A 230686-nucleotide genomic window follows, 5' to 3' on the forward strand; every position below is an offset into this window, starting at 1 on the left:
GGCAGGTCTTCGGGCTCGTCGGCGTGCGCTGAGCGCTCCTACTGGTCGTCGCTTCCCAGAGCTGCCGTGGCAGGCCCAGTGCACGTGACGACGGTCGTTCCGACATACCGCTGCGGGTCAGCTCCGGATTCTCACCGGATTCCCTCTTTCGACGCCTGCGACGACTCGTCGTCGTAGGCGAACCTGTTGCGAGGCCGATCATAGCGACCGGTCCCGACGAATCACATTCGCGAGATCGCGTGCGTTAAACCCTGGCGTCCGACGCCGGCGCCGGGATCACCCCGGTCTTCGCCAACTCCTTCGCCGCGTCGAACTCGGCGTCGATCTCCGGGTTCGGGCGGTAGGTGGCCAGGCTGACCGCGACGGCGACGACGAAGCTCGCGGCGACGCCGGGGACGATCTCGTACATGTCGTCGCTCAACCACGATCGTCCCCAGGCGTAGGCGACGACCGCCCCGGTGACGATGCCGGTGAGTGCACCCCACGCGGTGAAGCGTCGCCAGTACAGGGACAAGACGACCGCGGGGCCGAAGGCCGCACCGAATCCCGCCCAGGCGAAGGCGACGAGGTCCAGGATGCTGTTCGACGGAGAGATCGCCAGCACCGCGGCGATCACCGCGATCGTGAGCACACCGAGCCTCCCGAGGCGGACATAGGTGGTGTCGCTGAGTTCGCGGCGACCGGTCTTGGCCGCGACCAGCTTGTACAGGTCCTCGATCAGGGCCGATGAGCAGACGATGAGCTGCGAGGAGATGGTCGACATGATCGCCGCGAGCACCGCGGCCAGGACCAGCCCCGCGATGAACGGGTGGAACAGGATCTGCGACAGGGCCAGAAACACGGTCTCGGCGTCGTCGGGCGCGTCGGCCGTGTGCTCGGCGAAGTAGGCGATGCCGACGAGCGCCGTGCCGACCGCACCGAGGGCGCACGCGAACATCCACGCGATGCCGATCCGGCGCGCGGTGCCCGCCTCGCCGGGGGAGCGCAACGCCATGAATCGCACGATGACGTGCGGCTGACCGAAGTACCCGAGTCCCCACGCCACCGACGAGATGATCGCGATCGCGGAGCTGCCCGCGAAGAAGCTGAGGTCGTCCGGATCGACCGCGCGGACCCCGTCGATCGTGGCACCGACACCGCCCAGATCGATGATGCCGATGATCGGAACCGCCAGCAGCGCCACGACCACCAGGATGCCCTGCGCGACGTCGGTGAGCGACGCCCCGAGAAACCCGCCGAAGAGCGTGTACAGCATCGTGACACCGGCCACGATCAACATGCCGACGGTGTAGTCGACGCCGAACGCGCTGTCGAAGAACTTGCCCGAGGCGACCATGCCGCTCGACACGTAGAACGTGAAGAACACCAGGATGATGACACCGCAGGTGATGCGCAGCACCCGGGACGAGTCGCGCAGCCGCGTCTCGAAGAAGCTCGGGATGGTGATCGCGTCACCGGCGATCTCGGTGTACGCCCGAAGCCTGGGCGCGGTGAGCCGCCAGTTGGCCCACGCACCGATCAACAGACCGATCATGATCCACGACTCCGACAGGCCCGACACGTACATCGCACCGGGCAGGCCCATCAACAGCCAGCCCGACATGTCGGATGCGCCCGCGCTCAACGCCGCGATCCACGGCTTGAGACCGCGGTCGGCGAGCATGTAGCCGTCCAGATCGTTCTTCGTCTTACGGTAGGCGTAGAACCCGATGCCGAGCATCGCCGTGAAGTACAGGACGACGGCGAAGATCTGGAACGCGCGACCGTCGGACGCTACTGACATGAAGACTCCCTCGGTGTGATCGGCATCTCGCCAGAGGGAAGTCTGCCGTCCGTCGCGCGCCTACTACATGTGAATCCGAACGAATCGACGCGATGCTATTGGTTCGGATTCACGAAGCGTACGACCGCGTCAATCGTGCCGGTGTCGTCAGTTCGGCCGACAGCCGGTGGAATGCCGGATTCGGGTTGCCGAAGCGGTGCAGGGACATGGACACCGCCTGTTCGAGCAGCCAGTGCCGCAGCTCCACCCGGCCGGACGAGGTCACCGCGTCGTCGAGGAGTGCGACGTCCGCGCGCTGGGCGACGGCGTCGCGCAGCAGCTCCGGTGTGGCGCCGACCAGGCGAATCCGCGACGCGTCGAGAGCGGCGACGGCGACGGCGAGATCGACGTCCGACTCCGTCCTGACCGGGAGGCCGAGGTCGGCCGCCGAGCCGAGGACGGTCGCGGTGGCCTCGTCGACGGCCGGGGACGCACTGACGTCGACACGGGCCCCGGACAGAGCCACGGCCGCCAGGACGCGCGCCGTCGCGGCGGGCGACGCGTCGTCGGACACCCGCAGCACCGCGTGCGCCGGGCGGTACCGGAAGACGTTCGCCTCACTGTGCAATCCGGACTCGTCGCGGCCGGTGCCGAACTCGGACGCCCAGGCGTGGTCGTCGTCGGCGAGTGCCGCCGACAGCCATGCGCGGTCCTCGTCGGCCAGGGCCGTCGAGACCGATCGGGCGAACGTCGCGATCGCGGGAGTCTCGGGCGCCGCCACGGGGCCCGAGATCGGGGAGTCGGACCATTCGCCGAGCATCATCAGGTAGTTGGGGCCACCGGCCTTCGACCCGAGTCCGACCGATGACCGCTTCCACCCGCCGAACGATTGACGGCGGACGATCGCGCCGGTGATCGGGCGATTGACGTAGACGTTGCCCGCGTCGATCCGGTCGAGCCAGGTGCGGACCTCGCGCGGGTCGAGGGAGTGCAGTCCCGCCGTGAGCCCGAAGTCGGTCCCGTTCTGCAGCCTCAGCGCCTCGTCGAGGTCGGCGGCGCGCATCAGTCCCAAGACGGGGCCGAAGCACTCGGTCAGGTGGAAGAACGAACCGGGTGCCACGCCGTCCTTGACACCCGGTGACCACAGTCGGCCGGTCTCGTCGAGCATGCGCGGTTCGAGCAGCCACGACTCGCCCGGTTCCAGGGTGGTCAGCGCACGCCTGAGTTTGTCGCTCGGCTCCTCGGTGAGCGGCCCGACGGTCGCCGACATGTCCGTCGGCCATCCGACGACCATCGACGCCGCCGCGTCGACGAGCTGTCGGCGGAACCGCCGAGAGTCGTAGACGCTGCCGACGAGAATGCCCAGCGACGCGGCCGAACACTTCTGTCCGGCATGCCCGAACGCACTGTGCACCAGATCCGAGATCGCGAGATCGCGGTCGGCCGACGGCGTCACGACGAGGGCGTTCTTGCCGGAGGTCTCGGCGTTGATTCGCAGGTCGGCGCGCCAGGACTGGAAGAGCGCAGCGGTGTCGGAGGCGCCGGTGAGGATCACCCGGTCGACGTCGGGGTGGCTGATCAGCCGCCGACCGGCGGGACCCTCGTCGGGCTGGACGCCCTGGCAGACGTCGCGGGGGACGCCGGCGTCCCACAGCGCCTCCAGGACCGCGGCGGAGCAGTGCGGGGTCGGCGCCGAAGGCTTGTGGATCACGGCTGCCCCGGCGGCGAGCGCCGCGAACGTGCCACCCGCGGGAATGGCGATGGGGAAGTTCCACGGCGGCGTCACCACGACGACGCGGTCGGGGGTGAATGTGGCGCCCGTGACCGCGTCGAGGTCGAGCGCCCGATGCGCGTAATAGCGCGCGAAGTCGATGGCCTCGGAGATCTCCGGGTCCGACTGGGCTACGGACTTGCCTGCTTCGGCGGCCGCGACCGCGACGAGGTGTCCGCGTCGACGGGCGATCAGGTCGGCGGCGCGGTACAGGATCGCGGCCCGCTCGCCGGCCGGTCGCGCGGACCAGTCGAGGGCGGCGGCGCGAGCCCGTTCGACGAGCGCGTCCACGTCGCCGACGTCCACGCGCGGCGGAATGCTCTGCTCGTCGAGCCATCCGGGTGCGGTGCCGCGGGCGATCGCCGCGCGCGCCCACGCCTGGTTCGCGGGCAACGCGGGATCGGTGTCGGGCTCGTTCGCGAACGGCGGCAGGCCGCCGACGGGCAGCGGCGGCAGGGCGGAGGTCTCCTCCGCGGCGCGATCCTGCCGGTGGTTGGGCCGTGGGGCGCGGCCGCCGGCGGTGAGGGCGGCGCGCAGACCGTCGACGGCGGCGCGAAACCGGTCGGCCTCGCGCCGGTAGACGTCACTGCCCGGCGTGAGATCGAAGATCCCCGACATGAAGTTCTCCGATGCGGCGTTCTCCTCCAGGCGACGCACGAGGTAGGAGATCGCGACGTCGAACTCGGCGGGTCTCACGGTCGGCACGTACAGCAGGAGGCGTCCGACGTCGCCGCTGACCACCTCGGCCTGCTCGGTCGCCATACCCTGCAGCATCTCGAACTCCACCCGATCGGCGACACCCCTCGAGTCGGCGAGCAGGTGGGCGAAGGCGATGTCGAACAGATTGTGTCCGGCCACGCCGAGGCGCAGACCCGCCATGCGGTCACGGGTCAGCAGCCAGTGCAGCACGAGTTTGTAGTTCGCGTCGGTGGCGGCCTTCGAGCCGCACGTGGCGGTCGGCCACCCGGCGGCCTCGGCGTGGACGGTCTCCATGGCCAGGTTCGCGCCCTTGACCAGGCGTACCTTGATGCCCGCGCCGCCGTTCGTGACGCGGTCGGCGCCGAACGCCGCGAGACGCTGCACGGCTCCGAGTGCATCGGGCAGGTACGCCTGCACGACGATGCCCGCCTCGTATCCGCGCAGTTCGGGCATCGACAGCAACCGGGTGAAGACCGCGATCGTGAGCTCGAGGTCGCGGTACTCCTCCATGTCGAGGTTGACGAACTTGCCGCCCGCGGGTGCGGCCGCCGCCTCCCGGTACATCGGGACCAGTCGTTCGACGATGCGGTCGACGGTCTCGTCGAACGCCCACATCGAGATCTGCGAGGTGATCGACGACACCTTGATCGACACGTAGTCGACGTCGTCGCGCTGCAGCAGTGCGCGAGCGTCTGCCAGATGGTTGGCGGCCTCGGCCTCGCCGAGGACCGCTTCGCCGAGCGGATTGACGTTGAGCCGGTGGCCCCCGGCGCGCAGCCTGCGGACGGTTCTGGTGAAGGGCCGGTCTCTGGCGTCGACGATCATGTGTCCGACCATCGATCGCATGCGGGCGCGCGCGACGGGGAGGACGAGGTTCGGGATGCGCTGCGCCAGAGCGGCTCCGGCGCGCAGCTGGAGTCGGTCGAGGGTTCCGAGCGAGACCGGTGCGTCGGCGACGAGTTCGGCCAGCGCGGCCGCGGCCGCGGCGGTGTCCTCGGTGCCGATCACCCGGTCGACGAAGCCGACCGTGAAGTCGAGGCCCGCCGGATCGGACAGGACTGCGGCCAGTCGACGCGCGGAGGCGTGCGGTCGGGCCCGGTGGGCGGCCGCGTTCACGAGCCAGCGGTTCACGAGGCCGTCGGCTCGATCGGCGAGGTCGGTCAGATCGTCGGCGCCGGTGTCGGACGGTCGGCGGTGCACAGTGGTCATAGATGCCAGTACAGTCCGAACGGGCCCCGTCATCCTCGTATATCAGAACAAGCGTGTCGGCCGTTCATTGTGAATCTCTACGACCGCGGCTGACAGAATACGAGGATGCCGGAACGTGAGGGAACAGTGCTCCGCGAGGTGGTCGACGCTCTCGACACCGCCGTCGACTGGACGGTGATCGTCGACGACGTCGCACCGGTCGAGGACGTGTCGCTGATCGACGCCGACGACCTCGCCGCGGGCGGCCGTGTCGTGACGGGTCTCGTGGCGATCGCCGGGGTCGACGCGGAGCGGATCAGCGAGTGGCTGACGAGTGTGGACGCCGCACGCCGACCGCACGCGATCCTCACCAAGGCGTTCCCCGGAGCGGCCCGGGCGCGGTCCGTGGCTGACGAGTTCGGCGTATCGGTCGTCGGCGTGCACGCGCAGGCCCGCTGGGATCGGATCCTCGGTCTGGTTCAGGCCGAACTGCATCGCGGACGGGAAGCGGTCGGGCGCCTGGGCGTTCCGGACGCGGCGGCCGACATCGACCTGATCGGGCTGGTCGGACTCGTGGCCCGCGGCACGAGAGGGCTCGTGTCGATCGAGGACGCCACGAGTGCCCATGTCCTCGCGTACTCGCCGTCGAACGGCGAGGCCGACGACTTGCGCGTGCAGACCATCCTCGGTCGAGAGGGTCCGCCGCCCTATCTCGCCGTGCTGCGCAGCAAGGGCGTGTTCGATGCGATCCGCCGGGGCGGGGAGGTGGTGGACGTGCCCGCCGACGATCAGCACGCGATGCGCCGTCGGCTGGTGATCGGCGTGCACAGCGGAACCGGGCGGCATCTCGGCTCGATCTGGGTCCAAGAGGGAGCGGTGGGCCTGGCCGCCGATTCGGCGGACGTGCTGACCGGCGCCGCTTCGATAGCCTCGCGGATCCTGACTCGGGCCGGACAGGCGCCGTCGGCCGAAGCGCAACTGCTGCAACGACTCTTCGGTGAACACGGCGGCGTCGATGCGTCGTCGGCTGGTGCGTATCTGCGCTGGCCGGTCGACGCCCGGGCCGCCGTGATCGGTGTCGGGATCCACGGCGGGGAGGCAGTGGCCGCCGACGCCGTCGCCGCGGTCAGCGGCTCGCTGCGCCTGCACGCGAGCGCCTACGCGGCCTCGGCGCTGACCACGGTGATCGGCGACCGTGCCTATATGCTCGTGCCGGCCGCCGACGTCGCACCGATCGCGCGGTGGGTGGGCCAGCTCGTCGCCCGATTCGACGGCGACCCCGCCCTCGGCGGCGGCCGACTGCACGCCGCCGTGGTCTTCCCCGTCGACGGACTCGCCGACGTCCCGTCCGCGCGGGGCGAAGCGGACCGGGTGTTCTCGGCGACGCGGTCGTCCGCCGCCGACCGGGTCACGACACTCGCGAAGGCCCGGACCGCGGTGCTGCTCGGGGAGATCCTCGAGGTGCTGGCCGATCGCGCCGATCTCGTCGATCCTCGGGTCTCCGCGTTGGTCGCGTACGACGCCGAGCGGAACGGCGCCCTCGAGGAGTCCGTCCGCGCCTGGATCGCCGCTCACGGAAACGTGCGCGACGCCGCCGCTCGGATCGACGTCCACCCGAACACCCTGCGTTACCGGATCCAGCGGGCCAGGCAGGTGTCGGGACTGGATCTCGACGATCCGGACGAGAGGCTGCTGACGTCGTTGCAGTTGGCGATGATCGACCGCCGACGCGGGTGATCGGGGCGTCTCCTGCGTCGTCCGTGACGAGGGTGAACGGGACCACCGGGATCGAGTCGGGCGGGGGCGGCTGCGGGCCGGGACGAGTGCGGACATCGTTGCGGTCGGTGACGATATCCGTACGGTCGGAGGGATGACTACTCAATCGCTCGCATTCGAATGGACGGACACCAACCGGACGTGGCTGATCGAGACTCCGGTCAGGATCGTCTGTTACATCGTCGCCGCTCTCGTCGTCCGATGGCTGCTCTTCCGCGTCATCGACCGCGCGACTCGGCCCCGGTCCCCGCGCGCGGACTCAGGTCCGCGACTGATCCGCGGTCTGCGTGAGCGGACGACGGCGCGCAGTCCCCGAGCCACCGCGCGACGAACGCAGCGAGCCAAGACGATCGGTTCGGTGCTCAAGTCGACGGTGTCGGTGGTGATCCTCGTGTGGCTGGTGTTGTCGACGCTGTCCGAGCTCGACGTCAACATCGCCCCGTTCATCGCGTCGGCGGGGATCCTGGGGCTGGCCATCGGCTTCGGCGCCCAGCATCTCGTCGCGGACGTCGTGTCCGGCGTGTTCATGATGATGGAGGACCAGTACGGCGTCGGCGACATCGCCGACTTCGGCGAGGTGATCGGCGAGATCGAGTCCGTCGGTCTGCGCATCACCACGGTCCGCGACATGGACGGCACGCTCTGGTACATCCGCAACGGCGAGATCCAGCGCGTCGGCAACATGAGCCAGGACTTCGCGGTCGCCCGCACCGAGATCCCGGTCGCGGTGGACGCCGATCTCGACCATGCTCAGGACGTCGCACTCAGCGCCGTCCTACGAGCCGTCAGAGACGCGGAGATCGCCGAGGAGGTGCTCGGCGAGCCCGAGATGCTCGGCGTCCAGGAGGTCACATCGTCGCATGCGATGCTCCGCATGACCGTCACCACCAAACCGGGCGCGCAGTGGGGAGTGCAGCGGCACCTGCGCAGTCGAGTCCTCGCCGCGTTCGACCGTGAGGACATCCGCCTGCCCATGCAGTCGTGGGGGGAGGCGTTGGCCGGCCCGCGGTGACGGGCGCGGACACGTCACGCGTCGGCTCCCGTCACCGGTCGTGACGCCGACTGCCGGGCCGCCGGTGCGGCACCGGTCCGGCAGTCGACGCGTCATGACGGGCAGCGCGAGCCGACGCGTGCAGCGGGTCTCGGAACCTACCGGCCGAACGCCGCGATGATCTTCGGACGGAGCTCGGCGGCGGCGATCACCTCGTCGACCGAACCGACCTGGACGGCGCGGTGGATGTCGTGGACGCCGTCGAACTCGGCGGCCATCTCCGAGATCTTCTCCGCGTGCACCGTGGTCCGCAACTCGTCGAGTTCGGCGTTGAGGGTGGCGCGCTCGGGACCGGAGGCGTCGGCGGCCTGCTCGGCCAGCTTCTGGATGCGCGGATCCTTGGCCGTTCGGACTCGCACCTCGCCCGCGAACACGACGGCCGCGGCGGGCGCGCCGCCGAGGACCGACGCGAACGAGCCGTCGATCGCCAAGACCGTCATATTCGGGTTCAAGGCCTTGGAGAACACCACGAACGCGCCGCCGTGGTACCGCGAGATCACGGTGAACACGATCGGACCGTCGAAGTTGATGATCGCGCGACCGATCTCGGCGCCGTACTCCAGCTGCAGCTTGCGCAACGATTCCGGGGAGCCGTCGAAGCCGGACAGGTTGGCCAGCACCACCACCGGACGGTTGCCGCTGGCGGCGTTGATCGCACGCGCCGCCTTCTTCGACGACTGCGGGAACAGCGTGCCCGCGCTGAAGGTGTCCGGGCCGTCGGTCGGCAGGAATCCGCGCCGATTGATCGGCGTGGACTCGATGCCGATCAGGGTGACCGGGGTGCCGCCCATGTGCGTGTCCTGCACGACGACGGTCTCCGCGTCGGCCTGGCCGGCCCAGCGTTCGAGGGAGGGCAGATCCTGGTCGACCACGGCGCGCATCACCGACCGGATGTCGAACGGCTTCTTGCGGTCCGGGTTGGCGGTCGCCGAGAAGATCTCGCCGACCGTCGCGAACTCGCTGCCCTCCGACTCGTGCGGGTAGTCGGAGATGTCGCGGTCGAACGGGTCGGACGTCCGCGCCGTCCGCGGAGCGTCCTCGCCCGGGACGATGTAGGCGTGATCGTAGTGGCTCATCACGATCTCGACGGCCGACGGCAGATCGGGCGCCCAGTACTGTGCTTCGCCGTTCGGGCCCATCACCCGGTCGTAGCCGCCGATGCCGAAGTTGTCCTCGGCCGACACGCCGCCGGAGAAGTCGAGCGCGTTCTTTCCGGTCAAGACCATCGACGATTCCGGCGTCATGACCAGAATGCCCTTGGTGTGCATGAGCATCGTCGCCTCGGCGTTCCAATACGCCTGACCGCCGACGTTGATGCCGGTCACGACGATGTTGATCTCGCCGCCGTCCTGGGTGAACTCGACGATGCGCTTGAGCGCGGCAGCCACCCAGTCGAGGTTCTCGGTGCCCGAGTCCATGCGCACGGCGGCGCCGGACGAGAGCGCGTACCACTCGACGGGCAGCTTGAGCCGCTCGGCGAGATCGAGGGCGGCGATGTACCGGCGGCACTCCGGCTCGGTCAGCGCGCCGAGAGCCTTCGTCGGATCGCCGAGCATCACCACGCGTTGGACGCCCTCGGGGTACTTCCCGGTCGGGGTGCTCACGACGCCCACGACCAGGGCCGCGGTATTGCGCCCCTTCGCACGGTGCACCGGGGCCAGTGAATCGTCGACCAGGTCGTACTCGGTGAAGTCACCGAGCTGATCGACGAGTTCGTACGGGTAGACGCTGCCGCGTCCGGCGGCCTTGAGGACCTTCTGCCGGTAGGAGTCGATCGGCTCCACCGGGTCGTCGCTCGGCGCACCGACCTCGACGGACGGGCTGCCGGTGGCGTCGAAGGTGATCGAGACGGCCACCTTCGAGAGCTCGCGCGTCTCCCGGTCGCGCTGGCGACCGATCAACAGGACCTCTTCCAGACCGGCGCCCTCGACCGAGGTCGCCTCGATCGTGTGCTCGACGATGCGACGCAGCGCGGTGTTCGAGACGTCGATCGACGGCCAGATGTACATGACGATCCGGTTGGTGTTGAACCGCTTGCTGGACGGACGCTCCGTCTGCGCGCGACGGATGGCGTCGACACACGTCGCGAAGGTGGTCTCGGCCGTCGGCAGCGTCAGCAGCTCGCCGTCGTCGGTGACGGCCGTCAGGTCGCGGATCTGGGTGAATGCGACCAGTCGATCGTCGGCGGGGTTGGTCGTGGCGACCGCGCGGAACAGGTACACCTCTTCGTCGTCGGACGAGGTGAGGCGAGTCAGATCGAACTTGCGCAGGCGCTCCATCTGCATGCGACGCGCGATGTGCGGGTGCAGACCGCGGATCAGGCGGTCCTCGGTCATGCCGGTGGCCGACTGCCGGAACGTGAAGTGGTGGTGCATGTTGTCGTCGCCACGACCGGCGACGGTCGCGGTGATGCGGTGGATCGACTCGGGGAGTCGGCTCGCGCTGATCACCTCGTACAGGGCGGCGGCGCGCTCGTCGAACGACTCCGGCTGGTGTTCCCACCGCAGGTAGACGTCGGCGTCCAACGACGGCGTGTTCGCGGCCAGCTCGACCAAGCCTTCGAGCGCAGTGTCCAGGGCGTCGAAGCTCGCGGCCGCCGACACCAGGGTGGAACCGTCGCGCTCGGCGACGACGAAGGTGCAGCCGCCCCGCCGGTGCGAGGCGATCTTGGCGACGCCCTTGTTGCCGTAGTAGCGGCGGGTCAGCACTTCGAGCATCACCGCGTCGTCGAGATCGTCGTTCTCCAGGCGCTCGCTGAGGATCGACACGAGCGGCTCGGTGCTGCGGACCATGTCGGCGATGCGATCGGCTCGGTCGGCGGCGCCGGGTGTCGCGTCGAGCACGGCGAGGTGTTCGCGGACGCGCGAGTAGACGGCGTCGCGGGTGCGACGCAGCCGCGGCTGCCCGTACCAGGCGTGCAGCACCCCGCGAGCCAGGTCGGCGACGACGGGCAGCCGTCCCTGAGTCGCGGCGACGAGACGCTCCAGCGAACGGCCGGTGGCCTCGCTGTCCTCGTGGTCGGGGGCCGCCTCGCTGAGCCAGAGGCGCAGCACGGTCGAGATCACGGGCGCGGAGTCGCCGAGGCGGCCCTGCGCGAGGAAGATCCGAAAGACCGCCTCCTCCAGGTCGGGGGTGCGCTCGAGTTCGTCGACGCCGTAGTGGGCGAGAGCGTACGACAGCTTCGACTGGAAGCGCTCGGGAACCGCCGCGACGTCGACGTCCAGGCTCTGCAGATACGTGTGGAAGTGCTCGCGGGCGCTGTGCACGCGAGCGTCGGCGATCGCCTCGTCGGACGGACGACGCTCGGACAGTGCCGCGATGTCGCCGAACACGGTGACCAGTTCGGTCTCGGCCTCGTGCGGTGCGAAACCGCGGGCGACGGCGGCCGCACGGGCGGCGAGGTAGTCGGAGAGGGCGCGGGAGTTGTCGGCGGGGTCGACGTCGAAGCCCAGCAGCAGGCTGCGCAGATCCTCGATTCCGCGTCCGAACAGTTCGTCGTCGTCGAACGGTTCGGAGTCGGGCAGATCGAGGGCGACCGTGTCAGCGGAGCCGACCGTATCGGCCGCCGCATCGTCTTCGACGGGTTCCAGACGGAGAAGGGGCACCCCGGTCTCGACCTGTGCGCCGACCGAGACGACACACTCCTTGAGACGGGCCTTGAAGGGCGCGCGGAGCACGGTCTCCATCTTCATCGACTCCAGGACCAGGACCGGATCGCCGGCCTCGACCTCGGCACCGACCTCCAGCGGTGTCGCGATGACCAGTGCCGGGGCCGGCGCGCGGACCACGCCGCCCTCGTCGCGGCTGACACGGTGCGTCACCCCGTCGACGTCGACCAGGTGGATCGGTCCGTGGGTGTCGGTGAGCAGACGGTATCGGCTGCCGTTGACGGTGATCTGGCCGGCGTGCTCGTCGAAACGTTCGAGCACGACGTCAGCGGTGCGCGAATCGTCGCCGGCCTCCACGACGACGCGGAAACGGTGCGCGCCCACGCGTGCGACGCGCACCCGGTACGCGACACCGCGCAGCTTGAAGTCGAGCGGGCGACCGCTCTCGTGGTGCACCTGCGGACGGCCTCCGGACGCGGTCACGAACAGCCGGTTGCGCTCGGCGGCCTCCTCCTCGTCGTAGGCGTCGATCGCGGCCGCCGCCAGGGCGACGGTGGAGTGCTGGTGGGAGACCAGGCGGCCCTCGTCGCGGACCCGGTCGATCCAGCCGGTGTCGGCCGAGCCGTCGATCACCTCGGGTTGATTGAGCAGTTCGAGCACGAAGCTCTTGTTGGTGGCGCCGCCCTCGATGATGACGCCGGTACGGCTCATCGCGCGACGCAGACGGCCGAGCGCTTCGTCGCGGTCGCGGCCGTACGCGATGACCTTGGCGATCATCGAGTCGAAGTCGGCGGGGATGGTGTCGCCCTCGGACACGCCGGTGTCGACGCGGATTCCCGGGCCGGTCGGCAGGTTCAGTCGGGCGATGCGGCCGGGCGACGGCGCGAAGTCGCGATCCGGGTCCTCGGCGTTCAGGCGCGCTTCGACGGCGTGACCGCGCTCGACGGGCTTCTCACCCGTCAGCTTGTTGCCCGCGGCCACGTGGAGCTGGGCGCGGACCAGGTCGAAGCTGTTGGTGACCTCGGTGATCGGGTGCTCCACCTGGAGACGCGTGTTGACCTCGAGGAAGGCGAACATCTTCTCGCCCGGGTGGTACAGGAACTCGACGGTGGCGGCGCCGCGGTAGCCGACCTTGTTCGCCAGTCGTTCGGCGGAGTCCTTGACCTCGTCGGCCTCGGCCGGACTGAGGACCGGCGACGCCGACTCCTCGATGACCTTCTGGTTGCGGCGCTGCACCGAGCAGTCGCGGACGCCGAGCGCCCACGCGGTGCCCTGCCCGTCGGCGATCACCTGGACCTCGACGTGGCGGGCGCCGGTCACCAGGCGCTCCAGGAAGACGACACCGCTGCCGAAGGCGCGCTCGGCCTCCTCGCGGGTCCGCTGGTAGGCCTCTTCGAGTTCGCTGTCGTCGGTGACCTTGCGGATGCCGCGGCCGCCGCCGCCCGCGGTGGCCTTGAGCATGAGCGGGTAGCCGATGTGCGCCGCGGCGGCCTTCGCGTCGTCGAGATTGTCGACGGGGCCGTTGCTCCACGGTGCGACGGGGACCCCAACCTCCTCGGCGATCACCTTGGCGCCGATCTTGTCGCCGAGCTTGCGCATCGCCTCGGCCGACGGGCCGATGAACGTGACGCCGATCTTGTCGCACAGCTCGGCGAACGCCGGATCCTCGGCGACGAAGCCCCAGCCGACCCACGCCGCATCGGCGCCGGACTCGACCAGCGCGCGCTCGAGGACCTCCATGTCGATGTACGGGCGTGCCGACGCCGGACCGAGGTCGTACGCGATATCGGATTCGCGAACGTAGGTGGAGGTGCGGTCCACATCGGTGTGCAGGGCGACGACCTCGATCGACTCACCGGTCTCGGCGGCCAGGTCTCGAACGGCGTTGACCAGGCGCATGCCGGCCTCGCCTCGGTTCACGATCGCGATGCGCTTGAACACGCAGAGCTCCTTGCTGTGGGGATCAGTCGGGGTTTGTAACGTGCAAGTCGTCGAGGGCACACGCGAGACACGCAACACGCAACGTTGTCGATTGTCGCAAGTCCGATGTGCGATCGGCCACCCTTTCGGGTGTGACAAGAAACCCTTACCCGCTGGTAGCGGGCGGTATTCGGGTCGAAATAGGGGTTACGCGCGAGTAGCGGAGAAGCTACGGACGAGTAGGGTCCAGCGGGCCGGTGGTCAACCCGAGCGCTCCTCGTGCGAAACGGGCGACCGGTCCGACGGCGTCGTCGAGTGCGGCGGGGTGATCGGCGCGGGCCAGTCCGCACAGTCGCGCGGTGCCGTCGCCGGTCGGGCGGACACCGATGAGGGCGACGGTCTCGCCGGTCGTCGGGACGCATACCGCCCACACGAACCGGGACTCGTCGGCCCACCCGGCATCGGCCGCGCGGATGTACTCCGCGGCATCGGGGACCTCGAGCAGTTCCAGGGCCGGAACGTCGGAGAGCCGGTCGTCGTCTCGCAGCGCGCGGAGATACCACGCGCCCGCGAAGACTTCGACCGGCTCCATGACTGGTGCGCTCGCCAGGGAAGCGGTTACTTGAGCTCGAGGAGGACGGTGCCCTGCGTGACCGAGGCGCCCGCCTCGATGGCCAGGCCGGAGACGACGCCGTCCTTGTGAGCGGTGACGGGGTTCTCCATCTTCATGGCCTCCAGGACCACGACCAGATCACCCGCGGCCACGGTGTCGCCCTCGGCGACGGCCACCTTGACGACGGTGCCCTGCATCGGTGCCGCCACGGCGTCGCCGGAGGCGGCCTTGGCGCCGCCCTTGGTGCGGCTGCGCGCCTTCGGCTTCTTGCGGATCGCGCCGTTGACGCCGCCACCGCCGCCACCCAGGTTCAGATCGCCCGGCAGCGAGACCTCGACACGACGACCGCCGACCTCGACGACCACCTTCTGACGCGGCTCGGCGTCGTCCTCGATCGGCTCGGCGCCGGCGTACGGCTCGATCGGGTTGTCCCAATCGGTCTCGATCCACTTGGTGTAGACGTCGAACTTCTCGCCGTCGCCGATGAAGGCGGGGTTGGAGACGATGTGGCGGTGGAACGGAATGACCGTGGCCAGGCCTTCGACCTGGAACTCGTCGAGGGCGCGACGCGCGCGCTCGAGGGCCTGGAGACGGGTCTCTCCGGTGACGATGAGCTTGGCGAGCATCGAGTCGAACTGGCCGCCGATCACATCGCCTGCGACGACGCCGGAGTCGACGCGCACGCCGGGGCCGGTCGGCTCCTTGTAGACGCTGATCGGTCCGGGCGCCGGGAGGAATCCGCGGCCGGCGTCCTCGCCGTTGATGCGGAACTCGAAGGCGTGACCGCGGGGGGTCGGGTCCTCCTTGATGTGCAGCTCTTTGCCCTCGGCGATCCGGAACTGTTCGCGGACCAGATCGATGCCCGCGGTCTCCTCGGTGACCGGGTGCTCCACCTGAAGGCGGGTGTTGACCTCGAGGAACGAGATGGTGTCGCCCTGCACCAGGTATTCGACGGTGCCCGCACCGTAGTAGCCCGCCTCACGGCAGATGGCCTTGGCCGAGCTGTGGATGCGGGCGCGCTGGTCGTCGGTCAGGAACGGCGCGGGAGCCTCTTCGACGAGCTTCTGGAAGCGGCGCTGCAGCGAGCAGTCGCGGGTGCCCGCGACCACGACGTTGCCGTGCTGGTCGGCGATGACCTGGGCCTCGACGTGGCGAGCCTTGTCCAGGTACTGCTCGACGAAGCACTCGCCGCGCCCGAACGCCGCGACGGCTTCACGGGTGGCCGACTCGAACAGCTCGGGGATCTCCTCGACGGTGTGCGCGACCTTCATGCCGCGGCCGCCGCCGCCGAACGCCGCCTTGATGGCGACCGGGACGCCGTACTGCTCGGCGAACGCGACGACTTCGTCGGCGCCGGCCACCGGGTCTTTGGTGCCCGCGGCCATCGGGGCCTGCGCGCGCTCGGCGATGTGGCGAGCGGTGACCTTGTCGCCCAGGTCGCGGATGCTCTGCGGCGACGGACCGATCCAGGTCAGGCCCGCGTCGAGGACGGCCTGCGCGAAGTCGGAGTTCTCGGAGAGGAAGCCGTAGCCGGGGTGGATGGCGTCGGCGCCCGACTGGGCGGCGGCCTCCAGGATCTTGTCGAACACGAGGTACGACTCCGCCGAGGTCTGACCGCCGAGGGCGAAGGCCTCGTCGGCGAGCGTGACGAACACGGCGTCCGCGTCCGGCTCGGCGTAGACCGCGACGCTGGCGATGCCCGCGTCCTTCGCGGCGCGGATGACGCGGACCGCGATCTCGCCGCGGTTGGCGATCAGAACCTTCTTGATGGTCGTCTGTGTGATCGAAGGTGACACTGGCTCTCCTGTGGCGGGCCCGCACTTGCGGACCATCGGACGTCGGGGGCTTGCGCGTCGCTCGCGGGGCTGCCCGCGTGTGGCGCTCACCGTGGGCGCCCGAGTAGCGGGCACCACGATTTCCGGGATTCAGAGTAACGCACCGAGCGATTGCTCGGTGGAGGCCGTCGGTGTGAATCTGTAGACAGGTTCTACCGGGCGTCCGCTGTACCCGCCAGTAGGCTCGCGAAGTCGTCGAGGAAGGGCAGCACGGCGTCCGGCTGCTCGGCCGGGAATCGCGAATGCATCCGCAGGCCAGAGGTGGTGCGGTTGAGCCAGATGTACACCTCGCGCCCCGAGTACGAATGGCTGCGCAGTACGCGCGCCCAGCCGGCGTCCGCCTCGGCCGCCGTCGGCGTGCCGCGGGCGTCCATGAACGAGACGACCAGACCGGGCGCTCGCGACGGGCCGAGCAACTCGGCCACTCGGAGGAACGGAAGCGATGCCCCGTGACGTCCCGCACGGAGCGACGCGGAGGCCCGTGCGATCGCGGTGGCGACGGTCGTGTCGTCGTCGACGGGCACGGCGACCGGCGACAGTCCGACGAACCACCCGAGCGCGTGCAGCCAGGTCGGATCGGTGCGCGTGTGCCGCGGCATGACGCAGGCGAACTCGGCGTCGGGCACCGCCCGGTGATACGCCAGCGCCATCACGGCGATCAGTCCGGCCACCAGGTTCCCACCGGCCTGCGCGCACACCGCCTCGAAACGACGTGTCTGGCCCTCGTCGAGGACCTTGACGGTGCGCGAGGACTGCGCCGGATGTTCGATGTCGAACGGGTCGTCGGACTCGTCGACCGGATTCAGCGGCGCGAACTGCGGAACGCCGCCGTGCGAGGACAGGAAGTCCCGCCACGTCGCCACCGCCGGGTGCGCGGCGTCCGCGGCGTCGGCCCGGCCCCGCTCGGCGTCGCTGAACTCGATGTAACTGCCGGTCGGCTCCAAGGTGTGCGGACGCTGTTCGCGCGCCGCCCGATACAGTTCGGTCAACTCGTACTGGGCCGTCACCAGTGAATAGCCGTCGACCAGAGAATGGTCGGCGGCGAACAGGATCGTGAACGAGTCCGACCGCGCGACGGTCGCGAACCGGTAGGCGGGCCAGTGCAGGGGAGCGGTGGCTCGGTCGAAGGAACCGGCGACCTGCTCCAACAGCAGCGGGGTCTCGGTGTACCAGCCGATCCGCGTCATCTTCAGGTGCACCGTGTGCGGTGCGGTGCTGTACCGCTCCGTCCGGTCCCGTTTGAGTACGACGTGGGTGCGCAGCACCTCGTGTCGATCGATCCACGTCAGCATCGCCGCCCGGACCGCGGGCACCGACATCGGCTCGTCGAAGTCGATCGCCAGGCCGAGCCACGACTCGCGACCGCCCTCGCGCTGGGTGCGCGCCCGGTACTCGAACGCCGATCGCAGGTGCTGTTCGTGATTGTGCGACGTCAGACGATCATCGCGTCGCCAGCTCCCGAGGCCGCCCTCGACCGCCGGAATCCACTCGACGAGTCCGCCCGGTGCGACGGGGGCGTCGAGGATCTGCAGAAAATCCATACCGGTGCTACGTACTCGCCCCGTCTGCCTGCTGTTCGGCGACCTGCCGCTTGATCCGCGCCAGCATGCCCGCCATCCCGCGCAGACGCAGCGGGCTGATCACCGATGCCAACCCCAGATCGTGCATGAAGTCGGCGGGCACCTCGGCGATCTCCCGCGCGCTGGCGCCGTCGAGCCCCTGGTGCAGGATCGACGCGAACCCACGCGTCGTCGGGGCCTCCGGCGGTGCACTGAAGAACAGGGCGACCGACGACGGATCCGATGCGTCCACGGACAGGAAGATCGGCGACTGGCACTCGGGGACGGGTTCCATCGCCTCGGCGTGCATCGACTCCGGAAGCTCCGGCAACTCGCCGGCGAACTCCAGGAGCAACGTCACCTTGTCCGAGTCGGCCAGCGCCGAGAAGTCGTCGACGATTTCGGCGAGCGCAGCGGGCAGTGTCAAGACCTCGGACCCCCTAGCGAGCGGCGGGAGCCGTGCCCGGCTCCTCGCCCTTCGTGATCGGGACGCGGACGCGGTTGCCCCACTCGGTCCAGGAGCCGTCGTAGTTGCGGACGTTCTCGAAGCCCAGCAGGTACGTCAGCACGAACCACGTGTGGCTCGAGCGCTCACCGATCCGGCAGTACGCGATGGTCGGCGTCTTCGGGTCGAACGCGCCGTAGATCTCCTCCAGCTCCGGACGTGTCCGGAACCGGCTGTCGGGGGCGGCCGCCTTTGCCCACGGAATCGACACCGCCGTCGGGATGTGACCGCCGCGCAGGGCGCCCTCCTCCGGGTAGTCGGGCATGTGCGTGCGCTCGCCGGTGTACTCCTGCGGCGACCGCACGTCGATCAGCGGCGTGGTACCCAGCGACGCCAGGACGTCGTCGGCGAAAGCGCGGATCGCGGCGTCGTTCCGCTCCACCACGGGGTAGTCGGTCGCCGGGTACGACGGCACGTCGAACGAGGTGTCGCGCTGCTCGTCCATCCAGGCGTCTCGACCGCCGTCGAGCAGGCGCACGTCCTCATGACCGAACAGGGTGAAGACCCAGAGCGCGTATGCGGCCCACCAGTTGTTCTTGTCCCCGTAGATGACGACCGTGTCGTCCCGCGAGATGCCCTTCTCGCTCATCAACGTCGCGAACTGCTCGCCGTCGATGTAGTCGCGGGTCACCGGATCGTTGAGGTGCAGGTGCCAGTCGATCTTCTGAGCAGTGGGAATGTGGCCGATGTCGTACAGCAGCACGTCCTCGTCGGACTCCACGATCTTGAGGCCCGGAGCCCCCAGATGCGCCGACAGCCACTCGGTGCTGACGAGGCGCTCCGGATGCGCGAACGAAGCGAAGGCCGGATTCGAATCCAATTCCACTGGCATGAGCGTGCTCTCCCCAAATTCCTGATGCGCGGGCAGCCGGAACCGACTGTCTTTTCCAGCATACGGTCGGACGAATGACGTTCGCGCGACGGACCGCCGTTGTGTCGGTGTTAGCGTCGCTTCATGCAGTTGCACCGTTCGTCCGGAATCCGCATCAGACGCGCCGCCGCCGCGGTCGCGGGCGTCGTCGTCGGAGTCCTCGTCGCGACCGCGTGCGGCGGTCAGGACGGCGTCGCGGTCCGCACCCCGCCCCGGCCGCCGGTGCACTGCACCGTCGACGAATGCCCGGACCTCCCCGTCTATCAGGCCAAGCGGCTCGCCGACAGCGGAGTGACTCCGGCGAACGCCGCTGAGACGGTCCCGGCCTATATGACCGAGGTCCTCGACGACCTCGACCGGACCTGGTCGGAATGGTTCGCCGAACTCGACATCGAGGGAGTCACTCCCGGCCGAGTCCTCATCGAACCCGGGAAGGCCTTCGCGTCGGACTGCCTCGAAGCCGGATCGGCGCCGTTGTCGAGCGATTTCGCCAACGCACTCTACTGCGCCCGCGACACCCAGCCCGACGGCCAGGGCGTCGAACGCGAGGGGTCGATCGTCCTGCCCGTCCAGACCTTCGCCGACATCTGGGACGGACGGCTGTTCGGCTCCGACGGCATCGTCCTCGGCGACTTCACCGCGGCTACGATCATCGCCCACGAATACGGACACAACGTCATGTACCGGCTCGCCGACGCCTACGGTATGAGCGAGTCGCAACTGCCCGTCGGCAACGATCCCGAACTCCTCGCCGACTGTTTCGCGGGCAACTGGGCCGCCACCGTCTTCGCGCGTGACGACCTGTCCCTCAGAGAGATCGCGCAGGCCGCCGTCCTCATCTTCAGCATCGGCGATCCGCTCCCGAATCAGGGTCATGGAACCTCCGTCGAACGGATCCAGGCGCTGACCCGCGGGTTCACGGACAAGTTGCAGAGCGGAGGGGAGCCCGTCACGTGTCTGAAGAACTACTGGCCGCAGGCGTTGTCGTCGTAGCGGTCGGTCGTCCTACGTCCAGAGGTCGGTGACGTCGACGCCGACGCGGGCGAGCAACTGCCGGGTGAGGGGCAGGCTGATCCCGATGACGCTGCCCGGGTCGCCGGTGATGCCGTCGAGGAGCCAGCCGCCGAGACCGTCGAGGGTGAATGCGCCCGCGACCTTCAAGGGTTCACCGGTCGCGACGTAGCGGTCGATCGTGGCGTCGTCGACGTCCGAGAAGTGGACCTGCGTGGACTTGTGATCGGCGACCGACGCCACTGCCGCGCCGTCGCGCAGGCGCGTCACGCAGTGCCCGGTCAGCAGATGCCCCGTTCTGCCGCGCATCCGCCGCCAGCGTGCGACGGCGACGTCGGGGGAGTGCGGCTTGCCCGACAACTCGCCGTCGAGCAGCAGCATCGAATCGCAGGTGAGGACCACGCCGTCGGCGCGGGCGTCGGCGAATCCCGGATCGCCGTCGGACAGGATCGACGAGACGATCGCCTCGCCCTTGGCTCGTGCCAGACGCGTGACGACCTCGGCGGGTGCGATGCCGCCCATCTCGTCGATCAACGCGTCTTCGTCCAGATCGGCGATGAGGACCTGCGGAGACAGGCCGGCGTCGCGCAGCACGCGTCGGCGTGCCGGCGACGCCGACCCCAGAACTACTGTCGTCACCCGCGGTTCGGGAACGACGACGGCATGCCCCACGTGCTGCGGTGCATGTCCGTCGGCAGACCCCACTCGTTTCGCGTGCCCGGACCGGTGTCGTCGGTGCCGCCGCCCGCCGTCGCGAGGACACTCACCAGCACGGCGACGTCCTCGTCCGACGGATTGCCCGACACGACGGTGAGGAACGGCTTCTCGGCGCTCACAGCGGAATGTTCCCGTGCTTGCGCGGCGGCAGCTGAACCAGCTTGCGTTCCAGCAGCTTCAGCGCGTTCGAGATCTGGCCGCGCGTGTGGCTGGGCGGAATCACGGCGTCGACGTAACCGCGCTCGGCGGCGACGTACGGGTTCACCAGGGTGTCCTCGTACTCCTGCTGGAGTTCCAGGCGCAGGGCGTCGACGTCGTCGCCGTTGGCCTCGGCCTCCTTGAGCTTGCCGCGGTAGACGAATCCGACGGCGCCCGAAGCGCCCATGACGGCGATCTGCGCGGTCGGCCACGCCAGGTTGACGTCGGCGCCCATGTGCTTGGAGCCCATGACGTCGTACGCGCCCCCGTACGCCTTACGCGTGATGACGGTGATCTTGCCGACCGTCGCCTCGCCGTACGCGTACAGCAGCTTGGCGCCGCGACGGATGATGCCGTTGTACTCCTGGTCGGTGCCCGGCAGGAAGCCCGGAACGTCCACCAGGGTGATGATCGGGACGTTGAACGCATCGCAGGTGCGGACGAAGCGTGCCGCCTTCTCCGAGGCGTCGATGTCCAGGCAGCCCGCGAACTGGGTCGGCTGGTTGGCGACGATGCCGACGCTGCGGCCGTCGACGCGACCGAAGCCGACCACGATGTTCATCGCCCGTTCGGCCTGGACCTCGAGGAACTCGCCGTCGTCGACGATCCGGCGGATCACCTCGTGCATGTCGTACGGCTGGTTCGGGGAGTCCGGGATCAGCGTGTCGAGTTCGAGGTCGTCCTCGGTGAGGTTCTCCTCGATGCTGCCCGCCGGAACCGCCGCAGGCAGACGCGGAGCGTCGGCGCGGTTGTTGCTCGGCAGGTAGCTCAGCAGCTCCTTGACGTACTCGAGTGCGTCCTCTTCGTCCTCGGCGACGTAGTGCGCCACCCCGGACTTGGTCATATGCGTGTGCGCGCCGCCCAGGTCCTCCATGGTGACGTCCTCGCCGGTGACCGTCTTGATCACGTCGGGGCCGGTCACGAACATCTGGCTGGTCTGGTCGACCATCACCGTGAAGTCGGTCAGTGCGGGGGAGTACACGTGACCGCCCGCGGCCGGGCCCATGATCAGCGAGATCTGCGGGATCACGCCGGAGGCCCGCACATTGCGGTGGAAGATCTCGCCGTACAGGCCGAGGGAGACCACGCCCTCCTGGATGCGAGCGCCCGCGCCCTCGTTGATGCCGACCAGCGGGCGGCCGGTCTTGAGCGCGAGGTCCATGACCTTCACGATCTTCTCGCCGTAGACCTCGCCGAGGCTGCCGCCGAACACGGTGACGTCCTGGCTGAACACGCAGATCTCACGGCCGTCGACGGTGCCGTAGCCGACGACGACGCCGTCACCGACCGGGCGCTTGTCGGCCAGGCCGAAGTTGGTGCTCCGGTGACGGGCCAATGCGTCGAGTTCGACGAACGATCCCTCGTCGAGCAGATGGGTGATGCGCTCGCGGGCGGTCAGCTTGCCCTTGGCGTGGATCTTCTCGGCGGCGGCCTCGCCGACCGGGTGTTCGGCGTCTGCCAGCCGGTTCCGCAGGTCGGCGAGCTTGCCGGCCGTGGTGTGGATATCGGGTGCAGCGCCGTCGTCGCGCGAAGCAGTGGTCATAGACATCGACTCTAACGAGCGATGTGTGACCCGCGTCAACCGGATCTAATGTGAGAATTTCCTCATGTTCGGCCGTCGCGAGGGCGACTCGTCTGAACGTTCGGCGCGCGGACGCCGCGACTACAGTGTCTGGACATGACCGAATCCGCGTTGCCCGATGCCGCACGTCTTCGTCAGCTCGTCTCCGGAACCCGCTGGCACACCGTCGAAGTGGTCGCGGAGACCGGCTCGACCAATGCCGACCTCATCGCCCGCGCGGACGATCCGGAGATCGCCGGAACGGTCCGCATCGCGGGCTTCCAGTCGTCCGGGCGGGGGCGTCACGCACGCGTGTGGAAGACGCCGCACGGCCAACTCGCCATGTCGGCCGCCGTCGCGGTGCGTCCGGGCGACGCCGAACGCGTCGGCTGGCTGTCGTTGCTGACCGGGCTCGCCGTGCACGAGGCGCTGTCGTCGGTCGCCGGAGTGCGCGCCGAGTTGAAGTGGCCGAACGACGTCCTCGCTCCCTCCGCCGACGGACCCGGCGGCAAGCTCTCGGGCATCCTCTCGGAGTTCCGGCCGCTGCCCGACGGTGGTGGGGTCGCGGTGATCGGCACGGGCGTCAACGTGGATCTCGATCCGGCCGCCGTCGAGACCGCCCGCGCCGAGTCCGTCCGCGCCCTCGCCGGGCGCGCCGTCGATCCGACCGATGTGGCCGCGGCGTACCTGCGGGCGCTGTCGGATCGGCTGGCGCATTGGCCCGACGACGTCGCCGCCCTCGTCGCCGACTACCGGGCCGCGAGCACCACTCTCGGCAGACGGGTGCGGCTGATCCTGCCGGGTGATCGCGAGGTGATCGGCGACGCCGTCGACATCGACGATCAGGGGCGGATCATCGTCGACGGTCCGGACGGACGAGTCGTCGCATCGGCGGGCGATGTGACCCACCTGCGTCCGGCGTAGCCGCCGGGGCGCTATCGCTGTTGCTTGCGGCGGCTCGCGGTGCCCATCGTCGGGATGAGGGTGAGGACGGGAATGCCGATGATCAGGTGCATGACGGCCGTGCCGATGCCGGTGGAGATCTCGTTCGACAACGCCAGCGGGATGACGACGCTCGCCGCGATCAGCAGGACCACCACCCAGCGGTAGAACTGGTCCGGAGCGGGAGTCCCGATCTGCAGCAGGTACCAGAGCGCGCCCGCGACGATCGCGACGATGAAACCGGCGACGGCGAACCACAGTTCATCCGAGGCCAACGGATTCCAGATGCCGAGCTTGCCCGAGTCGTTGACCTTCTGGGTGATGGTTCGGATGATCCAGGCGACGAGCCAGGCCGCGAGTCCGGTGACGATGCCGGTCATCAGCACGCCGCCGCAGAACATCAGCGGGTCGATGTCGGGTCCGCGGCGTGCGGGCCGCTTGGGTGCGGCGGGCGCCTGATCGTAGTGCGCCTGCTCGTACTGGGGCTGCTGGTACTGCTGTTCGGTGTATCCGTACGAATAGTCGTTGGCCTGGCTGTAGGCCTGGGTCGGCGGATTCTGTTTCGGCGCGCCGTAGCGCGGATCACGGGGATCGTAGTTCGTCATCGTCGGCAAGCCCTCCACCGTTGCGTCGTCGTCGGCCCTCCAGTGTACTGAGTGTGCGGGAGGCGACATCCGAACCTCGTCGACATTCACGCATTAAGCTCGGACGGCATGGGATACCCGCGCGACAACCTGGCACCCGGCGAACAGGTGGTCATTCATCGACATCCCCATTGGAAGAGCCTGGTGGTGCCGGTGTTGATCTTCTGGGTCGTGACCGCCGTGTGCGGTGTCGCGATCGGTTACACGCAGACCGGTGACTCCCTCTCGAGCGACGCGGCCCTCTGGCTGACGGTCGTCGTGGTGATCGTGTGGGCGGCGGCCGCCGTCTACTGGCTGGGTCGACCGGTCCTCTCGTGGCGTACGACGCACTTCGTGGTCACCGACCGGCGGGTGATGTACCGCAACGGCATCATCACCCGGTCGGGCATCGACATCCCGATGCGCCGCATCACCTCCGTCGAGTTCAATCACGGGCTGATCGACCGGATGCTGCGCACCGGCACACTGATCATCGAGTCGGCGTCCGACGAGCCGCTGGAGTTCGCGGACATACCGGACGTCGAAGCGGTGCACGCCCGGCTCTACCAGGAACTGCTCGACGACGAGGACGACGTCGACTACGGACGGAGACGTCGATGACCGCCGCCCGCCCGATCCTGCTCGCCGAGGACGACGCCGCGATCGCCGAACCGTTGGCGCGCGCACTGATCAGGGAGGGACACGACTGCGTGATCGCCGCGAGCGGTCCGGAAGCCCTCGATCAGGCGTTGACCTCCGAGTTCGGTCTGCTCATCCTGGACCTCGGACTGCCCGGAATGGACGGCCTCGAAGTGTGCCGCCGGGTCCGCGCCCAGTTGCCCGAGGTCGCGGTGCTCATGCTGACCGCGCGCACCGACGAGGTCGACTTCGTCGTCGGCCTCGACGCGGGCGCCGACGACTACGTGGGCAAACCGTTCCGGCTCGCCGAACTCCTGGCCCGGGTGCGCGCCTTGATGCGCCGCAGCAGCGTCGGTGAGGACGCCGACGAGGTGGTCCTCGACTTCGGCGACATCATGCTCGACGCGCGTGCGCGGCGCGTGGTGGTCGACGGCGACGACCTGACTCTGGCCAACCGCGAGTTCGACCTCCTGCAGTTCCTGATGGAGCGACCGGGGGAGGCGCTCTCGCGTGACGAGATCATGACGCAGGTGTGGGGGTCGGTGGATCTGCGTTCGTCGAAGACCCTCGACATGCACGTGTCCTGGATCCGCCGCAAGATCGGCGACGACCAGCCGAACCGGCCCAAGCACATCGTGACGGTGCGCGGCGTCGGTTTCCGATTCGACCCGTGAGGGGCGCCGCGTGCGTCGTCGAATACTGAAGATGATGATCGTCACGGTGGCCCTGATGGGACTTCTCCTCGGGGTGCCGCTGACGATCCTCACCGTGCGCGGCATGTCGGCCGAGGCCCGGCAGAACCTCTCGGAGAGCCTGAAACGGATCTCCGAATACGTACTCGCCGAGGAGACGGTCGGCCACGACCTGGAGGTGGCCGACCTCGATCTGAAGCAGTTCCGGCTGCTGGTGCCCGCGGGTGGGCGTCTCACCTTGAACGCGACGGTCACCGGGGCGAACGGCGTCGAGATCCCGATCCGTCGGGCCGTCGGCGACGACCAGGCCGAGTCGACGATCTCCGAATCGGTGACGCTCGGGCCGCACGCGACGCTCACCCTGGAGATCCCTCAGGAGAACGTGCGACCACAGCAACTGGTGGCGGTCGGCGTCCTGCTGGTGGTGCTGACCGGGTCGGTGGCCGGCGGCGCCCTCGTCGCGGTCGTCACCGCACGTCGCCTCGCCGAGCCGCTGACGGCGCTGGCCGCACGCGCCGGGGCGATGGCGCGGGGTGACCTCTCGTCCGGCTGGCCGTCGTACGGCATCGACGAACTCGATCGGGTGGCCGAAGCACTCGCCGATGCGAATCAGGAGATCGCGACCCGTCTCGAGCGGGAGGGCGAGATCGTCGGCGACGTGTCGCATCAGCTGCGCAGCAGACTGACCGCCGTCCATCTGCGCCTGGACGAACTGACCCTGCACGAGGACCCGGCCGTCGTCGCCGAGGCGGAGGCGGGGCTCGAGCAGGTCGAGCGGCTCTCGCGCGAACTCGACGAACTGGTGGCGGCGTCGCGGGAGGACTCGGCCGGGCGCGGAGCGATCGACGCGCGGGACGTCGTCGACACCTTGATCGGCGACTTCGAGCCGGCGTTCCGGGCCAAGGGGCGGCGGCTGCGGGCCGAGACCCTCGGCCGAGTGCCGACGATCTCGGGCAAGCCGGGGCGTCTACGCGAAGCGTTGAGCGTACTCATCGACAACTCGTTGCAGCACGGCGCGGGCACGACGACGGTGCGCCTCGCCGACCTGCCCGCCGTCGGCATGGTGCGTCTGACCGTCGCCGACAGCGGTCCGGGCATCGCGGACGAGATCGCCGTGGACGTGTTCCGTCGCGGATTCTCCGGTGGGAGCCGCAGCGGTATGGGGCTGTCGTTGTCGCGGGCGCTCATAGAGGCCGAGGGCGGACGGCTGGATCTGATCTCGCGGCGGCCCGCGGTGTTCGCGATCGTGCTGCCCGCTCAGGGGCGTCGACCGTCAGGCGCCGACCACATCACGCGTGTCCGAGTTCCTCATCGGTGAGATCGTCCGAGGCCGGATCCGGTTCGGTGGATCCGCCGGGTCCGCCGCGCGGCTCCTCCTCCGGGAAGGCGAACTTGCGCAGCGACCAGAATCGGAACGCCATGCCGAGGATGTTGCCGATGATGAAGGCGAGGAAGAAGTCGAGGACGGCGAGTTCGAGGCCCGCGAGGTTCTCGCGCATGTGGAAGACGTTGTTCGCGAGCCACAGCGGTGCCGCGGTCAGGAGCACTGCGATGCCGCTGATCAGGAAGAACAACATGGCTTCGTGATGCCGCTCGCGTCCACCACGGTTCTTGAACGCCCATTCCCGGTTCAGGATGTAGCTGACGATGGTCGCCACGACACCGGAGATGATCCTCGCGGCGACCGGCTTGGGTTCCAACACGGTGAAGACGAGCAGGTAGTAGATCGCGGTGTCGATGACGAAGGTCGTACCGCCGACGATGGCGAACTTGATGAGCTCGCTGTGCTTCATGACGAGGCGATGGAGGGGCCCGGGCAGCATGGACACTGCCTTGTCGATTGTCAGCACAACGGTCGAGTGTACGTAATCGAGTAGTCACAGACACATCGGTTGACGCCGGATGCGGAGATTCGTGGTGAACGTGACACCATTGACGCCGTGAGTTCGCAACCGCGCCGAGCAGAGTCAGGCATGCCGACGGTCACCATGATCGGCGGCGGACAGCTGGCCCGAATGACCCATCAGTCCGCGATCGCGCTCGGCCAGTGCCTGCGTGTTCTCGCCGCGGGCGACGCCGAACCGGCCGCTCAGGTGAGCGGCGACGTGGTCCTCGGTTCGCACGAGAGCCTCGAGGATCTGCGGACCGCCGCCGAAGGCGCCGTCGCCCTGACCTTCGACCACGAAGGCGTCCCCCTTCATCTGCTGGAGGCCCTCGAGGCCGACGGCGTGGCGGTGCGACCGCCGTCGGCGGCCCTGCGATTCGCGCAGGACAAGCTCGACATGCGCAATCGACTGTCCGAACTCGGGCTCCCGGTACCCGACTTCGCGGACCTGTCCGGCGACGTCGCCGCCGCACGCGACGAACTGATCGCCTTCGGCGAACGCAACGGCTGGCAGATCGTCCTCAAGGCCGTCCGGGGCGGCTACGACGGTCGCGGCGTGTGGCTGGTCGACGGGCGCGATGAGGCGCTCGCGGTGTTCGATGCGCACGCCGGGGGCGACACCGTGCTGATGGCGGAGCAGAAGGTGTCGATGCGTCGTGAGCTGTCGGCGATGATCGCGCGGTCACCGTACGGCCAGGGCGCGGCGTGGCCGGTCGTGGAGACCGTGCAGCGCAAGGGACAATGCGCCGTCGTGCTGGCGCCCGCACCCGGACTCGACGAGACCGTCGCCGAGCAGGCGCAGCGGATGGCACTGCGACTGGCCGACGAACTGGGCGTCGTCGGAGCCATGGCCATGGAGCTGTTCGAGACCGTCGACGGCGAACTCGTCGTCAACGAACTCGCGATGCGTCCGCACAACAGCGGCCACTGGACGATGGACGGCGCGGTCACCTCGCAGTTCGAGCAGCATCTGCGAGCGGTCCTGGACTATCCGCTCGGCGACACGTCGGCGCGGGCCGAGACCGTCGTGATGGCCAACGTCCTCGGCGCCGACGAGACCCCGGAGATGTCGGTCGACGAACGAATGCACCACCTGTTCGCGCGGATGCCCGATGCCAAGATCCACATGTACGGCAAATCCGAGCGACCCGACCGCAAGGTGGGGCACGTCAACATCGTCGGACGTCCCGGCGAACCCGTCGAGGCGGTTCGCGAGCGGGCCGAGCGTGCCGCCACCTGGATGTCGACCGCCGTCTGGACCGACGGCTGGAACCCGCACACCGATTCGATCGGAGACCTCACATGACCGCACCCGTCGGACCTCGCGTCGGCCTCATCATGGGCAGCGATTCGGACTGGCCGACGATGGAGGCCGCCGCCGAGGCGCTCGCCGAGTTCGGTGTCGCCTTCGAGGTCGGCGTCGTATCGGCGCACCGCACCCCGCAGCGCATGCTCGACTACGCGAAGGGAGCGGCCGCCCGCGGCGTCTCGGTGATCATCGCCGGTGCGGGCGGTGCCGCGCACCTGCCCGGCATGGTCGCGTCGGCGACGCCGCTGCCGGTGATCGGCGTTCCGGTCCCGCTCAAGTATCTCGACGGCATGGACTCGTTGCTCTCGATCGTCCAGATGCCCGCGGGCGTCCCGGTCGCGACGGTCTCGATCGGCGGGGCCCGCAACGCGGGCCTGCTGGCCGTCCGGATACTCGCCGCGAGCGATCCCGCGCTGCAGTCGGCGATGGAGACCTTCCAAGCCGGTCTGGAGGAGATGGTCCTGGCCAAGGACGAGAAGCTCCGGAGATCGCTGTTGGAGGACTGACGTGTCGATTCCGGACCGGGCCCGACTCGAAGCCGCCTGCACCGTCGTCGTCGAGGAGACCCTCGCGGCGATCGCACAGGTCCTCGACGACTGCGACGACGAGTCGGTGAACGCCACGCCGGTTCCGGGGACGGTGAACTCGGTGTTCGCGCTCGTGACTCACCTGGACGGCGTGATCGCGGACTGGGGTGGCAACCTCGTCGCCGGGGAGGGCATCCCGCGTGACCGGCCGACGGAGTTCACGGCGCAGGGGACACTCGCGCAGGCGCGGTCGATCCTGGACCGGATGAGCGAACGGCTGCCGCGATACATCCGTCTCGCGCTGACCGCCGGGATCGAAGCCCCCGGCGCGATCAGCAGCACCCGGGTCGACGCCGCGAGCGCGACCCCCGAATTCGTCGTCGCGCACCTTCTCCGCGAACTCACCCAACACACCGGACACATGCAGATCTGCCGGGACGTCGTCGGACGTTAGGGCGCGACGACCGCGGTCGGGAACTGGTCGGGGTGGGTGACCGGCGCACTGAGCATTCCGGTGGCCGCGTCGATGATGAAGTAGCCGACGGCCGTCCAACTCCCTGACGCGGTACCGGCTTCGACGTCGGTCTCGTAGCTCGCGCACAGGCGCAGCGTGAGACTCGCGATGAGGCGCATTCGCGCCGTCAACACCGGTTCGGGGACATGAGCCAGCTCGGGGATCGCGCCCATCTGTCCGTCGAACTGGACGCTCCGTTCGATGCCGACTCGCAGCGGTTCCTCCACCGACGGCAGGAACATCGCCTGATAGGTGAATCGCGCCCGGTGACCGGGCACCGGCAGCGAGTCCAGGTATTCGATCCACGGGCGGACGCCCGCGCCGACGAGATCGTGCAGACTCGGCTGATCGGGCAGTTCGCCGAGTATCTGCTCGCGGCGCGCGGTGATCTGCTCGCGACCGCGGGCGAGCAGTGCCTGAATCATCTCGTCGCGCCCGCCGAAGTGGTATTTGATCGCCGAGTGGTTCGCGGTGCCCGCATGCTCGGTGATCCGCCTGTTGGAGACGGCGTCGATGCCGTGCTCGGCGAAGAGCTCCTCCGCCGCGTCCAACAGTGTCTCGCGCGCACGGTCGCCGTGCTGTGCCATCTCGGCTCCTCGGAAGTCTCGAATGTGTCTCTCGTTATACCCCCTTCCCAAAATTACGCCATCTGTCTTAAAGTTGATCGGGTAACCGAGGTCGACGCTCGGGCGAAGCGTCACGGCTCAACGCCCGCCGACCATCAGAACTATTTGTTTGGGAGTGCACATGAGCGCATCGATCGACGAGGACGCCGAGGTGACGACCGAGGTCGACGCCGAAGCGGCCGAGGCCGCGAAACGAGCGAGGATAGAAGGCGTCGCACGGGTGGTCATCATGTTCCTCATGCCGCTGGTCATGGTCGGCATGATGATCTGGGGCTACATGGGCGCCATGCATTCGCCGACGCCCCGGGACCTGCCGATCACCGTGTCCGGCCAGGATGCGGGGACGTTCGCCCAGGCACTGCGGCAGGCCGACGGGGATGCGGTCGAGGTCCGCGTCGTCGACGATCCGGGTGCCGCCCGTCAGCAGGTGATCGAGCGGGACACGGCGGGCGCCGTGGTGCTCGACGGGGACACCGCGACGCTGTTCACCGCGGGCGGCGCGGGGGCCTCGCAGGCGGGTGTCACGACCGGTCTGGTGACGCCGGTCGCCGTCGCACAGGGAATGACCGTCCAGTCCGAGGATCTGGCGCCGCTGCCCGCCGACGACCCGGCCGGACTGGGCGCGATGTTCATGACCACGGCGATCGTGATGGCGGGTTACCTTCCGCTGTCGATCATGCTGTCGAACTCACCGCATCTGCTCCGACTTCGGCGGTTCCTGCCGCTGCTGGTCGGCTGGGCGGCGCTGATCGCGGGCGTCATCGCGATCGTCACCTGCCCGATCCTGCACGTCGTCCCGGCCGGTCATCTGCCCGCCGTGATGGGCATCGCGATGCTGGGAGTGGTCTCGATCGGACTGGTCCAGCTGTTCCTCACGCGAGTGTTCGGTGCGATGGCGACCATTCTGGCCATGTTGCTGCTGATGGTCCTCGGCATGCCGAGCTCCAACCTCAGCATCTCGATCTACACCGCGCCGCCGTTCTACGACGTCTTCCACTCGTTCCTGCCGCTGCCCGCCATCGGCGAGGCGATGCGGTCGGTGCTGTACTTCGGCGGCGACGGTGTCGGCAGGCACCTGATGGTGCTCGGCATCGGCGGTGCGGCCGGGCTCCTCCTGACGATTCTGGTGGACTGGCGCAAGCGTCGGACGTCGCGGTCGGCGACCGTGCGGTTGAGCATGCCGTCGTTGCGTGGGGCGTCCCAGCCGGACACGCCGTTCTGGCGGTACGCGGCGCTGCTCTTCTTCCCGCTGGCCATGGTCTCGATGATGATCACGGCGATGCTCGGAGCGATGGGGTCGCCGACCCCGAAGGACATGCCGGTCGCGGTCGTCGCCTCGTCGCAGCAGCAGGCGCAGGCCGTCGCCGACGGCATGGATGCGCAGATGCCCGGCATGTTCGACGTGAGGGTCGTCGACTCCGCGCAGGACGCCCGCACTCAAGTCGCGGATCGGGACGTCGTCGGGGCGTTCGTCCTGCCCGGCCCGCCGGATCCACAGGCCACGGTGATCACCAACCAGGCCGCGTCGACGAGTGCCGCACAGGTCGTGAACCAGATCTTCACACAGGTCGCGCAGGCCCAGCACATGCCGGTGGTCACCGACGACGTCGCGCCGCTGCCCGCGAAGGACAGTATGGGCACGGTCACGATGTACATCGCGATGGGCTGGCTGATGGCCGGGTTCATGGTGATCATCGTCGGGGCGAACGCCGCGCCGGGCAGTCGGCCGCTGCCCAGGCTGTTGCCGATCGTCGGCGTGTACTCGGCGTTCATGTCGGGAGTCGTGTTCATCATCGCCCGCTTCATCACCGGCAGCATCGGGGACGGACACGCCTGGCAGCTCTGGGCAGCGGGAACGGTCGCGATCTTCTGCGTGGCGATGTTCGCGACGGTGTTCGAGAGACTCGTCGGCATGCTCGCGATCGTCCCGGTGATCGGCATTCTGATGTTCCTCGGCGTACCCGCGTCCAGCGGTGCGATGTCGGTGTACATGGAGGCGCCGTTCTTCCGGGACGTCCACGACATCATCCCGATGGGCGCGGCGGTCGACGCCGCACGGTCGATCCTCTACTTCGGGAGCGACACGCTCGGCGGCAGCCTGCTGACGCTCGGAGCATGGGGAGTCGTCTCGCTGATCGTCGTCGCGATCATCGACCGGATCAAGCCCCTGCGGACCACGTCGGAGATGCTCGAGGTGCCTCATCCCGCCCTCGGCAGCGCGTACGTGCCGAAGGAGGAGTCGGTGGACGCCGATGCGGACGACACCGATGAGAAGGTGCTCGTCTCGTCGCACGCATGACCGGAATCGGTGCCCCGACTCAGTTCTGAGTCGAGGCGCCGGTCTGCGTGCGTCGACGGTGGACGACGAGGACCAGGGCGATGCCGACGACGAGCAGACCGACAGCGGTCACGGCGCCTGCCGCGATCCCGCGTCCGATGCGATTCGCGTGGTCGTACACATATGCGGGCGCGGCGTCATCGGAGGTCAGCGACTCGTCGGCCGACGAGAGGTTGTTCGACACCGTGGCCAGCGCCGTCTTGAGCTTGCCGAGCCCGCCGGACATGTCGTCGGCGGCCTGCTGAGTGTCGGCCTTCGCCGACGCGAGTCGGTCGAGTCCCTCCTTGAGCTGGGACGCGGCCGTGCGCGCCCGGTCGATCGCGCCGTCGACCTGCCGCGCGGCCGGTCCGGTGGCCGCGGTCGCCTTGTCGAGTTCGCTCCGGAGTGCTCCGAGGTCGCCGACGCCGCCGACGATCTCGCGCGACGCCGACTGCAGGGACTTGAGCTGCTCGATCGTCTTGTCCGCGCCCGGTACCGTGCTGTGCTCGAGGCCGGAGACGATCGGTGTGACGAGGTCGTCGACGTCCTCGGCCGACGACGCCAACGACTGGGCCTGTGTCAGGCTCTTCGACACCGTGCCGCCGAGTTCTTCGATCGTAGAGGCGGCGGCGCTCAGACTCGGCGCGGCGGCGAGGCCGGCGACCATCTGGTCGGCGGCCTTCGACGCGGTGTCGACGGATGCGAATGTGGGTTCGACGGCGGCGGTCACCTTCTCGATGCCCGCGGTGCCACTGTTCACGGTCGCGGACATCATGTCGATCAGCATCTTGGCCGACGACACCGAGTCCTGCGCCGATGCGACGTCATCGGGACTCAGGTCGACGGCCGGCGGCCGGAGAGCGGGTTCGGTGTCGAGGAAGACGAATCCGCCGACGGCGACGCCGGTGAGCAGGACGCCGAGTGCCGCGATCGCCGCAGCCGCGGTCCGACCGGCTCGGCGGGGCGTCTGTGGCGGCGGGGAGGCGTCGACATCGGAGACCGGCTCGTGGCGGGATGGGGAGTCGATCGTCACGCATGGTCCATTCGTCGTCGGGCAGAGACTCCGCCCGACGCTACGGGCGGAGTCTGTGCGGGCGGTGTGGAGAGCATGAGGGATCGATGATCAGATCGTCGATGCCACCGGCACTGTCTGGTCGGAGGTGACGACGCCGGCGGGGCACACGGTGCGGTCGCGGGCCCGGAACACGTGGTCGCCGCCGCTGCCGGTATCGGTGTCGTTCCACCCGAGTCGTCAGAAGCCGGCGAGGTCGCGCACCACGTCTCCGGCCGGGACCGCCCGCGCCGCGCGGAAACCGGCGCCGGCCCACAGATTGATCACCTGCGGATCGTCGGACGCCGCCTTGCGGATCCCGCCGGTGAGCGTGTTCACCTGCGGGTAGTACGACGGTGCGTGGTCGGAGTTGGCGCGGATGAAGTCGTTGACCAGTCCGCGGGCGAGGCGTCCGGAGTAGGCGCGGGTGGTGACCGTCGTCGTGAACTGCGGGTCGGCCAGCGCGCCGCGATGGGCCGTCCGGGTGCCTGCCTCCGGCGTGCGGAGGAGCAGCGTCCCGACCTGCGCTGCGACGGCGCCCGTGTCGAGGATCGCTCGGACGTCGTCGGGACCGGCGACACCGCCGGCACCGACCGTCGGCAGCCCGGATGCGGCGATCACCGAGCGCACCAGGTCGAGTGTGTCGATCTCGGGGTCGGAGTCGGCGATCGCGAACATCGCGCGGTGGCCGCCCGCCGAGACTCCTTGGGCGCACAGCGAATCCACGCCCAGATCGGCGGCCGCGCGTGCCTCGTCGACGCTCGTCACCGTGGCCGACACGGCGATGTCGGCAGCACGGAGACGGTCGATCACCGCGCCCGACGGCAGTCCGAACGTGAAGGAGGCGACGGCGGGACGCTCGTCGACCAGCACGTCGACTTTCGCGTCGAACGCGTCGTCGGTGAACGGCACCGTCGCGGGGAGTTCGACGCCGAGCCGCGCGGCGAGTGGTGCGAGGCGGTCGCGGTATGCCGCGAACTCGTCGGCGTCGACGTCGACGCGTTCGGGGACGAACAGGTTGACACCGAACGGTGCATCGGTGAGTCCGGCGATCTCGCGTACGGCCGAGCGCAGAGCGTCGGGTGCCAGGTACGCGCCGCCGTAGAACCCGAATCCGCCCGCGTTCGACACGGCCGCGGTCAACGAGGGTGTCGACACGCCGCCGGCCATCGGGGCGCCGACGATCGGCAGGGACAGGTCGTCGAAACGGTGCATGTGCGTCCTCACTCGACTCGTAGTATCTCCAGGCTCACCTCGGAGGTGAGGGTGAAGCCCATCTTCTCGTACAGGCCACGCGCGGGATTGTCGGCCGTCGTGTGCAGGAACGGAGCGTCCCCGGCATCGACGGTCGCCTGCGCGACGGCCGCCACCAGCCGGCGCGCGAGACCGCGGCCGCGGGCGTCGGGATGCGTGCAGACGGCGCTGATCTCGCGCCACCCGGGCAGGTGAAGTCGCTGTCCGGCCATCGCGAGCAGTCGGCCCGTGCTCGGTTCGCGATAGCCGAGGTACGTGCCCATCTCGATGGTGCGCGGCAGGAAGGGGCCCGGTTCGGTCAGTTCGACCAGAGAGGTCATCTCGGGGACGTCGTCGACGGTCAGTTCGACCAGCTCGGGGTCGGCGGCCGGTGTCACGGCATCGCCCCGGTACTGCACGAGGTCGAAGGTCGCGACGGATGTGAAACCGCTCTCGGGCAGCGGCGTCCGACGGTCCCGTAGCGAGACGGTGTTGCCGGGTCCGCCGAGTTCGGCCAGATCGGTGTAATCCTGAGCGGTCGTCTCGCGGGGATGGCCGTAGAACACCGAGACGTCCGAGAGGAACGTCGAGATGCGACCGACCGTGCGCGCGAGGCCGGCTTGCGGACCGCGGAGTGCGACGGTGAACGGGTCGTCGAGGACGCGGGCGTCGAGCTCCACCGCACTCATGCGACGGCGAGCTTCCGGCGGAAGAAGTCGATGATCTGATCCAACGCGTCGCGGGTCGGTTCGCCCGGCTCGTCGATCAGATGCTCGGTCACCACCGAATGCGGCGGGAGCGCGGCATCGGGGTCGGCCGCCTCGTCGGGCAGTTCCACGCCGATGAACTCGTCGCCGAGTTCGCGGCGCAAGAACTCGAAGCGACCGCCGGGGGACAGCAGATCGCCGTCGAACCTCGCACCGAGCACCTCCAGCCCCTCGTTCTCACAGCGTGCGCGCACGCAGGCGAGGTCGGCCGGGGATATGTCGATGGTCCGACGCCGACTCGGCGTGATGCCGAACGGCAACGACGGTTGCGACAGCACCGGCGCGAGCATGGTGTCGTCGACCGACATGGCCAGGGCGAAGCCGCCCGTCACGCACATGCCGATCGCGCCCGCGCCGGGTCCGCCGCACTCGGCGTGCGCGGAGCGGGCCAGGGCGCGCAGCCAGTCGACGACCCGTGAGGTCTGCCCGGTGGCGAAGATGGTGAACTCGCGGCTCACGCAGACGCGTCCGAGGGAGCGGATCATCCCGACCCCGGCTCGCGGCGCATCGGCGAGACCCGCGGGATTGGGTTCGGCACCGTCGACGCCGAACAACGACGGTACGAAGACGGTGAAGCCCGCCGCCGTGACGCGGCGTGCGAAATCGGCGACCTTCGGTGTGATCCCGGGGATCTCCGGGATCACGATCACCGCGGGACCGTCGCCGCGGCGATAGTAGTGGTGGTCGATCCCCTCATGAGCGAACTCGCGTCGTTCGAATCCGTCGAGCGCGGGCGGCAGGGGTGCACTCATGCGGCCGACACCACCCGGCCGTACAGCACCTGATCGGCGACCTTGGCCGAGAACCGTGCCGACCGCACCACGTCGGGTGAATCGGACGGAATCACGCGGAGCCCGGCGACGTCGAGGCGCCGACCCCGGCGGACCAGCGTGAACCGGCCCGCGGCGAGCACGTTGCGGACCCAGTCGGCGTCGGCGCCGTAGTTCAGTGCGATCGACAGGCGCCCGTCGTCCACGTACGCCAGGACGGGCGTCTCGTATCGGTTGTCCGACACTCGGCCGATGTGTTCGACGACCGCCCACGGCGCGATCCGTCCCGCCCACAGGCCCTGGATCGGATTCGTCACGAACTTGTTTGCGCGGGCTACGAAACGGGGGACTCTCACCCTTTCAGCTTGCCTCATCGCCGTTGCGTTGGATACTGGGTGCCATGAACACGGGTGCGATCGCGGGAGAGCAGGACGCGGCGCGATTCCGGATGCAGGTGGTGGCCGAGTCGATCCGGTTGTTCGCCGAGCAGGGATACGAGGCGACGACCGTCGACGCGGTCGCCGCAGCGGCGGGTGTGTCCCGCCGAACGCTGTTCCGGCAGTTCCGCTCCAAAGAGGACTTCATCTTCGCCGACCACGAGCAGCTTCTGGTGCGTGTCGCGGCGCGCCTGGAGGAGTCCGAGTCGGCCGGTGAGGATCCGTGGTGGTCGGTGTGTCTGGCCGCCGAGGAGGTCTTCGCACACTTCGCCGCCCACCGGGATCTCGCATCGCGCCGGTACCGGGTGGTGTCACAGGTGCCCGCCCTGCGCGATCGGGAGCTCGTCACCACGTACCGCTACCAGCGACTGTTCGAAGAATTTCTGCGGCACCGAGTGCCAGACACGCCCCGAGTCAGGCAGGTCGCCTACGCCGCGGCCGTCACCGGCGCCCACAACCACCTGCTCCGGCAGATGGTCCGTGGCGACGAGTCGGCCACGATCGACGTGCTGCGCGTCGAACTGCGGAGAATCCATGCGACGACGTCGCCGTCCCGTGCACGGCAGGTCCCGTCCGCCACAGCGGTCACGGTCGTCGCGCACGATGTGTCGCTCACCGCGGATCAGATCGCCGACGTCGTCCGCGAGAGATTGACTTGGCACCCAGTGCCATGATGAACTGCAAGTCTAATTCCCGTTCACGGCACTGAGTGACAGTGCTCGGTGTCAGGTCTAAGGAGCCACGCATGAGCAAGTTCGGAAACCCCGATTTCGACCTCTTCCAGCTGCCGGAAGAGCATGAGGCACTCCGCGACGCGATCCGCGCGCTGAGCGAGAAGGAGATCGCACCGTACGCCAAGGAGGTCGACGAGAAGGCTCGCTTCCCGGAGGAGGCGCGCGCGGCACTCGTGGCCAACGGCTTCAGCGCCGTGCACGTCCCGGAGGACTTCGGCGGTCAGGGCGCCGACTCGCTCGCCGCCTGCATCGTCATCGAAGAGGTCGCCCGCGTCGATGTCTCGGCCTCGCTCATCCCGGCCGTCAACAAGCTCGGCACCATGGGCCTGATCCTGTCGGGATCGGATGAGCTCAAGTCGAAGGTGCTGCCGTCGATCGGGTCGGGCGAGGCGATGGCCTCGTACGCCCTCTCCGAACGCGAGGCGGGCAGTGACGCCGCATCGATGAAGACCCGTGCCCGTCGCGACGGCGACACCTGGGTCCTCAACGGCTCCAAGTGCTGGATCACCAACGGCGGCAAGTCCACCTGGTACACCGTCATGGCCGTCACCGACCCGGAGAAGGGCCCCAACGGGATCTCGGCGTTCATGGTTCACAAGGACGATCCGGGCTTCACCGTCGGACCGCTCGAGCACAAGCTCGGCATCAAGGGCAGCCCGACCGCGGAGCTGTACTTCGAGGACTGCACGATCCCGTCCGACCGGATCATCGGCGACGAGGGCACCGGTTTCAAGACCGCGCTGGCCACTCTCGACCACACCCGCCCGACGATCGGTGCGCAGGCCGTCGGCGTCGCGCAGGGCGCCCTCGACGCGGCCATCGCCTACGTCAAGGATCGCAAGCAGTTCGGCAAGTCCATCAGCACGTTCCAGGGCGTCGAGTTCATGATCGCCGACATGGCGATGAAGGTCGAGGCCGCTCGCCTCATGGTGTACGCGGCCGCCTCGCGCGCCGAGCGCGGCGCCGGTCCGCTGGGCTTCATCTCGTCGGCGTCCAAGTGCATGGCCTCCGACGTCGCGATGGAGGTCACCACCGACGCCGTCCAGCTCTTCGGCGGCGCGGGCTACACCACGGACTTCCCGGTGGAGCGCATGATGCGCGACGCCAAGATCACCCAGATCTACGAGGGCACCAACCAGGTCCAGCGAATGGTGATGGCGCGCGCGCTGTTGCGCGGCTGACGGCGGTCCACCGACCCGAATGCGTCGAGGTGCGCCGCCCGGATGCGCCGCCCGGATGTGGAGCGTCGTGAACGGTCGGGCGGCGTCGAGCGCGGGCACGGCGTCCCGGGGGCGGTCTACCCGACCAACGGAGCCAAGGTCTCGCCGAGCAGGCGGACGCGACCCGGTATGTGGCCGTTCGCCATCAGGTTGACGCTGAAACCGTCGACACCCGTCTCGAGCAGGGCCTCGAACCGCGCCCTGACCTCGTCGGGCCCGCCCAGGATGAATCCGTCGCGGCGTCCGGCGGCCTGGGGCGCCCGCTCGATGTAGGCGTCGAGTTCGGCGACGGCCTCGTCGTGCGTCGGGGCGATACAGGCGTACGTCTGCAGGCTGACCGTGATCTCGGAACGGTCCCGCCCGAGCCGTTCGCAGTGCTCGTCGAGGGCGGCGAGCTTGCGTCCGATCTGGTCGGGCGCGCAGATGATGTTCGACTCGTCGGCGTATTGGGCGACCATGCGCAGGGTCTTGCGCTCGCCGCCGCCGCCGATCAGCACCGGGATGCGCGAGAGCGGTGCAGGGCAGTTCACCGCGTCGCGCACCGTGTACCGTCGCCCGTCGAGACTCGGGCGCTCGCCGCGCAGCATGCCGAGGATGATCTGCAGCGACTCCTCCAACCGTTCGAAGCGGTCGGTGAACGTGCCGAACTCGAAGCCCAGACTGTCGTGCTCGAGTTCGAACCAGCCCGCGCCGATGCCGAGCTGGGCGCGTCCACCGGAGACGACGTCGAGTGCGGTGACCGTCTTCGCGAGAAGCGCGGGTTCCCGATAGGTGTTTCCGGTGACCAGTGCCGACAGCCGGACTCGTGACGTGTGCTGGGCGAGCGCCGACAGGAGCGTGTAGCACTCGATCATCTCCTGATCGTGACTGCCGATCATCGGAAGCTGATAGAAGTGATCCATTACGAACACGGTGTCGAAGCCGGACTCGTCGGCTTCGACGGCCTGCGCGCGGATGCGATCGAACAGATCCTCCGGTGCGACGTCGGGATAGGTGAAATTGGGGATCTGATAGCCGAGGCGCGTCATAGACATCCCACGCCAGTCAGATGTCAAGTAGGCAGTGGTGGTGGTTGGTGTTCGGGGTTACGCGGCGGCGGGTGTGGCAGCTCGCGGCCACGCGGCAGTGTCGTCCCAGGATTGATCGTGCTGCAGGCACCACCACAGGCGCCCGAGGAGCTTGTTGGCCAAGGCTCGCAGTGCGGCGTTGTGGTGGTCTCCGACAGCACGGCGATGGTCGTAGTACTCGCGGGCCGGCGCTGACCATGTCAGCGCTGCGAACGCCCACCAGTGGCAGGCATCGGCCAGACGCCTGTTGCGGACTTTGCGGGCCTTGACGTAGTGCGAGCGGCCTGACGCGATCGTCACCGGCGCTGTTCCTGCGAAAGATCGCAGTCCCGTTGGTGAGCTGAAGCGCTTTGGGTCATCGCCGATTTCGGCGAGAATACGCGCACCGAGAACACCTCCGAGGCCGGGGACCGAGTCGATGATGTCCGCTTGAGGATGCTCGGCGAATGCGGTGACGAGTTCACGCTCGAGCACTGCGACGGCATCGAGCATCGCCACGATGATCGCGACCAGACTGGCTACGGTATGACCTAAGGCCACCTCCACAGCATCCGGCTGCCGCAGCCCGGGGGCGTGCAGATCGCTATGGATCTGGGTTACCAGGGCGGGGTCGTTGCGTCGGCCAACCCTTTTGAGCGCGTTGCTGATCCGCGGGCGAGTCAGCTTCGCCGCATCCGTGGGGGTGGGCGCTATTGAAAGAACCTCCATCGCCGCTCGGTGCTTGAGCTTCGGAAATGCTTGCAACGCTTGAGGATAGAACTCCAGTAGCACCGAACGCAGCCGACTGATCGTCTGATTCTGCGCCCAGATCGCTTCCTGATGCTGACGCGCCAGCGCCTTGATCGCCTGCTGCTGCTCGCTGTTGGCTGGCAGCCGACGATGCTGGTGACGGTCAGTGCGCACGATGTCGGCGAGCACCGCGGCATCACGCGAATCGGACTTGTTGCCCGCCTGTCCGTGGCGTTCGCGGTACCGCGCGACGGCCCGCGGATTGATCGGATACACGGTGAAACCCGCGCCAGCCAACGCCACAACCAGAAGATTCTTATCGGTCTCGATCGCGATCGGCACGTCGTCCGCAGTGCCGCCATGGTCAGCGACCATCGCCAGGAGTTCGGCAAAACCGTTGGGGTCATGAGTGATTCGCCGACGTTCAATGATGAAGCCGGAGTCGTCCATCAACGCTATGTCGTGATGGTCCTCGGCCCAGTCGATACCGCACGTGATCATCGAGCACATCCTTTCCGATGCCATCCGCCAGTAGGTCCGGCGAATCGATGAGCTCGGAGAGCGGGCGGCGACCTAATGGCGGCACTCTCGGTGCGGCATCTCACAAGCCGAACACGCACCTCCGCGGCGGACTGATGGGGTCACCGTCTACGTTCAGACCTCGGCACGCATCCGTGAACTCAACTGTCAGTAATCACCCACCAGCAGCTCGGTTCAACCATGCACCGGAATCGGTAAAATCTCAGTGACCACCCACCAGCCGCCATGTCGTCCCGCCCAGATGTGCGGACCCGACACTCCCATTAGGTGAAATCTACTGCCGCCCGGCGCCGTGCGCATGTTCATCGGAGAACGGCGTCGGCCTTCTCCATCGCGGCGATCGCGGCGACGCGGTCGTCGTCGGCGCCGCGCACCCACACCAGGGCCGCGCCGTGCAGGAGCGGAGCCAGCAGATTCGCCGCGATCCCGTCGGCGTCGCGCCAGGGACGTGTCGACACGATCCGCGCGCCCGGCGTGACCGTCGACTCGGTCGAGGCGAGGGCGGCCGTCGTGACACCGTTCAACGCGAACTCGCCCGCACCCGACGGTCGGTACTGGTCGCCGTGGGTGCGGACCGACTCGCCGAAGTCGCTGACTCCGAGCGGCAGATCCCGCGCGCCCATCGCGAACGGATCGAGGGGGACCACGACGACCTCGTCCTCGTCGTGACCGTCGAGCCGGTCCCGACTCGTGAACGCGATACGAGGGTCGCCGTCGCCGTCGTCGATCAGCACGCGCGCGCCCGCCCACCAGACGCCGAGCAGTACCGCGGCGGTCTGCCAGTGCTCGGGCAGATCGACGCGGACGTCGTCGCCGGGCAGCACGCCGATCTCGTCGCGGAGGTAGTTCGCGATCTTGGCCGCCCAGTTGCCGAGGGTGGCCGCCGACAGTTCGGTGCGTTCGCCGGTTCCCTCGTCGTAGAAGGTGAGTAGCGGCCTCGCGTGGTCCGCGACGCGCCGCAGGACGATTCCGGTGAGAGTCTCGGTCATGACTCCATCGTCGCCGATGCCGGTCAGTTGACGCAGACCGGCCCGTTCCCGTCTGCCTTGATGACCGGTTGCTTGGGCGCGGACGAGGTGGTCGACGGCGACTCCTGCGTGCTGTCGCCGCCCTGATCGCCGGTGTTCACGACGGATCCGACGCCGGTGTACGTGTTGGTGAGCGCCAGCTTCAGCTTGTCGTCCGGCAGCGACGGGTCCTCGCGGATCTCGACGGCCCCGCCGAGGTCCTTGACCAACTGCTTGGCGCCGTCGCTGTCCTTCGACTTCGCATAGACGATCGAGTCGAACTCGTTCATCGGCTTGGTCGAGGTCTCGCCGCGCTGGTATCCGCGATCGGTGAGAAGCCGCGACACATTGCCGGCCAGACCTTCGACGGTGCCCGCGTTCACCACGTCGACGGTGTACCCGGCGCGCGGGTTCTCCGAGTCGGTGGTCGGCTTGTTCCCGAGCAGCCGGTCGACGTACGAGTGGACCTGCGCGGTGTCGATGCCCAGGACGCTCTGCGTACCGTCGTCGCTCCACGCCTGGTCGTCGGCGATCGGGATGGTCGTGAACTTCACATTTCCGCCGGACAGGTCCTTGAGCTGTTCGGCGAATCCGATGACGTCCCAGCCGTCGTCGAGCATCACCGAGCGGGAGACGGCGTTCTGCAGTTCGCTGAGCTTGCCCGCGTCGGTGAGGGTCTGCGACGACAGGATCTTCTGCGCCAGTGAGGCCATGTACACCTGTTGCCGGGTGATGCGGTCGAGGTCGCCGCGGGGCAGCCCGTGTCGCTGTCGGACGAAGCTCAACGCCTGCGGACCGTCCAGAGTCTGGCGACCCTTGCGGAACCGGGCACCCGAGAGAGGCTCGCTCACCGCGTGTTTGAGACACACGTCGACTCCGCCGACCGCGTCGGTGAGCAGCGCGAAGCCGAGGAGGCCGACCTCGGCGTAGTGGTCGACGCTGACGCCGGTCAGGTTCGCCACGGTCTCGATGAGCGCTCGACGACCCGCCTTGGTTCCGGCTTCTTCGGCGTCGGCCTCGCTCTCACCGGCCTCGACCTCCTTGATCCGGACCTCCTCGCGCGTCGCACCGTAGGCGGCGTTGATCTTGCTCTTGCCCAGCCCCGGCACGTCGACGTAGGAGTCGCGCGGGATCGAGATCGCGGTGGCCGCCGACCCGTCGTTCGGGATGCGGATCAACAGGATGGTGTCGGTGCTGGTGGACACCTCGCCACTGACCCGGAGTCGGTGGAGTTCCTCCTCGGACAGGGGATTGCCCTTCGCGTCGTTGCGGGAGTCGGTGCCGACCAGCAGGATGTCGACCGCGCCGTCGTCGTTGCCGCCGAGTTCGAGACCGCCGAGTTTGGTGACGGCGGCGTTGAGCGAGTTGACCCGACTCCACCCGAAACCGGTGATCAACAGGACGACGACGGTCAGGATCGCGACCGCCGCCCGGCCGACGTGCTTGGCCGGGATCCCGACGATGGGACGCGCGGCCCACACGGCGACGGCGTCGCGCAGCGTTCCGACTTCCGGACGCGGCTTCGCGGACTCGGTCGGTCTGCGTTTGCGCGGCGCGGTGTGGATCTCCTCGGACACACGACGGCGTCGCCCGTCGGTGTCGACCGGTGCGGGTCGACGCTTCTGCGGGCGCGACGGGTCGTGATCGGGTCGTCGCCGGGCCCGACCGTCGCGGGAGTCGTCGTCCCGTCCGCTCTCGCGTCGCTGATCCACGTGCTGGTCGATCCCTTCGTGTCGCTGCAGCCGCATCTGGAGAGGAGGCTCCCGGACGAGGATACTGGCGTGGCGCGGGTCGATCCGGGAAGCGCGCCCGGCGTGGGGCACCATGGTCGCTGTGAGTTCCCTGACGACGGTGTACGTGATCGGCGCGGCGGGCCAGCTGGGCACCGCCCTACTGCGCTCGCCCGCCGTACCCGGTGGAGCGACGGTCCGCGGTCTCGGGTCGACGGACGTCGACATCACATCGGCGGCGAGTGTCGACCGGGCGCTCGCCGATCTGCGCGCGGGCGACGTGGTGATCAATGCCGCGGCGTTCACCGACGTCGACCGAGCCGAGACCGCGCCCGAGGACGCCTACGCGGTGAACGCCGACGGCGCGGGGAATCTCGCGCGGGCGGCCGCGCGCGCGGCCGCGGAACTGATCCACGTCTCCACCGACTACGTGTTCGCGTCGGCCGCACCGCATCGGCCGCTCGAACCCGACGACCTCGCCGACGACGCGCGGGCTGCCACGGTCTACGGGTCGAGTAAGCGAGCGGGGGAGCGCGCGGTGCTGGCGGCGCATCCCGCGGCGCTGATCGTGCGGACCGCGTGGGTGTTCACCGGTGTCCCTCCGGTCCGTGACTTCGTCACCACCATGACCCGGCTCGCCGCCGACGGCGCCTCCCCGAACGTCGTCGACGATCAGCGGGGCTCGCCGACGTACGCGCCCGACCTCGCGGCGGGTCTGTGGGAGTTGACGGGTCATCTGATCGGCGGTCGATCGGTCGAGCGGCGCGTTCTACATGGGACGAACGCCGGAGAGGCGACGTGGTGTGACCTCGCTCGCGCCGTCTTCGCCGCTGTCGGAGCCGATCCAGATCGCGTGAATCCTTGCACCACAGCGGAATTCCCGCGTCCTGCGGCACGTCCGGCGTATTCGGTGCTGTCGAACGAGAGTTGGCTCGCCGCCGGTCTCACCCCGCTGCGCGACTGGCGCGCGGCGCTGTCGGACGCGCTCGGCGCCGCGCGTTCGGGTTAGTCTGTCGCGGTGACTGCTCCTTTCGGGGTGGTCACCGTGACGTACTCGTCCGGTGACTACCTGCACAACTTCCTCCGCACGCTCGGCGACGCGTCGGTCCACACGCCGCCGGTCGTCATCGCCGACAACGGCTCGGACGACGGCGCACCGGAGAAGGCCGCGGCCGAGTACGACAACGTGACGCTGGTGCACACCGGCGGAAACATCGGATACGGCGCCGCCATGAACCGCGGCGTCGCCGAACTCGATCCGGACATCGAGTTCGTGGTGATCGCCAATCCGGACGTCGAGTGGTCGCCGGGCTCCCTGGACGAGCTCCTCGCCGCAGCGCAGCGGTGGCCGCGCGCGGCCAGCCTCGGTCCGCTCGTCACCGAACTCGACGGCTCGGTGTATCCCTCCGCCCGCGCCGTGCCGAACCTGATCTCGGGGACCGGGCACGCGGTGCTCGGCGCGGTCTGGCCGAACAACCCGTGGACACAGGCGTATCGCGACGACGATCCGGCGGGGGTCGAACGCCCCGTCGGATGGCTGTCGGGATCGTGTCTGCTGGTACGCCGCAGCGCATTCGACAGCGTCGACGGCTTCGACTCGCGCTACTTCATGTTCATGGAGGACGTCGACCTCGGCGATCGCTTCGGTCGTGCGGGGTGGCTCAACGTCTACGTGCCGGGTGCGCGGGTGCTGCACGCCAAGAGCCACTCGGTCAGCAGGCATCCGGAGAAGATGATCCCAGCGCACCACGCGAGCGCCTACCGGTTCAACGCCGATCGGAACCCGGGGCCGCTGCGTGCTCCGCTGCGGCTGGCCCTGCGTGCCGGTCTGGCCGTCCGCTCGAAGATCGCCGTCGCCGCGGCCCTGCGCGAACAGCGTCGCGCGGGCTGACGGCCACGCATTCGAACGTCCATGTCGAAAGGAAAATCTGTGGCACCGTCTGTTCAGGCACTGGTCCTCGTCGGTGGCAAGGGCACCCGGTTGCGTCCGCTGACGCTGTCCGCGCCCAAGCCGATGCTCCCCACCGCGGGGCAGCCGTTCCTCACGCATCTGCTCGCGCGGATCCGGGAGGCGGGGATCACCGACGTGGTGCTCGGCACGTCGTTCAAGGCCGAGGTCTTCGAGGAGTACTACGGCGACGGGTCGTCGCTCGGGCTGAACCTGACCTATGTGACCGAGGACCAGCCGCTGGGCACCGGCGGCGGCATCCGGAACGTGTACGACTCGCTGACCGCGGACACGATTCTGGTGTTCAACGGCGATGTACTGGGCGGCACCGACATCCGCGACGTGGTCACCACACACTCCGAGTCGGGTGCCGAAGTGACCCTGCACCTGGTGAAGGTCAGCGATCCGCGGGCGTTCGGCTGCGTGCCGACCGACGCCTCGGGTCGGGTCACCGCGTTCCTGGAGAAGACCCAGGATCCGCCGACCAATCAGATCAACGCCGGAACGTACGTGTTCGATCGCCGCGTGATCGGGGAGATCCCGGTCGGTCGACCGGTGTCGGTGGAGCGCGAGGTGTTCCCGTCGCTCCTGGCACAGGGACGTCACATCCACGCGCACGTCGACAACGCCTATTGGCGGGACATGGGCACGCCCGAGGACTTCGTGCGAGGCAGCGCCGATCTGGTCCGCGGAATCGCGCCGTCGCCGATCATCGCGCAGCGGTGCGGCGAGGCACTCGTGCTCGACGACGCCGACGTCGCCGCGAACGCGGTCCTGATCGGCGGCACCGTCGTAGGGCGGGGCGCGACAGTCGGCAGCGGCGCCCGGCTCGACGGCGCCGTCGTCTTCGACGGGGCGATGGTCGAGGCCGGTGCCGTGGTGGAGCGCAGCATCGTCGGCTTCGGCGCCCGGGTCGGTGCGGGTGCGCTGGTACGCGACACCGTGATCGGCGACCGCGCGTCCATCGGCGCCCGTTGCGAGCTGCTGCGCGGCGCACGCGTGTGGCCGGAGATCCAGATCCCCGACGGCGGCGTCCGGTTCTCCACGGATGTGTGAACGGGCCGACCGTCAGCGCGACGGGGTGCCCTGGACGTCCTCTCCCCACGCCTGGGCGGGGACGTCACGATCGGCGACGACCTCGTCGCCGGCCAGCCGGTAGTTCACCACGACGGGCCCGCCGGTCGGATTCGCCGTCGCGTCGCCGGGGCCGAGCCACCGGTAGGTGACCGACACCGACGAGTTCGACCAGGCTGTGACCTGGGAGAACGCCGTCTCATGCTCGGTGTCGTAGCGGACGAATCCGTTCGCGTCGAAGAAGAGGACGCGCGTCGGTGAGCTTCCGGTGCCCTGGTCGAGGACGGCGTCGACCCACATCAGGTCCGGGCACGAGCCGACGGGCGCGTCGGTGTGCTTGTCGGCGACGATGCCGCGTCCGTAGAACGTGCCGATGCCGGCGAGGGCCTCGGTGACGACGGGGGAGTTCGGATCGAGGCACCGGCCGTCGCCCGCGGTGGCCGGAGTGACCGGGTCCGCCGCGGGGCTGGTCGTATCCGGCGCGTCGGATACGACCGTCGATGTCTGGGTCTGCGTCTGGGTCAGGGTCTGCGTCGTGGTGGCGGGCGTGGTCTGTGCCGAGGCGTCATCGGCGGTGTGACATCCGGCGACGCCCACGACGACGGCGGCCGCCGACACGGCGGCTGCGATGGACTTGTTCATGGTGCCTCCCTTGATCGTTCGTCTGATCGTTCGTCACCGGGTCCGTCGGTTGCGACGAGAGAGGCGTTAAGCGCGTGTCGGTCGAACGACTGACGCGACCGGCTGTCAGCGGGCCTTCGCGGCGGCGAGGAGGCCGGTGCCGACCGGAACGATGGCGGGTAGGAAACGGTCGTCCTCGGCGACGATGGTCGCCGCCTCGCGTGCGGCGAGAGTGCGCGGATCGGCGGCGTCGCGGTCGTCGATGGTGCCGTCGGCCGATGCGTTGTTGACCACGAGCAGCCCGCCGGGCCGCAGGATTCGGACCGACTCGGCGACGAACGTCGGATACGACAGCGGGGGACCGTCCACGAAGACCAGATCGTACGATTCGTCGGCGAGACGAGTCAGCACGTCGGTGGGGGCGCCGTTGATGAGTCGGGTGCGGCCGGGCGCTATCTCGGCGTCGGCGAAGGTCTCGCGTGCGGCGCGGTGGTGCTCGGCCTCCGGATCGATGGTGGTCAGAATGCCGGTGGACGGCATACCGGCCAACAGCCACAGACTGCTGACACCGACCCCGGTCCCGATCTCCACGACGTGTTCGGCGTTCGCGGTGCGCGCCAGCAGTGACAGGAGCGCTCCGGTGGCGGGGCTGACGGCGCGAGCACCCAACTCCTCGCCGCGCAGACGGGCCCCGGTCATCGCGTCGTCCTCGATGATCGCGGCCTCGGCGTACGCGTTGAGCCGGTCGGTGGTCTGCGCGGGCGTCTCGTCAGTCATGTGAACGAGGGTGCCACAACGGTGCTGACCAGGTATCAACCAGTGGCGATTCGCATCCTCAGGAAACACACAGGGCGCTCTGGGGTGTGCCACATTCGGATGAGGAATGGTTCAAGTCGATGGCTTGGAATTTCGATCGCACCGCAGACGTTGCACATGCACAGACGATTCGTTCTGTCGGCGATTCTGCGAAGGAAGGAACTGGCGCGCTACCGATGAGTCTGCACACCACGACCGATGTCGAACCGACCGCCCGTGATTCGTTCCGCGGGACGGCGGGTTTCGATGCCACCGGCGACAAGAACCTGATGCCGTCATGGGACGAACTCGTCGCCGAGCACGCGGACCGCGTGTACCGTCTCGCATTCCGCCTCGCCGGAAACCAGCACGACGCCGAGGACCTCACCCAGGAGACCTTCATTCGGGTGTTCCGGTCGCTGACCAACTACAAGCCCGGCACGTTCGAGGGCTGGCTGCACCGCATCACCACCAACCTGTTCCTGGACATGGTTCGTCGTCGCGCCAAGATCCGCATGGAGGCGTTGGAGCCGACGTACGAGAAGATCCCGACCGACACGCCCGACCCGCAGCAGGCGTACGCCGATGCGAACCTGGGCAAGGACCTGCAGGACGCTCTCGACTCGCTCGCTCCCGAGTTCCGCGCCGCGATCGTCCTGTGCGACATCGAGGGACTCTCGTACGAGGAGGTCGGCGCGACGCTCGGCGTCAAGATGGGCACCGTTCGCAGCCGCATTCACCGCGGCCGACAGGGCATCCGCGAGTTCCTCGCCGCACGGGGGCACACCGACAGTCGTTCGGTCGCCGTCGCCAGTGAGGTCTGATCGCGTAAGCTGGGCCCGACGAGATCACGGTGGGCCGCGCAGCGGCCGTCGAGTGGAAGGGGCGCCGCCTGTGGGTCTGGGGCACGTACGTCGTTCGTCCGGTCGCCTGTGGGCGCCCGCATCCGGCTCTATCGTCCCGAACCCGGAGCACCGGCCCCGCCAGGAGTTCGCCGCCACCGAACACTTGTCGATCGAGGCCGTCGTCGCCTATGTCGACAGCGAACTGTCGCCGACCGCGGCGCACCGCGCCGACGCGCATCTGGCCGCATGCCCACACTGCGTGGACGAGGTCGCCAGCCAGGCGCGTGCGCGATCGCTGCTGCGTGCGGGCGACGACATGAGCGCACCGCCGTCGCTGCTCGGGCAGCTCAGCCAGATACCCACGCGGGAGATCGACATGCGTCGTGCCGCCGGCCGGTCGAATCGCCGGGGCCGCTGACTCGTGACTGACCCGACCCCCGACTCGCAGGACGAGGCCGTCTTCGGCCGCCCCGACGGCGTCACCGGCTCCTTCGCGGGCGCCCCGTCGCCGGGCCGACCCGCGCCCACTGTCGCCGCTCCCGATCCGGTGCTGGCCGAGGCGTTCGGCAAGCCCGAGGGAGTGTCCGAGACCCTGCAGCGCGATCCGCTGGCACAGAAACCGGACGAGACCGTCGTCGAACCCGCCGATCCGTGGCGCGACCCGGAGTCCGGTGTGGCCCTGGCCGGTCCCGCGCTGACCGAGCAGTCGGCGCCGACGCCGGTGGATCCGGGGCCCAAACTCGGTGTCCGCGATCTGTTGACGGGACGTCGCGTGCACTGGTGGGCGCTGATGTCGCTGGCGATCGTCGCGATCCTCGTCGGGGTGGCGGGCGGGCTGATCGGCCGGTGGACGGCCGAGGTCGCCACGCCGCTGAACTCGAACTCGGTGAAGTTGAACGTCGACGACTCCGGTGACGACGGTGACGGGACCCGGGTCACGAAGGTCGCGGACGCGATGGAGCAGGCCGTCGTCACGATCGAGGTCCGCACGGCGGGCGGCGGCGAGACCGGTTCGGGGTTCGTGATCGACAAGTCGGGCTATATCGCGACGAACAATCACGTCGTGTCGATGGCCGCGAATGATCGGTCCGCGAAGACGGAGGTCGTGTTCGCCGACCGCACCCGGGTTCCTGCCCGCCTCGTGGGACGCGACCCGAAGACCGACCTCGCGGTGATCAAGGTCGACGACGTGCAGAACCTGACGGTCTCCAAGCTCGGCGACTCGTCGAAGGTCGAGATCGGCGAGGACGTGGTGGCGTTCGGTGCCCCGCTGGGACTGTCGAAGACGGTGACGACGGGCATCGTGAGCGCCGTGGACCGTCCGGTCCCGCTCCGGCCGGACGCGACGTCGGACACCGACGCGGTGATCAACGCCATTCAGACGGACGCCGCGATCAACCCCGGCAACTCGGGCGGCCCGCTCGTCGATTCGCAGGCCCGCGTCATCGGCGTCAACACGGCGATCCAGTCGGCGACCGGCGGTTCGGTCGGACTCGGTTTCGCGATTCCGATCAACGAGGCCCGACCGGTTTTCGAGCGCTTGATCTCCGGCGGGAAGATGACTCATCCCACGATCGGTCTCACGACGGCCACGGTGCGCAACGACAGGGTGTTCGGCGCCCAGGTCCGCGATGTGGCCGACGGCAGTGCCGCCGCGCGTGCCGGGCTGCGTGAAGGCGATGTGATCACGAAGTTCAACGGTCGCGACATTGAGGGCGCGGACGAGTTGACGGTTGCCGTTCGGACGTCGAAGATCGATGAGGCAGTGAAGTTCACCTACTGGCGTGAGGGCCGGACCTTCGACGGTTCGATCACTCCGGTCAGCGATTAGACACGGATCGAGCGGGTACGACGATGTTCAGCAGTATCGGTTGGGGCGAGATCGTGGTGCTGCTCGCCGCGGGCCTCATCATTCTGGGGCCGGAACGTCTGCCCGGCGCCGTCACCTGGACGATGCAGTCGATCCGCAAGGTCCGCGACTACGCGACCGGCGCGTCCGGTCAGCTGCGCGATGAGATGGGCGTCGACTTCGAGCAGTTCCGCGAGCCTATTCAGCAGATCAACGAACTGCGCCAGATGAATCCGCGGAGCGCCGTCACCAAGCACCTTTTCGGCGGCGACTCGTCGTCGCTGGACTCGGTGGAGGAACTGGGCCGCTCCTTCCGCGACTCCTTCGACATCGACGGCACCGCTACGCCGTCGAAGCCTGCCCGGCCGGAGCCGAAAGCCCCCGAACTCCCCGCTCCCGAGCCCGCCAAGCCGAACCTCTCCAAACGCTCCCACGACTTCACCGACTGGGACGCCACCTAAACCGTATCCGCGGCATCTGGCCACATTCGCGGCATTCCCGACTGCCGCGAATGTCTCCGAGCGAAGCGAATGCGGTGGTTAGGGGTTTCTACGGCGGCATCTTGTCGATCGTCGCTCGCGTAAACGCCAGAGCGCGGTCACACACCTGGGCGATCGGTGGAGTCGCGGTGCCGGTGTAGGTGACGGACGTCCGCACCCCGGCCTGTCGAGATTGGACGTAGGTTTCGCATCGGGTGCCGTCGCGATACACCAGCACGCCGACGGATCGCGCGCGAAGTCGTTGGTCCTCAAGCCATTCAGTGAATCCGTCGTTCGGTAACCGCTTCTTCGCGGCATCCAGACTTGGAGAGTTCCCGACGACCTGGTCGACGACCCAGGAACCCACGTCCGACGAGGTCCAGACACATCCTCGGAGCGTCTGTCCGTTCGTGCCGGCCGCGTCGTGAACGGACTCTGGTGCCCAGCCGAGAACACCTAGTCTCTCTGAGTGCATCGCCGTGCAGGGTTCGTAAGAAGTACCTGCATTTGCGGGATTCCACCTGCGGTCGTGAGTTGTTGTAAACGGAAGTTGGACGCCGCTGCTATCGGTTTGGCGAACTGTGTCGGAGGACGTCTCAGATGTCCTTGGCAAGGCTTCACTTGAGCATCCGACCGCGAGTACGGAGATCGCCAATACAGACATACGGCTGAGTCTGATCATTGGGATCACTCAAGGACCGCCGCTGCGGCGGTATCGGTTGAGGTTATCGATTGCCCGGTGTTGATAGCTGACACCGCGACGACATGCGCGGCGCTCGATAGGTTCTTGAGATCTGCGGAACCCGTTCGGAGCAGTGAGGTGAGCTTTGCGAAGATGTCCTCACCTTCCTCGCAACCCACACCGAAATAGTTCGTGCCTACGACTGTATTCAGCGACCGTGCCAACTCTCCCAACTCCACTCCGACTTCCCGCGCCACTCTCGCTCGCTCCAGCCACAGCTCTTCGGTGGAGATGACGTCGTCGGACATGGCGGGCTCCCGGGTAGGCGGTTGTGGCTCCTATGGGGTTAGACGCACGGTAGCGCTGTTCGGTTCCATGACACGCCGAATCGGTCCAATTCGCTCGTAGTTCGTGAAAGCAGTCTGCTCCCGACCTCCGAGAGGGGAGGGCGGGAGCAGACAGGGGTCGGAGAGTCGCCGGTCAGTCGTGGCGGGTGGTGTCGATGCCGAGGTTCATGCCGGCGAGGCCGCGGCGTCGGACGGCGAGCTTCTCGGCGACGGCGCGCAAGGCCGATCCGGAGGCGGAGTCCGGCTGGGACAGGACCACCGGGGTCCCGACGTCACCGCCTTCGCGGAGCTGTTGTTCGAGCGGGATCTGGCCGAGGAGTTCGACGGGGGCTCCCACGGCGCGGGTCAGGCGCTCGGCGACGAGCTCGCCGCCGCCGGAGCCGAACGGCTCCATGCGGGAACCGTCGGGGAGTTCCATCCACGACATGTTCTCGACGACGCCGAGGATCTTCTGGCGGGTCTGCAAGGCGATGGCGCCCGCGCGCTCCGCGACCTCGGCGGCTGCCTGCTGCGGCGTGGTCACCACGAGGATCTCGGCACCCGGAATCAGTTGGGCGATGGAGATCGCGACATCGCCGGTGCCCGGCGGAAGATCGAGGAGGAGGACGTCCAGGTCGCCCCAGTAGACGTCGGCCAGGAACTGCTGCAGGGCGCGGTGAAGCATCGGGCCGCGCCAGGTGACCGGGGTGTTCCCGTCGGTGAACTGACCGATGGAGATGAAGCGCACGCCGTGGCTCTGCGGCGGCATGATCATCGACTCGACCTGGGTCGGCTTGGCGTCGGAGCCGAGCATGCGGGGCACGCTGTGGCCGTAGATGTCGGCGTCGAGGACACCGACGGACAGGCCCCGATCGGCGAGGGCCGTCGCCAGATTCACGGTGACGCTCGACTTGCCGACACCGCCCTTGCCGGACGCGATCGCGTACACGCGGGTCAGATTGCCGGGCTTGGAGAACGGGATCTCCGGTTCGGCACGATCGCCGCGCAGCTTCTTACGGAGTTCGGTGCGCTGCTCGTCGTTCATCACGTCGAGCTCGACACGCACCGCGCCGACGCCGGGGACGTCCGATACAGCGGTCGACACGCGGTCGGAGATCTCGGTGCGAAGCGGACATCCCGACGTCGTCAGATACACGCCGACGTCGACGCTGCCGTCGTCGCCGATGGCCACCGACTTCACCATGCCAAGATCGGTGATCGGTTTGCCGATCTCCGGGTCGGAGACCTTGCTGAGCGCCGAGCGGACAGCGGATTCGGTAGGGGTTCCGGCGGTAGTCACGACCCCAGTCTAGGCCCTGGGGCGAATCGTCCACTGCCCGCCTCACCCGCGCCGAGACGGCGTCCGGACTACTTGTTCGGTGCGGGCGCTGGAAGCACCGGAGGCGGCGGCAGGCAGATCGGTCCGAGGCACTGCGGCTTCGGGGTGGGCTTCGGCGTCGACTTCGGAGGAGTCGAGCGCGGCGTCGACGACTTCGGTGCGGTCGACTTGTCGCTGGACTTGTCGTCCTTCTTGTCGCCGGTCTTCGACGGCTTCTTCTTGTCGTCGTCCTTCTTCTTCGCGTCGTCGTCCTTCGGCGGGGTCGTCATCTCCGGGATCGGAGTGGTCGGCATGACGCCTGCCGCGTACGCTGCGGCCCAGCCGAGGACGTTGTTCGCATACGCGAGCGAATGGTTGTAACGCATTACCGCGGCGACCTTGTTCGACGCCGACATGATGTCGGTCATGCCCGCGCACAGGTAGCGCCCTGCCGAGTAGGTGGCGTCGAAGATGTTGTCCGGATCGGCCTTGCCGTCGCCGTTCGCGTCCGATCCCCACGCGGCCCACGTGCTCGGGATGAACTGCATCGGGCCCATGGCTCGGTCGTGGGTCTTGTCGCCGTCGAGCTTGCCGCCGTCGGTGTCGGTGATCGTCTCGTTGCCCGCGAGGGTTCCGTTGAGCACGGGGCCCCGGACCTTGGTGATCGAGTCGCCGAAGCTGTCGACGTTGCCGTTGCCCGCGTGCCCGGACTCGATGCGACCGATTCCGGCGAGCAGATACCAGGGAAGCTTGCACTGCGGAGACTCGGCCGCGACGCGCGTGGCAGCGAGCTTGTACGCCTTCAGCACGATTCCCGGGATGCCGAGCGGGCCGTCGGGAAGGTTCGCGGCGATGCGGAACTGGGCGGCGGCGTTCTTCGACTCGTCCTCGGGATCGGTGGGCGGTGCGAATCCGGTGAGCTGGCCCGCGGCGCCCGGAACCACCTGGGTCACATCGTCGACCGCGACCATCTCCGAATCGTCAGCGGTGAGGATCGACGGCCCGAGGTGCGCCGGGCCGTGAGCGGTGGGAATGGAACTCCCGCCGGCCGTCGCTCCACCGAGCATCACGGCACCGACGGCCACGGTGCCGACCCCCACGGCCAGGCCGCGTCGAGGCACGTGTGCCCTGCGCGGGCTGTGCCGAAAACTCATCCCCATGTTCGCGAACTCCAGTCGAGAGTCATTCGCGCGGTCCCTCCCGCGACTGTGAGCAAGCATACAGCCCGATCACTTCTGTTTCATATCGGATTCGTCCGAACCATCCGAGGGCGGCGTCTCGCGGAGCTTCGCCGCCACGCGTTCCGCGATCTCTTCGACGGCGTCCTCCAACTCGCGGCGCATGTAGTCGCGGGTCACGGTGTCGCCGACGGCGAGGCGGACCGCGGCGAGCTCCCGGGCCAGGAACTCGGTGTCGTCCTTGGTCTGCGCTGCTCGACGACGGTCCTCGTCGAGGGAGATGCGGTCTCGGTTCTCCTGCCTGTTCTGCGCGAGCAGAATCAACGGCGCGGCGTACGCGGCCTGTGTCGAGAACGCCAGATTCAACAGGATGAACGGATACGGATCCCATTCGAATGCGAAGACGCCGATGTTGAGGATGATCCAGACGACGACGATGATCGTCTGAATCGCCAGGTAGCGGCCGGTGCCGAGGAAGCGGGCGACCCGCTCGCTGTACACACCGACCACGTCGGAGTCGAGGTTGAACTGGAATCGGCGGACGCGGTCGGCGGGAGTGTCGAGATGGCGCGGGCTCATCGGGTCTGCCCTTCGTCGTCGTTCTCGCGCCAGTCACGGGGGAGCAGTGCATCGAGGAGGTCGTCGACGGCGACGGCGCCGAGAAGATGCGCGGCGTCGTCGACGACGGGTGCGCACACCAGGTTGTAGGTGGCGAAGAATCGCGTCATCGTCTCCAGTGAGTCCTCCGGATGCAGACGCGGCATCTCGGCGTCGAGGATGCCGCCGACCAGGTCGGCGGGCGGTTCCCGGAGCAGTCGCTGGATGTGCACGGCGCCCAGGAACTTGCCGGTCGGAGTGTTTGTCGGCGGACGCACGACGAACACCATGCTGGCCGCCGCCGAGTTGATGTCGGGGTCACGGATGCGTGCCAGCGCCTCGGAGACCGTCGCGTTGGCGGTCAGGATGAGCGGTTCGGGCGTCATGACACCGCCGGCGGTGTCGGGCGAGTGCAGCAGCAGGCGGCGCACCGACTCCGACTCCTCGGGGTCCATGCGCGACAGCAGCGCCTCGGCCTCGGAGGCCGGCAGTTCGGCGACGAGGTCGGCCACGTCGTCCGGGTCCATCGCCTCGAGGACGTCGCCCGCGCGTTCGGGTTTCAGGCTCGCGAGCACCTCGCTCTGATCGTCGGTCGGCATCTCTTGCAGGATGTCGGCCAGACGCTCGTTGTCGAGCGCGGCGGCGATCTCGTTGCGGCGCTTGTTCGGCAGCTCGCGCAACGCGTTGGCGACGTCGGCGGGACGCATCTTCTCGAACTGCGCGAGGGCGCGTTCGACGCCCTGACCGACGCGGGCCAGTTCGAGGCGGCTCATGCCGACCACATGCCGCCACTCGATGATCAGCGTGTCGCCGCGTCGGCGCAGCCCCTTGCGGGTCGCGCGGACCGCGACACGGCTGACCATCCAGTCGCGATTGCGGTTGCGTTCGATCGCGATGTCGACGACGGTCAGGTCGACCTCGTGCAGCTCGGGGTAGTCGGGGTCGTCTGTGCGCACCATGCTGTCGAGGACCTGGCCGACGGCGAGGGCCTCGTTCGGGCGCACGCTGAGCTTGCGGAGATTCACATGGCCGGTGGTGAGCGTGACCGCATCCGGCTCGATGCTCGTCACACGGAGCATCGGCACGAAGATGCGGCGGCGCGTCGTCAACTCGACGGCCAGCCCGAGCGCCCTCGGCTGCTGGCCGGGCAGATGCATCGAGATGACGACGTCGCGGACACGGCCGATCGATTCACCGTCCGGTCCGAGGACAGCGAGGCCGACTAGTCTGGCCACGTAGACCTTTTGGGCGGGCGTCATGCCTACAAGACTAGAAGTACACGGAAGCGATCGCCGGAGACGTCCGGGACAGGAGTGATACCGATGACAAATCCGATGCGCCAGACACCCGGTCTGCCGACTCCGCCGAAGGGCTGGCCGGTCGGCTCCTACGACACCTACGAGCAGGCCCAGCGAGCCGTCGACTACCTGTCCGACAACCAGTTCCACGTCGAGCACCTGACGATCGTCGGAGTCGACCTGATGCAGGTCGAGCGTGTGCTCGGTCGACTCACCTGGGGCAAGGTGATCGGCGGCGGACTCGTCTCCGGCGCCTGGCTGGGTCTGTTCCTGGGCATCCTGATCAGCTTCTTCTCCAGCGACAACATCTGGGTGCCCGTGGTGTACGGCATCGTCGCGGGCATGGTGTTCGGCCTGATCTCCGCGGCCATCCCGTACGCGGCGAGTCGCGGTCAGCGCGACTTCACCTCGTCGATGCAGCTGGTGGCCGGACGGTACGACGTCCTGTGCGATCCGAAGACGGCCGAGCAGGCCCGGGACATGCTCGCCAAGCTCGCTCTCTGATCGCCCTCGACGCGACACGTTCACACCTGTTGTGCGATGTGTCACTGCCCGGTGCGATACCCTAACTCGCACATCAGCTTTCATAGCTGATTCTCAGGGTAGGAGGGCATGGCGGAATGCGACCAACACGATCCGCGGCCGACGGGAACGGTGCATCGCCGCCGCGTCGACGTCGACTGCGAACAAGGATGTCGATCGCGTGCGTCGCGGCCGCGGCGGTCACGGCGCCGATGCTGACCGCATGCGGGTCCGACTACGACGCGGGCGTGATCAACATGTACGCCGCGGCCGACGGTTTCGACTTCATCACCGAGGTCGCGCAGCGATGCACCACCGACTCGAACGGTGAGTACTCCATCAAGGTCAACATGCTGCCGAAGGAAGCCGACATGCAGCGGCTCCAACTGGCGCGACGCCTGGCGGGCAACGACGCCGGACTGGACCTGATGGCCATGGACGTCGTCTGGACCGCGGAGTTCGCCGACGCGGGCTGGGCCGTACCGGTCCCGGACGACATCGCGACCAGGACCAGGGACACCAACCTCGCCGGACCGCTCGAGACCGTCGAGTGGAAGCGCTCCGACGACGCCGAGAAACGCCTCTACGCGATTCCGCTGTGGGCCAACACCCAGATGCTCTGGTACCGGCCGGAGCTGATGAACGACAAGCTCGACACCACCAAGGCGCCGACCACCTGGCAGGGCATGCTCGACGACGCCGCCGCCATCAAGGACGCGGGCGGCCCGGGAGCCATCCTTCTCCAGGCCAAGCAGTACGAGGGCCTCATGGTGTGGTTCAACTCGCTGCTGCAGTCGGCCGGTGGCCAGGTCCTGGACCCGAACGATCCGACGAAGGTCACCCTGACCGATACGCCGGAGCACCGGAAGGCCACCATCGAGGCGCTGACCGTGATGCGCCAGGTCGCGACCGCGCCCGGCGCGGACCCGTCGATCTCCAACTCCGACGAGGGCACCGCGCGTACCGATATGGAGGCGGGCAAGGGAGCCTTCGAGATCAACTGGCCGTTCGTGTTCGCGGGCATCAAGGAGAACGGCGCCGCGGGCGACGCCAAGATCACCGGCGACGCGCTGACCGGCTTCAAGGACGTCATCGACGCGACCGCCGACGATCCGACCGACCCGCGGGTCGCGACCGTCAACGACGCCACGCGCAAACTGTTCGACTTCGCCGCATACCCCGGCATCACCAGCGGCAAGACCGCCAAGTCGACGCCCGGCGGCTTCAACGTCGCCGTCGCCTCGACGTCGAAACAGCAGGACCTGGCGTTCAAGGCGGCGTCCTGCCTGACCGACGAGCAGGCGCAGAAGGTGTACGCGGTGCGCGGTGGAACCCCACCGACCATCGCATCGCTGTACGACGACGCCGACTTCCAGCTCGCCTACCCGATGTACAAGATCATCCGTCGCCAGCTCGACGAGGGCGCGGCACCGCGCCCGGCCACCCCGCGCTACCAGGACATGTCGACGGCGATCACCGCGACGTTGAGCCCGGTGGGCCAGTGGGATCCCGAGCGCAAGGCCGATGAACTGCAGAAGGTCGCGCAGGGCGCCATCGACGGGGAGGGGATCGTCCCGTGACTGACGACGACAACGATCAGCGGACCAACGCGGGCGGACTGACTCCGCACGGCGAGGGGCCGGACACCACGCCCGGTCGGCACGCGAGACCGGAGGACCGCGGCGACGAGCGGCCGGTCGAGAAGACCGGGCCCATCCCGACCGTCCACTCGGACGTCTGGGTGCCACCGAGCACGGCCTCGACCCCGCCGAGACAGCCGGAGACGCCGAGGCAGCCGGAGACGCCGAGACCGCCCGAGACGCCGAGGCAGCCCGTCGCTCCTCGCCCGGAACCGCGGCCGGCTCCCGCTCCGGCCGGCGGGTCGATGGCGATGTCGGACATCCTCGACGACCACCAGCCGACCCCGGCCGCCGCGACGGCCACCGCTACGACCGCACCGACGAAGAAGAAGAAGACGAAGGTCACCGGGCGCAAAGCGTCCGAGCGCCGTCTGGCCCTCCTCCTGGCCGGCCCCGCGGCTCTCGTGATGCTCCTCGTGACCGGGTATCCGATCGTCTACTCGTTCTGGCTGTCGCTGACCGATCAGAACCTGCGCGAACCCGACTCGGGCAGCTTCGTGGGATTCAGCAACTACGGCACGGTCCTCGGCAGCGGCTACTGGTGGACGGCCCTGTGGGTCACGGTCTACATCACCGTCATCTCGGTGATCATCGAGTTCATCCTCGGCATGGCCATCGCGATGGTGATGCACCGCGCACTGTTCGGCAGGGGACTGGTGCGCACCGTGGTGCTGATCCCGTACGGCATCGTCACCGTCGCCGCGGCCATCTCGTGGAAGTACGCGTGGACGCCCGGCACCGGCTACCTGGTGAACCTTCTACCGGACGGTTCCACTCCGCTGACGAGTCAGATGTCGGCGCTGTCGGTGGTCATCCTCGCCGAGGTCTGGAAGACGACGCCGTTCATGGCACTGCTGCTCCTGGCCGGCCTCGCGCTGGTTCCCGACGACCTGCTCAAGGCCGCGCAGATGGACGGTGCGGGCGCTTGGACGAGGCTGTTCAAGGTGATCCTGCCGCTGATGAAGCCCGCGATTCTCGTCGCGCTGCTGTTCCGCACGCTCGACGCGTTCCGCGTGTTCGACAACATCTACGTGTTGACCTCGGGCAACCACGACACCGGATCACTGTCGATGCTCGGCTACAACAACTTGTTCAAAGCGTTCAACCTCGGTGTCGGCTCGGCGATCAGCGTGCTGATCTTCTTGTGCGTCGCCGTGATCGCGGTGGTGTTCATCAAGGGATTCGGGGCCTCGGCACCCGGTTCCGACGACGAGGGGAGGTAGCGGGAGAATGAATACTCTCAATCGTCGCCGCGCCGGGTGGCTGATCGTCAACGTCCTGGTGGTCCTGTACGCGATCATCCCGCTGTGGTGGATCATCAGCCTGTCGTTCAAATCGACCGGCACCGTCACCGACGGGAACTTCATTCCCAAAGCGTGGACGATGGACAACTATCGTGCACTGTTCGCCGACGGCGTCCTGGCCACGCTCCTCTGGGTGATCCTCGGGATGATCATCGCCGCGGTCGTCCTCGCCGTGTTCATGCGGCTGCGTCGCAGTGCGATCGAGAACCACGATCGCTCGAAGACACAGGTCGCCACCGTCGGCGTCGTCGTCCTCTCGATCGGTCTGATCATCGCCTTCGTGTGGGGCATCATCATTCCGCTCACCGACGGCGGCACATTCGGACGACCGTTGATCAACTCGATCGGCATCGGCCTCATCGCCACGGTCATCGCCGTCGTCCTGGGCACCATGGCCGCGTACGCGATCGCCCGCCTGGAGTTCCCCGGTAAGAAGGTGCTCGTCGGCGCCGCCCTGCTGATCGCGATGTTCCCGCAGATCTCACTGGTGACGCCGCTGTTCAACATCGAGCGCAGCATCGGCCTGTTCGACACCTGGCCGGGCCTGATCCTGCCGTACGTGGCGTTCGCGCTGCCGCTGGCCATCTACACGTTGTCGGCGTTCTTCCGCGAGATCCCGTGGGAACTGGAGAAGGCGGCGCAGATGGACGGCGCCACTCCGGGGCAGGCGTTCCGACGGGTCATCGTCCCGCTGGCCGCGCCGGGCGTGGTCACCGCGTCGATCCTAGTGTTCATCTTCGCCTGGAACGACCTGCTGCTCGCGTTGTCGTTGACGTCCACCGATCGCGCGCAGACCGCGCCGGTCGCGATCGCCAACTTCACCGGTGTCAGTCAGTTCGAGGAGCCGACCGGCGCCATCGCCGCCGCGGCCGTCGTCATCACCATTCCGATCATCATCTTCGTGCTCTTCTTCCAACGCCGTATCGTGGCCGGTCTCACCTCCGGCGCCGTGAAGGGATAACCCATGGCCGACATCGTTCTGGACAAAGTCTCCAAGCAGTACCCGGACGGCTCGACGGCCGTGCACGGCATCGACCTGCAGATCGCCGACGGCGAGTTCATCATTCTGGTGGGCCCGTCCGGCTGCGGAAAGTCGACGACCCTCAACATGATCGCCGGACTCGAGGACATCACCTCGGGCGAACTGCGGATCGGCGGCGAGCGGGTCAACGAGACCGCGCCGAAAGACCGTGACATCGCGATGGTGTTCCAGAGTTATGCGCTCTACCCGCATATGAGCGTCCGCGAGAACATCGCGTTCCCGCTCAGCCTGGCCAAGGTGCCCAAGGCGGAGATCGCGCAGAAGGTCGACGAGGCCGCGCGCATCCTCGACCTGGGGGAGTACCTCGACCGCAGGCCCGCCAACCTGTCGGGCGGCCAGCGCCAGCGCGTGGCGATGGGCCGTGCGATCGTCCGCTCGCCCAAGGCCTTCCTGATGGACGAGCCGCTCAGTAACCTCGACGCCAAACTGCGCGTGCAGATGCGCACCGAGATCGCGAGCCTGCAGGCACGGCTGGGCACCACCACCGTGTACGTCACACACGACCAGACCGAGGCCATGACGCTCGGCGACCGCGTCGTGGTGATGCGCTCGGGTCACGTGCAGCAGGTCGGCTCGCCGCAGGAGCTCTACGACCACCCGGTCAACCTGTTCGTCGCCGGGTTCATCGGGTCGCCGTCGATGAACTTCATTCCGGGACACCTCACCGGCAGCGGGATCGACACCCAGTTCGGTCACGTCGAACTGCCCGACTACGACCAGGTGACCGGCCGTGCACGGGCCGTGGGCAGCAACGGCGAGGTCCTCTTCGGTATCAGGCCCGAGCACCTCGTCGACGCGGCACTGACGCACCCGGCGGAACTGGAGCGATTCCTGACCTTCGACATCTCCGTCGATCTCGTCGAGTCGATGGGTTCGGACAAGTACGTGTACTTCAATCTGAACGGTCCGCAGTCGGCCACGCAGGTCCTCGATCAGCTCGCCGAAGACCTCGGGTCGTCGACGGCGGGCGGTCAGAAGGTGGCACGGCTGACCCCGTACTCGCAGGCTCGACGCGGAGGCGCGCTGACGCTCGCGGTGAACCCGCAGCGGCTGCACGTGTTCGACACGGCGAGCGGTGCGGCCCTGCGGTAGCGGCCCCGCACATCGAGCGGAGTCGAGCCCCTGTTTCACTGGAGCCCATGAGTTCGTCTTCGGGATCGATCACCGATCGGGTGGTCGCGCATGTGTCCGGTGTCGTCGGATCGGAGCCTCAGCGAGCGTCGGTGACGTTCCTCGGCGTGGAGCCGATCGACGTGCTGCGGTTCGTCGACGGCGACGATCTCGTGTTCGCCACGGTCGGTTGTGCGCGTCATCCGATGCACGACCCGAACGACTTCGCTCCCGACCCGGTTCGCGGACCGCGCGCCGAGGCCGTGGTCCGGATGCGGGCGGTGTCGCCGCTGCCGGGTCTGCACAAGTCGCTGGCCATGCTGGCGGCCGCGCCCGCGGTGGAGGGGTTGATCCTCGCCGAGGACTCGCTCGTCGACCTGCAGGAACCGTTGTGGAACGGAGCGATCTGCTCGGCGTTCCTGCTGACGGCCGACACGATGCCCGACCTCGGGCTCGACGATCCCGCCGAACCGGTGCGTTTTCTGCGCGCCGTTCCGATCACGGCCAACGAGGCGGCGTGGGTGCGGTTGAAGGGCGCCGACGCGCTCCGGGAGGCATGGGCCGAAGCGGGCGTCGACGTGGCGGATCCGACGAGATCTGCGGTCACGCCCGGCTGAGCGACGCTGGTCGCGTCTACAGCCAGTGGTTGCGTCGCAGCGTGCGCCAGAGCGTGAAGCAGATGCAGACCATGATGAGCAGCAGGACCGGGTAGCTGTAGGTCCAGTGCAGTTCGGGCATGTTGTCGAAGTTCATACCGTAGATGCCCGCGATCGCGGTGGGGACGGCGGCGATCGCGGCCCACGACGAGATCTTGCGCATATCGGTGCTCTGCTGGATCGAGACCTTGGTGGCGGCGGCGTTCAGCAGGGTCGTCAGACGCTCGTCGTACTCGGCGATCAGATCGGTGGCGGTGGTCAGGTGGTCGGCGACGTCGCGGAAGTGCCGCCGGATCTCCTTGCCGTTCGCCGACATCGTCGGACTCTCGAATCGGACCGGCGACACGTCGAGCGTGTTCTTGTTCCCGGACAGCCGCGCAAGCGGCATGCCCAGCGGGTACACGGCGCGCTGCAGCTCCAGGACCTCTCGTTTGAACAGGTACACGACGTCGATGTCCACATCGCTCGACGTCGTGGAGAACACTCGCTCCTCGATCTCGTCGACGTCGGACTCCATGTCCGAGACCACGGCGAGATAGCTGTCGACCACCCGGTCGGCGACGGCGTGCACGACGGCCGACGGCCCGAGCTTGAGGTGGTCGGCCATGTGCTCGAGCCGCTGGCGCACACCGGTGAGGTGGGTGTGGTCGCCGTGCCGGACGGTGATCACGAAGTCGCGGCCGGCGAGCACCATGATCTCGCCGGTCTCGACGATGTCGTTGGCGACCTCCAACGAGTCGTGGTCGACGTAGCTGATCGTCCGCAGCACGAGGAACACCGTGTCGTCGTAGAGCTCGAGCTTCGGTCGCTGATGCGCGTGCACCGCGTCCTCGACCATGAGGGGATGCAGTCCGAATGCTTCGGCGACGTCGTTCATCTGGTGTTCGTCGGGGTGATGCAGGCCGAGCCAGACGAAGCCCTCGCCGGACTCGCGGACCTGCGTGAGCGCCCGCCGGAAGTCGTGCGAGCCGTGCCGCCGGACCCCGTCGACGTACACCCCGCAGTCGACGACCGCGCGCGCCGCCGGGACCGGGGGCGTCACAGTGTGACCCGTGTCGCGACCGGGTCCGCGGTTTCCCGGCTGCAGCATGCGTGGAATGGAGGGCATTACCGGGAGTCTACCGGCGACGACGCCGATCGGCCCGGCAGACGAGCAGGTGCCGTTACACTCGGTCGGTGCCGTTCGAACTCTCCGTCTACACCGCCACGGCGATCACCCTGATCGTCATCATGGACCCGCCCGGCCAGGTCCCGGTCTTCCTGTCGCTGGTCGGTCGACGGCCGCCCGAGTTCCGGCGCAAGGCGGCCTGGCAGGCGCCGCTGGTCTCGTTGTTCGTGATCTCGCTGTTCGCGGTCGGCGGCCGGGCGATCCTCGCCTACCTGCACATCGGGATCCCGGCCCTGCAGGGTGCGGGCGGACTGCTGCTTCTCCTGGTCGCGCTGCAACTGCTGACCGGTTCGGGGGAGCCGCGGACCGCGGCGTCGTCGGACGACGTGAACGTGGCGTTGGTGCCGCTGGGAACGCCGCTGCTGGCCGGACCGGGCGCGATCGCCGCGGTGATCGTCGCGGTCAGCGAAGGACACGGGGACATCGGCGCGTACACCGCGATCGGTGCGGCGATCCTGACCGCGCACGCGGTGGTGTGCCTTGCCCTGCTCTACTCGACGACTCTGATCCGCATCCTGAAGCCGGGTGGCATCACCCTGCTCGCGAAGATCGCCGGTCTGCTCCTCGCGGCGATCGCCGTCCAGCTCGTGGCGACATCGGTCATCGGATTCGCGGCGACGGCCTGACGCGGGCGGCGTCGGCTAACGTTGCATCCGATGGGCATTCAACGACGAATCACGACCGCACTCGTTGCGGGGGTCCTGGCCGCCGTCTCGCTCACGGCGTGCGCCGACGACCAACGGCCGCTGACGGTTGGTCACGGCGACTCGCCGGAGATGACGACCGCCGCCGCCGTGTACGCGGGCGCGCTCGCCCGCACCGGGATGGACGTCGAGACGCTGCCGCACGCGGAATCGCAGAAGGAGTTGCTCGACGGGGTGGCCTCCGGCGGCCTCGGGCTGTTCCCGGCGTTCACCGGCGACCTCCTGGTCCAACTGACGCCGGCACCGACGGCGATCAGCGCCGAGGACGTGATCGCCGACGTCAACCGATCCCTGCCGCAGCAGGTCGCCATCGGCGATCCCGCGTCGGTCTCGGACCGCTGGCAGGTGCTCGCGGGGCAGGATCTCAAGGAGCGGTCGGGCGTGGAGACGCTCGCCGACTGCGGGAGGTTCCCCGCCGACCTGCCGATCGTGGTGGTGCAGACTCCGTCGACATCGGTGCTCGACGCGATCGCCGGATGTCACCACGGCCCGGTGCGCAGCGTGCCGACCGTCGACGAACTGGTGACCCAGGTGCGAACGGGACGTGCGCTCGGCCTGGCGACGGCACTCGACACGGCGTCGGTGACCGATCTCGCCGGGGTACAGGCGCTCAAGTCCGACGGCCCGCCGATCGCGCAGGATCTCGTCCCGGTGTTCGCGAGTGGGCGATTCGAGAAGCCGCAGCTCAAGGCGCTCAGCCGGGTGGCCGGTGAACTCACGACAGCGGACCTCGCGCAACTCGTGCGCGAGGTCCGTGACGGTGGCTCCCCGCGCGCCGTCGCCGATCAGTGGCTGGCGACGCACGGGGTCTAGCAGCTCAGCTCCGGATCACTTGGAGAACTTCGAGAGTCCCCAACCGGTGAGCCGGGCGCCGACGGCCTGGTACTTCGATCCGACGAGCCGCACGGCCACGTCGAGCAGCTTGGCGTCGGCGCCGACGAGGACGCGAGCGTGCTCGCGTTCGACGGCTTTGATGATGATCTGCGCGGCCTTCTCCGACGAGGTGTTCGCCAGGTACTTGTCGAACAGCTCGGCCGTCGACTTCTGATCGTGATCGCCGGAGGTCGTCGCGTTGCGGGCGATCGCGGTCTTGATGCCGCCCGGATGCACACAGGTCACCTTGACCGGATGCTTGGCGATGATCATCTCCTGGTTGAGCGCCTCGGTGAAGCCGCGGACCGCGAACTTCGCCGAGTTGTAGGCGGCCTGCCCCGGCTCGGCGAGGATGCCGAACAGCGACGACGTGTTGACGATGTGACCGTCGCCCGAGGCGATGATGTACGGCAGGAACGCTTTGGTGCCGTTGACGACGCCCCAGTAGTCGACGTCCATGACGCGTTCGATGTCCTTGAACTCGGTCACCTCCACCTCACCGTGGTGCGCGATGCCCGCATTGTTGAAGATCGCGTTCACGGTGCCGTAGTGCGCGGCGACGGTGTCCGCGTACTCCAGGAACGCCTCGCGTTCGGCGACGTTCAACAGTTGCGAGTGCACCTGCGCGCCGGTGTCTTTCACCAGACGCTCGGTCTCGGCGAGCCCGTCCGCGTTCATATCGGAGATGGCGAGCTTGGCTCCTCGCTTCGCGAGCTGCACCGCGAGATCGCGGCCCATGCCGGACGCGGCGCCGGTGATGACGATGACCTTGTTGCGGAAGTCTTTCACAGCGGATTCTCGATTCTTCAGTCGTAGTCGGTCAGGCGCCGGGAGTCACGGCCAGTTCGGGCGAGACGCTGGGCGCCACGTCGTAGGCGGCGATGTCGAACTCGCGAGTCCTGTTGCGGAAGGTGAAGGTGAAGCCGGGCCACAGCGAGGTGATCTTTCCGTTCACGTCCTTGTACCAGGAGGCGCAGCCGCCGGTCTCCCACACGCTGTTGCGGAGAGTGTGCTGGAGTCGGTCGTTGTAACGGTCCTGTGCCTCGAGCTTGACCTCGGTGCGGCCGATGCCCGCGGCCCGGGTCTTGCGGATGTAGTCCACGAGGTAATTGAGCTGCGACTCGATCATGTAGACCATCGAGGTGTGGCCCAGACCCGTCGACGGTCCGACGAGCAGCATGAGATTCGGGAAGCCGTGGACGAACGAGCCCTTGTAGGCCTGCATGCCGCCGTCCTCCCAGACCTGTGCCAGGGAGCGGCCGCCGACGCCGTGGATGGTGGCGAACGCGGGGGAGTCGGTCACGTGGAATCCGGTGGCGACGACGATCACGTCGACGTCACGGGTCGTGCCGTCGTTGGTGACGATGCCGGTCTCGGTGACCTTCGCGATGCCGTCGGTCACCAGGTCGACGTTCGGGCGGTCGAGCGTCGGGTACCAGTCGTTGGACTTCAGGATGCGCTTGCAGCCGACGGCGAACGTCGGGGTCACGGCCTCGCGCAGCTTCGGATCTCGGATGCCGCGGAAGATATTGCCGCGGCAGATCGCCTCGACGGGCTTGAGTGCCTTGGGCGCGAAGGTCATCCCCGCGGCGACGAACTCGTTGGCGGAGTAGATGGTGCCGCGGATCAGGCTCTGCAGACCGGGGACGTTCTTGAACGCCCAGTTCTCGACCGACAGGTACGGGCGCTCGTTGCGCGGGATGATCCACGGAGCGGTGCGCTGGTAGACGTCCATGTGCTCGACCACCTTGCCCAGCTGCGGCACCGCCTGGATGGCGGACGCGCCGGTGCCGATGACGGCGACCCGCTTGCCCGCGAAGTCGAAGTCGGTGTCCCACCGTGCGGTGTGGACGATCTTGCCGCCGAACGCGTCGATGCCGTCGATGTCGGGGAGGTTGGGCTCGCAGAGCGGGCCGATGCCGCCGACGACGATGTTCGCGTGGATCGTGTGCGTGACTCCGTCGCGCTCGGCGGTGATGGTCCAGCGGGTGTTGTCCTCGTCCCATTCGGCACCGATCACGTCGGTGCCGAACCAGGTGCGGTCGGCGATCGCGTGCTCGTCGGCCACCTTGTTGATGTACCGGTGGATCTCCGGCTGATGCGAGTACGAGCGGGTCCACTCCGGGTTCTGGGCGAAGGAATAGGAGTACAGATGCGACGGCACGTCGCATGCGGCGCCCGGATACACGTTGTCGCGCCATGTGCCGCCGAAGTCGGCGCCGCGGTCGAGGACGAGGTAGTCCTCGACGCCGTTCTGGGCGAGCTTGATGGCTGCGCCGAGCCCGGAGAAGCCCGCGCCGATGATGGCGATCTCTACATCCTGCGTTGTCATGGTTCCTACGATAAGACGTTGTTGAACGTGAGTCAATAGCTAATTGAATAGTGGTCAATAGTGGCTTACGGTAGACGTATGACCTCTTCGAGAACGCGGATGAGTCCGGAGGCCCGGCGCCGCCAGCTCATCGACCTGGGTGTCGCGATGGCAGGCGAGCAACCTCTCGAGACCGTCACGATGGACGCGGTCGCCGACGCGGCAGGGGTGTCTAAGGGCCTGATCTTCCACTATTTCGAGTCGAAGGCCGACTTTCACCTGCAGGTGATCCGGGAACAGGCGCAGGTGATGCTCGACCGGACTGCGCCGCGTGACGACCTCGACGATGTGCTCGAGATCCTGCATTCCTCGGTGGCCGCGTACGTCGACTACGTGTCCGACAACGGTCAGGGATTCATCGGCGTGATCCGCGGTGCCGGGAGCGCGGACGCCGACATCCGCGACGTCGCCGACACCACGCGCGCGGTGATGAGCGAACGGATCCTCGAACGGGCGCCCGAACTGGGAATCGAGCGGTCGCCCGTGATCGAACTCGCGATCGCCGGGTGGATGTCGTTCGTGGAGGAGACCCTCGTCCGCTGGCTCGCCGATCCCACGGTCCTCACTCGCGATCAGCTCATCGCGGTACTGGTCGGGGCGCTGCCCGCCGTCGCGGGACTCGCGACGACGGCCGTCGCGATGGACTGACGCCGGCCTGGGAGCAGCACGCCTCGTGCATGCACGTGAGCCCGGGACCTCCTCGCGGAGGTCCCGGGCTACATGGGTCGGTCGGGCTACTCGAAGGCGGCGTCGACGATCTCGGCCTGCTCGACGGCGTGCACCTTGCTCATACCCGACGACGGCGCCGACATGGCGCGACGGGAGATGCGGCGCAGACGCCCCTGCAGTGCGGGGATCATCTCCGGCAGCCACAGGCCCAGGTACGGCCACGGCCCCTGGTTGGCGGGCTCCTCCTGAACCCACACGAAGTCGCTCGCGTTGGGGTAGTTCTCCAGGATGCGCGCCAGGCGGTGCTCGGGCACCGGGTACAGCTGTTCCACGCGGACGATCGCGACGTCGTCGCGGCCGTCCTTCTCCTGGCGGGCGGCCAGCTCGTAGTACAGCTTGCCGCTGACCAGCTGGACACGGGTCACCTTCGACGCGTCGGCGCCGTTCTTCTCGAACCTCGGATCGTCGATGATCGACTGGAACTTGCCGTCGGTGAAGTCCTCGATCGGTGAGACGGCCGCCTTGTTGCGCAGCATCGACTTCGGCGTGAACACCACGAGCGGACGGCTGATGCCGTCGTGGACGTGGCGACGCAGCAGATGGAAGTAGCTGGCCGGCGTCGACGGCAGCGCGACGGTCATCGAACCCTCGGCGCACAGCTGCAGGAAGCGCTCGATGCGACCCGACGTGTGGTCCGGGCCCTGGCCCTCGTGGCCGTGCGGCAGCAGCAGTACGACGTCGCTGCGCTGACCCCACTTGGCCTCACCGGAACTGATGTACTCGTCGATGATCGACTGCGCACCGTTGACGAAGTCGCCGAACTGGGCCTCCCAGAGGACGAGAGCGTCCGGGTTCGCGACGGCGTAGCCGTACTCGAAGCCGAGGACCGCATACTCCGACAGCGGGGAGTCGTACACCAGGAAGCGGCCGGTCGCGTCGTCGCCGAGGTGATTCAGCGGCGTGTACTCCGATCCGTTCTCCCGATCGATGAGGACCGAGTGACGCTGGGTGAACGTGCCGCGGCGTGAGTCCTGACCGGACAGGCGGACGGTGGTGCCCTCCTGGACCAGCGAGCCGAAGGCCATCAGCTCGGCGAACGCCCAGTCGACGTCGCCGTTGACGGGCATCTCGTGACGGCGCTTGATGACCGGCTTGACGCGCGGGTGCGGGGTGAAGCCCTCCGGCAGCTCGCCGAACGCGTCGCCGATCTGCTGCAGGCGCTCCTGCGGGACGGCGGTCACGAGGTTGGTGCGCAGGGTCTGCTCGGCCTCGACCGACGGCGACGCCTCCGGCGTGTAGCGGTCGAGCTCCTTGACCTCGACGAACACTCGCTCCAACTGGCCTTGGTAGTCGCGCAGCGCGTCCTCGGCCTCCTTGGTCGAGATGTCGCCACGACCGATCAGAGCCTCGGTGTAGCTCTTGCGGACGCCGCGGATGTTGTCGATCACGTCGTACATCGCCGGCTGCGTCATCGAGGGGTCGTCGCCCTCGTTGTGGCCGCGGCGGCGGTAGCAGACGAGGTCGATGACGACGTCGCGATTGAACGCCTCGCGGTAGTCGACGGCGAGCTTGGCGGCCCAGACACAGGCCTCCGGGTCGTCGCCGTTGACGTGCAGCACCGGTGCGCCGATCGACTTGGCGATGTCGGTGCAGTACTGGGTGGATCGCGAGTACTCGGGTGCGGTGGTGAAGCCGACCTGGTTGTTGACGACGATGTGGACGGTGCCGCCGGTGCGGTAGCCGTTCAGCATCGACAGGTTCAGCGTCTCGGCCACCACGCCCTGACCGGCGAACGCGGCGTCGCCGTGCAGCATGAGCGGCACGATGTTGAACTGCTTGTCCTCCTCGAGCACGTCCTGCTTGGCGCGGACGATGCCCTCCAGGACCGGGTCGACGGCCTCGAGGTGGCTCGGGTTGGCGGTCAGCGAGACGTTGATCTCGTTGTCGCCGAACATCTGGTAGTAGGTGCCCTCGGCGCCCAGGTGGTATTTGACGTCACCGGAGCCGTGGGTCTGCGCCTGGCCGAGGTTGCCCTCGAACTCGGTGAAGATCTTCGAGTACGGCTTGCCGACGATGTTGGCGAGCACGTTGAGGCGCCCGCGGTGCGGCATGCCGATGACGACCTCGTCCAGACCGTGGTCGGCCGAGCGGTCGATCACCGCGTCCATCATCGGGATGACGCTCTCGGCGCCCTCGAGCGAGAAGCGCTTCTGGCCGACGTACTTGGTGGCCAGGAAGGTCTCGAAGGCCTCGGCGGCGTTCAGCTTGGACAGAATGTACTTCTGCTCGGCCACCGGCGGCTTCACGTGCTTGATCTCGACGCGCTCCTGCATCCAGCGCTGCTGCTCCGGATCGAGGATGTGCGTGTACTCGACGCCGATGTGACGGCAGTACGCGTCGCGCAGCACCGACAGCACGTCGCGCAGCTTCATGGTGCTCTGACCGTGGAACCCGCCGACGTTGAAGGTGCGGTCCAGATCCCACAGGGTCAGGTCGTAGGTCAGGACGTCCAGGTCGGGGTGCGCGGCGCGCGCGTCGCTGCTCATCGACAGCGGATCGGTGTCGGCCATCAGGTGGCCGCGGCTGCGGTAGGCGGCGATCAGCTCGAGGACGCGCGCGTTCTTGTCGACGAGTCCGGCGGGGATGTCCCGACGCCAGCGGACCGGCTCGTACGGGACGTGCATCGCGGTGAAGATCTCGTCGTAGAACGAGTCGTCGAGGAGCAAGTGGTGGATCGTGCGCAGGAAGTCGCCCGACTCGGCGCCCTGGATGATCCGATGGTCGTAGGTCGACGTGAGGGTCATCAGCTTGCCGATGCCCATCTCGGCGAGCTGCTGATCGCTCGAGCCCTGGAACTCGGCCGGGTACTCCATGGCGCCCGCGCCGATGATCGCACCCTGGCCCGGCATCAGACGCGGCACCGAGTGAACGGTGCCGATGGTGCCCGGGTTGGTCAGCGAGATGGTGACGCCCGCGAAGTCGTCGGCGCCCAGCTTGCCCTCGCGGGCGCGGCGGACGATGTCCTCGTAGGCGGTGACGAACTCGCCGAAGTTCATGCTCTCGCAGCCCTTGATGGCGGCGACGACGAGCGTGCGGTCGCCGTTCTTGCCGGGCAGGTCGATAGCCAGACCGAGGTTGGTGCTCGCCGGGGTGATCACGTTCGGCTTGCCGTCGACGACGCCGAAGTGACGGTTCATGTTCGGGAACGACTTGATCGCCTGGACGATCGCGTATCCGAGGATGTGGGTGAAACTGATCTTGCCGCCGCGGGTGCGCGCGAGATGGTTGTTGACGACGATGCGGTTGTCGAACATCGCCTTGACCGGAACGGCGCGGACGCTCGTCGCGGTGGGGATCTCCAGCGACGAGGTCATGTTCCGCACGATCGCGGCCGCCGGGCCGCGCAGGATCTTCTTCTCGTCTTCGCTCGGAGCGTTCTCGGTCTTGGGCGCCGCGGCGGGGCGAGACGCTCCGCCCGCGGCCTTGGTGGCCGCGGCCTCGCGGGTCGGCGCCGGGGTGCGAGCCGGCGCGGGGGTGCGTGCGGGCTCGGCGTCGAGCGTCACGGCCTGCTTCGGCGGAACCACCGCGGCCGGCTGTGCCGGTGCGGGTCGCGCCGGTGCGGGCTGCGCAGGGGGCGCGGCCGGGGGTGAGGCGGGTGCCGTGCCGTTCGTCGGACTGTAGTTCTTCAGTACTTCATGCCAGCTCGGATCCACGGAAGAGGGATCGGTCTTGAATCGCTGGTACATTTCTTCGACCAGCCATTCGTTCTGCCCGTAATCGGACTCAGAAATCGAACTGCTCACAGCGTTGTCTCGCCTCAATTCACCCAGTGCTTTTGTCTCTGGCCGCGTCGGCGAGGTCGGTCTTATGGACGTACTCGCCAGCCAGTTCTATAGACTACGCGGCTGCGTTCATCGTCGTCGCCTTCAGGTGACGATGGAGGCCCAGGTCACTCTCGTGTGGCGGATATCATAGGTCCGTCGGCCTCGGAATCGGGGGAGACGCCCGCATCCCAAAGCCGACGATACGGCCCGTGCGCCTGGTAGAGGCCGTCGTGGTCGCCGTATTCGACGATGCGTCCGGCGTCCACCACGGCGATCTTGTCGGCCCGTGCGGCGGTCGCGAGGCGGTGCGCGACGATCACACTGGTTCGGCGCGCCGCCAGGGCGTCGCCCGCGGCGAGGACCTGTGCCTCGGTCGCCTGATCGAGCGTCGCGGTGGCCTCGTCGAGCAGGATGAGGTCGGGTTCGACGAGTTCGGCCCGGGCGAGCGCGATCAGCTGCCGCTGCCCCGACGAGAGACTGCGACCACGCTCGGACACGGCGTGTTCCATGCCGCCGGCGAGCCCGGCGATCATCGACGCCGCGCCGACCCGCCGCGCCGCGTCGGCGATCTGCTCGCGGGTGGCGTTCGGACGGCCGAACGCGATGTTGTCGGCGACCGTCCCCGCGAACAGGTGCGGCTCCTGCGGAACCACGCCCAGCCGGGATCGGTACGGCGCGATGCCGATGTCGCGTAGGTCGATGCCGTCCATGCGGACGTGTCCGGAGGTCGGATCGTAGAACCGGGCGAGCAGTTTGACGACGGTCGACTTGCCTGCGCCGGTGGCGCCGACGAGGGCCAGCGAGGTGCCCGGCTCCACATGCAGGTCGACGTCGGTCAACGCGTCCCGGTCGGCGCCGCGGTAGCGGAATCCGACGTGCTCGAGGCGGACGTCGCCGGTGAACGACGCCCCGTCGCCGCTCCGCGCTCGCGGATTGTCCACCAGCGTGGTCGGCGTGGTGACGAGATCGCGGATGCGCTGCAGGCCGACGGCGGCCTGCTGGTAGCCGTCGAACACCGTGGTGAGCTGTTGGACGGGGCCGAACAGCATCGCCAGATAGAGGACGAAGGCGACTAGAGTCCCCGGCTGGAGCCCCCCGTTCGCGATCTGATGCGCACCGACGCCGACGGCCACCGCGGTGGCGAGGTCGGCGCAGAATTGGATGAAGGGGAAGTACGTCGCGACGGCCTTCTGCGAGGTCATCCGTGCGCGGTACCAGGCCTGCGAGCGGTCGGCGAACTCGGCGACGGCCACCGGGAGGTGTCGGTAGCCGCGAGTGGTCGACAGCCCGGCGATGTTCTCCTGGAAGTCGGCGTTCACCGCCGACACCAGCTCGCGCGTCCGGGTGTACGCGCGCGAGGAGATGCGGCGGAACACGATCGTCGCGATCAGTAGGACCGGGAAGATCGCGATCACCGCGAGAGCCACCTCCCAATCGGTGATCATCAGGGCGACGAGGACGCCGACGAGTGTCAGCAGGGAGACGACGGCCGACGACAGCCCCGTCTGCAGGAAGCCCGACAGCGCGTCGACGTCGGTGGTCATGCGGGTCATGATGCGACCGGACAGTTCGCGCTCGTAGTAGTCGAGGCCGAGCCGCTGCAGATGGGCGTAGGTGCGGATGCGCAGCGAGTACAGGACGCGTTCGCCCGCGCGGGCGGCGACGATCGTGTTGATTCGGCCGGCGACGGCGCCGATCGCGACGAGTCCGACACCGAATCCGGCGGCGGCCAGGACCACTCCGTCGGTGTGGGCGTCGAGGACGTGGCGCGCGATGGACGGGAAGGCGAGTCCGACGAGGGTGTCGACGGCGATCGTCGCGATCAACACGACGAGCAGCGCACGCACCGGGCGCAGGATCTGCACGAGTCCGAACGTGGGGCGTTCGGCGCGGGCGGCGGCCTCGTCGACGTCGGGATCCTCGTCGGCGGCCGGCAGCGCGGCGACGGCCGCCTCGATCTCGGGAGTGGCGGGCATCGCGCCGAGCGCACTGGTCATCGGCCCGCCACCGGTGCGTGCGCCGGTGGCGGCCGAACTCGGCGCCTGCAGGACGTGTCGTCGATCGACGGCGTCGGCGTCGCCGGGCCACAGATCCTCGACGGTCAGTGCGGCCTGTCGGTCGAGTTCCGGGTCGGCGGCCGCCTCGGTCGGTCGGGCCGGTGCCATCAATCGGGTGAACTCGGGGCTGCGGGCGGCCAGCTCGTCGACGGTGCCGATGTCGGTGACGCGTCCGTCGGACAGGACGGCGACGCGATCGGCGATCGTCAGGGTGGACGCCCGATGGGCCAGGACGAGCATGGTGGACCCGTCGTCACGCAGTCGCCGCAGAATGCGCGCCTCGGTGACGGCGTCGACCGCCGAGGTGGCGTCGTCGAGCACCCGGACGCGGGCGGGTGCGTACAGCGCCCGCGCCAGGGCGACGCGTTGGCGCTGCCCGCCCGAGAGGGTGAGCCCTCGTTCGCCGACGGACGTGTCGTAGCCGTCGGCCAGCGCGGCCGCGAAGTCGGCGGCCGCGGCGTGGGCGGCGGCCTCGACGGCCGGGCGGTCGGCCGGCGACTCCGGATACGGACCCAGTGCGATGTTCGCGGCGATGCTGTCCGAGTAGAGGAACGGCTCGTCGTCGACGACGGCCACGACCTCGGCGAGCGTGTCCGGGTGCAGATCACCGATGTCGACCGCGCCGTCGACGCCGGTCAGGGCGACGGACCCGGAATCGGGCCGATAGGTGCCCGCGACGAGTTCGGCGAGCGTCGACTTGCCGGAGCCGGGACCGCCGACGACCGCGACGCACTCGCCCGGGGCGATCGTCAGGTTCAGTCCGTCGAGTACGGGCGTCGTGTCGTATGCGAACCGCACGTCGGTGAAGGAGACGCCGACCGGACCGTCGGGAGCGGTGCCGTCGGCCTGGTACGCGGGGTCGCGCGGATGGTCGATCACGTCCTGGACGCGGGTCACCGAGGCCTTCGCCAGTTGGGCGTTGACGATGAGGTTGGTCAGGATCCGAGCGAGCCCGGTCATCGTCGCGAGGTAGGTGGAGAACGCCAGGAAGGTGCCCGCCGTGATCGAGCCGCGCAGCGTGAGCCAGCCGCCGACGCCGATCACCAGCACGGTGCCCAGCTGGGGGACGGCGGTCATCGCCGGAGTGAACAGCGCGCTGAGCCGGGCCGTGCGCAGCTTCTCCCGGAACAGTCGCGCGCTCAGGTCGGCCAGCCGGTCGGTGACCCGCGACTCCTGGCCGAAGCCCTTCACCACGCGCACGCCGGTCACGGTCTCCTCGACGTGCCCGGCGACGTCGGCCGCGGCCTGTTGCGCCGACCAGGTGGCCGCGAAGAGGCGACGTCGACTCGCGTAGACGAGCAGGGTCAGCATCGGAACGACGGCGACGGCGATCGCGGTGAGCAGCGGCGAGAGCCACGCCATGACCGCGAACGCGAGCACGGCCTGCACGGCACCGCCGAGTGCCAGCGGCGCCATGGCCAGCAGTCCCTGCACGATCTGCAGATCGGAGATCGAGCGCGAGACGATCTGGCCGGTGCGGATCTGGTCGCGGGAACGTCCGTCCAGATGCAGGAGGGTGTCCAGGAGGGCGCGTCGCAGCCGGTCCTGGACTCCGATCGCGACGGCTCCCGCCGTCATCCGGCGGCCGAACTGACACGCGTAGCGGAGGAACGCGGCGACGACCAAGGCGATCACCAGGACACCCAGGCTCACGTCCGGTGCACTCGGCTCCCCGGTCGCGAGGTCGACGGCCGCGCGCGACACCAGCGGCACGGTGAGGTCGACGGCGACGGCGCCGAGGGTGGCGACGACGGTCGCGATCGCCAGACCGCGGCGTGCGAATGCGGCGGAGACGAGGCCCGCGATCGCGCCCCGCCCGGTCAGTTGGCTCCCTCGATCCTCGCGTTCGGTTCCACCGCGCCGTCGACGACGGTCAGCCAATGCCGGGGCGGCGCACCGAAGGCGGCTCGGGCGTTGCGGATCACCGTGGTGCCGAGCGCGCGGTTGCCGACACCGCCTATCACGGCGCCGATCCCGCCCGGCAGCACCTTGCCGAACATGACCGGTGCCTTGCCGAGAGTGAACTTCTTGACGAACCGGTTGGTCAGAGCCTTGTTGATGGTGGCGAGGTTCGCGCCGGGGATGCCGGGCAGGCCCAGCTGCGCCATCGCGGTTCGGCTGCTTGGACCGAGGGTCTTGCCGACGATGCCGACGCCCTCCTCGCCGAGGGCCACGGCCAGAACCAGTGCGCGACGACGGTCGTGCTGGGTCGGGGCGATGCCGTGTACGTCGGCGATCGCGAGCGCGAGGAGAGCGGAGGCCTCGATGAAGAAGACGGTCTCGGCCGACATCGCGCCGATCGCGGTGACCGTGCCGACGCCGGGGACCGCCGCGGCGGCGCCGACTGCGCCGCCGGATGCGGTGACCGTGGTCAGGTAGTGCTTCTCCAGACGCCGGATGATCGCCTCCGGCGAGTCACCCGGGTGCTTGCGTCGAACGCTCTGGACGTACCGGGCGACGGCGGGCTGTTGCAGTCGCTGCGCCTTGTCGACCAGCGTCGTCACGACGAGTCCGGGGGAACGTCCCGACGGCCGATCGGCGTCGGCGGGGAGGCTGGACGTCCGGGTGGCGACGTCTGTGGACTTCTTGGATCCGAACATTCTGTCGTCCTCTCTCCGGTCGGTGCACGGCCGTGCGCGGTTCGCGTCGAACCGCCTCCGTACAACCGATGTCCTCGTCCATTATTCCTGGCCGTCGTCACCGGCGGCGGGTGGCGACCCACACAGCGCATCGGTGTTAGGGTTCGCAACGTTCGATACGAGAAGAGGGTGCGACCGGTATGGCATTACCTGTGGAATCGACGTTCAAGCCGGTCACCGACCGTCCCTGGGCCGCGCTGTTCGCGCTGTGTCTCGGGTTCTTCATGATCCTCGTCGACATGACGATCGTGGCCGTCGCGCAACCGGAGATCAAAGCGTCGCTCGACGCGAGCGTCACCGGAATCGTGTGGGTGACCAGCGCGTATCTGCTGACCTACGCGGTGCCGCTGTTGATCACCGGTCGGTTGGGCGACAAGATCGGTCCGAAGATCGTCTTCCAAGCGGGTCTGGTGGTGTTCACCGCCGCGAGCGTGTGGTGCGGGCTGTCCGGATCGATCGGCGAGCTGATCGTCGCACGCGGTCTGCAGGGTGTGGGCGCGGCTCTCATCACCCCGCAGACCATGGCGCTGATCACGCGCATGTTCCCGCCGGAGCGACGCGGTGCCGCGATGGGCGTGTGGGGGACCGTCGCCGGTGTGGCGACCGCCGTCGGACCGCTGCTGGGCGGTGTGCTGACCGACTCGTTCGGCTGGGAGTGGATCTTCTTCGTGAATCTGCCGGTCGGTGTTCTGGCACTGGTCCTCGCGCAGATCCTGGTGCCCACCGTGGAGACGCACGATCACAAGTTCGACTGGATCGGCGTGGTGCTGTCGGCGATCGGACTGAGCGCCGTCGTCTTCGGCATCCAGGAGGGTGAGAGCTTCGACTGGACCGCCTGGATCTGGATCCTGATCGGCGGCGGGCTGGTGTTCCTCGGCGTGTTCGTGTGGTGGCAGGCACGCACCAGCGGTGAACCGCTCGTCCCGCTGAGCCTGTTCCGCAATCGCAACTTCACCCTCAGCAACGTCGGCATCGCATCGATGGGCTTCGCCGTCTCGGGATCGATGATCCCGATCATGTTCTTCCTGCAACTCGTGGGCGGGATGTCGCCGACACGGTCGGCGCTGATCATGGTGCCGATGGCGGTGATGACCGGTGTCCTCGCGCCGCTGGTCGGTCGGGTGCTCGACACAGTGCACCCGAGCCTGATCATCGCGTCCGGGCTGCTCGGCTACGCCGTGGCGACCGTCTGGTTGAGCCTGGTGATGGATCCGGCGTCGCCGGTCTGGTCGATGCTCCTGCCGACCGTCCTGATGGGCGTGTCCAGCGCGGGGATCTGGGCTCCGTTGGGAGCCACCGCGACGCGTGATCTGCCGTGGCACCAGGCGGGCGCGGGTGCGGGGGTCTACAACACGACGCGGGTGGTCGGTTCGGTGATCGGCGCATCGGCCATCGGCGCGCTGATGACCTCGCGGCTGGCCGCGAACCTGCCCGGCGCCGATTTCAACCACAGCGACACCCCGGACGTCGGTCGACTGCCGGCGATGGTCCGCGGCGGATTCGCCGACGCCATGGGGCAGTCCGTCCTCCTCGGGGCCGGGATACTCCTCGTGGGCTTCGTCTGCACCCTGTTCCTCAAGCGGCCGGCACACCAGCGGTAGGCGTCGGAGTCCCGAATTGTCGGAGGCGGATCGTAGTATCGGTGCGAGTTCGATTCCAAGCGTGGAAGTGAGGTCGCGGTGACCGAGCCGCTGTTCGACGTGGAGCCGCTGTCGCTCTTCGATCTGCCCGAGGAGGCGACGAAGCCGGCGACGCCGAAGGCGCCCCGGGTGGTCGAGAGCCCGCAGACTCCACCCGACGCGGTCGTCGATCCGCACGTGCGGTTCCTGCACACCGCCGACTGGCAGTTGGGCATGACGCGTCGGTTCCTGACCGGGGAGGCACAGCACACCTACGCCGCCGCCCGTGATGCCGCGGTCGTGCGGATCGGTGAGGTCGCCGCGGAGACCGGTGCCGAATTCGTCGTGGTCTGCGGCGACGTCTTCGACGATCCGCGCGTGTCGACCCGCGTCATTCGACGCACGCTCGACGCCCTCGGCGCGTATCCGGTGCCGGTGTATCTGCTGCCCGGCAATCACGACCCGTACGACGCGACGAGCGTCTACACGTCGGCGGCGTTCGTCGACGCCTGCCCGGGCAACGTCCACGTCTTGAGCGCCGCGGGCGTGGTTCGTGTGCGCGACGGGGTGAGCATCGTCGCCGCGCCGTGGTACTCGAAGCATCCGACGGCCGATCTCGTGGCCGAGCAGCTCGCGGGGCTGGCGCCCTCGGACGACATCCGGATCGTCGTCGGTCACGGCGGTATGGACTCGTTGAGTCCCAACCCGGATCCGTCGATCGTTCGGCTCGCCGGACTCGATGCGGCGGCGGCGAGCGACCTGGTCGACTACGTCGCGCTCGGCGACCGCCACTCGGTGACGTCGGTCGGCGACTCCGGGCGCGTCTGGTACTCGGGGGCGCCGGAGGTGACGGCCTTCGACAATGTCGAGACCGAGCCGGGGCACGTCCTGGACGTGACGCTGCGACGCGGCGGCGAGCGGGCCGTCGAGGTGCGGCGACACAAGGTGGGGCAGTGGTCGTTCCGCACGATCGGCCTCGACGTCACCGGCGCCGACGACGTGCGGCGGCTACGTGCCACGCTCGAGGAGATCCCCGACAAGCCGCGCACCGTCGTCCAGTTGGCGCTGGTCGGCACCCTGACGGTGTCGGAGAACGTGATGCTCGAGACCTTGTTGGAGGAGGCCGCCGATCGCTTCGCGGCGGTGAAGTTCTGGGATCGGCGGCACGATCTGACGGTGATCTCGGACGCGGGTGATCTCGACGACCTCGAACTCGCGGGGTACGCCGCGCAGGCGGCCGCCGAACTCGCCGACCGGGCGAGGGCCGACGCCGACGCGGGCGACGAGGACCCGGATGCGGCGGCCGCTCGATCGGCACTGTCCCTGCTGTATCGGCTTGCCGGAGCGGCGCGATGAGACTCCATCGACTCAGAGTGACCGATTTCCGCGGAGTCGCCGACCGCGAGGTGGTGTTCGCCGACAACGGTGTCACCGTCATCGAGGGGGAGAACGAGGCGGGCAAGTCGACCATGGTCGAAGCGCTCGACCTGTTGCTGACGACGCGCGCCAACAGCACCAAGGCCGTCGTGCGCGATGTGCAGCCCGCCGGGCGAGACATCGGCAGCGAGGTGTTCGCCGAGATCAGCTGCGGCGAGTACCGCTTCGAATACTTCAAACGATTCAACAAGTCGCCGGAGACCGCACTCACGGTGCTCGAACCGGCCCCGGAGCAGCTCACCGGCCGACCCGCGCACGAACGCGTCGAGCAGATCCTCGGCGCCGCGCTCGATTCGACGCTGTACCGCGCGCTGCGCCTGCTGCAGTCGTCCGATCCCGAGTTGGGCGATCTCACCGACAGTTCCGCGCTCTCGCGAGCCCTCGACAGGGCCGCCGGTGAGGCGAACGACGAGACCGCGGACTCCCCGGAGTCCCAGGAACTGGTCGCCGCGGTGACCAAGGAGTATCTCCGGTACTTCACCGCGGCGCAGGGCCGTCCGAGCGGGGAACTCCTGCATGCGCAGAATGCCGCGGCGACCGCTGCGGCAGCCGTCGCCGAACGGGAGCGGCTGCTCGAGTCGGTGCAGGAGGCCGCCGACCGCCTGCCCGAGGTGGTGGCGGAGATCGCCGAGGCGGCGGCCGGGGAGTCGCGGCAGCGGGTGGACGTCTCGACGTTGGCCGCGCAGGTCGCCGAGGCCGATGCGGTCGGCGACCGGCTGGCCGCCGCGAAGGCCGTCGTCGCCCGGGAGGAGATGGCCGTCGAGGCCGCGCAGGCAGCGGTCCGTGAGCGGGCCGGGCTGCGGGCGCGCCTCGGGCAGGCCGAGTCGGAGATCGCGACCACCACCACGGCCGTCCAGGACGCGCGGGCCGCCGCGGAGGTGGCGGGTCAGCGCGCCGCCGAGACCGCCGAACAGATCCTGGTCGCGCAGCGTCAGCTCGACGACGTGCGGGCGTGGATCGAACACGCGGAGGCGGCCGAGCGGACCGCCGCCGAACGCAGACGGCTCGCCGACACCGACGCTACGATCGCCGAGGCGACCCGGTTACGCGACGAGATCGCCGACGCGACGACGTCGGTCGCCGTGCTCAGCGCGACCCCGGAGGACGCCGAGCGCGCCGCGGTCCTCGATCGGGACGTCGCCGCGGCGAGAGCGCGATTGGAGGCCGGAGCACCGACCGTGACGGTCACGCCGCTGGCCGGTGAGGTCACGGTCGACGGCGTGGGAGTCGACGCCGAGCAGACCGTGTCGGGTGCGTCGTCCACCGTCGTCGAATCGGCGTCTGTCCGCGTCGAGGTGACCGCGGGAGCCGATGTCCGGGCGCTCGCCGACGATCTCGCGCGACTCGAGGCCTCGGCCGCCGAACTCGTGGATCGCTGCGGTGTGGCCGCGCTGTCGGAGGTGGCGGGTGCGGCCGCTCGGCGGACCGACCTCCTGCGCGTGGTGCGCGAGGGCGAGCGTGCCCTGGCGCGCGTGCTCGACGGACGCGATTTCGACGCCGTGACGACGCTGCGCGCCGAGATCGCCGCGCGGATCCCCGACACGGCGCGATCGGCACCCGAGCGGGCAGACGATTTGGGCGCCCTGCGGGTGCGTGAGCGTGAACTCGCCGCCGCCGTCGCCGAGGTGCAACGTGCGCGCGACGCTGAACTCCATCGAGGCAACGAGGAGCGGAGCAAGGCGCAGGCCTGGGAGTCCTCGGGCGCCACCGCCCGCGTCACGGCGCTGACCCTGCGCGACGAGCTCGCGACCGTCGTCGAGACAGCGTCCGACGTCGCACTCGACGAGACGGCCACCGGGGCCGCGGAGAGGCTCTCCGCCGCGAAGGGCGCCGAGGCCAAGATCGCCGCCGAATCCGTCCGCCTCGATGCCGCCGGTGTGCGCGCCAAGCACGCCGAGGCCGAGGCGGCGCTCGAGCGCACCAGGACGCGGCTGACGCACCAGCGGAAGCTGCAGGCCGAGTTGTCGACCCGGATCGAGGTGTGCCGCAACGACGGACGCCTGGACGAGTTGTCGGACGCCGTCGCCGAGAACGATGCCGCACAGGCCGCCTTGCGCCGAGTGACCGAACGCGCGGAGGGCGCTCGCGTCCTGCATGAGACCCTCCAGCGCAAACGCGCCGAATCGCGGGCTCGGTACGTCGATCCGTTCGCACGACGGCTGGAGGAGTTGGCCGCGCCGGTGTTCGGCGACGGCGTCCGCTTCTCCGTCGGAGACGACTTCCAGATCGTTTCGCGCACCCTCGACGGTGTCACCGTCGACGTCACCGCGTTGTCCGGCGGAGCCCGCGAACAGCTGGGTCTGCTGGCCCGATTGGCGTGCGCGTCGCTGGTCGACGAGGCCGACGGCGTCCCCGTGATCCTCGACGACGCACTCGGATACACCGACCCCAAACGTCTCGCATCGATGTCGTCGGTGATCGGTGCGGCCGGACCGAACGCCCAGATCATCGTCCTGACCTGCACGCCAGACCGATACCGGGGCGTCCGGGACGCGACGCTGATCGCGGTGTGACGCCCCCGTGTTGGGACTACGAACCTCGGTGCGCTAATGTTGCTTTCGCTTGATCCGCCCCCCTAGCTCAGGGGATAGAGCGTCTGCCTCCGGAGCAGAAGGTCGTAGGTTCGAATCCTACGGGGGGCACAGCAATGACCAGCGATTTCCCGAGATCGCTGGTCTTCGTGCTTTATAGGCGGGGCGATCAGGGGCCTTTAACCCCGATGGGGGCCATTGACGTATGTCTGCACCCCGACCGGAATCGATTCCGGTCGGGGTGCAGACGAGCGACGTCGTCGGCGCTGTCAGTCGACGGCGACCATGACGTCCGACGCCTTGACGACGGCATAGGCCTTGGCGCCGACCCGGAGGCCGAGTTCCGCGACGGCCTCGTTGGTGATCGATGCGGTGATGACGTTGCCGCCGCCGATGTCGATGCGCACGTGGGCGGTGGTCGCGCCCGTGGTGACCTCGGTGACGGTTCCTTCGACGGTGTTGCGTGCGCTGATCTTCACGAGCGATCTCCTATGCTTCGAGTGGAAGGTGATAGGGAGATCTCAGCAGGTCAGGAGCGGTGATTCAACGCCGATGCGGGATCGACCAGGGAGCCGATCTCACGCGGATGCGGCGGCGACGGTCCCCGACGCCGCCGAGTGCGAACCGCGACCCCCAGCACCGCCCGCAGATGCGTGCCGACGGCCGATCGTCGAGTGTGATGCATCTCATGGACGATCGGTCCCGGATCCGGCGGTCACGTCCCCTCACTGCGACGCATCCGGCCCGACTCGTCTCCCGGCGATGCGATCTCGCCTGCTGCCACCGGCCGTCGGTCAGTCCCATGACATGGTCAGGATCCGGTGGTCTTCGGGCACCGCGGGGATGTCGGAGAAGTCGTCCTCGTCGTACGACATGCCCTCCCAGACGCCGTCCGACTCCAGACTGTCGGTGTCGAGACGCTCCTCCACCTCGTCCTCGTCGAGGGAGGTGCAGATCGCGATCGATTCGGCGGCGACACCCTCGTAGTCGTCGTCGAACATCTCCTCGTGAAGTTGTACGCGAACCCAGGCGACATCGGCGTCCGCTTCGAAGCGGGTGAGTCGTTCGGCGATCTCGACGAGGTCGGGACGGCCGTATCCGCGCTGGTTCGGGGCGATCGAGTCCTCGTGCGGGTTGTCGGCGAAGAACTCGTCGATCGTCAGCAACGGAATCTGTTCGTCGGCGTCGAGATAGCGCTCCAGAATGTCCTCGCGGGAGATCACGACTCGACGATAACGCGGGAATGCGGCGCGTGCTGCCCATCACGTCGATGTGCTGTCACAGGAGCGCGTCGGCCGGTGTCCCATGAGTGCAAGGATGAAGACACTGACCGGGAGGCAGCAATGAAGATCGTGGTGGCAGGTGCCGGATACGCCGGAACGACGGCGGCGAATCGGTTGGCGCGCAAGATCGACGAAGCACAGATCACCGTCGTGAACCCGAGCCCGGACTTCGTCGAACGGGTGCGACTCCACGAGATGATCGCAGGCAGCGGATCGGCGACGAGGCCGTTGCGCGAGATGCTCCATGAGCGGATCGATCTGGTGGTCGCATCGATCGAGGAGATCGGCGACGGCGTCGTGACACTGTCGACGGGGCAGGACCTGGCGTTCGACAGGCTCGTGTACGCGGTCGGCAGCTCGAACGAGGCGCCGCAGGGTACGTACGCGCTCGGCGGCGCCGATCAGGCGGCGCGGGCCCACGAGAAGCTGACCGAGCTCGGCGCGGGTGCGACGGTGACCGTGGTCGGCGGCGGACTCACCGGGCTCGAAGCGGTCTCGGAGGTCGCGACCGTACGCCCGGACCTGAGCGTCTGCATCGTCAGCGAGGAGTTCGGTGCGTCGCTGAGCGACGGTGCGCGCGGCCGCGTCCTGGACGTGCTGCGCAGCCTCGGCGTCGAGATCGTGACCGGCCGCTGGACCCCGGACGACGACGCCGATCTGGTCCTGTGGGCGATCGCCGGCGGTGTGCACGAGCTGACCGCGACCAGCCCGCTGGCCGTCGACGCCGCGGGCCGCGTCGCCGTCGACGAGTTCCTGCGGAGCACGAGCCATCCGAACGTGTACGCGGTCGGCGACGGTGCCGCCGTCCCCGGTGCACGACTGAGCTGTCAGGCCGCGATTCCGCAGGCCGCGGCCGCCGCCGACAACCTCGTCCGCGAGGCGAAGGGGGAGGCGGGCAAGCCGTTCTCGATGTCGTTCGTCGGGCAGAACGTGTCGTTGGGGCGCGCCAACGGAGTCATTCAGGCATCGCATCGCAACGACGAGCCGACCCGCTTCTGGTTCGGCGGCCGTCCCGCCGCGCTGTTCAAGGAGCAGGTGTGCCGGGCAACGGTGCGGTGGGCGCGGTCGGGTACCGCGGTCGCGCTTCCGGGGCCCAGATGAAGGACGACTTCGTCGCGCACCGCCCGCTGTTGTTCTCGATCGCCTACGAGATCCTCGGGTCGGTCGCCGACGCCGAGGACGTGGTCTCCGAGAGCTGGTTGCGCTGGCGTGACGTGGACGTCGACGCCGTCGACAACCCGCGTGCGTACCTGGCGCGAATCGTCACGAGGCAGGCGCTGAACGCCGCGCGGTCGGCCGACCGTCGCCGGGAGGAGTACGTCGGGCCCTGGCTGCCCGAGCCGCTGGAGACGCCGGAGGTCGACGACGGACTCGGTCACGTACTGACCGGTGAGGCGGTGACCACGGCCATGCTGCTGGTCCTCGAGTCGCTGACGCCGACCGAACGCGCGGTGTTCGTGCTGCGCGAGGTGTTCGACTTCTCTTACGGCGAGATCTCCGCCGCGGTCGGGAAGTCGGAGGCCGCGGTCCGCCAGGTGGCGCATCGGGCGCGCAATCACGTGCACGCGCGACGCTCGGTGGCCGTCGCCGAGCCCACCGAGGCGCAGTCCGTCGCCGAACAGTTCCTGGCGTGCGCGGTGACCGGCGACGTCCAGTCGCTGATGGATCTCCTCGCGCCGGGAGTGGTGTACCTGGGTGACGGCGGCGGTGTCGTGTCGGCCGCGCGCCGACCGATCGAGGGGCCCGACCGCGTGGCGCGCTTCGTCGTCGGACTGCTCACCAAGAGCGCGCGACTCGGCGCGGTCGGCATGCGCGTGTCGGTGGTCAACGGGATGCCCGCGCTCATCGTGTCGATCGACGACGTGGTCGACAACGTGACGTGCATCGAGGTGACCGACGAGAAGGTGACGGCCGTGTACACGGTGCGGAACCCGGAGAAGTTGACGCGGCTGGCCGTGTGACGGTCGGGCATCGGCCTATCCTCGACTCCATGACCGCACCGCATTCACGTGCTCTCGACCGCGACACCGTCCTCTGCGTCTCGCTGGCGGCGCGGCCGTCGAACATCGGCACACGCTTCCACAACTATCTGTACAACGAACTCGGGGTGAACTACGTCTACAAGGCGTTCGCGCCCGCCGACATCGTCGCGGCGGTGCAGGGCGTCCGCGGCCTGCCGATCCGCGGTGCGGCGGTGTCGATGCCCTACAAGGAGACGGTGATCGAGCTCGTCGACGTGATGGAGCGGTCCGCCGCGGCGATCGAATCGGTCAACACCATCGTCAACGACGACGGGGTGCTGCGCGCCTACAACACCGACTATCAGGCGGTGGCCGATCTGTTGGAGGCGTCGTCGTTCGACCGCGGTGCGCCGGTCGCCGTCGCGGGCAGCGGCGGAATGGCGAAAGCCGTCGTCGCCGCGTTGCGCGACACGGGATTCAGCGATGTCACGGTGGTGGCGCGCAACGCCGAGACCGGGGGAGCACTCGCCGCGAAGTACGGATTCGCCCATGCGGCCGAACTCGGTGACGCGCGACCGGCGGTGCTGGTCAACGCGACGCCGGTGGGAATGGCGGGAGGACCGGGCGAGAACGATCTGCCGTTCCCAGCGGAGGCCGTCGACGCGGCGACCGGGTGTCTCGACGTCGTCGCCCTGCCGCCGACGACGCCGCTCGTGCGGGCGATGCGCGCACGCGGTGCGGAGGTGATCAGCGGCGACGCGGTGATCGCGGGTCAGGCGGCCGCGCAGTTCGCGCTGTACACCGATGTGACGCCCACACCCGAGCAGATACGGGCGGCCTCGGAGTATTCGCGAGCCTGAACGTGGCGTGAGCCGTCCCGCATACACTCGCTCCATGCTCATCGCAGGTCTGGTGTTCGCCGCCGTCGCAGCTCTCATCCACGTGTACATCTTCTATCTGGAGTCCATCGCCTGGACCACGCCGAAGGCGTTCGCGACGTTCGGAACCGACGCCGAGTCGGCCGAGACGACGAAGCCGCTGGCGTTCAATCAGGGGTTCTACAACCTCTTTCTCGCGATCTCGGTGATCGTCGGCGTGATCCTGGTGGGCGTCGACCAGCGGGCGGTCGGAGCGACCCTGGTCCTGGTCGGTGCGGGCAGTATGGCGTCGGCCGCACTCGTGCTCGTGCTCTCCGACGCGACGAAGCTGCAGGCCGCGCTGAAGCAGGGCGTGCTTCCGGCGATCGGCGTGGTGCTGTTGGCGATCGGACTGCTCGTATGACGTCCCAGGACGGTGAGGTGAAGGTCCTGGCCTTCGACACCTTCGGCACGGTGACCGATTGGCACACCGGCGTCGGAGGAGTACTCGCGACAGTGTTCCCGGATCTCGACTCCGGCGAACTGGTCCGCGAATGGCGGCGGCGGTATCCGCCGGCGATGGCCGCGGTCGAGTCGGGGAGCGGCCGTGGACGCTGCTCGACGATCTGCACCGGGAGACGCTCGTCGATCTCCTCCACCGGATGCACGCAGTGCCGGCGACCGACGCTCAACTCGACGAAGCGGTGCACGCCTGGCATGTGATCCCCGCCTGGCCCGATGCATCCGCGGCCCTCCATCGGCTGAAGCGGAAGTTCACGGTCTGCGCGCTCAGCAACGGCGACGTCGCACTGCTCACCGAGATGGCGACGAACGCCGACCTGCCCAACCCCGGCAGGGCCGAGCGAACTCGACAGGTTCGCCGTCCGCGGCATCGACGAGTTGGCGGACGCACTGGGCTGCTGACCCGTTCACGCACCCGCGACGGTCGTGGCCCGTGCGCCCGCAGTGTTCGCACGCGCCAATCGTTCGGCGGGCGGGAGGTCCCACGACGCGGCGAGCGTCCCGGTGAACGCGTCGCCCGCGCCGGTGGTGTCGACGACGTCGACCGCGATCCCGTCCACGCGGAACTCCCCGTCGGGTGATCGCAGAGCGGCACCGTTCGCACCGAACGTCGTGACCACGGTCGGAATCCGGGCCAGATGCGATGCCGACGCAGACGCCTCCGACTCGTTCACCACGACGACGTCCACGAGCGACCACAGCTCGTCCGGCAGGTCCCGGACCGGCGACGGATTGAGGATCACCGTCGTCCCGCCGGCGCGAGCTGCGCGGGCCGCGTCGAGGACCACCGGCACCGGCACCTCCGACTGCATGAGCAGCACGTCGGCATCGGCGACGACTCGCCGATCGTCGTCGGTCAACGACAGCAGAGCGTTGGCGCCCGGCACCACGACGATCGTGTTCTCGCCGCGGCCGTCCACCGTGATCACCGCGGTGCCGGTCGGACCGGGCACCCTCGTCACGCGCAGGTCGACGTCGCCGAGGGAGTCCAGGACCCGGGCGCCGTCGTCGCCGACGGCTCCGATGAACGTCGTCGCCGCGCCCGCTCGCGCCGCGGCCGCCGCCTGATTCGCGCCTTTGCCGCCGCGACCATAGGCGATGCGGTCGCCGGGCACGGTCTCGCCGGGGCCGGGAAACCGCTCGCACGAGCAGGCCACGTCCAGGTTGATGCTGCCGACGACGACGATCGAGGTCATGGGGCAACCGTATCGACCGACACGGCGGGCCGCCCGATAGAATCAACCACCGTGACTCCCACCGAACTCGCTGCCCTGCTTCGCGCTGCGACGCTGACGGTCTTCACGGCCCATGACCTGGACGTCGACCTGATTCCGGAGACGGTGGTCGTCGAGCGTCCGCGCAGCCCCGAACACGGCGACTACGCCACCAACATCGCTCTTCAGCTCGGTAAGAAGGCCGGGGTCGGTCCGCGCGAACTCGCGACCTGGCTCGCCGAGGCCTTCGCCGCCGACCCGGGCATCGAGTCCGCCGAGATCGCGGGCCCCGGATTCGTCAACCTTCGCCTGGCCGCGGCCGCGCAGAACCAGACCGTCGCCGCCGTTCTCAGCGAGCGCGAGACGTACGGCCGCGGCGACGAGCTCGCCGCGCTGAACGTCAACCTCGAGTTCGTATCCGCCAACCCGACCGGTCCCATCCACCTCGGTGGAACCCGGTGGGCGGCCGTCGGCGACGCACTCGGCCGTGTCCTGGCCGCACGCGGCGCCACCGTGACCCGCGAGTACTACTTCAACGATCACGGCGAGCAGATCAACCGTTTCGCTCAGTCGCTCGAGGCCGCCGCATCGAATGAGCCGGTGCCCGAGAACGGGTACGCCGGTGAGTACATCACCGAGATCGCACAGGCCGTCGTCGCCGATCACCCCGGCGTGCTCGACCTGCCCGAGGCGGAGCGATTGGAGACCTTCCGCGGCGACGGCGTCGAGCGGATGTTCGCGCACATCAAGCGGACCCTCGCCGAGTTCGGCACCGTCTTCGACGTCTACACGCACGAGAACTCGATGTTCGAGCGCGGCCTGGTGGACGAAGCGATCGCGGAGCTCAAGGCCAGCGACAACCTCTACGAGGCCGACGGCGCGTGGTGGCTGCGTTCCAGCAGCTACGGTGACGACAAGGACCGCGTCGTCATCAAGAGCGACGGCAACGCCGCCTACATCGCGGGCGACATCGCCTACCTCAAGGACAAGCACGACCGCGGCGCCAACCACCTCATCTACATGCTCGGCGCCGACCACCACGGCTATGTCGTACGACTCAAGGCGGCCGCGGCGGCACTCGGCTACGACCCGGAGTCGGTCGAGGTCCTCATCGGCCAAATGGTCAACCTCGTCAAGGACGGCAAGCCGGTCCGCATGAGCAAGCGCGCCGGAACCGTGATCACGCTCGACGACCTCGTCGAAGCGGTCGGCGTGGACGCCGCACGGTACGCGCTCATCCGCTCGTCGATCGACGTCAACATCGACATCGACCTCGACCTGCTGCGCAAGCAGTCCTCCGACAACCCCGTCTATTACGTCCAGTACGCACACGCGCGGCTCGCCGCGCTGTCGCGCAGCGCCGCCGAACTCGGTCTGGTCGCCTCGACCGAGCATCTGGAGCTGCTCGCCGACGAGTCCGAGGGCGACCTCATCCGGACCATCGGCGACTACTCGGAGGTGGTCGCGACGGCGGCGACGCTGCGGGAACCGCACCGGGTGACCCGCTACCTGGAGTCGCTGGCCGGCGCCTATCACCGCTTCTACGCGCGGTGCCGCGTCCTCCCGCAGGGCGACGAGACGCCGTCGGACGTACACTCGGCGCGGCTCGCACTCTGCGAGGCCACTCGACAAGTGCTGGCCAACGGTCTCGACCTGGTCGGCGTGAGCGCACCGGAGCGTATGTGATGGCACACCCTGCAGGACCTCGTCACGCTGACATCCTCGCAGCACCCCACCTGGCCGAACGACCCAATTCGCCCGCCGAGATGGCGGCGATCCCGGCGAACGTCTACCCGCGCGGCACCGCCCGCACCGACGACGGCGCCGTGACGATCGGCGGCGTCGCCGTCGACGAACTCGCCGACACCTACGGAACCCCGCTGTTCGTCTATGACGAGCGCGATTTCCGCTCCCGCTGCGCGGACATGCAGGCGTCGTTCGGACCGCACGGACGCGTGCACTACGCATCCAAGGCGTTCCTGTCGATGGAGGTCGCCCGCTGGGTGCAGTCGGAGGGGCTCTCGCTGGACGTGTGCACCGGGGGAGAGCTCGCGATCGCGTTGCGCGCAGGCTTCCCGGCCGAGCGGATCGCCATGCACGGCAACAACAAAGACGAGACCGAACTCGATTTCGCTCTCGAATCGCAGATCGGCCACATCGTGGTCGACTCGATGATCGAGATCGAGCGCCTCGACCGGCTCGCGGGCGCCCGCGGGGTCGTGGCCGATGTGCTGATCCGCGTCACGCCCGGCGTCGAAGCGCACACCCACGAGTTCATCTCGACCGCACATGAGGACCAGAAGTTCGGTTTCGCGTTGGCCGCGGTCGCCGGGAGCGGAGCCGGCGGGACCTATCGGGACAGCAAGGCCATGCAGGCCGTCCGCGCCGTCTTCGCGTCGACCAACCTGCGCCTGGTGGGGCTGCACAGCCACATCGGCTCGCAGATCTTCGAGATCGACGGTTTCGAGCTCGCCGCACACCGCGTCCTCGGTCTGCTGGCCGAGGTCGTCGCCGAGTTCGGTCTGGAGAAGACACGCCAGATCGAGGTCCTCGATCTCGGTGGCGGCCTGGGGATCTCGTACATTCCGTCGGAGGACCCGCCCGCCGTCGCCGATCTCGCGTCGTCGCTCGTCGACATCGTCCGTCGGGAGTCGGAGCGACTCGGACTGCCGATGCCGACCATCGCCGTCGAGCCCGGCCGTGCCATAGCGGGTCCGGCCGGAGTCACGCTGTACCGCGTCGGCACTATCAAGGACGTCGCTCTCGACGGCGCCGCGACCCGTCGCTACGTGTCGGTCGACGGTGGGATGAGCGACAACATCCGCACCGTCCTGTACGACGCCGAATACGATGTGCGTCTGGCCAATCGCGTGTCCGACGCGGAGGCCGTGGTGTGCCGGGTGGTCGGCAAGCACTGCGAGAGCGGCGACATCGTGGTCCGCGACTGCTGGTTGCCCGCGGACCTGACCCCGGGCGACATGCTGGTGGTCGGGGCGACCGGTGCATACTGCTATTCGATGTCGAGCCGCTACAACATGGCCCCGCGCGCCGCTGTCGCCGTCGTGGCCGAGGGAGCGTCCCGACTGATGCTGCGCCGCGAGACCGTAGAAGATTTCCTGAGCTTGGAGGTGGATTCGTAAATGACCACAGCGTCACCCCGCCCGATCGGCGTCGCCGTTCTGGGTATGGGCAATGTCGGAACCGAGGTCGTACGGGTCCTGACCGACAAGGCCGCGGACCTGCAGGCCCGCGTCGGGGCTCCGGTCGTGTTGCGCGGCGTGTCGGTTCGCGACCTGTCGCGTCCGCGCGGCAACGTCGACTCGGCCGTGCTGACCGACGATCCGGCGTCCCTGGTCACGCGGGACGACGTCGACATCGTCGTGGAACTCATCGGCGGAATCGAGCCGCCGCGTACCCTGATCCGCACCGCACTGCAGGCGGGCAAGTCGGTCGTCACCGCGAACAAGGCGTTGATGGCCGTGCACTCGGGTGAACTGTCCGAGGCCGCCGCGGGCAGCAACGTGGACCTGTACTTCGAGGCCGCGGTTGCCGGGGCGATCCCGGTGATCCGACCGCTGATCCAGTCGCTCGCCGGCGACACGGTGAACCGGGTGGCGGGCATCGTCAACGGCACCACGAACTTCATCCTCTCGGAGATGGACGAGACCGGAGCCGACTACGACGAGGTCCTGGCCGAGGCCGGCCGCCTCGGTTACGCCGAGGCCGATCCGACCGCCGACGTGGAGGGGCACGACGCCGCGGCCAAGGCCGCGATCCTCGCGTCGATAGCCTTCCACTCGCGGGTCACCGCCAACGACGTGTACTGCGAGGGCATCACCGCGATCACCTCCGACGATCTGGCCGCGGCCAAGAAGTTCGACTGCACCGTCAAGCTGCTCGCGATCTGCGAGCGGATCGACGCCGACGGCGCAGAGAGGATCTCCGCGCGCGTCTACCCGGCGCTCATCCCGTTCGAGCATCCTCTCGCCACCGTCAACGGCGCGTTCAACGCGGTGGTCGTCGAAGCCGAGAACGCGGGTCGCCTGATGTTCTACGGGCAGGGTGCGGGCGGGGCTCCCACCGCGTCCGCCGTCACCGGCGACCTCGTGATGGCCGCCCGCAACCGTGTCCTCGGCGGTCGTGGGCCGCTCGAGTCCACCTACGCGTCGCTGCCCGTCGCCCCGATCGACGACGTGCCGACCCGCTACTACGTGTCGATGCAGGTTGCCGACCGCCCGGGCGTTCTGGAACAGGTCGCCGCCGAATTCGCCAAGCGGTCGATCAGCATCTCCGCCGTTCGACAGGAGGGTGCGGGCGAGAACGCCCGTCTGATCGTCGTCACTCACCGAGCCTCCGACCTCGATCAGTCGGAGACCGTCGCCGCAATCGAGAAGATGGACTCCGTCATCAAGGTGTCCAGCGTGCTCCGTCTGGAAGGAACCAATGACTGACTCCGCTCACCGGCCCGTTCACCAGGGCTGGCCCGGCCTGATCGAGGCCTACCGTGACCGCATGCCCGTGCAGGACGACTGGAGGATTGTCACCCTGCACGAGGGTGCGACGCCGCTCGTGGCCGCTCCGGTCCTCTCGGAGATCACCGGCTGCCAGGTGTACCTCAAGGTCGAGGGTCTGAACCCGACCGGTTCGTTCAAGGACCGCGGTATGACGATGGCCGTGACCAACGCCGTCAACAACGGCAAGAAGGCCGTGCTGTGCGCGTCGACCGGCAACACGTCGGCCTCGGCCGCCGCGTACGCCACGCGCGCGGGCATGACCTGTGCCGTCCTGATCCCCGAGGGCAAGATCGCGATGGGCAAGCTCGCCCAGGCCGTCATGCACGGTGCGCAGGTGATCCAAGTGCAGGGCAACTTCGACGACTGCCTCGAACTGGCTCGCAAAGTGACCGCGGAGTTCACCGAGATCGAACTCGTGAACTCGGTGAACCCGGCCCGCATCGAAGGTCAGAAGACCGCGTCGTTCGAGATCGTCGACGTCCTCGGCAAGGCCCCCGACATCCACGCGCTTCCGGTCGGCAACGCCGGAAACATCACCGCGTACTGGAAGGGCTACCGGGAGTACCACGCCGACGGCGTCATCGACACGCTGCCGCGCATGCTCGGCGTGCAGGCCGCGGGCGCCGCTCCGCTGGTCAACGGTGCGCCGGTCACCGACCCGGAGACCATCGCGACCGCCATCCGCATCGGATCACCGGCCAGCTGGAACCAGGCGGTCGCCGCCAAGGACGAGTCGAACGGCCAGTTCCGTGCCGCCACCGACGAGAAGATCCTCGAGGCCTACCGCCTGGTCGCCGGCCGCGAAGGCGTGTTCGTCGAACCCGCCTCCGCCGCGAGCGTCGCCGGCCTGTTGGCCGCGCACGAGGACGGGTGGGTCGAAGCGGGCTCCACCGTCGTCTGCACGGTGACCGGGAACGGACTCAAGGATCCCGACACCGCGCTGCTCGGCATGCCCGAGGTGGACGCGATCCCGGTGGATCCGGTGGCCGTCGCCCGCGCACTGGGCGTCAGCTGACGAGTATGGGGAACGCTGTGAGTGCTGCGTCGTCGATCGGGGCTCCGGCCGCCGAACTCGTGCTGGCCGAAGGCTCGGCGGTGCGGATTCGCGTACCCGCGTCGAGTGCCAACCTCGGACCGGGGTTCGACTGCCTCGGACTGGCGCTCGGCATGTACGACGAGATCGCCGTGACCGTGACCGACGGCGGCGTCGTCGTCGTGTCGGCGGAAGGTCAGGCCGCGGGCGACGTCCCGACCGACGAGCGACACCTGGTGGCGCGCGCGGTGATCCGCGGGCTGGAGTACGCCGGGGTCGCCGCACCCGGGCTGTCGCTGCACTGCGTCAACACGATCCCGCACTCGCGGGGTCTGGGATCCTCGGCCGCGGCCGTCGTCGGCGGCCTCGCCGCCGCTTCGGCGCTGCTGGCTCGGGACGGTCGACGCGCCGCACTCACCGAGACCGAACTGGTTCAGCTCTCCAGCGAGTTCGAGGGGCACCCCGACAACGCGGCGGCCTCGGTCCTCGGATCGGGCGTCGTCACCTGGATGAACGACGGTCCCGAGTTCTTCGCGCGTCGACTCACGGTGCATCCGGCCGTCCGGGCCACCTCGTTCGTCCCGCAGACCCGATCGTCGACCGCCGTGACACGCGGACTGCTGCCCGACGCGGTGCCCCGCACCGACGCCGTGTTCAACCTGTCGCGCGCCGCGCTCGGCGTCGTCGCTCTCACCAGCGACCCGTCCTGCCTGGTCGACGCCACCGACGACAAGCTGCACCAGCGGTACCGTGCCGAGGCGATGCCTGCGACCAGCGGGTTGATGCAGGCGTTGCGGAGTCGCGGACACGCCGCGACCGTCTCCGGTGCGGGACCGTCGGTCCTGGTCCTGGGAACGGTCGAACTGGGCGACGACGAGGCGCGCCTGGCCGCCGAACACGGCTTCGAGATGATCTCGTTGGAGATCGCCGACGGCGTCGAGGTGATCGGCTAGCCGGGGGAGTCCCACACTCTCCCGGCTACTCGGTGGTACGCTGTAGAAGCTCCGCCGTGAAGGCCACGATCCAAGTGCCCTCATTCTTCCGGCCGCCAAGGATTTCTCTCCGACATCGGTCGACATGCGGCGAAGCGATGAGATGACATGCTCCCCGCTCAATCCACGAGCGGACGCCCCGACCTCGTAGGTGTCGGGGAACGAAAGGAATTCCGTGACCGAAACGGACCTGCAGACTCCTAAGCGTGCTCGGACCGGGTTGTCGGCGATGCTGCTGCCCGAACTCCGTTCGCTCGCCGGTGAGCTGGGTATCAAGGGAACGTCGGGCATGCGTAAGGGCGATCTGATCGATGTGATCAGGGCTCACCAGCAGGGTGGGGGACCCAAGAGCGCGCCGACGAAGGCAGCGAAAGCGCCGTCCGCGAAGGCTGCCGAGAGCAGGACTCGCGGTGCCGACGCCTCGGCCCAGCAGACCACGACCCCGGAGGCGAAGACCCCAGACGTCAAGGCTGCCGAGACCACGGCCGCTGAGGCCGCCGCCGAGCCCAAGCGCGAACCGCGCAAGGCTCGATCGAAGGCCGACACGCCGAAGGCGGAGGCCTCGAAGGCGGACGCGCCGCGCCAGGAGTCGCTCAAGGTCGAGACCGCCGCCCCACCGGCTTCGGCCGACGCGCCGCAGCAGACCGGCGACACCACGGGCGACCAGCCGCAACGCGGCAACCGGAACCGCAACCGCAACCGCAACGATCGCGAGAACCGCCAGTCCGACAACTCCTCGAACGGTGAGAAGAACACCGACGAGCAGAAGTCCCAGGGCGAGCGGAACCAGCGCTCGGGCGGCCAGCAGAACCAGGGCAACTCGAACCAGGGCAATTCGAACCAGGGCAACTCCAACCAGGGCGGGGGCCAGAACGGCAACCAGAACCAGGGCGGACGGCCGAACAACCAGAACAACAACAACGATGACGACGAGGACGGCAACGGCCGTCGTCGCGGGCGTCGGTTCCGCGAGCGTCGTCGTGGACGCGACCGCGGCGAAGGCGGCGGTGGCGGCGGTGAGCCGCAGCTCAACGAGGGCGACACCATCGTTCCCGTCGCGGGCATCCTCGACGTGCTCGACAACTACGCGTTCGTCCGCACGTCCGGCTACCTGGCCGGCTCGAACGACGTCTACGTCTCGATGAACCTGGTCCGCCGTAACGGGCTGCGCCGCGGCGACGCGATCACCGGTGCCGTGAAGGTGCCGCGCGAGGGCGAGAACCAGGGCAATCAGCGACAGAAGTTCAACCCGCTGGTCCGTCTGGACACGGTGAACGGCAGCGACGTCGAATCGGCGCGTAAACGTCCGGACTTCAACAAGCTGACACCGCTCTACCCGAACCAACGTCTGCGCCTGGAGACCACCCCGGACCGACTGTCGACGCGCGTGATCGATCTGATCATGCCGATCGGCAAGGGACAGCGCGCCCTGATCGTGTCGCCGCCCAAGGCCGGTAAGACGACGATCCTGCAGGACATCGCCAACGCGATCTCCACCAACAACCCGGAATGCCACCTCATGGTGGTGCTCGTCGACGAGCGGCCGGAAGAAGTCACCGATATGCAGCGATCGGTGAAGGGCGAGGTCATCGCCTCGACCTTCGACCGTCCGCCGTCGGACCACACCAGTGTCGCCGAACTCGCCATCGAGCGCGCCAAGCGGCTCGTAGAAGGCGGCCAGGACGTCATCGTGCTGCTCGACTCGATCACCCGCCTCGGCCGCGCGTACAACAACGCGTCGCCCGCGTCCGGCCGCATCCTGTCCGGCGGTGTCGACTCGCAGGCCCTGTACCCGCCGAAGCGCTTCCTCGGCGCGGCCCGCAACATCGAGAACGGCGGATCGCTCACCATCATCGCCTCGGCGCTGGTGGAGACCGGATCCACCGGTGACACGGTGATCTTCGAAGAGTTCAAGGGCACCGGCAACGCCGAGCTCAAACTCGACCGTAAGATCTCCGAACGCCGCGTGTTCCCGGCCGTCGACGTCAACCTGTCGAGCACCCGCAAGGACGAGTTGCTGCTCGCTCCAGACGAATTCGCAATCGTGCACAAGCTGCGTCGTCTGCTCTCGGGCCTCGACTCGCAGGCGGCCATCGACCTGCTCGTCGGTCAGCTCAAGAAGACCAAGAGCAACGTCGAGTTCCTGATGCAGGTCAGCAAGAACGCTCCGGGCGTCAACATCGACGACTGACGTCCCTCTCCCGCTGATCGCGCGGGTCTCCTGCTGATTCGAGCGGAGTCGAGATCTCCTTCGGGGTCTCGACTCCGCTCGATCTGCGTGCGGGCTCGACCTGCCTGCGGCTCGACCTGCGTGCGGTGTCGTCAGTACACGTCCCGCAGGTATCGGCCCTCCGCGCGAAGACGTTCGAGCTCGGCGCGGGCACCCGCGTCGTCGTCGGCGTCGCCGTACTCGACGATGATCGCGGCGAGAGCGTCCTCGACGTCGCCCGCCATACGCTCGGCGTCCCCGCACACATAGACGACGGCGCCGTCGCGCAGCCAGGTGTACAGCTCCTCGCCGTGGCCGTCCATCAAGTGGCTCACGTACTGCTTGTCCTCCTGCTCGCGCGAGAAGGCCACGTCGAGGCGATCGAGGCTGCCGTCGGCGTGCAGGCCGAGCAGTTCGTCGCGGTACAGGAAGTCGTGGTCGCGGCGACGAGCGCCGTGGAAGAGCCAGTTGCGTCCGGACCCCGCTGTGCCTGCGCGCTCGTGCACGAACGCCCGGAACGGGGCCACCCCGGTGCCCGGACCGATCATGATGATGTCGGTGTCTGGTTCGGGCAGGCGGAACGACTTGTTCGGGGTCAGATACACGCCGACGGTGTCACCGGGTTCGACGCGATCGGCGAGATACGCCGATGCGGCGCCGTGCCGATCCCGACCGTCGCCCCACTCCTGCGTCGCGAAGTGACGGACCGTCGCCGGAGTGAGGTGCAGGGTGCCCTCGTGGACGGTCGGGGACGAGGAGATCGAATAGGTGCGCGCGGTGAGCGGCTTCAACTCGCCGAGGAACGCCTCCGGAGTCGGATTCCACGCGGTGTCGAGGTTCAACAGGTCCAGGACGTCGCGTCCGCGGGCCCACGCGTCCAGGGCGGCGCGGTCGCCTGCGAGGAGTTCGGCGAGGTCGGTGTTGCCGCGGGCGTTCGCGAGATGATCGAGCAGGTACGGCGACACCGAGGTGATCTCGAAACCGTGCGTCAGCGCCTGTGCGAGCGTACGGTCGCCCTTCCGATCGGAGACGACCGTATCGGCGGGCACGCCCAGCCGATCGATGATCGCCGCGACCAGTGCGGGCTCGTTCGCGGGCGTGACATTCACCGCGTCGCCTGGCTGGTACTCCAGCCCCGAACCGGCGATGTCCAGAACGAGGTGCCGCACCTCCTTCGTGCTCTCCGGAGCGGTCAACAGCGTGTTCTCCACCACCGTCGCCGGATAGGGATTACGTCGTGACCAGCGGGGACGCTTCGCGGCGCGGGCAGGCTTGTCGGATGAGGTGCCATCGGTCATACCCACCAGATTAGGCCGCCCTATGATCGTGTGCCTCGTCGCCGTCCGACGGCGGGACCGTCGATTCGCACCCGCGGGCGCCTCTATGGAATAATCGTTCGGTCAGTCCGGTTCCGGTTCACACCGCGCACCACGCTCGGTGACCCGGCGACCACATTCGAAAGGGACGAAATGAAGCAGGGAATTCACCCCGATTACGAGGTGACCACCGTCAACTGCGGTTGCGGCAACGAGTTCACCACGCGCAGCACCGCCAAGGGCGGACACATCACCGTGGAAGTCTGCTCGCAGTGCCACCCGTTCTACACGGGCAAGCAGAAGATCCTCGACACCGGTGGTCGTGTGGCCCGCTTCGAGGCTCGGTACGGCAAGCGCTCCAAGTAGCTCTCCGACGACGCCCGACTCGAGATCGTTCCGATCTCGGTCGGGCGTCGTTCGTCTTTCCGCACAACACACCAGATGGGGAAGTGATCCACAGGTGAGCACACAGGGACCGTCCGCGATCGACGACATCCTCGCCGAACACGCTGGACTCGAGCAGCAGCTGTCCGATCCGTCACTGCACGACGATCCGGCCGAGGCCCGCCGCGTCGGCAAACGGTTCGCCGAACTGGCGCCGGTGATGGCCGCCTACACCAAGCTCACCGCCGTGCGCGACGACCTCGCCGCGGCCCGTGAACTGGCCGAGGTAGAAGCCGAGTTCGCCGACGAGATCCCCCCGCTGGAGGCCAGCGAAGCCGAACTCGACGCCCTCCTGACCGACCTGCTCGCGCCCCGCGACCCGCACGACGCCGACGACGTCGTCCTCGAGGTGAAGTCCGGTGCGGGAGGTGAGGAGTCGGCGCTGTTCGCCGCCGATCTGGTCCGCATGTACCTCAAGTACTGCGAGCGCCAAGGCTGGAAGACCACCGTGCTCGGCGTCACCGAATCCGATCTGGGCGGCTACAAGGACGCGACGCTGTCGATCAAGGCGCGCGAATCGTTGCGCGACGGCGTGTGGTCCAAGCTGAAGTTCGAGGGCGGTGTCCACCGTGTGCAACGGGTGCCCGTCACCGAGTCGCAGGGGCGCATTCACACGTCGGCCGCAGGCGTCCTGGTCTACCCCGAACCGGACGAGGTCGAGCAGGTCCAGATCGACGAGTCCGATCTGCGCGTGGACGTCTACCGAAGCTCCGGCAAGGGCGGACAGGGCGTCAACACCACCGACTCGGCGGTTCGTCTGACGCACCTGCCGACCGGCATCGTCGTGACCTGTCAGAACGAGCGGTCGCAGATTCAGAACAAGGCGCGCGCGATGCAGGTCCTCGCCGCGCGTCTGCAGGCCGCCGCCGAGGAGGAGGCCGCCGCGGAGGCCGCCGCCGGGCGTGCCGCACAGATCCGCACCGTCGATCGATCCGAGCGGATCCGCACGTACAACTGGCCGGAGAACCGCATCACCGACCACCGGATCGGGTACAAGGCGAACAATCTCGACGCGGTCCTGAACGGCGAGATGGACGCCCTCATCGGTGCTCTTGTCGATGCCGACAAGCAGGCGCGACTGCAGCAGTGACATCCGCCGACACCCTGCGCCGAACCGGTGCGCGGCGGCTCGCCGACGCGGGCGTCGACGCGGCCGCGCACGACGCGGCCGAGCTCCTCGCGCACGTGCTCGGCGTCGAACCCGGACGGCTCCTGCTGATCGACCACGTCGCGTCGACCGACGCCGACCGATACGACGAGGCGCTCGCCCGTCGCGCCGCGCGAGAACCGCTCCAACACATCACCGGGACCGCGTACTTCGCCGGCCGCGAGCTCGCTGTGGGCCCTGGCGTGTTCGTGCCGCGACCCGAGACCGAACTCATCGTGGAGTGGGCGATGCGGAACCGGCCCGATCGGCGACGCGTCGCCGACCTCTGTTCGGGCAGCGGGGCGCTCGCATTGGCACTGGCCGACCGACTGCCGGGCGCCGACGTGGTCGCGGTCGAGAAGTCGGAGGTCGCGCTGGAGTACCTTCGGCGCAATGCGGCCGACAGCGGCGTGCACGTGGTGCGCGGCGACGTCACCGATCCGAGTGTGATGTCCGTCGCGCTCGGCGACCGCGACCTGATCGTCTCGAATCCGCCGTATGTGCCCGCCGCGTCGCCGGTGTCGGCGGAGGTCCGCCACGACCCGGCCGACGCCGTGTTCTCCGGCGAGACCGGGATGGACGTGATCGATGCGATGGTCCCGATCGTCGCCGACGCGCTGATCCCGGGCGGACTCTTCGCCGTGGAACACGACGACGAGACCGCCGACGCGGTGGTCGCGACGCTGGTCACCGACGGGCGCTTCATCGACGTCACAGCCCATCAGGACCTGGCCGGGCGGCCGCGATTCGTGACCGCCCGCCGAACCGGCGAGCACGCCGGAACCGATACCGACAACGACCGTGCAAGGATGGAACCGTGAGTGTCGTCTTCGATTGCAGTGACCCCGCCGCGCGCTCCGCGGGACTGAACGCCGCCGTCGGCGCCGCACGGGGCGGTCGTCTCGTCGTGCTGCCGACCGACACCGTGTACGGCATCGGCTGCGACGCGTTCGACAGTGAGGCCGTCGCGGCGCTCCTGGAGGCCAAGGGACGGGGACGTGACATGCCCGTCCCCGTCGTCGTCGGATCGTGGAACACCATCGACGGCTTGGTCCGGTCGGTGTCCGCGCAGGCCCGCGAGTTGACCCGTGCCTTCTGGCCGGGCGGACTGAGCCTCGTCGTCGAGCAGGCACCGTCGCTGGCCTGGGACCTCGGAGACGTCGCGGGAACCGTGATGCTGCGGATGCCGCTGCACCCGGTGGCCATCGAGGTGCTGCGCGAAGTGGGGCCGATGGCACTCTCCAGCGCGAACATCTCCGGTCGGCCCCCGGCGACGACGGTCGTACAGGCGCAGGAGCAGCTCGGCGACTCGGTGTCGGTCTACCTCGACGGCGGACCGTCGGCCAAGGCCGTGCCCTCGACCATCGTCGACCTGTCCGGCGACGCCCCGCGGGTACTGCGCGAAGGCGCGATCACCACGGCGGAGATCGCCGAGGTCCTCGACCTGGATCCGGCCGACCTGGTGGAGCGTCCGTGACGAACTCCCTCGACGACGTCGACCCGGAGATCAGTGCGCTGATCGACCGGGAGGAACGTCGTCGCGAGGAGAGCCTGCAACTGCTCGCCGCCGAGACGATCGCCTCACCCGCGGTCCGCGAAGCGGTCGGGTCGAGTCTGTCGGACAAGTACGCCGAGGGCTACCCCGGTCGACGCTTCCACGGCGGAGCCGAGGTCGTCGACGAGGTGGAGCGTCTCGCTCTCGCTCGGGCGTACGACCTGTTCGGTGCCGACTACGCCAACGTGCAGCCGTTGTCGTGGGCGCTCTCGAACTTCGCCGTCTACGCCGCCTTCGCGCAGCCCGGCGATCAGGTCCTGTCGCTGAGCCTGCGGCACGGCGGACACCAGTCGCACGGATCGCGTGCCAACTGGTCGGGTCGGTGGTTCACCGTCGTCAACTACGAGGTACGACGCGACACCGAACGCGTCGACTACGACCGGATCCGTGACCTCGCTCTCATCCACCGGCCGCGCATCCTCGTCGCCGGAGGCACCGCGTACGCGCGCAGCTGGGACTTCGCCGCCATGCGCGCCATCGCCGACGAGGCGGACTGTGTCCTCTGGGTCGACGGCGCGCACCTGATGGGCCTGGCCGTCGCGGGAGTCCTCGAGTCGCCGGTGCCGTACGCCGACGTGGTCTCGGTGGCCACCAACAAGGTGATGCGCGGACCGCGCGGCGGGCTGCTCCTGGCCCGAGCCGAACACGCCGAAGCGCTCTCCCGCGCGGTGTACCCCTTTCTTCAGGGCGCACCCGCCATGCACTCGATCGCGGCGAAAGCCGTCGCGTTCGCCGAGTCGTCGACCGACGAGTACCGGCGATACGCCCGCGACGTCGCGGACACGGCGGCGGCGCTGGCCTCCGGTTTCGTCGACTGCGGACTGCACGTGGTCGGGGGAGGCACCGACACCCACATCGGCGTCGTCGACGTGAGCGCCCTCGGCGTCACCGGCCGCGAGGCGACCCGTCGGCTCACCGCGGCCGGGATCGTCGTCGACAAGGCCGTGACCCCGTTCGACGAGCAACCCGTCGCCGAGGGCTCGGCCATTCGGTTCGGCACCGCGGCGGTCACCGCGGGCGGGATCGTCCCGGCGGACGCACCGCGGATCGTCGACCTCATGGTCGAGGCGATGTCGACCGACGACGAGGGCCGCCACGCCGAGATCGCGTCGGTCGTCGCCCGGCTGGGGGCCGCGGAGTGATCTCGCTCGCCCTGGACGTCGGTGGTGGGGGAACGGGCGTCCCCCTGCGCGAGCTGGCGCTCGTCGGCCTCACCGCGGCCGGTGTCACCTACCTGATCACATCGCTGGTCCGCGTGTTCGCGGTCAAAGCGGGGGCCGTCGCCGTTCCGCGCGAACGTGACGTGCACGTGATCCCGACGCCCCGGCTCGGCGGCGTCGGCATGTTCATCGGCGTGGCGTGCGCGATCGGTCTCGCCGCACAGTTACCCGCCTTGAACAGGGGTTTCGCCTACACACACGATATGATCGCGGTGCTGACCGCGGGGCTGGTGATCGTGCTCGTCGGCATCATCGACGACCGATGGGGCCTCGATGCGCTGACCAAGTTCGTCGGTCAGCTCACCGCGGCGGGCGTGCTGGTCATCATGGGCGTGTCCTGGTATCTGCTGTACGTCCCGTTCGGCGACATCGGCACCGTCGTCCTCGATCCTCTCCAAGCCGGCCTGCTGACCGTCGCGATCACCGTCACGACCATCAACGCGATGAACTTCGTCGACGGTCTCGACGGTCTGGCCGCCGGGCTCGGACTGATCGCCGCCGCCGCGATCTGTCTGTTCTCCCTCGGACTCCTCTTCGACCAGGGCGGTGACGTCAGCTACTATCCGCCGGCGCTCATCACCGCGGCCCTGGCCGGTGCGTGCCTGGGGTTCCTGCCCCACAACTTCTCACCCGCCCGCATCTTCATGGGCGATTCGGGTGCCATGCTCATCGGTCTCATGCTCGCCGCCGCGTCGACCAGTGCGTCGGGACGTGTCGCGCGCAGCGCCTACGGGCCGGCCGACATGTTCACGCTGCTCTCGCCGCTGATCCTGGTGGCCGCCGTCATGTTCATCCCGATGCTCGACATGATCATGGCGGTCATCCGACGGACCCGGGCCGGTGTCGGGTTCTACACGCCGGACAAGATGCACCTGCACCACCGGCTGCTCGAGATCGGCCACACGCAGCGACGTGTCGCCCTGGTGATCTACCTGTGGGTCGGCCTGCTCGCCTTCGCCGTCGCCGCCTCGACCCTCGTCTCACCCGCCGTCGTGATGCCGATCTTCGGCGTCGGTGTGGTCATCGCCCTGATCGCCACTTTCGCCCCGCGCCTGCGCCGCCGGTACATCTCCCGCTAGCGCCCGTTCGCGAGGCCCGCGGCACGAAGGGGCTCCGCCCTCGGACAGAGTTCACTCGACCCGCGGCGAGGGACGGTTCGCTGAAAACGGGCTCGGCTCGCTAGCCTTGTCGCGTGTCTACGAACGATGAGAATCCGCCCGCAGAGGCTGCCGCGAGCAAACCGCAGTGGGAGGAGAGCCCGGCGGCTCCGCTGTGGAACGGACTGAAGTACGGATCGTGGGGTTTCGCGATCCTGCTCGTGGTCGGTCTCCTGGTGTGGTGGCCGTACAAGGGGCTTCCCGGACTCTGGGGAGCGCTCATCGGCGCGGGAATCGGCGGCAGCTTCATTCTCATCACCGTCATCACGATCCTGTTGACGTCCAAGGCCTCGCCCAGCGTGGTGATGGGCGCGTTGATGGGCTCGTATCTCGTCAAGGTGATCATCGTGATCGCGGTGACGGCGAGCATCAAGGACATGGACTTCTACAACAAGCCCGCTCTGGTGAGTGTGCTGTTGGGCGCGATAGTCCTGGTGCTCGGCGGCGAGCTGTGGGGTGTCATGAGCACTCGCACGACCTATGTCGATTCTGACAAGACAACCGACCAGTAGATGTGACGATCCTCACTCAGGCTGCCCTGACCAGCTACTACGGCCGATAGTAGGTCTGAACTCGTCGAATCCGCCGTGACCTGGATTCGCTGGTCGGCACTGAATCTTGCTACTCTGCTGCCTGCGGGCCGATTCAGGTGACGTGCGCCGATGAGTGTTGTCCCGAATCGCCAATTGACAGTAAGGCCCCCGCGGATCGCGAGATCGGCGGGTCCGAGAACGGGAGAGAAAGCTGAGCGCCATCCTCGCAGCTGGAGACGAATTCCACGCGCCGACATTGTGGGACTTCTACCCGAAGATGCTGTTCGGCGGACACCAGCCGAACCCGGAGTGGTGGGGCATGGATCGTCTCATGCTCATCCGCATCGTCGTGTCGGTCGTCGTCGCACTCGGCTTCCTCATCGCCATGCGCAGCCCGAAGCTGGTTCCGCGCGGCGCGCAGAACGTCGCCGAGAGCATGCTCGACTTCGTCCGCGTGCAGATCGCCGAGGAGATTCTCGGCAAGGAGAACGGTCGCAAGTTCCTGGCGATCATCGCCTCGATCTTCTTCGCGACGATCTTCCTGAACCTCACCTCGATCATCCCGTTCTTGAACATCTCCACCAATGCGCGCATCGGCATGCCGCTGGTGATGGCCGCGGTCGCCTACATCACCTACTGCTGGGTGGGCATCGCGAAGTACGGTTTCTTCGGTTTCATCAAGTCCTCGATCGTGCTGCCGGGCGTGCCGCTGCCGGTTCACTTCCTGCTGGTCCCGATCGAGTTCGTCTCGACCTTCATCCTCCGGCCGTTCACGCTCACGGTCCGACTTCTGGCCAACATGCTCGCCGGCCACATCATGCTGGTGCTGTTCTTCTCGGCCACGCAGTTCTTCATCGTGACCAAGAGCGGCCTGTGGAGCATCGCGGGCGTCGGCGGCATCATCGCCGGTATCGGCTTCACGTTCTTCGAGCTGCTGGTCATCGGTCTGCAGGCGTACATCTTCGCGCTGCTGACCGCCGTCTACATCGACCAGTCGTACCACGCGGATTCCCACTGACCCTGCGGGAAGCGCACGACCAACTGAATCTTCGGTCCGGGGACGTATCCGGAACGACACGAACTGACTCACTCGCTCGACCGGGCGGGGAGCCATTAAGAAAGGGAATCGCAAGATGAGCATCATCGCCCAGACTCTCGCCGCAGACTCCGAGATCACCGGTAAGGGATTCGGCGCGATCGGCTACGGCCTCGCAGCCATCGGCCCCGGTATCGGTGTCGGCATCGTGGCCGGTAAGGCCATCGAGGGCATCGCCCGTCAGCCCGAGCTCGCCGGTCAGATCCGCACCACCATGTTCCTGGGTATCGCACTGTCCGAGGCACTGGCGCTGATCGGCATCGTCGCCGGCTTCATCTTCTGATCTAGGGACGACACCACATGATCAACGAACAACTGATGATTCTGGCGGAAGCAACGCCAGAGGAGGGCGGCGAACACCAGCCGCCGAACCCGCTGCTGCCGCAGTGGTACGACATCACCTGGTCGCTGGTCGCCTTCGCCGTCGTTCTGTTCGTCTTCTGGAAGTTCGTCATCCCGAAGTACAAGCAGGTGCTCAATGAGCGTCGCGAGACCATCGAGGGTGGCATCGAGCGCGCCGAGGCCGCACAGGCCGAGGCCGCAGCGTCCCTGAAGGCCTACCGGGAGCAGCTCGCAGGCGCCCGCGAAGAGGCAGCCGGAATCCGCGAGGAGGCCCGTACGCAGGGCACCCAGATCATCGCGGACATGAAGACTCAGGCCACTGCCGAGAGCGACCGGATCATCGCCAACGGAAACGCACAGCTCGACGCCCAGCGTCAGCAGGTCGTCTCCGAACTGCGCGGCGACCTCGGCAAGATGTCCGTCGACCTGGCCGAGAAGCTGGTCGGTGCACAGCTGTCGGACGACGTCAAGCAGGCCGGAACCGTCGACCGGTTCCTCGCCGAGCTCGACGCCGAGACCGCCAAGTAATCCAGGGCAGCAGGAGGAGACGGTGTGGACGGCGAGCGGGCAGTACCACTGCCCCTCGCGCCCACTTGCCTGACGACTCCGCCAGAAGAAGGAATGCACAAAGATGTACGCAGCGTCTAGCCGCGAAGCCCTCGAGGGGGCTCGCATCGAGCTGGAGACCGCCCTGCGCGGTACGGCCGCGCCGAGCACGGATGCGGTGACCGTCGGCGATGAACTGCTCTCGGTTGCAGCCACCGTGAATGACAACCGCCCGCTGCGCATCGCGCTGGCCGATACGGCCACCGCTGCGGACTCGCGTGCGAAGGTCGCTCAGGACGTCCTGGCAGGCAAGGTCACCGACACCACCCGCGACGTCGTCGCCTCGGCCGCCGCACGCGACTGGTCGAGCGAAGCCGATCTGGTCAGCGGCCTGCAGTCCCTCGGTTGCGAGGCACTGCTGCTGTCGGCCAAGGAATCCGGCAGTCTCGACGCGGTCGAGGAGGAGCTCTTCCGCCTCGGTCGCATCGTCAAGGGCGACGGGGCCCTCGAACAGGCCCTCTCCGACCGCACACGCAGCGCCGCCGATCGCCTCGGCCTGCTGCACAAGCTGATCGACGGCAAGGTCTCGGATGTCACGAGCAAGCTCGCCGAGTTCGCGGTCAGCCGTACCGACCAGGCTCCGGGCGATTCGATCGACGAGCTGTCACAGCTCGCCGCAGCCTCCAACGGACGCAAGGTCGCCTACGTGACCAGCGCCGGTGAGCTCTCGGCCGATCAGCGCACCGCGCTGTCGGCGAAGCTGGCCGCCATCTTCGACGCGCCGGTCACCCTGCACGTCGACATCGATCCGGCGCTCCTCGGCGGCGTCGTCGTCCGTGTGGGCGACGAGCGCATCGACGGCAGTACTGCCGGCAGGATCGCAACGCTGCGACGCGGCTTGCGGTGACCAAGTAACACCTAGATTCCCAGACCACTTTTTTACACAGCCAGGAGAGCAGGAACATGGCGGAGTTGACCATCTCCTCCGAAGAAATTCGGAGCGCGATCGCAAGTTACACCCAGGAAGTGGACAGCCAGGCCACCCGCGAAGAGGTCGGCACCGTTGCCGACACCGGTGACGGCATCGCCCACGTGGCGGGACTTCCCGGCGCGATGGCCAACGAGCTCCTCGAATTCGAGGGCGGCATCCGCGGCGTCGCACTGAACCTCGACCTGGACGAGGTCGGTGCCGTCATCCTCGGCGACTCGGAGAACATCGAAGAGGGCCAGGAAGTCAAGCGCACCGGCAACGTCCTGTCGGTGCCGGTCGGCGACAAGTTCCTCGGCCGCGTCATCGATCCGCTGGGCGCCCCGATCGACGGCCTCGGAGCCATCGAGTCCGAGGGCGACCGCGTCCTCGAGCTGCAGGCGGCCACCGTCCTCGAGCGTCAGCCCGTCGAGGAGTCGCTCGCCACCGGCATCAAGGCGATCGACGCCATGACCGCCATCGGTCGCGGACAGCGACAGCTGGTCATCGGCGACCGCAAGACCGGTAAGACCGCGGTCTGCATCGACGCCATCCTGAACCAGAAGGACAACTGGGCGACCGGTGACCCGGAGAAGCAGGTCCGCTGCATCTACGTCGCCGTCGGCCAGAAGGGTTCGACCATCGCCGGCGTCAAGACCGCGCTCGAAGAGGCAGGCGCGATGGAGTACACCACCATCGTCGCGGCCCCGGCATCGGACTCCGCCGGTTTCAAGTGGCTGGCACCGTACACCGGCTCGGCCCTCGGCCAGCACTGGATGTACCAGGGCAAGCACGTCCTCATCGTGTTCGACGACCTGTCGAAGCAGGCCGAGGCCTACCGCGCCATCTCGCTGCTGCTGCGCCGCCCGCCGGGTCGTGAGGCCTACCCGGGTGACGTCTTCTACCTGCACTCGCGTCTGCTCGAGCGTTGCGCCAAGCTGTCCGACGCGCTCGGCGGCGGTTCGATGACCGGTCTGCCGATCATCGAGACCAAGGCCAACGACGTCTCGGCGTTCATCCCGACCAACGTCATCTCGATCACCGACGGCCAGGTGTTCCTGGAGTCGGACCTCTTCAACAAGGGCGTTCGCCCGGCGATCAACGTCGGTATCTCCGTCTCGCGTGTCGGTGGCGCCGCCCAGACCAAGGGTCTGAAGGACGTCTCGGGTTCGCTGCGTCTCGAGCTCGCACAGTTCCGCGAGCTGGAGGCCTTCTCGGCCTTCGCCTCGGACCTGGACGCCGCATCGAAGGCACAGCTCGAGCGCGGTGCCCGCTGGGTCGAACTGCTCAAGCAGGACCAGTACAGCCCGGTGTCGGTGGAAGACCAGATCGTCTCGCTGTACCTCTGCGGCGAGGGCTTCATGGACTCGGTTCCGGTCGCCGACATCCGTCGTTTCGAGTCCGAGCTGCTCGGCGACCTGCACCACACGGCTTCGGGCGTGTACAGCAACATCGCGGGCGGCAAGAAGCTGTCGTCTGAGGACAAGGACGCGCTCGCCACGGCGACGGACAACTTCAAGGCCGGCTTCATCGCCGCCGACGGCTCGCGGGTCGTCGAGGTCGACGCCGACCCGCTGGCTGCCGAAGACGTCGAGTCCGAGACGATCCGAGTGACGAAGAAGACGAAGTAACATGGCCACAATTCGGGAGCTGCGCTCACGGATCCGGTCGATCCAGTCGACTAAGAAGATCACCAAGGCGCAAGAGCTGATCGCGACCTCGCGTATCACCAAGGCACAGGTACGCGTGGCCGCCGCACGGCCCTACTCCGAGGAGATCACGCGCGTCGTCACGACGCTGGCCAGCGCGAGCTCGTCGCTCGACAGCCCGTTGCTGACCGCTCGTGAGAACCCGAAGCGCGCCGCCGTCCTGGTCGTGACCAGCGACAGCGGACAGTGCGGCGGGTACAACTCGAACGTGCTCAAGGAGACCGAAGAGCTTCTGTCGCTGCTCCGCAGCGAGGGCAAGGAGCCGGTCGTGTACGTGATGGGCCGCAAGGGCATCGGGTACTACACCTTCCGCGACCGTCCGATCGCCGCGAGCTGGTCGGGCTTCTCGCAGCAGCCGGAGTTCGCCGACAGCGCGGCCGCCGTCCACCATCTGGTGAACGCGTTCCTCGCCGGTTCGGGCGAGCAAGTCGAGCTGCCGCAGGGCGGGCAGGTCGAAGGCTTCGACGAGTTGCACGTGGTCTACACGCGTTTCGTGTCGATGCTGACTCAGAAGCCGATCGTTCGCCGCATGGCGCCGATCGACATCGAGTTCGAGATGGAACAGCTCCAGATGGGCGACGACATGCTCGAAGACAACGGCAACGCGCACGTGACGCCCGAGGTCGAGTTCGAGCCGGAAGCCGATCAGTTGCTGGACGCGCTGCTGCCCAAGTACGTGGCCTCGCGCATCTTCGCGGCACTGCTCGACGCTTCGGCATCCGAGCACGCGTCGCGTCGCACGGCCATGAAGGCGGCCACCGACAACGCGACCGAGCTCGAGACGACCCTGTCTCGGCAGGCGAATGCCGCACGTCAGGCCCAGATCACCCAGGAAATCAGCGAAATCGTCGGCGGCGTCGAGGCGCTGGCGCACTGATCGCGACAAGACAACCGAGGAAAGTGAAGTAACCAATGACTGCAGCAGTCACCGACTCGTCCGCGGGTGCCGCTTCGGCGACCGCGGGTCGTGTCGCGCGGGTGATCGGCCCCGTCGTCGACGTGGAGTTCCCGCGCGGCGCCGTACCCAACCTGTTCAACGCCCTGCACGCGGAGGTCTCCCTCCCCGCCGTCGCCAAGACGCTGACGCTCGAGGTCGCCCAGCACCTCGGCGACAATGTGGTGCGCACCGTCTCGATGCAGCCGACCGACGGCCTGGTCCGCGGTGCGGCCGTCGTCGACTCGGGCAAGCCGATCTCGGTTCCCGTCGGCGACGTCGTCAAGGGCCACGTCTTCAACGCTCTGGGCGACTGCCTGGACGCGCCGGGCACCGGTCGTGACGGCGAGCAGTGGGGCATCCACCGCAAGCCGCCGGCCTTCGACCAGCTCGAGGGCAAGACCGAGATCCTCGAGACCGGCATCAAGGTCATCGACCTGCTGACCCCGTACGTCAAGGGCGGCAAGATCGGTCTGTTCGGCGGTGCCGGTGTCGGCAAGACCGTTCTGATCCAGGAGATGATCACCCGTATCGCCCGCGAGTTCTCCGGCACCTCGGTGTTCGCCGGCGTCGGTGAGCGCACCCGTGAGGGCACCGACCTCCACCTCGAGATGGAGGAGATGGGCGTTCTCCAGGACACTGCGTTGGTGTTCGGCCAGATGGACGAGCCGCCCGGGACGCGTATGCGCGTCGCCCTCTCGGCCCTGACCATGGCCGAGTACTTCCGCGACGTGCAGCACCAGGACGTGCTGCTGTTCATCGACAACATCTTCCGTTTCACCCAGGCCGGTTCCGAGGTCTCGACCCTCCTCGGTCGTATGCCGTCGGCCGTCGGCTACCAGCCGACGCTCGCCGACGAGATGGGTGAGCTGCAGGAGCGCATCACGTCGACCAAGGGCCGCTCGATCACCTCGCTGCAGGCGATCTACGTCCCCGCCGACGACTACACCGACCCGGCGCCCGCGACCACGTTCGCCCACTTGGACGCCACGACCGAGCTCTCGCGTCCGATCTCGCAGCTGGGCATCTACCCGGCCGTGGACCCGCTGACCTCCACCTCGCGCATCCTGGAGGCCTCGATCGTCGGCGACGAGCACTTCCGCGTCGCCAACGAGGTCAAGCGCATCCTGCAGAAGTACAAGGAACTGCAGGACATCATCGCAATCCTCGGTATGGACGAGCTCTCCGAAGAGGACAAGGTCACGGTCAACCGTGCCCGTCGTCTGCAGAAGTTCCTCGGTCAGAACTTCCTGGTCGCCGAGAAGTTCACCGGCCAGGTCGGTTCGGTGGTCCCGCTGTCGGAGACCATCGACGCCTTCGACCGCGTGTGCAAGGGCGAGTTCGATCACCTGCCGGAGCAGGCGTTCAACAGCTGCGGTGGACTCGACGACGTCGAGGCCGCAGCCAAGAAGATCGCCGGAAAGTAGTCACCGAGCATGGCTGACAAGACTTTCCGACTCGACGTGGTGGCTCCCGATGCCCAGCTGTACTCCGGTGACGCCTCGATCGTGGTCGCACAGACCACGGTCGGGCAGATCGGCATCATGGCCAACCACGAGCCGATGCTCGCCGAGCTCGCACCGGGTGGCTGCGTCGTCCTGACCGACGACGCGGGTGTCCGTAAGGCTCTCGCGGTGCAGGGCGGATTCCTGTCGGTCACGGCCGACACGGTCACCGTGCTGGCCGAGGCCGCGCAGTTCTCCGACGATGTCGACGTCGCCGCCGAACGCGCCGTCCTCGACTCCGCGGCCGAGGGCAGCGAGGACTTCCTCCGCGCCAAGTCTCGGGTGCGGGCCGTCGAAGCCGTGAGCTGATCCGGCGACGACGGAACAGGTGTGAACGAGCGAACAGCCGTCCTGCAGAACGCAGGGCGGCTGTTCGCGTATTTTCATAGGTGAGGGAGCGAGGAGGTTCGACCCGATGCCGATGTGGGCATGGATTCTGGTTGCAGTCGTACTGTTCGGGTTGATCAACCTCGGGCTGCTGCTGTACCGGCTGCGGATGGTGAGACTCGCCGGCACACCCGTGCTGCTGCGTGCGCTGCCCGCGGAGGCCGAGGAGGGCTGGCGCCACGGAGCCGTCCACTACACCGATGACGCGATCGCCTACTACCAGCTGACGTCGATCAAGCTGGGTCCGTCGGTGAACCTGTCCCGCCGGCGTATCGACGTGGGCGCGCGGCGCGGCCCGGTCGGCACCGAACACGAGATCATGGAGCCCGACGCGGTGATCGCCGAAGTGATCGTCGGTCGGCGTGGGCAGGGCGGCGCGTACGAACTCGCGATGGCCCCCGCGGCCATGACCGCCTTCCAGTCGTGGCTCGAGGCGCGGGCCCCGCGCCGTGCGCGGCGTCGTCCCGCGGCCTGACCCCGCTCGTCGAGACGCTCAGCGTGTTCGTTGACCGCCGGGAACCCATTTCACGTCGGTGACACCCGCGCGCACATTCGCGACGCGACCCAGGATGAACAACAGGTCCGACAGCCGGTTGAGATACTTCGCGGGCAGGACGCTGGTGTCGTCGGGAGCCGAGTCGATCGCCGCCCACGCGGCACGCTCGGCCCGTCGAACGATCACACGCGCCTGATGCAGGTGCGCCGACAGGGCGGTTCCGCCCGGCAGGATGAACGAGTCGAGCGGTCGGAGCTCCTCGCCGAACGCGTCGCACCATGATTCGAGCGCGTCGATGTACTCGGCCTCCACACGCAGCGGCGGATACTTCGGATCGTCGACCACAGGCGTCGAGAGATCGGCGCCCGCGTCGAAGAGATCGTTCTGCACGGTGGTCAGGACGGTCCGGATGTCGTCGGGCACGTCACCGGCCACGGTGAGCGCGAGACCGATCGCGGCGTTGGCCTCGTCGCAGTCGGCGTAGGCGACCACGCGGAGGTCGGTCTTGGGCACGCGAGAGAAGTCGGAGAGGCCGGTGGTGCCGTCGTCGCCGGTCCGTGTGTAGATACGTGTGAGGTGCACTGCCATACCTGGCAACCTACCCGGTGGCCGATACACTGTGCCGGTGAGCGATCGTTATGTGGTGTCGGGTGGGGCCCGCCTGGTCGGCGAGGTGGCCGTCTGGGGAGCCAAGAACAGCGTGCTGAAACTGATGGCGGCCGCGCTGCTGGCGGAGGGACGGACGGTACTGACCAACGCACCGCGGATCGCCGACGTCCCGTTGATGGCCGACGTGCTGCGTGGTCTCGGCGCGTCCGTGGAGATCTCCGGCGACACCGTGACGATAGACACCCCGGCCGAGCCCGACTATCACGCCGACTTCGACGCGGTGAAGCAGTTCCGCGCGTCGGTCTGCGTCCTCGGCCCGCTGATGGCGCGGCGCCGTCGAGCCGTCGTCGCACTGCCCGGCGGCGACGCCATCGGATCCCGCCCACTCGACATGCACCAGGCCGGTCTGCGTGCGCTCGGCGCGCACAGCGAGATCGAGCACGGCTGCGTGGTGGCCGCCGCGGAGAGCCTGCACGGTGCGGAGGTGATCCTCGACTTCCCGTCGGTCGGCGCCACCGAGAACATCCTGATGGCGGCGGTTCTCGCCGACGGCGTCACGACGATCGAGAACGCGGCGCGCGAACCCGAGATCGTCGACCTGTGCCTCATGCTCACCGAGATGGGCGCCCGCATCGACGGTGCGGGTTCGCCGACGCTGACGGTGACGGGCGTCGACGGACTCCATCCCACCACGCACCACGTGGTCGGCGACCGCATCGTCGCAGGCACCTGGGGCGTGGCCGCCGCGATGACCCAGGGCGACATCACGGTCAAGGGCATCGACCCCGAGCATCTTCGGCTCGTTCTCAAGAAGCTCGAGGGAGCCGGTGCGCGAGTCGAGCGATTCGACGACGGCTTCCGCGTCGTGCAGGACTCGCGGCCGACGGCGGTCAACACCGCGACGCTGCCGTTCCCCGGATACCCGACGGACCTCCAGCCCATGGCCATCGGACTCGCGACCGTGTCGGACGGACTCTCCGTCGTGACCGAGAATGTCTTCGAGGCGCGCTTCCGGTTCGTCGAAGAGCTCGTCAGGCTCGGGGCGGACGCCCGCACCGACGGTCACCACGCCGTGATCCGCGGGGTCGAGAGGCTCTCGAGCGCCCCGGTCTGGTCGTCCGACATCCGGGCCGGTGTCGGCCTGGTTCTCGCCGGCCTCGTCGCCGACGGCGACACCGAGGTCCACGACATCGAACACATCGACCGCGGCTACCCGAACTTCGAGGAGCAACTGCGCAGCCTGGGCGGGACCATAGCGCGCATCACCGGCTGACCGCTACCTGTCCGAACGGACAGGTAGCGCCCTGAACTCTCGGACCGACTCCGTGCGCTGCAGGTCAGGCACCCTTGTTCGGCCTGTGTCCCAGAGCACACGCTGGTGAGGACCCAACCGGCAACCGCACAGGAGTCCTCATCTCATGGCCATCGAGCTGAATCAGATCTGGGAGTTCCCGATCAAGGAGTTCCACCCCTTCCCGAAGGCGAAGCTGGGCGTCGGCGCCCACGACATGCTGGGCGTGGAGGCCAAGGAACTCGGCATGACCCGCGTCCTGCTCATGACCACCGGCCTGCGCGGCTCGGGGATCATCGAGGAGTTGATCGGCAAGATCGAGTACCAGGGCGTGGACGTCGTCCTGTTCGACGACGTCGAGTCGAATCCGAAAGACTACAACGCGATGGACGCCGCGGCCCGCTACCAGTCGGAGAAGTGCGACGGCATAATCTCGGTCGGCGGCGGATCCAGCCACGACGCGGCCAAGGGCGCTCGCATGGTGATCGCCCACGACGGCCGTAACATCAACGAGTTCGAGGGCTTCTCCAAGGCCACGAACAAGGAGAATCCGAAGCACATCGCCGTCTCGACCACGGCGGGCACCGGCTCGGAGACCTCATGGGCGTATGTGATCACTGACACCTCCGACATGGAGAAGCCGCACAAGTGGGTCGCGTTCGACGACACCTGCCTGGTGGACCTCGCGATGGACGACCCGCTGCTGTACTACACCTGCCCGGAACACTTCACCGCGTTCTGCGGCTTCGACGTCCTGGCCCACGCGAGTGAGCCGTTCGTGTCACGGCTGGACTTCGAGCCGTCGCTCGGCAACGCCAAGTACTCGATCGAACTGATCACCAAGCACCTGCGGACCGCCGTCTACGATCCGCAGAACCTTGAGGCGCGTGCCGGGATGATGCATGCGCAGTACATCGCGGCGCAGGCGTTCAACTCCGGTGGACTCGGATTGGTCCACTCGCTCTCACACGCGGTCAGCGCCTTCTTCGACAGTCATCACGGACTGAACAACGCGATCGCCCTGCCTCGAGTCTGGGAGTACAACCTGCCCGCGCGGTACGAACGCTTCGCCGAGATCGCGTCGTTGATGGGCGTCGACACCCGCAACATGACGACGGTGCAGGCCGCGGACGCCGCCGTAGAAGCAGCGATCCGCCTGTCGAAGGATCTGGGCATCCCGGAGAACTTCGGCTCGCTGACCGGCGACAGCTACGACAAGAATCGGATGGGCACCGGAAAGTACGCAGACCGCGGCACCCGCATCGACACCTCGGACGCGACGGTCAGGGCGATCTCCGAGCACATGATGGACGACTGGTGCACGCCGGCCAATCCGCGTGAATGCACTGTCGAATCGCTGATCCCGATGGTCCGCCACGCCTTCACCGGCGCGTACTGAACAGAACCGGTCGGGACCCGCGCGGCGGGTCCCGACCGCGTCGGTGATCACCGACACGGCACCGCGGACACCGGCCACCACCCATCCCGAATCTCTTGCGAGGCACCATGAGCGACACCCGTTTCGACACCGCCGCCGGACTGGCGGAGGCTCTGGCCGGCGAAGGCTATCTGATCGACGACGACCTGGCCGTCGTCGTGCACCTGGCGACGATCCTGGATCGGCCGCTGCTTCTGGAAGGCCCCGCGGGCGTCGGTAAGACCGAACTGGCCAAGGCACTGGCCGCGGCGTCCGGCCGCGAGCTGATCCGACTCCAGTGCTACGAGGGTCTGGACGACTCCCGCGCGCTCTACGAGTGGGACTACGCCCGCCAACTGCTGCATGTGCAGATGCTGCGCGACCGGATCGGCGCCGAACTCGCCGAGTACGACACACTGGCCGCCGCGTCGGCGGCGCTGGCGCGCACCGAGGTCGGCGTGTACACCGAAGGCTTCCTGGTCCCGCGCCCGCTCCTGGCCGCGATCGTCTCACCGGATCCGACGGTCCTGCTCGTCGACGAGATCGACCGCACCGACGAGGCGATGGAGGCGGTGATGCTCGAGGTGCTCGCCGAACGCCAGGTGACCGTCCCCGAACTGGGCACCTTCACCGCGCGGTCGGCGCCGTGGGTGATCCTCACCTCGAACGACACTCGCGAGCTGTCGGCCGCGCTCAAACGCCGCTGCCTGCACTTCCAGGTGGAGTACCCGTCCGCCGAGCGGGAGGCGAGAATCGTCGCGGTTCGGGCGCCCGACGTCGAAGAGTCGGTGATCGCCGACGTCGTCGACCTCGCCCGTCGGCTCCGTGAGCTGCCCCTGCGCAAGAGCCCGTCGATCGCGGAGGTCATCGATGCGTCCCGGGCGGCGTCGCATCTCTCGCCGACCGATCCGGCCCTGATGTCGTTGCTGGTCAAGTTCGGCACCGACCTCGACCATGTGCGACGCGCGTTCGCCGAACCCGCGCGGACCCGTGCCGACGACCGCGGAGTGAGTGCGGGCCAGGCGTTCGGTGCCGCTCGTGCCCACAGCGCCGCGGCGCGGGGCTGACCGGAATGCTCAGCGGAGGCGACATCGGCGCCCGGCTGCTCGACACGGTCGCGTCGACGTTCGGCCGTGCGCTGCGCGCCGTCGGCGTCGGCTGCTCGCCCGCCGAGGTCATCGAAGTCCGACGGGTGCTCGCGCTGGTGGGGGCCGACGATCTCGCCCGGCTGCGGGTCGCGTTGCGCAGTGTCAGCGTGAAGTACGACTTCGAACGAGCCGGATTCGACCTCGTCTTCGATGCGTTCTTCACCGACGACGGCCTCGTCGCGGCCGGCCCGGACGAGTCGCCCCGCACCAGGGGCGTCGCAGCCGATCTGCCGGACGAGATCGACTGGGACGAGGAGTTCGCGGGCACCGCACGACGGATCGGCGCCGACGAGCACACGGTCGAGATCGGCGACCTCATGATCGACGACCCCGACGCCCGAGAGCGCCACGGCGAGAGCGCACACCGCGAGGACGACGACTTCTCGGTGTCCTCGGGGGCCGAGGAACTGCAGGTCGACACCGACGCGTCGAACGCCTCCGGCGGGGTGACGTACACGGTGGAAGTCGACAACGCCGACTCCGCACAGGTCGGGGAGCTGACCGGATCGGCGGTCCGCGTCGAGGGGGCGACGTTGAATCTGGCCGACGCCGCGGGTCTCCTGGCCGTACTCGACGCGTCGGACGGCCGCAGCGCGTACGGAGCCGACGATGCGGACGTGCTCGACGATCGGCGCCGCGAACAGTTGCAGCGGGCCCTCGAGGACTTCGTCGACGCGCTCACCGCGCGGTTGGCCGACGCAGTGGTTCCCGACGGACCGACGGCGAGCGTGCAGCCGCGGGTGCATCGCGACCAGGCCGACCTCGACCGAGCCTGTCATCGGCTGGTGCAGCGGATGCGCGGTGCGCCGCGATCGGTGGCTCGGTTGACCGACGGCGGTCGGCTCGACGTCCGGGCCACTCTGCGCGAGTCCGCGCGTACCGACGGCGTGCCGGCCGAGCTGTGGAGACGTGTCCGGGTTCCCGGTCCCGTGCGGCTGCTCGTGCTGGTCGACGTGTCCCTGTCGGTGCGGCCGGTAGCGGGGTTCGTCCTGCGGCTGGCTCAAACGCTGCACAGGCACGGCAACCGTTGTGAGGTGATCGCCTTCGTCGACCGACCGATCCGCGTGACGCCCGAGTTGCGTGTCGCCGACCCGGACGCCGCGCTGTCGGCGGTCCTGGCCGCCGACGGGCTCGACCTGTCCGCGACCAGCGACTACGGCCGGATGTGGGATGAGACGTCGACCCGATACGGTGATCTGATCACCGGACGGACCAGTGTTCTGGTGGTCGGAGACGCCCGCAGCAACGCCTTCGACCCGCGGGTGGACCTGTTCGAGTCGATCGCCCGCCGCGCGCACCGCGTCGCGTGGTTGACTCCGGAACCGTCGCGTTACTGGACCCAGACCGGGTGCGCACTGGCCGACTACGCGGAACACTGCTCGGGGGTGGTCAGTGCCCGCGACGGCGCGGAACTACTCGACAAGTGCGACGATCTCGGCGCGGCACTGCGGTGAGGCGGTACGGTCTGTCCACACGAGGAGGTGCGGTGCCATGAGCGGTGTGAGCAGGACGCGGGCGGGGGCCGGCGTGTCGAAGTTCCACACCCCGGAGATCGTGTCGGGGCGGGGCTCGTTCCCGGAAGCGGCGACGGCCATCGGCGGTCTCGGCGTCCAGCGGCCGCTCGTGGTCAGCGACCGGACCATCGAGCAGACACCCTGGTTCGGACGGCTGATGGCCGATCTCGGTGAGCAGGGTCTGCGGCCCGCGGCGTATCTGGGAGTGTCGCCGAATCCTCGGGCGCACGAGGTGGCCGACGGATTCGCCGCCTACCAGGCGCACGACGCCGACGGTCTGGTGGCACTCGGCGGCGGCTCGGTGATCGACGCGGCGAAAGGCGTGGCCGTACTCGCCTCCAACGGCGGGTCGATCCTGGAGTACGAGGGGATCGACATGGTGGGCAGACCGCTTCCACCCCTGGTCACCGTGCCGACGACCGCGGGCAGCGGCGCGGACGTGTCCCAGTTCTGCATCGTGAACGATCCGGCACGGCGCACCAAGGTGACGATCATCGGCCGGACCCTGGTCCCGAACGTCACCGTCATCGATCCCACGCTGCTCACCACGGTGTCGCCCGAGGTCACCGCGCAGACCGGGATGGACACGTTGACGCACTGCATCGAGGCGTACGTCTCGCTTGCTCACGGGCGACTGACCGACTCGCTCGCGACAGAGGCGCTCACCGGTGTGTGGACCAACCTCGAACGGCTCGTCGACGATCCCGCGGACACCGGCGCGGGGGAGGAGATGTCGCTGGCGTCGTTGCGGGCCGGGATGGCGTTCACGAATGCCATCCTCGGCGCGACGCATGCGATGAGCCACCCGGTGGGAGGACACTGCGATGCGCCGCACGGCACGATCAACTCGGTGCTGCTCCCGCATGTGATCCGGTACAACGCCACGGTGTGTGCCGACGACTTCGTCCGGCTCGCCGATGCCGTCGGCCTCTCGACCAGCGGCGATCCGCGCACCGTCGCCGATCGCCTCGCAGACGCCGTCGGTGCTCTGGCGGCGCGTGTCGGCATGCCCGACACGCTGTCGCCGTTGGGTGTGCGCGCCGCCGACCTCGATCTGTTGACCTCGCACGCACTCGCCGACTCGTGCATGATCACCAATCCGCGCCGACCCGAGACCTCCGGAATCGTCGACCTGTATCGGCAGGCCCTGTAACCGTGGACTCCGACTCCGATCCCGACCTCGCATCGCTCGTCGGGCTGCGCACCGTCAAGGCGGGACACTATGCGCAGTTCCGCGGCTTCCAGGCCAGGCTGAGCCGGGTGATGCTCGCGCTGGAAGGGATATCGAAGGCTCTCGTGCGGACCACGGACGGTCCCGAGGCCCTGGTCGTCGAGGTCGTCAAGACGGTGCGCGACCACCTCGGTGCGGACTGGGTCGTGTTCGCCCTCGCCGACGGCCGACTCGTCGGCACCGGACCGCGCCATCTGATCATCGACTCGGACGGGGCGCTCCTGGCGTTCGAGGGGGCGAGCGTCGCGCAGCCGCCCGGCGCACTGCCGGACGTGGTGCTGAACCGTCTCAACGACGTGCTGCGCGGCGAGGTCACGGTGCTGCACGCGCCGATCGCGGACGAGAATCACGTTCACGTGCCGGTGGAACTCGACGGCGACGTGGTCGGCGGCCTGTCGGCGTGGACGCGCCAGGACCGCCGGATCGACCCGTCCGATCTGACCGTGCTGCGGATCCTCGCCGGGCAGGCGACGGTCGCCCTGGTGAACTCGTCCCTGTTCCTCCAGATCCGGCGTCGCGCCGAGGAACTCGCCGACCGCAACGACGAACTCGTCCGCACCCAGCGTGAACTCTGGGCGGCCCGCCGCACGGCCCTGCTGGGCGCCGAACGCCAGCGGATCGCGCGCGAACTGCACGATTCGGTGGGCCAGTCGGTGCTGTCGGCGGGGCTGCAGATGGAACTGTGTCGCGGCGACGTCGGCGGAGAGGGCGCACAGCGGCTCGACAAGGCCGTGGCCCTGACCCGGGACGCGATGGAACAGCTGCGCGGGGCGATCTACGCGCTCGCGCAGTCGGGCGGGACATCGGCGGACGTGGTCGACACGCTTCGGGAGCTGTGCTCACTGCACATGCCGCCGGACGTCGATGCGACGGTCTCGGTCCGCGGCCGGACTCGTGAGCTCAGCGGCGACGTACAGCACGCGGTCCTTCGCATCGCCGGGGAGGCGCTGTTCAATGCCGCGCTGCACGCGCGGGCGACGAGGGTCGCCGTGACCCTGAACTACGACGACGCCGGAGTGCGCCTGCTGGTCGACGACGACGGGATCGGCGACCCGGTCGCGCTGCGGACCGTGATGCGCGCGGCCGAACGAGGCGATGTGACCTCGGGACGGCACCGAGGACTGGCGAACATGGCGTCGCGCGCCACCGAACAGGGCGGTGAGTTCGCCATTCGACGATCACGACTCGGCGGTGTGCGGATCGTGGCGCATGTGCCGACCCCGGCGGAGGAGGACGCGTGACCGGTGACCAGGACAGACCGATCAGGACGGTACTCGTCGACGACCACGCCCTCCTCAGGGAAGGGCTCCGGTCGTTGTTGGACCGGGACACCGCCGTCGAGGTGGTGGGCGAGGCGGACTCGTTCGTGTCCGCGCTCGCCGAGATCGCTCGATGCCGACCGGACGTGGTCGTGGTGGATCTGAAACTCACGGCGGGCGCCGACTACGAGGGTCTGCGGCTGATCGAGGAGATCAGCCGGGTGCATCCCGCGGTGGCGTCGCTGGTCCTCACGACGTTCCTCGACGACGACCTCGTGATTCGTGCGGTCCGGGCGGGTGCGCGCGGCTACGTGGTCAAAGACGTGGACACGACCGAACTCGTGCGGGCCGTGCGTGCGGTGGCCACCGGTGGGAGTGCTTTCGACCCGCGGAGCGCGACGAGCGTTCTGCGGACGGTGTCGGGCGCGCGGGACGGGGTTCTCGATCTCACCGATCGCGAACGCGATGTGCTCAAGTCGTTGGCGGCGGGCAAGTCGAACGCCGAGATCGGCGGGCTCCTGTTCATCTCCGAGTCGACGGTCAAGTTCCACATTCGAAATCTGATCCGAAAGCTGGGAGTCAGCAATCGGACCGATGCGGTCTACGTGGCGAGCAAACGGGGACTGGTCTGACCCGGCCGTGACGATCGATCACTGCCGGGGTCGGTCGAGGATCAGCCAGCCTCCGTGATCGACGACGACGTCGGCGTCGAGTCCCGCACTGATCCACGGTGCCGCCCATTCGTGCAGATCCGCCTCGGACAGTCGCTGCCGATGCCCGAAGTGCTCGGCGGGCTCGTCTTCGAAGGGGACGGCGATCACGACTCGTCGCCGCGCGACCCGAAGTGCCTGACCGATGGCGGTCTGCACGTCCGACGGCGCGAGATGCTCGAGAAGATGGACCAGCGTGACCGTGTCCGCGCCGCCGTCCGGGTAGGGGAGGGCACGGGCGTCCCCTCGCCTGGTCCGCACGTCGAGACCGAGCCGTCGACCCGCGCGGTCGAGGAGGACGAGCGCCGCCGGACAGATGTCGCACGCGTCGACGCGCCATCCGTCCTGTGCGCACTGCAGGGCCAGCAGACCGAAGCAGCAGCCGACCTCGAGGACCGACGTCCCGACGAGAAGCGACCGCGCACGTCGGTGGACCGGCGCGAACTCGGCCGTGCCTGCGCGGAGTGCGGTCAGCGAGTTGGTGAAGAACGCCGACCATCCGTCATCCGCAGTCGGACCGCTCGTGGAGATCAACCCCGTCATCGCCGACTCGAACTCGTCCTGCCCGACCACGACGCCGTCGTCCACTAATCGCGCGACGGCGCGGACAGCCGAGTCGTCGCTGATGGAGTCCACGGTGAGACAGTGACCGATCGTCACCTCGTGACCGTCGACGCGCCACCCGAGGGCGCCGGCGCGGGTGAAGTCCGCGGGCAGGACATCGAACGCGCGGACGTCGATACGCCGTCGGAGAGACGGCCGGCGGAGCTCTGTGATGGTCATGTCTCGACGCTAGGAGCGGTCGTCGCGCGCGGTAACTGACCGTTCGGGTCGATCTCCTGTCCGTTCGGCTAGGCCGCACCACGCTGGCGTCCCTGTGACCTGGTGATTTGCTCTGGCTGGGGAATCTGCGTAACTTATGTCGAGTCAGCGCGGCTCCGGCCGCGCCGGCATCGACTACCCCCCCATGTCCGCGATTATGACTTCGCGGTCGGGTCGAGTACAGTCGAGAAGCGCCCAAAGCGAACATGAACGTTCTCCCCTGGAAACAGTGAATGAACCTCAGGTTTGCCGAGGGTATTCCAGTCTGGTAGGTTGGAAGAGTTGGCCTGAAACGGTCGATACACAATGAAATATGTTCACTGGAGGTCGACCCGACCATGTCGGGGTGGTGCTGGTGGGTGTGTGTTCTTTGAGAACTCGATAGTGTGTGACAGAAATTTTCTTGTGCCACATAAAGATTATTTTTTGTGGCAGGAAAACTATTTTGTGAACAAACATGACACGGCCGTGTGGTTGTGTCGTGTTGTTTGATGATTGTTATTCTTGTCAGTTTTTTGGATTTGGTCAGGCTTTATGCTTTCTGGCTTGTGTTGAAAACTGTGTTTTCAATATTTTTTGTTGGAGAGTTTGATCCTGGCTCAGGACGAACGCTGGCGGCGTGCTTAACACATGCAAGTCGAACGGAAAGGCCCCTTCGGGGGTACTCGAGTGGCGAACGGGTGAGTAACACGTGGGTGATCTGCCCTGCACTCTGGGATAAGCCTGGGAAACTGGGTCTAATACCGGATATGACCTGATGCTGCATGGTATCGGGTGGAAAGCTTTTGCGGTGTGGGATGGGCCCGCGGCCTATCAGCTTGTTGGTGGGGTAATGGCCTACCAAGGCGACGACGGGTAGCCGACCTGAGAGGGTGATCGGCCACACTGGGACTGAGACACGGCCCAGACTCCTACGGGAGGCAGCAGTGGGGAATATTGCACAATGGGCGCAAGCCTGATGCAGCGACGCCGCGTGAGGGATGACGGCCTTCGGGTTGTAAACCTCTTTCGCTAGGGACGAAGCGCAAGTGACGGTACCTGGAGAAGAAGCACCGGCCAACTACGTGCCAGCAGCCGCGGTAATACGTAGGGTGCGAGCGTTGTCCGGAATTACTGGGCGTAAAGAGCTCGTAGGCGGTTTGTCGCGTCGTCTGTGAAATTCTGCAACTCAATTGCAGGCGTGCAGGCGATACGGGCAGACTTGAGTACTACAGGGGAGACTGGAATTCCTGGTGTAGCGGTGAAATGCGCAGATATCAGGAGGAACACCGGTGGCGAAGGCGGGTCTCTGGGTAGTAACTGACGCTGAGGAGCGAAAGCGTGGGGAGCGAACAGGATTAGATACCCTGGTAGTCCACGCCGTAAACGGTGGGTACTAGGTGTGGGGTCCATTTCACGGATTCCGTGCCGTAGCTAACGCATTAAGTACCCCGCCTGGGGAGTACGGCCGCAAGGCTAAAACTCAAAGGAATTGACGGGGGCCCGCACAAGCGGCGGAGCATGTGGATTAATTCGATGCAACGCGAAGAACCTTACCTGGGTTTGACATACACCAGACGCGCATAGAGATATGTGTTCCCTTGTGGTTGGTGTACAGGTGGTGCATGGCTGTCGTCAGCTCGTGTCGTGAGATGTTGGGTTAAGTCCCGCAACGAGCGCAACCCTTGTCCTGTATTGCCAGCGGGTTATGCCGGGGACTTGCAGGAGACTGCCGGGGTCAACTCGGAGGAAGGTGGGGATGACGTCAAGTCATCATGCCCCTTATGTCCAGGGCTTCACACATGCTACAATGGCGCGTACAGAGGGCTGCGAGACCGTGAGGTGGAGCGAATCCCTTAAAGCGCGTCTCAGTTCGGATTGGGGTCTGCAACTCGACCCCATGAAGTCGGAGTCGCTAGTAATCGCAGATCAGCAACGCTGCGGTGAATACGTTCCCGGGCCTTGTACACACCGCCCGTCACGTCATGAAAGTCGGTAACACCCGAAGCCGGTGGCCTAACCCCTTTGTGGGAGGGAGCTGTCGAAGGTGGGATCGGCGATTGGGACGAAGTCGTAACAAGGTAGCCGTACCGGAAGGTGCGGCTGGATCACCTCCTTTCTAAGGAGCACACAACACTCTCGTGCTGTCCTCGAACGCAGGATGGGCGAGTGTGTGTTCATGGGTGAAACACAAGAAATCCACGCCTGCGGCGGGCACCCTGGTGGTGCCGGTCGTGCTGGTGAGCATCGATGTGGTGCTTGCTGGTGGTGGGGGTGTGTCGGGTGACCGGCATGCTGGGATGTCACACGCTATCGGGGTTCTGAGGGAATACACTGGGTGTGTTTCTTCGTGCTTGCTGGATGTCCGCGCACGTGTTGTGTGGTGGGTCGGGTGGGTGTGTGTTGTTTGAGAAGTAGATAGTGGATGCGAGCATCTTACATGTAAGGTGTGTATTGCAATTTCAATGAAAATGTGATGTCCACATTCGTGTCACAGTCGACTGTTTCCCGCACTTGTGGGGGTGGTGGTTGTGGTGTGTTTGTGGGTGTTGTTGTAAGTGTTTTAGGGCGTTCGGTGGATGCCTTGGTACCAGGAGCCGATGAAGGACGTGGTAGGCCGCGATAGTCCTCGGGGAGTTGTCAAACGAGCTGTGATCCGAGGGTGTCCGAATGGGGAAACCCAGCACGAGTTATGTCGTGTTACCCACTCGTGAATGTATAGCGGGTGTGGAGGGAACGTGGGGAAGTGAAACATCTCAGTACCCATAGGAAGAGAAAACAAGAGTGATTCCGTGAGTAGTGGCGAGCGAAAGCGGATGAGGCTAAACCATGCGTATGTGATACTCGGCAGGGGTTGTGCGTGTGGGGTTGTGAGGGCATTATGTCATCGTCTGCCGGCGGTGGGGTCAGTAAAAAATTGTTGTGTTAGGTGAAGTGGCTTGGAATGGTCTGCCGTAGTGGGTGAGAGTCCCGTAACCGAAAACGCGATGACTGGCTTTAGTGTTTCTCAAGTAGCAGCGGGCTCGTGGAATCTGCTGTGAATCTGCCGGGACCACCCGGTAAGCCTAAATACTTTCTGGTGACCGATAGCGGACTAGTACCGTGAGGGAAAGGTGAAAAGTACCCCGGGAGGGGAGTGAAATAGTACCTGAAACCGGACGCTTACAATCCGTCAGAGCCCTCTATTGTTGTGGGGTGATGGCGTGCCTTTTGAAGAATGAGCCTGCGAGTTAGTGCTCAGTGGCGAGGTTAACCCGTGTGGGGTAGCCGTAGCGAAAGCGAGTCTGAATAGGGCGTGTAGTCGCTGGGTCTAGACCCGAAGCGGAGTGATCTACCCATGGCCAGTGTGAAGCAGCTGTAAGAGGTTGTGGAGGCGCGAACCCACTTCAGTTGAAAATGGAGGGGATGAGTTGTGGGTAGGGGTGAAAGGCCAATCAAACTCCGTGATAGCTGGTTCTCCCCGAAATGCATTTAGGTGCAGCGTCACGTGTTTCTTACTGGAGGTAGAGCTACTGGATGGCCGATGGGCCCTACTAGGTTACTGACGTCAGCCAAACTCCGAATGCCGGTAAGTGAGAGCGTGGCAGTGAGACTGCGGGGGATAAGCTTCGTAGTCGAGAGGGAAACAGCCCAGATCGCCGGCTAAGGCCCCTAAGCGTGTACTAAGTGGAAAAGGATGTGGGGTCGCTTAGACAACCAGGAGGTTGGCTTAGAAGCAGCCATCCTTGAAAGAGTGCGTAATAGCTCACTGGTCAAGTGATCCTGCGCCGACAATGTAGCGGGGCTCAAGTACACCGCCGAAGCCGCGGCACTCACACGAGAACATCGGCAGGTTTTCCTGTCTAGTGGTGTGGGTGGGTAGGGGAGCGTCCTGCATCCGTGGAAGCGCCGGAGTGATCTAGGTGTGGAGGGTGTGGGAGTGAGAATGCAGGCATGAGTAGCGAAAGACAAGTGAGAAACTTGTCCGCCGAATGACCAAGGGTTCCTGGGCCAGGTTAATCCGCCCAGGGTGAGTCGGGACCTAAGGCGAGGCCGACAGGCGTAGTCGATGGACAACGGGTTGATATTCCCGTACCCGTGCACTCGCGACAAGTGGTGAATCATCTGTACTAACCATCCAAAAGCTGCTGTGGCTTTCTTCGGATTGTTGTGGTGGTGGCTGCATGGGACCTTGGGTGTAGTAGTCAAGCGATGGGGTGACGCAGGAAGGTAGCTGGGCCAGTCGTTGGTTGTGCTGGTGTAAGCCTGTAGGACGGGACATAGGTAAATCCGTGTTCTGTGTGTCTGAGAGGTGATGCGTAGCCGTTGTGGTGAATTCAGTGATCCTATGCTGCCGAGAAAAGCCTCTAGTGAGTTGGTGCATGGCCCGTACCCCAAACCGACACAGGTGGTCAGGTAGAGAATACTAAGGCGATCGAGTGAACTGTGGTTAAGGAACTCGGCAAATTGCCCCCGTAACTTCGGGAGAAGGGGGACCATTGCTGGTGAAGGACTTCGCGTCTGGAGTTGGTGGTGGTCGCAGAGACCAGAGAGAAGCGACTGTTTACTAAAAACACAGGTCCGTGCGAAGTCGTAAGACGATGTATACGGACTGACGCCTGCCCGGTGCTGGAAGGTTAAGAGGACCGGTTAACCACTTTGGTGGTGAAGCTGAGAATTTAAGCCCCAGTAAACGGCGGTGGTAACTATAACCATCCTAAGGTAGCGAAATTCCTTGTCGGGTAAGTTCCGACCTGCACGAATGGCGTAACGACTTCTCTGCTGTCTCAACCACAGGCTCGGCGAAATTGCAGTACGAGTAAAGATGCTCGTTTCGCGCGGCAGGACGAAAAGACCCCGGGACCTTCACTATAGCTTGGTATTGGTGTTCGGTACGGTTTGTGTAGGATAGGTGGGAGACTGTGAAGCGTGCACGCTAGTGTGTGTGGAGTCGTTGTTGAAATACCACTCTGATCGTATTGGGCTTCTAACTTCGGACCCTGATCGGGTTCAGGGACAGTGCCTGGTGGGTAGTTTAACTGGGGCGGTTGCCTCCTAAAGTGTAACGGAGGCGCCCAAAGGTTCCCTCAGCCTGGTTGGCAATCAGGTGTTGAGTGTAAGTGCACAAGGGAGCTTGACTGTGAGACGTACGTGTCGAGCAGGGACGAAAGTCGGGACTAGTGATCCGGCACCGGCGTGTGGAAGCGGTGTCGCTCAACGGATAAAAGGTACCCCGGGGATAACAGGCTGATCTTCCCCAAGAGTCCATATCGACGGGATGGTTTGGCACCTCGATGTCGGCTCGTCGCATCCTGGGGCTGGAGTAGGTCCCAAGGGTTGGGCTGTTCGCCCATTAAAGCGGCACGCGAGCTGGGTTTAGAACGTCGTGAGACAGTTCGGTCTCTATCCGCCGCGCGCGTGTAGAAACTTGAGGAATCCTGTCCCTAGTACGAGAGGACCGGGACGGACGGACCTCTGGTGTGCCAGTTGTTCTGCCAAGGGCACGGCTGGTTGGCTACGTTCGGAAGGGATAACCGCTGAAAGCATCTAAGCGGGAAGCCTGTTCCAAGATGAGGTTTCTTGTCAACACTTTTGTGTTGGGTAAGGCCCCCTAGAGATGATGGGGTTGATAGGCCAGAATTGTGAGCGCAGTAATGTGTTGAGGTGACTGGTACTAATAGGCCGAGGGCTTACATACAATGCTCACACACTTTGTTTGGTTGTTTGCATCCACTATTTGCTTCTGAGGCAACACACGATTTGTTTGTGTGTGTCTTGTGTTTTTACGGTGGTTTTAGCGGTGGGGGAACGCCCGGTCCCTTTCCGAACCCGGAAGCTAAGCCTGCCAGCGCCGATGGTACTGCACTTTAGTCAGTGTGGGAGAGTAGGACACTGCCGTAATTTACTTGGTGGGGCCCCTGATCTGTGACAGGTCAGGGGCCCACTGCTTTGTACGGACTTCCGGCGGCCGACTTCATCGGTCGCCGGTCGGATCACCGCCCGCCCGATCGACAGCGGTCTCCGCGTCCAACGCCCTCAACGCCGGCTTGTCGATCTTTCCCACCGGATTCTTCGGCACGTCGCCGAGCTCGATGATCTCCACGGGCTGCTTGATCTTGGCGAGCTGGTCGCGAAGTGAAGCCTCGATGTCAGTCGTGGTGGTCGTCGCCCCGTCCCGGAAAGAGACGTAGGCGACCGGGACTTCGCCGAGGACGTCATGCGGACGGCCGATGACAGCGGCTTCGAAGACGTCGGAATGACGATAGATCTGGTTCTCGATCTCCTTCGGATACAGATTCTCGCCGCCACGGATGATCATGTCCTTCACCCTGTCGACGAGCTGAAGATAGCCGTCGTCGTCGACCCGACCGACATCGCCGGTGCGGAGCCAGCCGTCCACGATGGTCTCCGCGGTGGCGTCCGGTCGGTTGAGGTACCCGGCCATGACCACGTCGCCGGCGATCAGGACTTCGCCGGACTCGCCGCGAGGGACGTCGCGCAGCTCCGCATCGACGATCCGTATGCGTTGACCGGGGAGCGCGGGCCCCACGGTACCCGGCTTACGGAGCCCCTCCACCGGGTTGATCGCGGAGGCGGTCGTGGTCTCCGACAGACCGTAGCCCTCGACGATCGGCACGTTGTACCGATCCTCGAACCGTGCGATGAGTTCGGTGGGCATCGGAGCGGCCCCGCAGATTCCGAAACGCAGTGACGTCGTATCCGGGACCACGTCGTCGGGCAGCCCCGCCAACATCGCATAGATCGCGGGCACCGCCGAGAAGTACGTCGGTCGGTGCGCCTGGACGGCGGGGAAGAACGCGTCGGGTCGGAATCGCCCGACGACGGTGGCTCGGCCACCTGCTCGCAGCGGTGCGAGGGTTCCCAGAACCACTCCGTTCGCGTGGAACAGCGGAAGGACGAGCAGACTGTGATCGTCGGCGGTGAAGCCGAAGTGGTCGACGAACGTCGACGTCATCGCATCGATGTTGCGATGGGTGATCATCACGCCCTTCGGCGTGCCTGTCGTGCCCGCGGTATAGATGAGCAGCGCCACATCGTCCGGGTCGAGTCCGGCTGGAGTCGGAACGGGGTCGCCCGCGACGAGGTCGGTGCACTCGACGAGGCCGACACCGGGGATGTCGAGATCGACGCCCGGTTCCACGACGACGGTGCGGGCTGCCGCATCCGAGACTTGAAACCCCACCTCCGGAGCAGCGAGCGCGGGATTGATCGGGGTGACGGCCGCGCCGAGACGCCACGCCGCGAACAACGCTATGACGAGCTCGACCCGGTTCGGCAGAAGCAGTCCAACGACCTCGCCGGACTCGACCCCGGACGATCGGAGCCGCCCAGCGGCGCGGGCGACGGCGTCGGCGAAAGCGCGGTTGTCCAGGACCATCCGATCATCGGTCAGAGCGGGCGCGTCCGGCGCCGTCGCGGCACGCGAATCGGGAAGGGCCGCTACGACGAGGGTCACCGCTGCACCGTGACGACGGGAGTCGAGATGAATCCGAACGAGGAGAGCACGCCCTCGAGCTCACGGTGCCCGAACGCCTGGCATCCCGAGGCGAGACCGACGCGCTTCGGCGCCTGCTGCAAGAGGCTGTACGCCGCGTACGCCTGTAGAAGACCCGTCTGCTGGTAGTTGCTGTTCCCGTGGATCACGACGTGTGCTCGTCCCAGCGGTCCGGACGCATGCACCGAGTCGAGCGACTTGTGCGTGCGCGGGTTCTCGCGAGGCGGGATCGTGTTCATCACCTGTGCGGCGACCGCGTCGAGGGCGGCGTCGCGCTCGACGGGGGTCATGTCCTTCGTCTTCTCGAGAGCGTCGGCGACGATCAGCGGGACGTTCTGCATCAGTGCCGCGTTGAAGACGCCGCCCTGTGCCTTGCAGGTCGCGACGCGTGGATCGTTCTTGAACCAGACCGGATGGGACGTTCCGCCCCACGGCAACGATTGAGCGAGCTCGTGCTGGCCGGGAACGATGAGCGGCACCAGTCCCTGTGCGGGATCGAAGGGGACGTACTCGTTCTCCGCCAGGTGGTAGGCGGCACCACCCGCCGCGTTGACGAGGATCGTGCGCGTCGACGCGATAGTGGGACTGCCGCCCCAGAACACGGCGATGTCGAGGGTGTCGAGACCCGGCGTCTCGAGTGCGATCTGTGCGGCGATCTCACCGGTGGTGTACATCTGCGCGATGCCCGGGGCGAGGAGCAGCCCGGCGTCCGCGAACTGAGATCCGTAGTTCTGCTCGCAGTGCAGAAGCCAGTCCTGCTCGCCGGTCGTGTCCGTGTAGTGAGCGCCCACCGCGAGCGCTGCCTCGACGACGGGGTCGGCGAGCTTCATGAACGGCCCGACCATGTTGAGGATCACCGAACTGCCGCGGAACAGCTCGGTCAGTGCCTCGACGCTGTGCTCCGTCTCGACCACCTCGTAGTCGGCGGTCTCGATGCCCGGAACGTGTGCGTTCATCGACTCGGTGAGTGTGGCGGCGCTGCGACCGGCCGCGGTGAACGGCACGTTGTACTGGCGGAGGAATTCGCAGACGAGGCGGCCGGTGTAGCCGGAGGCTCCGTAGACGACGACTGGTTTAGTGCTCATATGATCAGCTCCTGATTGACTTCGTGCAGTGGATTGCGTGTGCGGTGGGGCGGGTCTACATGCCCATGCCGCCGTCGACGGGCAGTCCGGCCCCGTTGACGAAGCGTGCGGCGTCGGTGGCGAGGAAGGTGACGGCGTCGGCGATGTCGGCGACCTCGCCGAGGCGTCCGCTCGGAGTGAGGTCGACGACCGCTTCGACGGCCTCCTCAGCGGATCCGAACAGGCCGAGTTCGGCCATGTCGTTCGCGAGACCGGCGCCCATCTCGGTGGGGACCAGTCCCGGGTAGACACAGTTGACGCGGACCCCGTAGCCGAGCTTGCCCGCCTCCATCGCGGCGACGCGCGTCATCCGGTCGATCGCGGACTTCGTCGCCGAATAGATGCCGATCCCCGGGAAGGCGATGGTCGCCGCGACGGAGGCGACGTTGATGATCGCGCCGCCCGTCCCGGCCGCGCCTCCGGGACGCATGACACGCAGCGCGTGCTTGATGCCGAGAGCGGTGCCGAGCACGTTGACGTCCAGCTGGCGACGGATGTCCTCCGCCGAGATCTCGGTCATGAGACCGCTGATCTCGACGCCCGCATTGTTCACCACCACGTCGAGTCCGCCGAGGCGGTCGGTGGCCTCGGTGATCGCCGTCGCCCAACCCGCGTCGTCGGTCACGTCGAGTGCGACGACGCCGTGTCCGTCTCCGAGGGACTCCGCCACCGTGTGGGCGGCGTCGGTCTGGACGTCGCCGATGACGACGTGCGCCCCGGCCGCCGCGAGTGCCCGCGCCATGCCCTCGCCGAGGCCCTGTGCTCCGCCGGTGACGAGTGCCCGCCTGCCGGTGAGATCGAATGCGCTCATGAAACTCTCCCTGTGTGAGTAGAAGTCGTGGCCTGAGTCACACTATCGAAATCTGGACGATCGTCAAGGAAAAATTTGGACAACTGTCAAAATCACTGGACGCGACGTCGCCGGACGTCGTCGTACCGGCTATCCTTCACTTGCAGACGGACTCGGCGAAGGAGGCGACAGATGAGCGCAGAGGCGATCGCGTCGTCGGCGCCTGCGGTGCGCGGGGTGGCCAAACGCAGCACCAAGCTCGCGGCCAAGCGCGACGAACTGGCTCGCGCGGCGTTCAAGACCTTGGCCGAGCTCGGCTATGCGGGCACCAGTCTGCGCGACATCGCCGCGAACTCCGAGTACAGCCACGGCGTTCTGCACTACTACTTCACCGACCGGCTGGATCTGATCACGCACTGCGTCCGGCTGTACAAGACCGAATGCGTCGCGGCCTACGACGACGTGCTCGACGACGCCGACGACGCCGCGTCGCTACGCGCCCGCTTCGTCCGGCGTCTGGTCGACACCGCGGTGAACGAGCTCGCGACACACAAGCTCTGGTACGACCTGCGGATGCAGTCGGTGTTCGAACCGTCGCTCGCCGACGGTGTCGGGGAGATCGACGAGGAACTCGCCGCGATGATCTGGCGAGTGGTGGATCGGTACGCCGAACTGGTCGGCGGCGAACCCGTCCTGGACGCCGCGGGCGTCTACGCGGCCTTCGACGGACCGTTCGAACGAGCGGTCCGCCGGCTCGCCACGGATGTGCCGGGAGCAGCCGACGAGCTCGCGGTGCAACTCGACGTACTGCTCCGCGCGCTGGTGCCGGCGACGCACTGAGACTCGCCTCCAGCGGCTGCGCGGTCGGGTTGGGCCGATGCCCTAGACTCGGCCACTGTGAGACTCGTGATCGCCGAATGCCAGGTCGACTACGTCGGCCGACTGACCGCCCACCTGCCGATGGCCAAACGCCTGGTCCTGGTGAAATCCGACGGATCGGTGAGCATTCACGCGGACGACCGCGCGTACAAGCCGCTCAACTGGATGAGTCCGCCGTGCTGGATGACCGAGGAGCCCGCGCCCGAGGGCACTGACGTACACGCGGTGTGGGTGGTCACGAACAAGGGCGGCGAACAGCTGCGCATCACGGTCAAGTCCATCGAGCACGACTCGTCCCATGAGATGGGCATGGATCCCGGACTGGTGAAGGACGGCGTCGAGGCGCACCTGCAGGAACTCCTGGCCGAGCACGTGACGACACTGGGCGAAGGGTACACGCTCATCCGCCGCGAGTACATGACCGCCATCGGGCCCGTCGACATCCTGTGCCGGGACGCCGACGGGGCGACCGTCGCGGTGGAGATCAAACGACGAGGCGAGATCGACGGAGTCGAACAGCTCACGCGGTACCTGGAACTGCTCAACCGTGATGCGACGCTCGCTCCGGTGTCAGGCGTGTTCGCCGCACAGGTGATCAAACCGCAGGCGCGCACTCTGGCCACCGACCGGGGCATTCGGTGTGTGACACTCGACTACGACAAGCTGCGCGGAACCGAGAGCACCGAGTTCCGGCTGTTCTGACCCGCGGCCGGGATCAGGCGGTGGCCGACCCCCGGCCCGCGATCGACTCGTCGAGGCCCCCGAACCGGTCCTCGGCGTAGTCGTCCGAGGTGTACTCGTCGTCGACCGCGTCGAGGACGTCGGTGGCCTCCGCGGCATTCGTCGGTTCGCCGGCATCGCCGGAGGTGAAGCGGTCACGGCCGGTGAGGGTGCGGTTGAGGATCTCCAGATCGTCGGTGTCGGTCTGGGCCACGAGGTCCTTCTCGTCGCCGGACAGCGCGAGCGCCGCCGGGAGGTCGGCCAGGTGCTGGCGCAGCGCGTCGAGGTGGTCGAGGATCTGTCCGTGCGCATCGTGTGCGGCGCCCGCGAGCTCACGTGATCGCGCCAACCGGTTCATCGCCACCGAGTGCGCGGCCCCGCGGAGCCGGGCGCCCTCGGCCTCGGCGTCGTCGATGATCTCCTGAGCACGACGGCGTGCGTCGGCGAGGGTCTGCTCGGCCTCGCGTCGCGCCTTCTCGGCCTTCTCGTCGACCTCGGCGGCACGCTTCTCGGCGTCGGTGATCAGCGAGTCGGCGTGCTCCTGAGCCAGCTCCTTGGTCCGCTCGGCCTCCGCCGCCGCATCGGAACGCTCCTGTTGCGCGCTCTGGCGCGCGACGCTCAGCGTCTCGTCGGCCTCATCACGCGCATTGGCGCGGAGTTCGGCCGCCTCGTCGGTGGCGAGTTGCAGCATCCGCGAGACGCGCTCGCTCATTCCGGCGACAGTGGTCGGCGGGACCGACAGTGTGTCCACCTCGCGCTGCAGGTCGTGCACCTGCGCCCGCGTCCGCTCGAGTCGGTCGTGGAGTTCGTCGGCGCTGGCGTGGGCGGAGTCCCGATCGGCGGTCATCATCTGGAGCTCGGCATCGAGGCGCCGGATGTGGTCGGTCACCTGATCGCGGTCGTACCCGCGCATGACGATGGGGAACGGACTCTGACGCTGACCGGGTGCAGACATAGTCCCATCCTAGAGCGGCGGGGTCCGGAATCGCCGAACCCCGCCGTATCGTGTCAGGTCGTTGTCTGGTAGGCGTCAGTGCTCCGCGGCGGGCTCGACGAGTTCGAGGAGGACACCGCCCGCGTCCTTGGGGTGGACGAAGTTGATCCGGGAGTCGGCGGTGCCGCGTTTGGGGGCGGGGTAGAGCAGGCGGATCCCCGCATCGGTCAGGCGGGCCATGACGGCGTCGACATCGGTGACGCGGACGGCCAGCTGCTGGAGGCCGGGACCGTTGCGGTCGATGAATTTGGCGATGGTCGACTGCTCGTTGAGCGGTGCGAGCAACTGGATGAGAGCGCCGGTTCCGCCGGCCGGTCCGATCATCGCCTCGCGGACGCCCTGCTCTTCGTTGATCTCCTCGTGCAGGTTCTCGAATCCGAAGTTGTCGCGGTACCAGGCGGCCGTCGCATCGAGATCGGCCACCGCGATGCCCACGTGGTCGACACCGACGACGAGGTCGGCTGCGGCGGCCAAAGCGCCGCTTGAGGTGGTGTTGTTCACATGCTCGGATGCAGAGTTAGTCATGCCCTAACGGTAGCTTGGATGGTGACTACCGCTGACGTGCACCTTGCTCGCAAGCACACCGGTGTGCGCTGTTTCCGACTACTAGGAGTTGGTTGAATGTCCGACAACACCACCGTCATCGTCTCCGGTGCGCGCACGCCGTTCGGGCGCCTCATGGGAACGCTCAAGGGGCACTCCGGTGTCGATCTCGGCGCCGTCGCAGTGAAGGGCGCCCTCGCCCGCGGCAAGGTGGACCCGGCCGAGGTCGAGTACGTCATCATGGGCCAGGTCCTCACCGCGGGCGCCGGCCAGATGCCCGCTCGTCAGACGTCGGTCAAGGCCGGAATCGGTTGGGACGTCCCCGCGCTGTCGATCAACAAGATGTGCCTGTCGGGCATCGACGCCATCGCGTTGGCCGATCAGCTCATCCGCGCGGGCGAGTTCGAGTGCGTCGTCGCCGGTGGCCAGGAGTCGATGACTCAGGCTCCGCATCTCCTTCCGGGCAGCCGCGGCGGCTTCAAGTACGGCAACACCGAACTCGTCGACCACACCGCGTTCGACGGTCTGCACGACGCCTTCACCGATCAGCCGATGGGCCTGCTGACCGAGGTCGGCAACGACACGGACGGCTTCACTCGCGAGGAGCAGGACGAGGTCGCCGCGCGCAGCCACCGGCTGGCCGCCGCGGCGGCCGCCGAGGGTCGGTTCGACGACGAGATCGTTCCGGTCGAGATCCCGCAGCGCAAGGGCGACCCGATCTCGTTCACCACCGACGAGGGCGTCCGTGAGGGCACCACCGTCGAGTCGCTGGCCGGCCTGCGTCCCGCCTTCCGCAAGGGCGGCACCATCACGGCGGGCAACGCCTCCCAGATCTCCGACGGCGCCTGTGCCGTCGTCGTGATGAGCAAGGCCAAGGCCGAGAAGCTCGGCCTGGACTGGATCGCCGAGATCGGCGCGCACGGCGTCGTCGCCGGCCCCGACTCGTCGCTGCAGCAGCAGCCCGCCAACGCGATCAAGAAGGCGTGCGAGAAGGAGGGCATCACGCCCGCCGATCTCGATCTCGTCGAGATCAACGAGGCGTTCGCCGCGGTCGGCCTGGCATCGACCAAGGCGCTCGGCATCGATCCGGAGATCGTGAACGTCGACGGCGGGGCGATCTCGCTCGGCCACCCGATCGGCACCTCCGGAGCCCGCATCACCCTGCACCTCGCACTGGAGCTGGCCCGCCGCGGCGGCGGCGTCGGTGCGGCCGCACTCTGTGGCGCAGGCGGCCAGGGCGACGCCCTGATCGTTCGCGTTCCGAAGGCGTGAGTGGTGTGAAAGACTTCTTCGTTCTGACCACCCCGGCCAAGTGCTTCCGTTTCATCGCGGTGGTCGAGGCCATCACGTGGGTCGCGTTGCTGATCGCCATGATCGTGAAGTACGGCGGAGGCGTCGACTCCGCCGTACGCGTGCCGGGCATGCTGCACGGCATCGCGTTCGTCGCGTACCTGGTGATCACGCTGTGGGCCGCCATCGCTCTCAAGTGGAACTTCAAGACGTTCGTCCTGGCCGCTCTCGCGTCGATCCCGCCGGCGTTCACCGTCTGGTTCGAGGTGTGGGCGCGGCGGAACGGACATCTCGGCGAGCTGTCCAACCTTGCGACAGGGCGTGGCGGCGACGACGTCGACCGTGACAAACTGGCGGTGTGAGCAGTCCAATGAATCGTCGGCAGGCCGCTGCGGCGGCGATGCAGCAGGCGAGCGCCATGTCGGGCGCCGTCGACTTGTCCGTGTTGAAGGAACGCGCCGAGGCCGAGCGGATGCGCGCGAACGCACCCGCCGGACCGGCGGGAGAGGCCCCGGGCGCCCCGGGCGCGGTCCCGGAGGGAGCGTCGATCGTCGACGTCACCGAGGCCACGTTCGAGCAGGACGTGGTCGCGCGCTCCGGGCAGCAGCTCGTCGTCGCGGCGCTGTGGACCGCGCGCAGTGCGTCCAGCGTCCAGGTGACCGAGTTCATGGAGCAGTTGGCGGCGCAGGCCGCCGGCGCGTGGACGCTGGCCAGGATCGACGTCGACGCCGCCCCGCGGATCGCGCAGGCGTTCGGAGCGCAGTCGGTGCCGATGCTGATCGCGCTCGCGGGCGGCCAGCCGGTGTCCGCGGTCGAGGGACCGCAGCCTCCCGAAGAACTCGTGGCGTGGCTCACCGAGATCACCTCGAAGCTCGGTCTTCCGGCTCCGGAGCTCGGCGAGCAGCCCGAGCCGGAGGCCGACCCGCGCATGGTGGCGGCCGAGGAGCTGATGAACGCCGGTGACCTCGACGGCGCGCTCGCGGCGTACGAGGCGATCGTGGCGGTCGAGCCGGGCAACACCGAAGCGGCGTCCGTCGCGCGGAACCTCACGTTCATGAAGCGTGCGCAGGCACACGATCCGGCCGTGGTGCAGACCGCGGAGCCCGGTGACGTCGAGGCGCAACTCGCGGCCGCCGACGTACTGCTCCTCGGCCAGCGACCGGAGCAGGCCTTCGACCGCATCATCGACCTGGTCCGCACCGGCGACGCCGACGTCAAGGCGACGGCGCGCGCCCGACTCCTGGAACTGTTCGAGCTGTTCGACCCGGCCGAGCCGTTCGTCGTCGCCGCCCGCCGCAAGCTGGCCACGGCTCTGTACTGAACCGATCGGGTGGCGGCCCGCGTCGGCGGGCCGCCACCGTTCACTCGGCCAGCGGGCGAGAGGGTTCGTGGTCGGGAGATCGACCAGAGGACGCGGGTGTCAGCCACACGGCGGACCTCGCGGGCAGCGTCAGCGTCGCGCTGAACGGGCGCCCGTGGCTGGCGACGCCGACGGCGTCGACGCGACCCAGGTTCCCGACGCCCGATCCGCGGTAGTCCAGGGCGGAGGTGTTGAGCACCTCGTCCCAGCGGCCGGGCCGCGGAAGGCCCATCCGGTAGTCGTGCAGATCGTCGTCGGAGAGGTTGAACAGGCAGGCGACCACATCGTCGCCGTCGGGATCACGGCGCGCGAAGGCGACCACGGCGTGCTCGGCGTCGCTCACGTCGAGGACGTCCACCCCGGTCGCGTCCGCATCGCCCCGATAGAGCGCGGGATGGTGGAGCATCAGGCGGCCGAGATCCCCGACGAGGCGCGCGATACCGCGGTGGGTCGGACCGGTCTCGCCCGACAGCGCTTCCCAGTCGACACCGAGATGTTCGGACCATTCATCGGGCTGGCCGAACTCCTGCCCCATGAACAGCAGCTTCTTTCCGGGATGCGCCCACTGGTAGGCCAGAAGGGCGCGGACGTGCCCCGCCCGGTCGTCACCGGGCATCCGGGTGAGGAGTGTGCCCTTCCCGTGCACCATCTCGTCGTGGCTGAGCGGTAACACGTACCGCTCGTGGCTCGCTCCGGTGAGCGACTCCAGGACGGTACCGCCGCCTCGTCCACGGTCGGCGGGCTCGCGTCCGAACAGGTCGAGCGTGCGGTGCATCCACCCGAGGTCCCATTTGAAGTCGAAACCGAGTCCGCCCTCGGTCGGCGACGCGGTGACTCCGGGCCACGCGGTCGACTCCTCGGCGATCATCAGCGTCCCCGGACAGCGTCGGCGGATCATGTCGGTGAGCTCGCGGAGGAAGCCGACGGCCTCCTCGTTGCGGTGACTGCCGTCCGGTGCCGGACGCCACTGGCCGGGACCCCGCGAATAGTCCCGATAGAGCATCGCGGCGACGGCGTCCACGCGGAGTCCATCGATATGGAACTGCTCGCACCAGTAGAGCGCGGCGGCGAGGAGGAAGCCGCGGACCTCGTCGCGCCCGAGGTTGAAGGCGTAGGTGCCCCAGTCGGGCTGTTCCCGGCGGAGAGGATCGGCGTGCTCGTACAGGGGTGTGCCGTCGAACTCGCCGAGCGCGAACGGGTCCTTCGGAAAGTGTGCGGGCACCCAGTCGAGGAGCACGCCGATGCCGCGGGAATGCAGATGGTCGACGAGGTAGCGCAGGTCGTCTGGTGTGCCGAGGCGTGCGGTCGGCGCGAAGAACGATCCGACCTGGTAGCCCCACGACGGTCCGTACGGATGCTCGGTGATCGGCAGCAGCTGGACGTGTGTGAAGTTCAGGGCGGCCACATGATCGGCCAACAGCCGGGCGGCGCGCCGATAGTCCAGTCCCGGTCGCCACGAGCCCAGATGCACCTCGTAGACGCTCATCGGTCGGCGGGCCGGGTCGTGGCGGCCGCGCGCGGCCATCCACTCGGCGTCGGTCCACACGTACTGCGCCGGCGCGTCGACGATCGATGCGGTGTCCGGCGGGCACTGCGTGCGGTGGGCGAGCGGATCGGCCTTGTCCCGGACCAGTCCGTCGGCGCCGACGATCCGATACTTGTAACAGTCGCCGATCCGGGCGCCGGGCACGAACAGCTCCCAGACGCCGTCGCGTCGGACCATGGGGTACTGCTGCGCGCCCCAGGCGTCGAAGTCGCCGAACACGGTGACCCCGCGCGCGTTCGGCGCCCAGACCGCGAAGTCGACGCCGGTGACGGCGCGTCCCGACTCGGTCTCGCGGCGGCTCGGAAACGAACCGAGCACGTCGGCGATCCGCTCGGAGCCGAGACGTACGAGGTCCCGGTCGGGCGCGGACAGTCGCGGGGAGAAGCGGTGCGGATCCTCGACGACGCGCGGGCCGTCGCCGTAGTCGACTTCGAACCAGTAGTCGTCTCCGGGACGCTCGGCGCCGAACAGATGGCCGCCGACCCGGGTGAGCGGGGTGCGCGCACCGGTCGAGGAGACCGTTTCGCCGTCGACCAGACCGGGCAGCAGTACGTGTACCCGGCCGCCGCGGGGACCGAGCACGCTATCCGGTGCCGGATGCGTTCCGGCGAGGAGTCGGTCGATCCGGTCGCCCATCAACTCGATGCCAGCCGTGCCAGCGCGGCGACGACGGCGTTCGGATCGCGGGTCTTCCAGAACGGCGGCAGGCCGGCCATCAGATAACCGCCGTAACGGGCCGTCGCCAGCCGGGGATCGAGGACGGCCACCACACCTCGGTCGGACGTCGATCGCAACAGGCGCCCCGCGCCCTGCGCCAGGAGCAGTGCCGCGTGGTTGGCCGACACGGTCAGGAAGCCGTTGCCGCCGCGGGCGTCCACATCGCGCTGGCGCGCCGACAGCAGCGGGTCGTCGGGCCGCGGGAACGGTATCCGGTCGATCATCACCAGTCGCAGCGACGGCCCCGGAACGTCGACACCCTGCCATAGCGACAAGGTGCCGAACAGGCAGGTCTCCTCATCGTCGGCGAACTTCGTGATCAGCGTCGACGTCGCGTCGTCGCCCTGACAGAGGATCGGGAAGTCGACGCGGTCGCGGAGCTTCTCGGTGGCCTCCTTGGCCGCGCGCATCGATGAGAACAGTCCGAGGGTACGGCCGCCCGCGGCCGTCATCATCTCCGCCATCTGGTCGAGGGTGGCCGGCGCGATCCCGTCACGGCCGGGCGGCGGAAGACGGTCGGCGACGTACAGGATGGCCGAGCGACCGTAGTCGAACGGCGAACCCGCGTCGAGGCCGCGCCAGCCCGCGCCCTCGGGGTCGTCGCCGTGCGGCTGCAGGCCCCAGGTGCGGGCGAGGGCGTCGAAGTTGCCGCCGACGGTCAGCGTCGCCGACGTCAGGACGACCGTCGAATCGGTGAACAGCGAGGTGCGCAGCAGTCCGGCCACCGACAGCGGCGCGATGCGCAGCGTGTGCCGAGTGTTGTTGCGGAAGTCGTCGACCGATTTCCAGACGACGTCGAAGCGTTTGGTGATGTCGCGTTCGTCGAACATCGCCAGTACCCGGACGACGGTGTCGTGCAAGGAGTCGGCCGACGACATCGCCATCTGGCGGGCCGCCGCGGCCTCCGGGTCGGTGCCGGGCTTGGCCGGGCCGATCTCGCTGCGGGCGTTCCACAGACGGTCGCGCAGCGATGCGAGGATCTCCCCGGCGCCGCCGGGCAGCCGGATCCATTCGCCGTTCTGTGCGTCCTCGAGGAGCTCGCCCAACTGCTCGCCCGCACCGACGAGCGCATCCGCGGTCTCATCGGACACGAGTTTGCCGAGCCTGCGCGCCACCTGCGAGACGTTCGCGGCCGAGATCTCCTCGGTCGTCACCGATGTGATGCGGTCCACCAGCTCGTGCGCTTCGTCGATCACCACCACCTTGTGCTCGGGCAGGATGGTCGCCGGGCTCATCGCATCGATCGCCAGCATCGCGTGATTGGTCACGATCACGTCCGACGCCGCGGCCTTGCGACGAGCGATCTCGGCGAAGCAGTCCTCGCTGTAGGGGCAGGCGTTGGCGCCCAGACACTCGCGGGAGGTGACGCTGACCTGGCGCCAGGAGCGGTCGGAGACGCCCTGCGGGAGATCGTCGCGGTCGCCGGTCTCGGTATCGGAGGTCCATTCGCGCAATCGCGTCACCTCGCGGCCGGTCCGGGACAGCTCGAATGCGTCGAACAGCTCGGACTCGGGCTCGTCGGCGACGTCGGAGTGCACCTTGTTCAGGCAGAGATAGTTGGCGCGTCCCTTGAGGATCGCGAACTGCGGCTCGCGACCGAGCGGTGTCGTCAGCGCCGTCGACAGGCGCGGCAGGTCACGTTCGGTCAGCTGACGCTGCAGCGCGATCGTCGCCGTCGAGACGACGACGGTGTCGTTCGACTCGACCGCGTGCCGGATGGAGGGGACCAGGTAGGCCAGGGATTTGCCGGTGCCGGTGCCGGCCTGGACGGCCAAGTGCTTCTCGTCGTCGATCGCGGCGGCCACGGCGGTCGCCATCTCGACCTGTCCGTCCCGTCGTGTACCGCCGAGAGCTGTGACGGTGTGGTCGAGGAGAGCGGCGACGTCGGGGATGTCGGTCACTGGGCGGGCATGCCCGTGTGCAGCAGTGTGCCGGTCACCTCGACACCGGCCTCACGCATCTCGCGGAGAGCGGTCGCGGTGGTCGACTCCGCGACGGCGGCCGTGAACTCCAGCAGGACGCGGGTGGACAGACCGTAACGTGCGGCGTCGACCGCCGTCGCACGAACACAGTGGTCGGTCGCGATGCCGACGACGTCGACGCTCTTCACGCCGTGCGAGGCGAGCCAGTCGACGAGCGGTGTGCCCTCGGCGTCGGCGCCCTCGAACCCCGAGTAGGCGGCGGTGTAGGCGCCCTTGTTGAAGACGGCCTGAAAGGGTTCGGTGTCGAGCACCGGGTGGAATCCCACGCCGTCGGTGCGGGCGACGCAGTGCGGCGGCCACGAGTCGATGTAGTCGGGGTCGTCGGAGAAGTGTGCGCCCGGATCGATGTGGTAGTCGCGGGTCGCGACGACCGTCGAGTAGTCGTCGGAGATCGAGTTGACTCCGGCGGCGACGGCGGCGCCGCCGACGACGGCGAGCGAACCGCCCTCGCAGAAGTCGTTCTGCACGTCGACGACGATCAGTGCGCGGTTGGCAGGCATCTCTACTTCTCCGGTCGAGTCACGTATCGGGTTCCGATCGCGGGATCGCCGTGGCTCAGGCCGAGTCCCTCCCACGGGAGGGACACCAGGCCGCGAGCCAGGTGATCGCGCGCGTCGGTGAGTGTCGGAACGTCGTCGACGACGCGGCCGCCACGCACCAGCGGGATCTGAAGATCTCGGACGTCCAGGCTACCCAGTCCGTCCACGGGTCCGGCGCCGGACGCGCCCGCGCCGGTCACGATGATCTCCTCGACGATGGTGCCGGTCTCGCGGGCCGCTCGCAGCGCCCGCTTGGCGCCGCCGTGGCTCTCCTTGTGGCTGGACCGCTTGGCCACCGGGATGCCGTCGACCTCGACCAGCTTGTAGACCATTCCGGCGGTCGGCGCTCCGCTGCCGGTCACCAGCGACGTTCCCACTCCGTACGTGTCGACCGGCTCGGCGCGCAGCGAGGCGATCGCGTACTCGTCGAGGTCGCCGGACACGACGATCTTGGTGTTCGGCGCGCCCAGGTCGTCGAGTTGGGCACGGACCTGGCGGGCCAGGACGCCCAGATCGCCCGAGTCGATGCGGACGGCGCCGAGCTCGGGGCCTGCGACGGCGATCGCGTTCGCGACGCCGCGGGTGATGTCGTACGTGTCGACGAGCAACGTCGTGTCGACGCCGAGGGCGTCGATCTGCGCGGCGAACGCCGCCTTCTCGTCGCTGCCGTCGGGAGTCGCGAACGAGAGCGTGAACGCGTGAGCGGCGGTGCCCGCGCTCGGCACCCCGTAGGTCCGCGCCGCCTCGACGTTGCTCGTGGCCGACAGACCCGCGATGTAGGCCGCGCGAGCGGCGGCGACGGCGGCCTGCTCATGGGTGCGGCGCGAGCCCATCTCGATGATCGGGCGTCCGGCCGCCGCGCTGACCATGCGCGCGGCCGCCGAGGCGATCGCGCTGTCGTGGTTGAGGATCGACAGGATCACCGTCTCCAGGATCACGGCCTCGGCGAAGCCCCCGCGCACGGTGAGGACCGGTGAGCCGGGGAAGTACAGCTCGCCTTCCCGGTAGCCGTCCACCTCGCCGGAGAACCGGTAGTCGGCGAGCCAGGCGAGGGTGTCGGCGTCGACGATCTCACGCAGAGCGGTGATGTCGTCGTCGGAGAAGCGAAAGCGTTCCAGGGCGTCGAGCACCCGACCGGTTCCGGCGACGACGCCGTAGCGACGCCCGTCCGGGAGACGTCGGGCGAACACCTCGAACACGCACCGGCGATCTGCCCGCCCGGCCTTGATGGCGGCGGAGATCATGGTGAGTTCGTACTGATCTGTCAGAAGCGCGGTTCCGGTCACATTCGCTACCCTATTACTCATGGTGCGCGATGATGCGACGCCGGGCACGAGCACCGGTACTGCGGTTGCCGAACCCGTGGTCGAACACGATCGGCCGTGGGTGACGGTGGTGTGGGACGACCCGGTCAACCTGATGAACTACGTCGCCTACATCTTTCAGAAGCTGTTCGGATATTCCGAAGCCCGGGCACGTGAGCTGATGATGCAGGTGCACAACGAGGGCAAGGCGGTCGTCTCTTCCGGCGATCGGACGAAAGTCGAGGCCGACGTCCGCAAGCTGCATGCGGCCGGCCTGTGGGCGACGATGCAGCACGATTCGTGAGGCGGGATCGATGAGGACGTGGCGCCGGACCGGTTCCGGAAGCGATGTACGGATCTGTTCCAACCTGGAGAGCTACGAGTGTCAGCTTCTCGCGTCGATGGTGGAGTCGATCACCGAACTGCTCAACGAGCGCGCCGACTCGGCGCCGAGCGATGAGCTGTCGGCGATCACCGGTATCGCGACCGGGCACACCCGTGCGCCCGAGGACGCGACCCTCGGGCGACTCCTGCCCGACTTCCACCGGCCCGACCAGGAGGACAACCTGACCGCGGCGCCGGTCGTCTCGGATCTGAACGGCGGCCTGCGCAGCGTCAACGAGCCGCCGATCATCGACGAGAAGCTCGCCGCCGCGCAGACCGTCCTGCAGACCCTGCCGCCCGACGGCGGCGACATCCGACTCACCGAGGCGGAGGCCGACCGCTGGCTGGCCGCGCTCACCGACGTGCGACTCGCGCTGGGTGCGATGCTCGGGATCGACGATCAGCCGATGCGGCTGCCGCCCGATCATCCGCAGGCCGCGCACCGGGACGTCTACGACTGGCTGTCGGTGGTCCAGGGACTGCTCGTCGAGGCGCTGATGGCCGATGAGTGGACGCAGTCCGACTGGGAGACGGGCGAATGATCGATCCCGCCCCCGCCGCGGTCGGCGACCGGATCTCCGATGTCGCAGGCGTCTGCGTCGGTCACCATCACCTGATCGACGACGACGTCGTGGTCGCCACCGCCACCGAACCCGGATCGGGTTGGGCAGCGGGTACGACGGTCGTCACCGTGCCCGATGGCGCGACGACCGCCGTCGACGTGCGCGGCGGCGGTCCGGGCACCCGGGAGACCGATCTGCTCGAGCCCGGCAACAGTGTCCGCGGCGCGAACGCGATCGTGCTGACCGGCGGCAGCGCGTACGGACTGTCCGCGGCCGACGGCGTGATGCGCGGACTGGAGGCCGCCGGGGTCGGACTGCCCATGGACCAGCTGGGCCACGTCGTGCCGATCGTGCCCGCTGCCGTCGTCTTCGACCTGCCCGTCGGCGGCTGGGCCGAGCGTCCCGACGCCGAGTTCGGTGAGCGCGCGCTCGCCGCGGCCGGACCGGACTTCGCGATCGGGTCGGTCGGCGCGGGCGCCGGCGCCCGCGCCGGTGCGATGAAGGGCGGTGTCGGCACGGCGTCGGTGACGCTGACCGACGGCCCGGCCCGCGGGCTCACCGTCGGCGCACTCGTCGTCGCCAATCCGGTCGGCCAGGTGATCGATCCGCAGACCGGCCTGCCGTGGGACGCTCAGGACATCGGGCACCACGGGCTGCGCAAGCCGGCCGCGGGCGAGCTGCCGCGCCTGCGCGCCTTGGAAGCCAAGGGCACCGTGCTGAACACCACGATCGGTGTCGTCGCAACCGATGCGACGCTGTCGGTGCCCGCAGTGCGCCGTCTGGCGATGTCGGGGCACGACGGACTCGCCCGCGCCGTGCGGCCCGCGCATTCGCCGCTCGACGGCGACACGCTCTTCGCCGTCGCCACCGGATCGCGCCGAGCGGACCCCGACGGAGCCGTCGACATCCCGCCGGGCATGGAGTCCGACATCGCCGTCGTGGCGGCACTCGCGGAGGCGTCGGCGACCGTCGTGCAGCGGGCCATCGTGTCGGCGGTCGTGCACGCCCAGTCGGTGGCCGGGATCCCCGCCTACCGCGATGTGGTCGCCTCCGCGTTCGCCGACGGCTTCTCGTTCGGTACGGGGGACAGGTGACCTCCGGTCTGCCCGATCCGTCCGCTCCCGCTGGTCGAGCGGAGTCGAGACCCCGCTGGCTCGAGATCCTCGTCATCCTGGCCGTGATCACCGCGGTGCTGTTCGCCGTCGAACTGCTCGACGTGGTGATGAACGGGCGACTCGATCAGCACGGGATCGTTCCGCGCACGTGGTCCGGGCTGCTCGGGGTGGTCTGGGCGCCGTTCCTGCACGCCGATTTCGCCCACCTGATCTCCAATCTGCTGCCCGGGCTGGTGCTCGGCTTCTTCGTGCTGCTGTCCGGGCGGGCGGTGGTGGTGACCGCCGTCGTCTGGGTGGTCTCGGGCCTCGGCGTCTGGCTGATCGCGCCGTCGACGAGCGTCACGGTCGGCGCGTCGGGAATCGTCTTCGGCTGGCTGACGTTCCTGATCGTGCGCGGCCTGTTCAGTCGTGACGTCTGGCAGGTGCTGGGCGGTGTGGTGATCGCGGTGATCTACGGCGGCATCCTGTGGGGACTGCTGCCGGGCCGCGAGAGCGTGTCGTGGCAGGGGCATCTGTTCGGCGCCGTCGGCGGCGTGCTCGCCGCGTGGATCGTCGCGACGACCGGCGGCGACAAACAGAAGAAGCAGGTGACGGGCCCGGGCGCCCCGCCGACCATCGATCAGGGAGGGCTGTTCTGAATCACGGACCCATCGGGATCTTCGACTCGGGCGTCGGCGGTCTCACCGTCGCGCGTGCCGTGATCGATCTGCTGCCCGACGAGGACATCGTCTACATCGGCGACACGGCGAACGGTCCGTACGGTCCGTTGACCATCCCGGAGATCCGCGGTCATGCGTTGGCCATCGGCGACGAACTGATCCGACGCGGGGTCAAGGCGATCGTCATCGCGTGCAACACCGCGTCCGCGGCGATGCTCCGCGACGCACGGGAACGGTATGCGCCGGTGCCGGTCATCGAGGTGATCCTGCCGGCCGTGCGCCGGGCCGTCGCCGCGACCCGGAACGGGCGGATCGGCGTGATCGCCACCGAGGCCACGGTCTCCTCGCGCGCCTATCAGGATTCGTTCGCGGCGGCCCGCGACATGGAGATCACCGCGGTCGCGTGTCCGCGATTCGTCGACTTCGTCGAACGCGGGGTGACCAGCGGACGCCAGATCCTGCAGCTGGCGCAGGGCTATCTCGCGCCGTTGCAGCAGGCGGACGTCGACACCGTCGTTCTCGGCTGTACGCACTATCCGCTGCTGTCGGGTGTCATTCAATTGGTCATGGGCGACGAGGTCACACTGGTGTCGAGTGCCGAGGAGACGGCCAAGGACACGTTCCGTGTGCTGACCGAATCGGATTCGCTCAATCCGCACACCGGGCGTGACGCGCACCGATTGTTCTCCGCCACAGGCGATCCGGAGAGCTTCGCGAGACTGTCGAAGCGATTCCTCGGGCCGCAGATCGGCCGTGTGACGCACTTTTGACGATCGTATTGTGATCTGTCTGGCTTTCGGTGCGCGTCGAATTCGTCGATCACCTGCGTGTCGTTCGATGCTTGATTCGCAGTTGTCCATGGCAAAGTGGGGCGTATGCGATTGACGGTGCTCGGATGCTCGGGGAGTGTGAACGGCCCCGGTACTGCATGCTCGGGTTACCTCTTGCAGGCGGACGGACATCAGCCGGTTCTGATCGATTGCGGACACGGCGTTTTCGGCGAACTGCTGGCGCATGCGAATCCGAACCACGTCGCCGTGCTGTTGAGTCATCTGCACGCCGATCACTGCATGGACATGCCCGCCATGCTCGTCTGGCGGCGCTGGGCGCCGGAGGGCGCGAGCGAGCGTTCCCTCCTCTACGGTCCGGCGGGCACCGCGCTCCGGATCGGCGCGGGCGCCTCGGAGTTTCCCGGTGAGGTCGACGACATCTCCGACACCTACGACGTCCACGAATGGCGGGACCGCGTGGCGGTCGACATCAACGGACTGCACATCGAGCCGTTCAAGGTGAATCATCCGCCTGCCACCTTCGGGCTGCGCATCACCGGACCCGAGGGCGAGGTCTTCGCCTACAGCGGCGACACCGGTGTGTGCGACGAGGTCGTCGAACTCGCGCGTGAGGCCGACCTGTTCCTGTGCGAGGCGTCCTGGACGCACGACCCTCAGGTGCGGCCCGACGGCATGCACCTGTCCGGTACCGAGGCCGGCCAGGTCGCGGCCCGCGCCACGGCGCGCTCGCTGGCCCTGACCCACGTCGTCCCCTGGACCGACGCGGACGCGATCCTCGACGAGGCCTCCGCCGAGTATCCGGGGCCGCTGCAGCTCGTACACCAGGGACAGATCATCGAGGTCCGTCCGCCGCTGTAGGCGCGATAGCGCTACGGCCCCTCTGTTTGCGCTCTGGGCTGCAGATTCTGCACAGGGTTCAACCCTGTGCGCATCGAGGAGACCCGGTGCGGAAGTCGCGGATCCCGCGCCCCTCACGCACTCGGCGAGACCCGAGCCGGTCCAGATAGACTCGTCCGCGTGAGCACACGAGAAGACGGCAGGGCCGACAACGAGTTGCGCCCCATCAAGTTCACCCGCGGATTCACCTCGCATCCGGCGGGTTCTGTTCTGGTCGAGTTCGGCAACACGCGGGTCATGTGCACCGCGTCGGTCACCGAGGGAGTTCCGTCGTGGCGACGCGGCTCGGGCCTCGGTTGGCTGACCGCCGAGTACTCGATGCTTCCCGCGGCGACGCACGAGCGCAACAAGCGTGAGTCGGTGCGCGGCAAGATCGGTGGCCGCACCCATGAGATCAGCCGCCTCGTCGGCCGGTCGCTGCGCGCCTGCATCGACCTCGCCGCGCTCGGCGAGAACACCGTCGCCATCGACTGCGACGTCCTACAGGCCGACGGCGGCACCCGCACCGCCGCGATCACCGGCGCGTATGTCGCCCTCGCCGACGCCGTCACCTGGCTCGGCGCGGCGGGCAAGCTCAACGATCCGCAGCCCCTGTCGTGCGTCATCGCCGCGATCAGCGTCGGCGTCGTCGACGGTCGGGTGCGTCTGGACCTCCCGTACGAGGAGGACTCGCGTGCCGAAGTCGACATGAACGTGGTGGCCACCGACGCGGGCACGCTCGTCGAAGTGCAGGGCACCGGAGAGGGAGCGACGTTCCCGCGGCGCACTCTCGACGCCATGCTCGACGTCGCGACCGCGGGCATCGAGCAGCTCGTGGAGGCACAGCGCGAGGCGTTGGCGGCGCCGTACCCGGGCGTTCTGCCCGCCGCGTCGAAGTGACCGCGCGCGTCCTGCTCGCCTCGGGCAACGCGAAGAAGCTCGCCGAACTGCGTCGGATGGTCGACGGTGCTGCGATCACCGGCCTCGACGTCCTGGGCCTCGGAGACGTCGAAGCCTATCCGGAGCCGGTCGAAGACGGTGCGTCGTTCGAGGAGAACGCACTCATCAAGGCGCGGGAAGCGGTGCGGCGTACGGGCCTGCCGTCGCTCGCCGACGACTCCGGGATCGCTGTCGACGCTTTGAACGGAATGCCCGGCATCCTGTCGGCGCGGTGGAGCGGCGGCAAGGGCGACGATGCGAACAACGAGCTCCTGCTCGCCCAGATCGCCGACGTCCCCGCCGAGCGTCGGGGAGCCGAGTTCGTCTCGGTGTGCGCACTGGTTCTCCCGGACGGCACCGAGACGGTGGTGCGCGGCGAATGGCGTGGTCGGATCGTGCGGGAGACGCGGGGGAGCGGCGGCTTCGGCTACGACCCGTTGTTCCTGCCCGACGACCCTTCGGCCGGCGGCCGCACGGCCGGTGAGCTGTCGGCGCAGGAGAAGGACGGACTCAGCCACCGCCACAGGGCGCTGGCGCAGCTGCTGCCGGCCCTCGCCGCGCTGGCGACCGCGTAGACGTCAGTCGTACAAAGAATCCGGCACTCGAAACGGGACTCAGTCCCGTTTCGAGTGCCGGATTCTTTCCAGGCGTGGCCGGAGGTCACAGTTGGAACTGCTCCTTCACATCCTTGGTTCGGATGTGCTCGAAGTAGAACGAGAGGAACGGGATGGTGCCCGCGATCGCGGTGATGATCAGCTTGCCGATGGACCAGCGAGCGCGGATCGACAGATCGACGGTCATGATCAGGTAGATGAAGTAGATCCAGCCGTGGGCGACGCCGACCCAGGTGAAGCCCCCCACATCGAAGCCGTACCTGGCGACGACTTCCGCCACGAGAAGCAGGAGCCACACGCCGGTGATCCAAGCGAGCGCGCGGTAGCGGAGCAGCGCGCCGCGGACGTGGGCCTTCGCGGCGTCGGAGACCGTCGTCTCGCCGGTGGCGGGCGTGGTGGAGTCGAGGTTCTTCTCGGTCACGTGTCGATCCTTCGGTGCAGTCAGGCGTCGTCGCGCCGGTCGTTGAGTTCGGTGAGGTACCGGTTGTAGTCGGCGAGTTCGTCGTCGGATTCGGCCTTGATCAGCGCGATGTGCGGATCGTCGGCTCGGGGACGGTCGGGGAGCACACCCTCGGGGATCTCGGTGGGGCCGCGTCGGGCGGACTCCTCGACGATCGCGTCCGGATCGGCCTCCATCAGCACGAACCGTCGGTAGGCGTACACGACGGCTATCGCGAACGCGGGCCACTGCAGGGCGTAGCCGAGGTTCTGGAAGGTGCCGGACGATGATTCGAATCGTCCCCACTGCCACCATGCCAGTGCGAGGCAGGCGCCCGCGGCGACGACGACCAGCGCGATCAGCGCGGGACGGTGTCGCTTCTGGACAGGGGAGGGTGCTTCAGTCACGTACTCCACGGTACCCGTCGCGTCGAAGCGACCTGCCTCACAGGAGATCCAGTCGTGTCCGGACGGCGGCTGGAGCGGTGTCGCGGCGCGGTCGAGTACCGGGACGGAGGAGGATCACCGTCGACGAGGTCGACGGCGTCGCAGTCAGGATGTGCCGGTCAGGGCTCGGCCACGCACGGGCACGACGCATTCGGCGGCGAAGGCGGCCGCGACGGCCACCAGCCAGCCGCCGATCACGTCCGACGGCCGATGCCACTGCAGTCCCACCACACTCACCGACACGGTCAGCGAGCCGATCAAGGAGACCGCGGCGACCGCGCGGCGAATCCGTTTCGGGCTGATGGAGATCAGCGCGAAGGCGGCGGCGCCGAAGGCGGCCACCGTGTTCGAGGGGAACGAGTTGGTGACCGCCCCGACGCCGAGAGACGGACGTTCGAGTCCCGACTTGAGGAGCACGGCGACGATCACCGCACCGAGGACGAGCACCGTCGCGTGGGCCGCCAGCCGCGCCGACCGTCTGCAGATGCAGATCGCGGCGAGGACCACTCCGATACCGGCAAGCACCGCGAGTTGATTGTGACCGAGCCACCCGGTGGTGGGCACATCGTGACCGAGAAGGGTGGCCCAGAACTGCATCGTCTGTTCGTCCGAGGCCTGTCCGGGGTACCACCGGACGAAGACGGCGAACGTGCACGCCGCCAGCGCGATCGCGACGACGGCGCCGGCGAGAGTGCCGATGCGGTGGGTTGTTGCGGAGGACATGATCTCCAGGATGCCTGCGAACGTCTCCTCCGGCCACGACCACGTCGCAGGCGTGTCCGATCGTCATCGGAGTGTGACGATGTGACCCAGACCGATCCGGTCGGCCCGTCCGCCGTCGTGACGAGGGCGGTCCGACACCGACCCGAATCGGGGGCGAGACGGTCAGGCCGGTCTGGCCGCGTCCTGCGCCTCGTCGGCACTCGGCTGGCTCGACAGATAGCGTTCGCGCGAGTCGTCGAGTTCGTCGATCCACGCGGTGTGGTGCACGACGGCCATCGTGCCGGTCATCACCGAACGGTAAGCCTGGTCGCGATAGGTGAGGATGTCGGTCTTCTTGTCCTTCTTCCAGGCGAGGAAGGTGTCGACGACGGCGTCCAGGTCGAACATCGGGTAGTCGGTCTGCTCGATGAGGTCGCGGATGTAGTCGGCCTGGAAGCGGACGGCCGCCGCGTCGTCCTCGACCCCGCTATAAGTCTCCAGCCAGGCGTCGATGCTCTCCTGACGGGCCTGCGGGTCGGGCAGCTCGATGCGGCCGAGGATCACATCGCGCACGAACCACGCCTGCGCGTCGAACATGTTGAAGGTGAACCACTGGTCCTGGGCGCCCAGGTAATGGATCTTCGGGTTCTTCTGCCAGGTGACCCCGCGGTAGAGCCCCTCGGGGTACAGGTTGTTCGGCGAATCGATCTGCGACTCGTGCGGCAGGAACGGATAGTGGTGCAGGTACCCGGTGCACAGGATCACCGCGTCGAACTCGCGGGAGGTGCCGTCGACGAACGTCGCGGTGGACCCGTCGAAGCTCGCGACCTGTGGAACCTCGTCGACGCCGTCCGGCCAGGCGAAGCCCTGCGGCGCGGAGCGGTAGCTCATGGTGACCTGCCGGGCACCCATCTTGTGCGATTGGATGCCGATGTCCTCCGCCGAGTACGAGCCGCCGATCAGCAGCAGCCGCTGGCCCGCGAAGCGTTCGGCGCCGCGGAACTCGTGGGCGTGGATCACTTCACCGGGGAAGGTCTCGATGCCGTCGAAGTCCGGGACATTCGGAAAGGCGAAGTGCCCGGTCGCGACGATGACCTCGTCGAACTCCTCGGTCAGCGACCGCTTGTTCTTCAGATCGTCGACGGTCAGGGTGAACGTGCCGGTCGCCTCGTCGTATTCGGTCCAGCGGACCGCGTGGGCGAACAGGACGCTGTCCTTGACGCCCGACTGTGTGGCCCGTCCGTCGATGTAGTCCCAGAGGACTTCCCGCGGCGGGTACGACGAGATCGGACGTCCGAAGTGCTCGTCGAAGGTGTACTCAGCGAATTCGAGTGCTTCCTTGGGGCCGTTCGACCACAGATTGCGATACATGCTCGAATGCACGGGCTCGCCGTAGTGGTCTGTTCCGGTGCGCCAGGTGAAGTTCCACTGTCCGCCCCAGTCGTCCTGCTTCTCGTAGCAGACGATGTCCGGGACCTGCTCGCCCCGACTCTCCGCCGACTTGAAAGCACGCAGGGCGGCCATTCCACTCGGCCCCGCGCCAATGATCGCAATCCTTTTTCGCTGCTGCACAATTACCTTCCCACCCGTGAGAACCTCCCGCGGGTGTCAAGCGATCCGAGTGGATCGCGGCCCGTCAGAGATCTATGCAGAAAGTGCACCGACCTGTGTCGGAACCCCTTCTACTCTCGGTAGAACATGTTGCGAAAGTCAACTTATCGGTCGTCGGTTAGAATGGGATGTTTACTTCCGCCGCCGAGAGATTCGACGAATCTCCGGGCCGCGGGATTCGACGGAACTGATTCTCGACACACCAGTGCGGTATGCCGCGTGGGTGTGACCGAGCCGGTGATCGCCAGGGCCACCACGGCGGCGTCGTGGACGATCGACTCCGGAACCACCGCCACCCCGAGGCCGTGCTCCACGAGACGCAGCAGCCGTGTCATGTCGCCGATCCGGAACGCGATGTCACGATCGATCGACGCCGCGTCGAACAGGGCGGCGACCACGGTCTGGAGCCCCACGCCCGCCTCGAAGTCGATGAACGGCCAGGCGGCGAGTTCGGCGAGACCGACGCCGTCGGCCGTTGCGAGCCGATGGTCGGGACCGACGACGGCGCACAGCGGCTCGGTGTAGGTGTGCAGCACGTGGACGCCCTGACCGACCGGCCGGTGATCGAGTGCGACGAACGCCGCGTCGAGTCCGCCGCCGCGGACCGCGTCCAAGAGTTCCACGGTGGTGGCCTCGCGGACGCTGATCTGCACACCCGGGTGGTCGGCGTGGTAGTCGGCGAGTGCGCGGGGCAGGTCGATCGAGGTGAACGTCTGCACCGTGCCGACGTCGAGTGTTCCCGAGCCGAGGCCACGGAGGTCCGCGACGGCCTGCTGCGCGGCGCTCACCTCGGCGGTGATGGTCCGGGCGTGTCGCAACAGCAGCGAGCCCGCGGGAGTCAGAAGCACGCGCCGCGTCGTCCGCTCGAACAGGGCCACGCCGAGTTCGCTCTCGAGCGTTCGAATCGACGAGCTGAGTGCCGATTGCGACATGTGCAGCCGGCGCGATGCCCGGGTGAAGTGGCCTTCGTCGGCGACGACCAGGAACTGGGACAGCTGACGAAACTCCATTCATCGACCGTATCGCTTAATTGAATCGAATATATACGTTGGACGGCTGATGGGTCCGGCGGACAGCATGGTCGCCATGATCGAACAGACCACAGCGGCTCCCCGTACGCTCGACGGGCGTCTCGTCGCCGTGATGGCGCTGATCTCCGGGCTCGTCGTCGCGAACAGCTACTACGCGCAGCCGATCGTCGGGCTCATCGCCGATGACCTCGGCGCGTCGACGACGAGTGTGGGGCTGGTGGTGACCGCCAGTCAGGTCGGCTATGCGGTGGGACTGGCGCTGCTGGTTCCGCTCGGCGATCTCGTCGACCGGCGGCGGTTGCTGTGGTGGTTGATCGGCGCCACCGCGGTGTGCCTGGTCGTGATGGCCGCGGCGCCGACCTGGCAGGTGCTCGCATCCGCGGCGCTGCTCGTGGGCGTGGGATCGGTGGTCGGACAGATCGTCGTGCCGCTCGCGGCGTCGCTGGCGCAGGCCGACCGACGCGGCCGGGTGATCGGCAACGTGATGACCGGTCTGCTGTTGGGCATTCTGCTCTCGCGCGTCGTCGCGGGTCTGATCGCCGAGGTCGCCGGCTGGCGAGCGGTGTTCGTCACGGCGGTCGGACTCGTCCTGGTAGCGGCTCTGCTCGTCCGGACACTGCCGCGGACCGCGCCCGCGACCGATGTGTCCTATCGTGAGTTGCTCGCCTCGGTCGTTCGGCTGGTACGCGAGGAGCCGATTCTGCGGTGGCGGATGGCGTACGGGACGCTGACCTACGCGTCGTTCGGGGTGATGTGGACGAGCATCGGATTCCTGCTGGCGGGACCGGGGTACGAGTGGAGCGATGCCCGGATCGGACTGTTCACGCTGGTCGGCGTCGCCGGCGCGCTCGCGGCCAGGGGTGCGGGCAGGCTCGCCGACCGCGGACACGCGCGAGGGCAGACCGGTGTGCTGCTGGCCGTGACCGCGCTCAGTGCGATCCCGCTGGCGATGGGTGAGCACGGCGTCATCGCTCTGGCGATCGGCGTCGCGGCCTTGGACCTGGGAATTCAAGGCACTCACATCACCAACCAGAGTGTCTTCTATCCGCTGCGGCCGGATGCGCGGAGCCGGTTGAACACCGCGTACATGACGTCGTACTTCGCCGCGGGATCGGTCGGATCCATCGCGTCGGTCTTCGTCTACGCCGAGTGGGGATGGACCGGGGTCTGCGTGCTCGGCGCGCTGTTCCCCGCGGTCGGGTTCGCCGCCTGGCTGGTCGAGTCGGTGCGCCGCTGACCGTTCCCAACGGTGCCTCGACGGGGTGCGCTGGTGGCCGCATGGCGCTCGGCGGGATGTCGGTCGACCTCGCTGCGTGCCACTGTGGGTCGGGACCGGAACACGGTGACGGGTGCGCGAGGCGGGACTTGAACCCGCACGTCCTTAGACACTGGAACCTAAATCCAGCGCGTCTGCCAATTCCGCCACTCGCGCCCGCACACGACCCGCGCGTGCATGAACACTGTACCGGTACGCTCGCTCCGTGACGGCATACCCTCTCGCTGACCCGGACCTCGTCGACGCCCTCGGTCGCGCGCTGCGCGCGGCCGACTACTCCTCCGCTGGAATCGACGGGTTGCTCGGTGATCAGGCCGGTGCCGCACTGGTGAACGGGACGTGGTGGCCCGCCCTGCGCGCGACGCGTACCGCACCCGCCGAGAAGCGGCCGCTCGCCACTCTGGTCAGGCTCTTCCTTCTCGGTTCCACCGAGCCGGAGTCCGACGTCGGCGCCGCGTTCGACGGACTGTCGGTCGACGCACTGGTCGACGACGGAGTCCTCGCACGTGCCGACGGGGGCGTGCGCGCCCTCCTCGACATCCGGCCGCACGGCAGCGACGACGCCGACTACCTCGTCGTCGCCGACCAGGATGCGTCGATGCGGCCCGGCGCCGTCGCTCACGATCATGTCCTCGGTATCGGCGGTGCGTCGATGTCGTTGGCACAGGCCGTGATCCGCACGCCTGCGACGCGCGCGCTGGACCTCGGCACCGGATGCGGCGTCCAGGCACTGCACATGGACTCCCACTGCGGCGAGATCGTCGCGACCGATACGAATCCGCGGGCGCTAGCGCTCGCCGCGGCGACGGCTCGACTCAACGGCATGACGTGGGATCTACGCCGGGGCAGTCTGTACGAGCCCGTCGCCGGCGAGACGTTCGACCTCATCGTCTCCAATCCGCCGTTCGTCGTCGGCAGCGGATCACAGGACTACATCTATCGTGACTCGGGGATCGTCGGCGACGGCGTGAGTCGGCAGCTCATCGAGAACGCCGCCGCTCACCTGAATCCGGGCGGCATCGCTCAGCTGCTCGCCAACTGGGTGGTGTACGACGAGGAGAACTGGGACGCGCGCGTCCGCTCCTGGGTCGAACAGAGCGGGCTCGACGCGTGGGTCGTGCAGCGTGAACTCGCCGATCCGATCAGCTACGTGTCCCTGTGGGTGTCGGATGCGGGGGAGTCGCCCGCCGATGCGGCCCGACGCGGTGCGGACTGGCTCGACTGGTTCGAGCGCGAGGGCATCGTCGGCGTCGGCATGGGATCGGTGACCCTCCGCAGACCCGCCGAGGATCGGCCCGCGGACATCGTGATCGAGGAGATCACCGCGGCCGGACAGGAGGTCACGGGCTTCGAGGCGCAGGCCTGGTTCACGCGCCGAGACTTCTTGCGCGCCACGTCCGACGACGACCTGCTCGCCGCATCGCTGAGCACGTCACCGGTCTTCCTGGAGACGCAGTCGTTGCCCGGCGACGACGGATGGCAGCAGGTCGGAGCCTCTGTCACCCGTCCGGGCGGGCCCGGTGCGGTCCTGGGCGTCGACGAGGTCCTGACCGCACTGCTCGCGGGATGCCGCGGTCAGGTTCCGCTCCGGGGGCTGATCACGCTCCTCGCCGAATTCCACGGCGTCGACGCCGACGCGCTCGCAGACGCGGCGATGCCGAGCATCCGCGAAGCGATCGGGCGGGGGATCCTGTTCGTCGCCGAGTGACCGATGGCGCTCGAGACGTCGGTCGGTCCGGTCTCAGCGTCGCGCATACTCGTCCACGTACTCGAGCCCGCCGAGGTCGCGGATCAACGCCATCAGCCGGTCGGTGCCCGTGCGGACATCGAACGCGGGGCCGAGCAGTGCGGTCGCGGCGACGGGCGCGCCGATTCGGACTGTCACCCGGCCGGGAGTGATGCGGCGTGTGCCCGGCGGGTTCACCTCGGCGGTACCGTGCAGAGCTGCCGGGACCACCTGCACGCCGGGCACCCGGGCGGCGACCCGCAGCGCGCCGGTGTGTCCGCGGTGCAGCCGTCCGTCCGGCGACCTCGTTCCCTCGGGGTAGATGGCCCAGGCGCGGCCGCTCGCCAGGACGCGTTCGGCCGCGGCGAGCGCGGAGTCGTCGCCCGCGCGATCGACGGGGATCTGCCCGGTGCCGGTGAAGAAGGCGCGGGAGGCGAGTCCGCGCGCGCCGGCGCCGGCGAAGTACTCGGATTTGGCGAAGAACGACAGTCTGCGGCGCACCGCGAGCGGGAGCACGAGCGAGTCGATCTCCGCGAGATGGTTCGCGGCGACGACGACCGGGCCGCGTGCGGGCACGTTCTCTGCTCCGATCACGTCGAGATCGACACGTCGTCGAAGGGCCGGACCGAGCAGAACGTGCTTGCACAGCGGGTACAGCAGTCGAGGGGTGAGCGCCACAGGTCCTCCGATGTCGAGTAGACAGTGTCTACTCGACATGATCGTAGACGCCGATAGACACTGTCAACCATGATCGATTCGACCCGTGACCGACTCGTCGCGGCAGGAGTGGAGATCGTCGACGCCACCGGATTCCGTGACGTGGGCGTGCGCGCCGTCGCCGCTCGGACGGGCGTCTCGCACGGTGCTCCGCGCCGCTACTTTCCGACCCTCGACTCGCTCCTGGCCGCGATCGCGGCCGAGGGCGTCGCCGACCTCGACGCCGTGCTGACGCCCGCCATGACGCAGGGAATCGGCGAGACCGCAAGCGCCTATTGGCGTTTCGCGCGCGAACGGCCCGGCATGTTCGAGTTGATCTTCCGGCACGACCTGCTCGACGGCGCGGGCGGCGGCCTGCGCGCCACCACCGGCCGATGGTTCGCGTCGTTGACCGACGTGTTCGGCGACGCCGAGCGTGCCCTCGCCTGCTGGGCCGCCGTGCACGGACTGTGCGTGCTGGCGGCGACGTGGGCGGTGGACGCGGTCGGTGTCACGGTGGATGAATCGGTGGTACGGCGGACAGCGGAGAGCTTCGGCTGACCGCGGCCGAATCCTCAGACGACACGGCCGCGCGTCATCGTCGACCGTTTAGCGTCGGCGGCGCGCCGGTGTGTCGTTCCGCGGTGGCGGGCACCGCGGCGTTCAGCCGAACGCGGCGTCCAGCGCGGACGCCAGGTCGGCCCTCAGATCGGCGACGTCCTCCAGTCCGACGGAGAAGCGCAGGTGGCCGTACTCGCGGAAGCCGTCGGGGTAGGCGGCCACACGAGGTCCTGTGGTGCCCACGTGCACGATCAGCGACTCGTCGTGCCCGACCGACACCGCGGAGGTGATCACCCGCAGAGCCGAGACGAACCGATTCTGCAGATCCGGGTCGCCCTTGAGCGCGAACGCCATGATGCCGCCGAAACCCGCTTCCGGTCCGTCGCCGCCGAACTGGCGGACCGCCGTCGCGTGCTGGGGGTGCGATTCGAGTCCCGGGTAGGCCACGTAGGCGATCCGCTCGTCGGCCTCGAGGAATCGCGCCAGCTCCAGCGCCGACGCCTGATGCTGTCGCAGGCGGAGCGGCAGTGTGACCGAACCTCGCATGATCAGCCACGCGTTGAACGGGGAGATCACGCCTCCGACGTCGACCATCGCCTCCGAGCGGATCGGGTCGACCGCTTCGGCGTCGCCGATCACCGCGCCGCCCATCGCGTCCCCGTGCCCGTTGATGTACTTGGTCAGTGAGTGCACGACGAGGTCGGCGCCGTGATCGAGCGGACGGAACAGCGGGGGAGGCGTGAACGTCGAGTCGACCATCAGCAGCGCGCCGCCCGCGTGCGCGATCTCGGCCAGTGCCGCGACATCGGCGACCTTCGTCGTCGGATTCGCGATGACCTCGGTGATCACCAGCTTGGTGTTCGGACGCATCGCGGCGCGCACCGCGTCGAGGTCGGCGATGTCGACGAACGTCGCCTCGATCCCGTACTTGCGCGGCAGCAACGAGGTCCAGAGCTTGTAGGTGGCCTCGTATGTCGCGTCGGCGACGACCACGTGGTCGCCGACCGAGACGTGTCCGAAGAACACCGCGTGCAGCGCCGCAACGCCGGAGGCGAGGGCGACGGCGTCCGCGCCGTGCTCGAGCGCGGCCAACTTGTTCTGCAGAGCGATCTGATTGACACCGGTGTTGCGGGTGTACGTCAGATGCTCCGGATTCGACCAGTCCATGGTCGACGGATCCTCGGGCAGCCGATACGAGTTCGCCATGGTGATCGGCACCCGGATCGCCGAGCCCTCGGCGTCCGATCCCGGCGCGTGATTGCCGCCGTGCACGCTCCACGTCTGTTCGCCGACACTGTTCGGATCGCGTCGATCCGGTCGCTGCTGCTGCGTCATGACACCCTCTCTCGTCTGTCGAACCGTCGAGCCGACGCCGCCACCGCCCTCGCGGGCAGCCGATGCAGCTTGTCGATCCCGAACCTGACGCGGATCTCCGCCCACGCCCAGCACACCGCGAACACGACGACGGCGAGGCACATCGCCTGCCCGTTCGACCACGGGCGCGGCAGCACCATCGCCGGAACGGCGAGGAGACACACGGCCTGGATCACGTACGCGTCGAGACTGCGGGCACCGGTCGACACCAGCGGGCGCAGCACATCGCGGCGAGTCCAGCGTAGGACTCGGACGAAACAGCCGTACAAGGTGGTCGCGACCAGGAACGCCACCACCAGGCGGACCGGGCCGAGCGTCACCTTGTCGACCAGCATGCCCGCATGCGGCAGCACGTCGGTCGAGCGCACCACGTCCTGCAGGGTGAACGCGGCGACGAGCGACACGGCGATCAGGACCGCGAGCGCGGCGTCGACCCGCTCGGGCACGCGCCAGGCCTCCCACTGCCAGCCGACCACCAGTGCGAGCAGGAACAACGCCTGCCACGACGCCCAGTTCTGCACGTGGTACCAGTCCGGCGCCGAGCGGATCATCATCCACGATCCGGACGTCGTCAGGCTCACCGCGTACAGCACGAGCGACGACGCGGCCACCGCGAGCCACCAGCCGCGCACCAGCAGCGGGATCGCCACCGCGGAGAGGACCATCATGATCAGGTACAGCAGCAGGATGTTGCCGCCTCCGGGCAGATACCGCAGGGTGAGCGCCCACTCGATCTTGGTGCCGAGCGACGGCCGATAGGGCAGGACGGCGATGGCTCGGAAGTCCCGGCCGGACATCGTGGTCGACGCCCACACCGCGGCCAGCCCGATGACCGCCTGACACACGTAGAGCACGGCGATCCGGCGAGCCAGACGCGCCAGGCTGTACCGGATGGAGAAGCGATCGGTCCAGCGGTGGTGGACGATGCCGAGCACCAGACCGGACAGCAGGACGAACGCACTCATCCCGTCCATGTACGGAAAGGCGTGTGTCGGTTCGGCCAGCCGGGTGCCCGACGCGAAATGGAGGCTGACCATACTGAAGATGGCCAGCCCCCGGAGCGCGTCGATGGAGAGGTCGCGCCTCACAGATCGATCATGTGTACAGGTCCGCGATCGCCTGCTTGTACGAATCGTGGATGACGTTCCGCTTGAGCTTCAAAGTCGGTGTCAGCTCCCCGGTCTCGATGGTGAAGTCGGTGTCCAGGACAGAGTACTTCTTGATCGCCTCGGCGTTCGAGACGGTCGCATTGGCGTCGGCGACGGCCTTGTCGAGTTCGGCGCGCACGTCGGGGTTGGAGGTGAGCTCGGAGATCGGGGTGTCCGTCGGGAGTCCGTGGCGCTCCAGCCATCCGGGAACGGCTTCCGCATCGAGGGTGATCAGTGCCGCGATGAACGGCTTCTGATCTCCGACGACCAGACACTGGCTCACCAGCGGGTGGGCACGGATCGTGTCCTCGAGTTGAGCGGGTGAGACGTTCTTGCCGCCCGCGGTGACGATGAGTTCCTTCTTGCGGCCGGTGATGAACAGGTAGCCGTCCTCGAGGCGGCCGATGTCGCCGGTGTGGAACCAGCCGTCGCGGATCGCGTCGGCGGTGGCGTCCGGGTTCTGCCAGTAGCCGGAGAACACCATGCCGCCCCTGAGGAGGATCTCGCCGTCGTCGGCGATCTTGACGGTGACTCCCGGCACCGGTCGGCCGACCGAGCCGATCCGGCTGTGTTCCTCGTTGTTGGCGGTCACCGCGGCCGTCGTCTCGGACAGTCCGTAACCCTCGTACACGGGGACTCCCGCGCCGCGGAAGAAGTGGCCGAGGCGGTCGCCGAGCGGCGCGCCGCCGGAGATGGCGCCCTCGCAGTGACCGCCGAGCGCCTCGCGCAGCTTGCGATACACCAGCTTGTCGAAGATCGTGTGCTTGACCGTCAACACGAGTCCGGCGCCGCCGCTCTCGGTGGCGCGGCTGTAGGCGATCGCGGTGTCGACCGCCTTGGCGAAGATCGCGCCCTTGCCGCCGTCGATCGCCTTCTGCTCGGCGGTGTTGAACACCTTCTCGAACACGCGCGGCACCGACAGCACGTAGTTCGGCTTGAACACGGCGAGGTCGGCGACGAGGTTCGGGATGTCGTTGGTGTGGCCGAGCACCACACCGTTCTCGACGCAGGCGACGGCCACGACGCGCGCGAACACGTGCGCGAGCGGTAGGAACAGGAGAGTCGTCTTGCCCTCCGCCATACCGCTGCCGACGGCCTCGGCGGTCGCCGCGACCTCGTCGAGGAAGTTCTCGTGCGTCAGCACGACGCCCTTGGGGCGGCCGGTGGTGCCGGAGGTGTAGATCAGGGTGGCCGGGTCGGCGGCCTTCGCGGCGGCCTCGCGATCGTCGAGCGCGGAGTCGGGCACGTCGGCGCCGCGCTTGCGGAGCGCGTTGACGGCGCCGTCGTCGATGACCAGCGTCTCGCGCAGCGCCGAGGCGTTCGCGATGACCTGCTGGTGCTTGCTGCGGTGCGCTGCGCTCTCGATGATCAGCAGCGACGACGCCGAGTCGGTGAGGATCCAGTCGACCTGATCGGGCGACGACGTGTCGTAGATGGCGACGGTGGTGGCCCCGGCACGCCAGATCGCGTAGTCGAGGACGCTCCACTCGTAACGGGTCGAGGAGAGCAGGGAGACGCGGTCGCCGGCGTTCACACCTGCCGCGATCAGACCCTTGGCGACGGCGTCGACCTCGTCGGCGAACTGTGCGGCGGTGACGGTGATCCAGTTGCCCGCGTCGGTGCGCCGCTTGAACAACGGGAGGGTGGGTCGCTGCGACCGGTACTGCTGAAGTCTCGTGATCGTCGTCGTGCTCGGGTCGACGGTCGTGATGGAGGGAGTGGTGTACTCCTGCATCGTGGAAATCCCCTCAGACGTAAGCGGCGAGTCGGGTGACGGTGCCGGATATGTGAGTCGCACAGTACCAGTTGCCTGGTGAGGGGTGTCACAGGCCGTATTCGGGGTAGGATGTACAAGCGATGACTACCGAAAACTCTGATACGGCCGCCTCTGATTCTGCGGACGGTTCTGCTTCTGTCACCACGTTCGACGACTTCGACATCGACGACCGTGTCCGCGCGGCCCTCGACGAGGTCGGATACGAGACCCCGTCGCCGATCCAGGCGGCGACCATTCCTCCCCTCATGGACGGCCGCGACGTCGTCGGCCTGGCCCAGACCGGAACCGGCAAGACCGCGGCGTTCGCCATCCCGGTCCTGTCACGACTGAACACCGCTGCGCGCAAGCCGCAGGCGCTCGTGCTGGCCCCGACCCGCGAACTCGCCCTCCAGGTGTCCGAGGCGTTCGGCCGATACGCCAGCAAGATGCCCGAGGTCAAGGTGCTGCCGATCTACGGCGGTCAGAGCTACGGAGTCCAGCTGTCGGGCCTGCGACGCGGCGCCCAGGTGATCGTCGGCACGCCCGGTCGCATCATCGACCACCTCGACAAGGGCACCCTCGACTTGTCCGAGCTCGAGTTCCTGGTGCTCGACGAGGCCGACGAGATGCTCACGATGGGTTTCGCCGAGGACGTCGAGCGCATCCTGGCCGATACGCCCGACCGCAAGCAGGTCGCGCTGTTCTCGGCGACGATGCCCGCATCGATCGGCCGGCTGGCGCGCAAGTACCTGAACGACCCGAAGGAGGTGACGGTCAAGGCCAAGACCGCCACCGCGCAGAACATCACGCAGAAGTACCTGCAGGTGTCGCACCATCGGAAGCTCGACGCGCTGACCCGCGTGCTCGAGGTGGAGCAGTTCGACGGCATGATCATGTTCGTCCGCACCAAGTCGGCCACCGAGGAACTCGCGGAGAAGCTGCGCGCGCGCGGTCTGTCCGCCATGGCGATCAACGGCGACATGGTGCAGGCCCAGCGTGAGCGGACCATCAACCAGCTCAAAGACGGTTCGGTCGACGTCCTCGTCGCCACCGACGTCGCCGCCCGCGGTCTCGACGTGGACCGCATCTCGCACGTCGTGAACTACGACATCCCGCACGACGTCGAGTCGTATGTGCACCGCATCGGCCGCACCGGTCGCGCCGGTCGTTCGGGTACGGCACTGCTGTTCGTCTCGCCGCGCGAGCGTCACCTGCTTCGCTCCATCGAGCGGCACACGCGTCAGCAGCTCGAGGAGATCGACCTGCCGAGCGCCGACGACGTCAACGCCCAGCGCGTGCTCAAGTTCGCCGACTCGATCACCGCTAACCTCGGCTCGGACCACCTGGACATGTTCCGCGGTCTCGTGGAGAACTACGCCCGCGAGAACGATGTGACCATGGCCGACATCGCGGCTGCGCTCGCGTTGGAGACCCGCGACGGCGGATTCCTGATGGCGCCGGATCCGCCCGCCGGGCAGCGTCGCGAGCGCAACGACCGCGAGAACCGCGACCGGGACCGCCGTCCGCGCGGCGGAGGCGACTTCGCCACCTACCGCATCGCGGTGGGCCGCAAGCACAAGGTGTCTCCGGGTGCGATCGTCGGTGCGATCGCCAACGAGGGCGGCCTGACGCGCGGCGACTTCGGCAACATCAGCATCCGCGACGACTTCTCGCTCGTCGAACTGCCGAACGATCTCGACGCGGAGACCCTCAACCTGCTCAAGCACACGCGGATCGGTAAGAACCCGATCGACCTGCGCCCGGACCTGGGTGCGCCGCGCGGTCGCGGCGGCAACAAGTACAACAAGCGCGACGGCTACAACAAGCGCGGCGGCGACTCGTGGGGCGGCAAGCGCCCGCCTCGCGTCGCGGGCCGCGGTCGCGGCTAGGCCAGACCGCGAACAAGCGTGCAGATCGTGACCCGTCCGGGGTCACGATCCGCACGCTTCTTCGTTTCGTGGTGCGAGCGGAGCTAGTGGTCGCCGTCGACGATTCGCTGCAGCTGTGGCGCGTACAGTGCGATGATCTCGTCGCGTGTCATCTCGGTGAACAGAGGCACCGCGACGAGGTAGCGCAGCGTCGCCACGCCGAAGAGGACGGTGAGGAGACTGCGCGCCGAATCCAGTGACACGTCCGCCGTCTCGGCGATGAGCGGCACCATCTGCGACGATGCGAACTCGCCGTAGGCGTTCGACCTGCTCTCGTCGTTGACCACCGATCGCAGCATCCCCTGCATGGCGCTGCCGGTCTCCGGGCCCTCCCACGTCGCGGTGAACTCCGTGATCAGATTGCGCCCGAGTGCTTCCCGTGGCCCCGCCGTAGCGCGACGGACTTGATCGGCCGGGTCGACGGGGACCTCCATCGCGGCGACGAACAGCCCGTGCTTGCTGCCGAAGTAGTAGGGGACCAGGGCGACGTCGACACCAGCCTCGGTAGCCACCGCGCGCATCGACGTGTTCTTGAATCCGTTGCGGCCGAACAGCTTCTGTGAGGCACGCAGAATGTCGTCGCGGGTCGTCGAATCGCCCGAGCGGCGTCCGGCCCTGCGGGGTGCTGTCTGCGGCATGCGACCAGTCTAGCGTTAATTCAACGAATGTTGACTAATGGGTCCGGCCGTCCGTACCGTGTGTATCAACAAACGTTGAATTATCTCGGAGGTCCTCCATGTCGGCGACGACGCGCAAGCTCGCGGGGGTGATCGTCGGTCTGGCGATCGTCATCCCGCTGATCCTGCTCCTGTTCATCTCACCCGCGTCCAAGGGGACTCCGCACGATCTGCCGATCGGAGTGGTCGGTCCGCAGACCGTCGCCGACCAGGTGGCACGGACTCTGGACCAGCGCGAGCCCGGCGCCTTCGACGTCTGGGCCTTCGACTCGGTCGACGCGCTGACCGATGCGGCGTCGAACCGCGACGTCTACGGCGGTTTCGTCGTCGGACCCGAACCGCAGACGGTGATCGCGACGGGCGCCAGTCCCGCGGTGGCCACGACGCTCACCCAGATCGGTGCGGGGATGTCCGCGCAGGCGGGGGCGAACGCCGCCGTCGTCGACGTCGCGCCGCCGACCGACGGCGACCCCCGGGGCGCCGGATTCGGCTCGATGGTCATGCCGGTGTTCATGGCTGGTGCGGCCCTCGGTGCGGCTTCGGCGCTCGTCGGCCGTCGTCGCCGGGTGATCGCCGCCGTGCTCCCGATCGGCGCGCTCGCCGTGGCGGCCACCGCCATCGGCGTCGCGACCGCCGTCGGAGTGGTCGCCGGCTCCTTCGTACTCGAATGGATCGCGCTGGCGGCGGGCATCCTGGCCATCGCAGCACCCGTCGCGGGGGTCGTCGCGCTCGTCGGAACACCGGGCATCGGCATCGCGGCCCTGCTGTTCATGCTCGTCGGCATGCCGCTCGCCGGCATCTCCGCACCGCCCGAGTTCCTCCCGTGGATCTGGGGCGACCTCGGACAGCTTCTGCCGCTCGGGGCCACCGGCACCGCGATCCGCGGCGCGGCGTTCTTCGACGGCGCGGGTTCCCTCGCCGCGTACCTCGTGCTCGCCGTATGGGTCGCGATCGGCTATCTGCTGCTGCTTCCGAAACGAGCAACGGCCCCCGAAACCGACGTCGACCTCGACGAGCACGCCGAGGTCCTCGCACCGGTATAGGCCGTCGGTGGTTCAGGCGATCAGCGGCTCAAGCGATCAGCGACTCAGGCGATCAGCGCGGGGAGCATCTGCGCCGCACCGCCGTCGAGGCGGACCGTCGCGAATCGTGTGACGGCCGATTCGGCGGGATTCACCTCGATCACCGGAGCGCCGCGCGCCGCGACGCGTTCGGGCAGTTCGGCTGCCGGGTACACCACGCCCGTCGTCCCGACGACGATCATCAGATCGGCGTCGGCCACGGCGGTCTCGGCGCGGCTCCAGGCGTCGGCGGGCAGCATCTCGCCGAACCACACCACTCCCGGCCGGATCGATCCGCCGCACAGCTCGCAGCGCGGGCGGGGTGCGGCGAGTGCCACATCGGGGGACTCGCGGCGCCCGCAGTCGGCGCAGCGCGGAGCGAACAGGCTGCCGTGCAGATGGCTCGTGACGTCGCTGCCCGCGCGTTCGTGGAGGTCGTCGACATTCTGGGTGACCACCTGGACCTCGATGCGCTCGGCGAGTGCGGCGACGGCCCGATGGCCGGCGTTCGGCGTCACCTCGCGGACGTTCGCCGCGCGGTCGGCGTACCACGCCCACACCAGATCGGGGTCGGCCGCCCAACCATCCGGGGAGGCGAGCGTCGCCGGATCGTGCGTCGACCACATCCCGGTCAACGCGTCGCGGAACGTCGGCACGCCGCTCTCGGCCGACATCCCGGCACCGGTGAAGACGACGGCTCGCGTCGCCTCGGCGAGGAGTGAACGAGCCTGTGCGAGTTCGGTGCTCATCGCTGAACTCCGATCAACTCGCGCAACTGCGCCGCGGTCTCGGCGAGGTCTCCGGGGCGTCGGGTCAGGAATCCTTTCGCGAAGCTCAGCTTGTCCCCGGACCGGCGGGGCACCACGTGCACGTGCGTGTGGAACACGGTCTGCATCGCGGCGCGGCCGTCGTTCAACGCGAGATTGATCCCGTGGGCGCCGAACTCCGTCCCCTTCATGGCGTCGGCGACGCGCTGGGCGACCGACAGCAGGGGAGTGCCCAGGGCGGGATCCAGGTCGGACAGGCCGGCGGAATGTCGGCGAGGCACGACGAGAGTGTGCCCGCGTGCGATCGGCGCCCGATCGAGGAAGGCGACCACGTCGTCGTCGGAGTACACGAGGTGCGCCGGACCCGACCCGTTCACGATGTCGCAGAAGACGCATGCGTCGATGCTCATGGCTCGAGCGTATCGCCGACGGACGAGCGCGGCCCGGGGCCCTGTCGCGGGGTCCCGGGCCGGCGGGGAGCAGGTGGATCAGCTGTGACCGCTGGTGCACACCCAGTCGTAGATGTAGCCGCCGCCCGCGTTGTACCGTGCCTGCGCCTCGGCGTCGTACAGGTTCGACGCGCTGCCGAAGCCCCAGTAGCTCGGAGAACTGGCGATGGCGCCGCAACCGTCGGCGAACCAGCTGACGACCTTGCAGTCGCTCTGGTAGCAGACGTTCATCGCGGCGCTCTGCGCCTGAGACGAGTTCGGGTAGTCCCAGGCGCGTCCGGTGGCGCCGGTGCTCGGCGAGAACGCGATGGCTCCGAAATAGGTGGCGGCGTGGGCCGGAGCGGGTGCGACGGCGGCCGGAACGACGACGGCCGACCCGACCCCGAGGGCGATCAGACCCGCAGTGACGATGCGTGCGCGAATACTCATGATGTTTCTCCTGGTCGGAACGGCCGGCTCAATTGGCCTTCTCGCGGGTGGGCTGTCCGGACGTCGGCGCGTCCGGCTTCTCGGTCGGCGCCTCGATGGTCTTCGGTTTGACGACGTCGACCTTCTCGTTCCACTTGTCGAGGTCGATTGTGACGGTGACGTCGTCGGCGGGGCTCACGAGGACGCGTGCCACCTCGTCGCCGTCCTTGGCGATCCAGACGGTCGCGTCGTACGAGGCCTCGGCGGCCTTGCCGCCGGGCGCGGTCGAAGTGATCGCCGCCAGCGTCTCTCCGGTCACCGTGCCGGTGATCTTGGTGGCCTCCACGCCGTTGACGGTCTCGTCGCCGTCGGCGGTGGCGCCCTCGACGTTGCGGAGGATGTTCGGCACGCCCTTCTCTGGGTCGAGGATCTTCGACACGTCGTAGATCGAGCGACCGTCGCCGTAGTCCTGGAATCCCTGGTCGTCGATGTTCGCGTACAGCCTGCCGTCGATGTACACGAAAGGCGCCTGGACCGTGGTCCCGCCCATGTTGAGGGTGGTGGTGCCCTTGCCCTCGAGTTGCGGCTCGGTCTCGATGTCGGCGTCGACCTTCGTCGCGTTGAGGCTCTGGATGGCGCCGTCGACAGTCATCACCACGTGCGCGCCGGTCAGCTCCTCGGTGGCCGTCGCGGCCGCGTCGAGGGCCGACTTCGCGGTCGAGTCCGACGTCGTCGGCGCGTTCTCGCCCCCGTCGTCGTTGTCGGAGCATCCGGTCAAGACCATCGCGGCCGCGATCGCGGCGGCGGCGCCGCTCACGACCAGTCGGTGGGAACGGTTCATGGACAATTCTCCTTCGATCTCCCCGTGAGACACGGGCGGGCCGCCCGTCTCGTCTCGCAATAACAGCCATGACGCTATTACGTGGAACGTCGATTCTGGAGCGGTCTGTCGTCTCCACGGATGACGCCTCATCCGGACACGCGGCTTGTGATCACAATCACCGACATTTCTCCCGACGCAGGTCCGTTCGGTTACCCCCGGGTCTACCCGCGGGTATACCTAGCGGTCACCCCAAAACGTGAGGGTTTCCTCATGTTCGTGTGCCACGATGGTCCCGTTCACGCACGCAGGCCGACAGGAGTATCCGTGACCCTCGACCAGTTCCGCTCAAGCAATGCCGCAGACTCGACGACCAGCCTCATCGACCGCTTCAGCGCGGGGGAGAGCTACGCGATCAGCTTCGGCGGGCAGGGCGGTCCGTGGCTGTCGAGCCTGGCCGAACTCGTCGCCGACGCCGACCTCGGACGGCACATCGAGTCGGTCATGGACGCCGCCGCGGGCATCCTCGCGCCGGTGTCCGACGAGCTCGCCGCCGTCGGCAGCGACCGGTTCGCGCCGTCGACCTGGCTGGAGGCTCTCGACAGCGAGGCGTCGGTCCCGAGCGACGACGAGCTCGCCGCCGCGCACCTGTCGTTGCCGGGCATCCTGTTGACCCAGCTCGCGGCTGTGGAGAACCTCGCGAAGCAGGGTCTGATCACCACCGAACTGCCGCCGAGCGCCGTCATCGGCCACTCGCAGGGCCTGATCGCGATCGACGCCGTCGCCACCGCCGAACAGCCCCGCGCGCACAGCGACGCCGAACTCCTCGCCGTGGCGACCCTCATGGGCGCCGCGGCCACCGTCGTCGCGCGCCGTACCGGCCTGCAGGGGGTCGCCGACTCCCACCACGCGGGCACCTCGCCGATGGTCGCCGTGACCGGTGTGGCCCCGCGCGAGGTCGACGCGATGCTCGCCGAGTACGCGGCCACCCTGCCTGCGGGCACCGCCGGACTGCCCACGGTCGCGATCATCAACAACCGTCGCTCGGTGGTGCTGGCGGGCGCGCCCCGCCATCTGACCGGCTTCGCCGCCCTCTGCGACGCGCGCGCCGAGCGTGAGGCGGCCGACCGCAAGGCCAAGCGCACCGGCGGCAAGCCGTTCGCACCGGTCTTCGAGGAACTACCCGTCACGGTCCCGTTCCATCACCCCGATCTGGCCCCGGCCGTGGACCTCGTGCAGGAGTGGGCGAGCCGCTGCGGTCTCGACACCGACTTCGCACGCGGTCACGCCACCCGGGTCCTCGTGGACCACGTCGACTGGGTCGACCAGGTCGGCGACGTCGTCGCGTCCGGCGCCTCCTGGATCCTCGACTTCGGACCGTCGGACATCGGCGCCCGACTGGCCGCACCGCTGGTCCGCGGGCAGGGCGTCGGCGTGATCGCCGCGGCGACCCGCCGCGGTCAGCGCAGCCTGTTCGTTCCCGGCGGAGTGCCTGCGGTGGCCCGTCGCTGGTCCGACTTCGCGCCGCGCCTGGTCTCGCTGCCCACCGGGCGCGTGGGCGTCGACACCGCGTTCACCCGACTCACCGGCCGCTCGCCGATGCTGCTGGCGGGTATGACCCCGACCACCGTCGATCCGGCCATCGTCGCGGCTGCGGCCAACGCGGGGCACTGGGCCGAACTCGCGGGCGGCGGCCAGGTGACCGAGGAGATCTTCGCCGACAACGTCGCCAAGCTCGAAACCCTTCTGGACGAGAACCGCCAGGTCCAGTTCAACTCCCTGTTCCTCGACCCCTACCTGTGGAAGCTGCAGCTCGGCGGTAAGCGCCTGGTGCAGAAGGCGCGCGCACAGGGCGCCCCGATCGACGGCGTCATCATCACCGCGGGCATTCCGGAGCTGGAGGAGGCCGTCGCACTCGTCGAGGAGTTCACCGAGGTCGGACTGCACTACGTCGCGTTCAAACCCGGCACCGTCGACCAGATCCGCGCGGTGCTTCGCATCGCGGCACAGGTCCCCCAGTTCCCGATCATCGTCCAGATCGAGGGCGGCCGCGCGGGCGGGCACCACTCGTGGGAGGACCTCGACGATCTGCTCCTGGCCACGTACGGCGAGCTCCGTGACCGCCCCAACATCGTCGTCGCCGTCGGCGGCGGCATCGGCACCCCCGAGCGGGCGTCGGAGTACCTCACCGGTGCGTGGTCACAGGCCTACGACTATCCGGCGATGCCGCTCGACGGCATCCTGATCGGCACCGCCGCGATGGCGACCCTCGAGGCCACCACCGCCCCGGAGGTCAAGCAGCTGCTGGTCGAGACCCAGGGCTGCCCCGAATGGGTCGGCGCCGGCCACGCGGTCGGCGGCATGGCCTCGGGCCGCAGTCAGCTCGGTGCGGACATCCACGAGATCGACAACTCGGCCTCCCAGTGCGGCCGCCTGCTCGACGAGGTCGCCGGTGACGCCGACGCCGTCGCCGAGCGTCGCGACGAGATCATCGCCGCGATGGCCCGCACCGCCAAGCCGTACTTCGGCGACGTCGCCGAGATGACCTACCTGGAGTGGCTCACGCGTTACGCGGAGCTGGCAGTGGGCGTCGCCGAGGAGGCCTACCCGTGGGCCGACATCACCTGGGAGCAGCGCTTCGCCGACATGCTGCGTCGCACCGAGGCCCGTATGCACGAGAAGGACTCGGGCGAGTTCGAGTCGCTGTTCGGCGAGCGCATCACCGACGCACACGCCGCGCTCGCGCAGATCGCCGAGGCCTTCCCGGCGGTCGACGCCGATATCCTGCACCCGGCCGACGTCGCGTTCTTCCTCGGCCTGTGCCGCACCGCGGGCAAGCCGGTGAACTTCGTGCCCGTGATCGACAAGGACGTGCGCCGCTGGTGGCGCAGCGACTCCCTGTGGCAGGCGCACGATGCGCGCTACAGCGCCGACGAGGTCTGCATCATCCCGGGCACCGTCGCCGTCGCGGGCATCACGACCGCCGACGAGCCCGTCGGTGATCTGCTGAACCGTTTCGAGAGCCGGGTGATCGCCGATCTGCGCGCGATCGGCGCCGAGCCCGAGGTGGTCGCCGCGCGCCGTCGCCGCGGCATCGTCGACTCGTCAAGCCCGCTGAGCATCCTCATCGAGGCCGAGGACGTCCTCTGGGCGGGCCGTCAGGTCCGCAACCCGATCGCCCTGCTCGGCGACCGCGAGGAATGGGCCGTCGAGGGCGAGCGCGCCGAGCATCCGAGCGGTGCGGTGCTCGAACTCGTCCCCGACGCCGAGGCCGCCGACGACGAGATCCGTCTGGACCTGACCGTCCCGATCTCGGGGTCGACGCTGCGCATCCCGTTCATCGGCGACCTGCGGGTGGTCGACGGCGGCAGCCCTCGCGTGGCCACCGCCGGCGCGGCGAGCGCCATGCGCGAACTGCTCACCGTCGCCGCCGGCGGCGCCCTGGAGACCGTCGTCGACGGCGCTGTGAGCGGCACCGTCGCCTGGCGCGCCGACTCGGTCGCCGACCACAGCGGGGCCACCGGAGGCGCGCTCCCCGCGGCGCTGAGCCCAGTGACCCCGATCTCGCCGAACGGTTTCGCCGTCCCCGACGCGCTCGTCGTCGCGTGCTGGCCGACCGTCTTCAGCGTCATCGGCGCCGTCACCACCGACACCGGTCTGCCGGTCGTCGAAGGCCTGCTCGACCTGGTCCACCTCGACCACGCGATCACCGTCGAGAACGCTCTGCCGACCGTCGACACCGAGCTGACCGTGGCCGCTCGCTGCACCGGTGTCTCCGACGCCGACGTGGGCCGCGTCGTCGAGATCGAGGTGGAGGTGACCGACGGCGAGAAGCCGGTCGCGCACCTGACCGAGCGCTTCGCCATCCGCAACCGCACCGGCGAGGCCACCCTGACCGATCCCGTCCGCGCCGGCGGCGCCGTCGCCGACGAACGCACCGGCACTCGTAAGCATCTGCGCTCGGCGACGGTCACCGCACCGACCCGGATGAACGGCTTCGCGGTCGTCTCCGGCGACCGCAACCCCATCCACGTCGACGCGCTCGCCGCGCGCCTGGCCGGGCTGGGAGACCCGATCGTGCACGGCATGTGGCTCTCGGCGATGGCGCAGCAGGTCGTCACCGCCGCCTCGATCGCCGACCCCGTCCCGGCACCGCGCGCACTGCGCGGGTGGACGGCGCGCTTCCTCGGCATGGTCCGGCTCGGCGACGTCGTCGACGTCCGCGTCGACCGGGTCGGCATCGACGCGGGGCGCGAGGTGATCGAGGTGACGGCCAAGGTCGACGGCGAACTCGTCATGGCAGCCACCGGGCTGCTCGACGCCCCCCGCACCGTGTACGCGTTCCCCGGCCAAGGCATTCAGAGCAAGGGCATGGGCCTGGACGCCCGGTCGCGCAGCGCTGCGGCCCGCGAGATCTGGGACCGCGCCGACAAGCACACCCGCAAGGCCCTCGGCTTCTCCATCCTGGCCGTGGTCCGCGACAACCCGACGACTCTCGTCGCAGGCGGCGTCACCTATCACCACCCCGACGGCGTGCTGTTCCTGACGCAGTTCACCCAGGTCGCCATGGCCGTGCTGGGCGTGGCGCAGATCGCCGAACTCCGTGAGGCCGGGGCCTTCGTCGAAGGCTCGATCACCTGCGGTCACTCGGTCGGCGAGTACAACGCGCTCGCCGCATGCGCGGGGGTCCTCCCGCTCGAAGCCGTCCTCGAGGTCGTCTTCCAGCGCGGCAGCGCGATGCACCACCTGGTGCCGCGCGATGAGAAGGGTCGCAGCGACTACCGCATGGCCGCCATCCGTCCGAGCCAGTTCGGCCTGGCCGACGACGAGGTCGAGGCCTTCGTCGCCGACCTCGGCGAGGCGAACGACGAGTTCCTGCAGGTCGTGAACCTCAACCTGCTCGGATCGCAGTACGCGATCGCGGGCACCGTCCGCGGCCTCGAACTCCTGGAGACCGAGATCGACCGTCGTCGCGCCGAGTTCGGCGGCAAACGCGCCTTCATCCTGGTGCCGGGCATCGATGTGCCGTTCCACTCGACGGTGCTGCGCGCCGGGGTGCCGGAGTTCCGCGGCAAGCTCGACGAACTGCTGCCCGAGGTGATCGACCCGGACATCCTCGTCGGCAACTACATCCCGAACCTGGTGCCGCGCCTGTTCAACCTGGGCCGCGACTTCGTCCAGGAGATCGCCGACCTCGTCCCCTCCGACCCGCTCGACACGGTGCTCGCCGACTGGGACAGGTGGGCGGCGCAGCCGGCCGCATTGGCCCGCGTCATGCTCATCGAGCTCCTGGCCTGGCAGTTCGCCAGCCCGGTCCGCTGGATCGAGACGCAGGACCTGTTGTTCTCGACCGTCGAACAGGGTGGTCTGGGAATCGAGCGTTTCGTCGAGGTGGGCGTCAAGTCCGCACCGACGCTGACCGGTCTGGCCCGCAACACCCTCAAGCTCGCCCCGTACGGCGCCTCGGCCACCGAGGTCCTCAACGTCGAGAGCGACGAGCAACTGCTCCGCGGCGAGGACAGCGCCCCCGAGCCGGTCGATGAGGACGTCGCCGACGACGCCCCGGCGCCCGAGGCACCCGTGGCCGACGCCGCTCCGGTCGCCGCCGCTCCGGTGCCGACCGCGGCCGCCGCCGGCCCCCGTCCGGCCGACATCGCCTTCGGTCCGGCCGATGCGGTCCGCGCCGTCATCGCCCTGTGGACCAAGATGACCCCGGCACAGATCGGTGCTGCCGACACCATCGAGTCGCTGTGCGACGGCGTCTCCTCGCGCCGCAACCAGCTGCTCCTCGATATCGGCGGTGAGCTCGGTCTCGGTGCCATCGACGGAGCCGCCGAAGCCGACATGACCGCGTTGGCGGCCACCGTCGAGACCCTCGCCCGCGGCTACAAGCCGCTCGGCGACGTGTTGACCGACGCCGTCGGCGACCAGATCCGCAAGGTGGCGGGCCCGACCGGCAAGCGTCAGGCCTACATCACCGACCGCGTCACCGACACCTGGCAGCTCGGCTCGGGCTGGGCGCAGCACACACTGGTCGCGGTGGCCCTCGGCTCGCGTGAGGGCGTCAGCGTCCGCGGCGGCGACCTCGGCGATCTGCTCGACGGCGGCGTCGCCACTGCGACGGATCTCGACGGACTCATCGACCGCGCGGTCCGCTCGGTCGGCGCCGCACGCGGTGTGGCCGTCGAACTGCCCGCGGCGGCCTCGGCGGGCGGTGGCGCCGTCGACTCGGCGGCACTGGACGCCTTCGCCGACCAGGTGACCGGCCCGGACGGCGTCCTCGCCGCGACGGCCACCACCATCCTGACCAAGCTCGGCCTGGTCGACCTCGAATCCGCGGGCGAGGTCCTCGACGATCCGAATGCGATCGCCGCGCAGCGGATCAGTGACGAACTGGGCGCCGACTGGGTCCGCACCGTCACGCCGTCGTTCGACGAGCGTCGCGCCGTGCTGCTCGACGATCGCTGGGCCAGCGCACGCGAAGACCTCGCCCGCCTCTGGCTCGAAGACGAGGCGGTCGTGGACGCCGACCACGACGCGATCGTCGGCCGCCTGCGCGGGACCGGCGCGACCGTCGCCGAGCACGCCACCTGGTGGCAGGGCAAGGCGCTGCACCGTGGCTTCCGTGTCCACGCTCGCCTGTTCGCGGCGATCGCCGAGGCCGCTGAGTCGGCCGAGCGCGGCGAGTTCGCCGACGACGTCGCCGTCGTCACCGGGGGATCACCCGATTCGATCGCGGCGTCGGTCATCGGCAAGTTGCTCGGAGGGGGAGCGACGGTCGTCGCCACCACCTCGCGTCTGAACAGCAGCCGCCTCGCGTACTATAAGAAGCTCTACCGCGACCACGCGGCACACGGCGCCGCCCTCTGGGTGGTCCCGGCGAACCTCGCGTCGTACGTCGACGTCGACGCGGTGGTCGAGTGGATCGGCAGCGAGCAGACGGAGAATCTGGGTGCCATGACCGGCGTCATCAAGGAGGCCCTCGCCCCGACACTGCTGTTCCCGTTCGCCGCACCTCGGGTCGCGGGCGATCTCACCGACGCGGGCGGTCGCGCCGAGCTGGAGATGAAGGTCCTGCTCTGGTCGGTCGAGCGGATGATCGCCGGACTCGGCGCCATCGGCGCCGACCACGACCTCGACTCGCGACTGCACGTCGTGCTGCCGGGCTCGCCGAACCGCGGCATGTTCGGCGGCGACGGCGCGTACGGCGAGTCGAAGGCCGCACTCGACGCCCTCGTCACCCGCTGGGGCGCCGAGGAGTCCTGGGGCTCGCGCACCACGCTCGCGCACGCCCTCATCGGCTGGGTGCGCGGCACCGGACTGATGGGCGCCAACGACGGGATGGTCGCCGCGGTCGAGGCCGCGGGCGTCCGCACCTGGAGCACCGACGAGATGGCCGCCGAGCTGGTGGCCCTCTGCAGCGACGGCATCCGGGAGAACGCCCGCCGCGAGCCGGTCATCGCCGACCTGACCGCGGGCCTGGACCCGAACATCGACCTGAAGGCTCTCGCCGCACAGGCGCAGGCCGCCGCCCCGGCCGTCGACGAGACCGATGTCGACGCCCCGGTCAACCCGCTGGTGGCAGCGCTGTCCGCACCGGCCCGCGCCGACCTGCCGACCGCGCACGCGTGGCCCGAGGTCACCGCGCGCCCCGAGGACATGGTGGTCATCGTCGGAGCGGGTGAGGTGGGACCGTACGGTTCGGCGCGTACGCGCTTCGAGATGGAGGTCGACGAGAAGCTCTCGGCCGCGGGAGTGCTCGAACTGGCCTGGAACACCGGACTGGTGACTTGGGAGGAGACCCCCAAGCCCGGCTGGTACGACGTCGAATCGGGTGACCCGGTCGCCGAGGCCGACATCGCCGACCGTTACCACGACGCCGTCGTCGAGCGGTGCGGCATCCGCCGGTACGCCGACGAGGGCGCGATGGTCGACGGCACGTCGCCGCTGTTGGAGTCGGTGTTCCTCGACGACGATCTGACGTTCACCGTCCCGAACGAGGCGGCGGCCCGCGCCTTCGCCTCGGCCGACCCGGAACGCACCCGGATCGTCGCCCTCGAATCGGGCGACTGGTCGGTGACCCGCCTGGCCGGCACCGAGATCCGGGTCCCGCGTCGTTTCGAGTTGACGCGGACCGTCGGCGGTCAGATCCCGACCGGCTTCGACCCGGTCCGCTGGGGCGTCTCGCCCGACATGGCCGAGTCCGTCGACCGCGTCGCCCTGTGGAACCTCGTCGCCACCGTCGACGCGTTCCTCACCGCGGGTCTGACGCCGTCCGAACTGATGCGCTGGGTCCACCCGGGTCTGGTCGCCAACACGCAGGGCACCGGCATGGGCGGTATGACGTCGATGCGCTCGCTCTACGTCGACACGCTGCTCGGCGAGTCGAAGGCGAACGACATCCTGCAGGAGGCGCTGCCGAACGTCGTCGCCGCGCACGTCGTCCAGTCGTACATCGGTTCGTACGGTGCGATGATCCACCCGGTCGCCGCGTGTGCGACGGCCGCGGTCTCGGTCGAAGAGGGCGCCGACAAGATCCGCCTGGGCAAGGCGCTGTTCGCCGTCGCCGGCGGCTTCGACGACCTCGGCATCGAGGGAATCGTCGGATTCGGCGACATGTCGGCCACCGCCGACTCGGCGACCATGACGGCCAAGGGCATCGACGAGCGTCGCTACTCGCGCGCCAACGACCGTCGACGCGGCGGCTTCGTCGAGTCGGCCGGCGGCGGCACCGTCCTGCTGGCCCGCGGCGACGTGGCCGCGCAACTGGGCCTGCCGGTCCTCGGCGTTGTGGCGTGGGCGCAGAGCTTCGGCGACGGTGTGCACACCTCGATCCCGGCTCCCGGCCTGGGTGCGCTGGGCGCCGCTCGGGGACAGGGTTCGTCGCCGCTGGCGACGTCGCTGGCCTCGCTCGGGGTGAGCCCCGACGATGTGGCGGTCGTGTCCAAGCACGACACGTCGACTCGCGCCAACGACCCGAACGAGTCGGAACTGCACGAGCGTCTGGCCGGGGCCATCGGCCGCGGCGACGGCGCCCCGCTGTTCGTCGTCTCGCAGAAGTCGCTGACCGGTCACGCCAAGGGCGGCGCCGCCGCCTTCCAGCTGATCGGCCTGTGCCAGGTGCTCCGCGACGGCATCGTTCCGCCGAATCGCAGCCTCGACTGCGTCGACGAGAAGATGGCCGAGTACCCGCACCTCGTGTGGCCGCGCGAGACGTTGCGGATGGGGGAGCGGTTCCCGCTCAAGGCGGGTCTGCTGACCAGCCTCGGCTTCGGCCACGTGTCCGGTCTCATCGCCGTCGTGCACCCGGAGGCGTTCGTCTCCTCGCTCGACGGCGCGGTGCGCGAGGACTACCGCCGTGCGGCGGCGGCCCGTCTGCGTGACGGCAGGCAGCGTCTGCTGTCGTCGATGTGCGGTGGAGCCCCGGCGTACGAGCGCCCGGAGGGGCGCCGGTTCGGTGACGCCGACGAGCACACCGCGGAGTCCGCTGTGCTCCTGGATCCGGCCGCTCGTCTCGACGCGGAAGGCACGTACACCGCATGAGTGTCGTCGGAGTGGGCATCGACATGGTGTCGGTGCCCGAGTTCAGCGAGCAGTTGTCCACGCCCGGATCGACGTTCATCGGCCACTTCTCGGTCGGGGAGCGGCGGGACGTCGCCGATCGGACCGGTGACGGCGCACGCAACCTCGCGGCCCGCTGGGCGGCTCGCGAGGCCGTGATCAAAGCGTGGTCGTCGAGCCGGTTCGGTCTGCCCCCGTTGCTCCCGGAGACGGCGGTCAACGAGGTCGAGATCCAGACCGACGCGCACGGACGCCCCCGCGTCCGCCTGCACGGCGACCTGGCCAACGCGATCGGGCACCTGCAGATCCACGTGTCGCTGACCCATGACGGCGACATGGCGGCCGCCGTGGCGGTTCTGGAGGAGCGACCCGCCGACTGAGCACGAACGGACACAGGACGGCGCCCGTCCCGCGGCATGCGGGACGGGCGCCGTTCATATCGTCTGGGGCCGCCAGTCGTCGTAGCCGCTCTCGCACCCGTGATCGGTCGACGATCTCGCTAGGCGACGGACTCCTCGAGGAGCAGGTAACCGGCCAACATGCGTTTGAGCTCGCCGACGACCTTCTCGTGATCGTGCGGAGGCTGCACCGAGAAGCTCAACAGCGAGTACGCCGCGTGCACCAGCACTTCGGCCATCATCTGCCGACGTTCACGCTGCGAACTGGGGGTGAGCGGCGCCAGGATGTGCGCCACCTGTTCGGCGAGGATCTTCTCGGTGATCGACGCCGTCGCACGAGTCGCGGGCGTCGACTGCACGGCCAGCCATACCGCCCGCCGCGACGGATCGGTGCGCCACAGCTCCGCGAGGTGGTCCATGAACTTCTCGAGGAGCTGCGGCCACTTGAGCGAGGGGATCTCCGACGCGAACTCCGACAGCTCGGCGCTGACCGCCGTGGTGTCCTGCCGGTCGAGCTCGCAGACCACGACGTACTTGTTCGCGAAGTACTGATAGATGGTGCCGATCGGCAGATCTGCGCGCTGGGCGATCTGTTCGCACGTGAGCGAGTCGAATCCGACGTCGATGAGCACCTCGCGCGCGGACGACAGGATGGCGTCGAACGTGCGCCTGCTGCGCTCCTGGGTCGGCCGCTTGCGCGGTACCAGGGGCTCGATTGCGTCCAGGTCGGTCATGCTCGCAGTCGCGCTGTCAGATCGACAGGTCGCGGCGCAGCTTCGCCACATGCCCGGTGGCGCGCACGTTGTACTGCGCGGCCTGGATGACGCCGCTCTCGTCGACGAGGAAGGTGGAACGGATCACGCCCTGCACCACCTTGCCGTACATCTTCTTCTCACCGAACGCACCCCACGCGGTGAGGACCTCCTTGTCGGGGTCGCTCAGGAGCGGGAAGGTCAGCTCGTCGCGTTCGACGAACTTGGCCAGCTTCGCGGGCTTGTCGGGGGAGACGCCGATCACGTCGATGCCCTGACCGTTCAACTCCGCGAGGCTGTCGCGGAAGTCGCACGCCTGCTTGGTGCACCCCGGCGTCATCGCGGCGGGGTAGAAGTACACGATCACCTTGCGTCCCGCGTAGTCCGAGAGGGAGACGGGCTTCTCCGTGGAGTCCAGAAGAGTGAAATCAGGGGCTTTGTCGCCTACGGCGAGACGTGCGTTCTCCGACATACGGCCAGGCTATCCGATGGGTGAGACGATCGAGCCTTGTAGGCTCGACCCGAAGAGAACTCATACGTCGACGAACAGTGGAGGACGACCGTGGCCGGTGACACCGAACGGATCGAGAAGGAGATCGCCCAGGCGCGCGAGGATCTCGCGAAGACGCTCGATCAATTGGCGGTGAAGGCGAACCCGCAGCGGCTCGCCGACGACGCCAAGAACAAGGCGATCGCGATCGTGAACACACCCGCGGTCAAGTACGGCCTGGCCGGTGTCGGCGCGGTCGTCGTCGTTCTGGTGATCCGCAAGATCGTGCGCTGACGGACCGGCGAGCGCGTCTCGCCAGTGGTGCGCGTCTCGCTGGTCGAGCGAAGTCGAGACCTCTCGGTCCGTCGATCCGTTCCAGGTCCTGGTGCGGATCGACGGACTGAGTCGTTTATCCCGTCCACCAGGCGATTTGGGTTCTCCACGAACCTCCTGTTAATGTTTTCCTCGCAACGCCGACAGGCCGAGCAAAGCCAAGCGCCATTAGCTCAATTGGCAGAGCAGCTGACTCTTAATCAGCGGGTTCGGGGTTCGAGTCCCTGATGGCGCACAGGCAAGCCCCTCACCAGCGGAAACGTCGGTGAGGGGCTTTCTCGCGTCTAGCCTCCGTCTCCGACACAGATTCGGTGCGACGCGCTCGGGGCCGTCATTCATAGGACCTGTCTGGCGTCGCGGGCGTCGACCGGATCAGGACTGTGATCAACCGGTCGTCGCCCCGGCGGACTCGAGGTCGTCGAGCGTCGCGATGTCCGCCATGGTCGTCGGTCCGGTCAATCCGGGCTGGACTACACGGGTCGCGGCGAGTGCCGTCAGACGCCCGGTGGTCACCGACTGGGCGTGTCCGCGTGCGTACAGCTGTTGTCCGGTGCGTCGATTCCTGGCCACGATGTGCCACGCGTCCGAGCCGAGGTGCGGACTGGCGCCCAGGGTTCGTCGCAGTGCGGGCACTCGCCCGAGGACCTGCAGCGCTGTCGTCATAGGAGCAGAGCTCAGGGTGAGGTACGAGCGGATCTTCGTCCCGTCTCGATCGCCGAGCAGGATGTGGTCGGGGAAGTCTGCGCGAAGATAGCGCCGCGTCTTCCCGTCCGGACCTGATGATCGGACGCTTGTGACGAGGTTTCTGATCCTCTCGCTCTCGGGTGGGCGGTAGACGTCATTCCCGACGAGGTCGGCCGTCCACTCCACCGCGGCCGGGCCGTGCTGTTCCCCGGAGCCGAGCATGATGAGGACGTCGATGTCGTCGCCGGGGCGGCTGTGCAGAGATGCGACGAGGACGGTGCTCGCGCCGGGCGCCAGACCGGCGCCCAGCAGCACCGGGTTGTCGCCGCCGACGCCGCGCAGTTCTTCGAGATAGCTGCCGGTCGCCGAGATCTCCACCAGTGGGGTCGATCCCGTCGCGTGTACCAGGTCCGCTCGTTCGACACCCGATGCGTTGACGACCACATCGTGGTTCTGCGCCTGCGCAGCCAATGGTGCGAGATCGGCGTGCACGTCGATGACCGCATCGCTGTCGTGGGTGCGGCCGGCGGTCGTCACATGATGTCCGGCTCGGATGAGTTCCTGGCGCACCACCGCGCCGACCGCGCCGCGGGCGCCGAGTAGCAGAGTCTTCATACCCGATTCTCCCATTCGACGAACAGGGTCGATCTGCGCCCCGGCTTATCTGGGTCGTAACGGATCCAGCGTCTGCTCCCGACGGGGAGCGCCCGGTGGTGGACGGCACGGTGCCAGCGGTCGGTGCCGTGAGAGTCGGTGAATCGCAGGGTGATGTTCCAGAGTCTGACGGTGTCGTCGCCGCGGTGACGGCCCACCTCGGTCACGACCGCCGGCACGCGGGGACCGGTCAGCTCGACGCTCCGAGCACGTCGGGCGCGTCGGCCTCGCCTCTCGCGCAACACGATCGCGGCGGCCGACAGAGCGATCCCGGCGAGCAGGAACACCACTCCGAGCACGATGAGCGTCCCACCGGACACCTCGGACTCCGCGTCTGAAACCGGCATGGCCGACCATGCGCGGCCGAGGAGTAGCCCGACGCCTGTGCTGGTCGCCCACAGCCCGAGCATCCACAATAGGAACGGCCATGGATAGCGGGCCTTCCGCGCGGGTGCCTCGGTGTTCGCATCCGTGATCCCGACCGCGACGACGAGAAGTATCGGAATCGCGACCAGTCCCAGTGCCCATGCGTTGTCCTCGAACGGGTACGCGGCCAGCACGAACGCGATGACGAAGACGACCACTCCCGACAGCGTCCACATCGTGCCACGCAAGGCGGGCAGGAACCATGGGCGCCGACGCAGTCGATCCCGCGGGTCGATCGTGCTCATCTCGACGACTCCGTCCGCTCCCACGGCCGAACGTGCGCGCTCAGGGAACGGGGGACGCGCTTGTGCCGGTGACTCATGGTCGGCTCCCATGGTGTCGTCGTACGTCGTCGTCGAAGTCGAGACGGAATGTCGTCGAGATCGTCGGGATCGAGGCGTTGCATCGGATCGGACCTTCTCAGCTTCTCATCTCCGCCGCGTGGCGAGCGCGCCGCAGTCATCCATCTCTCCACGTCGCCGTTCACGGGGCGGGCCCGGTTCCGGAACGGCGTTCGAACAAGGCGGCCGTCGGTTCAGTGACTCTCAACCACGGGTCCATGCACGGTTCGTCCGACCGAATGAGTCACACCGCTGTGATCTGGCGTGGTTCGCTGGTCGTTGTCGGAGGTCACCGGTATCCTGATTGTCGATTCGTCATGATAGTGAAACCACTGTTCACCGGTAACGTCGGCGTCAACGCCCGCGACACAGTGAGCAGCGGTTCTCGGCGTCTGAGGAATCGCTTCGACCGTCTCGTCAGCGAGCATCACGGTCGACATCTCGTACAATCGACGAGAACCGGATCACGGTCCGTTTTGGATATCGACCGCGGTCACCGACCGGGGACAGTAAGAAGAGGTTTGGAGCAAGATGGGCATCACTCTGAGTGGCCGTCGCCGGGGCGTCAAGGCGTCCGCGATCACGCTGCTCGTCGGGGCGACGGTACTCGTGTCGGCGTGCGGTGGCACCAGCTACGGCAGCGACGTTCACGCGGACGGTGAGTTCTCCGACATGATCAAGCCGGCGATCTCGGTGACGGACGAGGGCGGTGAGACGCTGACGAAGAACGAGGTTGGCGTCCAGCCGGGCGAACCCATCGTCGTCAAGGCCACCGAGGGCGCGATCACCGACGTCAAGATCAAGAAGGCGGGCGGTGGCTTCATCTCGGGCGAGGTCAGCGACGGCGGGGCCACGTGGACGAGCACCGAGCCGTTCGGTTACGGCCGCAGCTACACGGTGGACGCGACGGCGTCCGGCGTCGGCGGCACCACCACGAGCACGACCAAGTTCCGCACCCGTTCCCCGGAGAATCAGACGGCGGCGTACATCAGCCCGGGTAAGAACGAGACCGTGGGCATCGCACAGACCGTCGGCGTCCGCTTCGACGAGGCGATCAGCGACCGCAAGGCCGCGCAGAACGCGATCAAGATCACCACGAACCCTCAGGTCGACGGTGCGTTCTACTGGATCAGCGATCAGGAGGTGCGCTGGCGTCCCAAGGAGTTCTGGAAGCCCGGCACGAAGGTCGATGTGAAGGTGAACATCTTCGGCATCGACCTGGGCAACGGCATGTTCGGTCAGCAGAACGAGTCGTCGTCGTTCAAGGTCGGTCGCGATCTGGAGATGTTCGTCGACGACAAGAACAAGATCGTCGTCGTCAAGCGCGACGGCAAGGTGATCCGCCGGATGCCGACGTCGATGGGCGAGCCGGGCAATGCGACGAACAACGGCATCTACATCATCGGCGACCGCGTGGAGCACATCATCATGGACTCGTCCACGTACGGTGTGCCGACCGACTCGCCGAGCGGCTATCGCACGCCGGTCGACTACGCGACCCAGATGTCGTACAGCGGCATCTACCTGCACTCGGCACCGTGGTCGGTGTGGGCGCAGGGCAACACCAACACGTCGCACGGCTGCCTGAACCTCAGTCCGGACGACGCCCTCTGGGTCATGCAGAACACCCTGCGCGGTGATCCCGTGACCGTCAAGAACACCGTCGGCGACGTCCTTCCGGTCAACGACGGACTCGGCGACTGGAACCTCTCGTGGGCCGAGTGGTCGAAGGGCAACGCCTGACCGACCCGTCGCATAAGTAGATATATGTAACAGAATCCGACCGGGTGTATCCCGGCCGGATTCTGTCATTGAGTGGTGTTAGTATCGCCAGCGAAGAAAAAATCACTGACGATTGGTATGCACTCATGGCTCGTCCCACCTGGGAAACTGACGATCTGTCCGCGCTGCGGGAGATGGCTCGAGGCTTCATCGAGAAGGAGGTCGCACCGAACACCGAGCGCTACATCGAACAGCACCACGTCGACCGCGACCTCTGGAACAAGGCCGGCGAGCTCGGTCTGCTCTGCATGTCGATTCCGGAGGAGTACGGCGGTGGCGGCGGTACGTTCGCACACGAGGCAGTCCTGATCGAGGAGCAGGCGCGCGCCGTCGACGCCTCGTGGGGACAGAGCCTGCACAACGGCATCATCGCGCACTACATCTACGCGTACGGCTCCGAGGAGCAGAAGCGTCAGTGGCTGCCGAAGATGGCCTCCGGCGAGGTCGTCGGAGCCATCGCGATGACCGAGCCCGGCACGGGCTCGGATCTGCAGAACGTCAAGACCAAGGCCATCAAGGACGGCGACGACTACGTCATCGACGGCAACAAGACCTTCATCACCAACGGCGGCCAGGCCGACCTGGTGATCGTCGTCGCCAAGACCGACCCGTCGGCCGGAGGCAAGGGCATCTCGCTGATCCTCGTCGAGACCGACCGCGAGGGCTTCAGCCGCGGCCGCATCCTCGACAAGGTCGGCATGAAGGGGCAGGACACCGCCGAGCTCAACTTCTCGGGCGTGCGCGTCCCGCAGTCGAATCTGCTGGGCGATCAGGAAGGCCTCGGCTTCATCCAGCTGATGACCCAGCTCCCGCAGGAGCGGCTGATCATCGCGGTGTCGGCCGTCGCGGGCATGGAGATCGCCCTGGAGAAGACGCTGGCCTACACCAAGGATCGCGAGGCCTTCGGCAAGCCGATCTTCAACTTCCAGAACACCAAGTTCAAGCTCGCCGAGGTCGCGACCGAGGCGCACGTGGCCCGCGTCTTCCTCGACGACTGCATCGAGAAGCACCTGCGCGGCGAACTCGACATCCCGACGGTCGCCATGGCCAAGTGGTGGACCACCGATCGCGCCCAGCAGGTCGCCGACACCTGCCTGCAGCTGTTCGGCGGCTACGGCTACATGAACGAGTACCCGATCGCACGCCTGTGGGCGGACAACCGCGTGCAGCTGATCTTCGGTGGCACCAACGAGATCATGAAGGAAGTCATCTCGCGGTCGCTGTGACCCGCGATCAGTTCGGCCAGTAATACGAGTCCGGGGTCGGACGGGCGCCGAAGATCGCCTGTCCGACCCTGACGCATGTCGCGCCCTGTTCGACCGCCGCCTCGAAGTCGCCGGACATCCCCATCGACAGATGCCCGTCGCCGATGAGGTCCGGATCGTCGTCGAGGGCGTGATCGCGAAGATCCCGCAGCACACGGAAGCATCGGCGAACCCGGTCGGTGTCCTCGGAGAAGACCGCGAGCGTCATCAGGCCACGAACACGCAGCGCCGAGTACGCGGGCAGCGCGCGGAGAACCTCCGGGAGATCGGCCGGCGCGAGACCGTACTTGCTCTCCTCACCAGACGTGTTGACCTGCACGTACACGTCCAGGCTGCGGCCGAGTGCCTGGAGTCGGCGGTCGAGCGCCTCCGCGACGCGCAGACTGTCGAGCGCCTGGAACTCGGCCGCGAAGGCCGCTACGTCCTTGGCCTTATTGGTCTGCAGGTGTCCGATCACCGACCAGTCGACGTCCAGGTGCGACATGTTCGCATGCTTGCGCTTGGCTTCCTGGACCTTGTTCTCGCCGAGTTCGCGGCATCCGGCGGCAACCGCCCGCTCCAGGACCGCCTCGGGCACCGTCTTGCTCACCGGGAGCAGCCTCACCGTCGCCGGGTCGCGGTCGACGCGGCGCGCGGCGTCGTCGATACGGCCGCGGACGGCGGCGAGGCGACGGGCGAAGTCGGCGGTCGTGGGCACGGCGTCTGCATCGGTCATGGATTCGAGTATGCCGCGAGGAACTCCACCAGCATCTTCGCGGTCACCGGCCGGGGCAGCGCGTCGATCGCCGCGATCACCGCACCCATGTCGAGCGTGTGCGATGCGCCTGCCGGATCGGTGTGCGGATCGAGGCCCGCCTCGACGAGGACGGCCTCGGTCGACGACGAGTCGAGGGCCACGGCGTCGTCGACCGACACCGCTCCGGACGCGAAGGCCGCGGCGAGGTCGCGGAGCGGCGGCGGAGGACTCGAGGGCGGTAGACCGCCGGCGTTGTCGGCGCCGTCCCACAACGCCAGCGACAGGTCGCCGACGACGTGGGCGGTGACCGGAGTGACGGTCAGATGCGTGCTCGCGGGCAGCACGGTGCCGTCCGATTGCGTGTACTCCGGTTGCATCTGCAGGGTGTATCCGAGGCGATCGACCTCCTGTGCCCACCGGTGCGGATCGACGGGTGCCTCGACGTCGGTGTCGGCGGTCGCCGCGAACACCGGCCCGACTGGCTCGCCCACCACGCGGAGACCCTCGATGCGGTCGACGAGGGACCTCAGGCGCGCGGTCGCGGCGGCGACGTCGCCGGTGAGCGCGGTGTACCCGTCGACGCCGAGGTAGCGGGTGATGGCCCACGCCGTCGCCGTGCCCGCGACGGATCGGGAGCCGAGCAGCGTCGGATTGACCACCGGATACCCGGGCCAGGCGGTCAACGCGAAGTAGGCGGCGCGATGTCGGTCGCGGTCGGTGTGCAGCAGCACCGACGCGCCCTTCGGCGCGTACCCGTACTTGTGGAAGTCCGCGGACAGACTCGTGACGCCCGGAACCCGCAGATCCCAGTCGTCGACGGGACTCGGCCACCACGCCAGGGCGAAGCCGCCGAGGCACGCGTCCACGTGCATCGCGATACCGCGACGCAGCGCCAGATCGCCGAGCGCGACGATCGGATCGAGAGCCCCCGTGGGGTAGTTGGGCGCCGACGCGACCAGCAGGAAGGTGTCGTCGTCGATCGCGGCCGCCATCGCGTCGACGTCCGCACGTGTGGTGTCCGGGTCCACCGGGACGCGGCGGACCGACACCCCGAGGAGCCGGCCCGCCTTGTCGAAGGCCGCGTGCGCCGTCGACGGGACGACGACGTTGCCCTGGCCCGGAGCGAGACGGGCGTGCTCTCGCGCGGCCGACACCGCGAGAATGCAACTCTCGGTACCGCCGGACGTGATCGAACCGACCGCGGCGGGATCGCCGAATGCGGTGCGCGCGAACGAGATCAGATCACGCTCCAGTGCGGCGACCGAACCGAACACAGTCGGGTCGAGCCCGTTGACCGGTTGCACCATCGCTGCCGCGGCGCCGGCGAGCCGGTCCAGTTCGGCGATGCCGCTGTCGTACACGTACGACAGCACTCGGCCGCCGTGAGTCGGCGCGTCGGCGGCCCGCAACAGGGCGAGTTCGGCGAGGACGTCGTCGGGGGAGGACACGGGTCTCAGTTCCTTTCATAGCGGAGCAGCACGAGGATGCTCACCGCGATCAGGACCGCGGGCAGCAGGGAGAAGCCCGCGGCGATCCCGGCCACGGCGACGTCGGTCTGGGCGTGCGTCTCGTCGCCGGTCGACGAGACGAACCCGGTCGCGGCCAGGACCAGGAGGTAGGCGCCCGGACCGAGGGCGAGACCGAAGGTCTCACCGGCGGTCCACAGTCCGGACAGCGCACCACCCTGATCGCGGCCGCGCGCGGCGGAGACCTCGTCGATCACGTCCGGCAGCATCGCGAGCGGGAACGTCTGCATACCCGCGTAGCCGACGCCGGCGAGGGCGACGAGCGCGAAGATCCACGGTCCGGAACCGACCATCGCGCCGGTCAGCCCGAGGGCCGCGAGCCCGAACAGCACCGACGCGGCGAGCAGCGCCGCCCGCTTGCCGTACCGGGTGCCGACCCGCATCCACACCGGCATCACCAGCAGGGCCGGCCCCACGAGCGCGGCGAAGAGATACGTCAGCGCGCCGGAGTCGTCGAGCACGTAGGTCGCCAGATACTGGGCGCCCGCGAGCATCACCGCGCTGGCCAACGCCTGCAGGACGTACACGATCAGCAGAACGCGATAGTGAGTGCTCGTGCGGAACGCGGTGAACGCGTCACGATGGTGGGTGCGCGGATCGGCGACGGTCGGCAGCGGCCGGGCACGCGTGGCGGCCAGCGATGTGGACACCGACATTCCGGCGGCGATCAGCAGTGCGGCGGTCACGGCCATCGCGAGATACCCGACCGCGGCGTCGTCGAAGGCGTCGCGGATCGCCGGTGCGCCCGCCCCGACCACCAGGATCGTCAACGCGAGGACGGCGATGCGCACCGAGATCAGCCGGGTCCGCTCGTCGTAGCCGGCGGTCAACTCCGCGGGCAGCGCGATGTACGGCACCTGGAAGCAGGCGTAGGCGAGCGCGCCCGCGGTGAACAGCACCAGCACCCAGACCGCCGCGGCCGCCGGACCGAACGAGGTCGGGGCGGCGAACGTCAACACGAATGTCGGGGCGATCGCCGCCGCACCGATCCACATCAGCCGAGTGCGGGTGCCCGTCGCCCGCGCCTGCCGGTCGCTGATCGCTCCGATCACCGGATTGACGATCACGTCGACGGCCTTGGGGACCACCACGACGATCGACGCGACGAGTGCGGCGACGCCGAGGGTGTCGGTCAGGTAGTACGCGAGGACGAGGCCAGGCAGTACACCGAACCCACCGGTGCCGACGCTGCCCGCCGCATACCCGGCGACGACGCGGCGGGGCAGACGCGGCACTCGGGTATCGGGCATGGGGTGAACTTAGTGGACTTCGCGCGAGTTATCTCGGGGTTGGCTCGGCCGGCCCGATTCGGCCGTGTAGAACGGGATCCATGCTGACCAACGACGATCGGATCGCCGCGCTGGAGGCGATCGAGGCGATCAAGAACCTCAAGCACGGCTACTGGCGGGCGTGCGACGCGAAGGACCCGGAGGGGTTCGCCGCGTCGTTCGTCCCCGAGGGGGCGGTGATCGACTACGGGCCCCTCGGGCGCTTCGACGACGCGGCGCCGATGGTCGAGATCTTCCGCACCGTCGCCTGTCGGCGAGTCGACGGGCGCTACCGGGTGCTGGACATGCACCACGGCTCGCATCCGCAGATCGAACTGACCTCGCACGACGCCGCCGTCGGACGATGGTCGTTGCGCTTTCGGCAGGTCGACACCGTCGAGCGCACCGAAACCGTGACCGTCGGCGAGTACGACGATGAGTACCGCTTCTCCGACGGAGCCTGGCGGATGTCGGTGTGCCGGTTCACCCAACGGTGGTCGATCACCCGGCCGCTGAGCGACGACGCGGTGATCGAGCAGGGCGTTTTCGTGTCCGACTGACGTCCGCTTAGCGCGAATCGCCCATGCGGGCGGCCGGGATAGGCGAGAATCGCGTTCGTCTGGTCGAAAGGAGTTGATCGGGTGAACGAGATCGTTCTGGCCGAGGTCCGGACCGTTACCGAACACGAGATCGTGACCGACTGGGCGGCCCGCGCGCACCCGGGCGTCGCGGTCCGAAAGGTCGACGAGGTCGACATCGCTGCTCTCGATCCGGACACGGTGCTGATCCCCGCCCGCGTGGTGTGGTTGCCGCCCGCCCGCAAGGGCGAACGACGAGTGGCGCTCGCGGACGCGATCGTCCTGTCGAATCCGCGTCGCCCGCCGGCGTTCCGACAGCCCGCGATCCGCAGGCGGGGACCCGATCGGGTACGGGTCGTCGAGGGCGTCGCCGCGACGGTAGCCGACCTCGGCGCCCGCTACGGATCGCAGCAGGCCGAAGGCGAGTCGTTCTCGTCGTTCGTCGCCATGGCGGCGTCGTTGTCGGCCGAGCGCGCCGAACTCGAACTCGTCGGCACCCGCTACAAGGTGCCGCGTCTGGTGGCCGAGCAGATCAGTTCGTCGGCCCGTTTCCAGTCGGCGGCCGCCGCGCTCGCCGGGGACCTCGGCAGGACTCCGGCCTCGGTGGTCCGCGAGGCGACCGACAAGATGGGCACCTTCGTCGCGACGCAGAGCCGCCTGGTCCAGGACGTGTTCACCTCGACGTTCAGCGGTCTCTACGAGCGTGCGTGGTCGGTGTCGGTCGACCTGGACACGCTCGGTCGGCTGCGCGCGCTGAACAAGTCGAGCTCGCTGGTTTTCCTGCCGTCGCACCGCTCGTACGTCGACTCGCTGATCCTGGCGAGCGTGCTGCACGACCACGACTTTCCGCAGAACCTCGTCCTGGGCGGAGAGAACCTGGCCTTCTGGCCGATGGGGCCGATCGCCCGCCGCGCGGGCACCATCTTCATCCGCCGCAAGTTCGGCTCCGACCCCGTCTACAAGCTGGCGATGCGCTCGTACCTCTCGTTCATCGTCGAGAAGCGTTTCAACCTGGAGTGGTACATCGAGGGCGGACGTAGTCGCACCGGCAAGCTGCGGCCGCCGATGCTCGGACTCCTGGCCTATGTCGCCGACGCCGTCGAATCGCTCGACGACGCCGACGTCATGGTGGTGCCCACATCGATCGTCTACGACCAACTGCCCGAGATCGCGGCGATGGCCCGCGAGTCGGCGGGTGGCGCCAAGACTCCCGAAGATCTGAAATGGCTGGTCAAGTACGCACGAGCACAGCGCGAGTACCGCGGTGAGGCACGGGTGCGCTTCGGCGAGCCGTTCTCCCTGCGGCAGGCGCTCGCCGCGGCGGGCCAGGGCAGGGCGCGACTGGAGAAGGTCTCGTTCAAGGTGATGGACGAGATCAACGCGGCCACTCCGATCTCGGCGACGTCGCTGTCGGGGTTCGCGCTGCTCGGCGCCTCCGACCGCGCCTACACCGCGCGAGAGATCGAGGCGATCCTCGCACCGCTGCTGACCTACATCGAGAAGCGTCGGCTCCCGGGGCCCGATCCGTCGCTGTGCCGCGGACTCGGTCTGCTGACCACGCTCCGCGAGCTGACCGAGGCCGGGGTCCTCGACACCTTCGACGGCGGCCCCGAACAGGTGTGGTCCATCGCGCCCGACAATCACGCGGTGGCCGCGTACTACCGCAACGGTGCACTGCACCATTTCGTCGATCGGTCGATCGTGGAACTGGGCATGCTGGCCATCTCCGACGGACAGGTCCGCGAGGCCGACGGTCTGCTCGCACCGGCCCAAGTGGAGGCGCTGCGCATCCGCGACCTGCTCAAATTCGAGTTCTTCTTCCCGCCCAAAGAGGAGTTCCTCCATCGGCTGGGACAGGAGCTCGACCTCGTCTCCGATGAGTGGCGCACCGTCGAGCACACCCAGGAGTGGGTGCACGACACGCTGCTCGCGAGCGCGGGCATGCTGTTGGCGCGTCGATCGCTGCAGACGTTCTTCGACGCGCAGCTCGTCGTCGCGACGCATCTCGTCGACGCCGGAGGACGCGACGTCGAGAAGGACGCCGCGCTCGCCGACTGCCTCGGACTCGGGCGCCAGCTCGCCATGCAGGGGCGGGTGCAGAAGGATTCGGTCTCTCGGGAGCTGTACGACGCCGCGTACCGGTTGGCCGAGAACAAGGGCGCGGTGAACGAGGACGCGGACTCCGAGACCGTCGTGGCGGAGCGTCACGCCTGGCTCGACGACGTCGTCGAGATGCGCGCCCGACTGTCCCGACTCGCCGCGATCGAAGCCGAACAGGTCGCCGGACACCAGGAGAACTCACGATGAGCGCACTCGCCGACCGTCTGCGGGAGATCAAGCGGGCGCCGTCCGGAAAGCAGGTGTGCGCGTTCTTCGACTACGACGGCACGCTGATCGAGGGCTTCTCGGCGACGGCGATCCTGCGGGCACGCCTGCGCAGCTTCGAGTTCACCGGCGGCGAGCTGCTCGACGGTCTGATGATCGCGCTGCGCGGGTGCACGTCCGAACAGGACTACGCCGAAGTGCTCGAGGCGACGCGGCCCGCGTTCGCGGGGCGCTCGTACGCCGACCTCCTCGCCACCGGCGAGGAACTGTTCAAGAAGGACACCGCGGCCAAGCTCCGGCCGCAGATGTGGCAGATCATTCGCGCGCACCGCGCCAAAGGGCATCGGATCGTCATCGCGTCGTCGGCCACTCGATTCCAGATCGAGCCGATAGCCGAACAGATCGACGCCGACCATGCGCTGGCGACCGACGTCGAAGTGGTCGACGGGATCGCGACGGGACGGATCCTCGGTCGGCCGCTGTGGGGGCCGGGCAAAGCGGCCGCGGTGCGACGGCTCGCCGCCGAGCACGATCTCGACCTGGCGTCGTCGTTCGCCTACTCCGACGGCAACGAGGACGTCCCGTACCTGGAGGCGGTGGGGCATCCGGCGGCGGTGTCGCCGCAGAGCGGGTTGCGCGCTGTCGCCCACGATCGAGGCTGGCCGATCCTGGACCTGCGCAATCCCAACTACGGCGTCCTCGGGATGGCGGCGCGCACCGGCGCGTTCTACGGATCGTTCCTCGGCGGGGCTGCCGTCGGCTTTGCGAGGGGCCTGCTCGCACCGGGCGATGGAACCCAGGCCATGCAGGAGTCGATCTCGTCGAGCATCGACACCGGGTTCGCGTTGGCGGGAGTGCGGGTCGACGTCTTGGACGGTCGTGAGCACCTGACGTCGGCGCGGCCGTGCGTGTTCGTCTTCAACCACCAGTCCAAGCTCGATCTGCCGGTGATGATCCACCTGGTTCGTGATCACGCGACCGGAGTCGCGAAGAAGGAGATCCGTGATCTCCCGCTGTTCGGCCGGATCCTGCAGGTGGGCGGGGTCGCGTTCATCGACCGCGCCGATGCGGGCCGGGCCATCGAGCAACTCGAACCCGTCGTCCGCAAGATCGAGGACGAGCAGTTCTCCTTGGTGGTGGCGCCGGAGGGCACGCGGTCGGCCACACCTCGGATCGGCCCGTTCAAGAAGGGGCCCTTCCACATCGCGATGCGTGCGGGCGTCCCAGTGGTGCCCGTCGTGCTGCGGAACGCGGGCGAACTGATGTGGCGGGGTGCGCAACTCATCAAACCGGGGACCGTCGAGGTGCGGGTCCTCCCGCCGATCGACACGTCGTCGTGGGTGCCGGAGAAGGCGGGCGAGTACGCCGAGCAGGTGCGGCAGCAGTTCCTCGACGCGCTGGTCGACTGGCCGGTCACGGCGTTCGCCGACGGCCGGATGACCCGGACCATGGGAGTGTTCGAATGGCAGGAGACCGAGAGTGACTGACGACAAGCCGCTCGATTGGGGCGTCGAGCCCGAGATGAGCGCGGTGGACACGGTGATGTGGCGCGGCGACTCCGATCGTCGGCTGCGCTCGACCATCTCGATGGTGGAGATCTACGACTGCGAACCCGACTGGGACCGGCTCGTCGCCGCACACGACTGGGGCTCGCGCATGGCGCCGCGGTTCCGCCAGCGGGTCGTCGAGTCGCCGTTGCGGACCGGCACACCGAGCTGGCAGGTGGACCCCGACTTCGACCTGCACTACCACCTGCGACGGGTGCGGTCGGCGGGCGACGGATCGATGCGCGAGTTGTTCACACTGTGCGAGCAACTGGCGATGACTCCGCTCGATCCGGCGAGGCCGCCGTGGGAGGGCTACCTGATCGACGGTCTCGCCGACGGGAAGACGGCGTACTTCCTCAAGGCGCACCACGCGCTGACCGACGGCCTCGGTGCGATTCTCGTTCTGGCACAACTACATTCGACGAGTCGCGACCCCATTCCGGGTAAACCGCAGCCGCCGGCGCCGCCGTCGAAGGACATGTCGGCGGTAGACGTGCTGATCCGGCAGATCGGGGAGGAGATCGCTCGGGTGCCCAAGCTCGCGGGTCTGGCCGTCGACGGCGTGCGGGCGCTGACCGACCCGAAGGAGGCGGTGCGCCGCGTGCTCCGGTACGGGCGTTCGGTGCCACGGGTGGCGGGGCTGATCAGCGTCGACGGTTCGCCCCTGCTCGCCGGTCGCAGCGTGTCGTGGCGATTCAGTGCGTTCGAGGTGGAGTTCGCCGCTCTCCGCGCGGCGGGCAAAGCGGTGGGAGCATCGGTCAACGACGTCTACCTCGGCGGACTCATCGGCGGCTTCCGGCGATACCACGAACGCAAGGGCGTGGCGGTGGAGGCGATCCCGGTCGCCATTCCGATCTCCGTCCGCAGCGACGACGACGCCGCGGGCGGCAATCGGATAGCCGTCGGACGCCTGGCCGGACCGGTCGGAATCGCCGATCCGTTCGAGAGGGTGCTGACCATCCGGGAACAGGTGCGCGCCGCGCGCGGCGAGCCCGCCGTCGACGTGTTCAACACCATCGGACCCGTCGTGGCCTGGCTGCCGGGACCGGTCCTCACCCAGTTCAGCGGTACGACCTCGCAGAACGACCTGCAGGCGTCCAATGTGCCCGGCATTCCCTGGGAGACGTTCGTCGCGGGCGCCAAAGTGGAGCGGATGTATCCGTTCGGTCCGCTGCCGGGCTGCGCCGTGATGGCGACGATGATCACCCACAACGGTGTCGCCTGCCTCGGCCTGAACATCGACGCCGCCGCGGTGACCGACATCGAACTCTTCGCCGACTGCCTCGTGGAGGGGTTCGACGAGGTCCTCGACCTGGCCGGTGGCGAGCATGCGCGGATGCTCCGGGTGATCTGACGACGACTACCATTGAGCACCGTGGTTGACTTCGCATACGTGATCGCCGGGTCGGAAGCGACGGGCGGCGCAGGAATCCAGACGGACCTCAAGACCTTCCAGGAACTCGACACCTTCGGGCTGGGGACGATCACCTGCATCGTCTCGTTCGACCCGAAGAACAGCTGGGGTCATCGGTTCGTGCCCGTCGACCCCGATGTGATCGCGGACCAGATCGAGGCGGCGACCAGCGCGTACGACCTGGACGTCGTCAAGATCGGCATGCTGGGCACGCCCGCGACGATCGACGTCGTCGCGCACGCCCTGGCCGGTCAGTCGTGGCGGCACATCGTCCTCGACCCGGTGCTGATCTGCAAGGGTCAGGAGCCGGGCGCCGCACTCGACACCGATCAGGCCCTGCGCGCCCAGGTGCTGCCGCGGGCCACCGTGGTGACGCCGAACCTGTTCGAGGCGCAGATCCTCTCGGGGATGGACGCGATCGAAACGGTCGACGATCTCGCCGAGGCCGCACGCCGTATCGCCGATCAGGGACCGCGGTACGTGCTCGCCAAGGGCGGGGTGGAACTGCCCGGCGACGACGCCGTCGACGTCCTGTTCGACGGCTCCGAGGTCACAGTGCTCCGTGCGCCGAAGATCGGCGGCGAACGCGTCTCGGGTGCCGGCTGCACCCTGGCCGCCGCATTGACCGCCGAACTGGCCAAGGGCTCGTCGGTCGTCGACGCGGCTCGTCGCGCCAAGGAGTTCACCGGCGCCGCGATCGCCGCCCGGGTGAGCGGCCACCTCCCGTTCGACGCGGTACGGCAGGGCGCGTAGCGGACCGTCGCGGGAACTGTTCCCGGGGTCAGTCGCCCATCTGTCCGCTCAGCCTGTCCCGCCGTGCGGCGGAGGCGTCGTTCAATCCGATGATCTCCACAGTCTTCCCCTTGTCGCGGTACTTGGTCTCGATGCCGTCGAGGGCGGCGACGGTGGAGGCGTCCCAGATGTGGGTGTCGGACAGGTCGATGACGACGCGGTCCGGGTCGCCGATGTAGTCGAACTGGTACACGAGGTCGTTACTGGAGGCGAAGAACAGTTCGCCGCGCACGTGATAGGTGCGGACCGGTGCGTCGTTCTCGACCCGGTCGGTGTGCGTGACCTGCGTGAAGTGCGCGACGCGTCGCGCGAACAACAGGGTCGCGACGATGACGCCCGCGATGACGCCGACGGCGAGGTTGCTGGTCACGACGGTCGCGACGACGGCGATCACCATCACCGCGGTCTCGCTGCGGGGCATGCGGCGCAGGGTGGACGGTCGGATGCTGTGCCAGTCGAACGTCGTCGCCGAGACCATGATCATCACGGCGACGAGCGCGGCCATCGGGATGCGGGCGACGATCCCGCCGAGCCCGACCACGAGAACGAGCAGGAACACACCGGTCAGGAAGGTCGATATGCGGGTGCGCGCACCCGCGGTCTTCACATTGACCATGGTCTGGCCGATCATCGCGCAGCCGCCGATGCCGCCGAAGAAGCCGGTGACGATGTTCGCGACGCCCTGACCCCAGCCCTCACGCGTCTTGTTCGAGTGGGTGTCGGTGATGTCGTCGACGAGCTTGGCGGTCATCAGTGACTCGAGGAGCCCGACCAGCGCCATGCCGACGGCATACGGGGCGATGATCCGCAGGGTCTCGAGGTCGAACGGCACGTCCGGGAGCAACCAGTGGGGGAGCGAACTCGGGAGTTCGCCCTCGTCACCGACATTCGGGACGTCGATGTGCAGCGCTATGGCCGCAGCGGTCAGCACGACGATCGCGATGAGGGGAGACGGCACCGCGGTGGTCAGTCTCGGGAGTCCGACGATGATCGCCAGACCCACGGCGATCATCGGATAGACCATCCACGGCACGTCCACCATGTGCTGGATCTGCGCCGAGAAGATCAGGATCGCCAGGGCGTTCACGAAGCCGACCATCACACTGCGCGGAATGAACCGCATGAGTTTGGCGACCCCGCCGACGCTGAAGACGATCTGCAGGACTCCGGCCAGGAGCACGGTGGCGATGAGGTAGTCGACCCCGTGTTCGCGGACCACCGGCGCGACGACCAGCGCCGTCGAACCGGCCGCACCCGAGATCATCGCCGGACGACCACCGACGATCGAGATCGAGACGGCCATGGTGAACGATGCGAACAGGCCCATCCGCGGGTCGACGCCCGCCGCGATCGAGAAGGAGATCGCTTCGGGGATCAACGCGAGGGCGGTCACGACGCCGGCGAGGGTCTCGCGGGTCAGCAGGCGAGGGCTGCGGAGCGCGGTGACCACCGGACCGTCGACGAGGCGGGACACCGTTGCCTGCACTATGGTACTCCTGCTGCTCGAGCATGGTCGGACGAGGCGACTCTACTCGCGCGACGCGTCTACCGTTGCTCTCGGATCAGCTCCGCCAGCGTCGACAGACCGCGGTCGACGTCGTCGCCGGTCGCATGGCTGAAGTTCAGTCGCATGGTGCCGACGCCGGTCCCGTCGGGGAAGAACTCCTCGCCCGGCATGAACGCGACGTTGCGAGCGATGGCCTGGTCCAGGAGCGGGCGGGTGTCGACGCGGCGGTCGAGTGTCAGCCAGAAGAACAGTCCGCCCTTGGGCGTCTCCCACGTGGCGAGGTCTCCGAGATGACGGTGCAGCGCGGCGTCGAACGTGTCGCGTCGATCCCGATAGAAGTCGGCGAGGCGGTCCAGCCGATCGGGCCAGTCCGGGCCCGAGATCGCATCCAGCACGATGTGCTGGGAGAGCCGCGAGGTGTGCAGGTCGGTGGCCTGTTTGATCATGACGAGGCGGGCGAACAGGTCCTCCGACGCGGCGAGGAACCCGAGGCGCAGACCCGGTGCGAAGGTCTTGGAGAACGAGCCCTGATAGATCCACGATCCACCGTGCATGCGCGCCACGATCGGCGTCCGATCGCCGGGCTCGTAGACCAGGTCGCGATAGGGGTCGTCCTCGAACAGGACGGTGTCGTCGGCACGAACACGAGCCGCGATCTCGTCGCGGTCGGTGTCGGACATGCAGGCGCCCGTCGGATTGCCGAACGTCGGAACCAGGTAGGTCAGCGGTGCCGATGCCGGCAGATCGACGAACCGTGCGCCGTAGAACCGGAACACCTGGAGCGCGGCGAGATACGTGGGCGACTCGACGGCGACCGGGGTCCCCGGGTCGACGACGAGTTTGGCGGCGAGATCGATGCCTTGCTGGCTGCCCGACAGGATCAGGACGCGGTCGGCGGGTGCGTCGACGCCGAGCGTGCGCAGATGTTCGGCGACGGCGGCGCGCAACCGCGGCTCGCCCTCGGTGGGGCCGTATTGCAGGACCTCCGGTTCCACATCGCCCGACCACCGCGGAAGCGCGTCGGTCGCGGGCAGCCCACCGGCGAACGACACCATGCCGGGACGGTCGATCACCGCCAGGATCGATCGGATGGGCGACGGGCGGAGCCCTTCGATACGCTGCGAGAACATGGTGAACACCTCGACTTAAGTCAACACTATTGACCTAAGTGTGAACCCGTCGGCAAGATAGGTCAACATGATTGACGTGAATCGCGAAGCCGAACTGCGCCGAGCGGTCGAAGCGCTGTACTTCGGCTACCGCGCGTTCACCGCGCTGCCGGATGCGATCCTGGCCGAGTACGACCTCGGCCGCGCGCACCACCGGGTCCTGTACTTCGTGCAGCGTGAGCGGGGGATCTCGATCGGTGAGCTGACCGCGGTGCTCGCGGTCACCAAACAGGCCGTCAATCGACCGATTCGAGACCTCGAAGCGCTCGGGATGCTGACGATCGAGGCGGACGAGACCGATCGCCGTGTGCGCCGTCTTGCGACGACGCCGCGCGGCGCCGAACTCGAAGCGCGACTGACCGGAGTGCAGGCCGAGCTCCTGGCCGACGTGTTCGACGGCGCCGGTGAGCGTGCCGAGGCCGGGTGGCGCGCCGTGATCGGACGGCTCGCCGGCATGTAGCCGAGCGTTTCCCGTGCTTGAGCTCTCCCCGCTGCATGAGCTCTCCCCGTTACCTGTGCGAGGGAGGACCGACCGTCTCCTGCTGCTTGAGCGAGGGAGGAACGACCGAGTCGAAAGCCCACTGTCGAACGTCGCCCCTCGACGCCTCACCGCGTTCCGCGGAACGCGAGATGAAGTACCGGATACGGCCTGCCGTCGTCGTCGGCCTCGCTGTGCGCGTACTGCTCGAAGCCCTGCCGGAGATAGAATTCGAGGGCGTGCGGATTCTGCTCGTTGACGTCGACGCGGAAGACGTCATGGTTCGCTATCGTCTCGGCTAGCAGTGCCTTCCCGACTCCCGTGCCGCGCGCATCGTCGTGCACGAAGAGCATGGCGAGGTCGCGGCCCGACACGCCCGCGAATCCGACCGGGGTGCCCTCGCGTTCCGCGACGATCAGGGTCACGGCGGGGAAGTAGTCGGACGCCAGCCTGTTCTCGATATCGCGGAAGTCGTCCTCGGCGAGGAAGTGGTGCGTCGCGCGGACGGCGCTGCGCCAGATCTCGACGAGTGCCGGATACTCGTCGGGACCGCGGACCGGGCGGATCGTGAGGGGTTCCACGAGAGTGGAAGATATCAGGAATATAAGCGGACCACGGTACGGTTAATGCCATCATGAAGAACATCGGATTTCTGTCGTTCGGGCACTGGTCGGATGCACCGGGCTCGCAGGCGCGCTCGGCGTCGGACGTGCTGCATCAGTCGATCGACCTCGCCGTCGCGGCGGAGGAACTCGGGGCCGACGGCGCGTACTTCCGGGTGCACCACTTCGCGCGGCAACTCGGATCGCCGTTCCCGCTGCTGGCGGCGATCGGCGCCAAGACGAGCCGGATCGAGGTCGGCACGGGCGTCATCGACATGCGTTATGAGAACCCTCTGTACATGAGCGAGGACGCCGGCGCCGCCGACCTCATCGCCGACGGCAGACTGCAGCTCGGCATCTCGCGGGGATCACCCGAGCAGGTCATCGACGGCTACAAGTACTTCGGTTACGCACCCGCCGACGGCGAGACGGACGCCGATATGGCGCGTCGACACACCGACGTGTTCCTGAAGGTGCTCGAGGGCGAGGGATTCGCGCAGCCGAACCCGCGTCCGATGTTCCCCAACCCGCCGGGTCTGCTGCGCGTGGAACCGCATTCGGCCGGTCTGCGCGAGCGGATCTGGTGGGGAGCGGGCTCGCGCGCGACGGCCGAGTGGACCGCGCGTCAGGGCATGAATCTGATGAGTTCGACGCTCCTCACCGAGGACACCGGTGTGCCGTTCCACGAGTTGCAGGCCGAGCAGATTCAGCGGTTCCGTGACGAGTGGACTCAGCAGGACTTCGACTGGGAGCCGCGAGTCTCGGTGAGCCGCAGCATCTTCCCGCTGCTCGACGATATGGACCGCGCCTACTTCGGCGGACGCGGCGACGATCGGGATCAGGTCGGCAACCTTGAAGGCGGCACGGCGCGGTTCGGCCGGTCGTATGCGGCCGAGCCCGATGGGCTGATCGAGCAGCTGCGCGAAGACTCGGCGATCGCCGCCGCCGACACGCTGTTGCTGACGATTCCGAACCAGCTCGGCGTCGATTACAACGCGCACGTCATCGAGGGAATCCTCACGCATGTCGCGCCCGCTCTCGGCTGGCGCTGACATCGACTCCGACGGCCACCTGTTTCCTGGGGGGGGCGTCGGAAGTGTCGGACGCGTCGGGTAGGTTCCCTTCTGGAGCGGTGATCCGCACCGCACAGTCGGGGAGGACTGACAATGCAGCCACCGATCTCGCGTCGGCGCCCGGTGTCCCGGCGGTGATCGACGGTCAGACGTGGTTCACGGTTCGAACTCTCGGGTACATGGGGCAGTCGGTCCGGGAGTCGTCGATTCGGCGGCCCTGCCTCACCGGATTCGTGGAGCTGAGTTCGAACGACACGTCGCGCTCGGCGGGCTGGAGTCTCGCCTCGTGCGACCGCGTCGTGCCTCAGTTCACACGGACCACGCGAAAGACCGAGATGAATCCGGACGGTTCGCCTGCCGGCACCCGCTCGGTGAACCCGCTCGTCCCGTGACTCCGGTACTACGCTGAGGCGTATGACCGTCACACTCCGGGCCCAGGAGGCCACGGACACCGAGTTCCTGCACGGGCTCTTCAACGATCCCGAGGCGATGAGGTTCTGGTTCTACGAGCCGTACCTCACGCGAGCGGACGTGCAGGCGCAGTTCGACAAGCGCCGCGACGACACCACGTCGCGGCGTTTCGTCGTATCCGATGACGGCGCCGACGTGGGCATCGTCGAACTCGTCGAGATCGACCTGCTGCACCGCACCTGCGAGTTCCAGATCATCGTCGCACCCGGCAATCAGGGGCGCGGATATGCGCATACGGCGACCCGCCTGGTCCTCGATTACGCGTTCGGCACGTTGAACCTGCACAAGGTGTATCTGCTGGTCGACGTCGACAACCCCGGCGCGATCCACGTGTACGAGAAGGCGGGCTTCGTCACCGAGGCGACGCTGCGGGAGGAGTTCTACGCCGACGGCGCCTACCGCGATGTGCTGCGAATGGCGGTCTTCGGTCGCGACTGGACGCTGCACCCGTGACCGACGTGCGGATCGAACGCGACGGCGAGGTCTGGATCGTCGTCATGGGTCGGGGCGACCGGCACAACGCCGTCGACGGACCGATGGCCGCCGAACTCGCCGCGGCGTTCCGCGCGTTCGAGGCGTCCGATGCGAAGGTCGCCGTGCTCGCGGGAGACGGGCCGTCGTTCTGCGCGGGCGCGGATCTCAAGGCCGTCGGCACCGAGCGGAGCAACCGACTCACGACCGACGGCGACGGTCCGATGGGCCCGACGCGTCTCGATCTGGACAAGCCGGTGATCGCGGCGATCCACGGGCACGCCGTCGCCGGTGGGTTGGAGCTGGCTCTCTGGTGCGATCTGCGGGTCGCCGATGAGGGCGCGACGCTCGGCGTGTTCTGCCGACGATGGGGAGTACCGCTCATCGACGGCGGGACGGTTCGACTCCCGCGGCTCATCGGTCACAGCCGCGCCATGGATCTGATCCTGACCGGCCGTCCGATCGGCGCCGACGAGGCGCTCTCGTTCGGACTGGTCAATCGGGTGGCGCCGACGGGTGCCGCGCGCGAGGTCGCGGTGGCCCTGGCCCACGACATCGCACGGATGCCGAATACCTGCATGCGCGGCGATCGACGATCGGCGCGCGATCAGTGGGGCGAAGGCGAGGAGAGCGCGCTCGCCGACGAATTCGCCATCGGCCTGACGTCACTGACGGCCGACGGCGTCGGGGGAGCCGCGCGTTTCGCGTCCGGGAGGGGCCGCGGCGGATCGTTCGACGACATCTGAGCAGTCACGGACTCGCGACGATGCGCTGCTCGTCGCCGTCGACCAGCAGAGCCTCGTCGTCGTCGATCGGTCGCAGCGGAAAACGCGGACCGTATGTGGCGAACGTCTCGGCGATCAGCGACGGCGGATACGCCGGCAGGATTCCGCCCGCATGCGGGATCATGACGGTGTCGATCCATCCGAAGCCCGTCGTGTCCCGCAGATCGGGCGCCTCGGCGGGATCGTCGAGCAGCCCGGCGGGCTCGATGTCCGGTCCGGCGATCACCGATCCGGCGCTGAGCCCGATGTAGGGGAGACCGCCGCGTACACGCGCGTCGATGACCCGGTCGAGTCCTGTGGCGCGCAGATGCGCCCAGATCGCGAAGGTGTTGCCGCCGCCGACGAACACGGCGTCGACCTCGTCGGGAGCCGCGGCGAAGTCGATCACGCGGCAACCCCGGTCGACCAGCAGTTCGCGACCCGCGCCGGTCACGTGGCCGACGGTCGTCTCCGCGGGCGAGGTGCCGACGACGTCGGCGACGAAGCGCTCAAGCGCTCCGTCGCCGAGTGACAGGAGAAGAAGATGCACGCTGGCGTGTCACACGTCGCCGCGACGCAGCATGCGTCCCTGCGCGGTCTGGTAGTCGACCTGCTTGCCGCGCAGCCACGTGCTCTTGACGACGCCTGCCAGGGCGCGGCCGTCGTACGGACTGATCGGGTTCTTGTGGTGCAGCTTGTGCACGTCGACGACCTGCGCGGACTCCGGTTCGAAGATCGCGAAGTCGGCGTCGCAGCCGAGTGCGATCCGGCCCTTGTTGGTCAGGCCGGCGAGCTGGGCGGGGTTGGTCGCCATCCACTCGATCACCTGGGGCAGATCGATGCCGCGGAGCTTGGCCTCGGTCCAGATGAGCGACAGCCCGAGCTGCAGTGACGCGACGCCGCCCCAGGCCACACCGAAGTCGCCGTTCTCCACGTCCTTGAGATCGACGGTCGACGGCGAGTGGTCGGACACGATGCAGTTGATGGTTCCGTCGAGCAGCCCCTGCCACAGCAGTTCACGGTTCGACGCCTCGCGGATCGGCGGGCAGCACTTGTACGCGGTGCCGCCGTTGGGGATCTCCTCGGCCAGAAGCGTCAGGTAGTGCGGGCAGGTCTCGACGGTGATCTTCACGCCGTCGCGCTTGGCGGTCGCGATCATCGGCAGCGCGTCCGACGACGACAGGTGCAGCACGTGCGCGCGAGCACCGGTCCAGCGGGCCCGCTCGATGACCTCGGCGATCGCCACGTTCTCGGCGCCCCGCGGACGCGACTTGAGGAATCGGTCGTACTGATTGCCCTCGGCGGTGGGGGCGTGGTCGATGGCGCGCGAGTCCTCGGCGTGGACGATCATCATCGAGTCGAACCCGGCCAGCACGGCCATGTCCTTCTCCATCTCGTCCGCGTCCAAGTGTGGGAACTCGTCGACGCCCGAGTGCAGCAGGAAGCATTTGAAACCGAAGACGCCCTCGTCGTGCAGGCCGCGCAGATCATCGGTGTTGCCCGGGATCGCGCCGCCCCAGAAGCCGACGTCGATGTGTGTCTTGCCCTGCGCCGCGGCGCGCTTGGCGGCCAGCGCCTCGACGTTGACGGTCGGCGGGATCGAGTTGAGAGGCATGTCGATGAGCGTCGTGACGCCTCCCGCCGCCGCGGCGCGGGTCGCGGAGTCGAATCCCTCCCACTCGGTGCGACCGGGTTCGTTCACGTGGACGTGCGTGTCGACCAGGCCGGGGATCATGACCTGCTCGTCGGTCAGTTCGATCACCTCGGTGCCGGTCAGGCCGCTACCCAGCGGTTCGATCGCGACGACGCGGCCGTCGCGGATGCCGATCTCGCGGGGGACGATGCCCGCAGTCGTCAGGGTGCGCTCGCCGCGAACGACCAGATCGAAACTCGGCTGGCTCGACTGCTCGGTGGCATCGATCGTCATGCAGGGATCTCCTTACGAGACGTGTTCCTCATCGTGGAACTAAAACTCTACTCAACGGAAGATTTTAGATGTGAGGATTCCCACCGTCAATCGTGCGAAGAGCTTGACAGATCCCCGCTACATGAGAGTTACTTGACGACGTTGTGGAATACCTATTCCGCAAAGTGGAATTCAGCGGCGGTCGTACGACCATCGCCCCGAACGTGAAAGTTCTTCCCATGAGCACAGACACCGTAGAGTTCGTCGACGACCCGAGTCGCGACGACCGCAGTCGGCCCGCAGACGTCAGTCCGGCGCTGTACAACACCGACCTCGCGCCCACCAAGCGTGAGGGCCGTCGTTGGAGCGCCTACAACATCTTCACGTTGTGGGCCAACGACGTGCACAGCCTCGGCAACTACTCGTTCGCCATCGGGCTGTTCGCCCTGGGCCTGGGCGGCTGGCAGATCCTCCTGGCGCTCGTACTCGGCGCGGTCTTCCTGTTCCTGCTGCTCACGCTGTCCGGATTCATGGGGGAGAAGACCGGTGTCCCGTTCCCGGTGATGAGCCGTATCGCGTTCGGCATCCGTGGAGCGCAGATCCCGGCGCTGATCCGAGGCGGAGTGGCCATCGCGTGGTTCGGCATTCAGACCTACCTCGCCTCGGTCGTGTTCCGCGTGCTGATCATCGCGATCATTCCGTCGGCGTCGTCATTGGACGACAACAGCTTCCTGGGTCTGTCGACGCTGGGCTGGATCGCCTTCCTGATCCTGTGGGTGGTCCAGGTGATCATCGTCAGTTACGGCATGGAGATGATCCGCAAGTACGAGGCGTTCGCCGGACCGGTCATCCTGATCACCATGATCGCCCTGGCGATCTGGATGCTCAGCAACGCCGGCTGGACCATCTCGTGGACCACCCCCGACTCGTTGACCGGCGGCGACATGTGGCTCAAGATCGTCGGCGGCGCCAGCCTGTGGGTCGCCATCTACGGCACCTTCGTCCTGAACTTCTGCGACTTCACGCGCAACGCGAAGTCGAAGGGCTCGATCGTCCGCGGCAACTTCTTCGGCATCCCGCTGAACATGCTCGTCTTCGGTGCGATCGTCATCATCCTGGCCGGCGCGCAGTTCCGCATCGACGGCCGCATCATCGACTCGCCCGCGGAGATCGTCGAAGAGATCCCGAACACGTTCCTGCTGGTCCTGGCGTGCCTGGCGCTGCTGATCCTGACCGTCGCGGTCAACATGATGGCGAACTTCGTCGCCCCGATCTACGCGCTGAACAACCTGTTCCCGAGGCACCTGAACTTCCGGCGCGCCGCGTTCATCTCCGCAGTCATCGGCCTGGTGATCCTGCCGTGGAACCTGTACGACAGCCCCGCCGTGATCAACTACTTCCTCGGCGGCCTCGGCGCCGTCCTGGGCCCGCTGTTCGGCATCATCATGGCCGACTACTGGCTGGTGCGTCGCAGCAAGGTGAATGTGAAGCACGTGTTCAGCGTGAACGCGAACGGCGACTACTTCTACACGCAGGGCGTGAACATGCGGGCCGCTCTGGCGCTGCTCGTCACCGCGGCATTCGCCCTGGTCGTGGCCTTCGTCCCGGCGTTCGACTCGGTCGCCGACTTCTCCTGGTTCATCGGCGCCGGACTCGGTGCGATCGTGTACCTGCTGGTCGCCGACCGGAAGGGCCCGTTCACAGATGCGGACGGCGAGGAGATCGCCGTCGCCAGCACGCACTAGCAAGGACTCCGCTGGTCGAGCGGAGTGAAGACCCAAGGAGCAACCATGCGCATTCTCGTCGCCAACGTGAACACCACCGTGTCGATGACCGACGCGATCGCCGAGTCGGCGCGCGCCGTCGCATCGCCCGGTACGGAGATCGTCGGCATCACTCCGCGTTTCGGCGCGGACTCGTGCGAGGGCAATTTCGAGAGCTATCTCGCGGCGATCGCCGTGATGGACGCGATCACGTCGTACCCGGAGCCGTTCGACGCCGTCATCCAGGCCGGCTACGGCGAACACGGCCGTGAGGGGCTGCAGGAGTTGCTCGACGTCCCCGTCGTGGACATCACGGAGGCCGCGGCGTCGACCGCCATGTACCTCGGCCACAAGTATTCGGTCGTCACCACGCTCGACCGCACCGTGCCGCTCATCGAGGACCGTCTCAAGCTGGCGGGTCTCGACGACCGCTGCGCGTCGGTCCGCGCGTCCGGACTCGGCGTCCTGGAACTGGAGTCCGACCCCGAGCGGGCCGTCGAGGCGATCGTCGCGCAGTCGCGCGAGGCCGTCGAGAACGATCACGCCGAAGTCATCTGCCTCGGCTGCGGCGGCATGGCCGAACTCGAAGACAAGGTGAAGGCCGCCACCGGCGTGCCCATCGTCGACGGTGTCCGCTCGGCGGTCACCATCGCCGAGGGGCTGGTCCGTATGGGCCTGACCACGTCGAAGGTCCGCACGTACGCGACCCCGCGGCCCAAGACCGTCGTCGGCTGGCCGTTCCAGCTGTAGACCTCCCGAGACACGAGACCGGGCGTCGCCTCCCAGGCGCCCGGTCTCGTCGTGTTCGGCACCCTCCACGACGAAGCACCGCCCGGCACGCGGAACACGCGTGCCGGGCGGTAGCCGTCTCCTGCCGGTCGAGTGGAGTCGAGACCTCGTCGACGCTCAGAGCATGATCTGGCGGTTGACGTCCTTGTACAGCAGGTAGCGGAAGTTCGACGGCCCTCCGGCGTAGCAGGCCTGCGGGCAGAACGCGCGCAGCGAGAGGAAGTCGCCCTCCTGGACCTCCACCCAGTCGCCGTTGAGGTGGTAGACGGCCTTGCCTTCGAGCATCAGCAGGCCGTGCTCCATGACGTGGGTCTCGGCGAACGGAATGGTGCCGCCCGGCTCGAATGTCACGACGTTGACGTGCATGTCGTAGGCCAGGTCCTGCGGATCGAGCATGCGCGTGGTGCGCCACTTGCCGTCGGTGTCGGGCATGGCCGAGGGTTCGATGTCCTGCTCGTTGCCGAACTTGATCGACGGGGTGTGACCCGCGATGGCCTCGTAACGCTTGCGGATCCACACGAACGACGCGTCGGCGTCTCCGTCGTTGCGGGCCGACCACGGGGTGCCGGCGGGCAGGTAGGCGAAGCCGCCTTCGGTGAGGGTCTGGCTCTGGCCGTCGGCGTCGACGGTCAGCGCGCCGGAGGTGACGAACAGGAAGCTCTGGACCTCGGGCTGCGGCTCGGGGCGCTGCGCGCCGCCACCGGGCTTGACCTCGACGATCGCCTGGAAATAGGTGGTCGCGCCGCCGGCGACCGGACGGTTGATGATCCATGCGCGGGTGTCGGTCCACTCGGGCAGAACCGAGGTGACGATGTCGGAGAGGACGCCGCGCGGGATCACGGTGTACGCCTCGGTGACGATGGCGCGGTCGGTCAACAGGTCGGTCTGCGGGGGCAGTCCGCCGCGGGGCGTGTAGTACGACGCAGTGGTCACTGATTACTCCTGATCGGGCGGCCGAGCGCGAGGTCGCGCACGGTGGTCTGGGGAAGGTCGACGGCGGTCTCGATCTCGTCAACGGTGAGGGCGCCGCACACGCTGCCGCGGTTGATCACGTTGGCGAGGGCGCGGGCGGTGGCCGGCTCGTCCATCACCGTCGAGTCGAGCTTGTGGACGTAGTTGCGCAGCCGCGTCGCCGCGGGGGCGAAGGCGCCGCGGTAGAACGCGTAGGTCGCCAGATAGCGGGTCACCAGCTGAGCGGGATGCATGTCCCAGCCCTGGTAGATGCCGCGTTCGAGGTGGCGGCGGACGAGTCGGGCGTGGAGCCGCCATGCCGTTGCGATGTTGTCCGGATCGCCGATCGGCAGGATGTTGGTGGAGCCGTCGGACATGTGCACGCCCGTTCCGGCGACAGCCAACTGCATGACGGATTTCGCGTGGTCGGCCGCGGGGTGCTCCATCGACTGGTAGGCGGCGGCGATGCCGAGCGACGCCGAGTAGTCGTAGGTGCCGTAGTGCAGTGAGCTGACGCGGTCCTGACCGGCGTGGATGAACTGCGCGACCGGTGCGCGACCGTCCGCGCCGAGGATCGCCTGCGGCGTCTCGACCTGCACCTCGAACCGGATGCGGCCGGTCGGCAGGCCGTTCGCGGCCTCGAGCGCACCGGCGACGGCCACCATCGCCTCCACCTGATCGACCGAGGTGACCTTGGGGAGGGTCAGGGTCAGGCCGTCCGGGAGCCCGCCCGATTCGACGAGGCCGCTGACGAACATGTCCAGGGTGCGGAGTCCGCGGGCCCGAGTGCCCGCCTCGAAGCACTTGAAGCGGGTCCCGACGAACGGGGTGGAGGTGCCGGCGTCGAGGGCGGTCCGCAGGGCGGCGATCGCCTGGGTGACGTCGCCGTCCTCGGTGGTGTCGTCGAAGGTGCCGTAGCCGTCTTCGAAGTCGATGCGGAGGTCCTCGATCGGCTCGGTGCGCAGCTTGTCGTCGACGAGTGCGGCGAGGGTCTCGGGTGCGCAGTCGGAGTCCGACGTCGCGCCGACCATCGTGGCGACCTCGTCCAGTCCGCCACCGGCGCGCGCCGCTTCGAGTGCCGCGGTGCCCCAGTCGGCGGGCATCGTCGCCGTGTAGCGGTTGCCCGGGATGTAGACCGTGTGGACGGGCTGGCGCCGTCCGTCGTCGCCGGGGTAGCGCGTCGCCAGTTGTGCGTCGGCGGCCGCGAGGCGGCGCTCGACGTCGGCGAGCACCGCGTCGTCGAGACGTCGTGTCACAGGTGTCTCCTCACTGTCGAGATGAATCCGCGGAACCCGAATTCCACATCGTGGAGTTTAGTATGTGTGGGTGGAGAAGTACAGGCCAGGGCGCTACCGGCCGGTAATCTCTATTCCATATTGCGGAAGTGTTTTTGGAATTGTTTAATGGAACGAAATCTGTAGTTCGAGAGTGGGTCGTATGGCGGAGAAGACGGGCGGCGTTCAATCGGTGGAGCGCGCCTTCGAGCTGATGGAGCTCATCGGAAGGGCGGGCGGGGAGTGCTCGTTGACCGAGTTGTCGGCCGAGTCGCCGTTGCCGCCGCCGACCATTCACAGGCTGCTTCGCACCCTGGTCGGGATCGGTTACGTGCGACAGCTGCCGAATCGGCGGTACGCGCTCGGTCCTCGTCTGATCCGCCTCGGCGAGGTGGCCAACCGTCAGCTCGGCGCCGTCGCCGGCCCGGTGCTGCAGGCGCTGGTCGATCAGTTGTCGGAGACCGCCAGTCTCGCGGTGCTCGACGGCGACATGGCGATCTACACCGGGCAGGTTCCGTCGGCTCATCTGATGCGCACGAACAACGAGGTCGGCAAGCGAGTCGGCCTGCACACGTCCGGCGTCGGCAAGGCGGTGCTCGCCGAACTCGACGACGCGCGGATCCTCAAGCTGGTGACGCAGTCCGGGCTGCCCGCGCCGACGAGTAATAGTGCGTCGACCCTGTCGGCGGTGTTCGCGAACGTCGAGCGGACTCGCGTCGACGGCTACGCGATCGACGACGAGGAACTGGAGATCGGCGTCCGCTGCGTCGCGATGGCGGTGCCCGGTGCGCCGACTCCGATGGCCATCGGCATCTCTGGTCCCGCGGCGCGCGTGAACAAGGATCTGATCGCGAAGGCGGTACCCGCGCTGAAGAAGGCGACCGGGGTCATATCGGAAGCGTTGATCGGCGGTATGGAGGAGTAGGGGCTCCGATGCGCGGGCTGCTTCTGCCGCTGGTCTGAGCCTTCCCGGCTGGTTGAGCGAAGTCGAGACTCGTCTCGCGCAGAGCCATGATTCGAGGCTCGCGCGGGGGCGCGACATTGCGTTGCCCGTCCGTGGCATGGCGACTGCCGCTGGCGTCGTCGCCCACTCCGACACAGACATGCCGATCGCCCTCGACGCTGCTGACATGGCACAGGTCACGACTCCGTCCAGCACGCTAGCGAGCGTTTCGGCGGCATTGACGTCCTCGTCAACAATGTGGGTTACGGTGTTCGAGCGGTGATTGAGAAAGCGGACAGGCCGTCGTCGAGCGACTCTTCGCGACGAAACGTCTTCGGCCCCTATCTGACTGATGTGAGCGGTGCTGCTGCAGATGCGTGCCCGACGGTCGAGGACGGTTGCGCTTCTCGTCGATGAGCTCAGACGTCCGTCCGGCGGGATCTTGCGAGCACGCGGTCTCCAAGTCTGTGCTCAACAGCATCTCGGAGGCGCTCCGCTACGAAGTCGAGCCACTAAGAATCTGCTTCGATACCGTGCAGCCGGGGGTTACGTCGACACGGCTGGGCACGAGTAAGGAGAGCGATCGCGGCCGCTGTCCGGCGCGGCGGACCCTGAGAAGGCTGCTCGTGTGCTGGTCGATCTGGTGGACGTCGATCGCGTGCCGATGCAACAACTCCCTACTGTGGACCAACCCCGGTCGGGCGGGGAGCACCAGCGCTACGGCCACCGGGTACGCGAAGATCGTAGTTTACACCCGTCAGATTTTGTGCACGGCTGTCTTGCACTGCTGGATGAAGTTAGCCCGTTCCGAGGTATGCCAGTCCGTGTCCACCCTATGTGCACGACGTATGGCAGGAATCAGCACCTGCCATACGTCCTGAACCATTCGGGGCCAGTACTCGTCCTCAGGCAGATCCGCCATGTCCTCGTCGTCGTACTCACTAGTGCGCAACACACTGAACGATAAATCGCTAGAGAGAGTGATTTCAAAGAAGCTGTCGGGGTTCCCCGAGTACGTAAAACTAAATTTGGCGGGGCCGAAAGTTGCGTTCCCCTTTGCGATTAGCGCCAAAATGTCGGCCCGGTCTATACTCGCGCCCTGCGAGAATCTTGACCGCCAGATCTTTCCGTTCCTTGATTCCATACGCGAAATATCTGAGATCTTCAGGCTAGGAGAGAGTTGGCGCGCGTGCGCGTCTCGATAAAACAACCACAGGAAAAGGTCTGGGTCAAAGTCGTCGGTATTCGCATAATCGGTGACCATTGCCGAAGCGTTCTCGTAGCCTGGGGTCACCAAGTTTTCGAGTGCGGGCTTCACGATCGTCTTGATTTCGGACGAGTTGGTGGTAGATACCAGCACAGTCAGCACTCCATCATCTTCAACCTCATCAAGAAGGATGAAATCCAATCCGCGTCGCTGAAAGTACTGATCCCTGTCGGCGACCTCACCCAGCGCTTTCCGCAGTGTGGTGTTCGCCTCTTCAAAATAGTATCGGGCCTCTATAACTGGCGTCTGCCACTGGTTTCTGCTCAGCGATGGATTTCCCGGCTCAAAGGAGTTCCGAAGGACTTCGCGTGTGGCGTGAACTGAATCGTCAGCGAAGCTTCCCCATCCCGAGGACGGACCTTCGGTCTGATGGTATTTCGCTGCATTCCTGAACAGGGTGCGCATGTCTTGATCGCCGACCTGAAGCCTGAGAGCGCTGATGTTAATTTGTCCCGTGGTTAGAAGTCCCACCGCTGATTCCTTCCAAGACGAATCGGTCCACTGCCGACTCTAGCTTGGCTAGTCTAAATGATGTACGCCACAGTTTCGGCTCCCAACACCCCGACGTACGTACGTGAACCTCCTGCGTGTATTCTGTTTGGCCGACACGCTTCAGCGTGAAGTCGGCGGTGCACACCGTTCGGTCGCCGTCGAGTTCCACCCCGTCGAAGATCAGGGCACGCCTATCGTCCCTGCATCGAAAATGAGAGGTGCCGCCTTGCTTGGTCAGACGCACCAGATCCCCCGGCACAATCTGTACCTCAACGCTGAACTTGCCTGCGAGGGAGCGCTTTAGAAGGTAGCGTTGTAGGACTGTCCCCCCAGTAACCTTCAATCCGAGGTTGAAGGTCTGCTTCTTTGCCTGAACTAGGACGTCCCCGGACAGGGGCCTGTCCCGGGAGTCCTTGCGCCACTCAAGTTCAACGGTGGGTCTGCCTAAGATGATGTCGCAGACGATGAAAACGACCAGAAACGCGATCACTAAGTCCACGATTAGCTTTACAAGTTCCCCGCCCCAGTAGTCTGTTGGCAGAAAGCTCCATTTCCCCAATAACCCGAAGGTTAGAATTCCCCCAAATAGCTGAGACCACTCTATGACTCTATCGCGATAGTAAGAGGACATCAGGGCTGCTGGCCCCCATTGAGTGCGCGGGACAGATACTCTATTTCCTCCGCGTGGGCATGTACTACACCTTCTTGACCGAGAACAATTACGTTACCTGTATTACGGTTTCGTAGACGCACGTGGTCAACAAAGAGATCAACGAGAAACCTGGCCTTAAAATCTTTTAAACCACGCCTGTCACTAGCCACTAGCCGACGCAGTCGCGGCTCAAGCTGATCTGCTATGTCTTCATCAACTTCAGTGAAATACCGATCCACCAAAGAGAATTCTAAAATCTTGAACCCAGCGTGGGAAAGTTGCTCTGCGAAGTCTATGAGCAAGTCGGAACCGGCGTCGACTGTGCTAAAGCCCTCACTTTCAAGAACCTCAGGCTCCTTCTCGTCAGGGTTAGGTAGGGGTTCTATGCGGGACGTGTCACCGCTTCGGTCCTCGATCAGTTGAAGGACGGCCATGCTCTAATCCTTCCGTCTCGAATCTGTCGAACTGGGCGTGCGCCTTGGATACCAAGACGGTAGACCGTCCTTCTGACAATCACGCGAAGGCAACGTTGCGTTGGCGTGCCATGATAGCAGGTCCATTAGTCGGTGCTCGTGCTGGAACCGAAGCGTGGTGAACGCTTCGCGCATGGCGGGGTCGCCCAGTGTGCTCGGCGGCAGTCCGGGGCGGTCAGGTAACCGACAGGGGTCGATCACTGCCTGGGTGGCCAGGAGACGCGCCACGTCGGCCTCAGGCAGTTGTCTGTACCCCTACTGTCACCGATGACCACCCCCCAGCTCCCGGGCACGCTTGCGCCTGAGCGTTCGTGATGCCAAGTTGTCGGGCCACGTCGATCACAGTTGCCACGGGTGGTTCCTTCCGGGGGCGTGGGCGTACGCTCATACGTCCACCCGCTGAAGTAGGACCACGCCACCGGGGTGCCAGCGAAGCTGGTTGTACTTGCCTGAGCCGGGTACGCCCTGGACTTCATACGTGGTGTCTTGCTCATCAGGCAGGAGGAACCGGATTCCCCGACTCTTCGCTGATGGCCTAACTTCACGGAACTGAGCATTCCTGTGCGGATATACCGCTTTACGGTAACCGGCGATATTCCGAGGTGTTCCGCCGCTTCCGCGACGGTGTATAGGCGTTCCGGCATGTGGTCCATTCCCTTCCCATAGGGGGTTGTTGATAGACTAATCAAAACACATGACGTCTCAATTACCGACTGACCAGTGTCTATTCTTCCAGCGTCGCCGTATCGCTCAGAATATCGGGCAGGTCAGCGAACACGCCGAATAGCTGATCGGCGTCCAGGTTCATTTTCAGATCGCCGTCCAACTCGAATTCGTCAACGATTGTCCGGCTTCCTTTGGTGTGGGATTTCCACACGACGCGGAAGTTCATCTGACGTAGCCAGATGTTCTTCGCTTCGATGTCCTGGTCGGCCCACCAGTCCGCGAACAGTTCGCCGGTCGGTTCGTATCGCCGCCCGGCTGGTTCGTTCGGCGTGGCCGACAGATCGGCCTGGCGTTCGGTCAGGGAGGCAATGCGCTTATCGAGCCGTTCGCGCTGAGGCGTGCCGCGCTTGAAGGCCCGGTACCCAGTTGGTCGGTCAGGTCGGCTAGTAGGTCGTTGACTTCGGCCAGTTCGTTGGTGTGATCGTTTCCGGCGAACCAGACGCGCTTCCGCCGTTCCATCGGCCCATGTTCTCCAACACCCGGCGTTCGATTTCGGCGTCTGCCCACTCAAGGCTGATCGTCCGGTTGTCGCACTGGTCCTTGTATTATGCTGAGGCACAACGGTATCGGGGCTTCCTTCCCTGGCCACCCTTCAGGCGATAGGCAGGACGGCCACATACCCCGCAGTAGATGACCCGAAGCAACAGGCCCGAACTCCGCCTCGTGGGTTCCTTCCTGTTCTCCCGGCCCGACAGTTCGACACCGACACGCTCGAACATGTCGCGGGTGATGATCGGCTCAGCACGGACGACCGGCGAACCGTCTTCACCGACCACGATCGTTCCCGGACCCAGCGCGCGGTGGCCTTTGTCGTCGCGCTGTATGCGGCCCTGGGCGTCCAGGACTGGTTCCCGGGTGAACGGATCCGGTCCAACAGCGTCAGGGATGTCAGCATTCGTTTGAGCGGTGCGGAATGCCATTCGTAGTTTGCCACGTCGCGGCCCTTCACCTGGGCGAAGCGATCCTTCGGCGTGAGTATGCCCCGGCCTGTCAGGTCGTGGGCGATGGCGCGCAACGGTTCCCCGGCCAGCACCCGCTGAACGACTTCGTGGATCACCGCGACCTGCTCGGCGTCCTGGACCAGTCGCCAGGTGCCTTCGTCGTCACGCTCGGGTAGGTAGCCCCAGGGCGGCACGCCGCCGCGCCACTTGCCCGCTTTGATGTTGTGCCGGAACGCATTTGAGTTACGTTCGCTGATGGCTTCCAGTTCCATTTCAGCGACCTTCGCGACCAGCAACGCGATGATGTCGCCAAAGTCCGTACTGAGGTCGAAATGGGCTTCAGTAGCCGACACCAGGGCCACGTCGTGCTGGCGCGCCCAACGAATCGGGTCGGCCAGGTCGAACAGGCGGCGAACGATCCGGTCCACCCGGAAGAACACGATCATGTCGTACCGTGTGGGATCGTCCAGCCAGCGGCCTAGCTGTGGGCGGTCGAACGGTGAGGTCTTGCCCGCCGACACGTCCAGGTCTTCGGCCACACCAACCACCTGGTAGCCGCGCTTTTCGCACAGCTCCCGGCAGGCGTCTAGCTGTCGTTCCGGGCTGGTCGTAGCGTCAGTGACGCGGGACAATCGAGTGACGATCAGGGCGCGCTGGTTCCTCATGGAGTGTTGGTACGCGAAGGGTGTAACGCAAGACTACCGCGTAAGCAACTGGGGCCATCCCTGCTCGCGCAGGGAGCACACACTCAGTACCTCGCGGTCACCGCGTAAGAACGGACCATCCCCGCTCGCGCGGGGAGCACGTCTCCGCCGGTGCCGCAGCGAACTGGTTCCGGGGGTCATCCCCGCTCGTGCGGGGAACACGCTTCTTGACCTGCAGAAATGCTAGCACGAAGTCGCTTTCAGAATGGCCTTGTGCCTGTCGCGCTCGAGGTCGGACTCGGTGTGCAGGATCGGCATCGAGCCGTCGGTGGCACCGAACGAAAGTCGGCTCGCGGTCGCCGACGGGTACCTATGGAGGCGGTGTCCACGGGCTACTCGACCTGTGACGGCCCCGCACCCCGCGCCGCGAACCCCAGACACAACGACTCCACCCCTGCGTCCAGCCGCTCTTTGAGTCCCTCCGGTGCCGACGTCAGCGGAGGGTCGGCGTTCAGCAGGCGATCGGTCGTCAGCATCAGTGCGACGCCGTTGGTGAGATCCCATACCGACAACGCCATGGTGGTCGCCTCGTCGTGGTCGACGCCGAGGTCGGTCAGTCCGTCGGCGAGCCAGGCCAGACTCGCGCGCGAGGTCGCCGACAACGTGTATCGCGGTGCCGCGTAGGCCAGGACCATCCACGGATGGCGCTCGAACAGAGCCCAGTCGCGGTCGACGGCGATCCGCACGCGCTCGCGCCAGGTCCAGAGACCGGCGTCGTCGAGCGGATAGGCGAATGCGGCGCCGGCCACGTCGGCCATTGCGCCGATGAGCTGGTCCTTGTCGGCGACGTGCCGGTACAGCGACATGGTTCCGGCGCCGAGCCGATCGGCCAGCTTCCGCATCGACAGTGCGCCGATGCCGTCCTCGTCGGCGAGGGCGATGGCCGCGTCGACGATCGCTGGCATCGTCAATCGGGCGCGTGGTGACGGTGTCATTGGTCTCCTTCCGGGGCCGCGTGGACCGATTGTATTGCGTACACCGTACCCATCAATTAGTTTCGATCCTCGTAGCCTGCTGCGTACCGCGTACGCAGCACTGAATCCGAGGAGGTCATCCATGGTCGCCGACGTGCCCGCCGACATCGCCGCACCGACTCCGCGTCGCGCCTGGTTCGGCCTTGCCGTCCTCATGCTGCCGGTCCTGCTGGTGTCGATGGACGTCTCGGTGCTCTACCTCGCGATGCCCCGACTGACCCATCATCTTCACCCGAGCGGCACAGAGGCGCTGTGGATCCTCGACATCTACGGGTTCCTGCTGGCGGGACTCCTGATCACGATGGGCAACCTCGGCGACCGCATCGGTAGACGGCTCCTGCTCCTCGGCGGGGCCGCGGTGTTCGGCGTCGGCTCGGTGATCGCCGCCTTCGCGGTGGACCCCACCATGCTCATCGCCGCCCGCGCACTCATGGGCATCGGCGGCGCGACCCTGCTCCCGTCGAGCCTGTCACTCATCTCCACGATGTTCCCGAACCCCGCGGCGCGGGCCCGGGCGATCGGGGTGTGGACCGCGGCGTTCGCGGGCGGCGCGGCGGTGGGACCGATCGTCGGAGGCGTGCTGCTCCAACACTTCTGGTGGGGATCGGTGTTCCTGGTGAACTTCCCGGTACTGGTGATCCTGCTCGCGGTGGGGCCGTTCCTCCTGCCCGAGCACCGCGTCACCACCGACGCGCCGTTCGACGTGGTCGGCGTGGTGCTGTCGATGGCGGGCATTCTGCCGACCGTCTACGCGATCAAGCACGCCGCCGTCGACGGTCCCGATCTCATCGCGTTGATCACGGGTGTCGTCGGCGTCGCCTTCCTGATCGTGTTCGTCCGTTACGAGCAACGGGCGGCGCATCCGCTCCTGGATCTGACGCTGTTGCGCAGCAACCGTTTCGCGGTGGCGATCGGTTCGAGCCTGATCGGCATGATGTCGCTGGCCGCGCTCAGCTACCTCTCGAGCATCTACCTGCAGTCGGTCACCGGCCGCGAACCTCTCGACGCCGCCCTGCTCGGCATCCCGATGGCCGTCACCGTGTTCGTGTTCTCGCTCTCGGCGGCGCGGATCACCGAGAAGGTCGGTGCGCGAACCGGGTTCATCGCCGCGCTCGGTGCGGCGGCGGTCGGCAACCTCCTCCTGTTGGGCATCGGCGTCGACGGCGGCGTATGGGCGTACATGCTCGGATCGGCGATCGCCGGCGTCGGCTACGGCATCGCGTTCAGCCTGGTCTCCGACGTCGCGGTCTCCTCGGTGCCGCCGGAGCGCGCGGGTGCGGCCACCGGCATCTCCGAGACCAGCTTCGAGCTGGGCAACGCCCTGGGGCTGGCACTTCTCGGAGCGCTCGCGTCCTTGGTATTCCAGCGCGGCACGGGGCCGTCGGGGGAGCACTTCGACGGCACGCTCGACGAGGTGCTGTCGGCCGCGGGCGACGACGCCGGACTCGTCCACGCGGCGCGGGCGTCGTTCGTCGACGGAGTCCACATCGCGGTCGGCGTCGGCGGCGGACTGCTCGTCCTGATGGCGATCGTCGTCGCGGTGGTGCTTCCGCGGAATCGGTGATCCGGCGGAATTGTCGTACCCGTTCGATACATTCGTTTCGGCCCGGCAACAGCCGGGCCGAAACGGCTATCGAAAGACGACGATGACGAACCCCGACCCCTCCCAGGACCCCACCCAGCACTCCGAACCGCAGTACCAGAACGCGGCGTGGCAGTACCAGCAGCCACCGCAGTACCAGCAGTTTCAGCAGCAGCCGCCGTACCCGCAGCAGGGATACGGCGTACCGCCGATGCAGCCCGAGCCCCAGCGACGCAACACCGTCGGACTGATAGCACTGATCGCCGCGATCATCGGCTTCGTCTTCGCATGCATCCCCGGGGCTCTGATCGTGGGCTGGATACTGCTGCCGATCGCGTTCATTCTGGGCATCGTCGGACTGTTCCAGTCACGACAGCCGAAGAAGACGTCGATCGCGGCGATCATCATCTCGGTGATCGGAACCATCGTGGCGGCCGTCGTGTTCATCGCGGTGGTCAGCGATGCGATCGACGACGCCTTCACCCCTGACACCGCGAAGGTCACGCAAGACGGCCAGGAACAGTCCGGTGACGTCGGTACCCGCGAGAATCCCGCGAAGATCGGTGACACACTGACCGGCAAGGAGTGGACCGTCGTGGTCAACGAGTTCACCCCCGATGCGACCGAGCAAGTGATGGCCGAGAACCAGTTCAACGACGAGCCCGAGTCCGGTCAGCAGTACGCGTTGATCAACCTGACCGTGACGTACACCGGTGAAGGCTCCGACTACGCCGAGTTCATCTCGGTCGCCTTCGTCGGCGACGACGGAAAGACGTACACACCGGCCGACTCGAACGCCGTCGCACCCGACGCACTGTCGGGCGAGCTGTACGCCGGCGCCTCAGCGACCGGCAACGTCGACATCGCGATCCCGAAGGACGCCTCCGGCGCGGTTCGTGTCACGCTCGGCGTGTTCGACGACGAGGCCTTCGTCGCCGTTCCGTAGCGGGACCGCGCCGGCATCGGAAGACGTCGACCCCTTCCGATGTCGGCGCGGCAGTGGCAGGGTCGAATCATGGACTCCACCGATACGACAGCCGACCAGAACTGGACCCAGACCCCCGACGGCCTCGTCGCCGATTTCGCGACCGGAACCATGGTTCGCGGTCTCGACTTCGTCACGCGGATCGTCGGCGTCGCCGAAGCGGCGAACCATCATCCGGACATCGACCTCCGGTATCCGCGCGTACGCCTGACCTTGATCACCCACGACGCGGAGAACACGGTCACCGAGAAGGATCACGCACTGGCGCGGCAGATCTCCCAGATCGCCGCCGATCTGGGTATCGACTGACGTCGCGCGGTCCGTCGCGTCGGCGTCGGTCGCCTCAGCCGACGAAGCTCGCTACCGAATCGGCCAGATCGAGCAGCCACTGCGGAAACACTCCCAGCACGAGCGTCAGGGCCACGCCCACCGCGATCGGGACCGTGGTCAACGGGCTCGGCGTCACGACGGTCGGCGCATCGTCGGGCGGATCGGCGAAGAACATCGCGACGATGACCCGGATGTAGAAGTAGGCGGCGATCGCACTGCACAGGACGCCGACGATCACCAGCGGCCACGCACCGTCATCGCCCGCCGCGGAGAACACGGCGAACTTCGCGATGAAGCCGCCCGTCACCGGAATGCCCGCGAACGAGAGCAACAGCAGCGACATCATCGCGCCCACCAGCGGATGCCGCCTGCCGAGTCCGGCCCACGCGGCGATCGTCGACTCCTCGCGGCCGGCGGCGTCGCGCACCACCGACAGCAGTGCGAAGCCCGCGAACGCCGACACCGCGTACACGGCGACATAGAACAGAGTCGCGCCGAGCGCCGCCGACGTGATCGTGACGGCACCCACCAGCGCGAAGCCGACGTGGCTGACGGACGAATAGGCGAGCATGCGCTTGATGTCGCCCTGCGTCACCGCCATCACGGTGGCGACCACCATGGTCGCGATCGCCACGGCCCACAGCGCGGGACGGGCGATGTCGGCCAGCTCCGGGAATCCGACGTGCAGCACCCGGAGCAGTGCACCGAACGCGGCGGCCTTGGTCGCCGACGCCATCAACGCCGTCACCGGTGTCGGCGCGCCCTGGTACACATCGGGCACCCACGAGCCGAACGGGACCGCTCCCACCTTGAACAGCAGCCCGACGGCCAGCAGACACAGTGCGATGACCGCGAACGTCCGATCGTCATCGGTCAGCAGCGTCGCACCGATGTCGCGCAACGACAGGGAGCCGCTCGCGCCGTAGGCGAACGCCGTGCCGAACAGGAAGATCGCCGAGGCGAACGCTCCGAGGAGGAAGTATTTGAGCGAAGCCTCCTGCGACAGCAGTCTGCGACGACGCGCCAGCCCGCACAACACGTACAGCGGGAGCGAGAGGACTTCGAGTGCGATGAACATGGTCAGCAGGTCGCCGCACGAACCGAACAGCATCATGCCGCCGACGGCGAACAAGGCCAGCGGATACACCTCGGTGGTCAGGAAACCGGCCCGGCCCGCGGCCAGTTCGTCGGCCGAACCGGGCACCGTGGCGCCCGACGGGGTGAACGCGTCGGCCGGGAGGTCGGCGTCGTCGGCGTCGACCACCTCGTCGGGTCCGCCGCCGACGGAGACGCGGTCGCCCGCAGCGGTCCGAACCTCCACCGGCGCCCACACGCGGTCGAGTCGCCGTTCGCCCATGAACAGCGTCGCGCCGAGCGCCACGACGAGCACCAGTCCCTGCACGAACAGGGCCGGACCGTCGGCGAGGACCGCGCCGGACATCAGGACGCGGCGTGCCGGGGCATCGCCCGCCGAGGTGTGCGCGACGAAGCCCAGCATCACCATCGCCGCGACGATGCCCGCGCACGCGAGCGACAACTGTGTCCGGTACCGGGCCGCCGACGGCGCGAACGCCTCCACCAGCACACCGACCACGGCGACGCCGAACACGATCAGCATCGGCGCCAACCGGTAGTAGTCGATGCTCGGCAGATCCAGCCCCACCATCATCGGTCACCTCCCTGCACGATCGAGACCGACGCCTCGACACTGGGATTCACGAAGTCCAGGATCAGCCGCGGGAAGAAGCCGAGCACCAGCAGCGCCGCGATCAGCGGTACGACGACGACCTTCTCGCGCACTCCGAGGTCGGAGATCGGCGCCTCGGACTCGCGCGGCGGCCCGCCCATCATCCGCTGATACGTCCACAGGATGTAGACCGCCGACAGGACCAGCGCGACCGAGGCGATGATCCCGGCCACCGGATATCGCGTGAACGTTCCGATCAGCACCAGGAACTCGCTGATGAACGGGCCGAGACCGGGCAACGAGAGCGTCGCGAGTCCGGCGACGAGGAACGTTCCCGCCAGCACCGGTGCGATCTTCTGGACGCCGCCGTAGTCGGAGATCAGCCTGCTGCCGCGCCGCGACACTAGGAACCCGGCGATCAGGAAGAGTGCGGCCGTGGAGATCCCGTGGTTCACCATGTACAGCGCCGACCCGCTCTGTCCCTGTGCGGTCAACGCGAAGACTCCCAGCACGATGAACCCGAAATGCGAGATCGACGTGTATGCGATCAACCGCATCACATCGCGTTGGCCGATCGCCATCACCGCGCCGTAGACGATGCTGATCACCGCGAGCGTGCACAGTGCGGGCGCGAAGGTCTCCGACGCGTCCGGGAACAGTCCGATGCAGAAGCGCAGCATCGCGAACGTGCCGACCTTGTCCATCACCGCCATCATCATCACCGCGGCGGCAGGTGTCGTGGAGACCGCTGCATTCGGCAGCCAGGTGTGCAGCGGCCACAGCGGCGCCTTCACCGCGAACGCGAACACGAAGCCGCCGAACAACAGGTTCTGCGTCGTCGGCGACATCTCGAGAGCGCCGCTGCGCACGTCCCGCGCGATCGCGATGAAGTCGAATCCGCCCGCGACGACGTACAGCCCGATCACGGCGGCGAGCATGATCAGCCCGCCCAGCAGGTTGTAGAGCAGGAAGGTGACCGCCGCGCGCGAACGCTGCGGACGCACCCCCATACCGTCGGACCCGAATCCGCCGATCAGGAAGTACATCGGGACGAGCATCGCCTCGAAGAAGATGTAGAACAGCAGCACGTCGGTGGCGACGAAGCTCATCAACACCATCGCCTCCACCGCGAGGAGCAGCGCGACGTAGATGTGCACCGACTTTCCGCGTCCGCCGTCGGCGTCGCGCCACCCGGCCACCAGAAGCAGGGGAGTCAAGGCCACGGTCAGCAGGATCAGCGCCAGACCGAGACCGTCCAGACCCAGCGAATAGCGAGCACCGAACGCCGGGATCCAACTGACGTCCTCGGTCATCTGGAATCGCCCGCCGCCCGAGTCGAAGCGGAACGCGACGATCACCGCCCAGACCAGGACCACGAGCGACGCGCCGACCCCGGTGATCTTGGCCTGCACGGCCCGATCGGCGGGCAGAAACATCACGACCGCCGACGCGACCGCGGGCAGAAGCCACAACACGGTGAGCCAGGGCATCGTCACAGTACGTTCACCGCCAAGGTCAGGGCGGCGATCACCACGGTGCCCGCCAGAATCGACAACGCGTACGACCGCACGAATCCGTTCTGCGCCCGCCGGGTGATCTCCGAGGCCTCGGTGATCGCCGTACCGATCCCGGACGGCACGGCGCCGAGACCGCGGTCTTCCACCGCGACCAGCGCCGTGGTCGCCACCGCTCCCGGCGCGACGACCACGTTCTCGTTGAACGCGTCGCCGTACAGGTCGGCGCGCGCCGCGCGAGTCAGCGGCGACACGTGGTCGGGAGCGGTCAGCGGAATCGGCGCACGACCGTACTGCGCCCACGCGACCGTGGCACCGGCGACGACGCACACCAGCACGATCACCGTGATGCCCCACACCGGCAGACCGCCGTGATGCTCGGGAGCCTCGCCGACCACCGGCGCCAGCCAGTCCTTCAGCGTGCCGCCGATCGCGAGGAGCCCGCCCGCCGCGACCGAACCGACGGCCAACACGATCATCGGGGCGGTCATGGAGCCGCCGGACTCGTGAGGATGCGGACCGGTACCATCCCCCCTCGCTTCGCTCGCCCCGGTATTCCACCGCCGCGGCCCGAAGAACGTCATGACCATCACGCGCGTCATGTAGAACGCGGTGACCGCGGCGCCGATGATCGCGGCCCCGCCGAGGAGCACCCCGCGTGCGCCGCCCGCGGCGAGGGCGGCCTCGATGATCCCGTCCTTGGAGAAGAACCCGGAGAACGGCGGGATCCCGATGATCGCCAGGTAGCCGAGCCCGAACGTGACGAACGTGATCGGCATGACCCGCCACAGGCCGCCGAAGCGGCGCATATCGGTCTCATCGTCCATCGCGTGCATGATCGAGCCCGCGCCGAGGAACAGCCCGGCTTTGAAGAAACCGTGCGTGAGCAGGTGCATGATCGCGAACGCGTAGCCCGCCGGTCCGAGCCCGGCGGCCAGCACCATGTAGCCGATCTGACTCATGGTCGACGCGGCCAGCGCCTTCTTGATGTCGTCCTTGGCGCAGCCGACGATCGCACCGAACAGCAGGGTCACCGCACCGACCACGACGACGCCGGTCTGCGCGTTGGGAGCGAGGTCGAACAGCGGTCCCGAACGCGTGATCAGATAGACGCCCGCGGTGACCATCGTCGCGGCGTGGATCAGCGCCGACACCGGCGTCGGACCCTCCATCGCGTCGCCCAGCCACGCCTGCAGCGGCACCTGCGCCGACTTGCCGCACGCGGCCAGCAGCAGCATGAATCCGATGCCCGTGAGCGTCGCCTCGCTCGCGGTGGACGCCTGTGCGAACACGTCGTCGAAGTTCACCGAGCCGAACGTGGAGAACATCAGCATCATGGCGATCGCCAGGCCCATGTCGCCGACCCGGTTCATCACGAACGCCTTCTTCGCGGCGGTGGCCGCGGCCGGCTTGTGCTGCCAGAACCCGATCAACAGGTACGACGCGACACCCACGCCCTCCCAACCGAGATACAGCCCGAGATAGTTGTTCGCGAGCACCAGGATCAGCATCGCCGCGACGAACAGGTTGAGGTAGGCGAAGAAACGGTGGCGGTCGGGGTCCGGTCGAGCGGAGCGAGGGGAGTCGCCACTGCGCATGTAGCCGATCGAATAGACGTGGATGAGTGATCCGACGACGGTGATCAGCAGGACGAAGCACATCGACAGTTGGTCCAGACGCATCCCGAAATCGACCTGCAACTGACCGACCGGCACCCACGAGTACAGATCGCTGGTGGCCGCCTTGTCCGGGCCGTCGCGCCCGATCATCCCGATCCACATGACGATCGCCAGCACAGCGGACGTCGACACCAGTGCGGTGGTCAGAAAGTGTGCCCACGCCTGCGTACGACGACCCGCGATCAGCACGACCGCAGCGCCGATCGCGGGGAGCGCGGGGATCAACCAGAGCAGATGTCCGGTGAGTGCCTGGTCCATGCCGTCACCGCCTCAACAGGTCGGCGTCGTCGACCGACGCCGACCTGCGCGTCCGGAAGATCGTCATGATGATGGCCAACCCGATCACCACTTCGGCCGCGGCCACGACCATGGTGAAGAACGCGATCACCTGACCGTCGAAGCTGCCGTGCATGCGGGCGAACGTCACGAACGCCAGGTTGGCCGCGTTGAGCATCAGCTCGACGCACATGAACACGACGATCGCGTTGCGCCGCAGCAGGACTCCGGCCGCGCCGATCGCGAAGACGATCGCGGACAGGTAGAGGTAGTTGACGGGGTTCACGACTGCTCCGCTCGCTCGGCGGCCCGAACCTGGCGGGCCGCGTCGACATCACGCGGAGTGAGACGCTGATTGACCGAGAGCCGCGACGGACTGCCGTCGGGAAGACGACCCGGGATGTCGACCGCGTTGTGCCGCGCGTAGACGCCCGGGGCGGGCAGCGGCGTCACGTGTCCGCCTCGCTTGAATCGCTCGATCGACATCTCCCGCTGACCGCGCGCCGGACCGACCCGACGGCGATGCGCCAGCACCATCGCACCGAGCGTCGCCGTGATCAGCAACGCGCCGGTCAACTCGAACGCCCACAGGTAGCGGGTGAAGATGATCTCGGCCAGTGCCCGCACATTCGCGTTGCCGCCGCCCGGCGACGTGCCGTGACTCAGGTCGGGTGCCCCGACGAAGGGCGCCACCGTCGCCGACCCGATCGCGGCGACCAGCAGAACGCCGAAGCCGACGGCCAGGACGGTCGCCACCAGCCGCTGCCCGCGCACCGCTTCGACGAGCGAGTCCGACGAGTCGACGCCGATCAGCATCAGCACGAACAGGAACAGCATCATCACCGCGCCCGTGTACACCACGACCTGGACGACGCCGAGGAACAGCGCACCCTGCATCACGTAGAAGACGGCGAAGATGATCATCGTCATCGCCAGGAACACCGCCGAATAGACGGCTTTCGGACTCAGGATCACGCCGAGGGCGCCGATCACCACGACGACGCCCAGGATCCAGAAGGTGACCGCCTCGGTGCCGGAGGTCTGATCCAGCGCGGCCGCCAGGACGGTGCTCATATCTCACCGCGATAGTAGTTCTCCGGGCGCGATCCCTCGGCCATCGGATGAGGCGGCGCCGTCATCCCGTCCGTGAGCGGAGCCAGGAGCCGATCCTTCTCGTAGATCATCTCGTCGCGGCTCGTGCCGACCATCTCGTAGTCGCCGGTCATCGTCAGGGCCCGGGTCGGACACGCCTCGATGCAGAGGCCGCAGCCGATGCACCGCAGGTAGTTGATCTGGTAGACGCGGCCGTAGCGCTCGCCCGGCGAGTACCGTTCCTCGTCGGTGTTGTCGGCGCCTTCGACGTAGATCGCGTCCGCCGGACACGACCATGCGCACAGTTCGCAGCCGATGCACTTCTCGAGGCCGTCGTCGTATCGGTTGAGCTGATGGCGGCCGTGGTACCGCGGGGGTGCGGGCTTGCGCTCCTCGGGATACTGCTCGGTGATCGGCGTGCGGAACATGGATGCGAACGTCGTGCCGAATCCGGCGACGGGGCGCAGGGGGTCAGGAATGTCGGGCATCACGGGGCTCCTTTCTGATCGAGAGCGAGATCGGGCAGGGTCTGACCGGGCAGCGGTGGGACCGGGAAGCCGCCGGCCATCGGATCGAAGGGCTGCTGCGGGGGAGGGGGAGTCTCGACTCGGCTCGACCGCCGGGGCGATCCGGCCCGGTTCATGCGGGCGATCGCGTACACGAGCAGACCGGTCACACAGACGCCCGCGGCCGCGAGGATCAGGGAGGTCACCAGTTCGGACTGTGCGCGCGTGGCCTGGTCGATGACGGCGACCACCATCACCCAGCCGAGGGCGATCGGGATGAGCACCTTCCAGCCGAGATTCATGAACTGGTCGTAGCGCAGGCGCGGCAGCGCGGTCCGCAGCCAGAAGAACATGAACAGGAAGCACCACATCTTGGCGGTGAACCAGATCAGTGGCCACCAGCCCGAGTCGGCGCCGTCCCAGACGCTGATCGGCCACGGTGCCTGCCAGCCGCCGAGAAACAAGGTGGTGGCCAGCGCCGACACCGTCGCCATGTTGATGTACTCGGCGAGCATGAACATGGCGAACTTCAGCGAGGAGTACTCGGTGTGGAAGCCGCCGACCAGTTCGCCTTCGGCTTCGGGGAGGTCGAACGGGGCGCGGTTGGTCTCACCGACCATCGAGATCAGATAGATCACGAACGACGGCAGCACCAGCAGCACGTACCAGTGGTGGCGTTGGCCGCCGACGATCTCCGACGTCGACATGGTGGACGAGAGCAGGAACACCGCGGCGAAGGAGAGTCCCATCGCGATCTCGTAGGAGATGACCTGCGCCGTGGAGCGAAGACCGCCGAGCAGCGGGTACGTCGACCCGGACGCCCATCCGGCGAGGATGATGCCGTACACGCCGATCGAGGTGATCGCCAGAACGTAGAGCACTCCCACCGGCAGATCGGTGAGCTGCAGCGGCGTGCGATGCCCGAACACCGACACCTGCGGCCCCATCGGGATGACGGCGAACGCGGTGATCGCCGGGATCACCGCGACCACCGGAGCCAACAGGTAGATCACCTTGTCGACGCCGATCGGGGTCAGCCCCTCCTTGAGGGCGAGCTTCACACCGTCGGCCAACGACTGCAGGATCCCCTTGGGGCCCACGCGGTTCGGGCCGAGGCGGGTCTGCATTCGCGCCATGATCTTGCGTTCGATGAGGATCGCCGCCAGGACGGTCAACACGAGGAACACGAAGATGCAGAGTGCTTTGGCCAGCACCAGCCACCACGGGTCGCGCCCGAAGTCGTGCAGGTCGGGGAACTCGGTGGCCGCGACGATCATGGCGCGTCCCCGATCGTCACGGTCTGGCCCGGTCCGGCGCCCAGCGTCGGATACAGGCGGGAGCCGGGTGAGTTCATCGGCACCCACACGACGCCGTCGACCATGTCGGTCACGACCAGCGGCAGCGTGATGGAGCCGCGATCGGTGGAGACGGTCAGCGGCTCACCGTCGGCGACGCCGACCGAGGAGGCCGTCGCGGCGGACAACCGCGCGACGGGGCGGTGCGCGGTGCCCGCCAGGTGCTCCTCGCCGTCCTGCATGCGACCCAGGTCGAGGAGCATCCGCCACGAGGCGAGGACGGCGGTGGGTCTGGACGCCGCTCGATCGGAGGACGGGGCTCGATCGGCAGCGGGCGGTCGATCGGAGGAGGCGGCAGCGGCCTCGTGCCGGGGGCCGCCCCAGGCGCCGATCCGCGCGAACTCGTCATGGACGGCGGCGACGGTGTCGCAGCGCAGGTCGACGCCCGTCTCGGCGGCGAGTGCGTGCAGCACTCGGTGATCGGAGAGCGGCACACTGCCCGATTCGGCGGGGACGGCGGCGTCGAACGGACGCGGTCGGCCCTCCCAGTCGACGAATGTGCCGGCCTTCTCCTGGACGGCGGCGACGGGGAACACCACGTCGGCCAGCGCGGTCACCGCACCGGCCCGCTGCTCCAGGCTCACCACGAACGACGCGGCACGCAGCGCCTTCTCGGCGAGTTCGGGATCCGGAAGGTCGTCGATCTCGACGCCGCCGATCACCGCGGCGTGCAGGCTCCCGTCGATGAGTGCGTCGAGGATCGCCGGGGTGGATCGGCCCGGCGCCTCGGGAACGTCGGCACCCCAGATCTCGGCGAGCTCGGCGCGCGCCCGCGCCGACGACACCGGCCGACCGGCCGGGAGCAGATTCGGCGCCGCACCGACGTCGAGGGCGCCGCGTTCACCGGCTCGGCGGGGGATCCAGGCCAGCCGGGCGCCGGCCGCGGCGGCCGCGGTCAGCGCACCCGGGCTCGCCGCCAGCCGTTCGCCGACGACGAGGATCGCGCCGGGTTCGGCGAGGACCGCGGCGACGTCGTCGGACACCAGGGTCTGGGCTTCGTCGCCGGGCACGCACGGGTGCAGGACGCCCGCGAGCTTCTGTACGCCGGGACTGCTCCACGGCGCGATCGCATGGACACGGAGGCCGTGTCTGCGGACGGCGCGACGCAGCCGCAGGAAGACGATCGGCGACTCCTCCTCGGGTTCGAAGCCGGCGAGGACGACGACCGGCGCCGACTCCAGATCCGCGTAGGTGACGCCGATACCGCTGCCCGCGACGTGCGCGGCGAGGAAGTCGGTCTCCTCGTCCGAGGCGGAGCGGGCCCGGAAGTCGACGTCGGAGGTGCCCAGCACGGTTCGCGCGAACTTTCCGTACGCGTAGGCGTCCTCGACGGTGGCGCGCCCGCCGACCAGCACGCCGGCGCGCACCCCGGCGAGTCCGCGCGCGGCGACGGCCAGCGCGTGCGGCCAGGACGTCGGCGCCAGCACACCGTCGTCGCCCCGGACCATCGGGGCGGTGATGCGATCGGCCCGCGTGGCGTACCGGTGCGCCCATCGGCCCTTGTCGCAGTTCCACTCGGTGTTCACCTCCGGATCGTCGCCGGCCATGCGCCGCAGCACCTGCCCGCGGCGGTGATCGGTCCGCTGTGCGCACCCGGACGCGCAGTGCTCGCAGACGCTCGGCGTCGAGACCAGGTCGAACGGGCGCGACCGGAACCGGTAGGCGGCGCCGGTCAGCGCACCGACCGGACAGATCTGCACGGTGTTCCCGGAGAAGTACGATTCGAACGGGTCGTCGGCGTACGCGGAGACCTGCTGCAGTGCACCGCGATCGGCGAGTTCGATGAGCGGATCGCCGGCCACCTGCTCGGAGAATCGGGTGCACCGCGCGCAGAGGACGCAGCGTTCTCGGTCGAGGAGGACTTCGGACGAGAGTGGGACCGGCTTGGTGTAGGTCCGCTTGGTGCCGCCGAACCGGGACACCGGCCGTCCGGCCGACATCGCCTGATTCTGGAGCGGACACTCGCCGCCCTTGTCGCAGGTCGGGCAGTCGAGCGGATGGTTGATCAGCAGGAGTTCCATGACGCCGCGTTGGGCCGACGCGGCCTCGAGCGAGGTGTGCTGGGTGCGTACCACCATGTCGGGGCTGACGACGGTGGTGCACGAGGCCATCGGTTTGCGCATGCCCTCGATGTCGACGAGGCATTGGCGGCAGGCGCCGACCGGGTCGAGCAGGGGATGGTCGCAGAAGCGGGGGATGTCGACGCCGATCGTCTCGGCGGCGCGGATCACCAGGGTTCCCGGCGGGACCGAGACGGGGGTGCCGTCGATCGTCAGGTGCACCAGATCGGTGTCGACGGTGTCGGTCATGCCGGAGCTCCCTTCGCGAACACGGTCGAGGCCGCCGGATCGAACGGACACCCGCCTGCCAGATGTGCTTCGTACTCGTCGCGGAAGTACTTGAGCGAGGACGTGATCGGGCTGCCCGAGCCGTCGCCGAGGGCGCAGAAACTCTTCCCGACGACGGTGCCGGTGGTCTCCTCCAACAGACCGATGTCCTCGGCGGTCGCGGTACCGTCCTCGATGCGCCGCAGAATCTGCACCATCCAGTACGTGCCCTCGCGGCACGGGGTGCACTTGCCGCACGATTCGTGCTTGTAGAACTCGGTCCACCGCAGCACCGCGCGCACCACGCACGTCGTCTCGTCGAACAGCTGGATCGCCTTGGTGCCGAGCATCGACCCGGCCCCACCCACGCCCTCGTAGTCGAGCGGCACATCGAGGTGCTCGGCGGTGAACATCGGTGTCGACGATCCGCCCGGCGTCCAGAACTTGAGCTCGTGGCCGGCCCGGATCCCGCCCGCGCGGTCGAGGAGTTCGCGCAGGGTGATCCCGAGCGGCGCCTCGTACTGGCCGGGCCGCTCGACGTGGCCGGACAGCGAGTACAGCGTGAATCCCGGCGACTTCTCCGTGCCCATCTCGCGGAACCAGTCGACGCCGTTGCGCAGGATCGCCGGAACGCTCGCGATCGATTCGACGTTGTTCACCACGGTGGGACTCGCGTACAGGCCCTCGCTGGCCGGGAACGGCGGGCGCAGCCGGGGTTGGCCGCGGCGTCCTTCGAGGGAGTCCAGGAGCGCGGTCTCCTCACCGCAGATGTACGCTCCCGCACCGGCGTGCACGATCAGATCGAGGTCGAAGCCGGAGCCGAAGATGTTCTTCCCGAGAAGCCCGATCCCGTAGGCCTCGGCGACGGCGGTGCGCAGCCGACGGATCACCG

At 67.9% G+C, this 230686-nt stretch carries 202 protein-coding genes, 3 tRNA genes, 3 rRNA genes and 1 riboswitch (2 of these 209 cut by a window edge); of the genes, 110 read left to right on the forward strand and 98 right to left on the reverse strand.

Features of this window, described 5'->3' with window-relative positions; translation table 11 throughout:
- Window positions 1-202, reverse strand: a riboswitch (cobalamin riboswitch) (it extends 17 nt beyond the left edge of the window).
- Window positions 203-244: 42 nt separating this feature from the next.
- Together putP and BKA16_RS11245 are read right to left on the reverse strand one after the other, a co-directional pair.
- A complete protein-coding gene (putP, locus tag BKA16_RS11240) occupies window positions 245-1783 on the reverse strand; it encodes a sodium/proline symporter PutP (RefSeq protein ID WP_183370742.1) in 1539 nt (512 codons plus the stop codon).
- A gap of 109 nt (window positions 1784-1892) precedes the next feature.
- Window positions 1893-5441, reverse strand: a complete 3549-nt coding sequence (locus BKA16_RS11245) for a proline dehydrogenase family protein (RefSeq protein WP_183370743.1) — start codon at window positions 5439-5441, stop codon at window positions 1893-1895.
- A gap of 105 nt (window positions 5442-5546) precedes the next feature.
- On the opposite strand from BKA16_RS11245, the gene BKA16_RS11250 reads away from it, so the two are divergent.
- Together BKA16_RS11250 and BKA16_RS11255 are read left to right on the forward strand one after the other, a co-directional pair.
- Window positions 5547-7157, forward strand: a complete 1611-nt coding sequence (locus BKA16_RS11250) for a PucR family transcriptional regulator (protein WP_183370744.1) — start codon at window positions 5547-5549, stop codon at window positions 7155-7157.
- A gap of 133 nt (window positions 7158-7290) precedes the next feature.
- Window positions 7291-8208, forward strand: a complete 918-nt coding sequence (locus tag BKA16_RS11255) for a mechanosensitive ion channel family protein (RefSeq protein WP_183370745.1) — start codon at window positions 7291-7293, stop codon at window positions 8206-8208.
- Between the two features lie 137 nt (window positions 8209-8345).
- Here BKA16_RS11255 and BKA16_RS11260 read toward each other — a convergent pair whose 3' ends face one another.
- From BKA16_RS11260 to BKA16_RS11285, 6 genes are all read right to left on the reverse strand, one after another.
- Window positions 8346-13796: an ATP-binding protein gene (locus BKA16_RS11260; RefSeq protein ID WP_183370746.1), complete on the reverse strand. Its 5451-nt coding sequence runs from the start codon at window positions 13794-13796 to the stop codon at window positions 8346-8348.
- Between the two features lie 208 nt (window positions 13797-14004).
- Window positions 14005-14367: a hypothetical protein gene (locus BKA16_RS11265; RefSeq protein ID WP_183370747.1), complete on the reverse strand. Its 363-nt coding sequence runs from the start codon at window positions 14365-14367 to the stop codon at window positions 14005-14007.
- 26 nt (window positions 14368-14393) lie between these two features.
- Window positions 14394-16184, reverse strand: coding sequence for an acetyl/propionyl/methylcrotonyl-CoA carboxylase subunit alpha (locus BKA16_RS11270; RefSeq protein WP_343067378.1), 1791 nt, complete (start codon window positions 16182-16184; stop codon window positions 14394-14396).
- A gap of 191 nt (window positions 16185-16375) precedes the next feature.
- Window positions 16376-17764, reverse strand: a complete 1389-nt coding sequence (locus BKA16_RS11275; protein WP_183370748.1) for a condensation domain-containing protein — start codon at window positions 17762-17764, stop codon at window positions 16376-16378.
- 7 nt (window positions 17765-17771) lie between these two features.
- The gene (locus BKA16_RS11280) at window positions 17772-18209 is read right to left on the reverse strand and encodes a SufE family protein (protein ID WP_183370749.1); all 438 of its coding nucleotides are present in this window, start codon (window positions 18207-18209) and stop codon (window positions 17772-17774) included.
- 13 nt (window positions 18210-18222) lie between these two features.
- Window positions 18223-19119, reverse strand: a complete 897-nt coding sequence (locus BKA16_RS11285) for a sulfurtransferase (RefSeq protein ID WP_183370750.1) — start codon at window positions 19117-19119, stop codon at window positions 18223-18225.
- 123 nt (window positions 19120-19242) lie between these two features.
- Between BKA16_RS11285 and BKA16_RS11290 the strand changes: the two genes are divergently transcribed.
- Window positions 19243-20151 (forward strand): neutral zinc metallopeptidase, encoded by a 909-nt coding sequence (locus tag BKA16_RS11290; protein WP_183370751.1) that lies wholly within the window; start codon window positions 19243-19245, stop codon window positions 20149-20151.
- Window positions 20152-20163: 12 nt separating this feature from the next.
- On the opposite strand, the gene BKA16_RS11295 is transcribed toward BKA16_RS11290, so the two are convergent.
- The 3 genes from BKA16_RS11295 to BKA16_RS11305 are packed head-to-tail and all read right to left on the reverse strand — an operon-like array spanning window position 20164 to window position 22666.
- Window positions 20164-20808: a Maf family nucleotide pyrophosphatase gene (locus tag BKA16_RS11295; RefSeq protein WP_183370752.1), complete on the reverse strand. Its 645-nt coding sequence runs from the start codon at window positions 20806-20808 to the stop codon at window positions 20164-20166.
- Window positions 20805-21005, reverse strand: a complete 201-nt coding sequence (locus BKA16_RS11300) for an acyl-CoA carboxylase epsilon subunit (RefSeq protein WP_183370753.1) — start codon at window positions 21003-21005, stop codon at window positions 20805-20807. Before BKA16_RS11300 ends, BKA16_RS11295 begins: the two co-directional genes overlap by 4 nt.
- A complete protein-coding gene (locus BKA16_RS11305; protein ID WP_387996717.1) occupies window positions 21002-22666 on the reverse strand; it encodes an acyl-CoA carboxylase subunit beta in 1665 nt (554 codons plus the stop codon). The genes BKA16_RS11300 and BKA16_RS11305 overlap by 4 nt, the downstream gene beginning before the upstream one ends.
- Before the next feature lie 96 nt (window positions 22667-22762).
- Here BKA16_RS11305 and BKA16_RS11310 point away from each other — a divergent pair, with 96 nt between their 5' ends.
- On the forward strand, window positions 22763-23569 hold the full coding sequence (locus tag BKA16_RS11310) for a biotin--[acetyl-CoA-carboxylase] ligase (RefSeq protein WP_183370755.1): 807 nt from the start codon (window positions 22763-22765) through the stop codon (window positions 23567-23569).
- An 11-nt stretch (window positions 23570-23580) separates the two neighbouring features.
- Here BKA16_RS11310 and BKA16_RS11315 read toward each other — a convergent pair whose 3' ends face one another.
- Complete coding sequence (locus tag BKA16_RS11315; protein WP_183370756.1) at window positions 23581-24192, reverse strand: DUF6069 family protein; 612 nt, start codon at window positions 24190-24192, stop codon at window positions 23581-23583.
- Between the two features lie 108 nt (window positions 24193-24300).
- On the opposite strand from BKA16_RS11315, the gene BKA16_RS11320 reads away from it, so the two are divergent.
- From BKA16_RS11320 to BKA16_RS11330, 3 genes are read left to right on the forward strand one after another with little or no spacing between them, the layout of a single operon-like run.
- Window positions 24301-24831 (forward strand): PH domain-containing protein, encoded by a 531-nt coding sequence (locus BKA16_RS11320; RefSeq protein WP_183370757.1) that lies wholly within the window; start codon window positions 24301-24303, stop codon window positions 24829-24831.
- Window positions 24828-25523, forward strand: a complete 696-nt coding sequence (locus BKA16_RS11325; RefSeq protein WP_183370758.1) for a response regulator transcription factor — start codon at window positions 24828-24830, stop codon at window positions 25521-25523. The genes BKA16_RS11320 and BKA16_RS11325 overlap by 4 nt, the downstream gene beginning before the upstream one ends.
- A 31-nt stretch (window positions 25524-25554) precedes the next feature.
- Window positions 25555-26859, forward strand: a complete 1305-nt coding sequence (locus BKA16_RS11330) for a sensor histidine kinase (protein ID WP_221246813.1) — start codon at window positions 25555-25557, stop codon at window positions 26857-26859.
- On the opposite strand, the gene BKA16_RS11335 is transcribed toward BKA16_RS11330, so the two are convergent.
- Window positions 26831-27364 (reverse strand): GtrA family protein, encoded by a 534-nt coding sequence (locus BKA16_RS11335; RefSeq protein WP_221247270.1) that lies wholly within the window; start codon window positions 27362-27364, stop codon window positions 26831-26833. The two genes, BKA16_RS11330 and BKA16_RS11335, sit on opposite strands and share 29 nt — an antisense overlap.
- A gap of 117 nt (window positions 27365-27481) precedes the next feature.
- Here BKA16_RS11335 and BKA16_RS11340 point away from each other — a divergent pair, with 117 nt between their 5' ends.
- The 3 genes from BKA16_RS11340 to BKA16_RS11350 are packed head-to-tail and all read left to right on the forward strand — an operon-like array spanning window position 27482 to window position 29716.
- On the forward strand, window positions 27482-28732 hold the full coding sequence (locus tag BKA16_RS11340; RefSeq protein ID WP_183370761.1) for a 5-(carboxyamino)imidazole ribonucleotide synthase: 1251 nt from the start codon (window positions 27482-27484) through the stop codon (window positions 28730-28732).
- A complete protein-coding gene (gene purE / locus BKA16_RS11345) occupies window positions 28729-29241 on the forward strand; it encodes a 5-(carboxyamino)imidazole ribonucleotide mutase (RefSeq protein ID WP_183370762.1) in 513 nt (170 codons plus the stop codon). The genes BKA16_RS11340 and purE overlap by 4 nt, the downstream gene beginning before the upstream one ends.
- 1 nt (window position 29242) lies before the next feature.
- Window positions 29243-29716 (forward strand): DinB family protein, encoded by a 474-nt coding sequence (locus BKA16_RS11350; RefSeq protein ID WP_343067380.1) that lies wholly within the window; start codon window positions 29243-29245, stop codon window positions 29714-29716.
- On the opposite strand, the gene BKA16_RS11355 is transcribed toward BKA16_RS11350, so the two are convergent.
- Entirely contained in the window at window positions 29713-30363 is a 651-nt protein-coding gene (locus BKA16_RS11355) for a TetR/AcrR family transcriptional regulator (RefSeq protein ID WP_183370763.1), read from the reverse strand. The two genes, BKA16_RS11350 and BKA16_RS11355, sit on opposite strands and share 4 nt — an antisense overlap.
- 160 nt (window positions 30364-30523) lie before the next feature.
- On the opposite strand from BKA16_RS11355, the gene BKA16_RS11360 reads away from it, so the two are divergent.
- A complete protein-coding gene (locus tag BKA16_RS11360) occupies window positions 30524-32701 on the forward strand; it encodes an ABC transporter permease (protein WP_183370764.1) in 2178 nt (725 codons plus the stop codon).
- Window positions 32702-32720: 19 nt separating this feature from the next.
- Here the strand turns inward: BKA16_RS11360 and BKA16_RS11365 are convergent, their stop codons facing one another.
- The 5 genes from BKA16_RS11365 to BKA16_RS11385 form a co-directional block, all read right to left on the reverse strand.
- The gene (locus BKA16_RS11365) at window positions 32721-33752 is read right to left on the reverse strand and encodes a hypothetical protein (protein WP_183370765.1); all 1032 of its coding nucleotides are present in this window, start codon (window positions 33750-33752) and stop codon (window positions 32721-32723) included.
- 219 nt (window positions 33753-33971) lie between these two features.
- Complete coding sequence (locus tag BKA16_RS11370; RefSeq protein WP_183370766.1) at window positions 33972-34985, reverse strand: nitronate monooxygenase; 1014 nt, start codon at window positions 34983-34985, stop codon at window positions 33972-33974.
- Between the two features lie 8 nt (window positions 34986-34993).
- On the reverse strand, window positions 34994-35692 hold the full coding sequence (locus tag BKA16_RS11375; protein WP_183370767.1) for a GNAT family N-acetyltransferase: 699 nt from the start codon (window positions 35690-35692) through the stop codon (window positions 34994-34996).
- Complete coding sequence (locus BKA16_RS11380; RefSeq protein ID WP_183370768.1) at window positions 35689-36522, reverse strand: dienelactone hydrolase family protein; 834 nt, start codon at window positions 36520-36522, stop codon at window positions 35689-35691. The genes BKA16_RS11375 and BKA16_RS11380 overlap by 4 nt, the downstream gene beginning before the upstream one ends.
- On the reverse strand, window positions 36519-36896 hold the full coding sequence (locus tag BKA16_RS11385; RefSeq protein WP_183370769.1) for a PNPOx family protein: 378 nt from the start codon (window positions 36894-36896) through the stop codon (window positions 36519-36521). Before BKA16_RS11385 ends, BKA16_RS11380 begins: the two co-directional genes overlap by 4 nt.
- A gap of 44 nt (window positions 36897-36940) precedes the next feature.
- On the opposite strand from BKA16_RS11385, the gene BKA16_RS11390 reads away from it, so the two are divergent.
- Window positions 36941-37651 carry a TetR/AcrR family transcriptional regulator gene (locus BKA16_RS11390; protein WP_183370770.1) on the forward strand — a complete coding sequence of 237 codons (711 nt, stop codon included), beginning with the start codon at window positions 36941-36943 and terminating at the stop codon, window positions 37649-37651.
- 71 nt (window positions 37652-37722) lie between these two features.
- Window positions 37723-38892 (forward strand): acyl-CoA dehydrogenase, encoded by a 1170-nt coding sequence (locus tag BKA16_RS11395; RefSeq protein WP_183370771.1) that lies wholly within the window; start codon window positions 37723-37725, stop codon window positions 38890-38892.
- Between the two features lie 116 nt (window positions 38893-39008).
- Here the strand turns inward: BKA16_RS11395 and BKA16_RS11400 are convergent, their stop codons facing one another.
- The 4 genes from BKA16_RS11400 to BKA16_RS11415 form a co-directional block, all read right to left on the reverse strand.
- The gene (locus BKA16_RS11400) at window positions 39009-39959 is read right to left on the reverse strand and encodes an LLM class F420-dependent oxidoreductase (protein ID WP_183370772.1); all 951 of its coding nucleotides are present in this window, start codon (window positions 39957-39959) and stop codon (window positions 39009-39011) included.
- A 57-nt stretch (window positions 39960-40016) separates the two neighbouring features.
- On the reverse strand, window positions 40017-41228 hold the full coding sequence (locus BKA16_RS11405) for an IS110 family RNA-guided transposase (protein ID WP_183370773.1): 1212 nt from the start codon (window positions 41226-41228) through the stop codon (window positions 40017-40019).
- Between the two features lie 341 nt (window positions 41229-41569).
- A complete protein-coding gene (locus BKA16_RS11410) occupies window positions 41570-42256 on the reverse strand; it encodes a TIGR03089 family protein (RefSeq protein WP_183370774.1) in 687 nt (228 codons plus the stop codon).
- 23 nt (window positions 42257-42279) lie between these two features.
- Window positions 42280-43986 carry an LCP family protein gene (locus BKA16_RS11415; RefSeq protein ID WP_343067382.1) on the reverse strand — a complete coding sequence of 569 codons (1707 nt, stop codon included), beginning with the start codon at window positions 43984-43986 and terminating at the stop codon, window positions 42280-42282.
- Between the two features lie 112 nt (window positions 43987-44098).
- Here BKA16_RS11415 and rfbD point away from each other — a divergent pair, with 112 nt between their 5' ends.
- The 3 genes from rfbD to manB are packed head-to-tail and all read left to right on the forward strand — an operon-like array spanning window position 44099 to window position 47008.
- Window positions 44099-45013 carry a dTDP-4-dehydrorhamnose reductase gene (rfbD, locus tag BKA16_RS11420; RefSeq protein WP_183370776.1) on the forward strand — a complete coding sequence of 305 codons (915 nt, stop codon included), beginning with the start codon at window positions 44099-44101 and terminating at the stop codon, window positions 45011-45013.
- A 9-nt stretch (window positions 45014-45022) separates the two neighbouring features.
- Window positions 45023-45895, forward strand: a complete 873-nt coding sequence (locus BKA16_RS11425; protein ID WP_183370777.1) for a glycosyltransferase — start codon at window positions 45023-45025, stop codon at window positions 45893-45895.
- 21 nt (window positions 45896-45916) lie between these two features.
- Window positions 45917-47008, forward strand: a complete 1092-nt coding sequence (gene manB, locus BKA16_RS11430; protein WP_183370778.1) for a mannose-1-phosphate guanylyltransferase — start codon at window positions 45917-45919, stop codon at window positions 47006-47008.
- 12 nt (window positions 47009-47020) lie between these two features.
- On the opposite strand, the gene BKA16_RS11435 is transcribed toward manB, so the two are convergent.
- Window positions 47021-47668 (reverse strand): LppP/LprE family lipoprotein, encoded by a 648-nt coding sequence (locus BKA16_RS11435; protein ID WP_183370779.1) that lies wholly within the window; start codon window positions 47666-47668, stop codon window positions 47021-47023.
- A gap of 105 nt (window positions 47669-47773) precedes the next feature.
- Window positions 47774-48424, reverse strand: coding sequence for an O-methyltransferase (locus tag BKA16_RS11440; protein WP_183370780.1), 651 nt, complete (start codon window positions 48422-48424; stop codon window positions 47774-47776).
- A gap of 215 nt (window positions 48425-48639) precedes the next feature.
- Here BKA16_RS11440 and sigE point away from each other — a divergent pair, with 215 nt between their 5' ends.
- The 4 genes from sigE to tatB all read left to right on the forward strand — a co-directional run bounded on the left by sigE (window position 48640) and on the right by tatB (window position 51597).
- Complete coding sequence (gene sigE, locus BKA16_RS11445) at window positions 48640-49266, forward strand: RNA polymerase sigma factor SigE (protein ID WP_183370781.1); 627 nt, start codon at window positions 48640-48642, stop codon at window positions 49264-49266.
- A 70-nt stretch (window positions 49267-49336) separates the two neighbouring features.
- Window positions 49337-49705, forward strand: coding sequence for a zf-HC2 domain-containing protein (locus BKA16_RS11450; RefSeq protein ID WP_183370782.1), 369 nt, complete (start codon window positions 49337-49339; stop codon window positions 49703-49705).
- A 3-nt stretch (window positions 49706-49708) separates the two neighbouring features.
- On the forward strand, window positions 49709-51118 hold the full coding sequence (locus BKA16_RS11455; protein ID WP_183370783.1) for a trypsin-like peptidase domain-containing protein: 1410 nt from the start codon (window positions 49709-49711) through the stop codon (window positions 51116-51118).
- A 23-nt stretch (window positions 51119-51141) separates the two neighbouring features.
- Window positions 51142-51597, forward strand: coding sequence for a Sec-independent protein translocase protein TatB (tatB, locus tag BKA16_RS11460; protein ID WP_183370784.1), 456 nt, complete (start codon window positions 51142-51144; stop codon window positions 51595-51597).
- An 88-nt stretch (window positions 51598-51685) separates the two neighbouring features.
- Here tatB and BKA16_RS24300 read toward each other — a convergent pair whose 3' ends face one another.
- The 6 genes from BKA16_RS24300 to BKA16_RS11490 form a co-directional block, all read right to left on the reverse strand.
- Window positions 51686-52297, reverse strand: coding sequence for a DUF3558 family protein (locus BKA16_RS24300; protein ID WP_382427186.1), 612 nt, complete (start codon window positions 52295-52297; stop codon window positions 51686-51688).
- A 5-nt stretch (window positions 52298-52302) separates the two neighbouring features.
- A complete protein-coding gene (locus BKA16_RS11470; protein WP_183370786.1) occupies window positions 52303-52605 on the reverse strand; it encodes a hypothetical protein in 303 nt (100 codons plus the stop codon).
- Window positions 52606-52777: 172 nt separating this feature from the next.
- The gene (locus BKA16_RS11475) at window positions 52778-53923 is read right to left on the reverse strand and encodes a P-loop NTPase (protein WP_183370787.1); all 1146 of its coding nucleotides are present in this window, start codon (window positions 53921-53923) and stop codon (window positions 52778-52780) included.
- Window positions 53924-53991: 68 nt separating this feature from the next.
- Window positions 53992-55101, reverse strand: coding sequence for a lytic transglycosylase domain-containing protein (locus BKA16_RS11480; RefSeq protein ID WP_183370788.1), 1110 nt, complete (start codon window positions 55099-55101; stop codon window positions 53992-53994).
- A 69-nt stretch (window positions 55102-55170) separates the two neighbouring features.
- Complete coding sequence (locus tag BKA16_RS11485) at window positions 55171-55698, reverse strand: DUF1003 domain-containing protein (RefSeq protein ID WP_183370789.1); 528 nt, start codon at window positions 55696-55698, stop codon at window positions 55171-55173.
- Complete coding sequence (locus BKA16_RS11490) at window positions 55695-56975, reverse strand: magnesium transporter MgtE N-terminal domain-containing protein (RefSeq protein ID WP_183370790.1); 1281 nt, start codon at window positions 56973-56975, stop codon at window positions 55695-55697. Before BKA16_RS11490 ends, BKA16_RS11485 begins: the two co-directional genes overlap by 4 nt.
- Before the next feature lie 63 nt (window positions 56976-57038).
- Between BKA16_RS11490 and BKA16_RS11495 the strand changes: the two genes are divergently transcribed.
- The 6 genes from BKA16_RS11495 to BKA16_RS11525 all read left to right on the forward strand — a co-directional run bounded on the left by BKA16_RS11495 (window position 57039) and on the right by BKA16_RS11525 (window position 63249).
- The gene (locus tag BKA16_RS11495; protein ID WP_183370791.1) at window positions 57039-57518 is read left to right on the forward strand and encodes a YflT domain-containing protein; all 480 of its coding nucleotides are present in this window, start codon (window positions 57039-57041) and stop codon (window positions 57516-57518) included.
- 188 nt (window positions 57519-57706) lie between these two features.
- The gene (locus tag BKA16_RS11500; RefSeq protein ID WP_183370792.1) at window positions 57707-59116 is read left to right on the forward strand and encodes an extracellular solute-binding protein; all 1410 of its coding nucleotides are present in this window, start codon (window positions 57707-57709) and stop codon (window positions 59114-59116) included.
- Window positions 59113-60399: a carbohydrate ABC transporter permease gene (locus tag BKA16_RS11505; RefSeq protein ID WP_343067383.1), complete on the forward strand. Its 1287-nt coding sequence runs from the start codon at window positions 59113-59115 to the stop codon at window positions 60397-60399. Before BKA16_RS11500 ends, BKA16_RS11505 begins: the two co-directional genes overlap by 4 nt.
- Window positions 60400-60406: 7 nt before the next feature.
- Complete coding sequence (locus tag BKA16_RS23885; RefSeq protein ID WP_246371735.1) at window positions 60407-61441, forward strand: carbohydrate ABC transporter permease; 1035 nt, start codon at window positions 60407-60409, stop codon at window positions 61439-61441.
- 3 nt (window positions 61442-61444) lie between these two features.
- Window positions 61445-62614 carry an ABC transporter ATP-binding protein gene (locus BKA16_RS11520; protein WP_183370793.1) on the forward strand — a complete coding sequence of 390 codons (1170 nt, stop codon included), beginning with the start codon at window positions 61445-61447 and terminating at the stop codon, window positions 62612-62614.
- A 47-nt stretch (window positions 62615-62661) separates the two neighbouring features.
- On the forward strand, window positions 62662-63249 hold the full coding sequence (locus BKA16_RS11525; protein WP_183370794.1) for a suppressor of fused domain protein: 588 nt from the start codon (window positions 62662-62664) through the stop codon (window positions 63247-63249).
- Between the two features lie 16 nt (window positions 63250-63265).
- On the opposite strand, the gene BKA16_RS11530 is transcribed toward BKA16_RS11525, so the two are convergent.
- Window positions 63266-64396, reverse strand: a complete 1131-nt coding sequence (locus BKA16_RS11530; RefSeq protein WP_183370795.1) for a magnesium and cobalt transport protein CorA — start codon at window positions 64394-64396, stop codon at window positions 63266-63268.
- Window positions 64397-64464: 68 nt separating this feature from the next.
- Here BKA16_RS11530 and BKA16_RS11535 point away from each other — a divergent pair, with 68 nt between their 5' ends.
- Window positions 64465-65082, forward strand: coding sequence for a MarC family protein (locus tag BKA16_RS11535; RefSeq protein WP_183370796.1), 618 nt, complete (start codon window positions 64465-64467; stop codon window positions 65080-65082).
- Window positions 65083-65112: 30 nt separating this feature from the next.
- Entirely contained in the window at window positions 65113-65973 is an 861-nt protein-coding gene (locus BKA16_RS11540; protein WP_183370797.1) for a glycine betaine ABC transporter substrate-binding protein, read from the forward strand.
- Window positions 65974-65988: 15 nt separating this feature from the next.
- On the opposite strand, the gene BKA16_RS11545 is transcribed toward BKA16_RS11540, so the two are convergent.
- On the reverse strand, window positions 65989-66822 hold the full coding sequence (locus BKA16_RS11545) for an SDR family NAD(P)-dependent oxidoreductase (protein WP_183370798.1): 834 nt from the start codon (window positions 66820-66822) through the stop codon (window positions 65989-65991).
- 31 nt (window positions 66823-66853) lie between these two features.
- Window positions 66854-68365 carry a flavin-containing monooxygenase gene (locus tag BKA16_RS11550; RefSeq protein ID WP_183370799.1) on the reverse strand — a complete coding sequence of 504 codons (1512 nt, stop codon included), beginning with the start codon at window positions 68363-68365 and terminating at the stop codon, window positions 66854-66856.
- Between the two features lie 78 nt (window positions 68366-68443).
- On the opposite strand from BKA16_RS11550, the gene BKA16_RS11555 reads away from it, so the two are divergent.
- Window positions 68444-69052, forward strand: a complete 609-nt coding sequence (locus BKA16_RS11555) for a TetR/AcrR family transcriptional regulator (protein WP_183370800.1) — start codon at window positions 68444-68446, stop codon at window positions 69050-69052.
- Window positions 69053-69138: 86 nt separating this feature from the next.
- On the opposite strand, the gene BKA16_RS11560 is transcribed toward BKA16_RS11555, so the two are convergent.
- From BKA16_RS11560 to BKA16_RS11570, 3 genes are all read right to left on the reverse strand, one after another.
- Window positions 69139-72876 carry a multifunctional oxoglutarate decarboxylase/oxoglutarate dehydrogenase thiamine pyrophosphate-binding subunit/dihydrolipoyllysine-residue succinyltransferase subunit gene (locus tag BKA16_RS11560; protein WP_183370801.1) on the reverse strand — a complete coding sequence of 1246 codons (3738 nt, stop codon included), beginning with the start codon at window positions 72874-72876 and terminating at the stop codon, window positions 69139-69141.
- A gap of 146 nt (window positions 72877-73022) precedes the next feature.
- The gene (locus tag BKA16_RS11565; RefSeq protein ID WP_183373022.1) at window positions 73023-76778 is read right to left on the reverse strand and encodes an ABC transporter ATP-binding protein; all 3756 of its coding nucleotides are present in this window, start codon (window positions 76776-76778) and stop codon (window positions 73023-73025) included.
- Window positions 76775-77554: a hypothetical protein gene (locus BKA16_RS11570; protein ID WP_246371737.1), complete on the reverse strand. Its 780-nt coding sequence runs from the start codon at window positions 77552-77554 to the stop codon at window positions 76775-76777. Before BKA16_RS11570 ends, BKA16_RS11565 begins: the two co-directional genes overlap by 4 nt.
- Before the next feature lie 179 nt (window positions 77555-77733).
- Here BKA16_RS11570 and BKA16_RS11575 point away from each other — a divergent pair, with 179 nt between their 5' ends.
- The 4 genes from BKA16_RS11575 (at window position 77734) to BKA16_RS11590 (ending at window position 83291) form a co-directional block, all read left to right on the forward strand.
- Window positions 77734-79194 carry a DHA2 family efflux MFS transporter permease subunit gene (locus tag BKA16_RS11575; RefSeq protein WP_183370802.1) on the forward strand — a complete coding sequence of 487 codons (1461 nt, stop codon included), beginning with the start codon at window positions 77734-77736 and terminating at the stop codon, window positions 79192-79194.
- Between the two features lie 216 nt (window positions 79195-79410).
- Complete coding sequence (locus BKA16_RS11580) at window positions 79411-80568, forward strand: metallophosphoesterase (protein ID WP_183373024.1); 1158 nt, start codon at window positions 79411-79413, stop codon at window positions 80566-80568.
- 17 nt (window positions 80569-80585) lie between these two features.
- Window positions 80586-83162 (forward strand): AAA family ATPase, encoded by a 2577-nt coding sequence (locus tag BKA16_RS11585; protein ID WP_343067384.1) that lies wholly within the window; start codon window positions 80586-80588, stop codon window positions 83160-83162.
- A gap of 56 nt (window positions 83163-83218) precedes the next feature.
- A tRNA-Arg gene (locus BKA16_RS11590) sits at window positions 83219-83291 on the forward strand.
- A 158-nt stretch (window positions 83292-83449) separates the two neighbouring features.
- Here the strand turns inward: BKA16_RS11590 and BKA16_RS11595 are convergent.
- The 3 genes from BKA16_RS11595 to BKA16_RS11605 form a co-directional block, all read right to left on the reverse strand.
- Window positions 83450-83659, reverse strand: coding sequence for a TOBE domain-containing protein (locus BKA16_RS11595; RefSeq protein ID WP_183370804.1), 210 nt, complete (start codon window positions 83657-83659; stop codon window positions 83450-83452).
- 50 nt (window positions 83660-83709) lie between these two features.
- Window positions 83710-83865, reverse strand: a complete 156-nt coding sequence (locus BKA16_RS11600) for a hypothetical protein (protein WP_183370805.1) — start codon at window positions 83863-83865, stop codon at window positions 83710-83712.
- Between the two features lie 109 nt (window positions 83866-83974).
- The gene (locus BKA16_RS11605) at window positions 83975-84403 is read right to left on the reverse strand and encodes a hypothetical protein (RefSeq protein WP_183370806.1); all 429 of its coding nucleotides are present in this window, start codon (window positions 84401-84403) and stop codon (window positions 83975-83977) included.
- A gap of 120 nt (window positions 84404-84523) precedes the next feature.
- Here BKA16_RS11605 and BKA16_RS11610 point away from each other — a divergent pair, with 120 nt between their 5' ends.
- From BKA16_RS11610 to BKA16_RS11630, 5 genes are read left to right on the forward strand one after another with little or no spacing between them, the layout of a single operon-like run.
- Window positions 84524-85564 (forward strand): NAD(P)/FAD-dependent oxidoreductase, encoded by a 1041-nt coding sequence (locus BKA16_RS11610; RefSeq protein WP_183370807.1) that lies wholly within the window; start codon window positions 84524-84526, stop codon window positions 85562-85564.
- Window positions 85561-86424, forward strand: a complete 864-nt coding sequence (locus tag BKA16_RS11615; RefSeq protein ID WP_183373025.1) for an RNA polymerase sigma-70 factor — start codon at window positions 85561-85563, stop codon at window positions 86422-86424. Before BKA16_RS11610 ends, BKA16_RS11615 begins: the two co-directional genes overlap by 4 nt.
- A 29-nt stretch (window positions 86425-86453) precedes the next feature.
- The gene (locus tag BKA16_RS11620; protein ID WP_183370808.1) at window positions 86454-87284 is read left to right on the forward strand and encodes a shikimate 5-dehydrogenase; all 831 of its coding nucleotides are present in this window, start codon (window positions 86454-86456) and stop codon (window positions 87282-87284) included.
- Window positions 87285-87318: 34 nt separating this feature from the next.
- Window positions 87319-87705: a DUF1304 domain-containing protein gene (locus BKA16_RS11625; protein WP_183370809.1), complete on the forward strand. Its 387-nt coding sequence runs from the start codon at window positions 87319-87321 to the stop codon at window positions 87703-87705.
- Window positions 87702-88004 carry an HAD family hydrolase gene (locus BKA16_RS11630; RefSeq protein WP_183370810.1) on the forward strand — a complete coding sequence of 101 codons (303 nt, stop codon included), beginning with the start codon at window positions 87702-87704 and terminating at the stop codon, window positions 88002-88004. Before BKA16_RS11625 ends, BKA16_RS11630 begins: the two co-directional genes overlap by 4 nt.
- 206 nt (window positions 88005-88210) lie before the next feature.
- On the opposite strand, the gene BKA16_RS11635 is transcribed toward BKA16_RS11630, so the two are convergent.
- Window positions 88211-88999 (reverse strand): PfkB family carbohydrate kinase, encoded by a 789-nt coding sequence (locus BKA16_RS11635; RefSeq protein ID WP_183370811.1) that lies wholly within the window; start codon window positions 88997-88999, stop codon window positions 88211-88213.
- Between the two features lie 51 nt (window positions 89000-89050).
- On the opposite strand from BKA16_RS11635, the gene argS reads away from it, so the two are divergent.
- The 6 genes from argS to rho all read left to right on the forward strand — a co-directional run bounded on the left by argS (window position 89051) and on the right by rho (window position 97747).
- Complete coding sequence (gene argS, locus BKA16_RS11640) at window positions 89051-90703, forward strand: arginine--tRNA ligase (protein ID WP_183370812.1); 1653 nt, start codon at window positions 89051-89053, stop codon at window positions 90701-90703.
- Window positions 90700-92157 carry a diaminopimelate decarboxylase gene (gene lysA, locus BKA16_RS11645; protein ID WP_183370813.1) on the forward strand — a complete coding sequence of 486 codons (1458 nt, stop codon included), beginning with the start codon at window positions 90700-90702 and terminating at the stop codon, window positions 92155-92157. Before argS ends, lysA begins: the two co-directional genes overlap by 4 nt.
- Complete coding sequence (locus tag BKA16_RS11650) at window positions 92158-93468, forward strand: homoserine dehydrogenase (RefSeq protein ID WP_183370814.1); 1311 nt, start codon at window positions 92158-92160, stop codon at window positions 93466-93468.
- On the forward strand, window positions 93461-94546 hold the full coding sequence (gene thrC, locus BKA16_RS11655) for a threonine synthase (RefSeq protein ID WP_183370815.1): 1086 nt from the start codon (window positions 93461-93463) through the stop codon (window positions 94544-94546). Before BKA16_RS11650 ends, thrC begins: the two co-directional genes overlap by 8 nt.
- 5 nt (window positions 94547-94551) lie before the next feature.
- The gene (thrB, locus tag BKA16_RS11660; protein WP_183370816.1) at window positions 94552-95517 is read left to right on the forward strand and encodes a homoserine kinase; all 966 of its coding nucleotides are present in this window, start codon (window positions 94552-94554) and stop codon (window positions 95515-95517) included.
- A gap of 268 nt (window positions 95518-95785) precedes the next feature.
- A complete protein-coding gene (gene rho, locus BKA16_RS11665; protein ID WP_221247282.1) occupies window positions 95786-97747 on the forward strand; it encodes a transcription termination factor Rho in 1962 nt (653 codons plus the stop codon).
- 131 nt (window positions 97748-97878) lie between these two features.
- Here rho and BKA16_RS11670 read toward each other — a convergent pair whose 3' ends face one another.
- Window positions 97879-99063 (reverse strand): diflavin oxidoreductase, encoded by a 1185-nt coding sequence (locus tag BKA16_RS11670; protein WP_183370818.1) that lies wholly within the window; start codon window positions 99061-99063, stop codon window positions 97879-97881.
- Window positions 99064-99234: 171 nt separating this feature from the next.
- On the opposite strand from BKA16_RS11670, the gene rpmE reads away from it, so the two are divergent.
- The 16 genes from rpmE to BKA16_RS11750 all read left to right on the forward strand — a co-directional run bounded on the left by rpmE (window position 99235) and on the right by BKA16_RS11750 (window position 113098).
- A complete protein-coding gene (gene rpmE, locus BKA16_RS11675; protein ID WP_183370819.1) occupies window positions 99235-99447 on the forward strand; it encodes a 50S ribosomal protein L31 in 213 nt (70 codons plus the stop codon).
- 94 nt (window positions 99448-99541) lie between these two features.
- The gene (gene prfA / locus BKA16_RS11680; RefSeq protein WP_183370820.1) at window positions 99542-100615 is read left to right on the forward strand and encodes a peptide chain release factor 1; all 1074 of its coding nucleotides are present in this window, start codon (window positions 99542-99544) and stop codon (window positions 100613-100615) included.
- Window positions 100612-101493, forward strand: coding sequence for a peptide chain release factor N(5)-glutamine methyltransferase (prmC, locus tag BKA16_RS11685; RefSeq protein WP_183370821.1), 882 nt, complete (start codon window positions 100612-100614; stop codon window positions 101491-101493). The genes prfA and prmC overlap by 4 nt, the downstream gene beginning before the upstream one ends.
- Entirely contained in the window at window positions 101490-102149 is a 660-nt protein-coding gene (locus BKA16_RS11690) for an L-threonylcarbamoyladenylate synthase (RefSeq protein ID WP_183370822.1), read from the forward strand. Before prmC ends, BKA16_RS11690 begins: the two co-directional genes overlap by 4 nt.
- Window positions 102146-103369, forward strand: coding sequence for a serine hydroxymethyltransferase (locus BKA16_RS11695; RefSeq protein ID WP_183370823.1), 1224 nt, complete (start codon window positions 102146-102148; stop codon window positions 103367-103369). Before BKA16_RS11690 ends, BKA16_RS11695 begins: the two co-directional genes overlap by 4 nt.
- Window positions 103366-104526 (forward strand): MraY family glycosyltransferase, encoded by a 1161-nt coding sequence (locus BKA16_RS11700; protein ID WP_183370824.1) that lies wholly within the window; start codon window positions 103366-103368, stop codon window positions 104524-104526. Before BKA16_RS11695 ends, BKA16_RS11700 begins: the two co-directional genes overlap by 4 nt.
- 113 nt (window positions 104527-104639) lie before the next feature.
- The gene (locus tag BKA16_RS11705) at window positions 104640-105116 is read left to right on the forward strand and encodes a Cg1360 family ATP-synthase-associated protein (protein WP_183370825.1); all 477 of its coding nucleotides are present in this window, start codon (window positions 104640-104642) and stop codon (window positions 105114-105116) included.
- A gap of 298 nt (window positions 105117-105414) precedes the next feature.
- A complete protein-coding gene (gene atpB / locus BKA16_RS11710) occupies window positions 105415-106155 on the forward strand; it encodes a F0F1 ATP synthase subunit A (protein WP_246372276.1) in 741 nt (246 codons plus the stop codon).
- 115 nt (window positions 106156-106270) lie between these two features.
- Window positions 106271-106516: an ATP synthase F0 subunit C gene (locus tag BKA16_RS11715; protein ID WP_183370826.1), complete on the forward strand. Its 246-nt coding sequence runs from the start codon at window positions 106271-106273 to the stop codon at window positions 106514-106516.
- A 17-nt stretch (window positions 106517-106533) separates the two neighbouring features.
- Window positions 106534-107103, forward strand: a complete 570-nt coding sequence (locus BKA16_RS11720; protein ID WP_382427209.1) for a F0F1 ATP synthase subunit B — start codon at window positions 106534-106536, stop codon at window positions 107101-107103.
- A 103-nt stretch (window positions 107104-107206) separates the two neighbouring features.
- Window positions 107207-108028 carry a F0F1 ATP synthase subunit delta gene (locus tag BKA16_RS11725; protein WP_183370827.1) on the forward strand — a complete coding sequence of 274 codons (822 nt, stop codon included), beginning with the start codon at window positions 107207-107209 and terminating at the stop codon, window positions 108026-108028.
- 56 nt (window positions 108029-108084) lie between these two features.
- Entirely contained in the window at window positions 108085-109719 is a 1635-nt protein-coding gene (gene atpA, locus BKA16_RS11730) for a F0F1 ATP synthase subunit alpha (protein ID WP_183370828.1), read from the forward strand.
- A 1-nt stretch (window position 109720) separates the two neighbouring features.
- Window positions 109721-110674, forward strand: a complete 954-nt coding sequence (locus BKA16_RS11735) for a F0F1 ATP synthase subunit gamma (protein WP_183370829.1) — start codon at window positions 109721-109723, stop codon at window positions 110672-110674.
- A 35-nt stretch (window positions 110675-110709) separates the two neighbouring features.
- On the forward strand, window positions 110710-112158 hold the full coding sequence (atpD, locus tag BKA16_RS11740) for a F0F1 ATP synthase subunit beta (RefSeq protein ID WP_183370830.1): 1449 nt from the start codon (window positions 110710-110712) through the stop codon (window positions 112156-112158).
- 9 nt (window positions 112159-112167) lie between these two features.
- On the forward strand, window positions 112168-112545 hold the full coding sequence (locus tag BKA16_RS11745) for a F0F1 ATP synthase subunit epsilon (protein WP_183370831.1): 378 nt from the start codon (window positions 112168-112170) through the stop codon (window positions 112543-112545).
- A gap of 106 nt (window positions 112546-112651) precedes the next feature.
- Window positions 112652-113098 carry a DUF2550 domain-containing protein gene (locus BKA16_RS11750; protein ID WP_183370832.1) on the forward strand — a complete coding sequence of 149 codons (447 nt, stop codon included), beginning with the start codon at window positions 112652-112654 and terminating at the stop codon, window positions 113096-113098.
- Between the two features lie 18 nt (window positions 113099-113116).
- Here the strand turns inward: BKA16_RS11750 and BKA16_RS11755 are convergent, their stop codons facing one another.
- Window positions 113117-113707: a cob(I)yrinic acid a,c-diamide adenosyltransferase gene (locus BKA16_RS11755; protein WP_183370833.1), complete on the reverse strand. Its 591-nt coding sequence runs from the start codon at window positions 113705-113707 to the stop codon at window positions 113117-113119.
- A 37-nt stretch (window positions 113708-113744) separates the two neighbouring features.
- Between BKA16_RS11755 and murA the strand changes: the two genes are divergently transcribed.
- From murA to BKA16_RS11790, 7 genes are all read left to right on the forward strand, one after another.
- Window positions 113745-115001 (forward strand): UDP-N-acetylglucosamine 1-carboxyvinyltransferase, encoded by a 1257-nt coding sequence (gene murA, locus BKA16_RS11760; protein WP_183370834.1) that lies wholly within the window; start codon window positions 113745-113747, stop codon window positions 114999-115001.
- A gap of 145 nt (window positions 115002-115146) precedes the next feature.
- Window positions 115147-116418, forward strand: coding sequence for an NDMA-dependent methanol dehydrogenase (gene mdo, locus BKA16_RS11765; protein WP_183370835.1), 1272 nt, complete (start codon window positions 115147-115149; stop codon window positions 116416-116418).
- Between the two features lie 107 nt (window positions 116419-116525).
- Window positions 116526-117503: a MadB family AAA-type ATPase gene (locus BKA16_RS11770; protein ID WP_183370836.1), complete on the forward strand. Its 978-nt coding sequence runs from the start codon at window positions 116526-116528 to the stop codon at window positions 117501-117503.
- Window positions 117504-117508: 5 nt separating this feature from the next.
- Window positions 117509-119038 carry a MadC family VWA domain-containing protein gene (madC, locus tag BKA16_RS11775; protein WP_183370837.1) on the forward strand — a complete coding sequence of 510 codons (1530 nt, stop codon included), beginning with the start codon at window positions 117509-117511 and terminating at the stop codon, window positions 119036-119038.
- 37 nt (window positions 119039-119075) lie between these two features.
- A complete protein-coding gene (locus BKA16_RS11780) occupies window positions 119076-120251 on the forward strand; it encodes an iron-containing alcohol dehydrogenase (protein ID WP_183370838.1) in 1176 nt (391 codons plus the stop codon).
- A gap of 2 nt (window positions 120252-120253) precedes the next feature.
- A complete protein-coding gene (locus BKA16_RS11785) occupies window positions 120254-121570 on the forward strand; it encodes a MadS family sensor histidine kinase (protein ID WP_343067386.1) in 1317 nt (438 codons plus the stop codon).
- Entirely contained in the window at window positions 121567-122220 is a 654-nt protein-coding gene (locus tag BKA16_RS11790; protein ID WP_183370839.1) for a MadR family response regulator transcription factor, read from the forward strand. The genes BKA16_RS11785 and BKA16_RS11790 overlap by 4 nt, the downstream gene beginning before the upstream one ends.
- 18 nt (window positions 122221-122238) lie before the next feature.
- Here the strand turns inward: BKA16_RS11790 and mftM are convergent, their stop codons facing one another.
- Window positions 122239-123081 carry a mycofactocin oligosaccharide methyltransferase MftM gene (mftM, locus tag BKA16_RS11795; RefSeq protein ID WP_183370840.1) on the reverse strand — a complete coding sequence of 281 codons (843 nt, stop codon included), beginning with the start codon at window positions 123079-123081 and terminating at the stop codon, window positions 122239-122241.
- 615 nt (window positions 123082-123696) lie between these two features.
- On the opposite strand from mftM, the gene BKA16_RS11800 reads away from it, so the two are divergent.
- From BKA16_RS11800 to rrf, 3 genes are all read left to right on the forward strand, one after another.
- Window positions 123697-125218: ribosomal RNA gene (locus tag BKA16_RS11800) — 16S ribosomal RNA — on the forward strand.
- A gap of 433 nt (window positions 125219-125651) precedes the next feature.
- Window positions 125652-128776: ribosomal RNA gene (locus tag BKA16_RS11805) — 23S ribosomal RNA — on the forward strand.
- 86 nt (window positions 128777-128862) lie between these two features.
- Window positions 128863-128979, forward strand: a 5S ribosomal RNA gene (gene rrf / locus BKA16_RS11810).
- The 16S, 23S and 5S rRNA genes sit together here, the layout of an rRNA operon.
- 73 nt (window positions 128980-129052) lie before the next feature.
- On the opposite strand, the gene BKA16_RS11815 is transcribed toward rrf, so the two are convergent.
- From BKA16_RS11815 to BKA16_RS11825, 3 genes are read right to left on the reverse strand one after another with little or no spacing between them, the layout of a single operon-like run.
- Window positions 129053-130555 carry a class I adenylate-forming enzyme family protein gene (locus BKA16_RS11815; RefSeq protein ID WP_343067387.1) on the reverse strand — a complete coding sequence of 501 codons (1503 nt, stop codon included), beginning with the start codon at window positions 130553-130555 and terminating at the stop codon, window positions 129053-129055.
- The gene (locus BKA16_RS11820; RefSeq protein WP_183370841.1) at window positions 130552-131679 is read right to left on the reverse strand and encodes a DUF5938 domain-containing protein; all 1128 of its coding nucleotides are present in this window, start codon (window positions 131677-131679) and stop codon (window positions 130552-130554) included. Before BKA16_RS11820 ends, BKA16_RS11815 begins: the two co-directional genes overlap by 4 nt.
- A gap of 55 nt (window positions 131680-131734) precedes the next feature.
- The gene (locus tag BKA16_RS11825) at window positions 131735-132529 is read right to left on the reverse strand and encodes an SDR family NAD(P)-dependent oxidoreductase (protein WP_183370842.1); all 795 of its coding nucleotides are present in this window, start codon (window positions 132527-132529) and stop codon (window positions 131735-131737) included.
- A gap of 171 nt (window positions 132530-132700) precedes the next feature.
- Here BKA16_RS11825 and BKA16_RS11830 point away from each other — a divergent pair, with 171 nt between their 5' ends.
- Together BKA16_RS11830 and nucS are read left to right on the forward strand one after the other, a co-directional pair.
- Window positions 132701-133348, forward strand: coding sequence for a TetR/AcrR family transcriptional regulator (locus tag BKA16_RS11830; RefSeq protein ID WP_183370843.1), 648 nt, complete (start codon window positions 132701-132703; stop codon window positions 133346-133348).
- A gap of 57 nt (window positions 133349-133405) precedes the next feature.
- Window positions 133406-134089: an endonuclease NucS gene (gene nucS, locus BKA16_RS11835; RefSeq protein ID WP_183370844.1), complete on the forward strand. Its 684-nt coding sequence runs from the start codon at window positions 133406-133408 to the stop codon at window positions 134087-134089.
- Between the two features lie 13 nt (window positions 134090-134102).
- Here nucS and BKA16_RS11840 read toward each other — a convergent pair whose 3' ends face one another.
- Window positions 134103-135062, reverse strand: a complete 960-nt coding sequence (locus BKA16_RS11840) for a hypothetical protein (protein WP_183370845.1) — start codon at window positions 135060-135062, stop codon at window positions 134103-134105.
- Window positions 135063-135137: 75 nt separating this feature from the next.
- Window positions 135138-135626, reverse strand: a complete 489-nt coding sequence (gene mce / locus BKA16_RS11845; protein WP_183370846.1) for a methylmalonyl-CoA epimerase — start codon at window positions 135624-135626, stop codon at window positions 135138-135140.
- Window positions 135627-135722: 96 nt separating this feature from the next.
- Here mce and BKA16_RS11850 point away from each other — a divergent pair, with 96 nt between their 5' ends.
- From BKA16_RS11850 to BKA16_RS11860, 3 genes are read left to right on the forward strand one after another with little or no spacing between them, the layout of a single operon-like run.
- Window positions 135723-136916, forward strand: coding sequence for an acetyl-CoA C-acetyltransferase (locus BKA16_RS11850; RefSeq protein WP_183370847.1), 1194 nt, complete (start codon window positions 135723-135725; stop codon window positions 136914-136916).
- Window positions 136917-136921: 5 nt separating this feature from the next.
- A complete protein-coding gene (locus BKA16_RS11855; RefSeq protein ID WP_343067389.1) occupies window positions 136922-137296 on the forward strand; it encodes a DUF3817 domain-containing protein in 375 nt (124 codons plus the stop codon).
- A 56-nt stretch (window positions 137297-137352) separates the two neighbouring features.
- Window positions 137353-138255, forward strand: a complete 903-nt coding sequence (locus BKA16_RS11860) for a tetratricopeptide repeat protein (protein WP_183373030.1) — start codon at window positions 137353-137355, stop codon at window positions 138253-138255.
- A gap of 40 nt (window positions 138256-138295) precedes the next feature.
- Here BKA16_RS11860 and glgB read toward each other — a convergent pair whose 3' ends face one another.
- From glgB to BKA16_RS11880, 4 genes are read right to left on the reverse strand one after another with little or no spacing between them, the layout of a single operon-like run.
- Entirely contained in the window at window positions 138296-140476 is a 2181-nt protein-coding gene (gene glgB, locus BKA16_RS11865; RefSeq protein ID WP_183370849.1) for a 1,4-alpha-glucan branching protein GlgB, read from the reverse strand.
- The gene (locus BKA16_RS11870) at window positions 140476-142458 is read right to left on the reverse strand and encodes a helicase C-terminal domain-containing protein (RefSeq protein ID WP_183370850.1); all 1983 of its coding nucleotides are present in this window, start codon (window positions 142456-142458) and stop codon (window positions 140476-140478) included. The genes glgB and BKA16_RS11870 overlap by 1 nt, the downstream gene beginning before the upstream one ends.
- Entirely contained in the window at window positions 142455-143039 is a 585-nt protein-coding gene (locus BKA16_RS11875) for an isochorismatase family protein (protein ID WP_183370851.1), read from the reverse strand. Before BKA16_RS11875 ends, BKA16_RS11870 begins: the two co-directional genes overlap by 4 nt.
- A gap of 2 nt (window positions 143040-143041) precedes the next feature.
- On the reverse strand, window positions 143042-144385 hold the full coding sequence (locus tag BKA16_RS11880) for a nicotinate phosphoribosyltransferase (RefSeq protein WP_183370852.1): 1344 nt from the start codon (window positions 144383-144385) through the stop codon (window positions 143042-143044).
- Between BKA16_RS11880 and clpS the strand changes: the two genes are divergently transcribed.
- From clpS to rdgB, 8 genes are all read left to right on the forward strand, one after another.
- Window positions 144384-144686, forward strand: coding sequence for an ATP-dependent Clp protease adapter ClpS (gene clpS / locus BKA16_RS11885; protein WP_183370853.1), 303 nt, complete (start codon window positions 144384-144386; stop codon window positions 144684-144686). The genes BKA16_RS11880 and clpS overlap by 2 nt on opposite strands.
- A gap of 10 nt (window positions 144687-144696) precedes the next feature.
- Window positions 144697-145308, forward strand: coding sequence for an oxidative stress transcriptional regulator AosR (aosR, locus tag BKA16_RS11890; RefSeq protein WP_183370854.1), 612 nt, complete (start codon window positions 144697-144699; stop codon window positions 145306-145308).
- On the forward strand, window positions 145305-146423 hold the full coding sequence (locus tag BKA16_RS11895; protein ID WP_183370855.1) for a P1 family peptidase: 1119 nt from the start codon (window positions 145305-145307) through the stop codon (window positions 146421-146423). The genes aosR and BKA16_RS11895 overlap by 4 nt, the downstream gene beginning before the upstream one ends.
- Window positions 146420-147082, forward strand: coding sequence for a rhomboid family intramembrane serine protease (locus BKA16_RS11900; protein WP_382427224.1), 663 nt, complete (start codon window positions 146420-146422; stop codon window positions 147080-147082). The genes BKA16_RS11895 and BKA16_RS11900 overlap by 4 nt, the downstream gene beginning before the upstream one ends.
- The gene (gene murI, locus BKA16_RS11905; protein WP_183373032.1) at window positions 147079-147873 is read left to right on the forward strand and encodes a glutamate racemase; all 795 of its coding nucleotides are present in this window, start codon (window positions 147079-147081) and stop codon (window positions 147871-147873) included. Before BKA16_RS11900 ends, murI begins: the two co-directional genes overlap by 4 nt.
- A 105-nt stretch (window positions 147874-147978) precedes the next feature.
- A complete protein-coding gene (locus BKA16_RS11910; RefSeq protein WP_183370856.1) occupies window positions 147979-148752 on the forward strand; it encodes a cyclic nucleotide-degrading phosphodiesterase in 774 nt (257 codons plus the stop codon).
- A gap of 159 nt (window positions 148753-148911) precedes the next feature.
- Window positions 148912-149670, forward strand: a complete 759-nt coding sequence (gene rph / locus BKA16_RS11915; RefSeq protein ID WP_183370857.1) for a ribonuclease PH — start codon at window positions 148912-148914, stop codon at window positions 149668-149670.
- Window positions 149667-150284, forward strand: coding sequence for an RdgB/HAM1 family non-canonical purine NTP pyrophosphatase (gene rdgB / locus BKA16_RS11920; RefSeq protein WP_183370858.1), 618 nt, complete (start codon window positions 149667-149669; stop codon window positions 150282-150284). Before rph ends, rdgB begins: the two co-directional genes overlap by 4 nt.
- An 85-nt stretch (window positions 150285-150369) precedes the next feature.
- Here rdgB and BKA16_RS11925 read toward each other — a convergent pair whose 3' ends face one another.
- The 5 genes from BKA16_RS11925 to BKA16_RS11945 all read right to left on the reverse strand — a co-directional run bounded on the left by BKA16_RS11925 (window position 150370) and on the right by BKA16_RS11945 (window position 154531).
- Window positions 150370-150657, reverse strand: a complete 288-nt coding sequence (locus BKA16_RS11925) for a DUF3817 domain-containing protein (RefSeq protein WP_246372287.1) — start codon at window positions 150655-150657, stop codon at window positions 150370-150372.
- 107 nt (window positions 150658-150764) lie between these two features.
- Window positions 150765-151169, reverse strand: a complete 405-nt coding sequence (locus BKA16_RS11930) for a transcriptional regulator (protein WP_183370860.1) — start codon at window positions 151167-151169, stop codon at window positions 150765-150767.
- Between the two features lie 144 nt (window positions 151170-151313).
- Window positions 151314-151931, reverse strand: a complete 618-nt coding sequence (locus BKA16_RS11935; protein WP_183370861.1) for a phosphatase PAP2 family protein — start codon at window positions 151929-151931, stop codon at window positions 151314-151316.
- A 162-nt stretch (window positions 151932-152093) separates the two neighbouring features.
- Window positions 152094-153434: an NAD(P)-binding domain-containing protein gene (locus tag BKA16_RS11940; protein WP_183370862.1), complete on the reverse strand. Its 1341-nt coding sequence runs from the start codon at window positions 153432-153434 to the stop codon at window positions 152094-152096.
- A gap of 191 nt (window positions 153435-153625) precedes the next feature.
- Entirely contained in the window at window positions 153626-154531 is a 906-nt protein-coding gene (locus tag BKA16_RS11945; RefSeq protein WP_183370863.1) for a LysR family transcriptional regulator, read from the reverse strand.
- A gap of 76 nt (window positions 154532-154607) precedes the next feature.
- On the opposite strand from BKA16_RS11945, the gene BKA16_RS11950 reads away from it, so the two are divergent.
- A complete protein-coding gene (locus tag BKA16_RS11950; RefSeq protein ID WP_221246821.1) occupies window positions 154608-155789 on the forward strand; it encodes an MFS transporter in 1182 nt (393 codons plus the stop codon).
- 113 nt (window positions 155790-155902) lie between these two features.
- Here the strand turns inward: BKA16_RS11950 and BKA16_RS11955 are convergent.
- A tRNA-Leu gene (locus tag BKA16_RS11955) sits at window positions 155903-155984 on the reverse strand.
- A gap of 49 nt (window positions 155985-156033) precedes the next feature.
- On the opposite strand from BKA16_RS11955, the gene BKA16_RS11960 reads away from it, so the two are divergent.
- Window positions 156034-157536 carry a DUF7782 domain-containing protein gene (locus BKA16_RS11960; protein WP_183370864.1) on the forward strand — a complete coding sequence of 501 codons (1503 nt, stop codon included), beginning with the start codon at window positions 156034-156036 and terminating at the stop codon, window positions 157534-157536.
- 33 nt (window positions 157537-157569) lie between these two features.
- Here the strand turns inward: BKA16_RS11960 and BKA16_RS11965 are convergent, their stop codons facing one another.
- Window positions 157570-158232: a lysophospholipid acyltransferase family protein gene (locus BKA16_RS11965; protein WP_343067391.1), complete on the reverse strand. Its 663-nt coding sequence runs from the start codon at window positions 158230-158232 to the stop codon at window positions 157570-157572.
- Window positions 158233-158301: 69 nt separating this feature from the next.
- On the opposite strand from BKA16_RS11965, the gene BKA16_RS11970 reads away from it, so the two are divergent.
- On the forward strand, window positions 158302-158811 hold the full coding sequence (locus BKA16_RS11970; protein ID WP_183370865.1) for a TetR/AcrR family transcriptional regulator: 510 nt from the start codon (window positions 158302-158304) through the stop codon (window positions 158809-158811).
- A 102-nt stretch (window positions 158812-158913) separates the two neighbouring features.
- Here BKA16_RS11970 and BKA16_RS11975 read toward each other — a convergent pair whose 3' ends face one another.
- Genes BKA16_RS11975 through BKA16_RS11985 form a run of 3 tightly spaced genes read right to left on the reverse strand, consistent with a single transcriptional unit; the run spans window position 158914 to window position 163068 of the window.
- On the reverse strand, window positions 158914-160146 hold the full coding sequence (locus BKA16_RS11975; RefSeq protein WP_183370866.1) for a trans-sulfuration enzyme family protein: 1233 nt from the start codon (window positions 160144-160146) through the stop codon (window positions 158914-158916).
- Window positions 160143-161273, reverse strand: coding sequence for an OpgC domain-containing protein (gene opgC, locus BKA16_RS11980; RefSeq protein WP_343067392.1), 1131 nt, complete (start codon window positions 161271-161273; stop codon window positions 160143-160145). The genes BKA16_RS11975 and opgC overlap by 4 nt, the downstream gene beginning before the upstream one ends.
- A 7-nt stretch (window positions 161274-161280) precedes the next feature.
- Window positions 161281-163068 (reverse strand): AMP-dependent synthetase/ligase, encoded by a 1788-nt coding sequence (locus BKA16_RS11985; protein ID WP_183370867.1) that lies wholly within the window; start codon window positions 163066-163068, stop codon window positions 161281-161283.
- A 122-nt stretch (window positions 163069-163190) separates the two neighbouring features.
- On the opposite strand from BKA16_RS11985, the gene BKA16_RS11990 reads away from it, so the two are divergent.
- Window positions 163191-164978, forward strand: coding sequence for a DEAD/DEAH box helicase (locus BKA16_RS11990; RefSeq protein ID WP_183370868.1), 1788 nt, complete (start codon window positions 163191-163193; stop codon window positions 164976-164978).
- 83 nt (window positions 164979-165061) lie between these two features.
- On the opposite strand, the gene BKA16_RS11995 is transcribed toward BKA16_RS11990, so the two are convergent.
- Complete coding sequence (locus tag BKA16_RS11995) at window positions 165062-165655, reverse strand: TetR/AcrR family transcriptional regulator (RefSeq protein ID WP_183370869.1); 594 nt, start codon at window positions 165653-165655, stop codon at window positions 165062-165064.
- Window positions 165656-165753: 98 nt separating this feature from the next.
- On the opposite strand from BKA16_RS11995, the gene BKA16_RS12000 reads away from it, so the two are divergent.
- Window positions 165754-166737: an ABC transporter permease gene (locus BKA16_RS12000; protein ID WP_183370870.1), complete on the forward strand. Its 984-nt coding sequence runs from the start codon at window positions 165754-165756 to the stop codon at window positions 166735-166737.
- Window positions 166738-166781: 44 nt separating this feature from the next.
- Here BKA16_RS12000 and BKA16_RS12005 read toward each other — a convergent pair whose 3' ends face one another.
- The 4 genes from BKA16_RS12005 to BKA16_RS12020 form a co-directional block, all read right to left on the reverse strand.
- The gene (locus tag BKA16_RS12005) at window positions 166782-167504 is read right to left on the reverse strand and encodes an NAD-dependent deacylase (protein WP_183370871.1); all 723 of its coding nucleotides are present in this window, start codon (window positions 167502-167504) and stop codon (window positions 166782-166784) included.
- The gene (locus BKA16_RS12010) at window positions 167501-167926 is read right to left on the reverse strand and encodes an HIT domain-containing protein (RefSeq protein WP_183373036.1); all 426 of its coding nucleotides are present in this window, start codon (window positions 167924-167926) and stop codon (window positions 167501-167503) included. Before BKA16_RS12010 ends, BKA16_RS12005 begins: the two co-directional genes overlap by 4 nt.
- A gap of 84 nt (window positions 167927-168010) precedes the next feature.
- Window positions 168011-168400 (reverse strand): DUF4189 domain-containing protein, encoded by a 390-nt coding sequence (locus BKA16_RS12015; RefSeq protein WP_183370872.1) that lies wholly within the window; start codon window positions 168398-168400, stop codon window positions 168011-168013.
- Window positions 168401-168428: 28 nt separating this feature from the next.
- Window positions 168429-169220, reverse strand: coding sequence for an LppX_LprAFG lipoprotein (locus BKA16_RS12020; protein WP_183370873.1), 792 nt, complete (start codon window positions 169218-169220; stop codon window positions 168429-168431).
- Between the two features lie 306 nt (window positions 169221-169526).
- Between BKA16_RS12020 and BKA16_RS12025 the strand changes: the two genes are divergently transcribed.
- Window positions 169527-178742 carry a fatty acid synthase subunit beta domain-containing protein gene (locus tag BKA16_RS12025; RefSeq protein WP_343067394.1) on the forward strand — a complete coding sequence of 3072 codons (9216 nt, stop codon included), beginning with the start codon at window positions 169527-169529 and terminating at the stop codon, window positions 178740-178742.
- The gene (gene acpS, locus BKA16_RS12030) at window positions 178739-179140 is read left to right on the forward strand and encodes a holo-ACP synthase AcpS (RefSeq protein ID WP_183370875.1); all 402 of its coding nucleotides are present in this window, start codon (window positions 178739-178741) and stop codon (window positions 179138-179140) included. Before BKA16_RS12025 ends, acpS begins: the two co-directional genes overlap by 4 nt.
- 119 nt (window positions 179141-179259) lie before the next feature.
- On the opposite strand, the gene BKA16_RS12035 is transcribed toward acpS, so the two are convergent.
- Entirely contained in the window at window positions 179260-179892 is a 633-nt protein-coding gene (locus BKA16_RS12035) for a TetR/AcrR family transcriptional regulator (protein WP_183370876.1), read from the reverse strand.
- A gap of 16 nt (window positions 179893-179908) precedes the next feature.
- Complete coding sequence (gene bcp / locus BKA16_RS12040; protein ID WP_183370877.1) at window positions 179909-180382, reverse strand: thioredoxin-dependent thiol peroxidase; 474 nt, start codon at window positions 180380-180382, stop codon at window positions 179909-179911.
- Window positions 180383-180472: 90 nt separating this feature from the next.
- Here bcp and BKA16_RS12045 point away from each other — a divergent pair, with 90 nt between their 5' ends.
- Both BKA16_RS12045 and BKA16_RS12050 read left to right on the forward strand, forming a co-directional pair.
- Entirely contained in the window at window positions 180473-180694 is a 222-nt protein-coding gene (locus tag BKA16_RS12045) for a DUF3618 domain-containing protein (RefSeq protein ID WP_183370878.1), read from the forward strand.
- Between the two features lie 201 nt (window positions 180695-180895).
- A tRNA-Lys gene (locus BKA16_RS12050) sits at window positions 180896-180968 on the forward strand.
- A 149-nt stretch (window positions 180969-181117) separates the two neighbouring features.
- Here the strand turns inward: BKA16_RS12050 and BKA16_RS12055 are convergent.
- On the reverse strand, window positions 181118-182032 hold the full coding sequence (locus BKA16_RS12055) for an NAD(P)-dependent oxidoreductase (protein WP_183370879.1): 915 nt from the start codon (window positions 182030-182032) through the stop codon (window positions 181118-181120).
- Window positions 182029-182742 carry a DUF3592 domain-containing protein gene (locus tag BKA16_RS23890; protein WP_246371739.1) on the reverse strand — a complete coding sequence of 238 codons (714 nt, stop codon included), beginning with the start codon at window positions 182740-182742 and terminating at the stop codon, window positions 182029-182031. Before BKA16_RS23890 ends, BKA16_RS12055 begins: the two co-directional genes overlap by 4 nt.
- A 627-nt stretch (window positions 182743-183369) precedes the next feature.
- On the opposite strand from BKA16_RS23890, the gene BKA16_RS12065 reads away from it, so the two are divergent.
- Window positions 183370-184581, forward strand: coding sequence for a L,D-transpeptidase (locus BKA16_RS12065; protein ID WP_183370880.1), 1212 nt, complete (start codon window positions 183370-183372; stop codon window positions 184579-184581).
- Between the two features lie 125 nt (window positions 184582-184706).
- A complete protein-coding gene (locus BKA16_RS12070; RefSeq protein WP_183370881.1) occupies window positions 184707-185846 on the forward strand; it encodes an acyl-CoA dehydrogenase family protein in 1140 nt (379 codons plus the stop codon).
- A gap of 7 nt (window positions 185847-185853) precedes the next feature.
- Here the strand turns inward: BKA16_RS12070 and BKA16_RS12075 are convergent, their stop codons facing one another.
- Genes BKA16_RS12075 through BKA16_RS12085 form a run of 3 tightly spaced genes read right to left on the reverse strand, consistent with a single transcriptional unit; the run spans window position 185854 to window position 189397 of the window.
- Window positions 185854-186600 carry a YggS family pyridoxal phosphate-dependent enzyme gene (locus BKA16_RS12075; RefSeq protein WP_183370882.1) on the reverse strand — a complete coding sequence of 249 codons (747 nt, stop codon included), beginning with the start codon at window positions 186598-186600 and terminating at the stop codon, window positions 185854-185856.
- Window positions 186597-188069 (reverse strand): pyridoxal phosphate-dependent decarboxylase family protein, encoded by a 1473-nt coding sequence (locus BKA16_RS12080; protein WP_343067396.1) that lies wholly within the window; start codon window positions 188067-188069, stop codon window positions 186597-186599. The genes BKA16_RS12075 and BKA16_RS12080 overlap by 4 nt, the downstream gene beginning before the upstream one ends.
- Before the next feature lie 5 nt (window positions 188070-188074).
- Window positions 188075-189397, reverse strand: a complete 1323-nt coding sequence (locus BKA16_RS12085) for an MFS transporter (RefSeq protein WP_183370883.1) — start codon at window positions 189395-189397, stop codon at window positions 188075-188077.
- Between the two features lie 80 nt (window positions 189398-189477).
- Between BKA16_RS12085 and BKA16_RS12090 the strand changes: the two genes are divergently transcribed.
- The 5 genes from BKA16_RS12090 to thiD all read left to right on the forward strand — a co-directional run bounded on the left by BKA16_RS12090 (window position 189478) and on the right by thiD (window position 196032).
- Window positions 189478-189975 carry a nuclear transport factor 2 family protein gene (locus BKA16_RS12090; protein ID WP_183370884.1) on the forward strand — a complete coding sequence of 166 codons (498 nt, stop codon included), beginning with the start codon at window positions 189478-189480 and terminating at the stop codon, window positions 189973-189975.
- Window positions 189976-190056: 81 nt separating this feature from the next.
- Window positions 190057-192300, forward strand: coding sequence for a glycerol-3-phosphate 1-O-acyltransferase (locus BKA16_RS12095; protein ID WP_183370885.1), 2244 nt, complete (start codon window positions 190057-190059; stop codon window positions 192298-192300).
- Window positions 192297-193805 carry an HAD-IB family hydrolase gene (locus tag BKA16_RS12100; RefSeq protein ID WP_183370886.1) on the forward strand — a complete coding sequence of 503 codons (1509 nt, stop codon included), beginning with the start codon at window positions 192297-192299 and terminating at the stop codon, window positions 193803-193805. Before BKA16_RS12095 ends, BKA16_RS12100 begins: the two co-directional genes overlap by 4 nt.
- Complete coding sequence (locus BKA16_RS12105) at window positions 193798-195219, forward strand: wax ester/triacylglycerol synthase domain-containing protein (RefSeq protein ID WP_183370887.1); 1422 nt, start codon at window positions 193798-193800, stop codon at window positions 195217-195219. The genes BKA16_RS12100 and BKA16_RS12105 overlap by 8 nt, the downstream gene beginning before the upstream one ends.
- 21 nt (window positions 195220-195240) lie before the next feature.
- Window positions 195241-196032 (forward strand): bifunctional hydroxymethylpyrimidine kinase/phosphomethylpyrimidine kinase, encoded by a 792-nt coding sequence (gene thiD, locus BKA16_RS12110; RefSeq protein ID WP_183370888.1) that lies wholly within the window; start codon window positions 195241-195243, stop codon window positions 196030-196032.
- Window positions 196033-196060: 28 nt separating this feature from the next.
- On the opposite strand, the gene BKA16_RS12115 is transcribed toward thiD, so the two are convergent.
- Window positions 196061-197557 carry a SulP family inorganic anion transporter gene (locus BKA16_RS12115; protein WP_343067397.1) on the reverse strand — a complete coding sequence of 499 codons (1497 nt, stop codon included), beginning with the start codon at window positions 197555-197557 and terminating at the stop codon, window positions 196061-196063.
- 59 nt (window positions 197558-197616) lie between these two features.
- Window positions 197617-198708: an aminotransferase-like domain-containing protein gene (locus BKA16_RS12120; protein WP_183370889.1), complete on the reverse strand. Its 1092-nt coding sequence runs from the start codon at window positions 198706-198708 to the stop codon at window positions 197617-197619.
- Window positions 198709-198775: 67 nt separating this feature from the next.
- Between BKA16_RS12120 and BKA16_RS12125 the strand changes: the two genes are divergently transcribed.
- Window positions 198776-199207, forward strand: a complete 432-nt coding sequence (locus tag BKA16_RS12125; RefSeq protein ID WP_183370890.1) for a MarR family winged helix-turn-helix transcriptional regulator — start codon at window positions 198776-198778, stop codon at window positions 199205-199207.
- A gap of 146 nt (window positions 199208-199353) precedes the next feature.
- Here BKA16_RS12125 and BKA16_RS12130 read toward each other — a convergent pair whose 3' ends face one another.
- Window positions 199354-199806, reverse strand: coding sequence for a GNAT family N-acetyltransferase (locus BKA16_RS12130; protein WP_343067398.1), 453 nt, complete (start codon window positions 199804-199806; stop codon window positions 199354-199356).
- A gap of 53 nt (window positions 199807-199859) precedes the next feature.
- On the opposite strand from BKA16_RS12130, the gene BKA16_RS12135 reads away from it, so the two are divergent.
- From BKA16_RS12135 to BKA16_RS12150, 4 genes are all read left to right on the forward strand, one after another.
- Window positions 199860-200879 (forward strand): LLM class flavin-dependent oxidoreductase, encoded by a 1020-nt coding sequence (locus BKA16_RS12135; RefSeq protein ID WP_183370891.1) that lies wholly within the window; start codon window positions 199860-199862, stop codon window positions 200877-200879.
- 80 nt (window positions 200880-200959) lie between these two features.
- Window positions 200960-201292: a hypothetical protein gene (locus BKA16_RS12140; RefSeq protein ID WP_183370892.1), complete on the forward strand. Its 333-nt coding sequence runs from the start codon at window positions 200960-200962 to the stop codon at window positions 201290-201292.
- 22 nt (window positions 201293-201314) lie between these two features.
- Window positions 201315-201824: a GNAT family N-acetyltransferase gene (locus BKA16_RS12145; protein ID WP_183370893.1), complete on the forward strand. Its 510-nt coding sequence runs from the start codon at window positions 201315-201317 to the stop codon at window positions 201822-201824.
- Complete coding sequence (locus BKA16_RS12150; RefSeq protein ID WP_183370894.1) at window positions 201821-202588, forward strand: crotonase/enoyl-CoA hydratase family protein; 768 nt, start codon at window positions 201821-201823, stop codon at window positions 202586-202588. The genes BKA16_RS12145 and BKA16_RS12150 overlap by 4 nt, the downstream gene beginning before the upstream one ends.
- A 4-nt stretch (window positions 202589-202592) precedes the next feature.
- On the opposite strand, the gene BKA16_RS12155 is transcribed toward BKA16_RS12150, so the two are convergent.
- Both BKA16_RS12155 and allB read right to left on the reverse strand, forming a co-directional pair.
- Complete coding sequence (locus BKA16_RS12155) at window positions 202593-203156, reverse strand: Type 1 glutamine amidotransferase-like domain-containing protein (protein WP_183370895.1); 564 nt, start codon at window positions 203154-203156, stop codon at window positions 202593-202595.
- 9 nt (window positions 203157-203165) lie between these two features.
- On the reverse strand, window positions 203166-204533 hold the full coding sequence (allB, locus tag BKA16_RS12160; RefSeq protein WP_183370896.1) for an allantoinase AllB: 1368 nt from the start codon (window positions 204531-204533) through the stop codon (window positions 203166-203168).
- A gap of 218 nt (window positions 204534-204751) precedes the next feature.
- On the opposite strand from allB, the gene BKA16_RS12165 reads away from it, so the two are divergent.
- Together BKA16_RS12165 and BKA16_RS12170 are read left to right on the forward strand one after the other, a co-directional pair.
- On the forward strand, window positions 204752-206257 hold the full coding sequence (locus BKA16_RS12165; RefSeq protein WP_183370897.1) for an NCS1 family nucleobase:cation symporter-1: 1506 nt from the start codon (window positions 204752-204754) through the stop codon (window positions 206255-206257).
- 45 nt (window positions 206258-206302) lie between these two features.
- Window positions 206303-207025 (forward strand): aspartate/glutamate racemase family protein, encoded by a 723-nt coding sequence (locus BKA16_RS12170; protein WP_183370898.1) that lies wholly within the window; start codon window positions 206303-206305, stop codon window positions 207023-207025.
- 156 nt (window positions 207026-207181) lie between these two features.
- On the opposite strand, the gene BKA16_RS12175 is transcribed toward BKA16_RS12170, so the two are convergent.
- Together BKA16_RS12175 and BKA16_RS12180 are read right to left on the reverse strand one after the other, a co-directional pair.
- Window positions 207182-207997: a bifunctional allantoicase/(S)-ureidoglycine aminohydrolase gene (locus BKA16_RS12175; RefSeq protein WP_183370899.1), complete on the reverse strand. Its 816-nt coding sequence runs from the start codon at window positions 207995-207997 to the stop codon at window positions 207182-207184.
- Entirely contained in the window at window positions 207994-209271 is a 1278-nt protein-coding gene (locus BKA16_RS12180) for a DUF6986 family protein (protein ID WP_183370900.1), read from the reverse strand. Before BKA16_RS12180 ends, BKA16_RS12175 begins: the two co-directional genes overlap by 4 nt.
- 181 nt (window positions 209272-209452) lie before the next feature.
- Between BKA16_RS12180 and BKA16_RS12185 the strand changes: the two genes are divergently transcribed.
- Window positions 209453-210214 carry an IclR family transcriptional regulator gene (locus BKA16_RS12185; RefSeq protein ID WP_183370901.1) on the forward strand — a complete coding sequence of 254 codons (762 nt, stop codon included), beginning with the start codon at window positions 209453-209455 and terminating at the stop codon, window positions 210212-210214.
- A 775-nt stretch (window positions 210215-210989) separates the two neighbouring features.
- Here BKA16_RS12185 and BKA16_RS12190 read toward each other — a convergent pair.
- The 7 genes from BKA16_RS12190 to BKA16_RS12215 all read right to left on the reverse strand — a co-directional run bounded on the left by BKA16_RS12190 (window position 210990) and on the right by BKA16_RS12215 (window position 216422).
- Window positions 210990-211970, reverse strand: coding sequence for a hypothetical protein (locus tag BKA16_RS12190; RefSeq protein ID WP_183370902.1), 981 nt, complete (start codon window positions 211968-211970; stop codon window positions 210990-210992).
- On the reverse strand, window positions 211942-212622 hold the full coding sequence (locus BKA16_RS12195; protein ID WP_183370903.1) for a hypothetical protein: 681 nt from the start codon (window positions 212620-212622) through the stop codon (window positions 211942-211944). The genes BKA16_RS12190 and BKA16_RS12195 overlap by 29 nt, the downstream gene beginning before the upstream one ends.
- Window positions 212622-213077 (reverse strand): hypothetical protein, encoded by a 456-nt coding sequence (locus tag BKA16_RS12200; RefSeq protein ID WP_183370904.1) that lies wholly within the window; start codon window positions 213075-213077, stop codon window positions 212622-212624. Before BKA16_RS12200 ends, BKA16_RS12195 begins: the two co-directional genes overlap by 1 nt.
- 236 nt (window positions 213078-213313) lie before the next feature.
- A complete protein-coding gene (locus BKA16_RS24305) occupies window positions 213314-213769 on the reverse strand; it encodes a helix-turn-helix domain-containing protein (protein WP_382427250.1) in 456 nt (151 codons plus the stop codon).
- A gap of 71 nt (window positions 213770-213840) precedes the next feature.
- A complete protein-coding gene (locus BKA16_RS23895; protein WP_246371742.1) occupies window positions 213841-214353 on the reverse strand; it encodes a hypothetical protein in 513 nt (170 codons plus the stop codon).
- An 81-nt stretch (window positions 214354-214434) separates the two neighbouring features.
- On the reverse strand, window positions 214435-215448 hold the full coding sequence (locus BKA16_RS23900; protein ID WP_246371745.1) for a recombinase family protein: 1014 nt from the start codon (window positions 215446-215448) through the stop codon (window positions 214435-214437).
- Window positions 215449-215819: 371 nt separating this feature from the next.
- A complete protein-coding gene (locus BKA16_RS12215; RefSeq protein WP_183370905.1) occupies window positions 215820-216422 on the reverse strand; it encodes a TetR/AcrR family transcriptional regulator in 603 nt (200 codons plus the stop codon).
- A gap of 121 nt (window positions 216423-216543) precedes the next feature.
- On the opposite strand from BKA16_RS12215, the gene BKA16_RS12220 reads away from it, so the two are divergent.
- From BKA16_RS12220 to BKA16_RS12230, 3 genes are all read left to right on the forward strand, one after another.
- A complete protein-coding gene (locus tag BKA16_RS12220; protein ID WP_183370906.1) occupies window positions 216544-218025 on the forward strand; it encodes an MFS transporter in 1482 nt (493 codons plus the stop codon).
- Window positions 218026-218107: 82 nt separating this feature from the next.
- Window positions 218108-218989: a DUF4352 domain-containing protein gene (locus BKA16_RS12225; protein ID WP_246371747.1), complete on the forward strand. Its 882-nt coding sequence runs from the start codon at window positions 218108-218110 to the stop codon at window positions 218987-218989.
- Window positions 218990-219058: 69 nt separating this feature from the next.
- Complete coding sequence (locus BKA16_RS12230) at window positions 219059-219337, forward strand: 4a-hydroxytetrahydrobiopterin dehydratase (protein WP_183370907.1); 279 nt, start codon at window positions 219059-219061, stop codon at window positions 219335-219337.
- 34 nt (window positions 219338-219371) lie between these two features.
- Here the strand turns inward: BKA16_RS12230 and nuoN are convergent, their stop codons facing one another.
- The 9 genes in view from nuoN to nuoF are tightly spaced (at most 4 nt apart) and all read right to left on the reverse strand, a layout consistent with a single transcriptional unit that may run on beyond the window.
- Window positions 219372-221027 carry an NADH-quinone oxidoreductase subunit NuoN gene (nuoN, locus tag BKA16_RS12235; RefSeq protein WP_183370908.1) on the reverse strand — a complete coding sequence of 552 codons (1656 nt, stop codon included), beginning with the start codon at window positions 221025-221027 and terminating at the stop codon, window positions 219372-219374.
- Window positions 221024-222541 (reverse strand): NADH-quinone oxidoreductase subunit M, encoded by a 1518-nt coding sequence (locus BKA16_RS12240; protein WP_183370909.1) that lies wholly within the window; start codon window positions 222539-222541, stop codon window positions 221024-221026. The genes nuoN and BKA16_RS12240 overlap by 4 nt, the downstream gene beginning before the upstream one ends.
- On the reverse strand, window positions 222538-224496 hold the full coding sequence (nuoL, locus tag BKA16_RS12245) for an NADH-quinone oxidoreductase subunit L (RefSeq protein WP_183370910.1): 1959 nt from the start codon (window positions 224494-224496) through the stop codon (window positions 222538-222540). The genes BKA16_RS12240 and nuoL overlap by 4 nt, the downstream gene beginning before the upstream one ends.
- A 4-nt stretch (window positions 224497-224500) precedes the next feature.
- Complete coding sequence (gene nuoK / locus BKA16_RS12250; protein WP_183370911.1) at window positions 224501-224800, reverse strand: NADH-quinone oxidoreductase subunit NuoK; 300 nt, start codon at window positions 224798-224800, stop codon at window positions 224501-224503.
- Complete coding sequence (locus BKA16_RS12255) at window positions 224797-225588, reverse strand: NADH-quinone oxidoreductase subunit J (protein WP_183370912.1); 792 nt, start codon at window positions 225586-225588, stop codon at window positions 224797-224799. Before BKA16_RS12255 ends, nuoK begins: the two co-directional genes overlap by 4 nt.
- The gene (gene nuoI, locus BKA16_RS12260) at window positions 225585-226094 is read right to left on the reverse strand and encodes an NADH-quinone oxidoreductase subunit NuoI (RefSeq protein ID WP_183370913.1); all 510 of its coding nucleotides are present in this window, start codon (window positions 226092-226094) and stop codon (window positions 225585-225587) included. Before nuoI ends, BKA16_RS12255 begins: the two co-directional genes overlap by 4 nt.
- Window positions 226094-227389, reverse strand: a complete 1296-nt coding sequence (gene nuoH, locus BKA16_RS12265; RefSeq protein WP_183370914.1) for an NADH-quinone oxidoreductase subunit NuoH — start codon at window positions 227387-227389, stop codon at window positions 226094-226096. The genes nuoI and nuoH overlap by 1 nt, the downstream gene beginning before the upstream one ends.
- Window positions 227386-229776, reverse strand: coding sequence for an NADH-quinone oxidoreductase subunit G (locus BKA16_RS12270; protein ID WP_183370915.1), 2391 nt, complete (start codon window positions 229774-229776; stop codon window positions 227386-227388). Before BKA16_RS12270 ends, nuoH begins: the two co-directional genes overlap by 4 nt.
- Window positions 229773-230686 carry the 3' portion of an NADH-quinone oxidoreductase subunit NuoF gene (nuoF, locus tag BKA16_RS12275; protein ID WP_183370916.1) on the reverse strand. The gene runs 421 nt beyond the window's last position, so 914 of the gene's 1335 nt are visible here — the last part of the coding sequence; its start codon lies off the right edge, out of view; it ends in the stop codon at window positions 229773-229775. The genes BKA16_RS12270 and nuoF overlap by 4 nt, the downstream gene beginning before the upstream one ends.

It is taken from the genome of Gordonia humi, from assembly GCF_014197435.1.
GTDB lineage: Bacteria > Actinomycetota > Actinomycetes > Mycobacteriales > Mycobacteriaceae > Gordonia > Gordonia humi.

Bases quoted from the DNA above. Each gene is read 5' to 3' on its own strand.
- putP (WP_183370742.1), bottom strand. From the start codon at position 1,783: ATGTCAGTAGCGTCCGACGGTCGCGCGTTCCAGATCTTCGCCGTCGTC.
- BKA16_RS11245 (WP_183370743.1), bottom strand. From the start codon at position 5,441: ATGACCACTGTGCACCGCCGACCGTCCGACACCGGCGCCGACGATCTG.
- BKA16_RS11250 (WP_183370744.1), top strand. From the start codon at position 5,547: ATGCCGGAACGTGAGGGAACAGTGCTCCGCGAGGTGGTCGACGCTCTC.
- BKA16_RS11255 (WP_183370745.1), top strand. From the start codon at position 7,291: ATGACTACTCAATCGCTCGCATTCGAATGGACGGACACCAACCGGACG.
- BKA16_RS11265 (WP_183370747.1), bottom strand. From the start codon at position 14,367: ATGGAGCCGGTCGAAGTCTTCGCGGGCGCGTGGTATCTCCGCGCGCTG.
- BKA16_RS11275 (WP_183370748.1), bottom strand. From the start codon at position 17,764: ATGGATTTTCTGCAGATCCTCGACGCCCCCGTCGCACCGGGCGGACTC.
- BKA16_RS11285 (WP_183370750.1), bottom strand. From the start codon at position 19,119: ATGCCAGTGGAATTGGATTCGAATCCGGCCTTCGCTTCGTTCGCGCAT.
- BKA16_RS11290 (WP_183370751.1), top strand. From the start codon at position 19,243: ATGCAGTTGCACCGTTCGTCCGGAATCCGCATCAGACGCGCCGCCGCC.
- BKA16_RS11310 (WP_183370755.1), top strand. From the start codon at position 22,763: ATGACCGAATCCGCGTTGCCCGATGCCGCACGTCTTCGTCAGCTCGTC.
- BKA16_RS11315 (WP_183370756.1), bottom strand. From the start codon at position 24,192: ATGACGAACTACGATCCCCGTGATCCGCGCTACGGCGCGCCGAAACAG.
- BKA16_RS11320 (WP_183370757.1), top strand. From the start codon at position 24,301: ATGGGATACCCGCGCGACAACCTGGCACCCGGCGAACAGGTGGTCATT.
- BKA16_RS11325 (WP_183370758.1), top strand. From the start codon at position 24,828: ATGACCGCCGCCCGCCCGATCCTGCTCGCCGAGGACGACGCCGCGATC.
- BKA16_RS11330 (WP_221246813.1), top strand. From the start codon at position 25,555: ATGATGATCGTCACGGTGGCCCTGATGGGACTTCTCCTCGGGGTGCCG.
- BKA16_RS11335 (WP_221247270.1), bottom strand. From the start codon at position 27,364: ATGCTGCCCGGGCCCCTCCATCGCCTCGTCATGAAGCACAGCGAGCTC.
- purE (WP_183370762.1), top strand. From the start codon at position 28,729: ATGACCGCACCCGTCGGACCTCGCGTCGGCCTCATCATGGGCAGCGAT.
- BKA16_RS11355 (WP_183370763.1), bottom strand. From the start codon at position 30,363: ATGGCACAGCACGGCGACCGTGCGCGCGAGACACTGTTGGACGCGGCG.
- BKA16_RS11360 (WP_183370764.1), top strand. From the start codon at position 30,524: ATGAGCGCATCGATCGACGAGGACGCCGAGGTGACGACCGAGGTCGAC.
- BKA16_RS11370 (WP_183370766.1), bottom strand. From the start codon at position 34,985: ATGCACCGTTTCGACGACCTGTCCCTGCCGATCGTCGGCGCCCCGATG.
- BKA16_RS11375 (WP_183370767.1), bottom strand. From the start codon at position 35,692: ATGAGTGCGGTGGAGCTCGACGCCCGCGTCCTCGACGACCCGTTCACC.
- BKA16_RS11380 (WP_183370768.1), bottom strand. From the start codon at position 36,522: ATGAGTGCACCCCTGCCGCCCGCGCTCGACGGATTCGAACGACGCGAG.
- BKA16_RS11390 (WP_183370770.1), top strand. From the start codon at position 36,941: ATGAACACGGGTGCGATCGCGGGAGAGCAGGACGCGGCGCGATTCCGG.
- BKA16_RS11395 (WP_183370771.1), top strand. From the start codon at position 37,723: ATGAGCAAGTTCGGAAACCCCGATTTCGACCTCTTCCAGCTGCCGGAA.
- BKA16_RS11400 (WP_183370772.1), bottom strand. From the start codon at position 39,959: ATGACGCGCCTCGGCTATCAGATCCCCAATTTCACCTATCCCGACGTC.
- BKA16_RS11405 (WP_183370773.1), bottom strand. From the start codon at position 41,228: ATGATCACGTGCGGTATCGACTGGGCCGAGGACCATCACGACATAGCG.
- BKA16_RS11410 (WP_183370774.1), bottom strand. From the start codon at position 42,256: ATGACCGAGACTCTCACCGGAATCGTCCTGCGGCGCGTCGCGGACCAC.
- rfbD (WP_183370776.1), top strand. From the start codon at position 44,099: ATGGTCGCTGTGAGTTCCCTGACGACGGTGTACGTGATCGGCGCGGCG.
- manB (WP_183370778.1), top strand. From the start codon at position 45,917: ATGTCGAAAGGAAAATCTGTGGCACCGTCTGTTCAGGCACTGGTCCTC.
- BKA16_RS11435 (WP_183370779.1), bottom strand. From the start codon at position 47,668: ATGAACAAGTCCATCGCAGCCGCCGTGTCGGCGGCCGCCGTCGTCGTG.
- BKA16_RS11440 (WP_183370780.1), bottom strand. From the start codon at position 48,424: ATGACTGACGAGACGCCCGCGCAGACCACCGACCGGCTCAACGCGTAC.
- sigE (WP_183370781.1), top strand. From the start codon at position 48,640: ATGAGTCTGCACACCACGACCGATGTCGAACCGACCGCCCGTGATTCG.
- tatB (WP_183370784.1), top strand. From the start codon at position 51,142: ATGTTCAGCAGTATCGGTTGGGGCGAGATCGTGGTGCTGCTCGCCGCG.
- BKA16_RS24300 (WP_382427186.1), bottom strand. From the start codon at position 52,297: ATGATCAGACTCAGCCGTATGTCTGTATTGGCGATCTCCGTACTCGCG.
- BKA16_RS11470 (WP_183370786.1), bottom strand. From the start codon at position 52,605: ATGTCCGACGACGTCATCTCCACCGAAGAGCTGTGGCTGGAGCGAGCG.
- BKA16_RS11480 (WP_183370788.1), bottom strand. From the start codon at position 55,101: ATGGGGATGAGTTTTCGGCACAGCCCGCGCAGGGCACACGTGCCTCGA.
- BKA16_RS11485 (WP_183370789.1), bottom strand. From the start codon at position 55,698: ATGAGCCCGCGCCATCTCGACACTCCCGCCGACCGCGTCCGCCGATTC.
- BKA16_RS11490 (WP_183370790.1), bottom strand. From the start codon at position 56,975: ATGACGCCCGCCCAAAAGGTCTACGTGGCCAGACTAGTCGGCCTCGCT.
- BKA16_RS11495 (WP_183370791.1), top strand. From the start codon at position 57,039: ATGACAAATCCGATGCGCCAGACACCCGGTCTGCCGACTCCGCCGAAG.
- BKA16_RS11500 (WP_183370792.1), top strand. From the start codon at position 57,707: ATGTCGATCGCGTGCGTCGCGGCCGCGGCGGTCACGGCGCCGATGCTG.
- BKA16_RS23885 (WP_246371735.1), top strand. From the start codon at position 60,407: ATGAATACTCTCAATCGTCGCCGCGCCGGGTGGCTGATCGTCAACGTC.
- BKA16_RS11520 (WP_183370793.1), top strand. From the start codon at position 61,445: ATGGCCGACATCGTTCTGGACAAAGTCTCCAAGCAGTACCCGGACGGC.
- BKA16_RS11525 (WP_183370794.1), top strand. From the start codon at position 62,662: ATGAGTTCGTCTTCGGGATCGATCACCGATCGGGTGGTCGCGCATGTG.
- BKA16_RS11530 (WP_183370795.1), bottom strand. From the start codon at position 64,396: ATGCCCTCCATTCCACGCATGCTGCAGCCGGGAAACCGCGGACCCGGT.
- BKA16_RS11540 (WP_183370797.1), top strand. From the start codon at position 65,113: ATGGGCATTCAACGACGAATCACGACCGCACTCGTTGCGGGGGTCCTG.
- BKA16_RS11550 (WP_183370799.1), bottom strand. From the start codon at position 68,365: ATGACAACGCAGGATGTAGAGATCGCCATCATCGGCGCGGGCTTCTCC.
- BKA16_RS11555 (WP_183370800.1), top strand. From the start codon at position 68,444: ATGACCTCTTCGAGAACGCGGATGAGTCCGGAGGCCCGGCGCCGCCAG.
- BKA16_RS11570 (WP_246371737.1), bottom strand. From the start codon at position 77,554: ATGTTCGGATCCAAGAAGTCCACAGACGTCGCCACCCGGACGTCCAGC.
- BKA16_RS11575 (WP_183370802.1), top strand. From the start codon at position 77,734: ATGGCATTACCTGTGGAATCGACGTTCAAGCCGGTCACCGACCGTCCC.
- BKA16_RS11600 (WP_183370805.1), bottom strand. From the start codon at position 83,865: ATGCATCACACTCGACGATCGGCCGTCGGCACGCATCTGCGGGCGGTG.
- BKA16_RS11610 (WP_183370807.1), top strand. From the start codon at position 84,524: ATGAAGATCGTGGTGGCAGGTGCCGGATACGCCGGAACGACGGCGGCG.
- BKA16_RS11615 (WP_183373025.1), top strand. From the start codon at position 85,561: ATGAAGGACGACTTCGTCGCGCACCGCCCGCTGTTGTTCTCGATCGCC.
- BKA16_RS11620 (WP_183370808.1), top strand. From the start codon at position 86,454: ATGACCGCACCGCATTCACGTGCTCTCGACCGCGACACCGTCCTCTGC.
- BKA16_RS11625 (WP_183370809.1), top strand. From the start codon at position 87,319: ATGCTCATCGCAGGTCTGGTGTTCGCCGCCGTCGCAGCTCTCATCCAC.
- BKA16_RS11630 (WP_183370810.1), top strand. From the start codon at position 87,702: ATGACGTCCCAGGACGGTGAGGTGAAGGTCCTGGCCTTCGACACCTTC.
- BKA16_RS11635 (WP_183370811.1), bottom strand. From the start codon at position 88,999: ATGACCTCGATCGTCGTCGTCGGCAGCATCAACCTGGACGTGGCCTGC.
- BKA16_RS11650 (WP_183370814.1), top strand. From the start codon at position 92,158: ATGACCACAGCGTCACCCCGCCCGATCGGCGTCGCCGTTCTGGGTATG.
- thrC (WP_183370815.1), top strand. From the start codon at position 93,461: ATGACTGACTCCGCTCACCGGCCCGTTCACCAGGGCTGGCCCGGCCTG.
- thrB (WP_183370816.1), top strand. From the start codon at position 94,552: ATGGGGAACGCTGTGAGTGCTGCGTCGTCGATCGGGGCTCCGGCCGCC.
- rho (WP_221247282.1), top strand. From the start codon at position 95,786: ATGCTGCTGCCCGAACTCCGTTCGCTCGCCGGTGAGCTGGGTATCAAG.
- BKA16_RS11670 (WP_183370818.1), bottom strand. From the start codon at position 99,063: ATGACCGATGGCACCTCATCCGACAAGCCTGCCCGCGCCGCGAAGCGT.
- rpmE (WP_183370819.1), top strand. From the start codon at position 99,235: ATGAAGCAGGGAATTCACCCCGATTACGAGGTGACCACCGTCAACTGC.
- atpB (WP_246372276.1), top strand. From the start codon at position 105,415: ATGCTGTTCGGCGGACACCAGCCGAACCCGGAGTGGTGGGGCATGGAT.
- BKA16_RS11715 (WP_183370826.1), top strand. From the start codon at position 106,271: ATGAGCATCATCGCCCAGACTCTCGCCGCAGACTCCGAGATCACCGGT.
- BKA16_RS11720 (WP_382427209.1), top strand. From the start codon at position 106,534: ATGATCAACGAACAACTGATGATTCTGGCGGAAGCAACGCCAGAGGAG.
- BKA16_RS11725 (WP_183370827.1), top strand. From the start codon at position 107,207: ATGTACGCAGCGTCTAGCCGCGAAGCCCTCGAGGGGGCTCGCATCGAG.
- atpA (WP_183370828.1), top strand. From the start codon at position 108,085: ATGGCGGAGTTGACCATCTCCTCCGAAGAAATTCGGAGCGCGATCGCA.
- BKA16_RS11735 (WP_183370829.1), top strand. From the start codon at position 109,721: ATGGCCACAATTCGGGAGCTGCGCTCACGGATCCGGTCGATCCAGTCG.
- atpD (WP_183370830.1), top strand. From the start codon at position 110,710: ATGACTGCAGCAGTCACCGACTCGTCCGCGGGTGCCGCTTCGGCGACC.
- BKA16_RS11745 (WP_183370831.1), top strand. From the start codon at position 112,168: ATGGCTGACAAGACTTTCCGACTCGACGTGGTGGCTCCCGATGCCCAG.
- BKA16_RS11750 (WP_183370832.1), top strand. From the start codon at position 112,652: ATGCCGATGTGGGCATGGATTCTGGTTGCAGTCGTACTGTTCGGGTTG.
- BKA16_RS11755 (WP_183370833.1), bottom strand. From the start codon at position 113,707: ATGGCAGTGCACCTCACACGTATCTACACACGGACCGGCGACGACGGC.
- mdo (WP_183370835.1), top strand. From the start codon at position 115,147: ATGGCCATCGAGCTGAATCAGATCTGGGAGTTCCCGATCAAGGAGTTC.
- BKA16_RS11770 (WP_183370836.1), top strand. From the start codon at position 116,526: ATGAGCGACACCCGTTTCGACACCGCCGCCGGACTGGCGGAGGCTCTG.
- madC (WP_183370837.1), top strand. From the start codon at position 117,509: ATGCTCAGCGGAGGCGACATCGGCGCCCGGCTGCTCGACACGGTCGCG.
- BKA16_RS11780 (WP_183370838.1), top strand. From the start codon at position 119,076: ATGAGCGGTGTGAGCAGGACGCGGGCGGGGGCCGGCGTGTCGAAGTTC.
- mftM (WP_183370840.1), bottom strand. From the start codon at position 123,081: ATGACCATCACAGAGCTCCGCCGGCCGTCTCTCCGACGGCGTATCGAC.
- BKA16_RS11820 (WP_183370841.1), bottom strand. From the start codon at position 131,679: ATGAGCACTAAACCAGTCGTCGTCTACGGAGCCTCCGGCTACACCGGC.
- BKA16_RS11825 (WP_183370842.1), bottom strand. From the start codon at position 132,529: ATGAGCGCATTCGATCTCACCGGCAGGCGGGCACTCGTCACCGGCGGA.
- BKA16_RS11830 (WP_183370843.1), top strand. From the start codon at position 132,701: ATGAGCGCAGAGGCGATCGCGTCGTCGGCGCCTGCGGTGCGCGGGGTG.
- BKA16_RS11840 (WP_183370845.1), bottom strand. From the start codon at position 135,062: ATGTCTGCACCCGGTCAGCGTCAGAGTCCGTTCCCCATCGTCATGCGC.
- mce (WP_183370846.1), bottom strand. From the start codon at position 135,626: ATGACTAACTCTGCATCCGAGCATGTGAACAACACCACCTCAAGCGGC.
- BKA16_RS11850 (WP_183370847.1), top strand. From the start codon at position 135,723: ATGTCCGACAACACCACCGTCATCGTCTCCGGTGCGCGCACGCCGTTC.
- BKA16_RS11860 (WP_183373030.1), top strand. From the start codon at position 137,353: ATGTCGGGCGCCGTCGACTTGTCCGTGTTGAAGGAACGCGCCGAGGCC.
- glgB (WP_183370849.1), bottom strand. From the start codon at position 140,476: ATGGGCGACCGGATCGACCGACTCCTCGCCGGAACGCATCCGGCACCG.
- BKA16_RS11875 (WP_183370851.1), bottom strand. From the start codon at position 143,039: ATGCCTGCCAACCGCGCACTGATCGTCGTCGACGTGCAGAACGACTTC.
- clpS (WP_183370853.1), top strand. From the start codon at position 144,384: ATGGTGCGCGATGATGCGACGCCGGGCACGAGCACCGGTACTGCGGTT.
- BKA16_RS11880 (WP_183370852.1), bottom strand. From the start codon at position 144,385: ATGAGTAATAGGGTAGCGAATGTGACCGGAACCGCGCTTCTGACAGAT.
- aosR (WP_183370854.1), top strand. From the start codon at position 144,697: ATGAGGACGTGGCGCCGGACCGGTTCCGGAAGCGATGTACGGATCTGT.
- BKA16_RS11895 (WP_183370855.1), top strand. From the start codon at position 145,305: ATGATCGATCCCGCCCCCGCCGCGGTCGGCGACCGGATCTCCGATGTC.
- BKA16_RS11910 (WP_183370856.1), top strand. From the start codon at position 147,979: ATGCGATTGACGGTGCTCGGATGCTCGGGGAGTGTGAACGGCCCCGGT.
- BKA16_RS11935 (WP_183370861.1), bottom strand. From the start codon at position 151,931: ATGTCCTCCGCAACAACCCACCGCATCGGCACTCTCGCCGGCGCCGTC.
- BKA16_RS11940 (WP_183370862.1), bottom strand. From the start codon at position 153,434: ATGGCCGCCCTGCGTGCTTTCAAGTCGGCGGAGAGTCGGGGCGAGCAG.
- BKA16_RS11945 (WP_183370863.1), bottom strand. From the start codon at position 154,531: ATGGAGTTTCGTCAGCTGTCCCAGTTCCTGGTCGTCGCCGACGAAGGC.
- BKA16_RS11950 (WP_221246821.1), top strand. From the start codon at position 154,608: ATGATCGAACAGACCACAGCGGCTCCCCGTACGCTCGACGGGCGTCTC.
- BKA16_RS11970 (WP_183370865.1), top strand. From the start codon at position 158,302: ATGATCGATTCGACCCGTGACCGACTCGTCGCGGCAGGAGTGGAGATC.
- BKA16_RS11975 (WP_183370866.1), bottom strand. From the start codon at position 160,146: ATGACGCAGCAGCAGCGACCGGATCGACGCGATCCGAACAGTGTCGGC.
- BKA16_RS11985 (WP_183370867.1), bottom strand. From the start codon at position 163,068: ATGCAGGAGTACACCACTCCCTCCATCACGACCGTCGACCCGAGCACG.
- BKA16_RS11990 (WP_183370868.1), top strand. From the start codon at position 163,191: ATGACTACCGAAAACTCTGATACGGCCGCCTCTGATTCTGCGGACGGT.
- BKA16_RS11995 (WP_183370869.1), bottom strand. From the start codon at position 165,655: ATGCCGCAGACAGCACCCCGCAGGGCCGGACGCCGCTCGGGCGATTCG.
- BKA16_RS12000 (WP_183370870.1), top strand. From the start codon at position 165,754: ATGTCGGCGACGACGCGCAAGCTCGCGGGGGTGATCGTCGGTCTGGCG.
- BKA16_RS12005 (WP_183370871.1), bottom strand. From the start codon at position 167,504: ATGAGCACCGAACTCGCACAGGCTCGTTCACTCCTCGCCGAGGCGACG.
- BKA16_RS12015 (WP_183370872.1), bottom strand. From the start codon at position 168,400: ATGAGTATTCGCGCACGCATCGTCACTGCGGGTCTGATCGCCCTCGGG.
- BKA16_RS12020 (WP_183370873.1), bottom strand. From the start codon at position 169,220: ATGAACCGTTCCCACCGACTGGTCGTGAGCGGCGCCGCCGCCGCGATC.
- acpS (WP_183370875.1), top strand. From the start codon at position 178,739: ATGAGTGTCGTCGGAGTGGGCATCGACATGGTGTCGGTGCCCGAGTTC.
- BKA16_RS12035 (WP_183370876.1), bottom strand. From the start codon at position 179,892: ATGACCGACCTGGACGCAATCGAGCCCCTGGTACCGCGCAAGCGGCCG.
- bcp (WP_183370877.1), bottom strand. From the start codon at position 180,382: ATGTCGGAGAACGCACGTCTCGCCGTAGGCGACAAAGCCCCTGATTTC.
- BKA16_RS12055 (WP_183370879.1), bottom strand. From the start codon at position 182,032: ATGAAGACTCTGCTACTCGGCGCCCGCGGCGCGGTCGGCGCGGTGGTG.
- BKA16_RS23890 (WP_246371739.1), bottom strand. From the start codon at position 182,742: ATGAGCACGATCGACCCGCGGGATCGACTGCGTCGGCGCCCATGGTTC.
- BKA16_RS12065 (WP_183370880.1), top strand. From the start codon at position 183,370: ATGGGCATCACTCTGAGTGGCCGTCGCCGGGGCGTCAAGGCGTCCGCG.
- BKA16_RS12070 (WP_183370881.1), top strand. From the start codon at position 184,707: ATGGCTCGTCCCACCTGGGAAACTGACGATCTGTCCGCGCTGCGGGAG.
- BKA16_RS12075 (WP_183370882.1), bottom strand. From the start codon at position 186,600: ATGACCGATGCAGACGCCGTGCCCACGACCGCCGACTTCGCCCGTCGC.
- BKA16_RS12085 (WP_183370883.1), bottom strand. From the start codon at position 189,397: ATGCCCGATACCCGAGTGCCGCGTCTGCCCCGCCGCGTCGTCGCCGGG.
- BKA16_RS12090 (WP_183370884.1), top strand. From the start codon at position 189,478: ATGCTGACCAACGACGATCGGATCGCCGCGCTGGAGGCGATCGAGGCG.
- BKA16_RS12100 (WP_183370886.1), top strand. From the start codon at position 192,297: ATGAGCGCACTCGCCGACCGTCTGCGGGAGATCAAGCGGGCGCCGTCC.
- BKA16_RS12120 (WP_183370889.1), bottom strand. From the start codon at position 198,708: ATGTTCTCGCAGCGTATCGAAGGGCTCCGCCCGTCGCCCATCCGATCG.
- BKA16_RS12125 (WP_183370890.1), top strand. From the start codon at position 198,776: ATGATTGACGTGAATCGCGAAGCCGAACTGCGCCGAGCGGTCGAAGCG.
- BKA16_RS12135 (WP_183370891.1), top strand. From the start codon at position 199,860: ATGAAGAACATCGGATTTCTGTCGTTCGGGCACTGGTCGGATGCACCG.
- BKA16_RS12145 (WP_183370893.1), top strand. From the start codon at position 201,315: ATGACCGTCACACTCCGGGCCCAGGAGGCCACGGACACCGAGTTCCTG.
- allB (WP_183370896.1), bottom strand. From the start codon at position 204,533: ATGACGATCGATGCCACCGAGCAGTCGAGCCAGCCGAGTTTCGATCTG.
- BKA16_RS12165 (WP_183370897.1), top strand. From the start codon at position 204,752: ATGAGCACAGACACCGTAGAGTTCGTCGACGACCCGAGTCGCGACGAC.
- BKA16_RS12170 (WP_183370898.1), top strand. From the start codon at position 206,303: ATGCGCATTCTCGTCGCCAACGTGAACACCACCGTGTCGATGACCGAC.
- BKA16_RS12185 (WP_183370901.1), top strand. From the start codon at position 209,453: ATGGCGGAGAAGACGGGCGGCGTTCAATCGGTGGAGCGCGCCTTCGAG.
- BKA16_RS12195 (WP_183370903.1), bottom strand. From the start codon at position 212,622: ATGTCCTCTTACTATCGCGATAGAGTCATAGAGTGGTCTCAGCTATTT.
- BKA16_RS12200 (WP_183370904.1), bottom strand. From the start codon at position 213,077: ATGGCCGTCCTTCAACTGATCGAGGACCGAAGCGGTGACACGTCCCGC.
- BKA16_RS24305 (WP_382427250.1), bottom strand. From the start codon at position 213,769: ATGGACCACATGCCGGAACGCCTATACACCGTCGCGGAAGCGGCGGAA.
- BKA16_RS23900 (WP_246371745.1), bottom strand. From the start codon at position 215,448: ATGAGGAACCAGCGCGCCCTGATCGTCACTCGATTGTCCCGCGTCACT.
- BKA16_RS12215 (WP_183370905.1), bottom strand. From the start codon at position 216,422: ATGACACCGTCACCACGCGCCCGATTGACGATGCCAGCGATCGTCGAC.
- BKA16_RS12220 (WP_183370906.1), top strand. From the start codon at position 216,544: ATGGTCGCCGACGTGCCCGCCGACATCGCCGCACCGACTCCGCGTCGC.
- BKA16_RS12225 (WP_246371747.1), top strand. From the start codon at position 218,108: ATGACGAACCCCGACCCCTCCCAGGACCCCACCCAGCACTCCGAACCG.
- BKA16_RS12230 (WP_183370907.1), top strand. From the start codon at position 219,059: ATGGACTCCACCGATACGACAGCCGACCAGAACTGGACCCAGACCCCC.
- nuoN (WP_183370908.1), bottom strand. From the start codon at position 221,027: ATGATGGTGGGGCTGGATCTGCCGAGCATCGACTACTACCGGTTGGCG.
- nuoL (WP_183370910.1), bottom strand. From the start codon at position 224,496: ATGGACCAGGCACTCACCGGACATCTGCTCTGGTTGATCCCCGCGCTC.
- BKA16_RS12255 (WP_183370912.1), bottom strand. From the start codon at position 225,588: ATGAGCACCGTCCTGGCGGCCGCGCTGGATCAGACCTCCGGCACCGAG.
- nuoI (WP_183370913.1), bottom strand. From the start codon at position 226,094: ATGCCCGACATTCCTGACCCCCTGCGCCCCGTCGCCGGATTCGGCACG.
- nuoH (WP_183370914.1), bottom strand. From the start codon at position 227,389: ATGATCGTCGCGGCCACCGAGTTCCCCGACCTGCACGACTTCGGGCGC.
- BKA16_RS12270 (WP_183370915.1), bottom strand. From the start codon at position 229,776: ATGACCGACACCGTCGACACCGATCTGGTGCACCTGACGATCGACGGC.